General features: G+C 68.6%; 211 protein-coding genes, 1 tRNA gene and 1 riboswitch (2 of these 213 only partly in view). Of the genes, 119 read left to right on the top strand and 93 right to left on the bottom strand.

The genetic code is table 11. The features are described from left to right. Positions 1-153, bottom strand: the 5' portion of a protein-coding gene (corA, locus tag HDA44_RS06510; RefSeq protein WP_238352380.1) for a magnesium/cobalt transporter CorA. Its footprint begins 891 nt before the window's first position; only the first 153 of its 1,044 coding nucleotides appear in the window; the start codon lies at positions 151-153; its stop codon lies off the left edge, out of view. Between corA and HDA44_RS06515 the strand changes: the two genes are divergently transcribed. The 3 genes from HDA44_RS06515 to HDA44_RS06525 are packed head-to-tail and all read left to right on the top strand — an operon-like array spanning position 152 to position 2,226. Beyond that, positions 152-847 (top strand): histidine phosphatase family protein, encoded by a 696-nt coding sequence (locus tag HDA44_RS06515; protein WP_184832179.1) that lies wholly within the window; start codon positions 152-154, stop codon positions 845-847. The genes corA and HDA44_RS06515 overlap by 2 nt on opposite strands. Positions 848-859: 12 nt before the next feature. Beyond that, positions 860-1,435, top strand: a complete 576-nt coding sequence (locus tag HDA44_RS06520) for a DUF3090 domain-containing protein (protein ID WP_184832181.1) — start codon at positions 860-862, stop codon at positions 1,433-1,435. After that, positions 1,432-2,226 carry an SCO1664 family protein gene (locus HDA44_RS06525; RefSeq protein WP_184832183.1) on the top strand — a complete coding sequence of 265 codons (795 nt, stop codon included), beginning with the start codon at positions 1,432-1,434 and terminating at the stop codon, positions 2,224-2,226. The genes HDA44_RS06520 and HDA44_RS06525 overlap by 4 nt, the downstream gene beginning before the upstream one ends. On the opposite strand, the gene HDA44_RS06530 is transcribed toward HDA44_RS06525, so the two are convergent. Next, positions 2,223-2,921 carry a DUF6882 domain-containing protein gene (locus HDA44_RS06530; RefSeq protein WP_184832184.1) on the bottom strand — a complete coding sequence of 233 codons (699 nt, stop codon included), beginning with the start codon at positions 2,919-2,921 and terminating at the stop codon, positions 2,223-2,225. The two genes, HDA44_RS06525 and HDA44_RS06530, sit on opposite strands and share 4 nt — an antisense overlap. Positions 2,922-3,023: 102 nt before the next feature. On the opposite strand from HDA44_RS06530, the gene mshC reads away from it, so the two are divergent. Next, the gene (gene mshC / locus HDA44_RS06535) at positions 3,024-4,244 is read left to right on the top strand and encodes a cysteine--1-D-myo-inosityl 2-amino-2-deoxy-alpha-D-glucopyranoside ligase (protein WP_184832185.1); all 1,221 of its coding nucleotides are present in this window, start codon (positions 3,024-3,026) and stop codon (positions 4,242-4,244) included. Between the two features lie 127 nt (positions 4,245-4,371). Here mshC and HDA44_RS06540 read toward each other — a convergent pair whose 3' ends face one another. From HDA44_RS06540 to HDA44_RS06550, 3 genes are all read right to left on the bottom strand, one after another. Beyond that, positions 4,372-5,286 carry a hypothetical protein gene (locus HDA44_RS06540; protein WP_184832186.1) on the bottom strand — a complete coding sequence of 305 codons (915 nt, stop codon included), beginning with the start codon at positions 5,284-5,286 and terminating at the stop codon, positions 4,372-4,374. A 10-nt stretch (positions 5,287-5,296) separates the two neighbouring features. Continuing rightward, a complete protein-coding gene (locus tag HDA44_RS06545; protein ID WP_184832187.1) occupies positions 5,297-6,067 on the bottom strand; it encodes a L,D-transpeptidase in 771 nt (256 codons plus the stop codon). A 128-nt stretch (positions 6,068-6,195) separates the two neighbouring features. Then, positions 6,196-7,044: a PAC2 family protein gene (locus tag HDA44_RS06550; protein WP_184832188.1), complete on the bottom strand. Its 849-nt coding sequence runs from the start codon at positions 7,042-7,044 to the stop codon at positions 6,196-6,198. A 216-nt stretch (positions 7,045-7,260) separates the two neighbouring features. Here HDA44_RS06550 and HDA44_RS06555 point away from each other — a divergent pair, with 216 nt between their 5' ends. From HDA44_RS06555 to HDA44_RS06585, 7 genes are all read left to right on the top strand, one after another. Further along, complete coding sequence (locus tag HDA44_RS06555; protein ID WP_319040545.1) at positions 7,261-7,914, top strand: HAD family hydrolase; 654 nt, start codon at positions 7,261-7,263, stop codon at positions 7,912-7,914. A gap of 66 nt (positions 7,915-7,980) precedes the next feature. Beyond that, positions 7,981-9,549, top strand: a complete 1,569-nt coding sequence (locus tag HDA44_RS06560; protein WP_184832189.1) for an ABC transporter substrate-binding protein — start codon at positions 7,981-7,983, stop codon at positions 9,547-9,549. Between the two features lie 227 nt (positions 9,550-9,776). Beyond that, entirely contained in the window at positions 9,777-10,769 is a 993-nt protein-coding gene (locus tag HDA44_RS06565) for an ABC transporter permease (protein ID WP_184832190.1), read from the top strand. Positions 10,770-10,835: 66 nt separating this feature from the next. Then, positions 10,836-12,614 (top strand): ABC transporter substrate-binding protein, encoded by a 1,779-nt coding sequence (locus HDA44_RS06570; RefSeq protein WP_184832191.1) that lies wholly within the window; start codon positions 10,836-10,838, stop codon positions 12,612-12,614. 70 nt (positions 12,615-12,684) lie between these two features. Further along, a complete protein-coding gene (locus tag HDA44_RS06575; RefSeq protein WP_319040543.1) occupies positions 12,685-13,737 on the top strand; it encodes an ABC transporter permease in 1,053 nt (350 codons plus the stop codon). Further along, positions 13,734-14,774 carry an ABC transporter ATP-binding protein gene (locus HDA44_RS06580; RefSeq protein WP_184832193.1) on the top strand — a complete coding sequence of 347 codons (1,041 nt, stop codon included), beginning with the start codon at positions 13,734-13,736 and terminating at the stop codon, positions 14,772-14,774. Before HDA44_RS06575 ends, HDA44_RS06580 begins: the two co-directional genes overlap by 4 nt. 11 nt (positions 14,775-14,785) lie before the next feature. After that, the gene (locus HDA44_RS06585; protein WP_425557162.1) at positions 14,786-15,847 is read left to right on the top strand and encodes an ABC transporter ATP-binding protein; all 1,062 of its coding nucleotides are present in this window, start codon (positions 14,786-14,788) and stop codon (positions 15,845-15,847) included. 13 nt (positions 15,848-15,860) lie between these two features. On the opposite strand, the gene HDA44_RS06590 is transcribed toward HDA44_RS06585, so the two are convergent. The 3 genes from HDA44_RS06590 to HDA44_RS06600 form a co-directional block, all read right to left on the bottom strand. Continuing rightward, positions 15,861-16,670 (bottom strand): SGNH/GDSL hydrolase family protein, encoded by an 810-nt coding sequence (locus tag HDA44_RS06590; RefSeq protein ID WP_184832195.1) that lies wholly within the window; start codon positions 16,668-16,670, stop codon positions 15,861-15,863. Continuing rightward, a complete protein-coding gene (locus tag HDA44_RS06595) occupies positions 16,667-17,971 on the bottom strand; it encodes an alpha/beta hydrolase (protein WP_184832197.1) in 1,305 nt (434 codons plus the stop codon). Before HDA44_RS06595 ends, HDA44_RS06590 begins: the two co-directional genes overlap by 4 nt. A gap of 92 nt (positions 17,972-18,063) precedes the next feature. Then, on the bottom strand, positions 18,064-21,531 hold the full coding sequence (locus HDA44_RS06600) for an NACHT domain-containing protein (protein WP_184832198.1): 3,468 nt from the start codon (positions 21,529-21,531) through the stop codon (positions 18,064-18,066). 198 nt (positions 21,532-21,729) lie between these two features. Between HDA44_RS06600 and HDA44_RS06605 the strand changes: the two genes are divergently transcribed. From HDA44_RS06605 to HDA44_RS06620, 4 genes are all read left to right on the top strand, one after another. Next, positions 21,730-22,563 (top strand): MIP/aquaporin family protein, encoded by an 834-nt coding sequence (locus tag HDA44_RS06605; RefSeq protein ID WP_184832199.1) that lies wholly within the window; start codon positions 21,730-21,732, stop codon positions 22,561-22,563. A 42-nt stretch (positions 22,564-22,605) separates the two neighbouring features. Then, complete coding sequence (gene glpK, locus HDA44_RS06610) at positions 22,606-24,123, top strand: glycerol kinase GlpK (RefSeq protein ID WP_184832200.1); 1,518 nt, start codon at positions 22,606-22,608, stop codon at positions 24,121-24,123. Positions 24,124-24,168: 45 nt separating this feature from the next. After that, a complete protein-coding gene (locus HDA44_RS06615) occupies positions 24,169-25,881 on the top strand; it encodes a glycerol-3-phosphate dehydrogenase/oxidase (RefSeq protein WP_319041064.1) in 1,713 nt (570 codons plus the stop codon). Positions 25,882-26,020: 139 nt separating this feature from the next. Beyond that, positions 26,021-27,262, top strand: coding sequence for a hypothetical protein (locus tag HDA44_RS06620; protein ID WP_184832201.1), 1,242 nt, complete (start codon positions 26,021-26,023; stop codon positions 27,260-27,262). Between the two features lie 18 nt (positions 27,263-27,280). On the opposite strand, the gene glpK (HDA44_RS06625) is transcribed toward HDA44_RS06620, so the two are convergent. From glpK (HDA44_RS06625) to HDA44_RS06645, 5 genes are all read right to left on the bottom strand, one after another. Continuing rightward, a complete protein-coding gene (gene glpK / locus HDA44_RS06625; RefSeq protein WP_184832202.1) occupies positions 27,281-28,798 on the bottom strand; it encodes a glycerol kinase GlpK in 1,518 nt (505 codons plus the stop codon). Between the two features lie 846 nt (positions 28,799-29,644). Further along, positions 29,645-30,403: an IclR family transcriptional regulator gene (locus HDA44_RS38435; protein ID WP_184832203.1), complete on the bottom strand. Its 759-nt coding sequence runs from the start codon at positions 30,401-30,403 to the stop codon at positions 29,645-29,647. A 229-nt stretch (positions 30,404-30,632) separates the two neighbouring features. Next, a complete protein-coding gene (locus tag HDA44_RS06635) occupies positions 30,633-33,155 on the bottom strand; it encodes an ABC transporter permease (RefSeq protein ID WP_184832205.1) in 2,523 nt (840 codons plus the stop codon). Continuing rightward, on the bottom strand, positions 33,155-33,940 hold the full coding sequence (locus HDA44_RS06640; protein ID WP_184832206.1) for an ABC transporter ATP-binding protein: 786 nt from the start codon (positions 33,938-33,940) through the stop codon (positions 33,155-33,157). The genes HDA44_RS06635 and HDA44_RS06640 overlap by 1 nt, the downstream gene beginning before the upstream one ends. A 58-nt stretch (positions 33,941-33,998) precedes the next feature. After that, entirely contained in the window at positions 33,999-34,886 is an 888-nt protein-coding gene (locus tag HDA44_RS06645) for a RecB family exonuclease (protein ID WP_184832207.1), read from the bottom strand. A gap of 118 nt (positions 34,887-35,004) precedes the next feature. On the opposite strand from HDA44_RS06645, the gene HDA44_RS06650 reads away from it, so the two are divergent. Beyond that, positions 35,005-36,159: a site-2 protease family protein gene (locus tag HDA44_RS06650; RefSeq protein WP_238352381.1), complete on the top strand. Its 1,155-nt coding sequence runs from the start codon at positions 35,005-35,007 to the stop codon at positions 36,157-36,159. Positions 36,160-36,164: 5 nt separating this feature from the next. On the opposite strand, the gene HDA44_RS06655 is transcribed toward HDA44_RS06650, so the two are convergent. Further along, complete coding sequence (locus tag HDA44_RS06655; RefSeq protein ID WP_184832208.1) at positions 36,165-36,995, bottom strand: alpha/beta fold hydrolase; 831 nt, start codon at positions 36,993-36,995, stop codon at positions 36,165-36,167. Between the two features lie 88 nt (positions 36,996-37,083). Here HDA44_RS06655 and HDA44_RS06660 point away from each other — a divergent pair, with 88 nt between their 5' ends. The 4 genes from HDA44_RS06660 to HDA44_RS06675 all read left to right on the top strand — a co-directional run bounded on the left by HDA44_RS06660 (position 37,084) and on the right by HDA44_RS06675 (position 41,271). Continuing rightward, positions 37,084-37,779, top strand: coding sequence for a TetR/AcrR family transcriptional regulator (locus HDA44_RS06660; protein ID WP_184832209.1), 696 nt, complete (start codon positions 37,084-37,086; stop codon positions 37,777-37,779). An 80-nt stretch (positions 37,780-37,859) separates the two neighbouring features. Beyond that, entirely contained in the window at positions 37,860-38,828 is a 969-nt protein-coding gene (locus HDA44_RS06665; protein WP_184832210.1) for a tRNA (adenine-N1)-methyltransferase, read from the top strand. A gap of 196 nt (positions 38,829-39,024) precedes the next feature. Beyond that, positions 39,025-40,770 (top strand): proteasome ATPase, encoded by a 1,746-nt coding sequence (arc, locus tag HDA44_RS06670; RefSeq protein WP_184832211.1) that lies wholly within the window; start codon positions 39,025-39,027, stop codon positions 40,768-40,770. A 141-nt stretch (positions 40,771-40,911) separates the two neighbouring features. Beyond that, a complete protein-coding gene (locus tag HDA44_RS06675; protein WP_184832213.1) occupies positions 40,912-41,271 on the top strand; it encodes a hypothetical protein in 360 nt (119 codons plus the stop codon). Positions 41,272-41,341: 70 nt separating this feature from the next. On the opposite strand, the gene HDA44_RS06680 is transcribed toward HDA44_RS06675, so the two are convergent. The 4 genes from HDA44_RS06680 to HDA44_RS06695 all read right to left on the bottom strand — a co-directional run bounded on the left by HDA44_RS06680 (position 41,342) and on the right by HDA44_RS06695 (position 44,165). Then, positions 41,342-42,244, bottom strand: coding sequence for a hypothetical protein (locus HDA44_RS06680; protein WP_184832215.1), 903 nt, complete (start codon positions 42,242-42,244; stop codon positions 41,342-41,344). Continuing rightward, positions 42,241-42,825: an RNA polymerase sigma factor gene (locus tag HDA44_RS06685; protein WP_202887213.1), complete on the bottom strand. Its 585-nt coding sequence runs from the start codon at positions 42,823-42,825 to the stop codon at positions 42,241-42,243. Before HDA44_RS06685 ends, HDA44_RS06680 begins: the two co-directional genes overlap by 4 nt. A 72-nt stretch (positions 42,826-42,897) precedes the next feature. Beyond that, positions 42,898-43,656 (bottom strand): phosphotransferase, encoded by a 759-nt coding sequence (locus HDA44_RS06690; RefSeq protein ID WP_184832219.1) that lies wholly within the window; start codon positions 43,654-43,656, stop codon positions 42,898-42,900. Further along, positions 43,653-44,165 (bottom strand): NUDIX hydrolase, encoded by a 513-nt coding sequence (locus HDA44_RS06695; RefSeq protein WP_184832221.1) that lies wholly within the window; start codon positions 44,163-44,165, stop codon positions 43,653-43,655. The genes HDA44_RS06690 and HDA44_RS06695 overlap by 4 nt, the downstream gene beginning before the upstream one ends. Before the next feature lie 73 nt (positions 44,166-44,238). On the opposite strand from HDA44_RS06695, the gene dop reads away from it, so the two are divergent. The 14 genes from dop (at position 44,239) to HDA44_RS06765 (ending at position 56,223) form a co-directional block, all read left to right on the top strand. Further along, positions 44,239-45,759, top strand: a complete 1,521-nt coding sequence (dop, locus tag HDA44_RS06700; protein ID WP_184832223.1) for a depupylase/deamidase Dop — start codon at positions 44,239-44,241, stop codon at positions 45,757-45,759. A 75-nt stretch (positions 45,760-45,834) separates the two neighbouring features. Next, positions 45,835-46,044: a ubiquitin-like protein Pup gene (locus HDA44_RS06705; protein ID WP_184832225.1), complete on the top strand. Its 210-nt coding sequence runs from the start codon at positions 45,835-45,837 to the stop codon at positions 46,042-46,044. An 8-nt stretch (positions 46,045-46,052) separates the two neighbouring features. After that, positions 46,053-46,907: a proteasome subunit beta gene (gene prcB, locus HDA44_RS06710; RefSeq protein WP_184832227.1), complete on the top strand. Its 855-nt coding sequence runs from the start codon at positions 46,053-46,055 to the stop codon at positions 46,905-46,907. Positions 46,908-46,946: 39 nt separating this feature from the next. Further along, complete coding sequence (gene prcA / locus HDA44_RS06715) at positions 46,947-47,807, top strand: proteasome subunit alpha (protein WP_184832228.1); 861 nt, start codon at positions 46,947-46,949, stop codon at positions 47,805-47,807. After that, positions 47,804-48,502 (top strand): NUDIX domain-containing protein, encoded by a 699-nt coding sequence (locus HDA44_RS37020; protein WP_184832229.1) that lies wholly within the window; start codon positions 47,804-47,806, stop codon positions 48,500-48,502. The genes prcA and HDA44_RS37020 overlap by 4 nt, the downstream gene beginning before the upstream one ends. Before the next feature lie 10 nt (positions 48,503-48,512). Continuing rightward, the gene (locus tag HDA44_RS06725; protein ID WP_238352382.1) at positions 48,513-48,944 is read left to right on the top strand and encodes a nitroreductase family deazaflavin-dependent oxidoreductase; all 432 of its coding nucleotides are present in this window, start codon (positions 48,513-48,515) and stop codon (positions 48,942-48,944) included. Between the two features lie 2 nt (positions 48,945-48,946). After that, on the top strand, positions 48,947-50,689 hold the full coding sequence (locus tag HDA44_RS06730) for a glycoside hydrolase family 84 protein (protein WP_184832230.1): 1,743 nt from the start codon (positions 48,947-48,949) through the stop codon (positions 50,687-50,689). Beyond that, positions 50,689-50,773, top strand: a riboswitch (ZMP/ZTP riboswitch). (Overlaps the previous gene by 1 nt.) A gap of 19 nt (positions 50,774-50,792) precedes the next feature. Further along, positions 50,793-51,653 (top strand): bifunctional 5,10-methylenetetrahydrofolate dehydrogenase/5,10-methenyltetrahydrofolate cyclohydrolase, encoded by an 861-nt coding sequence (locus HDA44_RS06735; protein ID WP_184832231.1) that lies wholly within the window; start codon positions 50,793-50,795, stop codon positions 51,651-51,653. 39 nt (positions 51,654-51,692) lie between these two features. Continuing rightward, on the top strand, positions 51,693-52,061 hold the full coding sequence (aroH, locus tag HDA44_RS06740) for a chorismate mutase (protein WP_184832232.1): 369 nt from the start codon (positions 51,693-51,695) through the stop codon (positions 52,059-52,061). Positions 52,062-52,119: 58 nt separating this feature from the next. Beyond that, positions 52,120-53,193: a prephenate dehydrogenase gene (locus tag HDA44_RS06745; protein ID WP_184832233.1), complete on the top strand. Its 1,074-nt coding sequence runs from the start codon at positions 52,120-52,122 to the stop codon at positions 53,191-53,193. A 123-nt stretch (positions 53,194-53,316) separates the two neighbouring features. Continuing rightward, positions 53,317-53,994: a (d)CMP kinase gene (cmk, locus tag HDA44_RS06750; protein WP_184832235.1), complete on the top strand. Its 678-nt coding sequence runs from the start codon at positions 53,317-53,319 to the stop codon at positions 53,992-53,994. Continuing rightward, positions 53,991-54,719, top strand: coding sequence for a lysophospholipid acyltransferase family protein (locus HDA44_RS06755; protein ID WP_184832237.1), 729 nt, complete (start codon positions 53,991-53,993; stop codon positions 54,717-54,719). The genes cmk and HDA44_RS06755 overlap by 4 nt, the downstream gene beginning before the upstream one ends. Continuing rightward, positions 54,712-56,079, top strand: coding sequence for a ribosome biogenesis GTPase Der (gene der, locus HDA44_RS06760; RefSeq protein WP_184832239.1), 1,368 nt, complete (start codon positions 54,712-54,714; stop codon positions 56,077-56,079). The genes HDA44_RS06755 and der overlap by 8 nt, the downstream gene beginning before the upstream one ends. A gap of 70 nt (positions 56,080-56,149) precedes the next feature. Next, positions 56,150-56,223, top strand: a tRNA-Pro gene (locus tag HDA44_RS06765). A gap of 42 nt (positions 56,224-56,265) precedes the next feature. On the opposite strand, the gene HDA44_RS06770 is transcribed toward HDA44_RS06765, so the two are convergent. Both HDA44_RS06770 and HDA44_RS06775 read right to left on the bottom strand, forming a co-directional pair. Continuing rightward, the gene (locus HDA44_RS06770; RefSeq protein ID WP_184832241.1) at positions 56,266-58,437 is read right to left on the bottom strand and encodes an MMPL family transporter; all 2,172 of its coding nucleotides are present in this window, start codon (positions 58,435-58,437) and stop codon (positions 56,266-56,268) included. Positions 58,438-58,608: 171 nt separating this feature from the next. Further along, positions 58,609-59,154 (bottom strand): TetR/AcrR family transcriptional regulator, encoded by a 546-nt coding sequence (locus HDA44_RS06775; RefSeq protein ID WP_184832243.1) that lies wholly within the window; start codon positions 59,152-59,154, stop codon positions 58,609-58,611. 146 nt (positions 59,155-59,300) lie between these two features. Between HDA44_RS06775 and HDA44_RS06780 the strand changes: the two genes are divergently transcribed. After that, on the top strand, positions 59,301-60,245 hold the full coding sequence (locus HDA44_RS06780; RefSeq protein WP_184832245.1) for a S1C family serine protease: 945 nt from the start codon (positions 59,301-59,303) through the stop codon (positions 60,243-60,245). Here HDA44_RS06780 and HDA44_RS06785 read toward each other — a convergent pair. Together HDA44_RS06785 and HDA44_RS06790 are read right to left on the bottom strand one after the other, a co-directional pair. Beyond that, positions 60,232-60,774, bottom strand: coding sequence for a GNAT family N-acetyltransferase (locus tag HDA44_RS06785; protein ID WP_184832247.1), 543 nt, complete (start codon positions 60,772-60,774; stop codon positions 60,232-60,234). The genes HDA44_RS06780 and HDA44_RS06785 overlap by 14 nt on opposite strands. 83 nt (positions 60,775-60,857) lie before the next feature. Beyond that, positions 60,858-61,517, bottom strand: coding sequence for an MBL fold metallo-hydrolase (locus tag HDA44_RS06790; protein WP_184832249.1), 660 nt, complete (start codon positions 61,515-61,517; stop codon positions 60,858-60,860). A 217-nt stretch (positions 61,518-61,734) separates the two neighbouring features. Here HDA44_RS06790 and uvrA point away from each other — a divergent pair, with 217 nt between their 5' ends. Continuing rightward, positions 61,735-64,803 (top strand): excinuclease ABC subunit UvrA, encoded by a 3,069-nt coding sequence (gene uvrA, locus HDA44_RS06795; RefSeq protein ID WP_184832251.1) that lies wholly within the window; start codon positions 61,735-61,737, stop codon positions 64,801-64,803. A gap of 27 nt (positions 64,804-64,830) precedes the next feature. On the opposite strand, the gene HDA44_RS06800 is transcribed toward uvrA, so the two are convergent. Continuing rightward, complete coding sequence (locus HDA44_RS06800) at positions 64,831-65,727, bottom strand: hypothetical protein (RefSeq protein WP_184832253.1); 897 nt, start codon at positions 65,725-65,727, stop codon at positions 64,831-64,833. A gap of 272 nt (positions 65,728-65,999) precedes the next feature. Here HDA44_RS06800 and HDA44_RS06805 point away from each other — a divergent pair, with 272 nt between their 5' ends. Beyond that, positions 66,000-66,500 (top strand): Rieske (2Fe-2S) protein, encoded by a 501-nt coding sequence (locus HDA44_RS06805; protein WP_184832255.1) that lies wholly within the window; start codon positions 66,000-66,002, stop codon positions 66,498-66,500. A 183-nt stretch (positions 66,501-66,683) separates the two neighbouring features. On the opposite strand, the gene HDA44_RS06810 is transcribed toward HDA44_RS06805, so the two are convergent. From HDA44_RS06810 to HDA44_RS06820, 3 genes are all read right to left on the bottom strand, one after another. Next, on the bottom strand, positions 66,684-67,790 hold the full coding sequence (locus tag HDA44_RS06810; protein WP_475584080.1) for an IS110 family RNA-guided transposase: 1,107 nt from the start codon (positions 67,788-67,790) through the stop codon (positions 66,684-66,686). Positions 67,791-67,979: 189 nt separating this feature from the next. Further along, complete coding sequence (locus HDA44_RS06815) at positions 67,980-69,299, bottom strand: S8 family peptidase (protein WP_184832257.1); 1,320 nt, start codon at positions 69,297-69,299, stop codon at positions 67,980-67,982. A 149-nt stretch (positions 69,300-69,448) separates the two neighbouring features. Then, a complete protein-coding gene (locus tag HDA44_RS06820; protein ID WP_184832259.1) occupies positions 69,449-69,904 on the bottom strand; it encodes a DUF6194 family protein in 456 nt (151 codons plus the stop codon). 82 nt (positions 69,905-69,986) lie between these two features. On the opposite strand from HDA44_RS06820, the gene uvrC reads away from it, so the two are divergent. From uvrC to HDA44_RS06835, 3 genes are read left to right on the top strand one after another with little or no spacing between them, the layout of a single operon-like run. Further along, positions 69,987-72,053, top strand: a complete 2,067-nt coding sequence (gene uvrC / locus HDA44_RS06825; protein ID WP_337905686.1) for an excinuclease ABC subunit UvrC — start codon at positions 69,987-69,989, stop codon at positions 72,051-72,053. Beyond that, entirely contained in the window at positions 72,053-72,919 is an 867-nt protein-coding gene (gene rapZ / locus HDA44_RS06830; RefSeq protein ID WP_184832262.1) for an RNase adapter RapZ, read from the top strand. Before uvrC ends, rapZ begins: the two co-directional genes overlap by 1 nt. After that, a complete protein-coding gene (locus HDA44_RS06835; RefSeq protein ID WP_184832264.1) occupies positions 72,916-73,857 on the top strand; it encodes a gluconeogenesis factor YvcK family protein in 942 nt (313 codons plus the stop codon). Before rapZ ends, HDA44_RS06835 begins: the two co-directional genes overlap by 4 nt. Positions 73,858-73,863: 6 nt before the next feature. Here HDA44_RS06835 and HDA44_RS06840 read toward each other — a convergent pair whose 3' ends face one another. Beyond that, positions 73,864-74,724 (bottom strand): hypothetical protein, encoded by an 861-nt coding sequence (locus HDA44_RS06840; RefSeq protein WP_184832266.1) that lies wholly within the window; start codon positions 74,722-74,724, stop codon positions 73,864-73,866. Next, positions 74,721-75,227, bottom strand: coding sequence for a SigE family RNA polymerase sigma factor (locus HDA44_RS06845; RefSeq protein ID WP_184832268.1), 507 nt, complete (start codon positions 75,225-75,227; stop codon positions 74,721-74,723). Before HDA44_RS06845 ends, HDA44_RS06840 begins: the two co-directional genes overlap by 4 nt. Before the next feature lie 140 nt (positions 75,228-75,367). On the opposite strand from HDA44_RS06845, the gene whiA reads away from it, so the two are divergent. The 7 genes from whiA (at position 75,368) to HDA44_RS06880 (ending at position 81,319) form a co-directional block, all read left to right on the top strand. After that, positions 75,368-76,351 carry a DNA-binding protein WhiA gene (whiA, locus tag HDA44_RS06850; RefSeq protein ID WP_184832270.1) on the top strand — a complete coding sequence of 328 codons (984 nt, stop codon included), beginning with the start codon at positions 75,368-75,370 and terminating at the stop codon, positions 76,349-76,351. Between the two features lie 214 nt (positions 76,352-76,565). After that, entirely contained in the window at positions 76,566-77,570 is a 1,005-nt protein-coding gene (gene gap, locus HDA44_RS06855; RefSeq protein ID WP_184832272.1) for a type I glyceraldehyde-3-phosphate dehydrogenase, read from the top strand. 73 nt (positions 77,571-77,643) lie between these two features. Further along, a complete protein-coding gene (locus HDA44_RS06860; RefSeq protein ID WP_184832274.1) occupies positions 77,644-78,837 on the top strand; it encodes a phosphoglycerate kinase in 1,194 nt (397 codons plus the stop codon). A gap of 4 nt (positions 78,838-78,841) precedes the next feature. Continuing rightward, a complete protein-coding gene (gene tpiA / locus HDA44_RS06865) occupies positions 78,842-79,654 on the top strand; it encodes a triose-phosphate isomerase (protein WP_184832276.1) in 813 nt (270 codons plus the stop codon). Next, positions 79,651-79,884 carry a preprotein translocase subunit SecG gene (gene secG, locus HDA44_RS06870; protein WP_184832277.1) on the top strand — a complete coding sequence of 78 codons (234 nt, stop codon included), beginning with the start codon at positions 79,651-79,653 and terminating at the stop codon, positions 79,882-79,884. The genes tpiA and secG overlap by 4 nt, the downstream gene beginning before the upstream one ends. 16 nt (positions 79,885-79,900) lie before the next feature. Then, entirely contained in the window at positions 79,901-80,260 is a 360-nt protein-coding gene (locus tag HDA44_RS06875; protein ID WP_130385522.1) for an RNA polymerase-binding protein RbpA, read from the top strand. A 75-nt stretch (positions 80,261-80,335) separates the two neighbouring features. Further along, positions 80,336-81,319, top strand: coding sequence for an SMP-30/gluconolactonase/LRE family protein (locus HDA44_RS06880; protein WP_184832278.1), 984 nt, complete (start codon positions 80,336-80,338; stop codon positions 81,317-81,319). A 7-nt stretch (positions 81,320-81,326) separates the two neighbouring features. Here the strand turns inward: HDA44_RS06880 and HDA44_RS06885 are convergent, their stop codons facing one another. The 3 genes from HDA44_RS06885 to HDA44_RS06895 all read right to left on the bottom strand — a co-directional run bounded on the left by HDA44_RS06885 (position 81,327) and on the right by HDA44_RS06895 (position 84,197). Then, the gene (locus tag HDA44_RS06885; protein ID WP_184832279.1) at positions 81,327-81,923 is read right to left on the bottom strand and encodes a Uma2 family endonuclease; all 597 of its coding nucleotides are present in this window, start codon (positions 81,921-81,923) and stop codon (positions 81,327-81,329) included. An 80-nt stretch (positions 81,924-82,003) separates the two neighbouring features. Next, the gene (locus tag HDA44_RS06890; protein ID WP_184832280.1) at positions 82,004-83,773 is read right to left on the bottom strand and encodes a BCCT family transporter; all 1,770 of its coding nucleotides are present in this window, start codon (positions 83,771-83,773) and stop codon (positions 82,004-82,006) included. Positions 83,774-83,987: 214 nt separating this feature from the next. Next, on the bottom strand, positions 83,988-84,197 hold the full coding sequence (locus HDA44_RS06895) for a cold-shock protein (protein WP_130385526.1): 210 nt from the start codon (positions 84,195-84,197) through the stop codon (positions 83,988-83,990). A 187-nt stretch (positions 84,198-84,384) separates the two neighbouring features. Here HDA44_RS06895 and HDA44_RS37025 point away from each other — a divergent pair, with 187 nt between their 5' ends. Then, complete coding sequence (locus tag HDA44_RS37025; RefSeq protein ID WP_238352383.1) at positions 84,385-84,903, top strand: protealysin inhibitor emfourin; 519 nt, start codon at positions 84,385-84,387, stop codon at positions 84,901-84,903. A gap of 74 nt (positions 84,904-84,977) precedes the next feature. On the opposite strand, the gene HDA44_RS06905 is transcribed toward HDA44_RS37025, so the two are convergent. Together HDA44_RS06905 and HDA44_RS06910 are read right to left on the bottom strand one after the other, a co-directional pair. Then, positions 84,978-86,429 carry a beta-N-acetylhexosaminidase gene (locus HDA44_RS06905; protein ID WP_184832281.1) on the bottom strand — a complete coding sequence of 484 codons (1,452 nt, stop codon included), beginning with the start codon at positions 86,427-86,429 and terminating at the stop codon, positions 84,978-84,980. Positions 86,430-86,484: 55 nt separating this feature from the next. Further along, positions 86,485-87,663 carry an MFS transporter gene (locus HDA44_RS06910; protein ID WP_184832282.1) on the bottom strand — a complete coding sequence of 393 codons (1,179 nt, stop codon included), beginning with the start codon at positions 87,661-87,663 and terminating at the stop codon, positions 86,485-86,487. A gap of 49 nt (positions 87,664-87,712) precedes the next feature. On the opposite strand from HDA44_RS06910, the gene HDA44_RS06915 reads away from it, so the two are divergent. Both HDA44_RS06915 and HDA44_RS06920 read left to right on the top strand, forming a co-directional pair. Further along, on the top strand, positions 87,713-88,381 hold the full coding sequence (locus HDA44_RS06915) for a CGNR zinc finger domain-containing protein (RefSeq protein WP_184832283.1): 669 nt from the start codon (positions 87,713-87,715) through the stop codon (positions 88,379-88,381). A gap of 185 nt (positions 88,382-88,566) precedes the next feature. Further along, complete coding sequence (locus HDA44_RS06920; RefSeq protein WP_184832284.1) at positions 88,567-88,983, top strand: VOC family protein; 417 nt, start codon at positions 88,567-88,569, stop codon at positions 88,981-88,983. Between the two features lie 90 nt (positions 88,984-89,073). Here the strand turns inward: HDA44_RS06920 and HDA44_RS06925 are convergent, their stop codons facing one another. Next, positions 89,074-89,820, bottom strand: a complete 747-nt coding sequence (locus tag HDA44_RS06925) for a phytanoyl-CoA dioxygenase family protein (RefSeq protein ID WP_184832286.1) — start codon at positions 89,818-89,820, stop codon at positions 89,074-89,076. Between the two features lie 70 nt (positions 89,821-89,890). On the opposite strand from HDA44_RS06925, the gene HDA44_RS06930 reads away from it, so the two are divergent. Beyond that, the gene (locus tag HDA44_RS06930) at positions 89,891-90,709 is read left to right on the top strand and encodes a helix-turn-helix domain-containing protein (RefSeq protein ID WP_184832288.1); all 819 of its coding nucleotides are present in this window, start codon (positions 89,891-89,893) and stop codon (positions 90,707-90,709) included. Here the strand turns inward: HDA44_RS06930 and hrpA are convergent. Genes hrpA through HDA44_RS06950 form a run of 4 tightly spaced genes read right to left on the bottom strand, consistent with a single transcriptional unit; the run spans position 90,706 to position 97,740 of the window. After that, the gene (gene hrpA / locus HDA44_RS06935; protein ID WP_184832289.1) at positions 90,706-94,731 is read right to left on the bottom strand and encodes an ATP-dependent RNA helicase HrpA; all 4,026 of its coding nucleotides are present in this window, start codon (positions 94,729-94,731) and stop codon (positions 90,706-90,708) included. The two genes, HDA44_RS06930 and hrpA, sit on opposite strands and share 4 nt — an antisense overlap. Positions 94,732-94,784: 53 nt before the next feature. Beyond that, entirely contained in the window at positions 94,785-95,189 is a 405-nt protein-coding gene (locus HDA44_RS06940) for a universal stress protein (protein WP_184832290.1), read from the bottom strand. Between the two features lie 26 nt (positions 95,190-95,215). After that, a complete protein-coding gene (locus HDA44_RS06945; RefSeq protein WP_184832291.1) occupies positions 95,216-96,802 on the bottom strand; it encodes an AMP-binding protein in 1,587 nt (528 codons plus the stop codon). Between the two features lie 59 nt (positions 96,803-96,861). Beyond that, positions 96,862-97,740 carry an SDR family NAD(P)-dependent oxidoreductase gene (locus tag HDA44_RS06950; protein WP_184832292.1) on the bottom strand — a complete coding sequence of 293 codons (879 nt, stop codon included), beginning with the start codon at positions 97,738-97,740 and terminating at the stop codon, positions 96,862-96,864. Positions 97,741-97,908: 168 nt separating this feature from the next. On the opposite strand from HDA44_RS06950, the gene HDA44_RS06955 reads away from it, so the two are divergent. Then, positions 97,909-98,964: a M24 family metallopeptidase gene (locus HDA44_RS06955; RefSeq protein WP_337905690.1), complete on the top strand. Its 1,056-nt coding sequence runs from the start codon at positions 97,909-97,911 to the stop codon at positions 98,962-98,964. Between the two features lie 13 nt (positions 98,965-98,977). Here the strand turns inward: HDA44_RS06955 and HDA44_RS06960 are convergent, their stop codons facing one another. After that, complete coding sequence (locus tag HDA44_RS06960) at positions 98,978-99,946, bottom strand: GlxA family transcriptional regulator (RefSeq protein ID WP_337905691.1); 969 nt, start codon at positions 99,944-99,946, stop codon at positions 98,978-98,980. Between the two features lie 70 nt (positions 99,947-100,016). Between HDA44_RS06960 and HDA44_RS06965 the strand changes: the two genes are divergently transcribed. The 3 genes from HDA44_RS06965 (at position 100,017) to HDA44_RS06975 (ending at position 104,005) form a co-directional block, all read left to right on the top strand. Then, a complete protein-coding gene (locus HDA44_RS06965; RefSeq protein ID WP_184832296.1) occupies positions 100,017-101,291 on the top strand; it encodes an MFS transporter in 1,275 nt (424 codons plus the stop codon). A 46-nt stretch (positions 101,292-101,337) separates the two neighbouring features. After that, positions 101,338-101,817, top strand: a complete 480-nt coding sequence (gene soxR, locus HDA44_RS06970; protein ID WP_184832298.1) for a redox-sensitive transcriptional activator SoxR — start codon at positions 101,338-101,340, stop codon at positions 101,815-101,817. A 64-nt stretch (positions 101,818-101,881) separates the two neighbouring features. Next, entirely contained in the window at positions 101,882-104,005 is a 2,124-nt protein-coding gene (locus tag HDA44_RS06975; protein WP_184832300.1) for a RecQ family ATP-dependent DNA helicase, read from the top strand. Between the two features lie 38 nt (positions 104,006-104,043). On the opposite strand, the gene HDA44_RS06980 is transcribed toward HDA44_RS06975, so the two are convergent. Further along, entirely contained in the window at positions 104,044-104,826 is a 783-nt protein-coding gene (locus HDA44_RS06980) for an ArsR/SmtB family transcription factor (protein ID WP_184832302.1), read from the bottom strand. A gap of 104 nt (positions 104,827-104,930) precedes the next feature. Between HDA44_RS06980 and HDA44_RS06985 the strand changes: the two genes are divergently transcribed. Genes HDA44_RS06985 through HDA44_RS06995 form a run of 3 tightly spaced genes read left to right on the top strand, consistent with a single transcriptional unit; the run spans position 104,931 to position 107,285 of the window. Next, positions 104,931-105,731, top strand: coding sequence for a GNAT family N-acetyltransferase (locus tag HDA44_RS06985; RefSeq protein ID WP_184832303.1), 801 nt, complete (start codon positions 104,931-104,933; stop codon positions 105,729-105,731). Positions 105,732-105,766: 35 nt separating this feature from the next. Next, positions 105,767-106,513: an SDR family oxidoreductase gene (locus HDA44_RS06990; RefSeq protein WP_184832304.1), complete on the top strand. Its 747-nt coding sequence runs from the start codon at positions 105,767-105,769 to the stop codon at positions 106,511-106,513. 40 nt (positions 106,514-106,553) lie between these two features. Further along, positions 106,554-107,285 carry a MerR family transcriptional regulator gene (locus tag HDA44_RS06995; RefSeq protein WP_184832306.1) on the top strand — a complete coding sequence of 244 codons (732 nt, stop codon included), beginning with the start codon at positions 106,554-106,556 and terminating at the stop codon, positions 107,283-107,285. 70 nt (positions 107,286-107,355) lie between these two features. Here the strand turns inward: HDA44_RS06995 and HDA44_RS07000 are convergent, their stop codons facing one another. Continuing rightward, entirely contained in the window at positions 107,356-108,915 is a 1,560-nt protein-coding gene (locus HDA44_RS07000; RefSeq protein ID WP_184832308.1) for an adenylate/guanylate cyclase domain-containing protein, read from the bottom strand. Between the two features lie 108 nt (positions 108,916-109,023). Between HDA44_RS07000 and HDA44_RS07005 the strand changes: the two genes are divergently transcribed. The 4 genes from HDA44_RS07005 to HDA44_RS07020 all read left to right on the top strand — a co-directional run bounded on the left by HDA44_RS07005 (position 109,024) and on the right by HDA44_RS07020 (position 112,654). Continuing rightward, positions 109,024-109,635 carry a hypothetical protein gene (locus tag HDA44_RS07005; RefSeq protein WP_184832310.1) on the top strand — a complete coding sequence of 204 codons (612 nt, stop codon included), beginning with the start codon at positions 109,024-109,026 and terminating at the stop codon, positions 109,633-109,635. Next, positions 109,614-110,033, top strand: coding sequence for a hypothetical protein (locus tag HDA44_RS07010; RefSeq protein WP_184832312.1), 420 nt, complete (start codon positions 109,614-109,616; stop codon positions 110,031-110,033). The genes HDA44_RS07005 and HDA44_RS07010 overlap by 22 nt, the downstream gene beginning before the upstream one ends. Before the next feature lie 118 nt (positions 110,034-110,151). Next, positions 110,152-111,918: a M1 family metallopeptidase gene (locus HDA44_RS07015; RefSeq protein WP_184832314.1), complete on the top strand. Its 1,767-nt coding sequence runs from the start codon at positions 110,152-110,154 to the stop codon at positions 111,916-111,918. A gap of 31 nt (positions 111,919-111,949) precedes the next feature. Next, the gene (locus HDA44_RS07020) at positions 111,950-112,654 is read left to right on the top strand and encodes an FCD domain-containing protein (RefSeq protein ID WP_184832316.1); all 705 of its coding nucleotides are present in this window, start codon (positions 111,950-111,952) and stop codon (positions 112,652-112,654) included. Here the strand turns inward: HDA44_RS07020 and HDA44_RS07025 are convergent. From HDA44_RS07025 to HDA44_RS07045, 5 genes are all read right to left on the bottom strand, one after another. Further along, positions 112,636-114,393, bottom strand: a complete 1,758-nt coding sequence (locus tag HDA44_RS07025; protein ID WP_184832318.1) for a gamma-glutamyltransferase family protein — start codon at positions 114,391-114,393, stop codon at positions 112,636-112,638. The two genes, HDA44_RS07020 and HDA44_RS07025, sit on opposite strands and share 19 nt — an antisense overlap. A 173-nt stretch (positions 114,394-114,566) precedes the next feature. Next, on the bottom strand, positions 114,567-115,070 hold the full coding sequence (locus HDA44_RS07030) for a GNAT family N-acetyltransferase (protein ID WP_238352384.1): 504 nt from the start codon (positions 115,068-115,070) through the stop codon (positions 114,567-114,569). A gap of 150 nt (positions 115,071-115,220) precedes the next feature. Beyond that, positions 115,221-116,471 carry an SWIM zinc finger family protein gene (locus HDA44_RS07035; RefSeq protein WP_184832321.1) on the bottom strand — a complete coding sequence of 417 codons (1,251 nt, stop codon included), beginning with the start codon at positions 116,469-116,471 and terminating at the stop codon, positions 115,221-115,223. Further along, positions 116,468-119,269, bottom strand: a complete 2,802-nt coding sequence (locus HDA44_RS07040) for a DEAD/DEAH box helicase (protein ID WP_184832322.1) — start codon at positions 119,267-119,269, stop codon at positions 116,468-116,470. The genes HDA44_RS07035 and HDA44_RS07040 overlap by 4 nt, the downstream gene beginning before the upstream one ends. Before the next feature lie 67 nt (positions 119,270-119,336). Continuing rightward, the gene (locus tag HDA44_RS07045) at positions 119,337-121,214 is read right to left on the bottom strand and encodes an ABC transporter ATP-binding protein (protein WP_202887970.1); all 1,878 of its coding nucleotides are present in this window, start codon (positions 121,212-121,214) and stop codon (positions 119,337-119,339) included. 244 nt (positions 121,215-121,458) lie between these two features. On the opposite strand from HDA44_RS07045, the gene HDA44_RS07050 reads away from it, so the two are divergent. The 3 genes from HDA44_RS07050 to HDA44_RS07060 are packed head-to-tail and all read left to right on the top strand — an operon-like array spanning position 121,459 to position 125,890. Beyond that, the gene (locus HDA44_RS07050; RefSeq protein ID WP_319039803.1) at positions 121,459-122,127 is read left to right on the top strand and encodes a TetR/AcrR family transcriptional regulator; all 669 of its coding nucleotides are present in this window, start codon (positions 121,459-121,461) and stop codon (positions 122,125-122,127) included. Continuing rightward, a complete protein-coding gene (locus HDA44_RS07055; RefSeq protein ID WP_184832324.1) occupies positions 122,127-123,860 on the top strand; it encodes an ABC transporter ATP-binding protein in 1,734 nt (577 codons plus the stop codon). The genes HDA44_RS07050 and HDA44_RS07055 overlap by 1 nt, the downstream gene beginning before the upstream one ends. Further along, the gene (locus HDA44_RS07060) at positions 123,857-125,890 is read left to right on the top strand and encodes an ABC transporter ATP-binding protein (RefSeq protein WP_184832325.1); all 2,034 of its coding nucleotides are present in this window, start codon (positions 123,857-123,859) and stop codon (positions 125,888-125,890) included. The genes HDA44_RS07055 and HDA44_RS07060 overlap by 4 nt, the downstream gene beginning before the upstream one ends. A gap of 45 nt (positions 125,891-125,935) precedes the next feature. On the opposite strand, the gene HDA44_RS07065 is transcribed toward HDA44_RS07060, so the two are convergent. Continuing rightward, positions 125,936-126,529, bottom strand: coding sequence for a CGNR zinc finger domain-containing protein (locus HDA44_RS07065; protein WP_202887231.1), 594 nt, complete (start codon positions 126,527-126,529; stop codon positions 125,936-125,938). Between the two features lie 90 nt (positions 126,530-126,619). Here HDA44_RS07065 and HDA44_RS07070 point away from each other — a divergent pair, with 90 nt between their 5' ends. Continuing rightward, the gene (locus tag HDA44_RS07070) at positions 126,620-127,786 is read left to right on the top strand and encodes an MFS transporter (protein WP_184832328.1); all 1,167 of its coding nucleotides are present in this window, start codon (positions 126,620-126,622) and stop codon (positions 127,784-127,786) included. On the opposite strand, the gene HDA44_RS07075 is transcribed toward HDA44_RS07070, so the two are convergent. Next, a complete protein-coding gene (locus HDA44_RS07075) occupies positions 127,716-128,906 on the bottom strand; it encodes a M20 metallopeptidase family protein (RefSeq protein ID WP_184832330.1) in 1,191 nt (396 codons plus the stop codon). The genes HDA44_RS07070 and HDA44_RS07075 overlap by 71 nt on opposite strands. Further along, positions 128,903-129,823, bottom strand: coding sequence for a 5'-3' exonuclease (locus HDA44_RS07080; protein WP_184843034.1), 921 nt, complete (start codon positions 129,821-129,823; stop codon positions 128,903-128,905). Before HDA44_RS07080 ends, HDA44_RS07075 begins: the two co-directional genes overlap by 4 nt. Before the next feature lie 136 nt (positions 129,824-129,959). Here HDA44_RS07080 and HDA44_RS07085 point away from each other — a divergent pair, with 136 nt between their 5' ends. Then, the gene (locus tag HDA44_RS07085; protein WP_184832332.1) at positions 129,960-130,400 is read left to right on the top strand and encodes an Lrp/AsnC family transcriptional regulator; all 441 of its coding nucleotides are present in this window, start codon (positions 129,960-129,962) and stop codon (positions 130,398-130,400) included. Between the two features lie 3 nt (positions 130,401-130,403). Here the strand turns inward: HDA44_RS07085 and HDA44_RS07090 are convergent, their stop codons facing one another. Beyond that, entirely contained in the window at positions 130,404-131,870 is a 1,467-nt protein-coding gene (locus HDA44_RS07090; protein WP_184832333.1) for a lysine 2,3-aminomutase, read from the bottom strand. A 156-nt stretch (positions 131,871-132,026) separates the two neighbouring features. Between HDA44_RS07090 and kdd the strand changes: the two genes are divergently transcribed. Genes kdd through kal form a run of 5 tightly spaced genes read left to right on the top strand, consistent with a single transcriptional unit; the run spans position 132,027 to position 137,361 of the window. After that, a complete protein-coding gene (gene kdd, locus HDA44_RS07095) occupies positions 132,027-133,070 on the top strand; it encodes an L-erythro-3,5-diaminohexanoate dehydrogenase (protein WP_184832334.1) in 1,044 nt (347 codons plus the stop codon). Between the two features lie 3 nt (positions 133,071-133,073). After that, positions 133,074-134,657: an amidohydrolase family protein gene (locus tag HDA44_RS07100; protein ID WP_184832335.1), complete on the top strand. Its 1,584-nt coding sequence runs from the start codon at positions 133,074-133,076 to the stop codon at positions 134,655-134,657. Next, positions 134,645-136,222 (top strand): lysine 5,6-aminomutase subunit alpha, encoded by a 1,578-nt coding sequence (gene kamD, locus HDA44_RS07105; protein ID WP_202887235.1) that lies wholly within the window; start codon positions 134,645-134,647, stop codon positions 136,220-136,222. The genes HDA44_RS07100 and kamD overlap by 13 nt, the downstream gene beginning before the upstream one ends. Further along, the gene (gene kamE / locus HDA44_RS07110; protein WP_184832337.1) at positions 136,219-136,971 is read left to right on the top strand and encodes a lysine 5,6-aminomutase subunit beta; all 753 of its coding nucleotides are present in this window, start codon (positions 136,219-136,221) and stop codon (positions 136,969-136,971) included. Before kamD ends, kamE begins: the two co-directional genes overlap by 4 nt. Further along, a complete protein-coding gene (gene kal, locus HDA44_RS07115) occupies positions 136,972-137,361 on the top strand; it encodes a 3-aminobutyryl-CoA ammonia lyase (protein ID WP_184832339.1) in 390 nt (129 codons plus the stop codon). Between the two features lie 417 nt (positions 137,362-137,778). Here the strand turns inward: kal and HDA44_RS07120 are convergent, their stop codons facing one another. Then, positions 137,779-139,488, bottom strand: coding sequence for a bifunctional metallophosphatase/5'-nucleotidase (locus HDA44_RS07120; RefSeq protein ID WP_184832341.1), 1,710 nt, complete (start codon positions 139,486-139,488; stop codon positions 137,779-137,781). Between the two features lie 182 nt (positions 139,489-139,670). Between HDA44_RS07120 and HDA44_RS07125 the strand changes: the two genes are divergently transcribed. The 7 genes from HDA44_RS07125 (at position 139,671) to HDA44_RS07155 (ending at position 146,688) form a co-directional block, all read left to right on the top strand. Continuing rightward, positions 139,671-140,570 carry a MurR/RpiR family transcriptional regulator gene (locus HDA44_RS07125; protein WP_184832343.1) on the top strand — a complete coding sequence of 300 codons (900 nt, stop codon included), beginning with the start codon at positions 139,671-139,673 and terminating at the stop codon, positions 140,568-140,570. 38 nt (positions 140,571-140,608) lie between these two features. Further along, the gene (locus HDA44_RS07130) at positions 140,609-141,865 is read left to right on the top strand and encodes an extracellular solute-binding protein (protein WP_184832345.1); all 1,257 of its coding nucleotides are present in this window, start codon (positions 140,609-140,611) and stop codon (positions 141,863-141,865) included. Beyond that, entirely contained in the window at positions 141,856-142,752 is an 897-nt protein-coding gene (locus HDA44_RS07135; RefSeq protein WP_184832347.1) for a carbohydrate ABC transporter permease, read from the top strand. Before HDA44_RS07130 ends, HDA44_RS07135 begins: the two co-directional genes overlap by 10 nt. Next, complete coding sequence (locus tag HDA44_RS07140) at positions 142,749-143,567, top strand: carbohydrate ABC transporter permease (RefSeq protein WP_202887237.1); 819 nt, start codon at positions 142,749-142,751, stop codon at positions 143,565-143,567. Before HDA44_RS07135 ends, HDA44_RS07140 begins: the two co-directional genes overlap by 4 nt. Before the next feature lie 7 nt (positions 143,568-143,574). Continuing rightward, a complete protein-coding gene (locus tag HDA44_RS07145; RefSeq protein ID WP_184832348.1) occupies positions 143,575-144,621 on the top strand; it encodes a hypothetical protein in 1,047 nt (348 codons plus the stop codon). 81 nt (positions 144,622-144,702) lie between these two features. Continuing rightward, on the top strand, positions 144,703-146,217 hold the full coding sequence (gene lnt, locus HDA44_RS07150; RefSeq protein WP_184832349.1) for an apolipoprotein N-acyltransferase: 1,515 nt from the start codon (positions 144,703-144,705) through the stop codon (positions 146,215-146,217). Positions 146,218-146,220: 3 nt separating this feature from the next. Then, entirely contained in the window at positions 146,221-146,688 is a 468-nt protein-coding gene (locus tag HDA44_RS07155) for an FxsA family protein (RefSeq protein WP_184832350.1), read from the top strand. Here the strand turns inward: HDA44_RS07155 and HDA44_RS07160 are convergent. The 7 genes from HDA44_RS07160 to HDA44_RS07190 form a co-directional block, all read right to left on the bottom strand. Next, a complete protein-coding gene (locus HDA44_RS07160; protein ID WP_184832351.1) occupies positions 146,672-147,052 on the bottom strand; it encodes an OsmC family protein in 381 nt (126 codons plus the stop codon). The genes HDA44_RS07155 and HDA44_RS07160 overlap by 17 nt on opposite strands. Positions 147,053-147,107: 55 nt before the next feature. Further along, positions 147,108-147,611: an SRPBCC domain-containing protein gene (locus tag HDA44_RS07165; RefSeq protein ID WP_319039820.1), complete on the bottom strand. Its 504-nt coding sequence runs from the start codon at positions 147,609-147,611 to the stop codon at positions 147,108-147,110. Positions 147,612-147,675: 64 nt separating this feature from the next. Next, positions 147,676-148,443: a GAF and ANTAR domain-containing protein gene (locus tag HDA44_RS07170; RefSeq protein ID WP_337905694.1), complete on the bottom strand. Its 768-nt coding sequence runs from the start codon at positions 148,441-148,443 to the stop codon at positions 147,676-147,678. Positions 148,444-148,502: 59 nt separating this feature from the next. Beyond that, entirely contained in the window at positions 148,503-149,168 is a 666-nt protein-coding gene (locus tag HDA44_RS07175; RefSeq protein ID WP_184832354.1) for a sigma-70 family RNA polymerase sigma factor, read from the bottom strand. A gap of 103 nt (positions 149,169-149,271) precedes the next feature. Further along, positions 149,272-149,763, bottom strand: coding sequence for a DUF6328 family protein (locus HDA44_RS07180; RefSeq protein ID WP_184832355.1), 492 nt, complete (start codon positions 149,761-149,763; stop codon positions 149,272-149,274). A gap of 63 nt (positions 149,764-149,826) precedes the next feature. After that, positions 149,827-150,975, bottom strand: a complete 1,149-nt coding sequence (locus tag HDA44_RS07185; protein ID WP_337905695.1) for a GDSL-type esterase/lipase family protein — start codon at positions 150,973-150,975, stop codon at positions 149,827-149,829. A gap of 76 nt (positions 150,976-151,051) precedes the next feature. Next, positions 151,052-151,423, bottom strand: a complete 372-nt coding sequence (locus HDA44_RS07190; RefSeq protein WP_130448290.1) for an RNA polymerase-binding protein RbpA — start codon at positions 151,421-151,423, stop codon at positions 151,052-151,054. A gap of 257 nt (positions 151,424-151,680) precedes the next feature. Between HDA44_RS07190 and HDA44_RS07195 the strand changes: the two genes are divergently transcribed. The 4 genes from HDA44_RS07195 to HDA44_RS07210 are packed head-to-tail and all read left to right on the top strand — an operon-like array spanning position 151,681 to position 155,551. After that, positions 151,681-153,069, top strand: a complete 1,389-nt coding sequence (locus HDA44_RS07195) for an efflux RND transporter periplasmic adaptor subunit (protein ID WP_184832357.1) — start codon at positions 151,681-151,683, stop codon at positions 153,067-153,069. Beyond that, positions 153,059-153,751, top strand: a complete 693-nt coding sequence (locus HDA44_RS07200; RefSeq protein ID WP_337905696.1) for an ABC transporter ATP-binding protein — start codon at positions 153,059-153,061, stop codon at positions 153,749-153,751. Before HDA44_RS07195 ends, HDA44_RS07200 begins: the two co-directional genes overlap by 11 nt. Next, complete coding sequence (locus tag HDA44_RS07205; RefSeq protein ID WP_184832358.1) at positions 153,751-154,980, top strand: ABC transporter permease; 1,230 nt, start codon at positions 153,751-153,753, stop codon at positions 154,978-154,980. The genes HDA44_RS07200 and HDA44_RS07205 overlap by 1 nt, the downstream gene beginning before the upstream one ends. A gap of 10 nt (positions 154,981-154,990) precedes the next feature. Then, positions 154,991-155,551 carry a hypothetical protein gene (locus tag HDA44_RS07210; protein ID WP_184832359.1) on the top strand — a complete coding sequence of 187 codons (561 nt, stop codon included), beginning with the start codon at positions 154,991-154,993 and terminating at the stop codon, positions 155,549-155,551. A gap of 19 nt (positions 155,552-155,570) precedes the next feature. On the opposite strand, the gene HDA44_RS07215 is transcribed toward HDA44_RS07210, so the two are convergent. After that, the gene (locus HDA44_RS07215) at positions 155,571-156,329 is read right to left on the bottom strand and encodes a class I SAM-dependent methyltransferase (protein WP_184832360.1); all 759 of its coding nucleotides are present in this window, start codon (positions 156,327-156,329) and stop codon (positions 155,571-155,573) included. A 148-nt stretch (positions 156,330-156,477) separates the two neighbouring features. Between HDA44_RS07215 and HDA44_RS07220 the strand changes: the two genes are divergently transcribed. The 6 genes from HDA44_RS07220 (at position 156,478) to HDA44_RS07245 (ending at position 162,689) form a co-directional block, all read left to right on the top strand. Further along, positions 156,478-157,056 carry a TetR/AcrR family transcriptional regulator gene (locus tag HDA44_RS07220; protein WP_184832362.1) on the top strand — a complete coding sequence of 193 codons (579 nt, stop codon included), beginning with the start codon at positions 156,478-156,480 and terminating at the stop codon, positions 157,054-157,056. Between the two features lie 239 nt (positions 157,057-157,295). Beyond that, positions 157,296-158,594 carry an ABC transporter substrate-binding protein gene (locus HDA44_RS07225; RefSeq protein ID WP_337905698.1) on the top strand — a complete coding sequence of 433 codons (1,299 nt, stop codon included), beginning with the start codon at positions 157,296-157,298 and terminating at the stop codon, positions 158,592-158,594. Then, positions 158,591-159,529, top strand: coding sequence for an ABC transporter permease subunit (locus tag HDA44_RS07230; RefSeq protein WP_184832364.1), 939 nt, complete (start codon positions 158,591-158,593; stop codon positions 159,527-159,529). The genes HDA44_RS07225 and HDA44_RS07230 overlap by 4 nt, the downstream gene beginning before the upstream one ends. Further along, positions 159,526-160,392 carry a carbohydrate ABC transporter permease gene (locus HDA44_RS07235; RefSeq protein WP_184832366.1) on the top strand — a complete coding sequence of 289 codons (867 nt, stop codon included), beginning with the start codon at positions 159,526-159,528 and terminating at the stop codon, positions 160,390-160,392. Before HDA44_RS07230 ends, HDA44_RS07235 begins: the two co-directional genes overlap by 4 nt. Before the next feature lie 3 nt (positions 160,393-160,395). Then, entirely contained in the window at positions 160,396-161,841 is a 1,446-nt protein-coding gene (locus tag HDA44_RS07240; RefSeq protein ID WP_184832368.1) for a polysaccharide lyase 6 family protein, read from the top strand. Further along, the gene (locus HDA44_RS07245) at positions 161,838-162,689 is read left to right on the top strand and encodes a helix-turn-helix domain-containing protein (protein WP_184832370.1); all 852 of its coding nucleotides are present in this window, start codon (positions 161,838-161,840) and stop codon (positions 162,687-162,689) included. Before HDA44_RS07240 ends, HDA44_RS07245 begins: the two co-directional genes overlap by 4 nt. On the opposite strand, the gene HDA44_RS07250 is transcribed toward HDA44_RS07245, so the two are convergent. Together HDA44_RS07250 and HDA44_RS07255 are read right to left on the bottom strand one after the other, a co-directional pair. Then, positions 162,686-164,059, bottom strand: coding sequence for an MFS transporter (locus HDA44_RS07250; protein WP_184832372.1), 1,374 nt, complete (start codon positions 164,057-164,059; stop codon positions 162,686-162,688). The genes HDA44_RS07245 and HDA44_RS07250 overlap by 4 nt on opposite strands. A gap of 66 nt (positions 164,060-164,125) precedes the next feature. Beyond that, entirely contained in the window at positions 164,126-164,878 is a 753-nt protein-coding gene (locus HDA44_RS07255) for a glycerophosphodiester phosphodiesterase family protein (protein WP_319041430.1), read from the bottom strand. A 26-nt stretch (positions 164,879-164,904) separates the two neighbouring features. On the opposite strand from HDA44_RS07255, the gene HDA44_RS07260 reads away from it, so the two are divergent. After that, positions 164,905-166,038, top strand: coding sequence for an aminotransferase class V-fold PLP-dependent enzyme (locus HDA44_RS07260; RefSeq protein WP_337905700.1), 1,134 nt, complete (start codon positions 164,905-164,907; stop codon positions 166,036-166,038). Next, on the top strand, positions 166,035-166,658 hold the full coding sequence (locus tag HDA44_RS07265) for a methyltransferase domain-containing protein (protein WP_184832376.1): 624 nt from the start codon (positions 166,035-166,037) through the stop codon (positions 166,656-166,658). Before HDA44_RS07260 ends, HDA44_RS07265 begins: the two co-directional genes overlap by 4 nt. A gap of 98 nt (positions 166,659-166,756) precedes the next feature. Here HDA44_RS07265 and HDA44_RS07270 read toward each other — a convergent pair whose 3' ends face one another. The 5 genes from HDA44_RS07270 to HDA44_RS07290 are packed head-to-tail and all read right to left on the bottom strand — an operon-like array spanning position 166,757 to position 172,999. Further along, positions 166,757-167,020: an SGNH/GDSL hydrolase family protein gene (locus HDA44_RS07270; protein WP_184832378.1), complete on the bottom strand. Its 264-nt coding sequence runs from the start codon at positions 167,018-167,020 to the stop codon at positions 166,757-166,759. 51 nt (positions 167,021-167,071) lie between these two features. Then, a complete protein-coding gene (locus tag HDA44_RS07275; protein WP_184832380.1) occupies positions 167,072-167,923 on the bottom strand; it encodes an ABC transporter permease subunit in 852 nt (283 codons plus the stop codon). Beyond that, positions 167,920-168,846 (bottom strand): carbohydrate ABC transporter permease, encoded by a 927-nt coding sequence (locus tag HDA44_RS07280; RefSeq protein ID WP_184832382.1) that lies wholly within the window; start codon positions 168,844-168,846, stop codon positions 167,920-167,922. The genes HDA44_RS07275 and HDA44_RS07280 overlap by 4 nt, the downstream gene beginning before the upstream one ends. A gap of 4 nt (positions 168,847-168,850) precedes the next feature. Next, positions 168,851-170,179 (bottom strand): ABC transporter substrate-binding protein, encoded by a 1,329-nt coding sequence (locus HDA44_RS07285; protein ID WP_184832384.1) that lies wholly within the window; start codon positions 170,177-170,179, stop codon positions 168,851-168,853. 57 nt (positions 170,180-170,236) lie between these two features. Continuing rightward, positions 170,237-172,999 carry an alpha-L-rhamnosidase gene (locus HDA44_RS07290; RefSeq protein ID WP_184832386.1) on the bottom strand — a complete coding sequence of 921 codons (2,763 nt, stop codon included), beginning with the start codon at positions 172,997-172,999 and terminating at the stop codon, positions 170,237-170,239. A 209-nt stretch (positions 173,000-173,208) separates the two neighbouring features. On the opposite strand from HDA44_RS07290, the gene HDA44_RS07295 reads away from it, so the two are divergent. Then, entirely contained in the window at positions 173,209-174,105 is an 897-nt protein-coding gene (locus HDA44_RS07295) for a helix-turn-helix transcriptional regulator (protein ID WP_184843053.1), read from the top strand. On the opposite strand, the gene HDA44_RS07300 is transcribed toward HDA44_RS07295, so the two are convergent. After that, positions 174,096-174,776 carry a TetR/AcrR family transcriptional regulator gene (locus tag HDA44_RS07300; protein WP_184832388.1) on the bottom strand — a complete coding sequence of 227 codons (681 nt, stop codon included), beginning with the start codon at positions 174,774-174,776 and terminating at the stop codon, positions 174,096-174,098. The genes HDA44_RS07295 and HDA44_RS07300 overlap by 10 nt on opposite strands. Positions 174,777-174,863: 87 nt before the next feature. Between HDA44_RS07300 and HDA44_RS07305 the strand changes: the two genes are divergently transcribed. Beyond that, positions 174,864-176,051 carry an FAD-dependent monooxygenase gene (locus HDA44_RS07305; RefSeq protein WP_238352385.1) on the top strand — a complete coding sequence of 396 codons (1,188 nt, stop codon included), beginning with the start codon at positions 174,864-174,866 and terminating at the stop codon, positions 176,049-176,051. Here the strand turns inward: HDA44_RS07305 and HDA44_RS07310 are convergent. Continuing rightward, the gene (locus HDA44_RS07310; RefSeq protein WP_184832390.1) at positions 176,022-176,477 is read right to left on the bottom strand and encodes a PGPGW domain-containing protein; all 456 of its coding nucleotides are present in this window, start codon (positions 176,475-176,477) and stop codon (positions 176,022-176,024) included. The genes HDA44_RS07305 and HDA44_RS07310 overlap by 30 nt on opposite strands. Before the next feature lie 36 nt (positions 176,478-176,513). Further along, entirely contained in the window at positions 176,514-178,649 is a 2,136-nt protein-coding gene (locus tag HDA44_RS07315) for a peptidoglycan DD-metalloendopeptidase family protein (RefSeq protein ID WP_184832391.1), read from the bottom strand. A gap of 97 nt (positions 178,650-178,746) precedes the next feature. Between HDA44_RS07315 and lpdA the strand changes: the two genes are divergently transcribed. Next, positions 178,747-180,144, top strand: a complete 1,398-nt coding sequence (gene lpdA, locus HDA44_RS07320) for a dihydrolipoyl dehydrogenase (protein ID WP_184832392.1) — start codon at positions 178,747-178,749, stop codon at positions 180,142-180,144. Between the two features lie 80 nt (positions 180,145-180,224). On the opposite strand, the gene HDA44_RS07325 is transcribed toward lpdA, so the two are convergent. Continuing rightward, a complete protein-coding gene (locus HDA44_RS07325) occupies positions 180,225-180,971 on the bottom strand; it encodes a hypothetical protein (RefSeq protein ID WP_202887243.1) in 747 nt (248 codons plus the stop codon). Between the two features lie 176 nt (positions 180,972-181,147). Beyond that, positions 181,148-181,900: a metallophosphoesterase gene (locus HDA44_RS07330; protein WP_184832394.1), complete on the bottom strand. Its 753-nt coding sequence runs from the start codon at positions 181,898-181,900 to the stop codon at positions 181,148-181,150. A gap of 152 nt (positions 181,901-182,052) precedes the next feature. Between HDA44_RS07330 and HDA44_RS07335 the strand changes: the two genes are divergently transcribed. The 6 genes from HDA44_RS07335 to HDA44_RS07360 all read left to right on the top strand — a co-directional run bounded on the left by HDA44_RS07335 (position 182,053) and on the right by HDA44_RS07360 (position 187,924). Beyond that, a complete protein-coding gene (locus HDA44_RS07335) occupies positions 182,053-183,411 on the top strand; it encodes a dihydrolipoyl dehydrogenase family protein (protein ID WP_184832395.1) in 1,359 nt (452 codons plus the stop codon). A gap of 46 nt (positions 183,412-183,457) precedes the next feature. Continuing rightward, the gene (locus HDA44_RS07340) at positions 183,458-184,477 is read left to right on the top strand and encodes an energy-coupling factor ABC transporter permease (RefSeq protein ID WP_184832396.1); all 1,020 of its coding nucleotides are present in this window, start codon (positions 183,458-183,460) and stop codon (positions 184,475-184,477) included. Then, on the top strand, positions 184,474-185,232 hold the full coding sequence (gene cbiQ, locus HDA44_RS07345; protein ID WP_184832398.1) for a cobalt ECF transporter T component CbiQ: 759 nt from the start codon (positions 184,474-184,476) through the stop codon (positions 185,230-185,232). The genes HDA44_RS07340 and cbiQ overlap by 4 nt, the downstream gene beginning before the upstream one ends. After that, positions 185,229-186,002 carry an energy-coupling factor ABC transporter ATP-binding protein gene (locus tag HDA44_RS07350; RefSeq protein WP_184832400.1) on the top strand — a complete coding sequence of 258 codons (774 nt, stop codon included), beginning with the start codon at positions 185,229-185,231 and terminating at the stop codon, positions 186,000-186,002. Before cbiQ ends, HDA44_RS07350 begins: the two co-directional genes overlap by 4 nt. A gap of 135 nt (positions 186,003-186,137) precedes the next feature. After that, complete coding sequence (locus tag HDA44_RS07355) at positions 186,138-186,923, top strand: SGNH/GDSL hydrolase family protein (RefSeq protein ID WP_184832402.1); 786 nt, start codon at positions 186,138-186,140, stop codon at positions 186,921-186,923. A gap of 182 nt (positions 186,924-187,105) precedes the next feature. Continuing rightward, the gene (locus HDA44_RS07360; protein ID WP_184832404.1) at positions 187,106-187,924 is read left to right on the top strand and encodes an SRPBCC family protein; all 819 of its coding nucleotides are present in this window, start codon (positions 187,106-187,108) and stop codon (positions 187,922-187,924) included. On the opposite strand, the gene HDA44_RS07365 is transcribed toward HDA44_RS07360, so the two are convergent. Further along, complete coding sequence (locus HDA44_RS07365; protein WP_184832406.1) at positions 187,871-190,174, bottom strand: ATP-binding cassette domain-containing protein; 2,304 nt, start codon at positions 190,172-190,174, stop codon at positions 187,871-187,873. The two genes, HDA44_RS07360 and HDA44_RS07365, sit on opposite strands and share 54 nt — an antisense overlap. Before the next feature lie 73 nt (positions 190,175-190,247). Then, complete coding sequence (locus HDA44_RS07370; RefSeq protein WP_337905702.1) at positions 190,248-190,793, bottom strand: MarR family winged helix-turn-helix transcriptional regulator; 546 nt, start codon at positions 190,791-190,793, stop codon at positions 190,248-190,250. 55 nt (positions 190,794-190,848) lie between these two features. Here HDA44_RS07370 and HDA44_RS07375 point away from each other — a divergent pair, with 55 nt between their 5' ends. The 5 genes from HDA44_RS07375 to HDA44_RS07395 all read left to right on the top strand — a co-directional run bounded on the left by HDA44_RS07375 (position 190,849) and on the right by HDA44_RS07395 (position 195,911). Continuing rightward, positions 190,849-191,652 carry an SDR family NAD(P)-dependent oxidoreductase gene (locus tag HDA44_RS07375; protein WP_184832410.1) on the top strand — a complete coding sequence of 268 codons (804 nt, stop codon included), beginning with the start codon at positions 190,849-190,851 and terminating at the stop codon, positions 191,650-191,652. Positions 191,653-191,690: 38 nt separating this feature from the next. Further along, the gene (locus tag HDA44_RS07380; protein ID WP_184832412.1) at positions 191,691-192,743 is read left to right on the top strand and encodes a LacI family DNA-binding transcriptional regulator; all 1,053 of its coding nucleotides are present in this window, start codon (positions 191,691-191,693) and stop codon (positions 192,741-192,743) included. A gap of 89 nt (positions 192,744-192,832) precedes the next feature. Further along, complete coding sequence (locus HDA44_RS07385) at positions 192,833-194,122, top strand: extracellular solute-binding protein (protein ID WP_184832414.1); 1,290 nt, start codon at positions 192,833-192,835, stop codon at positions 194,120-194,122. Positions 194,123-194,136: 14 nt separating this feature from the next. Then, positions 194,137-195,033 carry a carbohydrate ABC transporter permease gene (locus HDA44_RS07390; protein WP_184832416.1) on the top strand — a complete coding sequence of 299 codons (897 nt, stop codon included), beginning with the start codon at positions 194,137-194,139 and terminating at the stop codon, positions 195,031-195,033. Further along, entirely contained in the window at positions 195,030-195,911 is an 882-nt protein-coding gene (locus HDA44_RS07395; protein WP_184832418.1) for a carbohydrate ABC transporter permease, read from the top strand. Before HDA44_RS07390 ends, HDA44_RS07395 begins: the two co-directional genes overlap by 4 nt. A 212-nt stretch (positions 195,912-196,123) precedes the next feature. On the opposite strand, the gene HDA44_RS37920 is transcribed toward HDA44_RS07395, so the two are convergent. The 10 genes from HDA44_RS37920 to HDA44_RS38440 all read right to left on the bottom strand — a co-directional run bounded on the left by HDA44_RS37920 (position 196,124) and on the right by HDA44_RS38440 (position 204,788). After that, positions 196,124-196,252 (bottom strand): hypothetical protein, encoded by a 129-nt coding sequence (locus tag HDA44_RS37920; RefSeq protein ID WP_272956405.1) that lies wholly within the window; start codon positions 196,250-196,252, stop codon positions 196,124-196,126. A 262-nt stretch (positions 196,253-196,514) separates the two neighbouring features. Further along, a complete protein-coding gene (locus HDA44_RS07400; RefSeq protein WP_184832420.1) occupies positions 196,515-197,744 on the bottom strand; it encodes an amidohydrolase in 1,230 nt (409 codons plus the stop codon). Between the two features lie 77 nt (positions 197,745-197,821). Further along, positions 197,822-198,175, bottom strand: coding sequence for a YciI family protein (locus HDA44_RS07405; protein WP_184832422.1), 354 nt, complete (start codon positions 198,173-198,175; stop codon positions 197,822-197,824). Positions 198,176-198,247: 72 nt separating this feature from the next. Then, the gene (locus HDA44_RS07410) at positions 198,248-198,703 is read right to left on the bottom strand and encodes a carboxymuconolactone decarboxylase family protein (protein ID WP_184832424.1); all 456 of its coding nucleotides are present in this window, start codon (positions 198,701-198,703) and stop codon (positions 198,248-198,250) included. Positions 198,704-198,736: 33 nt separating this feature from the next. After that, the gene (locus HDA44_RS07415) at positions 198,737-199,519 is read right to left on the bottom strand and encodes a sugar phosphate isomerase/epimerase family protein (protein ID WP_184832426.1); all 783 of its coding nucleotides are present in this window, start codon (positions 199,517-199,519) and stop codon (positions 198,737-198,739) included. Next, complete coding sequence (locus tag HDA44_RS07420; RefSeq protein WP_184832428.1) at positions 199,520-200,344, bottom strand: carbohydrate ABC transporter permease; 825 nt, start codon at positions 200,342-200,344, stop codon at positions 199,520-199,522. Next, positions 200,334-201,266: a carbohydrate ABC transporter permease gene (locus HDA44_RS07425; protein ID WP_184832430.1), complete on the bottom strand. Its 933-nt coding sequence runs from the start codon at positions 201,264-201,266 to the stop codon at positions 200,334-200,336. Before HDA44_RS07425 ends, HDA44_RS07420 begins: the two co-directional genes overlap by 11 nt. A 4-nt stretch (positions 201,267-201,270) precedes the next feature. Beyond that, entirely contained in the window at positions 201,271-202,575 is a 1,305-nt protein-coding gene (locus HDA44_RS07430) for an ABC transporter substrate-binding protein (RefSeq protein ID WP_184832432.1), read from the bottom strand. Between the two features lie 9 nt (positions 202,576-202,584). Continuing rightward, positions 202,585-203,736, bottom strand: a complete 1,152-nt coding sequence (locus tag HDA44_RS07435; RefSeq protein WP_184832434.1) for a mandelate racemase/muconate lactonizing enzyme family protein — start codon at positions 203,734-203,736, stop codon at positions 202,585-202,587. 11 nt (positions 203,737-203,747) lie between these two features. Beyond that, positions 203,748-204,788: an NAD(P)-dependent oxidoreductase gene (locus HDA44_RS38440; protein ID WP_184832436.1), complete on the bottom strand. Its 1,041-nt coding sequence runs from the start codon at positions 204,786-204,788 to the stop codon at positions 203,748-203,750. A 95-nt stretch (positions 204,789-204,883) separates the two neighbouring features. On the opposite strand from HDA44_RS38440, the gene HDA44_RS07445 reads away from it, so the two are divergent. Genes HDA44_RS07445 through HDA44_RS07455 form a run of 3 tightly spaced genes read left to right on the top strand, consistent with a single transcriptional unit; the run spans position 204,884 to position 207,554 of the window. Then, entirely contained in the window at positions 204,884-205,771 is an 888-nt protein-coding gene (locus HDA44_RS07445; protein ID WP_184832437.1) for a LysR substrate-binding domain-containing protein, read from the top strand. Positions 205,772-205,800: 29 nt separating this feature from the next. Then, positions 205,801-206,745 (top strand): SDR family NAD(P)-dependent oxidoreductase, encoded by a 945-nt coding sequence (locus HDA44_RS07450; protein WP_184832438.1) that lies wholly within the window; start codon positions 205,801-205,803, stop codon positions 206,743-206,745. Positions 206,746-206,753: 8 nt separating this feature from the next. Then, positions 206,754-207,554 (top strand): putative protein N(5)-glutamine methyltransferase, encoded by an 801-nt coding sequence (locus HDA44_RS07455; RefSeq protein ID WP_337905704.1) that lies wholly within the window; start codon positions 206,754-206,756, stop codon positions 207,552-207,554. Here HDA44_RS07455 and HDA44_RS07460 read toward each other — a convergent pair. Continuing rightward, positions 207,511-209,544, bottom strand: coding sequence for a GTP-binding protein (locus tag HDA44_RS07460; protein ID WP_184832439.1), 2,034 nt, complete (start codon positions 209,542-209,544; stop codon positions 207,511-207,513). The two genes, HDA44_RS07455 and HDA44_RS07460, sit on opposite strands and share 44 nt — an antisense overlap. A 498-nt stretch (positions 209,545-210,042) precedes the next feature. Continuing rightward, positions 210,043-210,459, bottom strand: a complete 417-nt coding sequence (locus HDA44_RS07465; protein ID WP_337905705.1) for an amino acid kinase family protein — start codon at positions 210,457-210,459, stop codon at positions 210,043-210,045. A 215-nt stretch (positions 210,460-210,674) separates the two neighbouring features. Here HDA44_RS07465 and HDA44_RS07470 point away from each other — a divergent pair, with 215 nt between their 5' ends. Both HDA44_RS07470 and HDA44_RS07475 read left to right on the top strand, forming a co-directional pair. Beyond that, entirely contained in the window at positions 210,675-211,211 is a 537-nt protein-coding gene (locus HDA44_RS07470; RefSeq protein WP_238352386.1) for a VOC family protein, read from the top strand. A 293-nt stretch (positions 211,212-211,504) separates the two neighbouring features. Then, positions 211,505-212,461 (top strand): small ribosomal subunit Rsm22 family protein, encoded by a 957-nt coding sequence (locus HDA44_RS07475; protein WP_184832441.1) that lies wholly within the window; start codon positions 211,505-211,507, stop codon positions 212,459-212,461. Here HDA44_RS07475 and HDA44_RS07480 read toward each other — a convergent pair. Then, positions 212,458-212,928, bottom strand: a complete 471-nt coding sequence (locus HDA44_RS07480) for a GNAT family N-acetyltransferase (protein WP_184832442.1) — start codon at positions 212,926-212,928, stop codon at positions 212,458-212,460. The two genes, HDA44_RS07475 and HDA44_RS07480, sit on opposite strands and share 4 nt — an antisense overlap. Positions 212,929-213,160: 232 nt before the next feature. Between HDA44_RS07480 and HDA44_RS07485 the strand changes: the two genes are divergently transcribed. The 7 genes from HDA44_RS07485 to HDA44_RS07515 all read left to right on the top strand — a co-directional run bounded on the left by HDA44_RS07485 (position 213,161) and on the right by HDA44_RS07515 (position 219,783). Further along, positions 213,161-214,834, top strand: coding sequence for a twin-arginine translocation signal domain-containing protein (locus HDA44_RS07485; protein WP_184832443.1), 1,674 nt, complete (start codon positions 213,161-213,163; stop codon positions 214,832-214,834). Then, entirely contained in the window at positions 214,831-215,364 is a 534-nt protein-coding gene (locus tag HDA44_RS07490) for a dihydrofolate reductase family protein (RefSeq protein ID WP_184832445.1), read from the top strand. The genes HDA44_RS07485 and HDA44_RS07490 overlap by 4 nt, the downstream gene beginning before the upstream one ends. A gap of 67 nt (positions 215,365-215,431) precedes the next feature. After that, on the top strand, positions 215,432-215,875 hold the full coding sequence (locus HDA44_RS07495) for a helix-turn-helix transcriptional regulator (protein WP_184832446.1): 444 nt from the start codon (positions 215,432-215,434) through the stop codon (positions 215,873-215,875). A gap of 10 nt (positions 215,876-215,885) precedes the next feature. After that, entirely contained in the window at positions 215,886-216,296 is a 411-nt protein-coding gene (locus HDA44_RS07500; RefSeq protein ID WP_184832447.1) for a VOC family protein, read from the top strand. A gap of 39 nt (positions 216,297-216,335) precedes the next feature. Then, positions 216,336-218,696 carry an ATP-binding cassette domain-containing protein gene (locus HDA44_RS07505; protein WP_184832448.1) on the top strand — a complete coding sequence of 787 codons (2,361 nt, stop codon included), beginning with the start codon at positions 216,336-216,338 and terminating at the stop codon, positions 218,694-218,696. An 84-nt stretch (positions 218,697-218,780) separates the two neighbouring features. After that, positions 218,781-219,125 (top strand): VOC family protein, encoded by a 345-nt coding sequence (locus HDA44_RS07510; protein WP_184832449.1) that lies wholly within the window; start codon positions 218,781-218,783, stop codon positions 219,123-219,125. A gap of 49 nt (positions 219,126-219,174) precedes the next feature. Continuing rightward, a complete protein-coding gene (locus tag HDA44_RS07515) occupies positions 219,175-219,783 on the top strand; it encodes an HAD family hydrolase (protein ID WP_337905706.1) in 609 nt (202 codons plus the stop codon). Between the two features lie 27 nt (positions 219,784-219,810). On the opposite strand, the gene HDA44_RS07520 is transcribed toward HDA44_RS07515, so the two are convergent. Genes HDA44_RS07520 through HDA44_RS07535 form a run of 4 tightly spaced genes read right to left on the bottom strand, consistent with a single transcriptional unit; the run spans position 219,811 to position 225,332 of the window. Continuing rightward, positions 219,811-220,914, bottom strand: a complete 1,104-nt coding sequence (locus HDA44_RS07520) for a protein kinase domain-containing protein (RefSeq protein WP_184843063.1) — start codon at positions 220,912-220,914, stop codon at positions 219,811-219,813. A gap of 30 nt (positions 220,915-220,944) precedes the next feature. Then, on the bottom strand, positions 220,945-222,774 hold the full coding sequence (locus HDA44_RS07525) for an ABC transporter ATP-binding protein (RefSeq protein ID WP_184832451.1): 1,830 nt from the start codon (positions 222,772-222,774) through the stop codon (positions 220,945-220,947). 49 nt (positions 222,775-222,823) lie between these two features. Continuing rightward, complete coding sequence (locus tag HDA44_RS07530; RefSeq protein WP_202887247.1) at positions 222,824-224,632, bottom strand: ABC transporter transmembrane domain-containing protein; 1,809 nt, start codon at positions 224,630-224,632, stop codon at positions 222,824-222,826. 55 nt (positions 224,633-224,687) lie between these two features. Continuing rightward, positions 224,688-225,332, bottom strand: coding sequence for a GNAT family N-acetyltransferase (locus HDA44_RS07535; protein ID WP_184832452.1), 645 nt, complete (start codon positions 225,330-225,332; stop codon positions 224,688-224,690). A gap of 123 nt (positions 225,333-225,455) precedes the next feature. Here HDA44_RS07535 and HDA44_RS07540 point away from each other — a divergent pair, with 123 nt between their 5' ends. After that, complete coding sequence (locus HDA44_RS07540; RefSeq protein WP_184832454.1) at positions 225,456-225,971, top strand: GNAT family N-acetyltransferase; 516 nt, start codon at positions 225,456-225,458, stop codon at positions 225,969-225,971. Between the two features lie 19 nt (positions 225,972-225,990). Here HDA44_RS07540 and HDA44_RS07545 read toward each other — a convergent pair whose 3' ends face one another. Both HDA44_RS07545 and HDA44_RS07550 read right to left on the bottom strand, forming a co-directional pair. Further along, on the bottom strand, positions 225,991-226,383 hold the full coding sequence (locus tag HDA44_RS07545) for a RidA family protein (protein WP_184832455.1): 393 nt from the start codon (positions 226,381-226,383) through the stop codon (positions 225,991-225,993). Between the two features lie 83 nt (positions 226,384-226,466). Continuing rightward, positions 226,467-227,222 carry a DinB family protein gene (locus HDA44_RS07550; RefSeq protein ID WP_184832456.1) on the bottom strand — a complete coding sequence of 252 codons (756 nt, stop codon included), beginning with the start codon at positions 227,220-227,222 and terminating at the stop codon, positions 226,467-226,469. Between the two features lie 117 nt (positions 227,223-227,339). On the opposite strand from HDA44_RS07550, the gene HDA44_RS07555 reads away from it, so the two are divergent. Beyond that, positions 227,340-227,903: a dihydrofolate reductase family protein gene (locus HDA44_RS07555; protein ID WP_184832457.1), complete on the top strand. Its 564-nt coding sequence runs from the start codon at positions 227,340-227,342 to the stop codon at positions 227,901-227,903. A gap of 41 nt (positions 227,904-227,944) precedes the next feature. Here the strand turns inward: HDA44_RS07555 and HDA44_RS07560 are convergent, their stop codons facing one another. Further along, positions 227,945-228,759: the 3' portion of a class I tRNA ligase family protein gene (locus HDA44_RS07560; RefSeq protein WP_184832458.1), read on the bottom strand. It continues 694 nt past the right edge of the window; the window shows 815 of its 1,509 coding nt (coding positions 695-1,509); the start codon falls outside the window, past its right edge; its stop codon occupies positions 227,945-227,947.

Below are 228,759 nucleotides of genomic sequence, written 5' to 3' on the forward strand. Positions count from 1 at the left end.
GATGGCCTGGGCAACGGTCTCCGGGTCCTTGGGCAGCTGCCGGCGCTCGCCGCCGGCGTACACCCCGCAGTCCACGATCACGGTCACCATCATGAACCACGGCCTGGTCATGATGGCCCACGGCTTGGCCGGACCGGCTAACGTGCCTGTCATGCCCACGGTGATTCTGGTCCGCCACGGCCGCAGTTCGGCGAACACTTCCGGCACCCTGGCCGGGCGCACTCCCGGCGTGAAACTCGACGACGCCGGCGTCCAGCAGGCCGAGGCGGTCGCCCAGCGGCTGGCCGGTCTGCCGCTCGCCGCGATCGTCACGTCCCCGCTGGAGCGCTGCAAGCAGACCGCGGCGGCGATCGCGAAACGGCACGCCGGGTTGCGTACGGCAACTGATCGGCGGCTGACCGAGTGCGGGTACGGCGACTGGACCGGGCAGAAGATCAGCACGCTGGCGAAGGACCCGCTCTGGGCGGTGGTCCAGCAGCATCCGTCGGCGGTGACGTTCCCGAACGGCGAGTCGATGCGGGCGATGCAGCAGCGCGCCGTGGACGCGGTCCGGGCGCATGACGCGGAGCTGGCGAAGAGCCACGGCGACAACGCGATCTGGGTGGCCGTCTCGCATGGTGATGTGATCAAGTCCATCGTCGCGGACGCGCTCGGTCAGCATCTGGACACGTTCCAGCGGATCGTGGTGGACACCGCGTCGACCACGATCATCACGTACACGGCGACCCGGCCGTTCCTGGTCCGGCTGAACGACTCGGGCAGCGAGCTGGCGTCGCTGGTGCCTAAGCCGACAGCGAAAGCCAAGCCGAAGAAGCAGTCGTCCGACGCCGTCGTCGGTGGACGGTAATAGGGTCTGAGTATGGCGCGAGTTGTGCACTCCTACGACGACCCTGAGCGGTTCGTCGCCGGCACCGTGGGGGAACCAGGTGCGAGGACGTTCTTCCTGCAGGCGCGAGCCGGGCACCGGCTGACGTCGGTCGCGTGCGAGAAGGAACAGGTGATGGCGCTGGCCGAACGGCTGGACGTGATGCTGGACGAGGTCGCGCGCCGGTTCGACCGGGACCCGGTCACGCCGTCCGGCGTGGACGACACCGCGCCGCTGGAGCAGCCGATCGAGGAGGAGTTCCGGGCCGGCACCATGACGCTGGCCTGGGAGGCGGACGCCGAGCGGGTGGTGATCGAGGTGTTCGCGGTCGTCACCGGCGACCCGGCCGAGCTCGAGGAGGGCGACCCGGCGGCGGCCGCGATGGAGTCCGACGACGCCGAGGTGTTCGTGGTCCGGATCACCGAGGAACAGGCCCGTGCCTTCGCCCGGCGCGCGGTCGCGCTGGTCGCGTCCGGCCGGCCGAGCTGCCCGTTCTGCGGCCGTCCGATCGACGCCGACGGTCACATCTGCCCCCGCGCCAACGGCTACCGCAGGCACCTGCCGGAATGACGATCGACCCCGAGCTCCTCGCCCTGGGGGAGCTTTCCCTGCACGGCCGCCTGGTCGCGGCCTCGAACGGTACCTATCAGGGCTCGGTCAGCCGGGACGGCGAGACCGCGACCGTGGTCTACAAGCCGGTCGAGGGGGAGCGCCCGTTGTGGGACTTCCCGGACGGGACGCTGGCGCAGCGCGAGTTCGCGGCGTACGTGGTGTCGGAGGCGCTGGGCTGGTCGGTCGTACCGCCGACGCTGCTGCGGGACGGGCCGCTCGGTGTCGGCATGGTGCAGCTGTGGATCGACGAGGCCGAGCTGACGGCGGGGGAGACCGAGCTGGTCGACATCGTCCCGCAAGGCCGCGTGCCGGCCGGCTGGGTCGGCGTACTGGACGCGCTGGACGGCCGGCACAACCCGGTCACGCTGGTGCACGCGGACAACGAAGCATTGCGGCGGATGGCCGTCTTCGATGCCGTCGTCAACAATGCCGACCGGAAGGGCGGCCACGTCCTGAACCCGGGCGACGGCCGCGTGTACGGAGTCGACCATGGCGTCACGTTCAACGCCGACGACAAGCTCCGTACCGTGCTGTGGGGCTGGGCCGGTGATCCGATCGCGGACGAGCTGAAGGACGACGTCCGCAAGCTCGCCGATCAGCTCGCCGGCGCACTCGGGCAACAGTTGCGCGAGCTGATCACGTCGGTCGAGCTGACCGCGACCAGGGAACGGTGCGCGACCCTTCTGAAGACCGGCACGTTCCCGTACCCGTCCGACGAATGGCCGGCGATTCCCTGGCCCGCGTTCTAGACCTTCGGCTCGACCTGTACGTTGCCCAGCCGGCCGTGCTCGTCGTACGAGGTGGCGATCACACTGCCGTTCGGTGCCGTACCGCGAATCGCATCGGGCGCTTCCTCGTACGGCACGCCGAAATGCTGGAAGTAGCCGCGGACGACCCGGCGGTGGTCGCCCGGGAACACGCTGACCGCGGTGAGCAGCAGGCGTGGCGTAGCGATCGGGTCGAAGCCCGCGCGCGGCAGTTGCTCGTCGGCGACATGCAGGTACACGTGCCCGCGGCCCTCGTTGATCGCGGTCGACCAGACCCCACGGCCGCCCAGCACCGAGCCGGCCGTGATCGCGAGCGTGATCGCCGCCTGGGCGGGCTGCGGGAAACCGCTCAGATCCGGGCTCTCGGCGGTGAATTCGGGAATCCCGTGCCGGTCGCCGAACTCGCGGATCGCGAGCGTCGGCGCGACCGCGGGCGCATCCGGACCGAAGCCCGGGTTCGCCCAGCCCCACAGCCAGGTGTGGTCCAGCTCGGAGAAGCTGCCGAGCAGCGAGACACCGCCGAGCGTGCCGCGCTCGCCGGTCAGGGTGCGCTCGTCGAGGTCGGCCTGTAAGGAGTCCGGTCCGACCATTTCGTTGAACAGGTCCTGCTGCTGGATCGCGGCGGCGGCGATCCAGCCACCGTACGCCTGGAGCTCGGGACTGAAGTCAGCGTTCATCGCGGGCGACAGTATCCGGCACCGGGGTGCACCGGAACCGGCCGACCACGGAATGGAACCGTGTCGCGTCATTGAAAATCGGACTGGCATAAGCTCCGATACATGCAGGCGTGGACGAAACCAGACATCCCGGCGGTGCCGGGGCCGGCTCGGCGGCTACGCCTCCACGACACCGCCTCGGGCGGGCTGGTCGAGGTGCCGCCCGCCACCGGTGGGACCGCCCGGATGTACGTGTGCGGCATCACGCCGTACGACGCGACGCACATGGGCCACGCCGCGACGTACGTCACGTTCGACCTGATCAACCGCCTCTGGCGGGACGCCGGGTACGACGTGCTGTACACGCAGAACATCACCGACGTCGACGACCCGCTGCTGGAGCGCGCGACCGCGACCGGGGTCGAGTGGACCGACCTGGCGGCCCAGGAGATCCAGCTGTTCCGGGATGACATGACCGCGCTGCGGGTCATTCCGCCGCAGCACTACATCGGTGTAGTCGAGTCGATCGACCTGGTCGCCGGCGCGGTCGAGGACCTCAAGCAGGCCGGCGCCGTGTACGCGGTCGACGGCGACCTGTACTTCGCGGTGAAGGCCGACCCGGCCTTCGGGGGCGTGTCGAACTACGACCGGGACACGATGCGCGAGCTGTTCGCGGAGCGCGGCGGTGACCCGGACCGGGACGGCAAGCAGGACCCGTTGGACAGCCTGCTCTGGCGGCACGAGCGGCCGGGCGAACCGGCCTGGGACTCGGCCCTCGGCCGCGGCCGGCCCGGCTGGCACGTGGAGTGCTCCGCGATCGCGCTGAAGTACCTCGGGATGTCGTTCGACGTCCAGGGCGGTGGGTCCGACCTGATCTTCCCGCACCACGAGATGTCCGCCAGCGGCGCGCAGGTGGCGACCGGAGAACATCCGTTCGCGCGGGCGTACATACATCAGGGAATGGTCGGGCTCGACGGCGAGAAGATGTCCAAGTCCAAGGGCAACCTGGTGCTGGTGTCGAAGGAACGGCTCGGCGGGGTGGACCCGATGGCGATCCGGTTGGCGCTGCTGGCCCATCACTACCGGACCGATTGGTTCTGGACGGAGTCCGACCTAGCCGACGCTCAGGCCCGGCTCGATGTGTGGCGGGGCGCGATCGGCCGCGGGTCCGGTCCGGACGGTGCGGCGGCGGTGGATGCGGTACGAGCCGCGCTGACAAATGACCTGGACAGCGCGGGCGCGCTTGCTGCCGTCGATGCCTGGGCCGAGAGCGAAGGCGACGACCACGAAGCGCCCGCCCTCGTCGCCCAAGCCGTGGATGCCCTGCTGGGTGTAAAGCCCTAAACCCGAAACCCTCGGCCCTGGGCGGCCCCAAACCGGTTTGGGGCGGTTGTCTACGTGGAGCGGGGAAGGTTGTACCCCTGAAACGGGCTGATGGGCGCCCCAAACCGGTTTGGGGCGCCGGGTGGGGTCAGCCGGTGACTGGCTGGTGGGTTTTGACCGGGGTTGGCACGGGCGCGGACGGTGGGGTGGCTACCTGGGCGGGGGCCGGGTTCACCGGCTGGGGGAGCGGCTTGGGCTTTGGTTTGGTGGCGGGCTTGGCGCAGGTTGCGGATGCGAGGTTGATGGTTTCGGCGCCACCCAGGTTGATCGTCAGCCCGGTGATCGTGAACGCGCCGTCGGAGTGTTTGCCCTGGCTGTTCACCGTGATCGTGGCCAGTGGTGCGGCCGGCAAAGTCGCGCCTTGTTTCGTACTCGGCAGCTTGAGCTTCTGCCCGAGCAGCGTCAGCGACCCGAGGTCGACGCCACCCTGATCACCGGAGCACCAGACGTTCAGCGAGTCGATGCCGAGCAGCGACTTCGGTGGGTTGAGCAGCAGGTTGCACAGGTCCGGCAGGTTCTTCACCGGCAGGTCCTTGGTGGTCAGCTTCGGCAGCGGCAGACCAAGATCCGGCAGCGCGAGATCAGGCAGCGGCAGGTCGGCCGCGCCGGTCTTCGGCAGCGACGCGCACTGCTGCTGGAGCTCCGGCGGGAGCTTCACCTGACTGAGCAGATCCGGACCGATCACGATGTCGAACAGCTCGACCGACGCCGAGTCGTTGCCGGCCGTCGCGGTCCCGGCCCGGACCGAGATCAGCGGGTTCTTCGGGAGCTCGAGCGCCGTTGCCGTCTGCCGCTTCCCGTCCGGCGATTCCGCGTACGGGGTCTTGGCGATCGGCACCTGGCCTTCCGCGCTGACCGCGTACGCCGAGGACGGGCGGGCCGCCGCGTTACCGGTCGGGGCACTCGCGACCAGGCTGAACGTCACGACACCGGCCACGGCCGCGGCAGTCAGGACGGTCGGCGTCAGACGCCGGCCCGGCTTTCGTGGCAGCTGGAATCGCATCGGGATCTCCTTACTTGCTGTCGATCAGGACCAGGGTCCCGAGCGGAACTTTCTGCAGATGGGCGAGCGCGGCCCTCGGTACCCGGACGCAGCCCGCGCTGATCGCTGCCCCGAAGACGCGCGGATTCGGCCAGCCGTGGATCGCGACCGTACCAGGTCCGCCACCGAACGTGTCCAAGGTGGGACTGTGCGCACCCAACGGCAGCACGATCGGGGACGCGGAGCGCTTGTGATCGATGATCGAGCCGAGCAGGAAGGTCCGGCCGGGCGGCGTCGGCGTCTTGGTCGCGCCGACCCCGGCCTTCCAGCTGCCGAGGCTCTTGTTGTTCAGGAACAGCTCGAGCGTGCGTGAGCTGGTGTGAACCCGGATCAGGTACGACGACGAGGCCCGGTCGAGATCGCCGTCCTGCATCCACGCCGTGGACCGGTTCGGCTTGGAGGGCAGCAGCACCCGTACCCAGCCGTCGGACTGGTCCACCACCGGAAGCCAGGTCGGCCCGAACTGGGTCGGCCCGATCTTGCCGACCGCGTCACCGCCCGGCGCGCTGAACAGCGCGGCCTCGTTGCGCGGATGCACGACCAGGCCGTCGGTGCCCGAGTACGGCTGGGTGTCCAGCGGCGCGGTCGCGATCGTGGTGGCGGTCGTCGACGCGGTCAGCGTGCTGAGGTCGACGGTGATCGTCTTGTCCTTGTTGCCGAAGATCCCGATGGCGGCGACGACACCGAGCAGCACGAGCACGGCGAGGGCAGGAACCGAGGTACCGCCCCGCTCGTCCCGCATCTCGTCACTCCCCGTGGTCCCGGTGACGGCAGGCCGTCACCCCCCAGTTGTCGGGTCGACAATAAACCCATTGGTAACAACGCGCCACGGGTCGCGAGGTTACTTCTGCCGAAAGGGGGGTAAGGCCGTCAGTCGCTCGGGTGGTTCTTGTTCCGGCGCTTCAGATAGCGCTCGAACTCGGCCGCGATCGCCTCGCCGGTCGCCTCGGGCAGGTCGGCGGTGTCGCGCTGCTCCTCCAGGGAGTGCACGTACTCGGCGACCTCCGGGTCTTCCTCGCTCAGCTCGTCGGCGCCGCGCTGCCAGGCCCGGGCGAGCTCGGGCAGCTCACCTTCGGGGATGGCCAGGTCGAGCAGCTCCTCGACCTTGCCGAGCAGCGCGAGCGACGCCTTCGGGCAGGGCGTACCGGCGATGTAGTGCGGGATCGCCGACCAGATCGACACCGACGGCACGCCGAGCGTGGTGCACAGGTCGGCGAACACGCCGGTGATCCCGGTCGGCCCTTCGTACGTCGACGGCTCCAGGCTCCAGGAGGCGGTCAGTTCGTCGTCCGAGGAGGTCGCCGAGACGGGGATCGGGCGGGTGTGCGGCGCGTCCGCGAGCAGGGCACCGAGGACGACCACGACCTGCGCGTTCGAGTCGTCGACTATCTCCAGCAGTTCCTTGGAGAACGCCCGCCAGCGCATGTTCGGCTCGATGCCGCGGATCAGCAGTACGTCCCGGCCGGTGTCGGCCGGGCGGGCCAGGTACACGCGGGTGGTCGGCCAGCTCAGCTGGCGGCCGCCGTCGTCGTCCAGACCGACCTGCGGCCGGTTCACCTGGAAGTCGTAGTAGTCCTCGGGGTCGATGGCCGTGACGAGCTCCGCGTCCCACTCGTCGATCAGGTGGTCGACCGCTCCGGTGGCCGCCTCGGCCGCGTCGTTCCAGCCCTCGAACGCGGCGATCACGACCGGGTCTCTCAGGTTCGCGAGATCAACCACTCGCAGGCCCCCTGTCGTCTCTCGAGCCAACCGGTGCTGGCTTCGCCCAGGCACCGGAATCCGGACTGTCAGCCTACGTGGTCACCCCGCCCCGCCGCTCAGCCGCCGCACCAGGAAGAATGGCCGGCACAGACTTTGAGAACCCACCGCGTGTTTTCGGGCTCCGGAAACGCGCGGTGGCTTCTCAAGGTGAGGTCGTGACGTGAGGAGTGCTGGGTGCCGGGCCTGCAGGCGGTGTTGTGGGACATGGACGGGACGTTGGTGGACTCCGAGAAGGTGTGGGCGGAGGTGCAGCTGGAGCTGCTCGCCTCGCTGGGGGCGTCGTGGACGCTGGACGACTGCATGACGCTGATCGGGAGCGACCTGCGCGATGCCGTCCAGGTGTGGATGACGCGGATCCCGGCCGGCGTGATCAGCGCCGAGGAGCTCGCCGACCGGATGTTCTCCGAGGTGGTCGTGGCGCTGCGCCGCGAGGTCACGTTCCAGCCGGGCGCGCTGGAGCTGTTGCAGGCGCTCCGCAAGGAGGAGGTGCCCTGCGCGCTGGTCTCGGCGTCGTACCGGTCGATGATCGACGCGGTGCTCGGCCATCTGCCGCCGAACCCGTTCGACGTGATCGTCGCCGGTGACGAGGTGACGCTCGGCAAGCCGCACCCGGAGCCGTACCTGACCGGTGCCGCGAAGCTCGGCGTCGATCCGGCGAACTGCATAGTGATCGAGGACTCGGTCACCGGTACGGAGGCGGGTACGGCAGCCGGCATGTACGTCGTCGCGGTGCCGCAGTGGGTGACGATTCCGGACGCGCCGCGGCGGCTCGTGGTGAAGTCGCTCGAGCCGCTGACGCCGGAGTCTCTGCGCGCTTTGCTCCGTTGACGAGCTACCGTCACTGGGTGCCCTCGGGGGCGTTGTCGGGGTAACGGGCTGGGGAAAGGTGAGACGGTGGGTGAGTTGGTGCGCCGAGTGTCGGCGGCCGTGGTTGTCAGCGCGCTGGGGGTGTCGCTGGCCGCTTGTGGTCAGCCGGACGACAACGCGCCACACCCTGGCGAGCAGACACCGAAGCCGGTGCTGCTGAAGCTGGCGACGACCGACTCGATCGCGTCCCTCGACCCGGCCGGCCCGTACGACGCCGGCGCGCGCACCATCCAGGCGAACCTGTACCAGACCCTGCTGACGATCCTCCCGGACAAGCCGACCCCGGTGCCGGACGCGGCGGACTGTCAGTTCGACTCACCGACGACGTACACGTGCAGCCTGAAGGATCAGCTGACCTTCCCGAACGGGCACAAGCTGACCGCCTCGGACGTGAAGTTCAGCTTCGACCGCCTGGTCAAGCTGAAGACGCCCGGGGGAGCGGCGTCCTGGTTCAGCTCGGTGAAGTCCGTGAGTACGCCGGACGAGCTGACCGCGGTCTTCAACCTGACCCATCCGGATGCCCGGTTGCCGTACCTGCTGACCACGACCGCCGCGTCGATCGTGGACGAGCAGTCGTACCCCGCGAACGCGCTGCTGGAGAACAAGGCGGTCGGCTCCGGGCCGTACCAGCTGGCCGCGTACACGCCGGGGTCGGAGCTGACGCTGACGAAGTTCGCCGGGTACCGCGGTTCGCGGGCGGCGCAGAACGACGGCGTGACGATCAGCCTGAAGAAGGACTCGGCCGCGTTGTACGCGGCGATCACCACCGGCAAGGCGGATCTGGCGTACCACGGGTTCGGCCCGAGTCTGCTGGACAACTTGCGTAAGTCGAACCAGGTCCAGGTGGTCGAGGCGAGTTCCGCCGAGATCCGGTTCTTCACGTTCCAGATGAAGTCGCTGATCGCGCGCAAGCCCGCCGTACGCCAGGCCGTCGCGCAGCTGATCGACCGGCCGGCGATCGCGAAGAAGGCGTACGGCGATCACGTGAACCCGTTGTACTCCGTGGTGCCGCCGGGCTTCGGTGGACAGGTCGACGCGTTCAAGGCGGCGTACAAGCAACCGAACAAGGCGACCGCCACGGCGTTGCTGAAGACCGCCGGCATCGTCACGCCGGTGCCGCTGACGGTCGGCTGGACCCCCACGCAGTACGGCACCGGCGCGAAGGCCGAGGTGCTCGAGCTGAAGCGTCAGCTGGAGGCGTCCGGCCTGTTCAAGGTGACGTTGCGAAGCGCCGAGTGGCCGCAGTACCAGGTCGGCACCAAGGCCGGCGCGTACGACCTGTACCAGGCCGGGTGGACGCCGGACTACCCCGACGCGGACGACTACGTCGCGCCGTTCGTTGCCGCTGACGGAGCGTTCGCGAACGGCTACCGTTCGTCCGCGGCCCTGAAGCTGCTGCAGCAGGAGCGGACCGAGCAGAACGGCCTGAAGCGCGACGACCTGATCAGTCAGCTACAGGGTGTACTCGCGCAGGACGCGCCGGTGATCCCGGTTTGGCAGGGGCGGGTCGCGGTCGCGGCCGGCAAGGACCTGCAGGGCGTACAGACAGCTGTCGACCAGCTTTCTTTGCTGTACTTCTCACCTTTGCGTAAGTGACACAAAACTGCCATGGCAGTAACGGTTCGCCTCACTTCGGCGACCGTGGGTGGACGTGCGTGGTTTACTGCGGTTTGTCCACGATACGGGACGATTTCTTGCCGGTCACGATCGCGCAACGCAGGTCTTCCGGCCTTTGACTCCGCGCTGTAATGGCGGCAGGTTAAGGCGGCAGTCAGGCCGGATTTCGTCCCGGTTCACCCACACCAGGTAGGGGTACAGATCGCGTGAGCGCGCCACTCGAGGTCGATCCCGCGGCGTCGTCCGCTCAGCCGGAGGCGCTGCTCGCGGGTGCCGGCAAGATCGAGGGCCGGTCACTCTGGCAGATCTCCTGGATGCGGCTGAAGCGGGACAAGGTAGCGATCGCCGGCGGCATCTTCGTGCTGTTCCTGATCGTGGTCGGCATCTTCGCGCCGCTGATCTGCAAGCTGGTCGGCGTCACCCCGAACGACTTCCACCAGGACCTGGTCGACCCGTCGCTGCAGATCCCGATCGGCAAGCTCGGCGGGATCAGCGCCAGTCACCCGTTCGGCGTCGAGCCGGTGAACGGCCGCGACATCTTCGCCCGGATCCTGTACGGCGCCCGGATCTCGCTGCTGATCGCGTTCCTCGCGACCTTGCTGTCGGTGGTGATCGGCGTCGTGCTGGGCATCACCGCCGGGTACTTCGGCGGCTGGGTGGACACCCTGATCAGCCGGCTGATGGACATCTTCCTGGCCTTCCCGCTGGTGCTGTTCGCGCTCGCCCTGGTCGGCGTGGTGCCGGACTCGATCCTCGGCCTGCAGGGCGACGCGCTCCGGGTCGCGCTGATCGTGTTCATCATCGGCTTCTTCAGCTGGCCGTACATCGGCCGGATCATCCGCGGCCAGACCCTGTCGCTGCGCGAACGGGAGTTCGTCGACGCGGCCCGGAGCCTCGGCGCCCGGCGTCCGTACATCCTGTTCACCGAGCTGCTGCCGAACCTGATCGCCCCGATCCTGGTGTACGCGACGCTGCTGATTCCGACCAACGTGCTGTTCGAGGCCGGCCTGTCGTACCTCGGCGTCGGGGTCCGGCCGCCGACCGCGAGCTGGGGCGACATGCTCTCCACGGCGGCGAACTGGTACCAGGTCGACCCGATGTACATGGTGCCGCCCGGCCTGGCGATCTTCCTGACCGTGCTGGCCTTCAACTTGTTCGGCGACGGGCTGCGCGATGCCCTCGACCCGCGATCGCGGTAGGTCTTCTCTCCAACCAGGGAGCTCATGGATGTCACAGCTCTCACGAATAAAGGGGTGCAACAAGAGATGAGATGGAATCGCATCACGACGGTCACCGCCGTCAGTGCGGCCGTCGCCTTGAGCCTGGTGGCTTGTGGTGGACCGAAGGCGCAGTCGGGGGGCTCGAACAGCGGCGGCGGTGGCGCCACTCCCGAGTTCAACGCGGCCGTGGACAAGGTGTTCAACCCGAGCGACAAAAAGGGTGGCACCCTGCGGATGGCGATCACCGAGAACTGGGACTCTACCGACCCCGGTGACACCTACTACGGCCTGTCCTGGAACCTGGTCCGGAACTACGTCCGGCCGCTGATGACGTTCAAGGCGGCGCCGGGCGCCGACGGCGCGAAGCCGGTGCCGGACCTGGCCGAGGCGCCAGGCGTGCCGAGCGACGGCGCGAAGACCTGGACGTACAAGATCCGCAAGGGCGTGAAGTTCGAGGACGGCACCGAGGTCACCTCGAAGGACGTCAAGTACGCGGTGGCGCGGTCGCTGGACAAGGCGACGCTGCCGAACGGCCCGACGTACTTCAACGACTTCCTGCTGGACATCCCGAAGGGGTACAGCGTCTACAAGGACAAGACGCTGGCCGGCGTGGCGAAGGCGATCGAGACGCCGGACGACCAGACCATCATCTTCCACCTGAACAAGCCGTTCGCGAGCTTCGACTACTTCGCCCAGCTGCCGTCGACGGCTCCGGTGCCGCAGGCGAAGGACACCGGCGCGAAGTACAAGGAACACCCGATCTCGACCGGTCCGTACAAGTTCGCGAGCTATGACGCGAACTCGGGCATCAGCCTGGTCCGCAACGACCAGTACGACGCGTCCACCGACCCGGACTCGGGCCGCAAGGCGCTGCCGGACAAGATCACCGTCGCGTTCAACGTGAACGGCACCGACATCGACAACCGGCTGATCGCCGGCGACCTCGACGTCGACATCGCCGGTACCGGCGTGCAGCCGGAGACCCAGGCGAAGATCCTGGCCGACCCGAAGCTGAAGGCGCACGCCGACAACGTGCCGGCGCCGCGGCTGAACTTCACCGTGCTGAACAGCCAGGTCGCGCCGCTGGACAACATCCACTGCCGCAAGGCCGTGCTGTACGCCGCCGACCACGAGGGCTACCAGCGCGCGTACGGCGGCCCGATCGGTGGCGACATCGCCACCAACCTGATGCCGCCGTCGATCACCGGTGCGGAGAAGTTCGACGACTACGGCTTCGAGACCGACAAGAACGGCAACGTCCAGAAGGCCAAGGACGAGCTGAAGCAGTGCGGTCAGCCGAACGGCTTCCCGATGAACATCGCCTACCGCGCCGACCGGGCCAAGGAGAAGGCGGTCGCGGAGACGCTGCAGCAGTCGCTGGCGAAGGCCGGCATCGTGCTGACCACCAAGCCGTACCCGACCGGTGACTACACCAAGCGGTTCGCCGGCAAGCCGGACTTCGCGCTGGCGAACAAGCTCGGCCTGATCGTCTACAGCTGGGGCGCGGACTGGAACGACGGCTTCGGCTTCCTCAGCCAGATCGTCGACAGCCGGGTGATCCGGGCCACCGGTGGTAACACCAACCTGGGTATCCGCATCCCCGAGGTCGACAAGCTGATCGACCAGGCGATGTCCACCACCGACGAAACCGCCCGGAACAAGCTCTGGGTGGACGTCGACAAGAAGGTGATGGAGCAGGCGGCGGCGCTGCCGGGCATCTGGGCCAAGGGCCTGCTGTACCGCCCGGACACGCTGGCCAACGTGTTCACGAACCACGGCCAGAACATGTACGACTACGCGGCGATCGGGCTCGCGCAGAAGTAGTTGCCCATGTGGTTGCCCTGTACAACCATCATTGTCGCCAGCAGAGGTAGGTGAAGGCTGACGGTGGCCGGTGATCAGCGATGATCCCCGGCCACCACCGCCGCGCACGGTGCTCGCATATCTGGTCCGCCGGGTGATCGGGGCAGTGATCCTGCTCTTCATCGTCACGGCAGTCACGTTCTCGATCTTCTTCATGGTCCCGAAGCTCGGCGGTGCCACCGCCGACGACCTGGCGTCCCGCTACGTCGGCAGGAGCGCCAGTCAGGAGCAGGTCCACGAGACCGCAGTCAGGCTCGGCTTCACCGATCCTCTCTACGTGCAGTACGGCCGGTTCGTGAAGGGCCTGGTCGTCGGCCAGGACTACAACTACGGTCCGGCCACCGAGCACTGCCCCGCGCCGTGCTTCGGGTACTCCTTCCTGACCCAGCAGCCGGTCTGGCCGGACCTGGTCGCGCGAATACCCGTGACCGCGTCACTGGCCGGTGGTGCCGCCTTCATCTGGCTGGTCACCGGCGTCGGCACCGGCATCATCTCGGCCCTCAGACGCGGGTCGATCCTGGATCGATCGCTGATGTCGGTGGCGCTGGCCGGCGTCTCGCTGCCGATCTTCTTCACCGGCCTGCTGGCGTTGTCGATCTTCAGTTACAACCTCGGCTGGACCCAGCAGGGCGGTACGAACCCGCTCGACGAAACCAATCCGTTGTGGTGGGCGTACGACCTGATCCTCCCGTGGGTGACGCTCGCGTTCCTGTACGCCGCGGCGTACGCGCGACTGACCCGCGCGGGCATGCTGGAGACGATGAACGAGGACTTCGTCCGGACCGCGCGGGCCAAGGGCCTGACCGAGCGGGACGTGATCATCAAGCACGGCCTGCGATCCGCGCTGACCCCGATCCTGACCATCTTCGGACTGGACCTCGGCCTGCTGCTGGGCGGAGCGATCCTGACCGAAACCACCTTCTCGCTGCCGGGCATCGGCCAGTACGCCGTGATCGCGCTGCGCGCCAACGACCTGCCGAAGGTACTCGGCGTGACGCTGGTCGCCGCGTTCTTCATCGTGCTGGCGAACCTGATCGTTGACCTCCTGTACGCCGTCGTCGACCCGAGGGTGCGGATCTCATGACCGAAACCATCGAACGCGGTGACGCGTTTCTCGACGTGCGGGACCTGAAGGTGCACTTCCCGACCGACGACGGGCTGGTCAAGTCCGTCGACGGGGTGTCGTTCAAGCTGGAGCGCGGCAAGACGCTCGGCATCGTCGGCGAGTCCGGCTCCGGCAAGAGCGTCACCAGCCTGTCGATCATGGGCCTGCACAAGCCGGGCGTGGCGAACATCAGCGGTCAGATCTTCCTCGACGGGCAGGACCTGGTCAGCTCGTCGCGCGAAGAGGTCCGGCTGCTTCGCGGCAAGCGGATGGCGATGATCTTCCAGGACCCGCTGTCGGCGATGCATCCGTTCTACACGGTCGGCAAACAGATCATCGAGGCCTACCGCGTACATAACGAGGTCAGCAAACAGGTCGCCCGCAAGCACGCGATCGAGATGCTGGACCGGGTCGGCATCCCGCAGCCGGACAAGCGCGTGGACGCGTACCCGCACGAGTTCTCCGGCGGGATGCGGCAGCGCGCGATGATCGCGATGGCACTGTCCTGCGACCCGGACCTGCTGATCGCCGACGAGCCGACGACCGCGCTGGACGTCACCGTGCAGGCGCAGATCCTGGACCTGATCCGGGACCTGCAGCGGGAGTTCAACTCGGCCGTCATCATCATCACCCACGACCTCGGCGTGGTCGCCGAGCTGGCCGACGACATCCAGGTGATGTACGCCGGCCGCGCGGTCGAGTACGGCACCGCCGAGAGCATCTTCGACCGGCCGCAGCACCCGTACACCTGGGGTCTGCTCGGCTCGATGCCGCGGATCGACCGGGAGCGTACCGAGCGGCTGGTGCCGATCAAGGGCACGCCGCCGAGCCTGATCAACGTACCGAGCGGCTGCGCGTTCAACCCGCGCTGCAACTACGCGCACCTGAACAACGGCGCCAGCGAGACCGAGCGTCCGGAGCTGCTCGACACCGGGAACGGCCACCTGGTCGCCTGCCATCTCTCCCCGCAGAACCGCCGGCAGGCGTGGGAGAACGACATCAAGCCGAAGCTGTGAACGGGACTCCTGTGACCACTACTGACACCGACTCGACGCCCGAACCCACTCCGGCGGTGCCGAAGATGGGCGAGGAGCTGCTCGCGGTCGACGGCCTCGTCAAGCACTTCCCGATCCGCAAGGGCATCCTGCAGCGGCAGGTCGGCGCGGTCCAGGCGGTCGACGGCCTGACCTTCAACGTGACCCGCGGCGAGACGCTGTCGCTGGTGGGGGAGTCCGGCTGCGGCAAGACCACCACCGGCCGGCTGCTCACCCGGCTGCTCGAACCGACCTCCGGCACGATCAGGTTCGAAGGGCGGGACATCAGCCACCTCGGCGAGGGCCGGATGCGGCCGATGCGCCGCGACGTGCAGATGATCTTCCAGGACCCGTACGGTTCGCTGAACCCGCGGCACACGGTCGGCAAGATCGTCGGCGCGCCGTTCCGGCTGCAGCACGTGAAGACCGAGCACGGCGTGAAGAAGGCCGTCCAGGAGCTGCTGGAGCTGGTCGGTCTGAGCCCGGAGCACTACAACCGGTACCCGCACGAGTTCTCCGGTGGTCAGCGGCAGCGGATCGGGATCGCCCGGACGCTCGCGCTGCGGCCGAAGCTGATCGTCGCCGACGAGCCGGTGTCCGCGCTGGACGTGTCCATCCAGGCCCAGGTGGTGAACCTGCTGGAGGACCTGCAGGACGAGTTCGACCTGACGTACGTGATGATTGCGCACGACCTGTCGGTGGTCCGGCACGTGTCGGACCGGGTCGCGGTGATGTACCTCGGCAAGATCGTCGAGCTCGCGGACCGGGTCAGCCTGTACGAGCGGCCGATGCACCCGTACACGGTCGCGTTGCTGTCGGCGGTGCCGGTGCCGGACACGAAGCGGAAGGGCAAGCAGGAGCGGATCCGGTTGCAGGGCGACGTCCCGAGCCCGATCAACCCGCCGCCGGCCTGCCGCTTCCACACCCGCTGCTGGAAGGCGCAGGAGATCTGCAAGACCCAGGAACCGCCGCTGATCGAGCTCGCGCCGGGGCACCAGACGGCGTGCCACTTCCCGGAGAACCAGGACGCCAAGGCCGCAACGCCGGCCACCTGAAACTGGGCGGCGCCTAGCCCTTGTGGACGGTCGTCTTCAGGTGGCTGGGCGTCGCGTTCAGCAGGATCTGCGCGATCAGGGCGTGCCCGGCCGCGTTCGGGTGGTCGCCGTCGGGGGCGAGCAGCGCGGTGATGTTCGTCGCGTCGTCCTCGAACGGCGAGTAGATGTCGACGTACGTCGCGTCGTCCGCATGTGCCGCCGCGGCGATCGCGCTGTTCGTACGCACGGTGAGCTGGTCACTCGCGACCCGCCCACTCGCCGGGTACTGCTGCTGGGCGACCGCGCCGTCCTTGAACACGTTCCAGTACCCGGTCATCAGGATCGTGGTCGGCAGGTGATCGCGGAGGACGTGGATCCGGTTCAGGATCTTGCCGAGGTTGACGGTCAGCTGCTCGAACTCGTCCGCGACGCAGTCCGAGGTGCACTGGCCGCTGGTGACGTCGTCGTGATGGTCACCGAAGTCGTTCGCGCCGATCGTCAGCAGCACCACGCTCGCGCGGGCGGTGGCGACCTCGGCGGTGGAGTCGTCCTGGTTCAGGCTCTGCAGCAGCCCGGTCGAGTCGAGTCCACCAACGCCGAGGTTGTCCACGTGCACCGGCTTGCCGCGCTTCGCCTGGAGCGCGTCGGCGTACATCTGTGGAAACCCTGAACAGTTGCAGTTCGTCCCCGACGTGACCGAGTCGCCGAGGGCGACCACGTTCACCAGGCCCGGGGTCTGCAGTTGCGCGAGGTCGACCTCACTGACCGTGTCGCCCGCGTTCAGCGCGGAGATGATCACGATCAGTATCAAGCCGGTGGTGAGCCGTCGGAGTATTTTGATCACGCCGGTTTCGTATGCCTCGTTTCCCTGTGCTGACCGTGCTGCCCGGCCTGGGGAGCAAGTTGGCTGACCAGCCAAGGATAAGCGGTCGCGAAAGCCGGAGCCGCGAACTGCCACACGTGCGTGCCGGGCGAGATCTGGACCCGCGACCAGATGCCTACCTTGGCCGCGGCCTTCGAGAGCTCCTCGGCCTCGTGCTGGTGCCGGCGCTCCTGCGTGCTGGTCAGGAACAATCCGTTCACTCCCGTGTACTTGCCGTGGGCGCGCATCACCAGCAGCGGCTCGTTCGCCTTCTCCAGGGCCACATTACCGCCGTACAGATCGTGCAGGCTCGCCGCGGGGGTGCTGGTGTACGGCGCGAGGTCGCCGGAGATGTCCAGGAAGTGGTGGAAAACGTCCGGGTGCTCGACGACCAGATCGATCGAGCAGGTACCGCCCATCGAGAACCCGGCGACCGCCCACTGGTCCGGGTTGGTGGCGGCGCCGAAGGTCTTCTCGATGTACTTGGGGATGTCCTGGTCGAGGTGATCGGCCGAGTTGCCCTTCGGCCCGTTCACGCACTCGGTGTCGTTGTCGAACCGCTCGGTGGCGTCCGCGAAGACCAGGATCGGCGCGAAACCGTGGTGCTGGCGCGCGTACGCGTCCGAGACCTGCACCGCGTTGCCGAGCCGGACCCAGTCGCCCGGGCCGCCACGCTCGCCGCCGATCAGCTCCACCACCGGCAGGTGGTGCCGGTGCGCGCTCTTCACGAACCAGATCGGCGGCAGGTACACGAGCTCCTGGCGGTGGCCGAAGTGACTGTACGTGTCGGGGATGTTCACGGCGACCAACCGGCCGGCCGCCGGTACCTTCACGCTCGCCCCGCCGCGCAGGCCGGCCATCGACACCTGGCCGGGGAGCGGTGCGTTCGTCCAGTCGTTCACCGCGGAGTCGATGGTCGGGTAGTACCCGACGAACTGGTTGACGCCGTTGGCGCAGACCAGGGCAGCGAGCGCCGCCGCGACGACCGCGGTGCCGCGCCGCCACCAGCGCGCCGTACGCCACCCGGCAGCGAGAACGATCAGTGCCGAAATCGTGAGCCCGAACCAGAACCACACCGAGAACGGCAACGGATCGGTGATCCCGACCGCCTTCGCCCCCGGGTACGCCGCCAGCATCGTCAGCAGCAACGTCGCCCCCGCGATCAGCGGAACCGCCCGCCACCGCCAGTTCCGGTTCCGCCACCCCACCGCGGCGATCAACGCCCCCGCGGCCAGCACGTCCAGCATCGCCGGAAACCATCCCCCAAGCAGCGATACGCTCATCCAACCCTCCGAATGTCCAGTGGACCCAACCCCCAGACGCCCAGAATCACGGATCGGTTGGCAAGCTCCAACTGAGCCCACTCAGCGTCCCCTCAGCTTGCAGCGTAGGAGCGCAGTACCTCGAAGGGATCCTCGCCAGCCGCGGTGGGTAGGTTGCGAGCCTGGAGATACCTGTTCACAAAATCAGCCGACTGCTCCGGCCAAGACTGCGCGAGATGGAGTGCATCCGCTGGGGCGATACTCGCGAGGACTGTTCTGCCGAGGTGCGTGAAGATATCTAGAACCGAGGAATCCTGCGTCCAGGACGATGGTTGTTCGACCCGCAGGTAGGTGAGGAACTCAGGTGGGAAATGCGCAGGTGAATACTCTCTGTACGACTTTGCCGAAATCCGAGCGTCGACTTCGAGTCGAAGCTGTCGAAACTTCTCCCGGGTGTGTGAGCCGGTCAGTCTTTCGGCAAGCCAGAGCGCGGTAACAACTGCCGGTGCGGCGTGCAACTCGACTGCGGTAATACCTGCTTGCATGTCTGGCAGATCGTCTAGCAACGAAGGATGAGACAGCACGATCCCTGTCAGTTCGACTGCGCAGCTGAGATCCAGCGGCGGCGGAAGTGCGTGAGCGAGAAGCTCGGTGACGTAGTCGACCGGCAGCTGGGACGCCGTCTTGGACAGCAGCACCAGAAGGCCGCGCTTGACGTTGTCGTTGATGGGCGGCTGATCGCTGAGCAGACGCCGGATGGACTCGAACCATTGGAAGTCGCCAGGAAGAATGCGATCTGAGCCCAAGTTTCCGGAGCTCAGGAGTTCGATGGCCGCGATCTGCTGGATCGCGAATACGTCGCTGTGACGCCATCGAGATTGTTGTCCGTACCCTGCGGCAAGGAATCCTACGCGAACCGTGGCCTCTCGCTGGCAGTCACCCAGGAGTGCCGCCTCAAGGACCATCGGGTCCTCGCTCCAATTGGTCCGGACGCCGAGCCGCAACTCCCACCACGGTAGCTCGTCATCGGGGTAGCCGACGCCAAGGACTTCGAGGACGGATGCCCAAGCCGTGTTGTCCAGACCGGCACGCCATAGGTGGACGAGGGGGCGCCACCGGTCGGCTGCGTCTGGGCCGACGAGGTCCTTGACGGGGACCGGGTCGGGGTCGAGTGCCACGCGGAGGATTGTCAGGTTTGCGGTGTAGCAGGCGCGGCGGCGGACGGGGTCGTACGGGAGGGGGTGGTAGAGCGGGTCGCCGGTGTCGGGGCGGGGGAGTTCTCGGCGGAGGAGTTCGCTGATGGTGTTGCGGAGGGGTTGTTGCTGCTCGGCGGGTAGGCGGTTCGCGAGTTCGGTGACGAAGAGGCGGATCGGCAGACGGGTGCTGATCGGTTGATGGCTCAGGAGGCGGCGGAGGAGGGTGTCGTCGAGGCTGGTCGGCTGGGGGTTGAGGTCGGTGGCTTCGAGTTCGTGGTGGCGCATCAGCCGGACGAGTAGATCCAGGATCAGTTCGGCGACGAGGAATTCGCCGAAAGTGGCATGCAGGAACTCGTACGCGCTGCGTTGCTCCCGGTCGGCCCTCGGGTTGTGGACGAACATGAACTCGCCGAGTACCCGATCAGCGGACGTCAGTGGTTGGAGCGCGGGTGATCCGGTGGCGGTGTCGTCCAGGGCGTTCAGGTCGGCGTTGAGTTCGGCGTCGGTGATGTGCTGCCGGCCACGGTTGAACATGCCGAAGGCGGCGTACTGCAGCTGCCTCCGCTGCCGACGTTGCAGCACAGCCTGGTGGGCGGCGGACTGATCCGGCGCGCTCTTCTCGGTGATCTGCCGGGTGATGAAGCGGTCCATGATCCGCTGGTACAGCTCGCTCTGGGTCAGGTTCGCGCCGCTCAGCTGGTTCGTACCGAGCTCCGCCAGGTACACCGCGAGCATCAGCAGGAGCAGCGGCTGGCAGGTGAGCTCGCTGATTTCGTCCGAGTCGGTCATCTCGTCCGCGTCGAGCGGGACGAAATCGGCGATGTCTTGATGCGCGGCGTTCCACGCGTCGAGCCAGCGTTCGATCCGCGGCCGGTCGAACTCGCGGAGTTTGATCATCGGCGTACCGGGCGCGATCTCCGCGCGATCCGCCACGACGGTGCGGGACGTGACGATGACAGCGGTCGGCTTACCCAAGTTCTGGGCGCGCTTCTGGAAGGCCTCGACCTTCGACAAGTACGCCGACTGCGTCACGCCGGTCGCTTGGACCAGTTCGTCGAAGCCGTCGAGCAGTACGACCAGCCGGCACCGATGCGTACAGGTCAGGTCGGCGCAGGACGTGCAGTCACATTCCTGGCGTAGGTCTTCGAGGTCGGCGTTCGGGCGTTGGAGCGTACGTTGCAACTCTTTGTTGATCTGGATGGTCAGTTCGTCATCCGGGTTCACCGAGCGAAGCGGAATCCGGACGACGGCGAAGGAGTCGGCCGGTAGCTGAGCGGCCAGGACCTCGGTCAGCAGCGACTTCCCGGCTCCCGGATGGCCGAGGAGCAGCAACGGCAGGCCAGCGCCCTCGGGGCTGGCCAGGTAGCTCGCGAGGTACTCGACAAGCGACGAGTGCTCCGGCTGGTTCGACCACCAGTCTTCGTCCGTCGGCTGGGAGTGATCGTTGGCGACGGCGTAGTGGAACGACGGCTCGACGAATCCGTCCCGGACCGTCGGCGACGCGACGGCCGGGTTGCGCGTACGCAGCAGGGGCTCGTCGAGGACTTCGCGAGCTACCAGCTCCAGCTGCTCGCGGTAGCTGTTCCGCCCGGGGCGGGTGCCGGGCAGCGCCATCGTGAGGAGCGTACGGAGGTCGCCGAGTGCTGACGTTTGGGTGTGGATCAGGTCGCGGGTGGCGGCGTGTTCGTTGAGCAGCACCCAGAGGCTGAACGGGGCTGACTCGCCGAGTTCCAGCATGCGGCTGCGGTAGAGCCGGGCCGAACGGTCGACGATTGCCTTTGAGAGGGCATCGTGGGGTGCGGGTCCCTTCCAGGCTTCTAGGCCGGTGAAGAAGTCCAAGCAGCGGGTGGCGAGGCGCTCGTAGTACGGGCGGAGGTTGCGCTCGAGGTTCGCGTCGATGCCGAGCTCGGGCGACGACATCGGCACCTTCGCATCGAACAGATCGTCCGCCGCGGACTGCGCGGACCGCGCGGAGCCGGTGAGGTCGGTGAGGTTGGAGAGCCGGTGGCGCTCGCGGTCGGTGAGTTTCAGGTCCCGGTGGGCGCGGCCGATGGTTTCCGGGAGGGCGTCGAAGAACGACGACACGGTGGTGATCGTGTGCGCGGCGGCGATCAGTTCGAGTTGGTCTTTGCCCTTGGTGCCGCGGAGTCGCTTGGAGACCTCGCCGACCATGGCGTCGAGCAGGCCGACCGCTTCGTTCTTGGGGTCGGCCAGCGACAGCCAGGCCGCCGCGGTGAGGCCGGCGATCGGCCCGCCGGCCACCGCGGCCGCGCCGGCCCCGGCGAAGAGAGCGGTGCCGAACACGCGCTCCAGCACCGTTCGGCTCCGGTTGTCGAGGTCCAGAACGGCCAGCGCGCCGCGGAAGGTGTAGGGGGACAGCGCCACGACCGGTGCTCCTCGGGCCGAGATGGAAACGAGGGCCAAACGTTACCGTCGGCGACCGTCTCGCGCCGCCCCGGCGAGTACGTTTCGTAGCAGGTTCCGACCGTTCGACAATGTCGAACGGTGAGCGTTGTGCCGCCTCGCGATCGCTCCTAGATTCCAGCCAGCCGTGGTTGGCACGGCGGGGAAGGGAGGTTCGGTATGGCTACGACCGAAGCGGTCAAGGCGAAGACCCTTCTGGGGGAGTGCTCAGCCGAGTTCCTGGGCACGTTCATCCTGATCCTGTTCGGCGTCGGTGTGGTGGCACAGGTGGTGGCCGGAGGCCTGGGGAACCACGACTCGATCGCGTGGGCCTGGGGTCTCGGGGTGACGATGGGGGTGTACGTCGCGGGCCGGATGACCGGCGCGCACCTCAATCCGGCGGTGACGATCGCATTGGCGGCGTTCCGCGGTTTCAGCTGGAAGAAGGTGCTGCCGTACTCGCTGGCGCAGTTCCTCGGCGCGTTCCTGGCCGCGCTGGTGGTGCGCTGGAACTACAGCGAGGCGCTCGGCAAGTTCGATCCCGGGCACACCATCAAGAGCCAGTTCGTCTTCTCGACGCTGCCCGGCAACGGCAGTACGGAGCTCGGCGTCCACATGTGGGGCGGTTTCCGCGACCAGATCATCGGCACCGCGATCCTGATGCTGCTGATCCTGGCCATCGTCGACCTCCGCAACACCGCGCCGGCGGCCAACCTGGCCCCGCTGCTGATCGGCCTGGTGGTCGTCGGCATCGGCATGGCCTGGGGTACGAACGCCGGGTACGCGATCAACCCCGCCCGTGACTTCGGGCCCAGGCTCGCGTCCTTGATCACCGGCTACGGCGGTGCGCTCAAGGACCAGTTCGGGGAGCTCTATTTCTGGGTACCGATCGTGGCGCCGATCATCGGCGCGCTGGTCGGTGCCGCCCTGTACGACCTGCTGATCGGCCGCTTCCTGCCGATCGCCGACGAGGAAGAGGAACCCGGCCGGGTGCCGGAGGAGAAGACCGCATGACACATCCCCTGCAACTCCTGCAGTGTGAGGAGAGGACTATCCATGGCTGACTTCGTCGGTGCCGTCGACCAAGGCACCACGAGTACCCGCTTCATGATCTTCGACCATTCCGGTAACGAGGTGGGCATCCACCAGCTGGAGCATGAGCAGATCCTGCCGCAGGCCGGCTGGGTCGAGCACAACCCGGTGGAGATCTGGGAGCGGACGAGTTCGGTGATCCGGACCGCGATGAACGCGAAGGGTCTGCAGGCCAGTGATCTGGCCGCGCTCGGGATCACCAACCAGCGCGAGACCGCGGTGGTCTGGAACCGCAAGACCGGGCGGCCGTACTACAACGCGATCGTCTGGCAGGACACCCGTACGGACCGGATCGCCGCCGCGCTGGAGCGGGAAGGCAAGGGCGACGTGATCCGGCAGAAGGCGGGGCTGCCGCCGGCGACCTACTTCTCAGCCGGCAAGGTGCAGTGGATTCTGGAGAACGTCGACGGGGTCCGCGAGGCCGCCGAAGCCGGTGACGCCGTGTTCGGCAACACCGACACCTGGCTGCTCTGGAACCTGACCGGTGGCACCGAGGGCGGCGTCCACATCACCGACGTCACCAACGCCAGCCGGACCATGCTGATGAACCTCGAGACCCTGGACTGGGACGACGAGTTGATCAGCTTCTTCAACATCCCGCGGCAGATGCTGCCGGAGATCCGCCCGTCGTCGGACCCGAACAAGTACGGTGAGACGCTGCGGAACGGGCCGTTCGGTGGCGTGATCGGACTGACCGGCGACCTGGGTGACCAGCAGGCGGCGACCGTCGGCCAGGTCTGCTTCAATCCGGGCGAGGCCAAGAACACGTACGGCACCGGCAACTTCATGCTGCTGAACACCGGTACCGAGCTGGTCCGGTCGAAGGCCGGTCTGCTCAGCACGATGGCCTACAAGTTCGGCGACGAGGCACCGGTGTACGCGCTGGAGGGTTCGATCGCGGTCACCGGGTCCGCGGTGCAGTGGCTGCGTGACCAGCTCGGCATCATCTCCGGCGCGAGTGAGACCGAGACGCTGGCCCGTCAGGTCGCGGACAACGGCGGCGTGTACTTCGTACCGGCGTTCTCCGGGCTGTTCGCGCCGTACTGGCGATCGGACGCGCGCGGGGCGATCGTCGGCCTGTCCAGGTTCAACACCAACGCGCACCTGGCCCGCGCGACGCTGGAAGCGATCTGCTACCAGAGCAAGGACGTCGCCGACGCGATGGAGAAGGACTCGGGCGTGAAGCTCGACGTGCTCAAGGTCGACGGCGGCGTGACGGCGAACGAACTCTGCATGCAGATGCAGGCGGACATCCTCGGCGTCCCGGTGAGCAAGCCGGTCGTCGCGGAGACGACGGCACTCGGCGCGGCGTACGCGGCGGGGCTGGCGGTCGGGTTCTGGAAGAACAAGGAAGAGCTCGTCCAGAACTGGAACGAGGACAAGCGGTGGTCGCCGGAGTGGAACGACGAGCAGCGGACCAAGGGGTACGCCGGGTGGCAGAAGGCCGTCCAGCGCACCCTCGACTGGGTCGACGTCGACTGACCAGCGGCACCTCACGGCAGTACTGAAATCGGAAGGAACACCACAGTGGCTGTAGTGGCTCTGTCACCGCAAGCAAGGGCCGCCGCGATCGACGCGATGGCCGACGGACGGGAACTGGACGTCCTGGTGATCGGTGGCGGGGTGGTCGGCACCGGCTCGGCGCTCGATGCCGCGACCCGGGGCCTGACCACCGGACTGCTGGAGGCCCGCGACTTCGCGAGCGGGACCTCCAGCCGGTCCAGCAAGCTGATCCATGGTGGCCTGCGCTACCTGGAGATGCTGGACTTCCGGCTCGTGCACGAGGCGCTGCAGGAGCGCGGCCTGCTCCTGCAGCGCCTGGCACCGCACCTGGTCAAGCCGGTGCCGTTCCTGTACCCGCTCCAGCACCGCTGGTGGGAGCGGTTCTACGCGGGCGCGGGCGTCGCGCTGTACGACGGGATGGCGGTCACCTCCGGGCTTGGCGCCGGGCTGCCGATCCACCGGCACCTGACCCGGCGGGGCGCGATGCGGCTGGTTCCGTCGCTGAAGAAGTCCGCGCTGGTCGGCGCGTTGCAGTACTACGACGCGCAGGTCGACGACGCGCGGCACACGATGGAGCTGGCGCGGACCGCGGCCTCGTACGGCGCGCACGTGGCAAACCGCGTCAAGGTCACCGGCTTCCTGCGCCAGGGTGAGCGCGTCACCGGCGTGCAGGCGAAGGACCTGGAGAGCGGTCGCGAGTTCGAGGTACGGGCCAAGCAGGTCGTGAACGCGACCGGGGTCTGGACCGACGACACGCAGGCGATGGTGGGGGAGCGCGGGCAGTACCACGTCCGCGCTTCGAAGGGCATCCACCTGGTCGTACCGAAGGACCGGATCCAGTCCAGCACCGGGATGATCCTGCGGACCGAGAAGTCGGTGCTGTTCATCATCCCGTGGGGCCGGCACTGGCTGATCGGCACGACCGACACCGACTGGCACCTGGACAAGGCGCACCCGGCGGCGACGAGCAAGGACATCGAGTACCTGCTCGACCATGTGAACGCGGTCCTCACCACGCCGTTGACCCGGGAGGACGTCGAGGGCGTGTACGCCGGTCTGCGGCCGTTGCTCGCGGGCGAGTCGGAGAGTACGTCGAAGCTGTCCCGCGAACATGTCGTCGCGCACGCCGCACCCGGTCTCGTGGTGGTTGCCGGGGGCAAGTACACGACGTATCGGGTGATGGCCAAGGACGCGATCGACGCGGCCGCGGACGCGCTCGACGGGCGGGTACCGCGCAGTGTCACGAAGAACATTCCGCTGGTCGGCGCGGACGGCTATCAGGCGCTGTGGAACCAGCGGTACCTGTTGTCGCAGCGGTCCGGTCTGCACGTCGCCCGGATCGAGCACCTGCTCAACCGGTACGGCGTACTGGTCAACGAGGTGCTCGCACTGGTCGAGGAAGACCCGTCGCTGGGCGAGCAACTGCCCGGCACGCAGGACTACCTGAAGGCCGAGATCGTGTACGGCGCCAAGGCCGAAGGTGCTCGGCATCTCGACGACATCCTGGCCCGGCGGACCCGGATCTCGATCGAAGCCTGGGACCGCGGCGTCGGCGCCGCCGAGGCAGCCGCCCGCCTGGTCGCCCCGGTCCTCGGCTGGGACCAGGCCACCATCGACCGGGAGGTGTCGTTCTACCTGCAGCGAGTCCAGTCCGAACGCGACTCCCAGGACCAGCCGGACGACGAGTCAGCCGACAAGGTCCGCCTGGGCGCCCCCGACATCGTCTCCCCAGCCTGACCGACCGCCCCGGAGGGGTGAGGAGGGCCGCGATCGCGCGGCCCTCCTCGATCATTTCGACCCAGATCGAAAGGCCGGTCCGCTGACCTCGGCCGATGGAAGGTTGATCCCGACGGCAAGTCGCAGTTGGGAGATGCCGATGGCTATCAGGTTCGGACGCGGGAAGAACAAGCCGGTGTACACCGGGATCAACACCCAGGAGCAGCAGCAGAGCATTGACAAGATCCGCTCCCTGCGCCGGAACTCGCGCGGCCACCGGCCGGACGCCGACGCATTGGACAGCCGCGACATCGAGGTCGGGTCCAGGATCGAGCGGATCGCACTGATCACCCGGGAGCTGAGCGGGCTTCCCGGCGGCGGCAACGGCTGGTGGCATGCCGAACGGAGCCGTCGGGACGACCTGCAGATCTGGTTCGACCGGAATTCCAGGCCGGTAGGTCCGGAAGGCACTCTGAACGTCGGTGGCCGGGCGTGGGAAGTGATCGGCGAAATGACCGGGCAGAGCCGCGCCGGCTTCGGGCAGCCGGCTTTCGGTTCGGCTGTCGAAGAGCAGCGTGACGTCTTGTTCGCGCTGGTCGCCGAGGAGGCCGATCGCGCCGCGATCGGCGCTCCGGACGCGCCACCGCACCGGCCGCCGTACGAAGCCAGCGGCCCCGGCTATCCGCGGCAGCGGCTGAACTCGCTGGCCGTCAGCGAGATCTGGTTGCAGCAAAAGTTCGGCGAGGTCGTGGACGCGATGCGTACCGATGGCATCGTCAGCGACCAGACTGCCCGCCGATTGCTGGCCCAAGCGCCCAAGGATGTGGCGGTGGTGGCGAGCTACGGCCGGGCGCTGGCTGATGGCACGCTGGACCCGAAGAGCTACCAGGAACGGACGGCAAGGCCGGCGAACCTCCAGCTGAGTCGATCCGCGACCGCCGTTCAGGGTCTTCTCGACGACCTGGCCAAGCAGGCAGGCGCGAACCCGCGGCTGTTCATCCGCGAGGTCCATCTCGCGTCGCCCCCGCAGAAGTCGTGGCAGATCGCAGGTCGTCTGCTGGCGAACTCGCCGCTGCAGGCTCAGTCTCCGGAGAAGTACCTGGAAACCAAGGAGCAGCTGAGCGTCGTGGTCGAAGCGCAACTCGGCACACTGACCGCGACGGCTCCCCGCGATCCTGAAGCGGCCCGCGAGCAGGCTCGTGCCGGGATTCTCGAGGCGCTCGGAAAGCTGGAAGCCGCCGCGGCGACTCCCGAAGCACCTGCCGTCCAGGAGAAGTTCATCGATCCCCGAGTTGGCGTCGCTCAGCCCGGTGGCGCCTCGGCGCCGCCGCCGGGGAGCGCGGGTGGGGCACGCCCGGACCATCTGAAGTCGCACAACCACGGCCAGCAGCTGGGCTCGTAGCCTCAGGGCATCTGGTCCTCAGGGCATCTGGTCCTCGGGGCGGATCCAGTTGAAGGTGCGTTGGACGGCGGACTGCCAGTTGGCGTACTCGGATGCGCGTCGGGCCGGGTCCATATGCGGCATCCACTGGCCGGCGCGGTGCCAGTTGCTGCGTAGTCCCTCCAGATCGGGCCAGTAGCCGACCGCGAGACCGGCCGCGTACGCGGCGCCGAGTGACACCGTCTCGCTCACCATCGGCCGGACAACCCGGACATCGAGCAGATCGGCGAGGAACTGCATCAGCAGGTTGTTCGCGGTCATGCCGCCGTCGACCTTCAGCGCGGTCAGCGCGATCCCCGAATCAGCGTTCATCGCGTCGACCACTTCGAGCGTCTGAAAGCCGGTCGCCTCGAGTACGGCCCGGGCCAGATGACCTTTGGTGATGTAGCCCGTAAGTCCGGCGATCACCCCGCGGGCCTCACTGCGCCAGTGCGGGGCGAACAGCCCGGAGAACGCCGGCACGATGTACGCCCCGCCGTTGTCGTCGACCGTCCGCGCCAGCGTCTCGATCTCGGCGGCGGTGTGGATCATCCCGAGCCCGTCCCGGAACCACTGCACCAGCGACCCGGTCACGGCCATCGAGCCTTCGAGCGCGTACGTCGCCGGGTGCTCGCCGATCCGGTACGCGACCGTGGTCAGCATCCCGTGCTTCGACCGGACGATCTCCTGGCCGGTGTTCATCAGCAGGAACGATCCGGTGCCGTACGTGCACTTCGCCTCGCCTGGACTGAAACACGTCTGACCGAACAACGCCGCCTGCTGATCACCCAGCGCGGCGCCGATCCGGACGCCCGGAAGTACGTCCGTCGCCGTACCGAACACTCCGGACGACGGCCGGATCTCGGGCAGGATCGCGCGCGGCACGTCGAAGGCGGCGAGCAGCGTGTCGTCCCATTCGAGCGTCTCGATGTTCATCAGCATCGTCCGGCTCGCGTTGGTCACGTCCGTGACATGCAGACCACCGGACGCACCACCGGTGAAGTTCCAGATCAGCCAGGTCTCCATCGTGCCGAACAGCACTTCACCACGCTCCGCGCGCCGGCGCAGCCCCGGCGTGTGGTCGAGCATCCAGCGGATACGCGGCGCCGAGAAGTACGTCGTCAACGGCAGGCCGCACAGGTCGGCGAAACGGTCCGGGCCGTCGTCGCCCTCCAGTTCGGTGACGAGCCGATCGGTACGGGTGTCCTGCCAGACGACCGCATGCCCGATCGGTTCGCCCGTCCGGCGATCCCAGAGCAGACTGGTCTCCCGCTGATTGGTGATGCCGATGGCAACGACCTGCGACGCCGCGGCCCCGATCTGCCGAATCGCGGCCGGCACCACCCGGGTCACGTTCCGCCAGATCTCCGCCGCGTCATGCTCGACCCACCCCGGCCGCGGAAACACCTGCCGATGCTCCCGCTGAGCCACCGAAACCAGCCGCCCCCGCCGATCGAACAAGATGCACCGAGTCGAGTTCGTCCCCTGATCCACCGCCGCCACATACTGCTCAGCCATCAACCCACCCCCCAACCAGCCCACCCACGCCCATCCCCCCGCCCCGCCAACCACCCCGCCCGACGCCCGCCCAGCCACTCCACCCCACGCCCGGCCAACCACCCCACCCGACGCCCGTACACCCGTCCGCCCCGACGCCCGCGCGCCCACCCCGCCCAACATCCGCGCGCTCGCCCTGCCCGACGCCCGGCCAACCGCCCCGCCCGACGTCCGCGTGCCCACCCCGCCCAACATCCGCGCGCTCGCCCTGCCCGACGCCCGGCCAACCGCCCCGCCCGACGTCCGCGTGCCCACCCCGCCCAACATCCGCGCGCTCGCCCTGCCCGACGCCCGGCCAACCGCCCCGCCCGACGTCCGCGCGCCCACCCCGCTCGATGCCCCACCCCGCTCCCGTGCGCCCGCCCCGCCCGACGCCCGTGCGCGCACCCGGCTCCACGCCCGGCCAGCCACCCCGCCCGACGCCTGTGCACCCGCCCGCCCCTACACCCGTGCGCGCGCCCGGCCCCACGTCCGTACGCCTGCCCCGCCCCACGCCCGTACGTCGGCCCCGCCCGACGCCCGGGCGCGCGTCCGCGCTCGCCGGCATTTCAGGGGTTAACCCCTGAAATGGACCGTTCACCACACGCATGCGATGGGTGAAGGCGCCGCCCCGGGGGTTAACCCCTGAAATGGCGACGGCGGCGGTGGCGAGGGCGGTGGCGGTGGCGGTGGTGGCGGTGGTGCCGGACGCAGCGACGGCCGCGGTGGCGGCGGCGGTGGCGGTGGGACCAGTGGGACCGGTGGGACTGGCGGGACCGGTGGGAGTGGCAGGGGTGGCGGGTGGTGGGGAGGGTGAGGGGTGGGTGGTCATGTGTCGTCCCGGAGGTCGCGGGCGATGGCTTGGGCGGTGGCTTGGACCATGGTGACGAGGTCGGGGCGGTGGCGGAGTTTGCTGTCGCAGATGCGTTCCACCCGGCCGGCGAGGCCGACGGCGCCGACCACGAGGCCGCCGAGGCCGCGGATCGGGGCGGCGATGCTCGCGAGCTCCACGGTGTGCTCTTCGAACTCGCCGGCCCAGCCCCGCGCCCGTACGGTCGCCAGCTCCTTGGACAGTCGAGCCGGGTCGGTGATGGTCCGGGTCGTGTACGCCTCCAGCCGGCGTGGTTGTGCCGCGCCACTGGTGTCGTACGCGAGGACCGCCTTTCCGAGGGCGGTCGCGTGCGGCGGGAGCGTCGTACCGACGTCGAGGTTCTGGTCGCTGTCGTCCGGGCGGAAGACGTGATGCACGACCTCGACCTTGCCTTCGACCAGCCGGCCGACCCGGACCACCTCGCCGCTGCGGGAGGCGAGGGAGTCGGCCCAGTTGATCGCGCGGCTGCGCAGCTCGTTCGGGTCCAGGTAGCTTTCGCCGAGGCGGCCGAACGCGTCGCTCAGGTGGTAGTGCGCGCCGCTGTGGTCCTGTTCGACGAAGCCGACCTGGTGCAGCGTACGGAGGATGCCGTGCACGGTGGTTTTGGCGAGGCCGAGCGCGTTGGCGAGGTCCGCGACGCCGAGACCGTCCGGCGCGGCGGCGAGCAGTCGCAGCACCGCCGCGGCCCGCTCGATCGACTGCACGGTCCCCGGCACACCCGCAGGCTACCCGTGAAGTCACCCACCTGGCTCCACCTCGCCGCGCCGCCTACGCCGGGCCGTCCGCCGGGGAGCAGTTCCAGTCGGCGCCACTCACCGCGAGGCGTCCGCCGGGGAGCAGGTCCAGTCAGCCCCACTCGCCCCGAGGCGACTGCCGGGGGAGTAGGTGCAGCCGGCCGCACTCGCCCCGGGGCGACTGCCCGGGAGCAGGTCCGGCCGGTGTCACTCACTCGGACGCGATCGCCCGGAGCACGTCGAGTCGGGCCGCGCGGCGGGACGGCCAGACGGCGGCCAGTACGCCGAAGCACCCGGCGACCACGGCCGCGATCACCAGTTGGAGGACCGGGATGTCGCGTACGCCGAGCCCGTTGTCCACCATCGCGGACTGCACCGACGCGGCGATCCCGACGCCGAGCAGCAGCCCGAGCACCGTGCCGAGCAGGGTGATCGCGATCGACTCGACCCGCAGCATCCGGCGCAGCTGCGGCCGGTCCATCCCGATCGCGCGCAGCAGCCCGATCTCCCGGGTCCGCTCGACCACGCCGAGCGCGAGCGTGTTCACGATGCCGAGCAGCGCGATCAGGATCGCCATCGCCAGCAGGAACCCGATTCCGGCCAGCACACCGTTCACCGGCGCGCGGGCAGTCGCGGCGTACGCGTGCTGGTCGCGCACCTGGATCGACGGGTAGTCCTTGCTGACCTGATCCAGGATCCCGGCCCGTACCTGGCCCACCTGCTTGCCTTCGGCAACATCTACGTAGAGGGTCCGGTCGGTCGCGGTGCCGCCGACGGACTCGTATGCCGGGATGGACAGCACGACGCCGTTCAGCTGCCGGTTCGGGGCCAGGATCGCGCCGACCGTGAGCTTGTGCTTGCCGGTCGCGGTCGCCAGTTCGATGCTCTTGCCGACCGTCACGTCCAGCGTTTTCGCCAGGTTGCGGGGGAGCACGGCCTGGCCCTTGGCCAGCACGGCCGCGGAACCGCTGTCGTACTTGACCGTGATCGGCCCGTCGAGCGTGCCGTCGCTGACGCCGGTGACCTGGACGGTGGCGGTGCCGACCTGACCGTCGAGCCGGCGGACCTGGTGCACGGACCGTACGCCGTCGACCTTCGCGGCCCGGTCGGCGACCTGCGGGCTGAAGCTCAGCGATCCGCCGGACTCGACGACGATCTCGGAGTTGCCGAGGTCGTCCGAGATGGACTGGTCGATCGATGCCTTCACCGACGCGGCGAGCACCAGCAGGCCGCTGATCAGCGAGACCGAGATCATCAGGGCGGACGCGGTCGCGGACGTACGCCGCGGGTTGCGCTCGGCGTTCCGGCGGCCGAGGGTAACCGGGGCCTTCCGGCCGAACGGCGACATCAGCGCGCGGACGACGTACCGGCTGATCAACGGGCCGAGCAGAACCACGCTCAAAATCACCATGGTGCCGCCGAAGACGATCAGGATGGCGCCGGGCAGGCCGCCCGCGTTCAGGCCGATCGCGTACATCACCAGTGCCATCAGCAGCATGAACGCGCCGATCAGGACCCGGACCAGGATCGACCGCTCCGGGACGGTCACGTCGTCGCGCATCGCGGCGATCGGCGGCAGCTTGCCGGCCCGGCGCGCGGCCGGGATGGCGGCGGCGACGGTGATCCCGACGCCGAGCAGGTACGAGGCGATGACCGTTGCCGGGGTGACCTGGAGTGACGCGGACGGGATCGGCAGGTCGAGCGACTCGTACACGAGCTGGCTGATGACCGCGACGCCGATGCCGATCAGCAGCCCGAGTGTCGACCCGGCGACACCGATCGTGACGCTCTCGGCGAGAACAGTGCCGGTGACCTGACCGCGGGACGCACCGATCGCGCGCAGCATCGCGAGCTCGCGGGACCGCTGCGCGACGACCATCGAGAACGTGTTCACGATCAGGAACGCGCCGACGAACAACGCGATCCCGGCGAACACGACCAGGACGCCGCTGACCCCGCCGAAGGTGCTGTCGAGCTCGCGCTCACCGTCGGCGGTGACCTGTTTGGCGGTACGGACCTTGACCGAATCGCCGAGTGCCGTCGAGACCGCCGTACGCACGGTGTCCGCATCGGCGCCTGGTTTGAGCGCGATCGAGATCGACGTCCAGCCGGTCGTACCGAGCAGCAGCCGCTGCGCGGTGGCGCCGTCGAAGCTGACCATCGGCGCACCTGCCGCGGCATCGGAGGCCGCGGGCGTGATGATCGCGGCCAGGGTCGCGGTGACGGATTCGGTCGGCGTGACGACGCGGACCTGGTCGCCGAGGTGGTAGCCGGCCCGGTTGACCGTCGCCTCGTCCATGGCCAGTTGACGTCCGCCCGACGGCGGCGTGCCGGTGATCAGCTTGAACGGCGCGGTCCGGGCGTCGCGCGGCCAGGACGCGCCGAAGCCCGTCCCGTTGTTCGCGTCGACCGGCTTGCCGTCCGGGGTGAGGACCTGGACGCCGCCGACCAGGAGCTGCGGCGTGGCGACCGCGACGCCGGGTACGGCACTGATCGTGTCGGCGAGCGTGGACTGGAAGGTCGCCGGACGGTCCGTACCGGCGTCGATCGGGGCGACCGGGGTGACGGTGAGATCGGCCGTACTGACCGCGAAGTTCTTCTTCAGCGCGGTGGACAAGGTGTCGGTGAAAACCATCGCGCCGCTCGCGAACGCGATGCCGAGGGTGACCGCGACCGTACACAGCAGGAACCGGAGCCGGTGCGCGAGGACCGACCGGACAGCGAGCTTGAGCATCAGCCGGCCAGGTGTTCGGCGCCGGCCGCTTCGAGCTGCTTCATCGTGTCGAGCACCGACTCGGCGGTCGGGTCCACCAGCTCGGACTCCAAGGTGCCGTCGGCCAGGAAGAGCACCCGATCGGCGTACGCGGCGGCGGCCGGATCGTGGGTGACCATCACGACCGTCTGATGGAAATCCCGTACGGATCGGTGCAGGAACGCCAGCACGTCGGCCGACGACCGCGAGTCGAGGTTGCCGGTCGGCTCGTCGGCGAACACCACGTCCGGCCGGGAGACCAGCGCGCGGGCACAGGCGACCCGCTGCTGCTGACCGCCGGACAGCTCAGCCGGTTTGTGGCTCAGCCGGTCGGTCAGACCGATCGTGTCGATCACCGTGGTGAGCCAGTCCTGATCCGGTTTGCGGCCGGCCAGGTCGAGCGGCAGCGTGATGTTCTCCAGCGCGGTCAGCGTCGGGACCAGGTTGAACGCCTGGAAGACGAAGCCGATCCGGTCGCGGCGCAGGTGGGTGAGCTGCTTCTCGGGCAGCTTGGTCAGGTCAACGTCACCAAGGAACACCTGCCCGTCCGACGGCTTGTCCAGGCCGGCGAGACAGTGCAGCAACGTGGACTTCCCGGAGCCCGACGGGCCCATGATCGCGGTGAACCGGCCCTTGCCGAAGTCCGCGCTCACGTCGGCCAGCGCTTCCACCCGGGTCTGCCCGCCGCCGTACACCTTCCACACGCCGGCGGCGCGCACCGCAACCTCACCCAGCGTGCCTGCCGCGCCCGTTGCGTCCACTGTCATGCGACGAACGCTATCCACCCAAGGTTCCTCCGCGACGGCCGACTCAGGTGTTCACCCCTCAGCCGTCGACGCCGACCAGGTCGACGCCGGCCGATTCGGCCGCGACTTCCTCCACCGAACGGGTCGGCAGCGGCGGTGGCGTGCCACCCCAGGCCGGGCAGATCGCCTTGTGGTCGCACCAGTCGCACAGCGGGCCCGGGCTCGGTCGCCAGTCGCCCGAGTCGAGCGCACGGGTGATCGCGGTCCAGAGCGCCGACACCTTGCGCTCGCAGGCGCGGAGATCGGCCTCATCGGGTACGTACCGGACGATTTCGCCGTTGCCCAAGTACACGAGCTGGAGCATCGCCGGCACGACGCCGCGCAGCTTCCACAGCACCAAGGCGTAGAACTTCATCTGGAACAGTGCCTTCGCCTCGAAGAACTCCGACGGCGAGCGGCCGGTCTTGTAGTCCACCACCCGGAGCTCCCCGGTCGGCGCGACATCGAGCCGATCGACATACCCACGCAGGACCAGACCCGAGTCGAGCGCTGTCTCGACATACAGCTCCCGCTCGGCGGGCTCCAACGCGTTCGGGTCTTCGAGAGTGAAGTACTTGCTGAGCAGTTGGTGCGCCTCGGCCAGCCATTTCGCCAACTCGTCACCACTCGCGTCGTCCGCGAACAACTCGGCGATCTCGGGCTCCTCCTCGATCACCCGCTGCCATTGCGGCTCGAGCATCTCGGCGGCCTGCTCGAGGGTGCGTTGACCGCGCGGCAGGTCGAACAATCGCTCCAGCACGGCATGCACGACCGTCCCGCGGACGGCGGCCGGTGACGGTTTCTCCGGTAGCCGGTCCACGACGCGGAACCGGTACTTGAGCGGGCAGCTCATGAAGTCCGCGGCGCGGGACGGGGACAGCGCCCCACGCGGGTGCTGGTGCGGATCGGCTGCTGGTGCGACGCTCATGCAAGAACCCTAGGCGCAACCACCGACAGTTCGCGCCCGCCCCACACCGCGGCTGTGGAAAACCCTGGAGGGTGGGTGCGTCGCACGGAGTTACCGGTGGCCAAGTAGCGTTGCCTTGATGCCAGAATCGCGTGACCCTCAGACCCCAGCCCAGCCGGCCGGCCCGCCGCCGCCCGGTACCTGGGTGCTCGGCCGTGTCCGCGGCATCCGGCTGACGATGCGGTTCACCTGGCTGCCGGTGGCTATGCTGCTGGCGCTCGGCTTCGCGACCATCATCGGGCGGCAGTTCCCCGAGCTCGGCAACTGGCGGTACCTGGCCGCCTTCGCGTTCGTGGTCGCGTTCACGCTGTCGATCCTGGTGCACGAGCTCGCGCACGCGCTGATGGCGATGAAGTTCGGCATCGGCGTCTCCGAGATCAACCTCGGCTTCTTCGCGGCCGGTACGCACATCGAGGGGGAGCGGAAGTCCCCGCTCGAGGAGTTCGCGGTCTCTGTGGTCGGCCCGATCGCGTCGCTGCTCGTCGGCGGGCTCGCGTACTTCGCCTCCCGCGCCTTCGACGAGGGCGTCGGGTACGTGGCGCTCTGGGAGCTCGGCGTCGCCAACCTGATCGTCGGTGTCACCAACCTGTTGCCCGGTCTGCCGCTGGACGGCGGCTGGGTGCTGCGCGCGATCGTCTGGAAGTTCACCGGCAACATGCACACCGGCACCCTGGTCGCGGCCTGGGCCGGCCGGGTGCTGGCGATCTCGGTGCTGGCGGCGCCGGTGCTGCTGGAGGAGATCTGGGGCCGGCCGGCGTCGATGATCGACTTCGTGATCGCGTTACTCGTCGGCTTCTTCCTCTGGAGCGGCTCGACCGCTTCGCTCATGCAAGCGCGGCTGCGGCGAAAGCTGCCCGCGCTCCAGGTGCGTACGCTGGCCCGCCGCGCGATCGCCGTACACTCCGGGACCCCGCTGTCCGAGGCGGTCCGGATGGCGTCCGAGTCGCACGCCGGCGCGGTCGTGGTGATCGACGGCGACGGCAAGCCGCACGCGCTGGTGTCCGAAACCGCGGTCGCGGCGGTGGCACCGAACCAGCGGCCGTGGACCTCGGTCAGCGAGGTTTCCACCCGGATCGCCGCGGGCCACATCATCGGCGTGAACGACACCGGCGAGGAGATCCTGGCCAACCTCCGCGCCCAGCCCGCGTCGGAGTACCTGGTCCTGGACGCCGACGGCGGCGTCTACGGCGTCCTCGCCACCGCCGACGTGGAAAAGGCCTTCCGCGGCCGCTGACCGGCTCAGGCGAAGAACTCCCGTAGCGTCCGGGCAACCTGCGCCGGGCCGCCGTCGTTGGTCGGGCCGGAGTGGTCGAGCTTGTCGAAGGTCTGCCGCGAGGACCTCGGGAGCGCTCCGGTCAGCGCGTCGAGTGCCGGCCCGAAGTAGGCCGGGCTGCGGCCGCCGGCGAGCAGCAGGACGCCGGCTTCGACGGCGGCGTAATCGTTGGTCGTATCCGCCAGTTCCGCCACCAGCATCAGGTCCGCGGCCATTGTCGGGACCAGCTCAGCGAGCGGGACGTCGTCGCCCTTCGGCCGCTGCAACCGCAGCGCGAGCTTGAGCAGCGGCATCAGCGCGAATCGTGGAACCTTGGCGAAGACCGGATCCACGCGCAAACCCTTGAGTGCGGTGACGAGCGCGGAGACGGTCCGTCCGGCGGCGATCTCACGGTGGTAACGCGGCGCCCAGCCGACCGGGACCGAGCCGTCGACGGACAGCGGCGGCTCGTAGAGCGCGATGCGTTCGACGGCGGGCGTCCGTAGTGCCGTTCGCAGTGCGATGAGCGCGCCGGAGCTCAGCCCGAACACCCGCGACGCGCCGGTCCCCTTCAGCAGCGCCTGCAGGTCCTCGACCTCGCGATCGATGCCGAACCGCGGACCGTGTGGACCGCTGCGGCCGCGCCCGCGACGGTCGGGTACGTAGGCGGTGCAGTCGCCGGCCAGCGCCTCGGCAAGCTCGGTCAGGTCCTGCGCCGCCAGCATCGAACCGTGCACCAGGACCACCGCGGGCCCCTGCCCGAACCGCCGATAGCTGATCTCGGTGCCGTCGGCAGACACCACCGATCCTGTTTCCATCCGAATCTCCCTCCGATTCTCCGGCAAAACCCGGCAACGGTGTTCGCAGTAACCGTACTGCGAACACTGTGCGCAGTAAACTCCTGGCATGGACAAACCACCGATCTGGCTCCGCCCGGAGCGCGCCGCTCGCGGTCCCCGGCCGGCGCACAGCCGGGCCGAGATCGCCGAGGCCGCCGTCCGCGTGGCCGACACCGACGGGCTGGAGGCAGTGTCGATGCGGCGCGTGGCCGCCGAGCTCGGTACCGGCACGACCTCGCTGTACCGCTACGTCGACGGCAAGGACGAGCTGTTCGACCTGATGGTCGACCAGGCGATGGGCGACCGTCCGCTGCCGGTCCCGACCGGTGATTGGCGGACCGATCTGCGCGCCCTCGCCGACACCCAGCGGGCCCGCGCGTTGCGGCATCCATGGCTCGTCAGACTGCCGGCAACCAGGCCGGTCCTCGGTCCGAACATGCTGGCCTGGCTCGAGGCGACGTACGCCGCGGTCGACGCGCCCGGCCTGTCCGCGGACGAGGTGCTCGCGCAGGCGTCGACCTTGCTGACCTTCGTCCGCGGTCACGTCCTGGAGGAACTGGCCGAGCGCGAATCCAGCCAGGCGATGGCGGACTGGCTGGCCCAGCAGTCGCGGTACGGCGAGCGCGTGATCAGGAGCGGGGACTATCCGCACCTGAGCCGGATGATGATCGAGGCCGGGACGCCGCACGCCGACGACCGGTTCGACCGGCTGTACGAGCGGAGCCTCGGGCACGTGCTGGCAGGCCTCGCCGCGGAGCGCTGAGCCCGGGCGATCCGCACGACCTGGTCCTCAACCACGCCGATGTGCGGGCGGCGATCACCGAAAGTTAAGGTGAGCGCCTTATGGCTGACTTGCGTGACTTTCCCGATCAGGCGTTCTCCGGGGTCCATCACGGACCGCTGCAGGAGGGTGAGTGGATCACCCTGCAGGACTCGAAGGGCCGCCGGCACTCGGTCAAGCTGGAGCGCGGGAAGATCTTCCACACCACCAAGGGCGGGATCGCGCACGACGAGCTGATCGACGGTCCGGACGCGGTGGTGATCCGCTCCAAGGGCAACGTCGAGTACCTGGCGCTGCGGCCGCTGATGGCCGACTACTCGGTCTCGATGCCGCGCGGCGCGGCGGTGATCTACCCGAAGGACACCGCCCAGATCGTCACCATGGCCGACATCTTCCCGGGCGCCAAGGTGGTCGAGGCCGGCGCCGGTTCGGGCGCGCTGACCACCGCGCTGCTGCGGGCGGTCGGGATTCACGGGCAGGTGATCTCGTACGAGCGGCGGGAGGACTTCGCCGCGGTCGCGCGGAAGAACGTGACCGACTTCTTCGGCGCCGAGCACCCGGCCTGGCGGCTCGAGGTCGGCGACCTGGTGGAGCTGTTGACGGAGCGGGACGTCGACCGGGTCGTACTGGACATGCTGGCGCCCTGGGAGTGCGTCGACGTGGTCGCGGCGGCGCTGTCGCCCGGCGGGGTGTTCTGCGCGTACGTGGCCACCACGACGCAGCTGAGCCGGTTCGTGGAGACGCTGCGGGCGCACGGTGAGTTCACCGAGCCGCGCGCGTGGGAGTCGCTCGTGCGAGACTGGCACGTGGAGGGGCTCGCCGTCCGTCCGGGGCACCGGATGCAGGGTCACACGGCCTTCCTGGTCACCGCACGGCGGATGGCGCACGGGGTGCAGGCACCTCGCAAGAAGCGCCGTCCGGCACCGGGCGCGTACGGCGACGACTACGCCGGCCCGCGGCGCGCCGAACCCGGCCCGGAATCGCCCGGCGACATGCCGACGGCAACCACCGAATCCACAACCAACCCATGATGGGATTCGACATCCCATCCGCAACCCGCGTGGTGGGATTCAGCTTGGCACGCGACACCCCGGCCACAACCGGCGCGTGCTGGGATTCGGCTCGGCGGGCGGCATCCCATCCGCAACCGACACGTGATGGGATTCAGCTTGCCCGGCGAGGTTTTCTGGGTAAGGTCCATAGGGTCGAGCCCCACATGGTGAGGTGATGATCGTGGCTGGAGACGAGAGTCCTACCGCGGCAGAACTGCGTAACCAGGTCCGGTACCTGGAGGCCGAAGTCGCGGCGTTGCGACGACGGCTGCTCGAGCACCCGGCGGACAGCCGGTCGCTCGAGGGCAGGCTGTCCGAAACCCAGGCCTCCTTGGCGAGTGTCACCGCTCAGAACGAGCGGCTGGCGGACACGCTGCGCGAGGCGCGAGAGAAGATCATCGCCCTGAAGGAGGAAGTCGACCGGCTGGCCCAACCGCCGTCCGGGTTCGGCACCTTCCTCGGACGCAACGATGACGACACGCTGGACGTGTTCACCGGCGGCCGGAAACTCCGGGTCGCGGCGAGTCCGTCGGTCGACCTGGAGGCGCTCCAGCTCGGCCAGGAACTGATGCTGAACGAAGCACTCAACGTGGTCGAGGCCTGCGACTTCGAGGTCGTCGGCGACGTGGTGATGCTGAAGGAGCTGCTCGCCGACGGTGAGCGGGCGCTGGTGATCGCGCAGGCGGACGAGGAACGGGTGGTCCGGCTGGCCACGCCGCTGCTCGACATCCCGCTGCGGGCCGGTGACTCGCTGCTGCTCGAGCCCCGCTCCGGGTATGTGTACGAGAAGATCCCGAAGTCCGAGGTCGAGGAGCTGATCCTCGAAGAGGTGCCGGACATCGACTACACCCACATCGGTGGTCTCGGTGGTCAGATCGACCAGATCCGGGACGCGGTCGAGCTGCCGTACCTGCACAAGGAGTTGTTCCTCGAGCACGAGCTGAAACCGCCGAAGGGCGTGCTGCTGTACGGCCCACCCGGCTGTGGCAAGACGCTGATCGCGAAGGCAGTGGCGAACTCGCTGGCCAAGAAGGTCGCCGAGCGGACCGGTGCCGAGGGCCAGAAGTCGTTCTTCCTGAACATCAAGGGCCCGGAGCTGCTGAACAAGTACGTCGGTGAGACCGAGCGGCACATCCGCCTGGTCTTCCAGCGGGCCCGTGAGAAGGCGTCCGAGGGGATGCCGGTGATCGTGTTCTTCGACGAGATGGACTCGCTGTTCCGGACCCGTGGCTCCGGCGTCTCGTCGGACGTCGAGAACACCATCGTCCCGCAGCTGCTGAGCGAGATCGACGGTGTCGAAGGCCTGGAGAACGTGATCGTGATCGGAGCCTCGAACCGTGAGGACATGATCGATCCGGCCATCCTGCGGCCCGGCCGGCTGGACGTGAAGATCAAGATCGAGCGCCCGGACGCGGAGGCGGCCCGGGACATCTTCTCCAAGTACCTGACCACCGGCCTGCCGCTGCACACCGACGACCTGAACGAGTTCAGCGGTGACCGGCAGGCCTGCGTGGACGGGATGATCCAGCGCACCGTCGAGCGGATGTACACCGAGGCCGACGAGAACCGGTTCCTGGAGGTCACCTACGCGAATGGCGACAAGGAGGTCCTGTACTTCAAGGACTTCAACTCGGGCGCGATGATCCAGAACATCGTCGACCGGGCGAAGAAGATGGCGATCAAGGCGTTCCTGGACGAGAACCAGAAGGGCCTGCGGGTGCAGCACCTGCTGCAGGCCTGCGTGGACGAGTTCAAGGAGAACGAGGACCTGCCGAACACCACCAACCCGGACGACTGGGCCCGGATCTCCGGCAAGAAGGGCGAGCGGATCGTGTACATCCGTACGCTCATCTCCGGCAAGCAGGGCACCGAGCCCGGCCGGTCGATCGACACGGCCACGAACACGGGTCAGTACCTGTAGAACGAGTGCACGACAGCCGCCCCCACGCCGTACGGTGTGGGGGCGGCTGTCGTTCGTCCCTGGTCGGGGTAGTGCTAACCCCCGGTGGGATCGGGGGTTTCCCCCATTGGTCCGGCCGGTGCGGGGCCGTAACTTGCTGCTATGGCGACGGACGAGGTGCGCAAGGACCTGCGGGCGGCGGTGGCGGCCCGCCAGGAGCTCGGCCCGGAGTACGAGGACGAGATCATCGACAGCTTCCTGGCGAAGCTCGACCAGCGGGACGTACATCGCCGCGCCGGCCTGCTGCCCGAGGCGATGCCTGATCGGCCCGATCAGCCGGTGCGGCGGCCGATGAGCCGCGAAACCGACCCTGGTGGCCTCGCCCTGGCGATCGTGTCGATCGTCGCCGCGATCCCGATCACCGCGATCTCGGCCAGCATGATGGGCAAGTTCGGGGTGCTGATCTGCTGGGCCGGCCTGGTCGGCATCAACTACGCCCGAGCGATCGCCCGCCGCCGCTGACCGAGGTCGGCGGCGGCGGGCGGCACCGGCCGCGGAACAGCGGTCGATGGCCCGAGGTGCCCGGCTGCCGTCAGCTGGTCGGGAGTTGCTTGCCGTGGGCGTCGAAGGCCCGGACTTCCGTCGTCAGGCGCTGGCCGGAGGTGAACTTGCCGCCCGCTTGGACCTCGGTGTAGGCGAAGCCGTCGGTGACGACGCCGCTGGTCCACGGGCCTGGCTTGCCGTTCAGGACATAGCGGGCTTCGACCTTTGCCACGTCCGGGTGCGCGCGGTACAGCCGCCACGCCTGCAGCGTGCGGAGGTCCATCGTGAAGTCGCCGTCCGTGACGGCGAGCGTCACGAGCGCGTGCTGCGCGGTGGGTTCCGCCTTCCAGCCCTTGTCGCTGACCCGCCCGACCGATGCGCTCGCTCCGACCTCAGCGCTCGGAGGCGTCCGCATCATGCAGTACCGGTACCCGAGCTTGGCGAAGTCGGGAGCGCCGCCGGACCCCGGCTTGCGAGGATCGCCGGTCGGACGATCACCACTCCGCGGCGGCGTCCGCGTCGTGGCGGCCTTCCCGGGCGCCTGCGGGTTGACGGCCAGGGCGACCATCATCGTGCTGTCCGTGGTGATACCGCGGACGTGGCGGCTCCAGACGAGCTTTCCCCGACCGGTCTCGTCCGGGAACTGGCAGCTGGCGAGCAGCTTGGCCACGTCGGCCGCCGGCACCGTCCCGAGGTCGACGCCCACTTTCGCCGCCGGCGAGGCGATCGGCCCCGACGGACCGGCGACTCCGGCATCGGGTGACTGGCTGGTGACGACCAGGGTGCCGGCGACCACGGCCGCGACCGCTCCGACACCCACCACGGGGGCTGCCCAGCGGGCCAGCGGCCGCCGGTTGGTGGGCCGGGCCCGCTCCATCAAGCGATTGCGGAGCCGGGCTCGCTCGGCGGCGGTCAGCGGCGGGACGCGCGGCGGTTCGAGATCGGTGGTCATGTCAGCTCCTCGGTGAGGTCGACCCGGCTGAGCAGGTCGGGGAAACGGCGGCGGGTGCGGTGCAGGCGGGCCTTGACGGTCCCGGCCGGTACGCCGAGGGCATCGGCGGCCTCGACGATGGTGAGTCCGGACCAGACAACGAGTTCGAGCGTCTCGCGCTCGTGCCGGGGGAGTTGCGCGACGGCCCGCCGGATCACCGACATCCGGCGCTCGTCGTCCAGGCGCCGGGCGACGTCCGGGGCGTGGTCGACGTGCGGGAGGGGTGGCGGGAGCCGGTCGATCAGTCCGCGGAGCCGATTGGCGGTCCGGGCCAGCGCCCGGCACTCGTTGCCGGCCACGACCAGCAACCAGCCACGGGCGGTCGCGCCGGTGAGTGGGCCAGGTGGATTGCCCTGGAACCGCCGCCAGGTGCTCAGGAACGTCGCCTGGACGACGTCGTCTGCCGTACTCCAGGACGCGGTCCGGCGGAACGCGAACGCCCGGACGTCGTCGGCGTACCGGTCGAACAACTCGCCGAGGGCGAAATGGTCGCCGACGCGCAACCGTTCCCACAACTCCTGGTCGGCGGATCCCGTAGCCATCGACGGCTCCGTATCGTCAGTCAGGATGATCTTCACATCAGTTAGTGACCGGGCACCGGCCGGAAGGTTGCATCAGAGCGCTCGCTCGACCTCCCGGATCCCGCTCGCGACCTCGTCGGGCAGGTCGAGCCGCAGCCCACGGTGTACGCCGTACCAGGGGCTCAGGCGCGCCCAGTCCGTGGCCCGGGCGATCAGGTCCGGCGTGGGCTCGTACGCGGCCGTGGCAGCCGCCGCGACGGTCGCCGGGGCGCCGTTCAGGAGCCAGCAGAGGTCGAGTGCCGGGTCGCCGATCACGGCGTCCGTCCAGTCGATGATGCCGGTGATCCGATCACCCGTCATCAGGATGTGGTCCGGACCGAAGTCGCAGTGGATGAGAGCTGTCCGTACTTCGGCCACGCGGTCCAGCAGCTCGTGTGCCGTGGTCCGGACCGCTGCCGGAAGCAGCGGTACGATGAGCGTCCGGAAATCGTCCAGCTCGGCCGACTTCCGCGCTCGTGCGGCCGGAGCGTCGAGTGCGCCGTGGTGGACCGCCTCGGACGGGTCGACGGCGTGCAGCGCCTTGAGAAACGCGCCCAGCTCGCGGCCGATCGCCGTACCGCGCCCGTTCCCAGTGGCGCCGTCGGTGAACGGCTCGCCAGGCAGCATCAGATGACGTACACCGTCGACGGTCGCCTCAGGCGCCGGGACCGGGAGCGGGAGCTGCGGAGCGAGCCAGGGGAGTAGCGTCGTTTCGGCGCGCAGTCGCGGCCGGACCTCGTCGCGCCGAGGCGACCGATAGATCCAGTCACCTTCGATCCACGCGTGGCTGTCCCAGCCTTCGATGATCGTCACGCCAGGCTCCGGACGTACGCGTCGAGCAGACCGACCGTGTCCGGCATGAAGGACCACTCCGGGTCGTCCAGCTTCGCGACGAGCTCGCTCGGCGACATCCAGGCACCCCACGCGACCTCCTCCGGCTGGTGCCGCACCGGGCCGTCCCAGACACAGGTGTACAGGTACGCGTGGTACCGGGTGTTCTCGTCGGCGTAATCACCTTCCGGCAGCCGGGTCAGCTCGGTGCCCGTGATCCCGAGCTCCTCGTCGAGCTCGCGGACGACCGCGTGGAACGGTTCTTCACCGGCTGCCACGACCCCGCCGGCGGTGAAGTCGTACCGGCCTGGGTACACGTCCTTGGTCGGCGTGCGGCGATGGACGTAGATGTCACCGGCCGGATTCCGGACGACCACGCCGGTGGCGGAGTGCCGCAGGTTGTCGCGGCGCATCACCGACCGCGGCGCGGACCCGATGATCCGGTTGCCGTCGTCGAGCAACGCGACCAGCTCGTCCTCCTGTTCGTGCATTCAGGCAGTTTCGCAGGTAACCCTGTGGACACGGCAACGCGTTTAGTCGTTCCTACCGCGTAGGCTCAACTCCATGAGTGTTCGGCGGATCATGGGTACCGAAACGGAGTTCGGGATCTCGGTGCCAGGCCAGCCCGGGGCGAACCCGATGCTGACCTCGAGCCAGGTGGTGAACGGCTACGCGCAGACGCAGCCACTCGCGCGCAAGACGCGGTGGGACTTCGACGAGGAGCATCCGCTCCGGGACGCGCGTGGGTTCGACCTCAGCCGGGAGGTGGCGGACTCCAGCCAGCTCACCGACGAGGAGACCGGCCTGGCGAACGTGATCCTTACCAACGGCGCCCGGCTGTACGTCGACCACGCCCACCCGGAGTACTCGGCGCCCGAGACCACCAACCCGCGCGACGCGGTGGTCTGGGACAAGGCCGGCGAGCTCGTGATCATGGAGGGCGCGCGCCAGGCCCGGCTGATCCCTGGCGCGCCACAACTCAACCTGTACAAGAACAACGTCGACAACAAAGGCGCCTCGTACGGGTCGCACGAGAACTATCTGATGCGCCGGTCGACCCCGTTCGCGTCGATCGTGCGGCACCTGACCCCGTTCTTCGTGAGTCGTCAGGTAGTCACCGGCGCCGGTCGCGTCGGGATCGGCCAGGACGGCGCGACGCACGGCTTCCAGATCAGCCAGCGGGCCGACTACTTCGAGGTCGAGGTCGGCCTGGAGACGACGCTGAAGCGGCCGATCATCAACACCCGGGACGAACCCCACGCGAACCCGGACCGCTACCGCCGGCTGCACGTGATCATCGGCGACGCGAACCTGTCCGAGCTCTCCACGTACCTGAAGGTCGGCACCACGTCACTGGTGCTGGCGATGATCGAGGACGGCTGGCTCACCGACGATCTGGGCGTCGACCGGCCGGTGACCACGCTGCACGAGGTCAGCCACGACCCGTCGTGTACGCAGCTGCTGACCCTCAAGGACGGCCGCAAGATCACCGCGGTCCAGCTGCAGACGGAGTACCTGGAGCAGGCCCGCAAGTACGTCGAGGACAAGTACGGCGACGACGCGGACCGGCAGACCAAGGACGTGCTGCACCGCTGGGAGCAGGTCCTGGACCAGCTCGCGACCGATCCGATGGGGTTGTCCGACCAGCTCGACTGGGTCGCGAAGTACAAGCTCCTCCAGCAGTACCGGGATCGCGACGGCCTGGACTGGGACGACTCGAAGCTGCACCTGATCGACCTGCAGTACGCCGACCTGCGTCCGGACAAGGGCCTGTACTACCGGTTGGTGAAGTCCGGCCGGATGCAGCGGATCGTGACCGACGAGGAGATCCGGATGGCGGTCGCGCATCCGCCCACCGACACCCGGGCGTACTTCCGCGGCCGGTGCATGCAGCAGTACGCGCCGCAGGTCGCGGCGGCCTCCTGGGACTCGGTGATCTTCGATCTGCCGGGCAAGGAATCGCTGCAGCGGATCCCGACGCTGGACCCGCTCCGGGGCACCAAAGCGCATGTCGGGGCACTTCTTGACCAATGCGACACCGCAAGTGACCTGGTTCGCACCATTACTGGGGGTGCCGCCGGGTAGGGTCGCCGTATACGGAGAAACACTGCGCCGGCCGGTTGGGCGGCCGGCGCGGGCGGCGGTTCTAGGAGGTGGCAGATGGCGAAGGACGGCGGTCAGCAGCACAAGCAGCCGAAGCGTTCGTCGACCGAGGAAGAGGTCGCGCAGGTCGAGGCGTCGGAGGATGTCCAGGAGCGCAAGGAACGGCTCGACGACGACGTCGATTCGATCCTGGACGAAATCGACGAGGTCCTGGAGGAGAACGCCGAGGAATTCGTCCGCGGATTCGTGCAAAAGGGTGGGGAGTGAACCGCTCGATGACTTCTGATGCCTCCGGCCGGCTGCCGGAAGCCTTCCTGACCCCAGGTGGCTCGTCGTTCATGGACTTCCTGGCCGGGCACGCGCCCGACCTGTTGCCCGGACGACGGTCCCTGGGCCAAGGAATGAATCAGGGTGACCTGTCCAGTGAGGTCCCGCACGGCACGACCATCGTCGCCGCCACCTTCCCCGGTGGCGTCGTGATGGCCGGCGACCGGCGGGCCACGATGGGCAACATCATCGCCCAGCGTGACATCGAGAAGGTGTTCCCCGCCGACGAGTACTCGGCGGTCGCGTTCGCGGGCTCGGCCGGCTTCGGGATCGAGATGGTCCGGTTGTTCCAGGTCGAGCTCGAGCACTACGAGAAGCTCGAAGGCGCCACGCTGAGCCTGGACGGCAAGGCGAACCGGTTGAGCGCGCTGATCCGCGGCAACCTGCCGATGGCGATGCAGGGGCTGACCGTGGTGCCGCTGTTCGCCGGGTACGACGAGGACATCAAGGGTGGCCGGATCTTCTCCTACGACCCGACCGGCGGGCGGTACGAGGAGACCCACTTCTACAGCGTCGGTTCGGGTTCGCTGTTCGCCCGCGGCGCGCTGAAGAAGCTGTACCGCGAGGACCTGTCCGAGACCGACTGCGTGACGGTGGCGATCCAGTCCCTGATCGACGCCGCCGACGACGACTCGGCGACCGGCGGGCCGGACATGCTGCGGCGGATCTTCCCGGTGGTCGGCGTGGTCACCGCGCACGGCTACCGGCGGCTGCCGGAGGACGAGGTGGCGGCGCTGGTCGACGCGGCCTGGTCGCAGCGGCACACCCGGCCCGACGGCCCGGCCTCGGCGTCCCTGACCTGACCACCTGCCCGATCGACCGATTAGAGGACGACAGATTCGATGAGCGTTCCGTTCTACGTCTCGCCCGAACAGCTGATGCGGGACCGGGCCGACTTCGCCCGGAAGGGCATCGCCAAGGGCCGCAGCGCGATCGCGTTGCAGTACGCCGACGGCATCCTGTTCGTCGCGGAGAACCGCTCGCCCGCGCTGCACAAGGTGGCCGAGATCTACGACCGGATGGCGTTCGCCGCCGTCGGCCGGTACAACGAGTTCGAGAACCTGCGGATCGCCGGGGTCCGGCTCGCGGACATGCGCGGGTACTCGTACGACCGGCGTGACGTCACCGGCCGGGCGCTCGCCAACGCGTACGCGCAGACGCTCGGCGCGATCTTCTCCTCCGGTGGCGAGAAGCCGCTCGAGGTGGAGATCCTGGTCGCCGAGATCGGCGGCAGCGCGGCCGAGGACCAGATCTACCGGCTCACCTACGACGGCTCGATCGCGGACGTTCGTGGGTACGCGGTCATGGGTGGCGCGGCCGAGCAGGTCGCCGACTACATCGGCGAGCACTACAGCGACGGGATCTCGCTGGCCGGGGCGCTCCGGCTCGCGGTCGACGCGCTCGGCCACGACGGCACCGAGGTCCGCGAGCTGACCTCGGACCAGCTCGAGGTCGCGGTGCTGGACCGGACCCGGACGCAGGTCCGCAAGTTCAAACGGATGTCCGAGGCGACCCTGGCCGGCATCCTGACCGACTCCCGCCCGGCAGCCGACGGCGACACGGCCGGCGAGTCCGGCGGCGAGTCCGGCGGTGCAGCTGGGTCCGGTGATTCGGCTGGAGCTGCTGTGTCGGGCGATGACTCGGCCGACGACGACGCGCCGATCGCGCCGCCGGAAGACCCCGACGAGAACCGTCCGCTGTGACGGATCAGCACGACAACTCAGCCGTCACCGACAACGTGGCGGCTGAGTCGTTTCCGGGGTCGCCGACGGACGACCGGGATCAGCCGACTCGGGCGGATCGGCTGGGTGAGGCGGCTCGGCTCGTGGATCAGGTGGAGCGTCCGGGTGATCCGGTTGCGTGGGAGTTGTTGGCTGAGGAGCCGGGGTTTCAGCGGTTTTTGACGGTGAAGTTGCGTCGTTACCGGATGCCGGACGGGACCGAGGTCGAGTGGGACGTGTTCGGTCCGGAGTCCGAGCAGGGCATCGCGGCCGGGATCACGGTGCTGCCGCTCACCCCGGAGGGCCGGATCGTGACGATCCGGATGTTCCGGGCCGGTCCGGACAGCATCGTGACCAACCTCCCCGGCGGTCTGGTGGAGCCGGGGGAGGACGTCGCGGTGGCCGCTGCCCGCGAGCTCGAGGAGGAGACCGGCTACACCTGCGAGACGCTCGACGTGGTCGGCTGGCAGTGGTCCGGCGCGTCGTCGACGTTTCGCAAGTACGTCGGGATCGCCCGCGGCTGCCGCCCGGACGGGAAGCAGCAGCTGGACGAGGCCGAGGATTGCGTACCGGTGGAGCTGACCGTCGACGCGTTCCGTACCGAACTCCGCACTCCGGGTGCGATGACGGGCATCGATGCGGCCTATTTGGCGTTGGACCATGCAGGACTGCTGTGAATCTCACCGAATGGGGACTGTGATGGCTGACTGGAACACGGGCATTATCGAGGAGTTCCGCGCGAACGACGGCAAGGTCGGCGGCAACTTCGAAGGTGCCCCGATGACCCTGCTGCACCACCGGGGCCGCAAGAGCGGTCAGGAGTACGTCGCTCCGACGATGTACCTGGCCGACGACAACGACCCGGAGACCGTGTACGTGTTCGCCAGCAAGGCCGGCGCCCCGACCGACCCGGAGTGGTACCGGAATCTGGTCGCGGCCGGCGAAGGCACGATCGAGCGCGGCACGGAGACGTACAAGGTGACTGTCCGTGACGTCACCGGCGCCGACCGGGACCGGATCTACGCGGAGCAGGCACGCCGCTACCCGGGCTTCGCCGAGTACGAGAAGCAGACGGCCGGTATCCGCACCATCCCGGTTCTCGAGCTGCGCCGGGCCTGACGATGGAGCCGCGGCAGCGGAGCAGCCGCCCGGACGGATTCGCGCTCGGTGACACCGTCGGCCTGGTGCACGGCCCGGCCACCGATCCGGACGCCGAGCGGCTGGTCCGCGCGACCCTGACCCGCGCGGGTGTCCGTACCGTCGTGGACGGCGAAGCTGCCGTGACCATCCACCTCGGTGGCACCGGTCTCGGCGCGCAACCAGCCAGTGAACTGCCCGCCGAGGGGTACGTAGTTGCTGTCGGCGCCAATCGGATCGTGCTGGACGGCGCCGACGTCCGCGGGACGTACTACGCCGCCCTGACCTTCGACGAAGTTGTCCAAGGCAACGAGGTGGACGGCGTCGAGATCCGCGACTGGCCGGCGCTGCGCTATCGCGGCTCGATCGAAGGCTTCTACGGCACGCCGTGGTCGCACGCCGACCGGCTGGATCACCTGGACTATCTCGGCGCGCACCGGATGAACACGTTCCAGTACGCGCCGAAGGACGACGTGTATCACCGCGAGCAGTGGCGCGACCCGTACCCGGCGGACAAGCTCGCCGAGCTGGGTGAGCTGATCGAGCGGGCGCGCCGCAACAAGGTCGACTTCACTTTCGCGCTCTCGCCGGGGCTCTCGATCCGGTACACCTCGGACGAGGATTACCAGGCGCTGATCGCGAAGTTCGACGCGCTGTACGAGCTGGGCGTGCGGGTCTTCAACGTGCCACTCGACGACATCGAGTACGAGACGTGGCACAGCGCGGAGGACGCGGCGAAGTACGGCACCGGTGGCGGCGCGGCGGGTGCGGCGCAGGCGGACCTGTGCAACCGGGTCCAGCGCGAGTGGATCGCGACGAAGCCGGATGTCGAGCCGCTGCAAATGGTGCCGACGGAGTACTACGACGTCGACGAATCGCCGTACAAGCAGGCGCTGCGCGAGCGGATGGATCCGGCCGTGATCGTGCACTGGACCGGGACGGCGGTAGTGCCGGAGCAGATCACGAGTGCACAAGCGGCCGCGGCGAAGGCGGTGTTCGGGCACGACATCCTGATCTGGGACAACTACCCGGTCAACGACTACGCGCACGGCCGGATCCTGCTCGCCGCGTACACCGGTCGTGAACCGGGTGTCGCGGAGCAGGTCGTCGGCGTGATCTCGAACCCGATGAACCAGGCCGCGGTCAGCAAGCTCGCGCTCTACTCGTTCGCCGAGTTCGGTTGGAAGCCGGAGGTGTACGACGCGGACGCGTCCTGGCGTCGCGCGATCGCCGAGCGGGCCGGGGGAGACGCGGACACGATCCGGGCGCTGGAGGTGTTCGCGGACCTCACCACGTACGACGGGAAGCTGCACCTGGTCAACGCGCCGGTGCTCGCCGGGAAGCTGGCCGCGTTCCGTACGGCCTGGGAGTCGGGTGACCTGGCCGGCGCGATCGCCGACCTCGAGCCGTACTTCGAGGCGATCGAGAACGCACCGGCCCAGCTCCGCGCCGGTTTGGTCGACCCGGCCTTCGCCGAGGAGGCGGATGCCTGGCTCGACGCATCTTTCTACTGGGGTCAGGCGCTGCGCCAGGCGCTCCGGGCGCTGGAGGCGCAGGCCGAGGGCAACAAGTCGGGTATCGCGACGGCGCTTGCGGAGATTCGCCACCTGACGGATCGCGCCGAAGCGATCCGCGACGTCCGGCTACCGCACTCCCGCACGCATCCCCGGATCGGTGACGGAGTGGCTGACGCATTCCTCAGCGAAGTGGCCGGCCGGTTATCCTGACACCGGACCGCGACTGGCGCTGAGGTGGATCACCACCGGGGAACGGTCTGCCATCCGGCTTCGCCGCGCGCCTGGGCACCTGGGAGATGACAGAGGTGCGCGGATGACTGCTGAACTCATGATCGGGACCGACCTCGCCGCCGAGATGGTGGCCAAGGCGGCGGAGCGGGCGCGGGCGTTGCAGGAACGGGCCGGCGTCCAGCCGTGCCTCGCGACCGTACTGGTCGGTGACGACCCGGCGTCGGCCACGTACGTACGGATGAAGCAGAACCGGTCGAAGAAGGCCGGGATCGCCTCGGTCAGCGTCGGCCTGCCTGCCGACACATCGACCGATGAGCTGGTCGCGGAGATCCGGAAGCTGTCCGACGACCCGGCGGTGCACGGCATTCTGCTGCAGCACCCGGTGCCGGCGCAGATCGACGAGCGGGCCGCGTTCGAGGCGATCGATCCGGCCAAGGACGTGGACGGCGTGACGATGCGCTCGTTCGCGGCGATGGCCTTCGGCGATCCCGGTTTCCGGTCCGCGACACCCGGCGGCATCATGCGGCTGCTGGCGGCGTACGAAGTACCGCTGGAAGGCGCGCACGCCGTCGTGATCGGCCGCAGCCCGATCCTCGGGAAGCCGGCCGGTATGTTGCTGCTGGCATCGAACGCGACGGTCACGTACGCGCACTCCCGTACCCGTGACCTGCCCGAGCTGGTCCGGACGGCGGATGTGGTGATCGCGGCGGTCGGGAAGCCGGAGTTCGTCCGCGGTGACTGGCTGAAGCCGGGCGCGGTCGTGGTCGATGCCGGGTACAACGAGGGCAATCTGGGCGACGTGCACTTCGCCGAGGCGGCCGCGGTGGCGAGGCTGATCACGCCGGTGCCGGGTGGGGTCGGGCCGATGACGATCGCGCTGCTGCTGGAGCAGACGGTCGATGCGGCTGAGACGGCTGTCCAGTCCTTGACCACGTTGGCCTAGGCTGGGGGGATCAACAGTCGTGGCCTGAGGAGGCGAGACGTGGCGGTACGGGCGATCCGGGGTGCCACCCAGCTGGACGTCGACGAGCGCGAGCATCTGCTCGAGCGGTCGGCGGAGCTGGTGAAGGCCGTCCTGGAGGCGAACGATCTGGAGAACGAGGACCTGATCAGCATCCTCTTCACCGTCACGTCGGACCTGCGTTCGGAGTTTCCCGCCGTCGCCGGGCGGCAGATCGGGCTCACCGACGTACCGCTGATGTGCATGCAGGAGATCCCGGTCCCGCACGCGCTGCCCCGGGTGGTGCGGCTGATGCTGCACACCGAGACGCCGCGGTCGCGGGACAAGATCCAGCACGTGTACCTGCACGGGGCCGTCGCGCTGCGCCCGGATCTGACCGGCGCCCAGTGAATCAGGTGTGCAGTGAAACCAGGCGCAGTGAAACCAGGTGCAGCGAACCAGGTGTGCGGTGAGTGAGCTGCGTGGTCCGGTCCGGATCGTCGGTACCGGCCTGATCGGTACGTCGATCGGCCTCGCGCTGGCGCGGCTCGGCGTCGTCGTGGAACTCGTCGACGGCAACGCGGACAACGCGCTGATGGCGGAGCGGATCGGCGCCGGATCACGGTCGGTGGAGCTCGAACCACAGTTGGTCGTCGTCGCCGTACCGCCGGATCATGTCGGCGCCGTGATCGCGCGGCAGCTTGAGCAGACCGCGGGCAGCGGCGCGATCGTCACCGACGCGGCCAGCGTGAAGTCCAAGCCGCTCGCGGACGCGCGCCGCCTTACCGGCGATCTCAGCCGGTACGTCGGCAGTCACCCGATGGCCGGCTCGGAGCGGAACGGCCCGCTGGCCGGGCGCGCCGATCTGTTCGACGGCGCGACCTGGGCGATCACCCCGCACGAGACCAGCGACCCGGAGGCGGTCGACCTGGTCCGGCGGCTGGCCGAGGCCGCGGGTGCGCGGACGGTCGAGATGTCGGTCGAGGATCACGACCTCGGTGTGGCCCGGGTGTCGCATCTGCCGCACCTGATGTCGGCGCTCGCGGCCGGTACGCTCACCGACGCGCCGTCGTCGCACCTGCAGCTGTCGGGTCAGGGCGTACGGGACGTGACCCGGATCGCGGCCGGTGATCCGAAGCTGTGGACCCAGATCGTGTCCGCCAACTCGACCGCGCTGACCGGGTTGCTGGAGCAGATCCGGGGCGAGCTCGACCGGCTCCTCGTTGCCTTGGGCAAGGAAGAGGCGGCCGACGAGCTGACCGCGATCCTCGGTCAGGGCGCCTCCGGCGCGGTCCGCGTACCGGGCAAGCACGGTACGCCGCACATCGAGCTGGTCACGGTTCTGGTCACGATCCCGGACCGCCCGGGTCAGCTGGCGCGCCTGTTCGCGGACGCGGCCGAGTCCGGCGCCAACGTCGAGGACCTCCGCATCGACCACAGCCCCGGCCGCCCCGCCGGTGAGGTCGAGCTCGCGGTCAAGCCCGCCTCGGTCGACCAGTTGGTCACCGTCCTGACGGACCGCGGCTGGACAGTCCACCGCTAGCTGTCGGGTTGTTTCACCAGTGGCCTGCTGCAGCACGGCATCGGCGCGACAAGCCGTCAGCGGGCGCCCTTGCCGGGGTGGTCCGGCGCGGGAGTGTCCCTGGGCGGCGGTAATCTTCGGGGCATGATCATCGCTGTGGACGGGCCGAGCGGCTCCGGTAAGTCGAGCACCGCCCGCGGAGTGGCCACCCGGCTCGGCCTGCGGTACCTGGACACCGGCGCGATGTACCGGGCAGTGACCTGGTCGGCGGTCGAGCGCGGCCTGGACCTGGACGACACCGAGGCGGTCGCCGAACGCGCCCGCGAGCTCCGGCTGGAGCTCAGCACCGACCCGGCCGACCAGTTCGTCGTCGCCGACGGGACCGACGTCGCGGCCGCGATCCGGGCGCCGGAGCTGAGCGCGGTGGTGTCGAAAATCGCCACCAACCTTCAGGTCCGCGAGGAGCTGATCCGCCGCCAGCGCGCCATCATCGACGCCGCCCGGCCGACCGGCGGGATCGTCGTCGAGGGTCGCGACATCGCCACCGTGGTCGCGCCGCAGGCCGAGCTGAAGGTGCTGCTGACCGCCGACCAGAACGCCCGGATGGCCCGCCGCGGCGCCGAGCTGGCGGCGGGCTCGGTGACCGCCGAGCAGCTCCGCGACCAGATCGTCCGGCGGGACGCCGACGACGCCACCGTGTCCGAGTTCCAGGTCGCCTCCGACGGCGCGGTCACCATCGACTCGACGTACCTGTCCCTGGACGAGGTCATCGACGCGATCAGCCGCCTCGCGAAGGAGGCCGAGACCCGGGAAGTGCCATGACGGCGGAGATCACCGGGCATCAGGAGCTGCCCCGGACGGACGATCTGCCGCCGTTGCCGTACCGGCTGGCGCTGCCGATGCGGAAGCTCGCCAAGCCGTACTTCTTCCGCAAGTACAACCTCACCATCCACCACGAGGACCGGTTCCCGCTGACCGGTCCGTTGCTGATGACGCCGAACCACCTGAGCCTGCTGGACGCTCCGCTGCTCGGCGCGGTCGCGCCGCGGATGCTGCACCAGCTCGGCAAGATCGAGGTCTTCGGCGGGTTCCAGGGCGTTTTCCTGCGGCGGATCGGCCAGATCCCGGTGGACCGGCGGTCGTACGACCCGCTGGCGGTCCGGCGGTCGATCCAGGTGCTGCGCGACGGCCGGGTGCTGAACATCTACCCGGAGGGCACCCGGGGCCCCGGCGACTTCAGCCGGATTCGCACCGGTGTCGCGTACCTGGCGATGGTGACCGGGGCGCCGATCCTGCCGGTCGCGCTGATGGGTACGCGGTTGCCGGCCGGTAGCGTGGAGGGTCATCCGCCGGCCGGAAGCCGGGTCGACGTGGTGTACGGCGAACCTTTCGTGATCGACCGCGTACCCTTTCCCAGGAGACATTCCGACGTACAGGCGGTCGCTGTCCACATCGGCGACGTGCTGCGCGCCCATGTGAAGGCGGCCGTCGAAGAAACCGGCCACCCACTTCCGGGCTGGCGAGACGAGAAGGACCCCCATGACTGACCTGCCCATCGACGTACCGACGCACGACCGGGAAGACGCCGGTCCGCTGCCCGTGCTCGCGATCGTCGGCCGGCCGAACGTGGGCAAGTCCACGCTGGTCAACCGGATCATCGGCCGCCGTGAGGCGGTCGTCGAGGACACCCCGGGGGTGACCCGGGACCGGGTCTCCTACGACGCGAACTGGGCCGGCCGGGAGTTCACCGTGGTCGACACCGGCGGCTGGGACCCGGACGCGGTCGGGATGGCAGCGCTGGTCGCGGCGCAGGCGGAGGTCGCGATCAACGCGGCCGACGCGGTGCTGTTCGTGGTCGACGCGGTGGTCGGCATCACGGACGCCGACGAGGCAGTGGTGCGGGTCCTGCGGAAGTCCGGTAAGCCGGTCGTGCTGGCCGCGAACAAGGTCGACGACCAGCGGATCGAGTCCGAGGCGATGAACCTGTGGAGCCTCGGCATCGGCGAACCGTTCGCGGTGTCGGCGATGCACGGGCGCGGTACCGGCGACATGCTGGACGCCGTCCTGGCCGCGCTGCCGGAGGCGCCGGCCGAGCGCGACGGCGAGGCCGGTGGGCCGCGCCGGGTCGCGATCGTCGGCAAGCCGAACGTGGGCAAGTCGTCGCTGCTGAACAAGGTCGCCAAGGAGGACCGCGTCGTCGTCAGCGACGTCGCCGGCACCACCGTCGACCCGGTGGACGAGCTGATCACGCTCGGCGGCCAGGAGTGGCGGTTCATCGACACCGCCGGGATCCGCCGCAAGGTGAAGAACGCCCAAGGTCACGAGTACTACGCGTCGCTGCGGACGAACGCGGCGATCGAGCGGGCCGAGGTGGTCGTGGTCGTGATCGACTCGTCGGAGTCGATCACCGAGCAGGACCTGCGGATCATGAACGCGGTCGAGGAAGCCGGTAAGGCGCTGGTGATCGCGTACAACAAGTGGGACCTGATGGACGAGGAGCGGCGGTACTACCTGGAGCGCGAGATCGACCGCGACCTGGTGCAGTTCCGCTGGGCGCCGCGGGTGAACATCAGCGCGCTCACCGGCTGGCACATGGAGAAGCTCGTGCCGGCCATCGAGGCCGCGCTGGACGGCTGGCAGACCCGGGTCCCGACCGGCCAGCTGAACGCCTTCCTCGGCCGCCTGGTCGCCGCCCACCCGCACCCGGTCCGCTCCGGCAAACAGCCGAAGATCCTGTTCGGCACCCAGGCCACCACGATGCCGCCGACCTTCGCGATCTTCACCTCCGGCCAGATCGAGGCGTCCTACCAGCGCTTCATCGAACGCCGCCTGCGCGAGGACTTCGGCTTCGTCGGCAGCCCCGTGCACGTTCAGATCCGGGCCCGGCAGAAGAACAAGAAACGCTGACCGGACCCGGTCCGAAGCACCCCTCAGGATGAGGTAAGGTTTGTTCCGGCTCGCTCCCAGGAGCGAGTTTCGGGCTGTGGCGTAGTTTGGTAACGCGTTCGGCTGGGGGCCGAAAGATCGCAGGTTCGAATCCTGTCAGCCCGACATCAGAAAGGGCACCGACCAGGTCGGTGCCCTTTCGCTGTTTCAGCGGACGTTCGCGAGCTCCTTCGGTTCGGGCTCGTCGACCCGGAGGGTTTCGCCTTCGATGTCCACCTGGGGCGTGATCCGGTCCAGCCACTTCGGGAACCACCAGGCCCGGTCGCCGAGCAGGCTGAGGATGGCCGGCACCAACGTCATCCGGACCACGAAGGCGTCGATCAGTACGCCGATGGTGAGGCCGAAGCCGATCGCCTTGATGATCGGGTCGTGCACCAGGATGAAGCCCGCGAACACCGACGCCATGATCAGCGCGGCCGCGGTGACGACGCGGGCGCCGTGCCCGAGGCCCTGGACGGTCGCGTCGTTCGCGTGCCGGCCGTGGACGAACTCCTCCCGGACCCTGGACACGATGAACACCTCGTAGTCCATCGCGAGCCCGAACAGAATGCCCATCATGATGATCGGCAGGAAGCTGACCAGCGGGCCGGGGGAGTCGACCCCGAACAGCTTCGCCAGGTGACCTTCCTGGAACACCGCGACCGTGATCCCGAACGTCGCGCCGATCGTCAGGACGAAGCCAAGTGTCGCCTTCAACGGCACCAGCACCGACCGGAACGCCAGCAGCAACAGCAGGAACGACAGGCCGATCACCACGAACAGGTACGTCGGTAGCGCGTCGGACAGCTTGTTCGAGACATCGACGCCGACCGCGGTGTTGCCGGTCACCGAGATACTCGCGTCACCGGTCGCGAGAGGTTTCACCGCGGAGCGCAGGTTCTTCACCAGCTCGGAGGTCTCTTCGCTCGCCGGTCCGCTCTTCGGAATGACCTGCACCAGGCGCGTCGTACCGTCCGGGCTGGCCGCCGCCGGCTGGGCCGCGACCACGTCGGCCAAGCCCTGGGTCTTGCCGAGCACGCCCTGCACCAGCGCGTTCGACGTCGCCGCGTCGTTGCTCTTCACAACCACGATGAGTGGGCCGTTGGCGCCCGGCCCGAAGGCGGCCGCGGTCAGGTCGTACGCGACCCGCTGATTCGTACCGGCCGCGGCGGAGGCGCCGTCCGGAAGCGCGAGCTGCATGTCCTTCGCCGGGATCGCCAGCAGACCGAGCCCGATGATGCCGACGGCAACGATCGGTACCCGCAGCCGGGTCACCAACCGGCCCCAGCGGAAGCCGAAACCCTCGGTCTTGTCGGTCGGCGCGGTCGCCTTCCGGATCTTCCGCGGCAGCACGCGGTTCCCGACGAAGCCGAGCAGCGCCGGCAACAGCGTCAGCGCGACCAGTGCGGCAGTCAGTACCGTCGCCGCGGCGGCCAGGCCCATCGCGGTCAGGAACGGTACGCCGACGACCGACAACCCGGCGAGCGCGATCACTACGGTCGCGCCGGCGAACAGGACTGCCGACCCGGCGGTCGCGGTCGCCCGGCCGACGGATTCCTCCGGGTCCATCCCGTCCGCGAGCTGCGACCGGTGCCGCGAACTGATGAACAGCGCGTAGTCGATCCCGACCGCGAGGCCGAGCATCAGCGCCAGGATCGGCGCGGTCGACGACACGTCGGTGAACGCGGTGACGATCAGCAGGCCGGCCATCCCGGCGAGGACGCCGAGCAGCGCCGTCAGCAGCGTCATCCCGGCCGCGACCAGCGATCCGAACGTGACGATCAGTACGACCGCCGCGACCGCCACGCCGATCACCTCGGTCGCCCCGATCTCCGGGACCCCGGCCTTGATCTGGCCGCCCGGAACCACCTTCAGGTCACCCGAGCTCAGCCCGCTCAGACCGTCGTACGCGTCCGCGCTCGCGCTCGGCAACTCGTCGGCCGGCTTGTCGAACTGGACGCTGATCAACCCGGTACGCCCGTCCGGGCTGATCGCCTTGCTGGTGAACGGGTCGATCGCCGCGATCACGTCGGGTACCTTCGCGGCCTTCGCGGCGGCGACGCCGACCGCGGCCTTGACCGTCGGGTCGGCGAGCGTCTTCCCGTCCGGCGCCTGCACGACGACGGTCGCGGAGGCGCCACTCGCGGCCGGCAGCTCCTGCTTCAGCGCGTCCAGCGCGCGCTGCGACTCGGTACCCGGGATCGAGAACGTGTCGGCGGTTTTGCCGCCGAGCGTCAGCGCGCCGACGCCGAGCAGGACCAGGAAGAGCGCCCACAAGGCGGCGACCAGCCGCCGGCGCTGATAGGAGAACCGGCCGAGCCGGTACAGCAGATTGGCCATCGGAGAAGCGTCCGTTCGGATGGTTTACGGGCAGAGGTCAGCGCCCGCGCTGCATGCGGGTGCGGCGGTGAAGCTGTCGGATGGTGCGAGGCGTGCCGGGTGGTGCGGTGTGCCGAGTGATGCGGCGCGTGCCGGGTGATGCTGGGTGGTGCGGGGTCTCCGCCGCGGGTTTCAGCCGCGGGGGAGGAGCCTCCGCAGGGCGATGTCGCAGAGTCTTCGGAGCTCTTCATCGGTCCGCTGATCGGCGTGCCGGCATTCGCCGAGCAGTCCGTTCACCGCGAACTTGGCGAGATCCCGTTCGAGCGGGTCGTCGGACCCGGCCATGTACTCGGTCAGTTGCATGCCGTCGGCGACCAGCGGACCGATCTCGGGCATCTGCTCGATCACCGGGAGCACGTCCTGGATCACGTCGACGACCCCGCGGTGCACGACCGCGAGGTCGATGAACTGCCGGATCGCGAGCTCCTGTGCCTCGGCCCGGGGCAGCTCGGCCGCCGCCGCGACCAGGTTCGCCACGTCGACGGCGGCAGGCTGGAGGACGGCGGCGAGCACGGCCGGCTTGCCGCTGAAGTGGTAGAGCACGGTCGCCTTGGAACAGCCGGCCGCGGTCGCGATGTCCTGCAGTGACGTCGCGTTGTAGCCACCGGCCTGGAACAGGTCCATCGCCTGCCGGACGATCTCGTGCCGGGTACGTTCCCGGGCGGTGGTGATTGCCATGACAGCATCTTCGCTGACCGATCGGCCAGTTTTCAACCGATCGGTCAGGTTTGTGGTCTGCTTCACGTACTTGAGTTTGATGTAATGATGTAATTCAGGAGGCGGGGTCGGCGGAGAAGGCAGGGGCTAGGGCGGAGGCAAAGGCGATGGCTGACGAGCTGGCTGGGGACGATGTACTGGATGCCTATTCCCGGGTGGTCTCAGGTGTGGCCGAACGGCTGATTCCGCAGGTCGCGAGCCTGCGGATCCACAACCGGCGCGGCGACTCGTCCGGCTCCGCGGTGGTGCTGACCGGCGACGGGCACCTGCTGACCAATGCGCACGTGGTCGGCGACGGCTCGGCGGCCACGGCCGAGTTCGCGGACGGTACGACGGCGCGGACGCGCGTGATCGGAGTCGACCGGCTGTCCGACCTGGCCGTGCTGCGGGCCGATCGCGACATCCCCGGCCCACCGGAGTACGGGGACGCGGACCGGCTGAAGGTCGGCAATCTCGTCGTCGCCGTCGGCAATCCACTCGGCCTGGCCGGCAGCGTGACCGCGGGCGTGGTGAGCGCGCTCGGCCGATCGCTACCGGTCCGCAGCGGCTCGGCGAACCGGATGATCGAGGACGTGATCCAGACCGACGCCGCGCTGAACCCGGGCAACTCCGGCGGAGCGCTCGCCGACGGCAACGGCCGCGTCATCGGCATCAACACGGCGGTCGCGGGCATCGGCCTCGGGCTGGCCGTACCGATGAACCCGACGACCCGGCGGATCATCTACTCGTTGCTGCACGACGGGCGCGTACGTCGCGCGTACCTCGGCCTGGTCAGTACGCCCGCGCCGCTGCGGCCGGCGCTCGCGGAACGGTTCGGGCAGCGTACGGCGCTCCGGGTGGTCGAGGTGATCCCGGCCGGCCCGGCGGCGGCAGCGGGGTTGCGGCCGGGGGATCTGGTGCTTGCGGTCGACGGCGTTCCGCTGCGGGACGCGCAGTCGTTGCAACGTCAGCTGTTCGAGGACGCGATCGCCAGCCGGACCGAGATCACCGCGATCCGCAACAACGCGCTGGTCGACGTGATCGCGTACCCGGCCGAGCTCACTGATCGGTGAGGTCGGCCCGGAGCAGTACGCACGTGCCCGGCTGGAGCGGAGCGCCGGGAAAGGTGAAGTCGCGGGTGAGCTCGGTGAACCTGAACCTCTGGTGGAGGTCGAGGATCGCGCCGTTGCCGACGTTGACGAAGGTGTACGCGGCACCGGCGCGTGCCGCGATCCAGCGCAGCCGGTCTTTCGTGAGCTCGTCGCCGATGCCGTGCCGCCGCCAGTTCGGCGCCACGATCAGGCCGATCAGGTAGTAGCCGCTCGGCGCGGTGGCCGGCGGGTCGTCGGGGGAGAGGTCGTGGCGGATCACCCCGCCGTACCCGACCACCTCGCCGTCGACCTCGGCCACCGCGATGTACCGCTCCGGGTCCTCCAGATCGGCCACCAGGCGCGTACGCCGGTCCGCAACCGATCCACCGGCCCGCGAGACGATCAACCCAGCACACGCCTCAAGATCCGCCCCCACACCCGCCCGCACCCGCACCTCAACCGACAACCGCTCCACGCCGAGCGTCTGCTCCACGCCCAGCGGCCGCTCCACCGCCGGCTGGTTTTGAATGCCCGGCTGCGGGCGGTTGGCGCGTGGTTGGTATTCGGCGAAGCCGCCGGGCTGCCGTCCCGTCGTCACCAGCCGCGTTCGCGCCACTCGGCGACGTGCGGGCGCTCGGTGCCGAGGGTGGTGTCGGAGCCGTGGCCCGGGTACACCCAGGTCTCGTCCGGCAGCGTGCCGAACAGCTTGGTCTCGACGTCGTCGATCAGCGACGTGAAACGCTCCTTGTCGCCATCGGTGTTGCCGACGCCGCCAGGGAACAGCGAGTCGCCGGTGAACACATGCGGCGCGCCGTCGGGGTCGTCGTACACGAGCGCGATCGAGCCGGGCGTGTGGCCCTTGATGTGGATCACCCGCAGGCTGCACCGGCCGACCGCGATCTGGTCGCCGTCGTCGGCCAGCTGGTCGGTCGGTACCGGGATGCCGTCGGCGTCGTGCCGGCCCGCGACCGTGGTGGCGCCGGTGCGCGCGACCACCTCGGCCAGCGCCTCCCAGTGGTCCTGGTGCTGGTGCGTGGTGATCACCCGGGCCAGGCCGCCGTCGCCGATCAGCTGGAGCAGCGTGTCCGCCTCGTTCGCGGCGTCGATCAGGACCTGTTCGTCGGTCTGCCGGCAACGCAGCAGGTAGGCGTTGTTGTCCATCGGCCCGACCGCGACCTTGGTGATCATCAACTTGGCCAGCTCGTGGGTCTGAGCCGGTCCGCCGACGTGTGCGTTTCCGTGGTACTCGGACATCGCGTTTTCTCCCCTGGAGTTCGGTGACTCCGACGATCCTCGCACCTCGGCGACGGCGCGTCATGTCTGGTCCAGAGCGGTCGCGGTGATCGAATATACTTTCGAAGCCGGGTGCCGGATCCGTCGGCGGAAGTTTTTGTCGGTGGGCCTCGTTAGCATGACCGGGCATGCCAGAGATCCACCCGGATACCCCACGAGAACCGCTGAGAGTGAGCTTGTGTCTGACCGTCTGATCGTGCGCGGAGCGCGTGAGCACAACCTGAAGGACGTCTCGGTCGACCTGCCGCGGGACGCCATGATCGTCTTCACCGGCCTGTCCGGGTCCGGGAAGTCCAGCCTGGCCTTCGACACCATCTTCGCCGAGGGCCAGCGGCGGTACGTGGAGTCGCTGTCGGCGTACGCGCGGCAGTTCCTCGGCCAGATGGACAAACCCGACGTCGACTTCATCGAGGGCCTGTCACCGGCCGTCTCGATCGACCAGAAGTCCACCTCGCGGAACCCGCGCTCCACCGTCGGCACGATCACGGAGGTGTACGACTACCTCCGGCTGCTGTTCGCGCGGGCCGGCCGGCCGCACTGTCCGGAGTGCGGTGAGCCGATCGCCCGGCAGACCCCGCAGCAGATCGTCGACCGGGTCCTCGAGCTCGACGAGGGCACCCGGTTCCAGGTCCTGGCCCCGGTGGTCCGCGGCCGCAAGGGTGAGTACGTCGACCTGTTCCGCCAGCTGACCGGTCAGGGCTTCGCCCGGGCCCGGGTCGACGGCGAGACGATCCAGCTGACCGAGCCGCCGAAGCTGGACAAGCAGAAGAAGCACAGCATCGACGTGGTCGTCGACCGGCTGGCGGTGAAGGGCTCGGCGAAGCAGCGGCTGACCGACTCGGTCGAGACCGCGCTCGGCCTGGCCAGTGGCCTGGTCGTGCTGGACTTCGTCGACCTCCCGGCGAACGATCCGCACCGCGAGCGCCGGTTCTCCGAGAAGCTCGCCTGCCCGAACGATCACCCGCTCGCGATCGACGAGCTGGAGCCGCGGTCGTTCTCGTTCAATTCGCCGTACGGTGCCTGCCCGGCGTGCGCCGGCCTGGGTACCCGGATGGAGGTCGACCCGGAGCTGCTGGTTCCGGACCCGTCGAAGTCGCTCGACGAAGGCGCGATCCAGCCCTGGTCGGGGCAGAACGTCACCCAGTACTTCGAGCGGTTGCTGGAGGCGCTGGCGAAGGACCTGAAGTTCCGGACCAGTACGCCGTTCGGGGAACTGCCCGCGAAGGCGAAGAAGGCGCTGCTGACCGGGCACGACAAGCAGGTACACGTCTCGTACCAGAACCGCTACGGCCGCGAGCGGTCGTACTACACGAGCTTCGAGGGCGTGATTCCGTACGTCGAGCGCCGGCACGCGGAGGCGTCCAGCGACACCGGGCGGGAGCGCTTCGAGGAGTACATGCGCGAGGTGCCGTGCCTGGCCTGCAACGGCGCGCGGCTGAAGCCGATCTCGCTGGCGGTCACGCTCGGTGGGAAGAACATCGCCGAGATCAGCGCGATGTCGATCGACGAGGTGCACGCGTTCCTGGTCCAGATGGAGCTATCGGCGCGGGAGAAGCAGATCGCCGAGCGGGTGGTGAAGGAGATCGGCGAGCGGCTGCAGTTCCTGCTCGACGTCGGCCTGGACTACCTGGCGCTGAGCCGGCCGGCGGGTTCGCTGTCCGGCGGCGAGGCACAGCGGATCCGGCTCGCGACGCAGATCGGCTCCGGGCTGGTCGGCGTGCTGTACGTGCTGGACGAGCCGTCGATCGGCCTGCACCAGCGTGACAACCGGCGGCTGATCGAGACCCTGGTCCGGCTGAAGGAGCTGGGCAACACGCTGATCGTCGTCGAGCACGACGAGGACACCATCGACCACGCCGACTGGGTGGTCGACATCGGCCCGGGCGCCGGTGAGCACGGCGGCCAGGTGGTCGTGTCCGGGACCGTCGAGGACCTGCGCAACCACCCGGACTCGATCACCGGGGCGTACGTGTCGGGCCGCCGCGAGATCCCGATCCCGGCGATCCGCCGGCCGCTGACCGAGGGCCGCGAGCTGACCGTGTACGGCGCGCGGCAGAACAACCTGAAGGACATCGACGTGACCATCCCGCTCGGGGTGTTCGTCGCGGTCACCGGCGTGTCCGGTTCCGGCAAGTCCACGCTGGTGAACGACATCCTGTACACGTCGCTGGCGCGGCAGATCTACGGCGCGCGGGCGGTGCCCGGCCGGCACACCAAGATCTCCGGGATGGAGCTGGTCGACAAGGTCATCCACGTCGACCAGTCGCCGATCGGCCGGACACCCCGGTCGAACCCGGCGACCTACACCGGGGTCTGGGACCACGTCCGGAAGCTGTTCGCGGACACTCCCGAGGCGAAGGTTCGTGGGTACCAGCAGGGGCGCTTCTCGTTCAACGTGAAGGGCGGCCGGTGCGAGGCGTGCTCCGGTGACGGCACGCTGAAGATCGAGATGAACTTTCTGCCGGACGTGTATGTCCCGTGCGAGGTCTGCCACGGCGCGCGGTACAACCGCGAAACGCTCGAGGTGCACTACAAGGGCAAGACCGTCGCGGACGTGCTGGACATGCCGATCGAGGAGGCGTCGGAGTTCTTCGCCGCGATCCCGGCGATCTCGCGACATCTGACCACGCTGGTGGAGGTCGGGCTCGGGTACGTCCGGCTCGGTCAGCCGGCGCCGACGCTGTCCGGTGGTGAGGCGCAGCGGGTCAAGCTGGCGTCGGAGCTGCAGCGGCGGTCCACGGGCCGTACGGTGTATGTGCTGGACGAGCCGACCACCGGGCTGCACTTCGAGGACATCCGGAAGCTGCTCGGCGTGCTGAGCGGTCTGGTCGACAAGGGCAACTCGGTGCTGGTGATCGAGCACAACCTGGACGTGATCAAGACCGCCGACTGGCTGATCGACCTCGGCCCGGACGGTGGCCGTCGCGGCGGGACACTGGTCGCGGAGGGTACTCCGGAGGAGGTCGCCGCCAGCCCCGCGTCGTACACCGGTGCGTTCCTGGCCGAGATCCTCAAGGGCCGCGCCGCGAAGCCGAGCGCGAAGCAGGCAGCCGCAGCCATCGCGACCGGGCCCGCGAAGAAGACGGCAGCCGCGAAGAAGACGGCGCCGGCCAAGAAGGCGGCACCTGCCAAGAAGGCGGTATCGGCGACGAAGGCTGTCGCGAAGAAGGCCGCGGTCAAGAAGACGACAGCCAAGAAGTCAGCCCCCGCGACGAAGGCAGCACCGAGAAGGCGGGTCGCTCGCTAGCTGGGTGTCGCCGGACCGTGCACCGCGTCAGCGGCGGAAGAGCTGAAGCAGGAGATGGCGGAGCCAGGTCCGGCGCGGGGTTGGGAGCAGGGACGGGGGGAGGACGGCCTGCGGCGGGTTGGCCAGGGTGACCGGGACTTGCACCATCCGGTCGCCTTGGACCCAGAAGAGGTCCGGGCTGCACTGGTCCGGCGCTCCGCGGTACGAGTCGGCGACGTACTGCGCCAACCGATCCGCGAGCGCCTGGCCCGCGTCCGCCGGGCAGAACGCGACCGTGCTGAGCCGCGGCACACCAACCAGTACGCCCAACCCGACCGACGCCTGGGTGAGGATCTCCTCCCGGTCGACGATCGCCATCGACACCAGCGGATCGTCCTCCCGGTGCAGCACCGAGATGCCGTCGTGGTCGACCGGCCGTAGGTCCGCGATCTCGTCCAGACTGAGCTGCACCGGCGACGGCACCTCCGGCTCACCCAGCCCGAGCATCGAGCGGCGTACGACGGTCAGCCGCCGTAGCTCCGACCCGGTACGGACGAACACCACCACCTCGAAGTGATCGCCGAACGGAATCAACGTGTCCGCGACCGGACCCGCCGTCCGCGCCGACCAACCACGTTGCACGAGCAAAGCACGCTGGCGCTCGCCCACGTCGCCGTACCGGTGCTCCTCGGTGGCGAGCTCGCCTTCCGCGACCACCGCCCGCAACCAGGCCTCGATCTGCTCGGCCCACCGCTGCTGCGGCACCTGGTCACAGCGCTCGATGATCTCGCGGAGCCCGACGACCGCGGACATCTGCAGCGCGCCACGGCCCCAGCCCACCTCGACCGTCCGCTCCGCGCTGTCGACGACGCAGCCCGGGAACCAGATCGGCGCGAGGTCGGCGATCACCCGCATCACTGTCGTGTCGTCGGTCGTGCCTGTCATTTCATGCCTCTCCCACCAGTACAGTGTGCCGGGCCCCAGGGCGGGTGCGGACCGAGTCCCTGCCTCTCGGTGGGTACGCTGCCGAAGGAAACCCTAGCGCCACCGTGGGCCGGTACCGGCACCAGGCGGAAACCCTCAAACGGCGGTTCAATCCGGCCGGGGGTGAACCAATCGGCTGACCCAGTCGTTTGAGTCGTTAGAGAACGTTCAACCACTCAAGCCGGCAGGCTGTCGAAGACCAGCGGCCGGCTGGCTCTTGGAGGTCCGGATTCATGACCGATGACACGACGCGGGACCGGCGGACCGTACTTCGGTGCGCGGCGATGGCGGCGCTCGTGGGCGCCGGCGCGCCGATCCTCGCGGCCTGTGGCGGCAACGACACCAGCGGTACGAGCGGCGGCACCGGCACTGGTACCGCGCCGACCGGGTCCGCGCCGTCTGGTTCCGGGCCGGCCTCAGGTACGCCGTCGGCGGGCGGCGGCGGTACGGTGCTCGGCCCGGTGTCCGATGTCCCGGTCGGCGGCGGGAAGGTGTTCACCGACGCCAAGGTGGTCGTCACTCAGCCGACCGCGGGTCAGTACAAGGGGTTCTCGGCGATCTGTACGCACCAAGGCAACCCGATCGGCTCGGTGGAGAACGGGCAGATCGTCTGCCCGTTCCACAACAGCCACTTCAGCATCACCGACGGCAGCCCTGTCAGCGGCCCGGCCGCCACGCCCCTTCCCGCCGTCAACGTAAAGGTCCAAGGCACCAACATCATCGAATCCGCCTGACCCGCCCACCCGCACAACCCCCGTCGCCCCCGCCGAACCCCCTTCCCATTTGAGGGGTTAACCACCGAAAGTGCCCGTTCACCACCCGCATGCCGGGGGTGAACGGGCAACTTCAGTGGTCAACCCCTCAAACGGGGACGGGAGGCAGGGCAGGAGTGGGTGTGGGGATGCTCCTATGGATGGTCAAGGGGTTTGTGGTTTGGTGAGGACGTAGTAGATCTCGCGTGCGATGAGGCGTTTGAGGCATCGGATGATGTCTTTCTTGGACAGTCCGTTGGTTGTGCGGCGTTCGAGGTAGGCGCGGGTGCGTGGGTCCCAGCGGAGTCGGCTGATGACGATGGTGTAGAGGGCTGAGTTGGCTTGGCGATCGCCGCCGCGGTTGAGTCGGTGGCGGTGGGTCTGGCCGGATGATGCGGGGATGGGGGCGACTCCGCAGAGCATCGCGAAGGCGCCTTCGGAGTGGATGCGTTCTGGGTTTTGTCCGATGGTGACCAGGAGTTGGCCGGCGACATCGGGGCCGACGCCGTTGAGGGTGAGCAGTTCGGGGTTGATCGTGTTGATGAGTTCGGTGATGAGTTGATCGAGCTCGGCGATCTCGTGCTGGGCTGCGAGGTGACGGCGGGCCAGGGAGCGTAGCGCGGTTTTGACGGCGTGTTGTGGGATCGCGATCTGATTAGGGTCGGGTCGCAGGTTGTGGCAGGTGTCGATCAGGCGCGGGTTGGTGAGGCCGCGTAGTTGCTGGCGCAGGTCGTGTGGTGCGGTGACGATCAGGGCCTTGATTCTGCGCAGGCAGTCAGCGCGCTGGCTGACGGCGCTGTTGCGGGCGATGCGCAGGTTCCGTAGTGCCTCGACCTGCCCGTCACGGTTCTTGGGGATGCCGGTGCGTACTTTGCCCAAAGCGGCTCGGGCGGCTGCTTCGGCGTCGATCGGGTCGGACTTGCCTGCTGTCCGGCGGGTTTTACGACTGGGCCGGTCGATCTCGACCACGGTCACACCCTGCCCGGTCAGGTAGCCGGTCAGGCCCGACCCGTAAGCGCCGGTGCCCTCGACACCGATCAGAACGACCGGCCCGAACGAGCCCAGCCAGGCCAGCAAAGCCGCATAGCCGGCACCAGTGGCGGGAAAGGTCTGGTGACCGAGCATCCGGCCCGTCTGGTCGATCGCAGCCGCCGTATGGGTATCGCGGTGAGTGTCGACACCACCGGTGATCTCGGCCTGGGACACGGCATCTGGCTGTGCGATGGTAGACATCGCCGTCCTTCCATTCGACACGGTCAGGGCGGCACGCACCAGCCGAGCGACGGACAAAACAGTGATGGGTGCCTGCTGGCACAGGCTCCTATGAAGTCACGAGTTCTCGCCGAGTGAGTGCAAGCGAACCCCGCAGCAGGTCGACCGACAGATCCCGTTCAAGACCCGAAGTCAGTTAGGGGCCGAGTCAGGACGACCACTGCGGGGTCCACGCCTACATCCTCACTGTTAGGGGTGGGTGGTGGTGGCGGGGTCTGGTTTGCCGAGGTAGAGGAGTTTGTTGGGGGAGCCGGTGCCGGGGTCGCCGACCTTGTCGGGGGTGGAGTTCGTGACCAGGGCCTTGGTGACGTCGGCGGGGGTGGCGTCGGGGTGGTCGGCCAGGTACAGGGCGATGCCGCCCGCGACGTGCGGTGTCGCCATCGACGTACCGCTCATCTTCGCCGTCGCGTCCGGTCCGGTGATGCCGACCGAGGTGATGTCGACCCCCGGCGCGAACAGGTCGACGCACTTGCCGAAGTTGGAGAACGTCGCGCGCTGGTCCTGGGCATCGGTGGCGCCGACGGTGATCGCCAGCGGCTCCCGGGCCGGTGAGCTCTGGCAGGCGTCCGTGCCTTCGTTGCCGGCCGCAACGGCATAGGTGATGCCGGCGCCGATCGACGCCTTCACCGCGGCGTCCAGCGCGTCGTCCGCGCCGCCGCCGAGGCTCATGTTCGCGACCGCCGGCTTCTTGGCGTTCTTGGTCACCCAGTCGATCCCGGCCACCACGGACTCGGTCGAGCCGCCGCCCTTGCAGTCGAGTACGCGCACCGCGACCAGGTGCGCGGCCTTCGCCACGCCGTACGTCGTACCACCGATGGTGCCGGCCACGTGGCTGCCGTGGCCCATGCAGTCGACGCCGTTCTGCCCGTCGCCGACCGTGTCGGTACCGACCGAAGCGCGGTCACCGAAGTCCTTGTGCTTCGCGTAGATGCCGGTGTCGATCACGTACACGTTGACGTTCTTCGCGTCCGTCGACGGCTCGTACTTCTTGTCCAGCGGCAGATCGCGCTGGTCGGTACGGTCGAGGCCCCACGGCGGATCGTCCTGGCTGACGGTGATCTTCTGATTCTGTTGCACGTACGCGACGCGCGGGTCCGCGGCCAGCTTCTTGGCCTGATCAGTGTCCATCGCGGCGGAGAAGCCCTTGATCGACGCGTCGTACTGGTCCCGGACCTTGACGTCGTAGCTCGCGGCCAGGCTCTGAGTGGCGACCCGGGTCTGGGCGCGTGAGTTCTGGCCGGCCAGAACGACGATGTAGCTGCCGGGGATGGCGTTCGGGCTGCCGGCGCCACGGACCGAAACCGCGCCGGAGCCGCCGCCCGTACCGTCCGCGGGTGGGCCGGTGGGGTTCGAGGCGGCCGCGGCGCTGCCGGCGGTCGCGGCGCCGCAGACGGCGAGCGCGGACGCGACCAGGAAACCGACGGCCGCGCGCGACGGGCGCGGTGTTCGCGAGCGGCGCGGTGTTGGTGGCCGGAGCGGCGTTGGGTACTGGCGAAGGGATGGGAACATGGGCGGAACTCCCTCGTGTCAGCGCCAGGCCTGGTTGCCTCATGCAAAGGTCCTGCACATCTACCCTGGTTCACACGCTAGGGAGTCCGCCCATCCCAGCCGGGGGTCAACCCAGGCTTATGGGCCAACCCGAAACAGGACCGCAACGTTCAGGAGCTCTGCCGCGCCTGGTGATTGGCGAACTTCCGGGCCGCGAAGTCGTACGCCTCCTGGATCAACGGGAGCAGCTGGTCCAGACCGGTCGGGTTCACGATCGCCACCCAGTACTGGGCGGCGTAGAACGGATGCGGCATCAACGTGTCCCGGGCGCTGTAGTCGTGTCCCGAGTCGAGCACCCAGTCGGCGTTCCGCTCGGTCGGCGCCGGGCCGAACAGTGACATGTACGTGGCTTTGGTCAACGCCAGGTTCAAGCGCCAGGCACCGGGCTCGTCCAGCCGGGACACCTGCTCGTAGTGATCCCCGGTGACAATGGTGGCGAACGGCTGCTGCCGCTCCGGTGGCAGGTCGGCCGCCGGGTCGTACAGGTAGAACAGGTCGCCCTGGCCTTCGAGCATCCGCACCCCGGCGTACTCACGAAACCTCCGGTCAAGTTCTTCGATCGTCATACCTTCAAGTGTGTCATTGAAGTAGCAATAGAGACTTTCGCGGAATTCCGGATTTGTCGGCGGACCGAACTAGGGTGGTCTGGTGGCTGATCCCTCCTCGTACCGTCCCGCTCCGGGATCGATCCCCGACTCGCCGGGTGTCTATCGCTTCAGCGACTCCGCCGGCCGGGTGATCTATGTCGGCAAGGCGAAGAACCTGCGCGCCCGCTTGTCCTCGTACTTCCAGGACCTGGTGAACCTGCACCCGCGGACGCAGGCGATGGTGACGACGGCCGCGAAGGTCGAGTGGACGGTGGTCGGCACCGAGGTCGAGTCGCTGCAGCTGGAGTACTCCTGGATCAAGGAGTACGACCCGCGCTTCAACGTGAAGTACCGGGACGACAAGTCGTACCCGTGGCTGGCGATCACCCTCAACGAGGACTACCCCCGGGTGATGGTCGGCCGCGGCCAGAAGAAGAAAGGCGTGCGGTACTTCGGTCCGTACAGTCACGCCTGGGCGATCCGCGAGACGGTCGACCTGCTGCTCCGGGTCTTCCCGATGCGGTCGTGCAGCAAGGGCGTGTTCAACCGGCACCGGCAGATCGGCCGGCCATGCCTGCTCGGGTACATCGGCAAATGCGCGGCGCCCTGCACCGGGCAGGTCAGCCAGGACGAACACCGGAAGATCGTCGACGACTTCGCCGCGTTCCTCTCCGGGCAGACCGCGACGTACGTGCGCCGGCTGCAGAAGGAGATGCAGGCAGCGGCGGCCGAGCTGGAGTACGAGCGGGCCGCGAAGATCCGCGACGACCTGGCCGCGCTGGAGAAGGCGCTGGCGAAGAACGCGGTGGTCCTCGGCGACGGTACCGACACCGACGTGATCGCGCTCAGCGAGGACCCGCTCGAGGTGGCGGTGCAGATCTTCTACGTCCGCGGCGGCCGGATTCGCGGTGAGCGCGGCTGGATCGCCGACAAGGCGGACGGTACGGCGACCACCGCCGACCTGGTTTCACAGTTCATCCAGCAGACGTACGCGGGTGACTCCGGCGACGCGATTCCGCGCGAGATCCTGGTCCCGACGATGCCGGACGACGCCGACGCGCTGACCGAGTGGCTGGAGGGTACTCGTGGCGCCCGGGTGGCGATCCGGGTGCCGCAGCGCGGCGACAAGAAGGCGCTGATGGAGACCGTCGAGCGGAACGCGCTGCAGACGCTGACGATGCACAAGACCAAGCGCGCCAGCGACCTGACCACCCGGAACCAGGCGCTGGAGGAGATCCAGGCCGGGCTGGACCTGCCGGAGGCGCCGCTGCGGCTGGAGTGCTACGACGTCTCGAACCTGCAGGGTACCGAGGTGGTCGCGTCGATGGTCGTCTTCGAGGACGGCCTGCCGCGCAAGAGCGAGTACCGGCGGTTCGTGATCAAGGGCGTCGACGGGCAGAACGACGTGGCCTCGATCGCCGAGGTGCTGACCCGCCGCTTCAAGCGCCTGCTGGACGAGCGGGCGACGCTGACCGGCGACGAGGATCCGAACGCCGCGCTGGTCGACCCCGAGACCGGGCGGGCGAAGAAGTTCGTCTACGCGCCCGGGCTGGTGGTGGTCGACGGTGGTCCGCCGCAGGTCGCGGCGGCGCGGCAGGCGATGGACGAGCTCGGCCTCGGTGACATCCCGGTCTGCGGTCTGGCCAAGCGCCTCGAGGAAGTCTGGCTGCCGGACGAGGAGGATCCGGTCATCTTCTCGCGTACGTCAGAAGGGCTGTACTTGCTGCAGCGCCTGCGTGACGAGGCGCACCGGTTCGCCATCACCCATCACCGCAACCGCCGGTCGAAGTCGATGGTGGAGAGTGTTCTCGACGAAGTGCCGGGGCTGGGCGACGTGCGCCGGAAGACGCTGCTGCGGCACTTCGGATCGTTGAAGAAGCTGCGTGCGGCCACGCTGGACGAGGTCGAGGCGCTGCCCGGTTTCGGCCGGCGGACGGCGGAGTCGGTGGTCCTCGCGGTGAACGCTGCCGCAACTCAGGCCGAAACCGGCCGGGCGCCGTCGGTGAACACGGCCACAGGCGAGATACTTGGCGACGACGTCCCGGCGCCGGCCGGACCGCGGCCGCACGATGCGGCCGTCGGCGATGACGGGCAGACCACGGGGATGCAGGGGAGAACTGAGAACTGATGGACGACACGGGCGGCAACCTCATCATCGTGTCCGGGATGTCCGGCGCGGGCCGGAGCTCGGTCGCCGACGTACTGGAGGACCTCGGCTGGTTCGTGGTGGACAACCTGCCGCCGATGTTCCTGACCACCATCGTCGAGCAGACCGTCGGGACCGGCGCGGCGCCGCGGCTCGCGGTCGTCGTCGACGTCCGGACCGGCCTGTTCTTCGACGAGCTGAGTTCGGCGATCCACGACCTGCGGCTGAAGGGTTTCCGGCCGCTGACGCTGTTCCTGGAGGCGTCCGACGACGTGATCGTGCGCCGGCAGGAGAGCGTCCGCCGGCCGCACCCGCTGCAGGGCGAGGGCCGGCTGCTGGACGGCATCCAGCGCGAACGCGAACTGCTCGGCGACATCCGGGCCGGCGCCGACCTGGTGATCGACACCTCCAGCCTGAACATCCACCAGCTGGCCGCGAAGATCGTGAACGCCTTCGGCGACGAGGAGAACGCGGAGCTCCGGGCGACAGTGGTGTCGTTCGGGTTCAAGTACGGCATCCCGGTGGACGCCGACGTGGTCGCCGACATGCGCTTCATCCCGAACCCGTACTGGCAGCCCGACCTGCGCCCGATGACCGGTCAGGACCGGCCTGTGTCAGACTTCGTGCTCGGCCATCCGCTGGCCCAGCAGTTCCTGCGGAACTACGTGGACGTGCTGGACACCCTGCGGACCGGCTACCTGAACGAGGGCAAGCGCTTCGTCACCGTCGCGATCGGCTGCACCGGGGGTAAGCACCGCAGCGTCGCGATGGCCGAAGAGATCGCCCGCAGGCTGCGCGAGAAGGGGTCACCGACGTTGGTCGTGCACCGGGATCTGGGCCGCGAATGAGCAGAGCGCCCAGGGTTGTCGCACTGGGTGGGGGGCACGGCCTGGCCGCGTCCCTGTCCGCTCTTCGCCATGTCACCGATCAGCTGACCGCGGTCGTCACCGTCGCTGACAACGGCGGTTCGTCCGGGCGGTTGCGCAAGGAGCTCGGCGTGCTGCCGCCGGGCGATCTGCGGATGGCGCTGGCCGCGTTGTGCCGCGACGACGAGTGGGGGCGTACGTGGGCCGATGTGCTGCAGCACCGGTTCCGCAGCAACGGTGAGCTGCACGACCACGCGGTCGGCAACCTGCTGATCGTGGCGTTGTGGGAGCTGCTCGGTGAAGCCGTCGACGGGCTCGACTGGGTGGCGCGTCTGCTCGGCGCGCAAGGTCGCGTACTGCCGATGTCGGCCGTGCCGCTCGACATCACAGCACGGGTGCTCGGCCTGGACCCGGACCATCCGGAGGCGATCACCGAGATCCGTGGCCAGGCCGATGTCGCGTCGACCGAGGGTCATGTCGTCGACGTCGCGCTCGATCCGGCCGACCCGCCGGCCTGCCCCGAGGCGCTGGTCGCCGTCGCGGAGGCCGACTGGGTGGTCGTCGGCCCGGGGTCGTGGTTCACGTCAGTGATTCCGAACCTGCTGGTTCCCGCGCTGTGCCGCGGCCTGGAGCAGACCAGCGCCCGCCGGCTGATCACGCTGAACCTGGGGGAGCAGAAGGGCGAGACCGACGGGTTCTCGCCGGAGACGCACCTCGAAGTGCTGGCCGCGCACGCCCCCGACCTGCGGATCGACGTCGTCCTCGCCGACACCGGCCACGTGCCCGACCCCGAGTCACTGCGCCGGACGGCACAGTCCCTCGGGGCCGAGCTGGTGATCGCGGACGTCGCGGACGACGACCGCGACCTGCACCACGCGCCGGACAAACTGGCGAAGGTGTACCGGGAGATTCTCCGCTGAACTCGATCAGCGCGGCGTGCTCACCGACGGGATGACCGGCAGTTTCTGGATCGCGAACGGGATCACGCGGTCAAGGACCTTGCGGCCGTTCGCATCGTACGCACGGATGCGCGGCTTCTGGATCGCGATGCTGGGTTTCGGGCCAGGGCGGTTCGGTACGACACCGATGGTGTAGATGCCGTCCGAGCCGAGCAGTGCTTCGCGGAGCACGTTCTCGCCGGGTACCTCGACCAGCACCTTCGTCACGTTGTCCGGTACGCGCAATCCGTCGGCCCGGCCGGCCTCGAAGACGAGGCCATCGGCCGGCGCGCGGGACAGCTGCCGCCGCCCGAAGGACCAGCTCGGGTACTTGCCGTCCGTCGCGTTGCAGACGGCCACGACCGTGCGATCCGGTGAAACCAGTACCGCGCCGATTGCCGTACCAGAGCTTGTCTTCACCGCGACCTTCCATTGCGCGGTGACCGGGCCGGCCTTGTCCCAGGACGGTTTCGGCCCGTACCGCGGCTGCTTGTCGTACCCGGCGCAGCGTTCGATGATCGCGCTGTCACTGACCCGGCTGACCGGGGGAGCGGGCGCGATCGGCTTGCCGGTCTCGGCGTCGATCAGCCAGCCGGTCTTCACGTCGATCGTGACGGTCCGGCTGGGCGTACCCGCGACCGGCGCTTCGCCGTCCGTGCGGTTCGCGGACCAGGCCGCGGCGCCGCCGATGATCACCGCCGCGGTGAGGACGGACGTCGAGATGGCCGCGATCCGGGTCCCGCGGGCCGACCGCCGGGCGCGGACGACGATCTCGTCGGCACTCGTGTTCAGCGGCCGGTCGGTGTCGTCGGCGGCGGCCGCCAGCAGGCGTTCGATGTCGTCGCTCATCGGGTGCTCCTTTCGGTCTGGTCGAGAAGTTCGCGGAGCTGGCCGAGGCCGCGGGAGGTCTGGCTCTTCACGCCACCGACCCCGATGCCGACGATCTCGGCGGTCTGTTCGAGGCTGAGGTCGGCGTAGTGCCGCAGCACGACGCAGGCACGCTGACCGGGCGGCAGCGTGGCCAGTGCCGGTACGACGAGCATCCGGTCGTCCACCGAACCGGCCACGTCCTTCAGCTGCAGGGATTCGTCCACGTCGATCAGCCGTTCACGCCGCCGCCACGCTTTCCGCGACTGGTCGAACACCGCGGTCACCAGGCACTGATGCGCGTACCCGTTCAGGCCCTGACTGCGATCGATCCGGTTCCACCGCCGGTACACCTTCACCAACGCGTCCTGCGCGGCATCCTCGGCACGGTGCCAGTCCCCACACATCAGGTACGCCGTACGCCGCAACCGCCGCACCATCACGCCGGCAAACTCGGTGAACTCAGCTTCGTCCGATGCCCTCATACCCCTCCTCCCGGATTGTCGCGAGAGGTAACGCAAGCACCGCTCCGAAAGGTTGCACCCGGATCCGGACCCCGTAACCGGAGCAGTCCCGGCCCGTTGGTGATCCGAGGGTCTTTGACATGGGTGGGAGGATGCTTTCTATGGCGATGACAGCACAGGTGAAGTCCGAGCTGACCAGTATTCAGGTGACGAAACCGTGCTGCCGGAAGGCTGAAGTTTCGTCGATTCTGCGGTTCGCGGGCGGGCTGCACCTGGTGTCGGGCCGGATCGTCATCGAGGCTGAGCTGGACAGTGGCGCGGCGGCGCGGCGGTTGCGCAAGGACATCGCCGAGATCTTCGGTCACCCGTCGGACGTGGTGGTGATCTCCCCGTCCGGAATCCGTAAGCAGACGAAGTACGTGGTGCGCGTGGTCCGGGACGGCGACGCGCTGGCGCGCCAAACCGGCCTGGTGGACAACCGGGGCCGGCCGGTACGCGGGTTGCCGCCCGCGGTCGTGTCCGGAGCGTCCTGTGATGCCGTAGCGGCCTGGCGGGGTGCGTTCCTGGCACACGGCTCGCTGACCGAGCCTGGTCGGTCGTCCTCGCTCGAGGTGACCTGCCCGGGGCCGGAGGCGGCGCTCGCGTTGGTCGGTGCGGCCCGGCGGCTCGGGATCGGCTCGAAGGCTCGCGAGGTACGCAATGTGGACCGGGTCGTGATCCGGGACGGTGACGCGATCGGTGCATTGCTGACGCGGCTGGGCGCGCACGAGTCGGTGCTGGCCTGGGAGGAGCGCCGGATGCGCCGCGAGGTCCGCGCGACCGCGAACCGCCTGGCGAACTTCGACGACGCCAACCTGCGCCGTTCCGCGCGTGCCGCGGTGGCCGCCGGTGCCCGGGTCGAGCGCGCGCTGGAGATCCTCGGTGACGACGTCCCCGACCACCTGCAGATCGCCGGCAAGCTCCGGCTGGAACACAAGCAGGCCAGCCTGGAAGAGCTCGGCCAGCTGCACGAGCCGGCCCTCACCAAGGACGCCGTCGCCGGCCGCATCCGCCGCCTGCTGGCGATGGCCGACAAACGCGCCGGCGACCTGGGCATCCCGAACACCGAAGCCAACCTCACCCCGGACATGCTCGACCCGGCCTGACCGGTCACGGAGCGGCACCACCTGGTCAACTGGTATTCACGACAAGGCCCCGGAGAGTTTCCGGGGCTTTGTTACGTGTGGGTGGTCTGGTCCGGCAGCTACTGACGGGTCAGGGTGGTCTGATGTGGATGCTACCAGTTGGCCGGGTGGGCGGTTGGGCTAGTCTTCGGGCTGTAGCGGCAGTGCAAAGCCAGTTCAGAGGAGACGTAGTCCCGTGACCGTACGCGTAGGTATCAACGGCTTCGGCCGCATCGGCCGTAACTTCTTCCGCGCCGTGCAGGCGTCCGGTGCCGACATCGAGGTCGTCGCCGTCAATGACTTGACCGACAATCAGACCCTCGCTCACCTGCTGAAGTACGACTCGATTCTGGGCCGCTTCCCGGGCGAGGTGACCGCGACCGAGGACGAGATCACCGTGGCCGGCCACAGCTTCAAGGCCTTCGCCGAGCGTGACCCCGCGAACCTGAAGTGGTCGGACGTCGGCGCCGACGTGGTGATCGAGTCCACCGGGTTCTTCACCGACGCCACCAAGGCGAAGACGCACGCCGACAACGGCGCCAAGAAGGTCATCATCTCCGCCCCGGCGAAGAACGAGGACCTGACCGTGGTGATGGGCGTCAACCACAAGCTGTACGACGCCGAGAAGCACACGATCATCTCGAACGCGTCCTGCACCACGAACTGCCTGGCCCCGCTGGCCAAGGTCCTGCACGACGCGTTCACGATCGAAAAGGGTCTGATGACCACGATCCACGCGTACACCCAGGACCAGAACCTGCAGGACGGCCCGCACAAGGACCTGCGCCGCGCCCGCGGTGCCGCGCTGAACGTGGTGCCGACCTCCACCGGCGCCGCGAAGGCGATCGGCCTGGTGCTGCCGGAGCTGAACGGCAAGCTCGACGGCTACTCGCTGCGGGTTCCGGTGCCGACCGGCTCGATCACCGACCTGACCGTCGACCTGGGCCGTGAGGTCACCGTCGACGAGGTGAACGCCGCCTACAAGGCCGCGGCCGACGGCGAGTTCAAGGGCATCCTGCGGTACAGCGAGGACCCGATCGTGTCCTCGGACATCGTTACCGACCCGGCGTCCTGCATCTACGACGCGCCGATCACCAAGGTGCTCGGCAACCAGGTCAAGGTCTACGGCTGGTACGACAACGAGTGGGGCTACTCGAACCGCCTCGTCGACCTGGTCAACCACGTCGGCGCCTCGCTCTGACGTTTTCCCGCCGGCTCTGCGTCCGGAGCTCCGGCTCCGGGCGCGGAGCTCGTTCACCCGAGGAAGCTGAACTGTGAAGACGATCGAAGATCTCGGCGACCTGGCCGGGCAGCGGGTGCTGGTCCGGTCCGACCTGAACGTGCCGATCAAGGCCGAGGTGATCGGCGACGACGGCCGGATCCGGGCCTCGCTGCCGACCCTGATCAAGCTGGCCAAGGCCGGCGCCAAGGTGATTGTCACCGCGCACCTCGGCCGCCCCAAGGGCGAGCCGAACCCGGCGTACACGCTGGCTCCGGTGGCGAAGCGGCTCGGCGAGCTGCTGCGGCCGGAGGGCATCACGGTGCATTTCGCCGCCGATGTCACCGGCGACGCGGCGCAGTCGGCCGTACAGGACCTGGACGAGGGTGAGGTCCTGCTGCTGGAGAACGTGCGGTACGACCCGCGCGAGGAGAGCAAGGACGAGGCCGAGCGGGCCGGGCTGGCCGAGGAGCTGGCGGCGCTCGCGGACGTGTTCGTCAGCGATGGTTTCGGTGTCGTGCACCGCAAGCAGGCGTCCGTGTACGACGTGGCGCGCAAGCTCCCGCACGCGGCCGGCGGTCTGGTACTGGCCGAGGTCGAGGTGCTGAAGAAGCTGACCGAGCAGCCGGACCGCCCGTACGTGGTCGTGCTCGGCGGGGCGAAGGTTTCGGACAAGCTCGCCGTGATCGACAACCTGCTGGCGAAGGCCGACAAGCTGCTGATCGGCGGCGGGATGGTCTTCACCTTCCTGAAGGCGCAGGGCCACGAGGTCGGCAAGAGCCTGCTCGAGGAGGACCAGCTGGACGTCGTCCGCGGGTACCTGAAGCAGGCCGCGGACAAGATCGTGCTGCCGACCGACATCGTGGTCGCGCCCGAGTTCAGTGCCGACGCCCCGGCGACCGTGGTGGCCGCGGACGCGATCCCGGCCGACCAGCTCGGCCTGGACATCGGCCCGGACTCCGGCAAGGCGTTCGCCGCGGAGATCGCCGGCGCGAAGACGGTGTTCTGGAACGGCCCGATGGGCGTCTTCGAACTGGCGCCGTTCGCCGGCGGAACCAAGGCCGTCGCGCAGGCGTTGACCGAAGTGAGCGGGCTGAGCGTGGTCGGTGGTGGCGATTCGGCCGCCGCGGTCCGGCAGCTGGGCTTCGCCGACGACGCGTTCGGCCACATCTCCACCGGTGGTGGCGCGTCGCTGGAATACCTGGAGGGCAAGGAGCTCCCGGGTCTGGCCGTACTGGAAGAGGACTGACCTGATGGCTGACACCGCAGCTGCCCGTACGCCTTTGATGGCGGGCAACTGGAAGATGAACCTCAACCACGTCGAGGCCGTGCACCTGCTGCAGAAGCTGAGCTGGACGCTGCAGGACAAGAAGCACGACTTCGAGCGGGTCGAGGTGGCGGTGCTGCCGCCGTTCACCGACATCCGCAGCGTGCAGACGCTGGTCGACGGTGACCGGATGAAGATCAAGTACGGCGCGCAGGACGTGTCCACCCAGGACGCCGGCGCGTACACCGGTGAGATCTCGGCGTCGATGCTGACCAAACTCGGCTGCAGCTACGTACTGACCGGGCACTCGGAGCGCCGGCAGTACCACGCCGAGGACGACGCGACGGTGAACGCGAAGACCACGAAGGCGCTGGCGGCGGGCCTGGTCCCGATCGTCTGCGTCGGCGAGGGGCTCGAGGTGCGCAAGGCCGGCGAGCAGGTGCCGCACACGCTGGCCCAGGTGGACGGCGCGCTGGCCGGGCTGAAGCCGGACGACGTCCGCAAGCTGGTGATCGCGTACGAGCCGGTCTGGGCGATCGGTACCGGCGAGGTGGCCACTCCGGAGGACGCGCAGGAGGTCATTTCGGCGATCCGGGGCCGGCTGGAGGAGACGATCTCACCGTCGGTCGCCGACTCGGTACGGATTCTTTACGGTGGATCGGTGAAGATGGCCAGCGCAGGTGGCATCATGGCCCAACCGGATGTCGACGGCTGCCTGGTCGGAGGTGCAAGCCTTCAGGTGGACGAGTTCGCCGGCATCTGCCGTTACCTGGACCTTCAGTTAGGCTACTCCTCGTGATTCTCGCTTTCTCGATCGTCGTGATCGTCTGCAGCCTGTTCCTGACGCTGCTGGTACTGCTGCACAAAGGCCGCGGTGGCGGCCTCTCGGACCTGTTCGGTGGCGGTGTGTCGTCCAGCCTGGGCGGCTCCTCGGTCGCCGAGCGGAACCTGGACCGGATCACGATCGGCGTCGGGCTGGTCTGGTTCGCCTCCATCGTCGCGGTCGGCCTGCTCTACAAGCTCGGCTGAGGGGGAGTAGGTTCCCGTGGCTGGTGGTGGCAGTGCGATTCGTGGCAGCCGGGTCGGTGCCGGGCCGATGGGCGAGGCGGAGCGCGGCGACACCGCGCCCCGGCAGCGCATCGTCTTCTTCTGTGCGAACGGGCACGAGACCGCGACCTGGTTCGCGGTCGAGGCATCCATCCCGGAGGAGTGGGACTGTCCGCGGTGCGGTCTGCCGACCAGTACCGATGTGAACAACCCGCCTCCGCCGCCGAAGATCGAGCCCTACAAGACCCACCTGGCGTACGTGAAGGAGCGGCGCTCCGAACAGGAGGCCCAGGAAATCCTCGACGAGGCCCTGGAAAAGCTCCGCGCCCGCCGCGCCCGCGGCGAAGTCATCTTCTGACCGCCTGAGGTCCGGACTCCAGCACGGAGTCCGGACCTTCTGCGTTCGTCCCGCGACTGGCGGTAAGGTCTCGGCATGAAATCGTCGATTGCCCCGGTCCGATGGACGCCGCCGCCCGCGGCCCCGGTGCGGTACCCGGTGAACGTGGATGTCGAGGTCGTCGAGTTGCCCGGCGCCGGGCCCGAGGACACGCTGATCGACGCGGACGGCAGCGTACTGACCGGGTTGTACGACGGGCGGATTCTCCGGGTCAGCGCGGACGGGCGCACCATCAGTACGCTCGCGGACACCGGCGGGCGCCCGCTCGGGCTGGAGTGGCTGCCGGACGGCAAGGTGCTGATCTGCGACGCGAACCGCGGTTTGCTCACGCTCGACCGGGACAACCGGATCGCGACGCTGCTGTCGGAGATCGACGGCCGGCCACTGCGGTTCTGCAACAACGCGGACGTGACCGAGGACGGCACGATCTACTTCACCGACTCGTCGACCCGGTTCGGGATCGACGAGTGGATGGCTGATCTGCTCGAACATTCGGCCACCGGAAGCGTTTACCGGCGTACGCCCGACGGTGAGGTGACGCAGCTGGCGACCGGGCGGGGATTCCCGAACGGGGTGGCGCTGAGCGCCGATCGCCGGTCCCTGTTCTGGGCGGAGACAGCGATGTACGGGCTGTACAAGCTGGACCTCACCACCGGCGGCGAACCGGAGAAGATCGCGACGATCCCCGGCCTGCCGGACAACATCGCCCGCGGCTCGGACGGGCTGATCTGGGTAGCGGTCGGCTCGCCACGCAACGCCGTACTCGACTTCCTGCTACCCAAGCACCCCGCCTTCCGGAAGCTGGTCTGGTCCCTCCCGGACGCCCTGAAACCGAAGGCCGCCGACATCATCGAGATCCAGGCGTACGACGAGTCCGGCACCCTGATCCACGACCTCCGCGCCAAACACCCGAACTTCCACATGCCCACCGGAGTCCGCGAACGAGACGGAAAAGTATGGCTAGGAAGCATCGGCACCAGCTCCCTAGCCACCTTCCCGACGCCAGCACGGAGCAGCTAGTACGGGGTTAATGCACTTCGAGCAGTTCGATCGGGTCGAACGCGAACTCGAACGGCTCGGTCATCTGGAACACCTCACCGGACACTGCCGCCGCATGCTTGACGTACTGGCCGCCGGCGAGGCGGAAGAGCTCCACCTGCGCGTCGGCTACGCCGATCTGGACATGCATGTAATACGGAATGCCCTGGCGAGCGCAGATCGCCGGCTTGTCGATGCGGTCCCGGTGGAAAGAGGACGGTGAGATGATCTCGATCGGGCACAGGACCTGCTCGGCCTCGATCCAGGTTTGCTGCCGCACGCGTTCGCGCAGAAGTACCAGATCAGGCTCGATCCAGCCGCTGAGCCCGGTGCGTACGTTCAACGCCGAGTACAACGCGTGCCCGGCGGCCCGGGCAGGTCCGTCGAGCTGGAAGGCGAGCCTCAACGTTGCCCAGCTGTTCGCGCTGCCTTCGCGTGGACTCATCCGCAGCCTTCCCTCGACAGCCTCATACCTGGCCGGCGGCATACCTTCGATAGGTAGGTAGCGCTGCGCCAGCTCGACGGTCCACAATCCGTCGAGGTCGATCAGCGGATCGAACGGGTACTCCGGTGCAGGGGCTGCCATGCCTATCTCCTCTCCTCGACTCATCTTAGGCCAGCCTCCGCAGGTCCTGCGCGAGGCGCGGAACCCGCGGAAGCCGGGATTCAGTCGATCGGAGGCTTGGACGTCGGCAGCGCGTCTCCCTGCTTGGAGCTCTCTTCTTCTTCCGGCAGGCTGCAGGCGACCACCAGGGCGAAGTCTTCGCCGTGGTTGCTGACGCCTTCTATTACTGCTGCTTCGACGGCGTCGGTGCCGATTTCGTGGCGGAGCATCAGGGGGTCGGTGCGGAGGTCCTTGGCCAGGGCAACGGCCAGGCCGACCATGACGACGGCGAACGGGAGTGCCGCGACGATCGTGACGTTCTGCAGGCCTTGCAAGGCGTCTGATCCGCCTCCGCCGGCCAGGAGCATCACGGCCGCGACGGCTCCGGTGAGTACGCCCCAGAAGATCACCAGCGGCTTCTTCGGTTCGATCGCGCCGCGCTCGGAGAGCGTACCCATCACGATCGACGCCGCGTCGGCGCCGGACACGAAGAAGATCGCGACCAGCATCACGACCAGGATCGTCGTCACCGCGGTGAGCGGGATGTGGTCGAGCATGCCGAACAGCTGGCCTTCGCTGGTCGATTCGCCCGCGATGTCCGTACCGCCGCGCTGGATGTCGATCGCGGTCCCGCCGAAGATGCAGAACCACAGCACGCTGACCAGTGACGGCACCAGCAGTACGCCGGTGACGAACTGCCGGATCGTCCGGCCGCGGCTGATCCGGGCGATGAACATGCCGACGAACGGCGTCCACGAGATCCACCACGCCCAGTAGAAAACGGTCCAGCCGGACAGCCACTTGGCCATCGCGTCGCCGCCGCTCGCCTCGGTCCGCGCGGCCATGTCGGCGAGGTCGCGGAAGTAGTCGCCGATCGCCGTCGGTACCAGGTTCAGGATCAGTACCGTCGGGCCGACCACGAACACGAAGACGGCCAGTACGACCGCCAGCACCATGTTGATGTTGGACAGCCACTGGATGCCCTTGGCGACACCGGAGACCGCGGACGCGACGAACGCGGCGGTGAGGACCGCGATCACGCCGATCATCACGCCGTTCCCGGTCTGGTCCAGCCAGCCGAGGATGCGTACGCCGGACCCGATCTGCAGTGCGCCGAGCCCGAGTGACGCGGCCGAGCCGAACAGGGTCGCGAAGATCGCCAGCCCGTCGATCACCTTGCCGATCGGTCCTTCGGTACGGCGGCCGAGCAGCGGCGCGAAAGCGGCGCTGATCAGTTGCGAACGCCCGCGCCGGAACGTTCCGTACGCGATCGCGATGCCGACGACGGCGTAAATCGCCCACGGGTGCAGCGTCCAGTGGAACAGCGTGGTCGCCATCGCCGTCTCGAGCGCCTGCGACGAGCCGCCCTCGACGGTGCCGGGCGGGGGACTGGTGAAGTGCGAGAGCGGTTCGCTGACGCCGAAGAACATCAGGCCGATGCCCATGCCGGCGCTGAACATCATCGCCACCCAGGACACGGTCTTGAACTCGGGTTTCTCGTCGTCCCGGCCGAGCGGAATGCGCCCGTACCGGCCGGCGGCGAGCCAGATCACGTACACGACGAAGCCGGAGGCCAGCAGGACGAACAGCCAGCCGGTGTTCTGCTCGACCCAGCCCAGCGCCGAGGTGGACGAGGTGCCGAGACTGCCGGCGTCGACGATGCCCCAGGCGACGAAGGCCAGGGCGATGACCGCGGTGACGCCGAAGGTGACGCGGTCGAGTCCGGAACCGTGACTTCGGCTGCCGGGAGGTGGCGGGGTAGCTATCGCGGGATGTTGCGCGTTTTCATGGTTGTCTGGTGTGTCTGCCGGGCTGTCGATGTCGATCGCCACAGGTAAGTCACGCCTCGCTCGGGCGCGCCTCCGTTCCGTTGTGTCGGGGATTGTGCCCCCCGACCGTGTCGGAGATCGTGGCAAAACGCAACAATCGTGTCCCCGGCCACACCACCGTGTCGCCCGGTCGAGCGCTCGATCAGCCGTCCCGGAACGGCGGACGGGCCGCACACCTGGTGGTGTGCGGCCCGTTCACTGTCGTGCTGGAAGGGTCTCAGGAACCGATCGCGCGGATGTTCTCCGCCTGGAGGCCCTTCTGGCCCTGGGTGATCTCGAACTCGACCCGCTGGTTCTCGTCCAGCGAGCGGAAGCCCGACATCTGGATGGCCGAGTAGTGCGCGAACACGTCCGCGCCACCGTCATCCGGGGTGATGAAGCCGAAGCCCTTGTCAGCGTTGAACCACTTGACAGTACCGACAGCCATTGTCTATCTCCTCGATGGCTTATAACTAACCGTGACCCACACCTCATGGATCACGTGTCGCCGAAAGGTCCCAGACGACAGACCGGCCATGCAGCACAGCAAAGTCAGGGAGTCCAAAACTGCAACGCCATAACTGTAGCCGTTCTGCGGCGTGATGGTAGAGGTGACCACAAACACGTGTCGCTGATTGTCGCGGCCCGCTACCCTCTGTGGCCGCCCCGGCGCGGCCGGCGGCCGGGCGTCGAAAGACCGGAAATCCCGCGCCGACCTGCTGGTTCGCGCCGGCGGCGAGGTGCGGCACGATGGCAACGAAGGACAATGGCTCGGTACGCCGGGTAATGGCCGCGGAATTCCGATCGTTTGTCCCGGCGTGTCGCGCGGCCGCGGACAGTTGCGCCGGGCGCAATCAGAGGAGGCAGACGTGATCGTCACCGTGACCCGCAGCGGCGGGTTCGCCGGGCTGACCAAGCACGGCGAGCTGGACACCAGCGCCGAGCCGGACGCCGACCGGCTGGAGGCCGCGGCCCGGGCGCTGGGCGCGAAGGACCTGGGCACCGGCCGGCCGCAACCGGACCGGTACGTGTACCGGCTGGAGGTGCGTGACGCCCAGGACGCGGACGCCACGCGACAGACCGTCCACACGGTCGCCGAGCAGGACGTGGACGCCGCCACGGCCTGGCTCCTCGACCGAGTCCTGAGCAGCTAGCGAGTCCTGAGCAGCTGGGTCCAGAATCGATCAGGCCCCGGCGATCAGGTCCAATCGATCAGGACCAGAATCGATCAGGCCCAGTCGATCTCCGGTGCCCGGTAGAAGTTGATGCCGAGCACCTCCCAGCGCGGTGCCTGCGCCGCCAGCCGCTCGCGGTACGCGGGCCAGTCGAGCGCGCTCTCGTCCGACCACCCGAGCTCGGCGATTCCCGGCAGCCGCGGAAACACCATGAACTCGACCTTCGCCAGCTCGTCCAGCGTCTCGGTCCACAGCGGCGCCTCCACGCCGATGACGGCGTCCGCCGGCACGTCCGGGATCAGCGTGGCCGGATTCCAGCTGTACGACTGCTCCACGCTGACCAACCCGGCCCAGTCCAGACCGAGCGGCGTTTCCGCGTGGTACTTCATGTCCAGGTACGCGCGGTTCGCCGGCGACAGCACCAGCCTCGCCCCGCCGGCGACCGCCTTCTGTGCCAGTGCCTGCGCCTTCTCGTCCTCCGTACCCCAGTATTGGACGACGGTCCCGGCCGGCAGCGGCGCGTCGCCGATCTCGTGCCAGCCCATCACCGTCTTGCCCTGCTTCACGACCAGCTCGGCGGCCTTCGGTACGAAGGTCAGGTAGTCCGAGTGCGGTGTCGAGTGCGCCTCGTCGCCACCGAGGTGTACGAGCGCGCCCGGCGTCTGCTCGGCCACCTCGCGGAACACATCGTCCAGGAACTCGTACGTGCGGTCCTTGCCGACCGTCAGCGTGCTGAACCCGACCTCGGTCTCGGTGTACAGCTCCGGCGCCGTCCCGTCCGCGGTCAGCTCGGCGTACGAAGCGAGTGCCGCGTTGGTGTGTCCAGGCGTGTCGATCTCCGGTACGACGACCAGGTAATGCGCTGCCGCGTACCGCACGATCTCGGCGAAATCAGCCTTCGTGTAATGACCGCCGGCGCCACCGCCGACCTGCTTGCTTCCGCCGTACTCGGTCAGCCGAGGCCATGAATCCACCTGGATCCGCCAGCCCTGATCGTCCGAGAGGTGCAGGTGCAGCCGGTTGAGCTTGTACTGCGACACCAGCTCGATGAACTTCTTGACCTGGTCGACGGTGAAGAAGTGCCGCGTGACGTCGAGCATCACCCCGCGGTACTCGTACCGCGGGGCGTCCGTGATCGTCGTGCCGGCGATCTCCCACGGACCGTCCTGCGTACTGCCGGCCTCGGCCTTCGCGGGCAGCAACTGCCGGAGCGTACTGACACCGCGGAACACACCTTCGGCCGCGGCCGCCGTGATTGTCACCGCGTCGGCGTCCACGCGCAGCTCGTACCCCTCGGCCCCGAGCGTGTCGGCGCCGGTGCTGGACAGCGTGATCGTCCCAGCGCCGAGCTGGACCGGTAGGTCGTAGCCGGTGGACCGTCGCAGCTGCGCGGCGAGCCGGTCGGCGATGGTCTGGGTGGCGTCGTCGTGGCCGATGGTGGCGTCCGGTGACAACGTGAAGGTCGTGTCGGCGAGCGCCTGCTGCGTCGTGGGCTGCGGGATCATGATCGAGAGTGTTCGCGGGCCATCCGTATTTCGTCAAGCCCCTTTAGTAATTCTCTCAGCACTGCACCGCGACCACCGCCCGGCGGCGGGTCAACAGCGGCTCGCTCAGCATCACCGCGGCCGCCGCGAACGTCAGCAGGCCGCCGACAAGCGCCACGATGCGTACGGATGTGTGGTCGATCAATGCGCCGCCGACGAACGCACCGGCCGCGATCCCCACGTTGAAAGCCGAGCTGATCCCGGCCGACGCGATGTCGGTGCTCCCCGGCGCGACCTGCAAGGTACGGCTCTGCACCGCGACCGCCAGCGCGCTGAAGGCCATCCCCAGCACGGCGATCAGCGCGACCGTGGCCACCTTGAGCTGCCCCAGGCCGTACAGGCCGAGCAACGCGACCGTGATCAGCGCAAGCGGGACGAAGACCGCGGCCCACGGGTGCCGGTCGAGGACGCGGCCGGCGAGCAACGTACCCACGAAACCGCCGACGCCGCTCGCCAGCAGCATCGGGCCGAGCGCACCGGACCTGAAGCCGGTGATGTCGAGCAAGAACGGTGTGACGTACGTGTTGAACGTGAGGAAGCCCGTGACCCCAACGGCCGCCGCGACGAGCAGGACGGCATACCGGCGTACGTCCGGGGTGCTGCCTCGCCGCGAAGGACTGTCCTGCACCTCGGTCCGCGGCAGCAGCATCACGATCCCGGTGCAGGCCACGGCGCCGAGCACCGCCATCAGCACGAACGGCGCTCGCCACCCGGCCTGCTCGCCGAGCCAGGTACCGAGCGGGATGCCGATGATGGGTGCGAGCGCCGTCCCGATCGCCAGCCGCGCGACCACCCGTCCGCGTTGCTCCGGCGGGAACAGGCTGGTCGCGATCGGCGGCGCGATCGACCAGAACAGCGCCTGCGACAGCGCGATCACCAGCCGCCCGCCGAACAGCACCTCGTAGGTCGGGGCGGCGGCGGAGAGACCGGTGGCCACGGCGAGTACGCCGAGGGTTCCGCCGAGGACCTGGCGGCGGGGGAGGCGCTGGGTCAGCCGCGCCAGCGGGAGTGAGGCGAGCACGACCACCACCGCGTACCCGGTGACGAGGAGGCCGACCTGGGAACGGGAGCGGTCGAGATCGCCGGCGATCACGGTCAGCAACCCGATCGGCAGCACCTCGATGGTGACGAACGAGAACGTCGAGACACCGAGCAGTACCAGGGCGGCGTTGGCTCGGCGGGACGAGAGGAGCATGGAGTCACCTGATCCCGGTCAAAGGGCTGATACTGGTAGCGTCTCATCCATGACCGATGGTTTACACGGGGCTTTCCGCATCGTGGGCGGCCACCCTGCCCTCGACCTCGTGAACACGGTCAGCCCCCGGCTCCGCGGTGGCGCGTCCGAGCACGACTACCTGACGAGTCCGGCCGAGCTGCTGGCCTGGAGCCGCAAGGTCGAGCTGATCGACCTGCGCGATTTCAGTGCCGTCGAAGGCACCTGGCGGATGGCGCCGGTGCTGGCCGCGAAGGCGCTCGGCGCGACGCTGGAGATCCGCGAGGCGGTGTACGACGTGCTGGCGCCGCGGGCCGACGGCGCGGTGGTAGCAGCCGACGGGGTCAAGCGCGGCGCGGGTTCCGCCTTCGAGCGGTTGATGCTGCGCTGGTCGGCGGCGGCTGCGCGATCGATGCTGATCCCGGTGCCCGATCGCGATCGCGGCGTCGCCGAGCTGGTGATCGGGACGTCGCCGGCGCAGCTGATTCCGGACCGGCTGGTGACCGCAGCGGTCGAGCTCGTGCGGACGGTCGAGCTGCGCCAGCTGCGGGCCTGCCCGGTCCAGGACGGTGGTTGCGGCTGGCTGTTCCTGGACCGCAGCCGGAACGGTTCCCGCCGCTGGTGCGCGATGGAGGACTGCGGGACGCGGGCGAAGATCCGCAAGCTGGGCGAACGCCGGCGCTACCTACGTACCAGTTGAACAGTGGTAGCGAGGTCGAACCTTCACTGTCAGCGACCGGCTCACAGGGCGAGAACGCGTGTCGAAAGGTGCGAACTGTCCCCTCGACCTGTCATCGTAGGCGGCCGGGCCTTCTGACCTGACGGGCCTGGCCGGGCCTGCCCCTGACAACGGAGCAGGCTGACGCAACAGAAGCTGGAGGACAGATGACGCAGGTGGCAGAGCAGCCGGGCAGTACTGCCGGGCGGCTCGGCTCGGTGGTGCTGGATTGCCCGGACCCACTCGAGCTCGCCCAGTTCTACTCGGCGCTGCTGGGGCTGGACATCGACGACAACGGTGACGAGGACTGGCGGAGCCTGACCGGCCCCGGGTCGTCGCTGGGGTTCTCGACGCTGGCCTTCCGGCGCTCGGAGGAGTACGTGCCGGCCACGTGGCCCGGCACCGACGCGCGGGATCTCCATCTCGACCTGATCGTCGAGGACCTGTCCAGCGGTCACGCCACCGTGGTCGCCCTCGGGGCCGAGCCGCTCGACCCGCTGGACCCACCGCCCGCCGAGAACACGCGCGGCTGGCGGATCTACGCCGACCCCGCGGGGCATCCGTTCCGGATCTGCCTCGAGTGAGTCACCCGGAAGCCCGTCCCAGCCCCGCTGGGACGGGCTTCCCGCATGTCCGGGCCAATCGTTCAGGCCCTTTCGCTCAGCCCGGCCCGTTCAGGCCCAGTTCGCGCTGTCCGCGAACGGGAAGTGTCGCGCCGCGTCGTACCGGGGCCGTGGCTGGTAGCTGTTCACGCCCGGCTCGCCGCGCAGGTGGAACGCGCTCGGGTACGGCGACTCCGGGTCGGTGATCCGCGTCGACGCCGGGATGTACCGGATGGTCAGCCCGCAGCGCCGGTTCGGTGACGTGTTGGCGTTGCTGCCGTGCACGATGTTCGGGTGGTGTACTTCGACATCGCCCGGCGCGAGCACCATGTCGACCGCCTGGGTTTCGTCCACGTCGACCGCGATCTCCTTGCCGAGGACGCTCTCGACGTCGGTGTTGTCGCGCATCCCGGCCACCTCGCCGAGGTGGCTGCCCGGGATCACCCGGACGCAGCCGTTCGCCGGTGTCGAATGGTCGACCGCCAGCCAGAGCGTGACCACGCGCATCGGATCGAGCGGCCAGAACGCGGCGTCCTGATGCCAGAGCACCGGCTGGCCGGAGTACGGCGGTTTCGAGATGTAGTGCGACGCGAACAGCGCGACATCCGGCCCGACGAACTGCTGGGCGATGTCGACCAGCCGATCGTCACTGACGAGCCGGACCCAGAACGGGTCGTCGCGCAGGTAGGCGTGGCCGAGCTGCTCGGGGCGTACGTCGGGGTGCCTGGCTTGCAGCCACTCGACATGATCGTTCACTTCCTTGATCAGGTCCTGGTCGATGACGTCGCGGAAGATGACATAGCCGTCAGTTTCGAACATGCGTCAAGCGTGCGGTCGGCAGGTGGTCGGGGACTAGCAGCGGGCTGACCGGAATTTGTACTGTGTTGATGTGGAGCAGATCCTGCGGTTCGAGGCGCATGCGTTCGGCCGGCCGTACCATGCGGCCCGGGTACGGATCGCGGCGCGCGCCCGGGACACGGAGTTGCATACGCATGCGGACTTTCATGAGTTCATGGGCGTGGTTTCCGGGTGTGGTGAACACTTGCTGACGACAGGTGTCGAGGTACTCCGGCCGGGTGACGTGGTGCTGGTGCGTCCAAGTGATCGGCATGCGATTCGCGGGTCGGCGCCGGGTGGTCTGGAGTTCATCAACGTCGCGTTTCCGAACTCGATCTGGCAGGGGTTCCTGGACCTGACCCGTACTGCCACGTGGTCGTCGCGCGGGCCGATCAGCGTGCATCAGCCGGCGGCCGTACCTGTCTTCGAGCAGGCGCTGGCTCGGTTCCAGGACAGTCCGAGTACGTACGACCTGATCCGCTTCTGGACCGAGCTGCTGGAGTTGCTCAGGCCGGACGAGGCCGCCGCGCCCGGCGTACCCGACTGGTTGGCCAAGGCGTGTACGGCGATGCGCGCCGAAGCGAATCTTCGCGGCGGAGTGTCGCGCTTGCTCGAACTGGCAGGTGTCAGTCCCGCACACCTGTCCCGCTCGATGCGCGCCGCCTACGGCATCACCCCAACCGCCTTCGTCACCGACCTCCGCCTCGAACACGCCGCCTCGTTGCTAGCAGCAACCAACACCCCAATAGCCACCATCGCCACCACCTGCGGCTTCACCAGCCAGTCATACTTCACCCGCTGCTTCACCACCACCCACACACTCACCCCAACAGCCTTCCGCCACCGCGCTCAGCGAGCCTTCGTACCCTAACTGTCCGCGAGAGCTTTCCGGATGCGCTTCTCCGAGATCGGGTACGGCGTTCCGAGGGTCTGTGCGAAGAGGCTGATGCGCAGCTCCTCCAGCATCCATCGCACGTCGAGCAGTCCTGGGCTCGGGTACTTTCCGGTCGGTACTGCCCGCAGTCGCTTGCGGTACTCGTCGGTCAGCATGTCCACGACTGCCATCCCGGAACGGTCTCGTGCCGTGTTGGCAGCGAGCTTGTCCAGGCGCTGCTCCATGCCGCGCAAGTACCGAACCAGATCGGGAAGCCGCTTCGACCCGGTCTCGGTGATGAAGCCGGGATGGACGAGCCCTTCCAGCTGGCCGCGTACGTCCGACAACGCGGCCAGCAGCGCCGGACTGGAAGCACGCGAGATCTGCTTGTCCACGGTCCGCGCCTGCCCGAGCACCTGCTCGACTTGCCGCAGGATCGTCAGCACGGTGTCGGCCAGCTCGGAGCGTACGGCGTCGCGCAGGATCGAGAACGCGGTGAGGTTCCACGCCGGACCGCCCGCGGCCGCCATCAGCTGGTCGACGGCCGCCCCGATCGCGTCGTCGAGCAACTCACCGACGTTGCGATGCGGCCCCGCCATCAGGGTCAGCTTCTGCGCGCTGCTGAGGTGACGCTGAACGACGTCGATCACGGACGGCATCGTCAGCAGCAGGAGCCGTCGCGTACCGGCCCACATCGCGGCGGCCTGGTCGCGTTCGGTCTCCTGCAACCGGATCGCCACCGTCTTGCCTTCGTCGACGAGCGCGGGATACCCCGCCACGGTGAGGCCGTTGCGGTGCTCGGAGAAACTCTTGGGCAGATCGCCGAAGGTCCAGTCGGTCAGCCCGGACTTCTCCAGCCCGCTGACCGCCTTGGACGCGACCTGCGAGATCGCGGCCGTCGTCTTGGGTTTCAGCTGCTGCTTCAGCCGGGCGAGGTCCTTGCTCTCAGCAACCGTCTTGCCCTTGTCGTCCTCGACCCGGAACGTCATCCGCAGATGCTCCGGCACCCGGCTCCAGTCCCAGTCGGCCGGCTCGATCACGACGCCGCGCAGTTCCCGCAACGCCCGCGCCATCGCGTCGGTGAGCGCACCGGACGCCGGGTCGAGCTCGGGCAGGATCTGCCGCGCGTGGTCCGGCGCCGGCACGATGTTGCGCCGGACCGCCTTCGGCAACGACTTGATCAGCGTCGTGACGAGCTCCTCCCGGAAGCCCGGCACCGTCCACTCGAAACCGTCCGCGGTGACCTGGTTCAGTACGAGCAAGGGGATGTGTACGGTCACCCCGTCGGCGTCCGTGCCCGGCTCGAACGCGTACGTGAGGCCGAACGTCATCCCGTTCCGCGTCCACTGCAGCGGGAACTCGTCCTCCTTCACCTCCGCGCCCTCGCGCACCACCAGCGACCGTTCGAAGTCGAGCAGGTCGGCGTCGCGCTGCCGGGCGGTCTTCCACCAGGTGTCGAAGTGCCGCCCGGTGACCACCTCGGCGCCGATCCGCTCGTCGTAGAAGGCGAACAGCGTCTCGTCGTCGACCAGCAGGTCGCGCCGCCGGGTACGCTCCTCCAGCTCTTCGACTTCCTCGATCAGCTTCCGGTTCTCGTGGAAGAACTTGTGGTGGGTGTCCCAGTCGCCCTCGACCAGCGCGTGCCGGATGAACAGCTCCCGCGACACTTCCGGATCGACCTTGCCGTAGTTCACTTTCCGGCGCGCGACGATCGGCACGCCGTACAGGGTGACCTTCTCGTACGCCATCACGGCGCCGGCCTTGCGCTCCCAGTGTGGTTCCGAGTACGACCGTTTGATCAGGTGTGGCGCGAGGTCCTCGGCCCACTCGGGCTCGATCTTCGCGTTCACCCGCGCCCACAGCTTGGACGTCTCGACCAGCTCGGCGGCCATCACGAACTGCGGCGGCTTCTTGAACAGCCCGGAGCCGGGGAAGATCGCGAACTTGGTGCCGCGGGCACCGATGTACTGATGTGGGTTGGCCGGATCCTTGAGCCCGAGATGCGACAGCAGGCCGGACATCAGCGCGATGTGTACGCTCCGCGGGTCGGCCGGACCGCCGGAGTTGAGCGTGACACCGATCTGCGAGGCGACCTGCCGGAGCTGCGCGAAGATGTCCTGCCACTCGCGGACCCGGAGATAGTTCAGGTACTCGCCGCGGCACATCCGGCGGAACTGGTTGCCGGACAGGTCCTTCTGCTGCTTCTTCAGGTAACTCCAGAGGTTCAGGTACCCGAGGAAGTCGCTGTTCGGGTCCCGGAACCGGGCATGCGCCTGCTGGGCCTGCGCCTCGGCGTCGGTCGGCCGTTCGCGCGGGTCCTGGATGGACAGCGCGGCGGCGATCACCATCACCTCGCGTACGCAGGAGTGCTTGTCGGCCTCGACGATCATCCGGGCCAGCCGCGGGTCGAGCGGGATCTGCGCGAGCTGCCGCCCGATCGGCGTCAGCCGGCCGCCCTTCGGGGACTCGATCGCGCCCAGCTCGGTGAGCAGTTGCAGGCCGTCGGTGATGCTGCGTTTGTCCGGTTCGTCGATGAACGGGAACGCGGCGATGTCGCCGAGCCCGATCGCGGTCATCTGCAGGATCACCGACGCCAGGTTGGTCCGCAGGATCTCGGGATCGGTGAACTCGGGCCGGCTCTCGAAGTGCTCCTCCGAGTACAGCCGGATGCAGATCCCGTCGCTGGTCCGGCCGCTGCGGCCCTTGCGCTGGTTCGCGCTCGCCTGCGAGACCGGTTCGATCGGAAGATGCTGGACCTTTGTCCGGTGGCTGTACCGGGAGATCCGCGCCGTACCTGGATCGATCACGTACTTGATCCCGGGCACTGTCAGCGAGGTCTCGGCGACGTTCGTGGCGAGTACGATCCGGCGGTTCGAGTGTGCCTGGAAGACACGATGCTGCTCGGCGTTCGACAGCCGGGCGTACAGGGGGAGTACCTCGACGGCGCCGGGCCGGCCGCGCTGGGCGGCGTACTTGTCGTTCAGCGCGTCGGCGGTGTCGCGGATCTCGCGTTCACCACTGAGGAAGACCAGTACGTCGCCGTCGGCCTCGTACTCGAGCTCGTCGACGGCGTCCAGGATCGCCTGGGTCTGGTCGCGGTCGATGGTGGCCGGGTCGTCGGGATCGTTGACCGGGCGGTACCGGACCTCGACCGGGTAGGTCCGGCCGGAGACCTCGACGATCGGCGCCGGCGTCCCGTCGGCGGCGGCGAAGTGGGTGGCGAACCGTTCCGGGTCGATGGTCGCCGAGGTGATGATCACCTTGAGGTCCGGGCGGCGGGGGAGCAGCCGTTTCAGGTACCCGAGGATGAAGTCGATGTTCAGGCTGCGCTCGTGCGCCTCGTCGATGATGAGGGTGTCGTACCGGGTCAGGTCGCGGTCGCGCTGCAGCTCGTTCAGCAGGATGCCGTCGGTCATCAACTTGACCAGCGAGCGTTCGCCGACCTTGTCGGTGAACCGGACCGCGAAGCCGATCGTCTCGCCGAGCTCGGACCCGAGCTCCTCCGCGATCCGCTCCGCGACGGTACGCGCGGCCAGCCGGCGGGGCTGGGTGTGACCGATCATCCCGTGGATGCCGCGGCCGAGTTCGAGGCAGATCTTCGGGATCTGGGTGGTCTTGCCGGAGCCGGTCTCGCCCGCGACGACGACTACTTGGTGGTCCCGGATCGCGGTGGCGATCTCGTCCTTCAGCCGGCTGACCGGAAGCTCTTCCGGGTACGTGATCTCCGGCACCGCCGCGCGCCGCAGCTCGACCCGCCGCTCGGCCTGCTCGACGGCGCCGACCAGCCCTTGGAGCGCCTGCTCGCGCTTCCCGGCCTCGTGCATGCCGCGGACCCGCTCCAGCCGCTTCCCCAACTGCACGCGGTCGTAGGCCGACAGCCCATCCAGCCGAGTCACCAGCTCCCCGAGCCCACCAGGCTGCGTGGTGGGGGAGGTGCGCCCCTTGCCGCCACGGCGGCGCCGGCGGTTGACTGGCTTCTCGGTGGGGGCTTGGGACGGCTCGGTCCGGGCATCAGGCATAACCGCACCAGTTTACGGGGAGGTTGGTGGGCGGCTCATCTGGTTATCCGGGGTCAGTCGTGCGGGGAGGCGACCTTCACGGCGAGGACCGGGACCGGGGACTCGAGCAGGACCCGCTGGGCGGTGCTGCCGAGGATGAGTTTTCCGACCGGGCTGCGGCGGCGCAGACCGAGGACGATCAGGCCGACGTCGTCCGCGGCGGCCGCCTTCAGCAGCGAGCCGGCCACGTCGCCGTCGGAGAGTGCCTGCTGGATGGTGACCTCGATGCCCTTCGCGCGCAGGGCGGCTTCGGCGGCGGCGAGCTCGTCGGCGTTGGCGTAGCGGGCGTCGATGTAGGCGTCACCACGGCTGGTGTTCAGCAGCAGCACCGAGGCCCCGCGCAGTTCCGCTTCGGTGGCGGCCGCGGCCAGCGCGGCCTCGCCTTCGGGAGTTGGCACATAACCGACCAGGATCTTCACGGGGCCACTCTCCCATGCGCGCGCGTTCACCGGCCCGATGGCGGGGTCAGCCGGCCGCGCAGCACCTTTCCGGTCGCGTTCCGCGGTAAGTCGTCGACGATGACGACACGGCGCGGGGTCTGGTACCGCGCCAGGTTCGCCTTCGCGTACGCGATCAGGTCGGCTTCGGTGGCCGGTTCGTGCAGTACGACGTACGCGACCAGGCGCTGGCCGAACTCCTCGTCCGGTACGCCGACGACGACTGCCTCGGCGACGGCCGGATGCGTCGCGAGGCAGTGCTCCACCTCGACCGGGTACACGTTCTCGCCGCCGGAGACGATCATGTCGTCCTCGCGGCCGTCGATGAAGAGCCGGCCGGCGTTGTCGAGGTGACCGCGGTCGCCGGTACTCATCCGGCCGTCGACCGTGGTTCTGGAAGAGCCGTCGGAGTACCCGCCGAACACGAGTCCGCCGCCCGCGAAGATCCGCCCAGTGGTGCCTGGTGGTACCGGCTGGTCCTGGTCGTCGAGGATGCGGATCGAGCTACCGAGGCACGGGCGGCCGACGGTGCCGGGCGCGGCGATCAGGTCGGCGGAGGTGGCGATCGTGGCGATGCCGATCTCGCTCGACCCGTACGCGTCGCAGAGCACCGGGCCGAAGCGGTCGATGAAGTCGGCGGCCAGCGGTACGTCCAGGCGAGAGGCGCCGGAGATGACCGCGCGGAGGGAACGCAGGTCGTATTCGGCGGTGGCTTCCGGGCCGAGGTCGAGCAGCCGCCGGAGCATCACCGGTACCGCGACGACCGCGCCGGCACGGGTCGTCTGGATGTCGGCGAGCAAGGTCGCGGCGTCGAAGCGGGGGCGGAGTACGAGCGGCGAGCCGAGGAACAGGGCGAGCATGGAGGTGAGCAGCCCGAGCCCATGGAACAGCGGCGGGCAGATCACCGTCGGCTCACCCGCCCGCAATCCAAACCGCTGCAACGCGCTGCCCGTCAGCCCCGCCAGCCCAATCGCGCTAGTGGCCCGCGGCGCTCCCTTCGGCACCCCCGTGGTCCCCGACGTCAACAAAGTGATCCGCCCCACCCGCCCAGACACCGGCGCGGAAGGAGCTGAGGACCGAGCAAGTTGATCCAGCTCAGAGGTGACTGAGGAGAGGTTGGCGGGTGGGGTGAACTCGGGGTCGCGGATGAGGAGGTTGGGGTGGTGGTGCTGGAGGGTTGTGTGCAGCTGAGGCTCGGAGAGTTCTGTGTTTACGAACAGGACGTCGGCGCCCAGGCGGGAGGCTGCGAGGGTGGCTTCGATGAAAGCTCGGTGGTTGCGGCACAGGATGGCCACCTTGCTGCCGGCGCCGATGCCGTACTCGGCGTGCAGCCCGGCGGCGATTCGTTCGCAGCGGTGGTCGAGTTCCGCGTACGTGATCTGGTCCGGACCTGAAATCACCGCCGGCCTGTCCGGGTACCGGATCGCGGCGACGGCCCCGAGGGTGGCCATCGACTGGCCGTACGTCCGCAGCGCGCGTTCGATCCGCACCAACTGGGCCGGTCCGGCTGACCGCCACACCCCGGACCGGACCAGCGCGACCGACAGTTCACCAACCTCCGCCGCACCCCGCAACAACCACTCCGGCGGCCGCACAGGCCGGACCGGAACGATTTGCCGGAGTCGGCCAGTCGGACGGTTCGGCAGGCGCGGCGTCATCGCTTCTTCCCGCCTCCGGTGCGGCGGAAGTACTGCTCGAAGATCCGGTCCGTCGGCACCCGCAACAAGTTGCCGACGGCATCGGCCGGGCGGACGAACGGTGGGGTGATGTTGTGCGGCCGCTCCGCCACCGCCGTACATACCTGGTCGGCCGCCTGCTCCGGCGTCAACCCGGGCAGCTTGTTCAGCAACGGCGTCGGCTCGCTCATCCGCGTGTGGACGAGCCCCATGTACACCGTGGACGTCGTCACCCCGGCACCGCGAACCTCCTGCGCCACGCACCGCAGCCACACGTCGAACGCACTCTTCGACGCCAGGTACGCGGACCAGCGCGCCATCGGCGGCGTACGCACCCCGGCTGTGGACACGTTGACGATATGACCGGACCCGCGCGCACACATCGACGGCAACAGTTCGAGGACGAGCTTCGCCGGGCCGAGGTAGTTGATCGCATTGGTGCGCTCGAGATCGTGGAACCGCTGGTACGTGTCCGCGATCGACCGCCGGATCGACTTGCCGGCGTTGCTGACCAGGATGTCGACGTGTTCATGCTCCGCGAGGACGGTCCGCGCCAGCTCTTCGACGGCGGCCGGGTCGGCGAGGTTCGCCGGGTACACGTACGCGGCGCCGCCGCCGGAACGGATCTCGTCTGCCACGGCCTGCAACTGCTCCTCGGTCCGCGCGACCAGCAGGACCGTCGCACCAGCGCCCGCCAGCCGCCGCGCGGTCGCCGCACCGATCCCGTACGAGGAGCCGGTCACCAGCACGACTTTGCCCCGAACGGCCGCACTCAGCCGCTCGTCGGAGACCCGGCTCCGTCCATTGGTCAACGCAACCAGCAACCCCCACCCGACTGGCCGCTTCGCAGTCACCATGACTCGACATTACCCGCTGGTAGCGTCGAGTGGGAGGTGCAAGCTGATCGAGGAAAGTTCTAGCAAGCCACCGCGTCCGTTTCCTAGAGTCGCATCATGGCCCGTCGCTCAGCTGTACCTCCTGTCCCAGACTCCGATGTCCTCCGTGCTCGTTTGGACCGTGCCCGCGTGGCTGCTGCCGGTACCGGCCTGGTGATCGCACCAGGGTCGGACCTGCGCTACTTACTCGGACAGGCCGGCGGTTCGTTCGAGCGGCTGACCGCACTAGTCATCCCAGCCGACGGTGCGCCGGCCCTGATCGTCCCGAAGCTCGAAGCGCCCGGGTACGCGGACCTGCCGCTCGACGAGTTGGGTGTGGAGGTCGTGACCTGGGTGGACAGCGTCGACCCGTACGAGCTGGCGGCGAAGCGGTTGGGATCAGCCGAGCGGGTCGCGGTCAGTGACTTCACGCCCGCGCTGCATGTGTTCGGTCTCCGTGACGCCCTCCCGAAGGCCGAGCAGGTGCTCGCGGGACCGATCATCCGCGAGTTGCGGATGCGGAAGGACGCCGCCGAGATCGAGGCGCTGCGGAAGGCCGGCGCGGCGATCGATCGCGTGCATGCTCGCGTCGGCGAGTGGCTGCGGGCAGGCCGGACCGAGGCCCAGGTCGGGGCCGACATCGAGGCCGCGATCGTCGCCGAAGGCCACACCGCGGCGGATTTCGTGATCGTCGCGAGTGGCCCGAACGGCGCCAGTCCGCATCACGCGCTGTCCGGCCGAGTGATCGAAGCAGGTGATGTGGTGGTCGTCGACATCGGCGGTCCGGTGGCCGAGGGCTACAACTCCGATTCGACCCGGACGTACTCGGTGGGTGCGCCGCGGGACGCCGACGTTGCCGAGACTTATGCGGTACTCCAGGAAGCACAGCAGGCGGCGGTGGCTGCCGTACGCCCCGGAGCGACGGCGGAGTCGATCGACGCGGCGGCGCGGGACGTGATCGCGGCGGCTGGGTTCGGTGACTTCTTCATTCATCGGACCGGGCACGGGATCGGCCTGGACGTGCATGAGGAGCCGTACATCGTGGCCGGGAACAGCCTGCCGCTGGAGGCGGGGATGGCGTTCAGCGTCGAGCCGGGCATCTACCAGCCGGGCCGCTGGGGTGCGCGGATCGAGGATATCGTCGTGGTCACCGCGGACGGTCGCGAGTCGATGAACAACCAGCCGCACGGCCTCGTACAGGTCTGAGTGCAGGTCTGACTCAGCCCGCCCGGAACGTTTTGCGGTAGGCGAGCGGCGAGACGCCCAGCCCGGACCGCAGGTGGTGCCGCAGGGAGGCCGCCGTACCGAGGCCGGCCTCCTCGGCGACCCGCTCCACGGACAGATCGGTCGTCTCCAGCAGGTGGCAGGCGTGCCGGACGCGCTGCTGCAGCAGCCAGGTACCGGGGGACTGGCCGGTCTCGGCCTTGAACCGGCGGCTGAACGTACGGACGCTCATCCGCGAATGCGCGGCCATCGCGGGCAGGCTGATCTCGTCCGCGAGGCGATGCAAGATCCACGCCCGCGTCGGTGCCGTGCCTTCACTGCCTTCGTCGGGGACCGCGCGCTCGATGAACTGTGACTGGCCGCCATCCCGCCAGGGCGCGACCACACAGTGCCGGGCCGCGCGGTTCGCGACCTCGCTGCCGAAGTCGCGGCGGATCAGGTGCAGACACAGGTCGACGCCGGCCGCCAGCCCGGCCGAGGTGAGGATGTCGCCGTCGTCGATGAACAACCGGTCCTCGTCGAGCTTCACGTCCGGGTAGACGGCGCGGAACATCTCGGCGCGCGCCCAGTGCGTCGTCGCCGGGCGTCCATCCAGGTAGCCGGCCGCGCCGAGGACGAACGCGCCGGTGCAGATCGAGGCGATGCGGGTACCCGGGCGGATCGTGGCGAGCGCGGCGATCAGGTCGTCGGGCAGCGTGCCTTCGTGCCGGGGCTGCGCGATGTACGTGCCCGGGATGATCACGGTGTCCGCCTCGGCGAGTGCCTCCGGCCCGTGGTCGGGGATCATCGTGAACCCGGCACCGGCCTTGATCGGTCCGCCGAGCCCGCACACGCGGGTGTCGTACAGCTTGGTGCCGTCGGCGGTCGTGGCCGCGCCGAGCACGGTCGGCGGGATGGTCAGGTCGAAGCCGACCACCGGATCGATGGCGAGCACGGCGACGATGTGCGGGCGACGAACAACCATGGCCATATCTTGACACATGGTGTCCTTCTGGCCACTAGTTTGATGATGATCGAACTGCCATCCTGTCCCGGTGACGCAGACTGTGGAGGTACGAAAGGCTCGCCGGGTGCACTTGGCCTGGGCGGTCGCGGCGGTCGGATTCGTGACGTTGATAGGTGCGGCCGGATTCCGCTCGGTGCCGGGCGTACTGCTGGATCCGCTGCACGAGGAGTTCGGCTGGTCGCACGCGACGATCTCCGCGGCGGTGTCGATCAACCTGCTGTTGTACGGCGGGATCTCGCCGTTCGCGGCGGCGCTGATGGACCAGCTGGGACTGCGCAAAGTGGTCAGCAGTGCACTGGTACTGATCGCACTGGGCAGCGGCCTGACGGTGTTCATGACCGACTCGTGGCAGCTGCTGCTGTGCTGGGGGCTGCTCGTTGGTGTCGGTACTGGGTCGATGTCGATGACGTTCGTGGCGACGATCACCGGGCGGTGGTTCGTACATCGTCGTGGTCTGGTCACTGGTGTACTCACCGCTGCCGGTGCGACCGGGCAGCTGATCTTCCTGCCGCTGATTGCCACACTGGCTTCGCGGTACGGCTGGCGTGTGCCTGCACTTGTCGCGGCCGGTGCCGCGTTGGCTGTCGTACCGCTGGTGTTGCTGTTCCTCCGGGACTATCCGAGTGACGTCGGACTAAGGGCGTACGGCGCTCCGGAAGGTAGTACGGCCGGTCAACGTGTCAAGGCATCCGGCAGCAGCGCAGTACGCGCTCTGAACGCTCTACGGACCGCGTCGCGCCGACCGGCGTTCTGGATGCTGGCTGGTGGTTTCGCCATCTGTGGCGCATCGACGAACGGTCTGGTCGGTACACACTTCGTCACTGCTGCACACGACCACGGGATGCCCGCTACAACCGCTGCATCGCTGCTGGCACTGGTCGGTGTGTTCGACGTCGGCGGAACGATCTTCTCGGGCTATCTGACCGACCGGTGGGACCCGCGGTACCTGCTGATCGCGTACTACTCACTGCGCGGCCTGTCACTGCTCGTACTGCCATCACTGCTGGGGCCGACGGCCGCACCCAGTACCTGGGTGTTCATCATCTTCTACGGGCTCGACTGGGTAGCGACCGTGCCGCCGACGGTTGCACTGTGCCGCGAGTGGTTCGGGCAGGACGGACCGATCGTCTTCGGATGGGTGTTCGCGTCGCATCAAGTCGGTGCCGCACTGGCCGCGACCGGCGCCGGCGCGATCCGGGACGCGCAGGGCAGCTACAACCTCGCCTGGTACCTGGCCGGCGGCCTGTGCGCCGCGGCCGCCCTGATGTCGGCAAGCATCGGACGCCGAGTCGTGACTGCCTGACCCCGTCGGCTAGCCTCGATCTAGGTTGAGGTTGGAGGAGCGGGCCATGGATATCGAGCCTGGTGAGTTGACGGTCGGGCAGCTGTCGCAGCGCAGTGGCGTGGCGATCTCGGCATTGCATTTCTACGAGCGTCAGGGTCTGATCCTCAGCCGCCGTACGTCGGGCAACCAGCGCCGGTACAAGCGCGACACGCTCCGGCGGGTGGCGCTGGTGCGGATCGCGCAGCGGGTCGGCATCCCGCTCGCCGAGGTGGCCGCGATCCTGAAGCTGCTGCCGGAGAACCGGACGCCGACGCGGGCCGACTGGGAGCGGATCTCGGAGTGCTGGCAGGCCGAGCTCGACCGCCGCATCCTGCATCTCGAGCAGCTCCGCGACGACTTCAAGGACTGCGTCGGCTGCGGTTGCCTTTCGCTGGACCGGTGCGCCCTCGCCAACCCGTACGACACGCTGGCGGCGGCCGGTCCGGGACCGCGGCGACTGGTCGACCCCGCCGGCGAACCCTGCCATCCGGGCAAGTGCGCCTGAGGTTATCCACAGTCGAGCGGCGGCGGCCAGCGAACTGGGGGTGCGGGCGTCTAGGGTCGTCGGCATGACTGATGGATCGCTTGCTCTGACCGAGGCCCGGGCGAAGGTTGCCGGGGACGTGATCCGCGCGATCGCGGGTGACGGCGCCCGGCTGCGCGCGGATCAGGAGACCGCCGTCGCGGCGCTGTGCGAGGCGGCGGCGCGGGTGCTGGTCGTGCAAGCGACCGGCTGGGGCAAATCTGCGGTGTACTGGGCGGCCACCGCGATCCGGCGATCTGAAGGTTTCGGCCCGACCCTGGTCGTGTCGCCGCTGCTGTCACTGATGCGTGACCAGGTCGCGGCCGCCAGCCGGGCCGGGCTGCGCGCCGCCACGCTGAACTCGAACAACATCGACGAGTGGTCGAGCATCGAGCACGACCTGCGATCGGGCGCGATCGACGTCCTGCTGGTGTCGCCGGAGCGGCTCGCCAACCCCGGTTTCGGCCGGCGCGTACTGGACGGGATCTCCGGGCAGATCGGCCTGCTGGTCATCGACGAGGCGCACGCGGTGTCGGACTGGGGGCATGACTTCCGGCCGGACTACCGCCGGGTGTCGGACGTGCTGCAGCGGCTGAACCCGAAGACCCCCGTGCTCGCAACCACCGCCACGGCCAACTCGCGAGTCACCGAGGATGTGGCGAAGCAACTGGGGGAGTCGACGCTGGTGCTGCGCGGCCCACTTGCGCGGTCGAGTCTCCAGCTCGCCGTGGTGAACGCGTTGTCTCCGCTGGACCGGTTCGCCTGGGTGGTGGACGAGCTGCCGAAGCTGCCGGGGTCGGGGATCGTCTACACACTGACGGTGGCCGATGCGCAGCGGCTGGCCGCGGTGGTCCAGGAAGCGTACGGCCGGGACGTGCCGGTCGCGGCGTACACGGGTCAGCTGGACGCGGGGGAGCGGGAGAGCCTTGAGGACGCCCTCCGGGACAACCGGCTGAAGGCCCTGATCGCTACTTCCGCGTTGGGTATGGGGTACGACAAGCCGGACCTCGGCTTCGTGGTGCATGTCGGGTCGCCGCCGTCACCGGTCTCGTACTATCAGCAGGTCGGTCGTGCCGGTCGCGGCATCGACCACGCGGTCGTCGCCCTGCTTCCGTCGGACGCGGACGCGGGCGTCTGGGACTACTTCGCGACCGCGACGATCCCGGTGCCGGAGAACGTCCAGCGGCTGCTTCAGGCGCTCGGGAGCTACGGGCCGGATGCGCCCGCGACGGTGCCTGGCCTGGAAGCAGAGACCGGCCTGCGGCGTACGCGGGTCGAGCTGATGCTCAAACAGCTGGCGGTCGACGGCGTCGTCGATCGGGTCGAGAAGGGCTGGGTACGGACCGGCGCGGAGTGGACGTTCGACGCGGAGCACTACGACGGCATCGTGTCGGTACGGCGGCGTGAGGCCGACATCATGCGCGCGTACACCCGCGGCGACCGTTGCCTGATGCAACTGCTCCAGGAGTCGCTGGACGATCCGTCCGCCGAGCCGTGCGGCCGCTGCTCGGTCTGCCTCGGGCACCTCCCGGAGCCACTCGTCGCCGAACCCTCCGCGGAGACGGTCGCGACGATCACCCGGTTGCTCCGCGGCGAAGTACACGTCCTGGAGCCGCGGAAGATGTGGCCGGGCGGCGCGTTCGGTGGCCGCGGGCGGATCCCGTCGGAGCTGTCCGCGGACGCCGGCCGGATCGTGGTGTTCGCGGACGCGCCGGAGTGGCGGGAGATCCTGCAGGGTGCCTTCAATGCCTCGCCGCCGGTTGGTGATGCGGTTGAAGCGTTGAAGTCCGGCGCTGTCGCGGCGTTGTCCAAGTGGCGCGGGTCGTGGTCGAGCCGGCCGGAGGTGGTCGTCCCGCTCGCGGCCGGCGGGCACCGCGAGCTGACGTCGACTGTCGCCGACCACATCGCGGCCGTCGGGCGGTTGGAGCGAGCTGAGCTCACCGTCGATCGCGCCGCGTACACCGATGACTTGTCGTCGGCCGAGGAAGCGAAGGTGTGGCGAGACGGTCTGCAGGTGGACGCCGGGGCAGAGCAGTCGGTCGCCGGCCGGACGGTGCTGCTCCTGGTCGACTCCACGTCCTCCCAGTGGCCGGTCACGGTCGCCGCCGCCAAACTCCGCGATGCCGGCGCGGCCGCGGTCCTCCCGCTGGTCCTACACAAACGCCCCTGAGCCGGCTGGGAGGTGGGAGCAGCCCCTGAGCAGGTTGGCTAGGTGGTCTCCAGGAAGGTTTTGAGGTCGGCGATGACGCGCGGCCAACCCTCCTGGAGCATGGGGCGGATGACGCTGCCGGGCTCGAAGCCGGTGTGTACGACGGTGAGCTTGACCTGGTCGTCGACCGGTTCAAGCTCGAACGCCACACTCGACAGCGGCTCCTGCCGGATCTGTGCGGCAACATCCGCCGCGATCCCGACCGTACTGGCGAACTCCGGCGTGACGTGGTGCCACGCGTACGCCAGCCGCGTGTACGGCTCGTGTTCGAGCACGACCTGCCCTGGCCCGGCCATCGACACGTCCTTCAGGTGCCAGACCATCTCCGACCCGGGCTTCCAGTCGGTCTCGTGGTGCAGGTCCCAGTACTGCTCGGTGAACTTCGGGTCGGTCAGTGCCTGCCACAACCGCTCCGGCGTGGTCCGGATGTACGTGGTGTAGACGAAGTCGTCCTGGTGGTCGCTCATGGTGGTTTCGGCCTCCAAAGCCGTCTTGAGGTCGGCGAACAGCTGCAGCCGCCGCCGGTCGTACTGATGGAGCCAGCGATCGGCGATCGCGTTGATCGGCTCGGCATTCAGGTAGTGGTACTTCTCGCGTCCGCGCCGGATCGTGCTGACCAGATTCGCGGCTTCGAGGACGGCCAGGTGCTTGCTGACCGACTGCCGGGCCATGTCCAGCTCGGCGCACAGCTCGCGCAGCGTCTGTCCGTTGCGCCCGTTCAGCAGATCCAGCAGGCGGCGCCGGCTGGGGTCGGCCAGCGCGCGGAACACCTCGTCGTCCATGCCGCTCCGATCAATAGGCAGCCGATTGGCTGCATGTCCAAAATAGGCAGCCGGAAGGCTGCATGTCAAGCCAACTCGGTTGACGGGCAGGCGAGGATGGACGCGTGCACTTCGAGAGCCTGGGATTCCGGACCGACCTGTTCCTGCTGAAGCTGAGTGGCAGTACCTTCGAGGACGCCGGCGAGTACGTCGTGGTCCGGACGCCGGACAACCCCGGTTTCTGGTGGGGCAACTTCCTGCTCTACCGGACGCCGTTCGCGCCGGGCAGTGTCGAGTCGCGGCTGGCCGATTTCCACCGCGAGCTACCGGCCGCGAAACACGTTGCCTTCGGCATCGACAGCGTGGACGGCGTGCTCGGTGCGGCCGGCGCCGCGGAAGAGCTGACCGCCGCCGGGTTCACGATCGAGTACAACGTGGTGATGACGGCCGAGCGGGTGATCCCGCCGAAGCGTCCGAACGAGGAGTCGACGTACCGCTTCCTGGCCGGCGACGACGACTGGGAGCAGCTGTACCACCAGACGCTCGCGACGACCGACCTGACGGTGGACGAGGAGTACAAGGAGTTCAGCCGGCGCAAGCTGGCCGCGAAGCGTGCGCTGGTCGAAGCCGGGCACGGGACGTGGTTCGGTGCGTTCGACGGCGACCGGTTGCAGAGTTCGCTGGGGCTGATGTTCGACGGCGCGGGGGTGGCCCGGTTCCAGAACGTGCAAACGTCGCCGGAGGATCGCGGGCGCGGCCTGGCCAGTACGCTCGTCCATCACGCGTCCACGTACGGCCTGACCGAGGGCGGGGCGAAGACGCTGGTGATGGTCGCCGATCCGGACTACCTTGCCATCCGGCTCTATCGGGCGGTCGGGTTCACGGATTCGGAGACCCAGCTCGCGTTGATCCGGCAGCCCTCATGACAGTGCTGGGGCAGAGCTCGTGACAGAGTAGGGCCATGGCGGACGGACGGCGTGGAGTAGCCCTGGTCACTGGTGGCAGTCGAGGGATCGGCGCGGCCGCGTCGGTCGCGCTGGCGGCCGACGGCTGGGACGTCGGGGTGAACTACCGGACCCGCGCCGACGACGCGGCGCAGGTCGTGAAGGCCTGCGAGCAACTCGGCCGGCGCGCGATCGCGGTCCAGGCCGATGTGGTCGAGGCGGACCAGATCGAGCGCCTCTTCGACACCGTGACCGCCGAGCTCGGGCCGATCGGTGCCGTGATCAACAATGCCGGCATCGTGACGCCGGCCGCGCGGGTCGCCGAGTACGACGCGGCGCGCCTCGAGCAGGTGTTCCGGGTCAACTCGGTCAGTGCCTTCCTGGTCGCGGGCGCGGCGGTACGCCGGATGTCGACCGCTTCCGGCGGCGCCGGTGGCGTGATCGTGAACATCTCTTCCCGCGCCGCGGTGCTCGGCTCGGCGGGGGAGTACGTCGACTACGCGGCGAGCAAGGCCGCCGTCGACGCGCTCACGATCGGCTTGGCGAACGAGGTCGCCACGGAGGGCATTCGCGTGCTCGGCGTACGCCCCGGACTGATCGAGACCGAGATCCACGCGCCGGGCCGCTTAGAGCGCATCGGGGCGACACCGCCGCTGGGCCGGCCGGGTCGCGCCGAGGAGGTCGCCGAGGTGATCGCGTTCCTGGTCTCGGACCGGTCGTCGTACATGACCGGTTCGAGCGTCGACGTGGCCGGCGGACGCTGATGCCCCGCGGCGGACCAGTGTCCCGAAAGCGCTGACCGCGATGGGATTGCGGCCGGTCGACCTGGCCCGGCAGGCCGGGGTGTCGACCCAGCTGGTCCGGAACTACGAGGCGGCCGGGATTCTGCCCCCGGCGCCACGATCGGACACCGGCTACCGACAGTATGGCCCGGAGCACTTGTCCGCCTTGCTGACGTACCGTGCGCTCGCTCCCGGCTTCGGCGCCGAGGTGGCGACCGACATCATGCGCGCCGTTCACAACGGCGATGAGGCACTCGCGTACCGGCTGGTGGACGCCGCGCATGCCGCACTGCACGAGCAGCGACTGGCGACCGATGCGGCGAACGATGCACTTGCCGCACTGGCGGCTGAGTATGTGGATGATCAGCCGGTGACCGGGCCGTCTTTGCTGGTTGGGGAGTTGGCGCACCGGCTCGGCGTTCGTACGTCGGCGCTGCGGGTCTGGGAGGCGGCCGGCCTGCTCGCGCCGTCACGGGAGCCGGGTACGAAGTACCGCCGCTACGGGCCTGAGGCGGTGCGTGACGCGCGGATCATCTACATGCTTCGGCAGGGCCGCTACTACTTCGAGCAGATCAAACCGGTCCTGGACGGCCTGCGCCGAACAGGCAGCACGGATGCCTTGCGTACAGCAATCGCCGAACGCCGCGCCGCCCACGACCACCAAACAAAAGCCATGCTGTACGGCGCCGCGCTACTACACCAACTGATCAACGAGAAAACACCGCAAGGCGGTGAGGTGGTGGAGAGGCGGTGAGGTGGTGGAGGGGGCGGTGAGGTGGTGGAGGGGCGGTGAGGTGGTGGAGGGGGCGGTGAGGTGGTGCGAGTCAGCGTGATGGCACGGCGAGGCGAGTCGGCACCGAGCGGCCCCGGACCGTGACCAGCTCGGTCTCCCGCCACTGATCTGCCTCGGCTGACTCGGCCTGCGAGACCGCTGCCATTGAGGCGATCAACCTTCCCGGTGCGGTCTTGGCCAGCTCGCTCAGCCGGGACGCCTCGTTCACCGGATCACCGATCACGGTGTACTCGTGACGCCGTACATCTCCAACGGTCCCGGCCACCACGATCCCAGCCGTCACCCCGAGGCCGGCGGTTGCCTCCGGCAACTCCTCGGTAAGCCGCCACGCGAGCTGTCTCCCAGCACTCAACGCGCTACCCGCCGGATCGGCCAGCTCAGCCGGCGCACCGAAGATCGCCAGCGCCGCGTCCCCGGCGAACTTGTTCACGAACCCGCCCTGCCGGTCCACCTCGTCCACCACGATCGCGAAGAACCGGTTCAGCAGCTTCACCACCTCGGTCGGCGGCCGGTTCGAGGCGAGCTCGGTCGACCCGACCAGGTCAACGAACAGCACCGCGACGTACCGCTCCTCGCCCCCGAGGCTGTCACTGCTCAAAGCCTCCTTCACCACCCCCGGCCCGACGTACCGCCCGAACACGTCGCGAATCCGCTCCCGCTCACGCAACCCGGCCGCCATCCGGTTGAACCCGGCCTGCAACGACCCGAGCTCGGTCCCGTCGAACACCGGAATGCTCACGTCCAGCCGCCCGTCGCCGATCAGCGTCAGCGCGTCCCGTACCGATCGCACCGGCGCGACCACCGACTTCGCCGACAACCAGGTGAGCAGGCAACCGTTGCCGAGCGCCACGATGCCGAGGGCAAGGATCACGATCGACAACCGGGTCGTACTGACATCGCCTTCGATCAGCGAAAGCACGGCCGCCAGCATCAACCCGGCCACCGGTACGCCGGAGCCGACCGCCCAGAAGAACACCGTCCGCGCCTTCAGCCCAGCGGCCAGCAGCCGGCGTGGCGGCGGTGAGTCGACCAGCGCCCGCGCCGCCACCGGACGCAGCGCGAACTCGGTCAGCAGGTACGAGACCGCGCAGGTGATGATCATGCCGTCGAACACGGTCAGCGCGACCCGCAGCGCGTTCTCCGGCTGCAGCAGCACGGTCATCACGGTGAAAAGCACGGTCGCGACGAACCAGAGCAGTACCTCGATCAGGGTCAGCCGGAGCGGCAGTTGCAGCGTCGCGATCTGGTCCGCGCGCGTCGCGGGGCGGTCCAGGTCGATCCAGCGGGTGACGCGGCGGGTCAGCCGGGTACTCCAGACGCAGCCGATCGCCATCGCGACCAGGAAGTACGCGGGCACGGCGATCGCGTCCGCGAGCTGGAGCTGGTCGATCAGCGACGGCCCGGGCAGGACGAAGACCGCCAGCACGAACACCACCAGCGCGCCGATCAGGTTGGTCCCGATCGAGAACGTGGTCATCAGCAGTTGCAGCCGGACCCGGAGCCGTCGCGGGCTCTGGTCGGCGGGGCCGAGCAGCCACGAGCCGAACGGCCGCCGTTTCAGTACCAGCTCCGGACCACCCAAACCGGTCATGGTGACAGTCTGCCAGCGAAGAGTTTGGGGGCCGCGACCCAAACGCCGCCTTGACCCGAAAGGAGTGATAGTCGTTGAGCGACTCCGCCGGACAGGACAGGAACGACGATGACCGAGGCGCCTTTCGAAAGCTCCAGGCCGTACTACGAGGGTCGCGGCAGCTGGCCGAGCATGTACGGGCGATGGACGTACGCCGCGTTGTGGCGTGACGAGTCCGGTGCGTACAACCTGACACCGGTCGGACCGGCGGTGCGCTCGCACGAAAATGTGCCGCGCTTCGACGGCGACCTGCGGTCGATCGGGCAGAGCAGGCCCGACCCGAACACTATCTTCGACGAGGGCACGCGACCGGATCCCGACGTACGGCCGTCCGACCGGCAGCCGGAGGGCGCTTGGGTTCTGGCGGTGATGTCAGAGAACCCCGGAGAGGTTCCGCACTACCGGTTCACCCCGTTCGGATCCATGCGTTCGGGCGACCCGCTACCGCTCGTCCAGCGGCTGCACGCCGAACGCGCCGAAGGCCCACTGCGCGCGATGGACAACGGGCTCGGCCGGGCCTACCTGTCGGACGAGCTGGCAGCCGATGGCACGCAGTTCACTCCGCGGAGCGCGTATGAGCGAACGGGCGGGCAGGAGTCGTCGACGAACGGCGGTACGCGGCGGTCTGGACCGACTCGTCCAACCAGACAGCTGGTGACGTGCTCCGGTACACGCCATTAGGCGAGCCGCAGCAGACCCGCGACGTACGCCCGGTGTGGGACGGCGGGGTGCACTCTGTGGTGCCGGCACCCGCCGGGATGGACCACCTTCCCCAGCAGGCGTGGTCGTCCGACCGGCTGCCGCCGGACGAATGGGTGCTGGGCGTCGTGTCCCAGACGCCGGGACAGACACCAGGCGTCACCTTCGCCGTGGCGGGCGGAACCCGGGACGGCGATCCGCGCCCAGTGGTGCAGGCGCTGCTCCACGAGGCAACCACCGCCAGACCAGCGGCGGACGCCGGCAGAGGGCTGACCGGCCTCGCCTCCCCGGCCGCCATCGGCCGCCCAGCGACGACGCCGGCGGCAACACAGGACCGGACGGCCGGACAGAGCAAGGACCCCCGGACGCCCGGTCTCTAGTGTCCTACGCCTGAAATAACCGGGGTTTTGGCACGGTGGTGCGGGTGGCTCAGAATGGCCGTCAGAACGGGCCGGGACGTGGGTACTGTTCCCCGGACGCCTCACCCGGGAGTATCCCTTGACGCACGATCGCCACTCCTACGCCGAGCCTGCCCTGGTTCGGACCACCCACCTCGAACTCGACCTCGGGCTCGACTTCGAGGCAAAGGTACTGACCGGCAGTGCCACCCACACTCTTGCCTGGACCGGTGCGGGTGACCGCTTGGTCCTGGACACCCGCGACCTGACCGTGCTGGGGGTGGAAGGGCAGACGCCCGGCGGCTGGGAGCCGCTCGAGTACGGCCTCGGCGTGCCGGACAAGGAGCTCGGTTCCGCGCTCACGATCCGGACCGCGAGCCATCCGCGGGTCAAGGTGAGCTACCGGACCGCGCCGACCGCTACGGGTCTGCAGTGGCTGGAGCCGTCGATGACGGCCGGTGGCGTGCTGCCGTTCATGTTCAGCCAGTCGCAGGCGATCCACGCCCGGAGCTGGGTGCCCACGCAGGACACGCCGAGCGTACGGTTCAGCTACGCCGCGCATGTCACCGCGCCGGCCGAGCTGATGGTGCTGATGAGCGCCGACAACGGCACGACCTCCCGGCGTACGGGTTCGTACGACGTGGTGATGCCCGAGCCGATCCCCTCGTACCTGCTGGCCATCGCCGCGGGTGATCTGGTGTTCGAGCCGCTCGGCGAACGGTCCGGCGTGTGGGCCGAGCCGGCCACCGTACGGAGCGCAGCGACCGAGTTCGCCGACACCGAAGAGATGATGCGGGTCACCGAGGAACTGTTCGGCCCGTACCGCTGGGGTCGCTACGACCTGCTCGTCCTCCCGCCGTCCTTCCCGTACGGCGGGATGGAGAATCCGCGGATGACCTTCGCGACGCCGACCGTGGTGATCGGCGACAAGTCGCTGGTCAGCGTGATCGCGCACGAGCTGGCGCACAGCTGGTCCGGCAACCTGGTCACGCAGGACAGCTGGGACGACATCTGGCTGAACGAGGGCTTCACGTCGTACGTCGAGAACCGGATCGTCGAGGCGGTGTACGGGACCGAGTTCGCCGCGATGGAAACGGCGATCAAGCAGCACGCGACGGTGGTGAAACTCGATCCGCTGACGCCGGCCGAGCTGGCGACCGAGCTGCCCGGGCTGCATCACCGGTCGGAGTACCACGGCAACTCGGGCACCGGGCCGCTGAAGGGTTCGTGGTTCCTGTCCTGGCTGGAGGAGCGGTTCACCCGTCAGGTGTTCGACCCGTTCCTGCGTGGATACTTCGACCAGTTCGCGTTCCGCAGCATCAACACCGACAACTTCGTCGAGCATTTCCGGGAGCACCTGCTGGCGGCGCATCCCGGCGTGGTGACCGAGGCGGAGCTGGCCGCGTGGCTGTACGAGCCGGGCATTCCGGCGTTCGCGAAGCGCGCGGTCTCGGCCCGTTTCCAGGGCGTGGACGAGGCGCGTACGCGCTGGCTGACCACGGGTGAGCTGCCGTTGGGCGCCGAGCAGTGGACTACGCAGGAGTGGCTGCGGATGCTGGACGCGGCGCCTGACGTACTCAGTCCGGTGCTGTTGCGCCAGCTCGACCGTGCCTTCGGCCTGACCGGCACGGCGAACGGGGAGATCGCTCGCCGGTGGTACCAGATCGTCGCGGCGAGCAGTTACGAGGCGTCGTACGCGGAGCTGGCCGAGTTCCTCACCAAGGTCGGCCGGATGAAGCTGATCCTCCCGGTCTACCAGGCCCTGGCCGGTACGGACCGCGCGTTCGCCGCCGAGGTCTTCGAGAAGGCGCGGCCGGGCTACCACCCGATCACCACGGCCGCTGTGCAGAAGATCCTCGGCCAGTAACCTTGGGCCTCCGACCGGGAGAGGAGCCAGGGTGGAGCCGAGCAGCAGCGTGATCGACGGCGTGGTGGATGGTGGTTTGGCCGTCCGCACGATCGGGGCCGACCATGTCGCGCTCCGGGAGCAGGTGCTCGCGGAGCTGCGGCGGCGGATCGTCGACGGCGAGTACGAGCAGGGTGAGCGGCTGACCGAAACCCGGCTGGCGGACGACTTCGGAGTGTCACGGAACCCGGTCCGCGAGGCGCTGCGGGTGGTCGAGGCCGAGGGCTTCGTGCAGATCCTGCCGCGCCGTGGCGCGGTCGTGGCGACGCTCGACGAGACCGCGGTGCGGGACCTGTTCGCCGTCCGGCAGCAGCTCGAAACGCTGGCCGCCGGCCTGGCGGCGGAGCGGGCCACGGCCGACGGGATCGCCGAGTTGCGCCGCCTGATCGAGGCGGCGAACGCGGCGACCGAGGCCGCCGACTTCGATCGGGTCGCCGAGTTGAACAGCGCCTTCCACCGGACCGTGATCGAGATCAGCGGGAACCGCTGGCTGCACTCGATCTCGGCCGCGATGTACCACCACGTGCACTGGGTGTTCCGGGTCGGCGCCGCGCAGCGCGCACCGCACTCGTCCGGCGAACACGTCCGGCTCGTCGACGCGATCGAGGCCGGCGACGCCACCGCCGCGAGTGCCGCCGCCCGCCTGCATGTCGAGGCCGCCGCCGAGGCGGCGCTCGGTCAGCGACCGACCGCGTAACCCTGCATGCCGCGCGGGTTGGCGGCCGCGGCCAGGATTCCGTCCGGTTCCTTGCGTACGGCGCACAGCCGGCCGAGGATCCACGGGTCGGACGTGGTGACGACATGCCCACGGCGTACGAGTTCGTCGCGGATGTGCTTCGCCACCCGGCTCTCGATGACCAGCCCGCCTGGTTCGCTCGCGCGCGGGTAGAACGACGACGGGAATCCAGTGGTGTGCCAGGCCGGTGCGTCGACCGCTTCTTGGAGGTCGAGGCCGGCGCCGAGGTGCCGCAGCAAGAACAGCAGCTGCCATTGGTCCTGCTGGTCCCCACCGGGTGATCCGCAGGCCATCACGGGCTCGCCGTCGCGCAGTACGAGCGTCGGCGTCAGTGTGGTGCGCGGTCGTTTGCCGGGAGCAAGTGAGGCCGGCAGTCCGTCCTCCAGCCAGAACATCTGTGCCCGGCTGCCGAGGCAGAACCCGAGCTCGGGGATGGTCGGCGACGACTGCAGCCACCCACCGCTCGGCGTCGCCGAGATCAGGTTGCCCCACCGGTCGACGACATCGACATGACAGGTGTCGCCACGAGTCACTCCGGTGGCGGAGACGGTCGGCTCACCCGTGGTCGCGTCGCCGGCTTCCTTGCCGGTGGCAACCGATGGCAAACGCGGTTCGCGACCGTCGGGACGACCGGGTCGAAGGTCGAAGGCGGCATCCGATCCGATCAGCTTCGCGCGCTCGGCCGCGTATGCGGGGGAGAGCAGCGTGTCCAGCGGTACGTCGGCACCGTCGCCGTACCACGCCTCGCGGTCGGCGTACGAGAGTTTCATCGCCTCGACGGTGGTGTGCACCCCGTCCGCACTGTCCAGATCCACGTCCCCGAGCGCCGCGAGGACCGCGAGCGATTGCAGGAGCGCTGGACCTTGTCCCCAGGGACCGGTTTTCGCGACCGTGTAGCCGTTCCAGTCATAGGTTGCCGCGTCTTCCCAACTCGCCTCGAACGCGGCCAGGTCGGCGCCTGTCACCAGTCCGGCATGAGCGGCGCCGCTGGAATCCCGGTGCGGCAAGCGGGAGAACTTGTCGATCGCCTCCGCGACGAACCCCTCTCGCCAAGCGTTGCGCGCACCCTCAAGCTGGACGAGCCGGTCGGTCCCGGCCGCTTCGCCTTCGGTCACGAGCCGTTCGAGCGTCGCGGCGTACGCCTCGTTGCGGAACCGTCCGGTCGCCGGGCGCCCGTCCTGCAACCAGAGCGCGGCCGACGTCGGCCAGTGCTCTTCGAACAGCTGCTGCACGGTCCCGATCGTCTCCGCGACCCGCGGTACGAGCGGGTGCCCGTTGCGCGCGTACTCGATGGCCGGCTCCAGTACGACGCGCAGCGGCAGCGTCCCGCGATCACGCAGCAACAGCAGCCACGCATCGACCGCACCAGGCACCGTCGCGGCGAGCGGACCAGAGCCGGGTACGAGAGTCAGGCCGAGCGACCGGTAGTGCTCGATCGTCGCGCCCGCCGGCGCGACACCTTGTCCGCACAACACTCGCGGGGCCGGATCCTCGGCGGTCGCGATGATCGCCGGAACCTCGCCACCGGGTCCGTTGAGGTGTGGCTCGACCACATGCAGGACGAACCCGGCGGCCGCGCCCGCGTCGAACGCGTTCCCGCCGAGTTCCAGGATGCGCATCGCCGACTGTGACGCCAGCCAGTGCGTGGACGAAACCATCCCGAACGTGCCCCGCAGCGTGGGCCGGGTGGTGAACGTCATCTGCCGACTCTTTCACATGCACAAGGAGCGCGCGCAAGTGATCCCGCGAAGGTTCTCCACTGCTCTTGAGGGTTCTCCACCCGCACACAGGTGGAGAACCCCCAAGAGCAGTGGAGAACCTTGTTCCGCCGCCTCACCCCGAGGGCGCGGGCCCTCGGGGTGAGGCGGATTGGTCAGGCGGTGACGGGGTACGTCAGGAGCCCGGCCGGCACGGTCTGGTCACCGAGCGCGAGCGCCATCAAGTGCGGTCCGTCGTACTCCGGATGGTGGATACCGAACTCGGTAGCCTGCCGGAACCCGAACCGCGGGTAGTACTCCTTGTGGCCGAGCACCATCATCGCGGGCTCGGACCGGGTTTGCGCGGCCGCGAGCGCGGCCCGGATCGTCGCGCCCCCGGCGCCGCCACCCTGGTACTCCGGGATGACCGCGACCGGGCCGAGCGACAGCACCGGCACGTCACCGACATGGCAGCGGGTCAGCAGCGCGTACGCGATCGGCCGGTCGTCCGGGGTGGTGGCCACGAACAACAGGCCCGGAATCCACGCGATCGGGTGGTCGCGGTGCGCGTCCAGATAGTCGACCTCAAGCTCGCGGCCGAACGCGGCGCGGGTGATGTCACGGAGCGGCTCGATGTCAGCCGGGGTCTCGACGCGGGTATGCCAAGAAAGGTTGGACAACGTAGGTCCCTTTCGGAGATTCAGTAGGTGAATTGCATGACCGTGTACGCCACCGAACGTGCGGCGGCGCGGAATCGCGCGGTCATCAACTCGCCTCCTTCTCCGAAGTTGAGAGAACATTAGCAGGGCTGCTTGGACCCGCCAAACTGATTACCAATCCGTCGCGAATGCCGCGAGCGGGTCGACGGACGCGGGCGCCGCCGGCGTCCACACGTCGCCGACGAGCCGGTAGGCGTGCCAGCGCCCGGCCCGATCCAATCGCAACTGAAGCTGGTCCGACGCGCCGAGGTGCGTGGCGGTGCCGGGCGAGTCAGGCTGCGTGATCGTGAGGTGGTTGGCCGAGGTGGTGATCGTCAGTTGATCGTCGGCGGCCTGGAGCTCGGTGCGGGCACGGTTGAGGTCGGCGGGGTCGGGCGTCCAGGTGTGTTCGAGGACGTCGAGCCCCGGCGCGCCGCCGTACTGCCAGGCTTGGATGCCGAGGGCAAGCTCCCGCCCGGTCGCCGTGGTCAGCGGCGCGGCGAGCTCCGGGAAGTCAGCCGCCAACCGAATCGTGTCCTGCCATTCGTCGAGCGGTGCCGGCTCGGCCGTGTTCTGCAGGAGCGCGTTGAGGACGGCACGCGCGCGGCGGGCAGCGTCGAGTACGAGCAACTGGAGAACCGCCGGACCAACCCCATCGGGTGGTTCGATCGCGGCAACAGGTAGCTGATCGAGCGCAACCTTCCCGGGTAACTCCGGCACCTCGGGGAGCTCGCCCGGCGTCGCGGCAAGCACCTCGGCCAAGGGAACCCCTGCCTGCTCACCATCCAGCTCGCCCGCGCTGTCCCCTTCGGTGGTTGTGCTCGGGCGTTGCAGCTCGGTGAGGATGTCTTCCCGAGTGCGCCCGCGAAGCAGCAGCAGCACGAACGGATCCGCATCCAGCAACCACGCCACCTGGTAGCACAGCGCCGCCGCATGCTGGCACGGCAACTCCCACGCGTCGCACGTACAACTCGGGTCGAGATCGCCGATCCCGGGCAGCAGCGCGACACCCGCATCGGACGCCGCCTCCACCAGGTTGTGCGGCATCTCGCCATCGAGCAACGCCGCGATATGTCCCGCCCGCGCCGCGACCTGCTCCAGGAACCGCCGCCAGTCCTCCGCGTCCAACTCGTCGACCTGCACGACCGACTCGTACGTGTCCTCCGGCGCGTACACCGTGGCGGCGATCCGCCCGGCGCTGATCGTGATCGTGCCGACCTGCCCCGAGTTCGCGTACCGGCGGCCCTTCTTCAACTGGGCGTTGTCCAGCGACGTGTCCTCCATCGCCTGCACCCAGGCCCGCGCCCACCACGACCGCCCGCGCGTACTCCGGGCCTGCGCGCTCGACGCGGCGAACGCCGGGAACCCTCGCACCGCACTCATCGCTTACCTCCCCGCGCCCGCGCACTTCCACCCAGGGCCGAACGGTCGGCCCGCAACTCGACCAAATCGGCCAGCTCGGCGTCCGACAACTCGGTCAAGGCCGCCTCGCCTCCGGTCAGGACCGCCTCCGCCAGCTCCCGCTTGGTCGCGAGCATCGACGCGATCCGGTCCTCGATGGTGCCTTCGGCAATCAACCGGTGCACCTGCACCGGCCGCGTCTGCCCGATCCGGTACGCCCGATCGGTCGCCTGATCTTCGACCGCCGGGTTCCACCACCGGTCGTAGTGCACGACATGATCGGCACGAGTCAGGTTCAGCCCGGTCCCGGCCGCCTTCAACGACAGCAGGAACACCGGCACCGCACCGGCCTGGAACCGGTCCACCATCTCTTCGCGCCGCGCCACCGGCGTACCCCCGTGCAGCAGCTGGCTGGGAATGCCGCGGTCGGCGAGATGCCGCTCCAGCAGCCGCGCCATCGCCACGTACTGGGTGAACACGAGCACCGCGCCGTCCTCGGCGACGATCGTTTCCAGCAACTCGTCGAGCAGCTCGAGTTTCCCGGAGCGGCCGCTCAACCGGGCCTCGTCCGGCTCCTTCAGGTACTGCGCCGGGTGGTTGCAGATCTGCTTGAGCCCGGTCAGCAGCTTCACGATCTTCCCGCGGCGCGCCATCCGGTCGCTGGACTCGATGTCGGCCATCAGCTCGCGGACGGTTGCCTCGTACAACACCACCTGCTCGCGGGTGAGCGACACCGGCTGATCGGTCTCGGTCTTCGGCGGCAGCTCCGGCGCGATCCCCGGGTCGGACTTGCGCCGCCGCAGCAGGAACGGGCGTACGAGCGTCGCCAGCCGGGCCGCGATCTCCTCGTCCTTGTCCGCCTCGATCGGTGTCGCCCACTGACTCCGGAACGTGCCGAGCCGTCCGAGCAGGCCCGGCGTGGTCCAGTCGAGGATCGCCCAGAGCTCGGAGAGATTGTTTTCCACCGGCGTACCCGTCAACGCGACCCGCGACAACGCCGGCACGGTGCGAAGTGCCTTCGCCGTACTGGATGACGGGTTCTTGACGTGCTGCGCTTCGTCCGCGACGACCAAGCCCCAGCGATGATCTGCCAGGCGGGCGGCATCGCGGCGGAGCGTCCCGTACGTCGTCAGGACGAAGCCGTCCTGGGCATCATCCAGCGAACGCGCGGTGCCGTGGAACCTCCGTACCGGCGTGCCAGGAGCGAACCGCTGAACCTCGCGCTCCCAGTTGCCGAGCAGCGATGCCGGACACACGACCAGCGTCGGTCCGGCCGTGTCACCGGACTGCTGACGATGCAGATGCAAGGAGATCAGCGTGATCGTCTTGCCCAGACCCATGTCGTCGGCGAGGCAGCCGCCGAGGCCGAGCGAGGTCATCCTTGAAAGCCACCGCAGGCCGCGGAGCTGGTAGTCGCGCAGCGTCGCCTGCAACCCGGCCGGCGCCTCGATCGGATCGTCGGCCCGCTCCGGGTCGGCGATCCGGGCGCGCAGATCCTCGAGCCAGCGGGTCGCGGTGACCGTGACCTGCCGGCCGTCGACCTCGGTAGTACCGGTCAGCGCGGCCCCGAGCGCGTCGATCGCGGTGACCGGTTTGAGGATGCGTTCGCGGGCCTTGCGGGCGAGCTCGGGGTCGATCAGCATCCACTGATCCCGCAGCCGTACGACCGGCCGCGTCGCCTCGGCCAGCTGATCGAGCTCCGCCTCGGAGAGTGGGTCGTCGCCGAGCGCCACCTGCCAGCTGAAGTCGAGCGTGGTCTGACCGCCGAAGAAGCTCGGCAGATCGCTCGGCGGTCCGTCGGCCGAGGTGATCGCGGCCCGCGCGGTCAACTTCCGGCCGAGACCGCGCGGCCAGTGCAGATCGACGCCGGCCGCCGTGAGCCGTTGCCCCGAACCGGCCAGCAGATCGGCCACATCCTCGTCCGCCAGCTCCATCTGGTCCGGCACGGGGGAGTCGAGCAGCCGGGTCAGTGGTTGCCACACGCGCGCCGCGCGCCGGATCGCCAGGGTCGCGTCGATCCGTGCCCGCGGACCGAAGCCGGGTACGTCGTCGGACCAGACGTCATCCGCGTCGCGGACGAGAGTCGGGTCCTTCAAACTGTGCAGCTGGACGATCGCGGCGAAGTTCAGTGACTCCGCCATCTCGATCCGCAACGAGATCCGTACGCCGCTGTCGAGCCCGGCCGACACCTCGTCGGCCCACCCGCGCAACCGGTCGGCGCGCTGCGGCGTGGTCGCGCTGAACAGGTCGGTCCGGTGCGCCTTCGCGGCGGCAGGCGACCGGGGCATCCCGTCGGCGACCGCGTCGAGGAACTCGCGCAGCAGCTCTTCCGCCACCGGCACCCGCGTACCCGCCTCGGCGGCGGGAAGCGCGCGGGCCGATGGCGGCATGGCTTCGGCGAGAGTCAGTACGCGCGTCACGTCGTCGGGATCGAGCGGGCCGACCCGCCAGGCGTCGTACCCGGCGGGGGAGACGCCCGGCAAGAGCTTGCCCCGGGCAACCAGTTGCAGCGCGACCAGCGCGGCACCACCCCAGAACGCGGCCGACGGGTGCGCGCCGGCCGCCCGCCGCATCCGCCCGAGCACGCCGACGGCCTCGCCGACCGGCAACTCGACCGCCTGGACAACCGTCTGCTCGGTGGCGAGCTCGACGTGATCCCCGAGCCCGGTCGGTAGCGGGCCGCCGTCAGGGTCCCAGAAAGCTACCCGGCCTTCCCGGGGTGGATCGGATGGACGGAAGACCGCCGCGTAGCCTGCCAGTTCCTGCCCCGTGACCGCCAAGCCGGCGACCTCCTCGTTCTGGTTCGCATCTCAAGGGTTCGAATGTCAGTCGTTCGGTGACGCCAGCTCAGGCCGGAACCGGCGTGCCTTCCGCCCCCGGCTGGTCGAACTGGGTCCGGTACAGCTCTTCGTAACGTCCGCGGGCGGCGAGGAGTTCCGTGTGCCGGCCGCGTTCGACGATTCGGCCGTCCTCGATCACCAGGATCTGGTCGGCCGCGCGGATCGTCGACAACCGGTGCGCGATCACCACCGCCGTACGCCCCGCGAGCGCCTCGGTCAGTGCCGCCTGCACCGCTGCCTCGTTGGTCGAGTCGAGCGCCGCGGTCGCCTCGTCGAGAATCACCACCCGCGGCTGCGCGAGCAGCAACCGGGCAATCGTCAGCCGCTGGCGTTCACCACCGGACAACCGGTATCCACGCTCGCCGACCACCGTGTCCAGCTGGTCCGGCAACGACCGGATCAGCTCGCTCAGCCGGGCGCGCTCCAACGCGTCCCAGACCTCGGCCTCGGAGGCTTCCGGACGGGCGAGCAGCAGGTTCTCCCGGATGCTGTCGTGGAAGAGGTGGCCGTCCTGCGTGACCATCCCGAGCGTCTCGCGCAACGACTCGGCGGACACGTCGCGTACGTCGGTACCGGCCAGGCGCACCACGCCCGAGTCCACGTCGTACAGCCGGGGGAGCAGCTGGGCGATCGTCGACTTGCCGGCGCCGGACGAGCCGACCAGCGCGACCATCTGCCCCGGCTCGGCCCGGAACGACACCTCGTGCAGCACCTCGACGCCGCCGCGGGTGTCCAGCTTCGCGACCTCTTCGAGCGACGCCAGCGACACCTTGTCCGCGGACGGGTACGCGAAGCTGACCGCGTCGAACTCGACCGCGACCGGCCCTTCCGGGACCCGCCCAGCGCCCGGCTTGTCCTTGATCAGCGGCTCGAGATCCAGCACCTCGAAGACCCGCTCGAAGCTGACCAGAGCGGTCATCACCTCGAGCCGCGCGCTCGCGAGCGCGGTCAGCGGTGAGTACAGCCGGGTCAGCAGCAGCGCCATCGACACCACGGCACCCGCGTCGAGCTGATTCCGCAGCGCGAGGAAGCCACCGAGCCCGTACACGACCGCGAGCGCCAGCGCCGAGACCAGGGTCAGCGCGGTGACGAAGATCCACTGCACCATCGCCGTCCGGACGCCGATGTCCCGCACCCGCCGGGCCCGGACCGCGAACTCGGACGACTCCCGCGCCGGCCGGCCGAACAGCTTGACCAACGTGGCGCCCGGCGCCGAGAAGCGCTCGGTCATCTGCGTGCTCATGGTGGCGTTGTAGTCGGCGGCCTCGCGCTGCAGCCCGGCCAGCCGCGACCCGAACCGGCGGGCCGGAATGACGAAGATCGGCAGGATGACCAGCGCGAGCAGCGTGATCTGCCACGACACCCGCAGCATCACGAACAGCGTGAGCACCAGCACCACCAGGTTGCTGACCACGCCGGACAACGTGTCGCTGAACGCGCGCTGGGCGCCGATCACGTCGTTGTTCAGCCGGGAGACCAGCGCGCCGGTCCGGGTCCGGGTGAAGAACGCGATCGGCATCCGCTGGATGTGATCGAAGACCGCGGTCCGCAGATCCAGGATCAGGCCTTCACCGATACTGGCCGACAGCCAGCGGGTGAACAGTCCGAGCGCGGCCTCCGCGACCGCGATCAGCGCGATCAGCAGCGACAGCCGCAGCACGACGTCGAACGCCTTGCCGTCGACGATCGCGTTCACGACGTTGCCGGCCAGGATCGGGGTCGCCACGGCAAGCACGGCGCCGCCGGTGCTCAGCACCAGGAACCAGATCAGGTGTTTGCGGTGTGGTCGCGCGAACGCCAGGATCCGGTGCAGCGTCGCGCGGGAGAACGGACGTTTCTCGTCCTGCGCGTGCATCGCGTGGTACATCGAGTTCCACGCGGTCATTTCCATACTCACAGCTGGGCTCCGCTGAATCGGTCGGTCGGGGACTGTCGATGATTCCGCACACCACCGACAAAACCCGACGCTAGAACCTCTAGCAATGTAGAGGTCAACTCCGGGCAAGGTCCGTACATTGTACGGTACGCGCAAACCGGCGAAATGCAGTTGTGAGTGAGTACTCACTCATGCCTACGATCAGGCTTGGGCGTAGTTGTGAGTGAGTACTCACTCAGTTATCGTGGAGCACGTGAGTCCACGAGCAACCCCACTGCCACCCGAGGAGCGGCGCGCCGCGATCGTCGAGGCGACACTGCCGTTGCTGGAGGAGTTCGGCCCGGAGGTCAGCACCAAGCGGATCGCCGAAGCGGCCGGCGTCGCCGAAGGCACGATCTTCCGCGCCTTCGGCAGCAAGGACGCGTTGCTGCAGGCGGTGATGGCGACCGCGATGGACACCAGCGACGTGATCGTCGCGTTGCAGCAGGTCGACCGGTCGCTGCCGCTGCGGGAGCGGACCATCGCCGCGGTCGAGGCCAGCCAGACGCTGCTGCGCCGGATCTTCCGGCTGATGGTCGCGATGCGGCTGCGCCGGCCGCCGGACCTGAAACAGACTCCGATGGACGAGGCGCGCCGCAAGCGTCAGTCCGACCTGACCAACGCCGCGTTCGCCGACCTGCTCCGGCCGGACGCGGACCAGCTCCGGCTGCCACCGGAGGAGGTGGTCCGGATGATCGGGCTGCTCACCTTCTCCGCCACCCACCCACTGATTTCCGGCGGCCACGCGCTGACCGCCGAGGAGATCGTCGACCTCGCGTACGACGGGCTCCGCAAACGCCACACCGGTCAGCCACCGGCTTCCGAGGACGTCGTCGAGTTCGCGCTCGAAGGCGCCCGTCATCACGACTCTGGGGAAGATTGATGTTACTTCGAGTCTTGCGTACGCACCTGCGTCCGTACGCGGGAAACCTGTCCCTGGTGGTGGTCCTGCAGCTGGTCGGGACGATCGCCTCCCTCTACCTGCCCACGCTCAACGCCGACATCATCGACAACGGCGTGGCCAAGGGCGACACCGGCTACATCATGCGGACCGGCGGCTGGATGCTCGGCGTCAGCCTGCTGCAGATCGCCTGCACGATCACCGCCGTGTACTTCGGCGCGAAGACGGCCGCGCTGTTCGGGCGGGATGTCCGCGCCGCGGTGTTCCACCGGGTCGGCGAGTTCTCCGCCCGTGAGGTCAACCAGTTCGGCGCGCCGACGCTGATCTCGCGCAGCACCAACGACGTACAGCAGATCCAGATGCTGGTCGTAATGACCACGACGATGCTGGTCGCGGCGCCGATCACGATGGTCGGCGGCATCATCATGGCGGTCCGTCAGGACGTCGGGCTGTCGTGGCTGGTCGCGGTCGCCGTACCGCTGCTCGCCATCAGCGTCGGGTTCATCGCGAGCCGGATGGTTCCGCAGTTCCGGAAGATGCAGAAGAACATCGACGGGGTGAACCGGGTGCTGCGCGAGCAGATCACCGGGATCCGGGTGGTCCGCGCGTTCGTCCGGGAACCGCACGAGGTGAAGCGGTTCGGCGAGGCGAACGAGAACCTGACCGACACCGCGATCCGGGCCGGCCGGCTGATGGCGCTGGTGTTCCCGACCGTGATGCTGATCCTGAACGTGTCGAGCGTCGCGGTGCTGTGGTTCGGCGCCTCCCGGATCGAGGACGGGAAGATGCTGGTCGGCGCGCTGACCGCGTTCCTGAGCTACCTGATCCAGATCCTGTTCTCGGTGATGATGGGCGTGTTCGTGATGATCATGGTGCCACGCGCCGCGGTCTGCGCGGACCGGATCGCCGAGGTGCTCGACACCGACTCGTCGGTACGCCCGCCGGCCACCCCGATCAGCAGCTTCACCGGTCGCGGCGAGCTGGTCTTCGAGAACGCCTCCTTCAAGTACCCGGGCGCGGCCGAACCGGTGCTGCGCGACATCAGTTTCGCCGCCTCGCCGGGGCAGACGACCGCGATCATCGGAAGTACCGGCGCGGGCAAGACGACATTGCTGTCCCTCGTACCCCGATTGTTCGACGCGACCGAGGGCCGGGTGCTGGTGGACGGCGTCGACGTACGCGACATCGAACCCGAGGCGCTCTGGGAGCGGATCGGCCTGGTGCCGCAGCGCCCGTACCTGTTCTCCGGGACGGTCGCCAGCAACCTGCGGTACGGGAACCCGGACGCGACCGACGACGAACTGTGGGAAGCGCTGGAGATCGCGCAGGGGCGTGACTTCGTCGAGGCGATGCCGGACGGACTGGAATCGCCGATCGCGCAAGGCGGCACGAACGTCTCCGGCGGTCAGCGGCAGCGGCTCGCGATCGCGCGGGCGCTGGTCCGCAAACCCGAGATCTATCTGTTCGACGACTCGTTCTCGGCGCTCGACCTGGCCACCGACGCGCGGCTTCGCGCGGCGCTGCGGCCGGTCACCCGGGACGCCTGCATGGTCGTGGTCGCGCAACGCGTCTCGACCATCATCGACGCCGACCGGATCGTGGTGATCGAGGACGGTGCGATCGTCGGCACCGGTACGCACGAAGAACTGCTCGACACGTGCCCGACGTACCTCGAGATCGTCGAGTCCCAGCGGTCCGCGGAGGAGGCGGCATGAGCGAGGAGAACGAGGCCGCTCCGGAGGGCAACGAGACGGTGAAGGCCACCGAGCGGCCGACCACGGGCCGGGCATTCGGGCCTCCGGGCGGTATCCCGGGCGACAAGTCCATGAACTTCCTGCCGTCCGCGAAGCGGCTGCTCGGCCGGCTGCGGCCGCACCGGTTGCAGGTGTCCGGCGTCGTCCTGCTGGCGATCTTCAGCGTCGGGCTCTCGGTGCTCGGCCCGAAGATCCTCGGCCGGGCCACGGACATCATCTTCGCCGGCGCGATCGGCAAGAAACTGCCGCACGGAGTGAGCAAGGAGCAGGTGATCGAGCAGACCCGGGCCGCCGGCAACGGCCGGCTCGCCGACCTGCTGCAGGGAATCGACCTGATCCCGGGCGTCGGCATCGATTTCGATGCCCTGCGCAACGTTCTGCTGCTGGTCCTCGGGCTGTACGCGGGCGCGTTCTTCCTGTCCTGGGCCCAGGGCTACATCCTGAACGGCGTGGTCCAGCGGACCATCCTCAGCTTGCGTTCGGACGTCGAGGACAAGCTGAACCGGCTGCCGTTGAGCTACTTCGACGGCGCGCCGCGCGGCGAGCTGCTCAGCCGGGTGACGAACGACATCGACAACATCTCGACCAGCCTGCAGCAGACCCTGAGCCAGCTGCTCACCTCGCTGCTGACGGTGATCGGCGTCCTGACGATGATGTTCGTCGTCTCGCCGACGCTGGCGCTGATCGCGCTGATCTCGATCCCGATCTCGATGGTGCTGACCGCGGTGATCGCGAAGCGGTCGCAGACCCGGTTCGTCGCGCAGTGGCGGCACACCGGCGCGCTGAACGGGCAGATCGAGGAAGCGTTCACCGGTCACGAGCTGGTCAAGGTCTTCGGCCGGCAGAAGGAGATCGAGGCGAACTTCGCGAAGAAGAACGACGAGCTGTACCAGGCGGCGTTCGGCGCGCAGTTCATCTCCGGCCTGATCATGCCGGTGATGATGTTCGTCGGGAACCTGAACTACGTGGTGATCGCGGTCATCGGTGGTTTGCGGGTCGCGTCCGGCACGATGTCGCTCGGTGATGTCCAGGCCTTCATCCAGTACTCGCGCCAGTTCACCCAGCCGCTGACCCAGGTCGCCTCGATGGCGAACCTGTTGCAGTCGGGTGTCGCATCGGCCGAGCGGGTGTTCGAGGTACTGGACGCCGAGGAGCAGGTGCCGGAGGACGAGACGCCGGAGCAGGTCACCGACGCGCGTGGACGGGTCGAGTTCGAGCACGTCTCGTTCTCGTACGACCCGGCGAAGCCGCTGATCTCCGACCTGAGCCTGGTCGCCGAGCCCGGCCAGACGGTCGCGATCGTCGGCCCGACCGGCGCCGGCAAGACCACGCTGGTGAACCTGATCATGCGCTTCTACGAGCTGAACGGCGGCAAGATCACGCTCGACGGCGTCGACATCACCGAGCTGACCCGGCACGACCTGCGGTCCCGGATCGGCATGGTGCTGCAGGACACCTGGCTGTTCGGCGGCACGATCCGCGACAACCTCCGGTACGGCAATCTCGACGCCACCGAGGAGGACATGCTCGCGGCGGCCAAGGCGACGTACGTGGACCGCTTCGTGCACAGCCTGCCTGATGGTTACGACACGGTCATCGACGAGGAAGGCAGTAACGTCAGCGCCGGTGAGAAGCAGCTGCTCACCATCGCCCGCGCGTTCCTCGCCGACCCACAGTTGCTGATCCTGGACGAGGCGACGAGCTCGGTCGACACCCGTACGGAGGTCCTGGTTCAACGCGCCATGGCTGCCCTGCGCTCCGACCGCACCAGCTTCGTCATCGCCCACCGGCTCTCCACCATACGCGACGCCGACCTGATCTTGGTAATGGAGAACGGCGCCATCGTCGAGCAGGGCAACCACCAGCAACTGCTGACCCTGAACGGCGCCTACGCCCGCCTGTACAACGCCCAGTTCACCGGCGCGGTAACCGATATCGACGAGGAGGCCGCCGCCCTCGCAACCCCAGCCGGCGCCCCACCCGCCAGCTGACCCAACCCACCACGACGGGGACGCCCAACCGGGCGTCCCCGTTCCCTATTGCGGCGATTGTGAGGTGCGCCGGGCGTAGGAGCGGGCGGCTCGGGCTCGGTTCCCGCAGCGGGTGGAGCACCAGTGGGCGCGACCGTGGCGTAGTAGGTAGCGGTTGCAGGGGGTGGCGGTGCAGGGGGTGAGCAGGTCGGCTTCGGGGGCGGTGAGGAGGTCGGCGGCGTTCGCGGCGAGGGTGGCCAGGGCGTGGTCGAGGATCGCGTTGGTCGGGCAGGGCGTGGCGCGGTAGGGGCCGGTCTTGTCGTCCCAGCGCAGCAGCGCGGTGGTGGGGACGAGGGTTAGCGCGTCATTGACGGCGTTGACCGCGGCAGGCAGCGCGGGTACGTCGGTGGCGCGCGCGGTGAAGAGTGAGCGGATGTGTTCGCGGAGCGCGCGGAGCTGGGTCGCGCACAGTTCCTGGACGTCGGCGTCCTCAGGCGCGAGCGCGTGCGCGCTGAGCCAGGCGTTGACGGACGCGGGGCTGCCGAGCAGATCGACGTACTGGCCACCCGGCAGGGCGATCACGGAGTTCGCGAAGTCGAGCGCGACGTACGAGTCCGCGCCCGGCGCGGGCGGCAACGGTGCAGCGAGCTGATCCGGCATGCTTCTCATGGTACGGGTTGCGGATATCCGTGAGAGAGGCCTACCGTGTCTCACGGTTGATAGGCAATCTATCCGTGAGGTGCAAACCCTATGAAGCTGACCGCGCTGCTGGTCTGCGTGTTCGGAGTGACGACCGGCGAGTTCGTGGTCGCCGGGATCCTGTCCGCGGTGGCCGGCGATCTCGGCGTGCCGATCCCGGCCGCCGGCCTGCTGGTGACCGCGTACGCGCTCGGCATGATCGTCGGCGGACCGTTGCTGACGGCAATCACCGCCGGGCGACGGCGAAAACCCCTCGTGCTCGCGCTGCTCACCGTCGCGGTGGCCGGCAACCTGCTGTCGGCCGCCGCGCCAACCTACGGCGTACTGTTCGCGGCCCGGATCGTCACCGCCTTCGTCACCGCGACGTTCTTCGCCAACGCGATAGTCATCGCCACCACCTCGGCGGCACCGGACCAGAAGGCGTCCACGGTCGCGAAAGTTGCCTTCGGCATGAACCTGGCGATGATCCTCGGCGCGCCGCTCGGTACCTGGATCGGCACCGCGTTCGGCTGGCGCACGACGTTCGCCGCCATCGCCGCCTGCTGCGCGATCGGCCTGGCCCTGGTCGCGCGGTACATCCCCAGCGATCAGCCTGGCGTACGCGCCAGTGCCCTCGGCGAGTTCACCGTCTTCCGGGACCGCCAACTGCTCCGCGCGATCACGATCACCGCGGTCGCGAACGTCGGCCTGCTGATGGTCTTCACGTACCTTGCGCCACTGCTGACCGGACCGGGCGAGTTCTCCGCGGCCGCCGTCGCGCCGATGCTACTCGTCTACGGCGTCGGCGCGACGATCGGCAATCTCGCCGGCGGTCGCCTGGCCGACCGGGCGCTGCGAGCGTCCCAGCTCGGTGCGCTGACGTTGCTCGCCGTGCTCCTGGTCGCCCTCTGGATGAGCCCAGGCCGGGTCCTCACCGGTCTACTTGTGTTCGCCGTCGGCGCGGTGGGCTTCTCGGTGATCCCGGGCATGCAGGCCCGCGTACTGACAACCGCGGCCGCCGCGCCTACCTTGGCGATCGCCGTGAACGCGTCGGCGTACCAGCTCGCTGCCGCGTTCGCGGGCTGGATCGGCGGCCGGGTCGCCACCGGATCCGGCGTGTCCGCGATCTACCTGGTCGCCGCGGCCACCACGATCGCCGGCGCCGTCCTCACCGCCGCAGGCGGCGGACCGCGAGCTCGGCCAGCAGCGCCGACGCGTCCGGCAGCACCGAGTCGTTGAAGTTGGCCAAGGGGGAGTGGTTGTCCGGTGCGGTCTCCGGGTCGGGGGAGGCGCAGGCACTCAGGTTGAGGTACACGCCCGGGACCTCGTTCAGTACGTACGACATGTCCTCGGCGCCACACCGCGGATTGGCACGTTCCTGGAACCGGTCGGCGCCGAACAGATCGACGATCGTGTCCCGGGCGAACGCGTACTCGTCCGGGTTGTTGACCGTGACCGGATAACCGATCTGGTACTCGACCTCGACAGCCAGGCCATGCGCCGCCGCCATCGACTCGACCAGCTGGACGGACGTCCGCGCCACCTTGGCGCGGGTCGCCTCGGAGAACGTCCGCACGGTCGCGTCGAAGAACGCGTCGTCCGGGATGATGTTCTCCTTGGTCCCGCCCGCGATCCGCCCGACCGTCAGCACCACCGGATCGAACACGTCGAACTGCCGGGTGATCATCGTCTGCAACGCGATCACCATTTCGCACGCCACCGGGATCGGGTCCTTGCCGCGGAACGGCGTCGATCCGTGCGTACCTTCGCCGACGACGCGTACGTGCAGCTGATCCGCCGCGGCCATGAACGAACCGGGCCGGCTGCTCCACATCCCCAGCGGCTGCGACGACGATCCGACATGCAGCCCGTACGCCGCGTCGGCCCGGCGGCCGGCCGCGTCGAGTACGCCCTCGCGGATCATGATCGGCGCGCCGCCGCTGGTCTCCTCACCGGGCTGGAACATGAAGACCACGTCGCCCGGCAGCTCGTCCCGCAGCGCGCACAGCACCTTCGCCGCGCCGACCAGGCCGGCGACGTGCAGGTCGTGGCCGCAGGCATGCATCATCCCCGGATGCTGGGACGCGAACGGAACGTCGGTCCGCTCGGTCACCGGCAGCGCGTCCATGTCGCCACGCAACAGCACGACCGGACCGGGACCACCGCCACCGCGCAGCACCGCGGTCACCGAGGACAGCTCCTTGCCGAGCGTGATCTCCAACGGCAATCCGGCCAGCGCGTCGAGGATCAGCTGCTGCGACTTGGGCAGATCGAGGTCGTACTCGGGCACCTGATGCAGCGCCCGGCGAAGCGTCACGATCTCCGACCGGAACTGCTCGGCCAGCTCTCGCGTGCTCATGCTTTCGGTCCCAGGTCGAGCGCGGACATGACGCGTTGCGCGCTGCTGCCGAGCTCGAGCAGCTCGACCAGGTCCAGCCACTTCTCGGGATCCTTCACCGCGGCCGGGATCCTCGCGTCGTACGTACCCACCGGGGCGTCCTTCGCGACCGCGACCACCTTCGGCGCGACGTCGAGGTACTCGCTCGCGGCCAGGATCTTCTTCTTCACCCCGGGCGCCATCGGCGTACCCGGGTCGGCCGCCGCGGCGCGGATCGCGTCCAGATCACCGTACGCGGTGACGAGCGCGGCGGCCGTCTTCTCGCCGACGCCCTTCACCCCGGGCAGCCCGTCGGACGCGTCGCCGCGGAGGGTGGCGAAGTCCGCGTACCGGTTGGCGGGGATCTCGTACTTCGCGAGCAGCGCCTGCTCGTCGTACACCTCCGCGCGGCCGACGCCCCGCGCGGCCGTGTACACGATCCGGATGCCGCGGCTGTCGTCGATCAGCTGGAACAGGTCGCGGTCGCCGGTGACGACGTCGACCGGCATCGTCGCCTGGTGCGAGAGCGTGCCGATCACGTCGTCGGCCTCGTGGTCCGCGGCGCCGACGATGGCGATCCCGAGCGCGTCCAGGCAGGCGCGAATGTACGGCACCTGCACCTCCAGGCGGTCCGGCACGTCCTCGACCTGCTCGCCCTTGGCTGACACGAACTCGACCCGCTGCGCCTTGTACGACGGGATCAGCGCGACCCGCCAGGACGGCCGCCAGTTGTCGTCCCAGCACGCGACCAGATGGGTCGGGCGGTGGTTCTCGGCCAGCCGCGCGATGAAGTCGAGCAGCCCGCGGATCGCGTTCGTCGGCGTACCGTCGGCGGCCTTCATCGTGTCCGGTACGCCGAAGAACGCGCGGAAGTAGAGCGATGCCGTGTCGAGCAGCATCAGCCGTTCGGGTCTGTCAGCCATGCCCAGATGCTTTCACAGCCCGCCGACAGGACCCAGGCAGGACCCGGCCAGGATCCGGCCGGTCCGCGAGATCACGCTGCGGTGGGGTGGTTGCTCAAGTAATGTCTTGGGGATGGAGGACCTGGACCGAAAGATCGTCGGGCTGCTCACGACCGACGGCAGGATGAGCTTCACCGATCTGGGCAAGGCGACCGGCCTGTCCACCTCGGCCGTGCACCAGCGGGTGAAGCGCCTGGAGCAGCGCGGCATCATCCAGGGGTACGCCGCGACCGTCGACCACACCGCGCTGGATCTGCCGCTGACCGCGCTGATCTCGATCCGCCCGATCGACCCGTCTCAGCCTGACGACTCACCGGAACGCCTCCGCGAGGTTCCCGAGATCGAGTCCTGCTACTCGGTGGCGGGCGACTCCAGCTACGTCCTGGTCGTCCGGGTGGCAACGCCCGCTGCCCTGGAGAACCTCCTGGCCGTGATCCGCGCCCGAGCCAACGTCTCGACCACCACGACCATCGTCCTCAGCACCCCGTACGAACGCCGACCACCGGCGCTGTGACCGTCAGTTGATATCGAGCAGCTTCTGGGACTCGGCGGCTGCCCGGGAGGCGGCGGCGCGCTGCTCGGCCTCGGCGAGGCTGGTGCCGGCGTGCTGGCGCCACCAGTCCTGGCCCTCGGCGGGGAGGGTGTCGATCGGGTCGTAGTACTCGTAGGTGCGGTTCAGCGCCTCGGGGTCCTGCTGCTCGATGCCGGTGCGGTAGTTCTTCTTCCAGTACGAGATGCCGCGCACCTCGTCGTACTCGGACAGCTGGTGCACCCAGCGCTTCCCGACGTACGGGACGTCGCACACGATCCGCGGCGTGGCGAAACCGGGCAGGTACCCGAGGATGCCGTGCTGCAGGTGCTGCGCGTCGCGTACGGACACCCGCCAGTGCTCCGAGAACGGGATCATGTCGCACATGTAGAAGTAGTACGGCGTGATGTTCGCCCCGTCGAGCAGCGCGAAGCACAGGTCGAGCAGCTGCGGGATCGTGTCGTTCACCCCACGCATCAGCACGCCCTGGTTGCGTACGTCCCGCAGCCCCGCGTCGAGCATCGCCTTCGAGGCCTCGGCGACCAGCGGCGTGACCGACTGCGCCGCGTTCACGTGGGTGTGCATCGCGAGCATCACGCCCCGGTCGCGCGCGACCGACGCGACCCGCTCGACGCCGGACAGGACGTCGGACGACAGCCAGTGCTGCGGCATCCCCATCAGCGCCTTGGTGGCGAGCCGGATGTCGCGGATGTTCTCGATCTCGAGCAGGTTGTTCAGGAACGCCTCGAGCCGCGGCCACGGCATGTTCGCGACGTCACCGCCGGACACGACGACATCGCGCACCCCCGGCGTACGCCGCAGGTAGTCGAGCATGTCGTCCAGCCGGGTCTGCGGCTTGGCGACGAACTTCAGCTTGTCGATCACCGGCGTCGAGTTCCCGACCAGGTCCATCCGGGTGCAGTGCCCGCAGTACTGCGGGCACGTCGGCAGGATCTCGGCGAGAACCTTGGTCGGGTAGCGGTGGGTCAACCCCTCCGTGGCCCACATTTCGTGCTCGTGCAGCGAGTCCCGGGTCGCGTGCGGGTGCGACGGCCAGTCGGTACGCCGGTCGCTGTACACCGGCAGCATGTACCGCCGGACCGGGTCGGCGTAGAAGGCCTCGGTGTAGTCGGCCGCGCCGTTCGGGACGATCGTGTTCAGCATCTGCGGCGGCAGCAGCATCGACATGGTGGCGCGCTCGGCCTGGTCCCGGGCCAGGTCTTCGTACACCCGCTCCTCGAGCAGGTCGCCCATCACGTCCCGGAGCTGCTTCACGTTCTTGACGCAGTGCGACCGCTGCCACTGCACCGAGCGCCACTCCTCGGCCGTGACGTCCTTCCAGCCTGGTAGCCGGGTCCAGTCGGGTTCCACCAGTTCGGCCCGCCGGTACAGGTACGGCTGGCCGTCGCCTGGCTGCTCCGAGTGAGCCAGCTCCGGGGTGATCAGGTCGGTCACGGGTCCTCCGCGGGCCAAGTAGTGATGCAGGGGATTGATGCGGTCTCATGTGAGGATAGCGATAGAACTTCCCTCAGATCCAACAGTACGCCGTAAGAATTCTCGTCACCGCACTGTTTGAGTAGTATTTTGCCTGACCGCTACGAGGAGGACCCTGTGTCATCGAGCCCGGTAGGACTGCATCGCGTACTGGCGCCGGCGGGCGTGCTCCCGCAGGCGGCGGAGCGCCTCGACGCCCGGCCGGAGCTCTGGCCGGACGAGGTGCGGATCACGGTCGAGCGGCTGAATCTGGACGCCGCCTCGTACCGTCAGCTCGCGGACACGCACGGTGGTGACGGTGCGGCGATCCGCCGCGCCGTCCTCGACATCGTCGCGACCCGCGGCAAGATGCAGAACCCGGTCACCGGCTCCGGCGGGATGCTCGTCGGCGTGGTCGACGAGGTGGGCCCAGGCTCGCCGCTCGGCGTCCGGCCTGGTGACCGCGTCGCAACCCTGGTCTCACTGACGCTGACCCCGCTGCGGATCACCGACGAGCTGAAGGACTGGGACGGCAAGAGCGAGCAGGTGCCGGCGCGGGGTCACGCGATCCTGTTCGCCCGCTCGATCGTCGCGAAGCTGCCCGACGACCTCAAGCCGGAGCTGTCACTCGCGGTGATGGACGTCTGTGGCGCGCCCGCGTTGACCGCGCGGGTGGTGCGCTCGTACGTCGACAAGGGCACCAAGCCCGTCGTGTCAGTCATCGGTGGCGCAGGCAAGTCCGGCTCGCTGTCGCTGGCTGCCGCTCGCGCTGCTGGTGCGGCCCGGACAATCGGCGTCGTGCCGGTCGAGTCCGAGCGGGAGCGGCTGACCGCGGCCGGTCTCGCCGATGCGGTCGCGCTGGCTGACGCCCGCGACCCGGTAGCGCTGGCGGAGGCGGTGCAGGCAGCCGGTGGCCCCGCGGACATCACCGTCGTGTGCGTCGACGTTCCCGGCTGCGAGCATGGCGCCGTACTGTCGACCGCTGCCGGCGGCACGGTGATCTTCTTCTCGATGGCGACGTCGTTCTCGGCCGCCGCGCTCGGCGCGGAAGGACTGGCCGCGGACGTGACGATGCTGGTCGGCAACGGGTACGTGCCGGGCCATGCCGAGTACGCGATGGAGCTCTTGCGGGCCGAGCCGGGTGTCCGTGGGTTGTTCGAGGGCAGGCTGGCGGAGGATTAGGCCGTGCGCACACTTCTGACCAACGGTTCCGTCTACTCACCCGCCGACCCCCACGCGACCGCGATCGCCTTCGATGACGGGGTGGTGACCTGGCTTGGCGACGACACCGGCGCCGGCCCGTACGCCGACGGCGCGGACGAGGTGATCGATCTCGACGGCAAGCTGGTGACGCCGGCCTTCGTCGATGCCCACGTCCACACCGCCGGTACGGGCGCGGCGCTGATCGGTCTCGACCTGACCGGCACGAAGTCCTTGACCGAGGCGCTGGACAAGCTCGCGGCGTACGCGGCGACGCTGCCCGCGGACGCGGTGATCGACAGCGCCGGCTGGGACGAGACGATCTGGCCCGAGGGGCGCCCGCCGACGGCCGTGGAGCTGGACCGGGCCGGCGGCGGCCGGCGCGTGTACCTGTCCCGCATCGACGGGCATTCGGGCGTGATCTCGTCCGCCCTGATCCCGGTGGCCGAAGGCGATGGCTTCGACCCGAGCGGCCGGGTCGAGCGCGGCGCGAACCATCGCGTACGGGATGCGCTGGGTGATCTGATCGGCCCGGAGCAGCGCCGCCAGGAGATCGAGGCAGCGCTGCGGGCGATGGCCGCGAAGGGCATCGGCGCGTTCCACGAAATGGCCGCGCCGCATATCGGGCCGATCTGGGAGTTGCCGATCGTCCGGGAGCTTGCCGAGCAGCTCGGTCTGTCGGCGACGCTGTACTGGGGTGAGCCCGGCGCCTTCGAGCACCTCGGTACGTACGGCCTGGCGGGTCTCGCGGGCGATCTGAACGCGGATGGTGCGATCGGGTCGCGGACGGCCGCGCTGCGGGAGCCGTACGCGGACCGGGCCGACCACCGCGGGCACGCGTACCTGACGCCGGAGCAGATCGCCGAGCACGTGATCACGTGTACCGAGCGGAACGTGCAGGCCGGCTTCCACTGCATCGGCGACCAGGCGATGGACAACATCGCGCGCGGGTTCGAGCTGGCGGCGGAGAAGGTCGGCATCCAGGCGCTGGTCGCGGCGCGGCATCGGTTGGAGCACGTCGAAATGGTCGACGAGGCAACGATCGCGACGCTCGCGCGCTGCGGTGTGGTGGCGAGCGTGCAGCCGATGTTCGACGGTCTGTGGGGCGGCCCGGACGGGATGTACGCCGAGCGGGTCGGTGACCGTTGGCACGGGATGAACCCGTTCGGTTCGCTGGCCCGCGCGGGGGTTGTACTCGCGTTCGGGTCGGATGCACCGGTGACGGAGCTAGGCGGCTGGGAGGCGGTCCGCGCGGCCGCGTTCCACCACGAGCCGTCCGAGCGGATCACCGTACGGGCCGCGTTCCAGGCGCACACGCGCGGCGGCTGGCGAGCCGCCGGGATCGACGACGCGGGCGTACTCGCGCCGAGCACCGCGGCCACGTACGCGATTTGGCAGACCGACGCGGACCTGGTCGTGCAGACACCGGACGAGCGGGTCGCCGCCTGGTCGACCGATCCGCGCGCGGGCGTACCGGTGCTGCCGGATCTGAGTCAGGGCACTCCGGCGTGTGTACGGACGGTGGTCGGCGGCCGCGTCGTCTACGAGGCAGAAGGATGGTCACAGTGACTGGTGCAGTGAAGAAGCTCGACCTCGATCCGGTCACGGTCCGGAAGGCACGGAGTCTGGCCCGGAAGGCGGGCAAACCGATCGTCAACCTGGCTCGGCAGCACACCACGGTGTCGGTCGAGCGGGCCGTGCTTCGGCTCGCCGGGCTGACCGGCGCCGACACCGAGGGCATCCCGTGGGTGAACCGGCTCGCGGACACCGTGCGCGCGGATGTCGGGCTCGAGCACGGTCTGGCGCTGCCGGTCTGGGACGCGCTGATCCGCGGCGAGGCCGAGGACCTGGCCGTGCTGGCGCAGAAGGCGGCGTCCGGGTCGGTGACGTTCCGGATGCCGGAGGGTCGTGACCTGGCGCGCGCTCGATCGGCGGCCCGCAAGGCAGCGGCCGCCGGGATGAAGCGGATCGACGGCCGGCGGCGCGAGCGGGACCGGCTGGTCAAGCGGCACGGCGACCCGAAGCAGCGGCCGTGGATCTACCTGATCGTCGCCACCGGTGACATCTACGAGGACATCCCGCAGGCCCAGGCGGCGGCCCGCGAAGGCGCCGACATCATCGCGGTGATCCGCTCCACCGGGCAGTCGCTGCTCGACTACGTGCCCGAGGGCGCGACCCGGGAAGGGTTTGCCGGCACGTACGCGACGCAGGAGAACTTCCGGCTGATGCGCGCCGCGCTGGACGACTCCTCCCGCGAGCTCGGCCGGTACGTCCGGCTGACGAACTACGCGTCCGGTCTGTGTATGCCGGAGATCGCCACGCTGGCCGGGCTGGAACGGCTGGACATGATGCTGAACGACTCGATGTACGGCATCCTGTTCCGCGACATCAACCCGATCCGTACCTTCGTGGACCAGCGGTTCAGCCGGCAGATCCACGCCCGGGCCGGGATCATCATCAACACCGGCGAGGACAACTACCTGACCACCGCCGACGCGGTGGACGCCGCGCACACGGTGACGGTGTCGCAACTGCTGAACGAGTACTTCGCCAAGGAGGCCGGGCTCGAGGACTGGCAGCTCGGGCTCGGGCACGCGTTCGAGATCAACCCGGACGTGCCGGACTCGTTCCGGCTGGAGCTCGCGCACGCGATGCTGGCCCGGCAGCTGTTCCCGAACGCGCCGCTGAAGTGGATGCCGCCGACCCGGCACATGACCGGCGACGTGTTCCGCGGCTACCTGCTGGACGGGTTCTTCAACCTGGCCGGCGCGATGACCGGTCAGGGCATCCTGCTGGTCGGGATGATGACCGAGGCGGTCGTCACGCCGTGGATCTCGGACCGCGACCTGGCGCTGCAGAACGTCCGCTACGTACTAGGTGCCGCCGGCAACCTTCACGAGGACTTCCGCCCGGAGCCGAACGGCTTCATCGCGCGGCGCGCCCGGCAGGTACTGGGGGAGTCGGTCGACCTGCTCGACCGGATCGTCGACGACGGCCTGCTGAACGCGATCGGCGACGGCACCTTCGGCCTGATGAAGCGCCCGCAGGACGCCGGCCGCGGCCTGGACGGCGTGGCCCGCAGGTCGGCCGCGTACTACAACCCGGCGATCGAGTTGTTGGAGGAGGGCAAGTGAGCATCATCAGGCCGTACGGCGACACCACCGGGGACGGGATGGTGCAGTTGTCGTTCACGCTGCCGGTGCCGCACGACAAGCGGGCCGAGGGCGCCGCGGTGCAACTGGCGAACAAGATGGGCATGGACCCGGCGCTGGTCGTGCATTCCAAGCCGATCGGGCCGGACTTCACCTTCTTCGTCGTGTACGGGCCGGTGAACCACCTGGTCGACACGTCGAAGGTCGAGGTGGTCGAGCGGGACTACCCCTTGCTGTCGCCGAAGGAAGTGAACCTGGCGATCCGCAAGGGCCTGCGCCGGCGGCTGACAGTGGTCGGCGCCTGCATCGGTACGGACGCGCACACCGTCGGCATCGACGCGATCCTGAACATCAAGGGATTCGCGGGCGAGAAGGGCCTGGAGTACTACCGCGAGGTGAAGGTGGTGAACCTCGGGGCACAGGTCGCCGTACCGGAGCTGGTCCGTCGAGCCCGAGCCGAGAAGGCCGACGCGATCCTCGTGTCGCAGGTGGTGACGCAGCGGGAGGCGCACGTACTGAACACCAAGGAGATGTCCGCGGCGTTCCGGGAGGCGTACGCCGAGGACGCCCGGCCGGTACTTGTTGCCGGTGGCCCCCGTTTCACCGAGCAGATGGCCGGCGAGCTGGGCGTGGACCGGGTGTTCGGTCGTGGTACGACGCCGGGTGAGGTGGCCAGCTACCTGGTCGACACCCTGGTGACCAAGCGAGTCCCGCTGAAGAGGAGTGCATAGGTGTCGAAGGCAACTATCGGCCTGTCCGTCGTCCACCGCCGGTACGTTCCGTACAGCCACGCGCACTACGCCGGCAACCTGGTCGACGGGGCGTACGTGCTGGCGCTTTTCGGTGACGTGGCAACAGAAGTGTGTATCCAGTCCGATGGCGACGAAGGGCTGTTCGCCTCGTACTCGGACGTGCAGTTCCTGCAACCGCTGCGCGCCGGAGACGTGGTCGAGGTGACGGCAACCATCACCCGGATCGGGAACCGCAGCCGCGACCTGGACTTCAGTGCCTACGTTGTCTGCCGTGGCCGGCCGGACAAATCGGAGTCGGCGGCCGAGGTACTTACTGAACCGCTTGAGATCACCCGGGCCAAAGGCACCGTCGTCGTACCGGTTCAGTGACGATTGGTTGCCCTGGGTAACGATCACGTGGCGTGCCGACACTGCTCTGTAACGTGACGTGGCTGAGGCTTTTTCGTTTCCCTTACCGGGCAGGCGATAGTGTTACAACGGCCTCAAAGAGGCAGCGGACGGGTTGACACCGTCGCTCTCAGCGAGCATCGTTTTGGGAGTCGTCAAAACCCGTTTGTTCAACGGTCACACGAAGTTCGGCCACCGGATGATCCCGCGACGCTGACCAGGTCACAGCCAGGCTTGAGTCGACGGGGGCTGAGATCCCCGGTGGTTAGCCCCCCGCGGGGCAGAGGTGGAAGAGGCTCAGCGGCCAGTAGACAACAGCCGGACGGTGTGCAGCCAGCCACATCGACGGTTGGTCCGAAGGCACGCTGAGCCTCTTTCCTATGTGCTGAACCCAGGCGATCAGTTCAGCCGGGTTACGCGGTTCAGCGCCGGCGGCCGGACCGGGGTGTTCGCCTGCAGGTACGACTCGAAGGCTTCGATGTCACGGACCTTCTCCACCCGGTCGGTGCCCTCGGTCAGGACGCTGAAGCCGTCACCGCCGGTGGCGATGAACGAGTTCGCGGTCAGCCGGTAGTTCGCGGCCAGGTCGATCGGTGTTCCGTTCAACTTGATCGTCGCCGGGTCGATCCGGTCGCAGGCGGGCTTGGCGGCGTCGTAGGTATAGGTGAGTCCCTGCGAAATGCCCAGTACTCGCGCGGTCGTCTGGCCGCACCACTGCTGTTCCAGCAGACGTTCGACCTGCGTGCCGGTCAGCGTCATCGTCACCAGCATGTTGCTGAACGGCTGGACCCGCAGCGCCTCACCGTGGGTGACGACGTTCGGCAGGTCGTTGCCGGTCGGGCTGACGATCAGGTCGCCGCCGATGCCACCGCCGTACGGGGGCTGGATGGCGATCTGCGCGCCGCCCTTGTCGGCCGCCTTGGTGGCGTTCAGCCGGGCGTCGGCCAGGACACTTGCCATCGTCGACTCGCCGGCCGTGTTCCGGGTCGCGGTCAGGTCGCCGGCGATCATGCCGACCGGCTTGTCGACCAGCGGCTGCGACCGCAGGTTGCTGGCCTGGACGAGCCGGGTCAGACTCGGGTCCGGCTTGATGTCGTGCGTGACGGTCACGTTCTCGGCCTTGTGGCCGACGACGTCGCCGGTCGCGCGGTCCACGGTGAGCGTGATCCGGGCGATCTCCCGGCCGTACCCGGAGGTCTCGATCACCGGGATACCGTTGATCTCGCAGTTGTACGCGTTGTGGGTGTGTGCCGAGAAGACGGCGTCCACGGACGGGTCGAACTTCTTCACGATGTCGACGATCAGGCCGTTCAGCGGGTTGCACTGGTTCGGCAGGCCGCCACCGGTCTGGCCGCCGCCCTGGTGGATCAGCACGACGATCGTGTTCACGCCGTTGGCCTTGAGCTCGGCCGCGTACTTGTTGACGGTGGTCGCCTCGTCCAGGCCGTCGTACGGCGCGGTCGGGCCGGGCGCTTCCTTGAGCGAGTTCTTGTGGGTCAGGCCGATGATGCCGACCTGGACGCCGTTGACCTTCTTCACGATGTACGGCGGGAAGAACGGCTCACCGGTCTTGGGATCGACGATGTTGGCCGCCAGGAACGGGAACTTGGCACCGCTGAAGCCGGGCACCGAGCAGCCGTCGATCGGGTGACAGCCGCCGTTCTGCATCCGGCGCAGCTCGGTCAGGCCTTCGTCGAACTCGTGGTTGCCGACGCTCGACACGTCGAGCCGCAGCTTGTTCAGCGCGTCGATGGTCGGCTCGTCGTGCTGCAGGGTCGCGTTCACCGAGGTGGACGAGATGTTGTCACCGGCAGCCACCCGCAGCGTGCCGGTCGGGTTGGTGCGCTGCAGCCGGTCCAGCTGCGCCGCGAGGTAGTCGACGCCGCCGGCCGGTACCGGTCCGTTCGGGGTCATCCCGAAGCTGGACGTGAGACCGGAGTGGAAGTCGTTCAGACCGAGCAACTGGACGTCGACGGTCTTGCTCTGCGGCTTGCCGGCGGCCGCCTCGGCCTGGGCTGCCTGGTCGGGGCCGAGGCTGACGGCCCCCGCCTGAGTGGGGAGAAGCACTGAGCCGGCCAGCAGCATCAGCGCCACGATCGGTTTACGCATCTGGAGCGTCCCTCCCGGGATGGTCTGGTCGGCCGTGACTGTAGACAGGATGGCGTCGATGAGTAAAGAGTCCCGCCGAAACCGGCCAAAGATGTTAATAATTCACCACCATTCCAACGATGGATGTCCCAAATCGGAGAGAACTATTGACATCCAAAGTGTGAATGGAGGAAATTCCTCCCATGGCAGAGCAGTACGAGAGGTATTCACCGACGGCCGGCGGCATCCTCACCCGGATCCGGGGCGTCGAGCCGACGCTGTCGGCCGCACATCACCGGATCGCCGAGGTGATCCTCGCCGAACCCGAGGTGGTGGCCGCGTGCACGATCACCGAGCTCGCGGAGCGCTGCGGTACCTCGCTGACCACCATCACCCGGTTCTGCCGCGGCCTCGGCCTCGGCGGATACCCCGAGCTGCGACTCGCCCTCGCTACCGAGCTCGGGCGGAGCAAGGCGAACGGCCCGATCCGTCGGGCCGTCACCTTCGCTCCGGACGACCCGACCAGTCAGGTGCTGCGTAGCCTGACCATGAGTGACACTGCCGCGATGGACGAGACCGCCGCCCAGCTGGACGTGTCGGCGCTGGACCGGGCCGCCTCGGCGCTGGTCCGGGCCCGGTTCATCGACTTCTTCGCGGTCTCGGGCAGTGCCGGGATCACCCTCGACCTCCAGCTCCGGCTGCACGCGGCGGGCCGCCCCTGCGCGCTGTGGACGGACGTACACAACGCCCTCGCGAGCGCCAACGCCCGTGACCACCGCGACGTCGCCGTCGCCGTCTCCCACTCCGGGACCACCGCCGAGGTGGTCGAGCCTCTCGCCCTGGCCCGCGAACGCGGCGCCACCACGATCGCGATTACCAACTACCCGCGCAGCCCGCTCGCCGACGTCGCCGAGATTGTGCTCACCACCGCGGCCGGCGAAAGCAGCCCGTTCCGGGCCGGCGCGATGGCCGCGCGGCACCCGCAGATGCTGGTCCTCGACTGCCTGTACGTCGGCGTCGTCCAGCGCACCCACGAAACCACCGACCTGTTGCTGACGTCGGCCACCGAGGTCATCAACCAGCACCGTCTACCGCAACGCTGAAGCCGCTTCAGACTGAACCGATTCAGGAGAGTACCGCCATGCGCCGTCTAGCCGGCCTGGCAGCCGCAGCCCTGCTCTGCGTCACTGCCGCCTGTTCCCCCAGCAACTCCGCCGATTCCTCGTCCTCGTCGTCCGGTAGCAAAGTCAACCTGTCGGTCTGGGGCTGGGGCCCGGCGGAGAACTACCAGAAGATGTTCGACCAGTACGAGAAGGAGAACCCGAACGTACACATCGAGGCCCGGTCCTTCACCGCGGCCACCGAGTACGACACCATCCTGTCCACCGGCCTGGCCGGCGACAGCGGTCCGGACCTGGCCTGGCTGCGCCCCGGCGCGCAGTTGCAGCCGTTGGTCGAGGCGGGGCGACTCACACCACTGACGACCGAGCAGGTCCCGGGTCTGAAGGACTTCGACAAGAACGTGCTGCGGGCCGCGACCGGCGACAAGGACGGCAAGGTGTACGGCGTCCCGTTCGCGGTGCAGACGCTGCAGGTCGTGTACAACAAGAAGATCTTCGCCGACAACGGCATCCAGCCGCCGAAGACCTGGGCGGACATGACCGCCGCGGCCGACAAGCTGAAGGCGAACAAGATCATCCCGTTCGCGTTCGGCGGCAAGGACGACTGGGTGCTGCCGATCGCGGCCAGCATCTTCGGCACCTCGCAGTGGGGCGGTGACGCGTTCCTGGCCGACGTGAAGGCGAAGAAGAAGAAGTTCACCGACCCGGCGTTCGTGGCCGGTATCGACGAGCTGAACAAGCTCAAGCCGTACTTCCCGGACAACGTGGCCGGCGTCTCGTACACCGACGCGCAGATCCTGTTCTCGTCCGGCAAGGCAGCGATGTACCCGGGCGGCCTGTGGGAGCTCGGCTTCTTCGGCAAGAACGCGCCGAACGTGGAGCTCGGCGTCTTCACCCCGCCGGCGCCGGCCGGTGGCCAGGGCCTGATGCCCGGCTTCACCGACGGTTCGTACGGGGTCAGCGCGAAGAGCAAGCACCAGGCCGAAGCACTCAAGTTCGAGTCCTGGCTGGCGACCAAGCAGTACGGCCAGCTGTACACCGACACGCTCTCGCAGCTGTCCGCGGTGCCGGGCGTCGAGCCGAAGGACCCGCTGCTCAAGGAGGTCTCGACGACCTTCGGCGCGCACGGCGCGTCCTACTTCATGAACGAGTTCGCGTACGGCAACCCGTCCTCGCAGACCGTGTTCTCGAAGGCGCTGCAGGAGATGCTGCTCGGCCGGATCACCGCGCAGGAGGCGGCGGCACGGCTCGACAAGAGTGTGGCCACATGGCTCTGAGTGGCACCAGGCGGAGGGCGGCGTACCTGTTCGTCGTCCCCGCCTTCATCCTCTACTCCGTCTTCGTCGTCTATCCGCTGTTCACCGGCCTGACCTACAGCATGTTCGAGTGGAAGGGCACGCTGCGGTCCACGTTCATTGGGCTGTCCAACTACTCGCACCTGTTCACCGAGGCGTTCCGGAACGAGTTGCTGGCCGCGCTCGGGCACAACTTCCTGCTGCTGGCCGGGACGATCCTGGTCCAGAACACGCTCGGTCTGGCATTCGCGGTCGCGTTGTTCGCCGTACGCCGCGGCAAACGCGCCTTGCAGACCATGTTCGCGCTGCCGTACCTGGTCAACCCACTCGTCATCGGCTATCTGTGGACGTTGTTGCTCAGCCCAACGTTCGGTCCGGTCAACTCACTGCTGCGAAGCGCCGGACTCGAGTCGCTCGCGATGCCGTGGCTGGGTGACCCGAAGTCGGCGTTGCTGACCGTGATCCTGATCAACACCTGGCAGTGGGTCGGTTTCCCGATGCTGCTGTTCAGCGCCGCGCTCGGCGGCATCCCGCCGGAGTTCAACGAGGCCGCGCGCACCGACGGCGCGAGCTCGTGGAAGGTGTTCTGGCACATCACGCTGCCGTTGCTGCGACCGGCGATGGCGACCGTCACGATCCTGAGCTTCATCGGCTCGATGAACGCGTTCGCGCTGATCTACGCGCTCGGCGGCTCGAACGGCGCACCGGCCGGTTCGACCGACGTACTCGGTCTGCTGTTCTACCGGACCGCGTTCGCCTCGGGTGACGTGAACGCGATCGGGACGTCGTCGGCGCTGGCGGTGTTCATGTTCGCGTTCATCTTCGGCTCGACGCTGGTACTGCAGCGGGTCCTGAGGAGCCGCTCGTGACCCAGTCGAAGGCCATTTGGTTCAAGGTCCTGCTCTGGGCGTACGCGGCGTTCTCGATGTCACCGCTGGTGGTGATGCTGATCAGCTCGCTCCGCCCCACCGCCGAGATCTTCGACAAGCCGCTCGGGCTACCGTCGCGGCCGAGTCTCGCGAACTACTCGAAGGCGTGGACGGAGGCATCGTTCTCGACGTACGTGGTGAACTCGGTGGTCGTCGTGGTCGCCGCCGTTCTACTCGGCGCGGCGGTGTCGTTGCTGGCCGCGTACCCGCTCGGCCGGTACGTGTTTCGCGGGCGGTCGCTGTTCACGGCGTACTTCATCGGTGGCATGACGCTGCCGGCACACCTCGGCGTACTGCCGCTGTTCTACCTGTTGCAGAGCATGGGTCTGGTGGACTCGCGGCTCGGACTCGTCCTGGTGTACGCGGCCGGATCGATCCCGTTCAACGTGTTCGTGCTGACCGCGTTCTTCCATCAGTTGTCGGACGAACTGGACGAGGCCGCGTCGCTGGACGGCGCGGGCATGTTCTCGACCTTCTGGCACATCATGATGCCGCTGGTACGCCCGGCGATCGCGACCATCGTGGTGTTCCAGTTCGTACCGATCTGGAACGACTTCTTCTATCCGCTGGTGCTGATGCGGGACGAGAGCAAGCTGACCCTGCCGGTCGGCCTGACGCACTTCTTCGGCGAGTTCCAGAACGACTGGGGCACGCTGTTCGCCGGACTGGTGATGACCACCATCCCGCTGGTGGTGCTGTTCGTCCTGGCCACCCGCCAGATCGTCGCCGGCCTGACCGCCGGCATGAATCGATGAGGACACTGTGACCTTCACGATCGCGGTCTTCTGGCCGCCCCCTCCGGACGAGACCACGACCGAGCGGTACCAGGAGATCGCCGACGCCGGGATCGACCTGGTCATCACCGGCAACTACCTGAGCGACCGGACCATCCTGAAGCACGCGCTGACCCGCGCGGACCAGACCGGGCTCGGGATGCTGGTCGCCTCGGACCCACGGATCGACGTGGTGATGAAGGACCTCGACCTGCCCGCGGAGCAGACCCGTGAGCTGATCGGCAAGGTGATCGACGACTACTCGGGGCATCCGTCCTTCCGCGGCATCAGCCTGATGGACGAGCCGTACCCGGAACGGTACGAGCGGCTCGCGATCGGCGTCGCCGCGGTCCGGGATCGCGGGAAGCTTGCCTACGTCAACCTCTTCCCGAGTCACGCGACGGGGGAGTACGACGAGTACGTCGGCGGTTTCGTCGACACGGTCAAACCCGAACTGGTCTCCTTCGACCGCTACCCGTTCCTGGCCGACGGGGCGTACGACGAGGGGTACTTCGGCGACCTGGCCGTGATCCGCGCGCATGCGGAACGGGCCGGCGTACCGGCGTGGTTGTACATCCAGACCCTCGCGTACGAGGGGCATCGCACCCCGAACGCCGCGGAGATCGCCTGGCAGGTGAACACGGCCCTCGCCTACGGGTACACGGGCATTCAGTACTTCACGTACTGGACGCCGGACCCGTCCCGCGGCGAGAGCTTCCAGCCCGCGCTGGTCCACGACGGCGTCCGGACCGAGCGCTACGAAGTGGTCAAGCAGCTCAACAACGGATGGCTCCGGCCGGTCGGCGATGAGCTGGACAGGCTGACGTGGCGGTCGGTCCGGCACACCGATACGGCGGTGATCGGAGAGTACGGCGACCGGCACCTGTTCGTGTGCAACGCCCGGTTCGATGCACCCAGCGAGGTGACGGTGGACGGTCCGGTGTCCGCGTTCGATCCGGCGAGCGGCTCGTACGAGAAGTCCGCGGCGACCTTCACCCTCGAACCAGGAGCGGCCCGGCTGTTGATGATTCACTGACTGGATACATTGGCGCCGCCCCGACGTTGTACCGTCGTGCGACCGGCGTCCGCCGGTACGTGAGGACTAAGGGGTTACCGCGTGGACCGGTTGAAGGCTCTGGGGCGGCTGCTGCCGAGGATCGCGGTGGCCGCGCTGGGCGGGGCGGCGCTGGCGTTCGCGTTCGCGCCGCACAACTACCCCTGGCTGACGATCGTCGCCGTGCCGCTGCTGCTGGTGGCGCTGAACGGGATCTCGATGAAGGCCGGCTTCCTGGTCGGAGCCGGCTTCGGGATCACGTACTACGCGGTGATGGTGCCGTGGCTGAGCGTGATCGGCGGTGACGCGGCGATCGCGCTGGCGATCCTGGAAGGGCTGTTCTACGCGGTCTTCGGGCTGTTCGCGACGCGGATCCTGAGGCTGCGGCAGTGGATACTGTGGATCCCGAGTCTGTGGGTGGCGACCGAGTTCGCGACCGCGTCGGTGCCGTTCGGCGGGTTCCCGTGGGGCCGGCTGGCCTGGGCGTTCGCCGACCAGCCGCTCGGCCGGTTGGCCGCGTACGTCGGTGTCGCCGGGCTGAGCTTCGTGGTCGCGTTGCTCGGTGTCTTCGTGTACGCGGTGCTGCGCCGTACGAGCGGCGTGCCGATGCGGGCGATGGCGCTGGTCGCGGGCCTGGTGATCGTCTTCGGGAGCTCGCTGATCCACCTGTCCAACGCGAGTGACGGGAAGACCGTCAAGGCGGCGATCGTGCAGGGCAACGTACCGGGCAAGGGCCTGGAGTTCCTCGGCCGCGCGCGGACCGTCACGAAGAACCACCTGAACGCGACCCTCGACCTGGAGAAGGCGGTTCAGGCCGGTAAGGAGCCGAAGCCGGATCTGGTCATCTGGCCGGAGAACTCGACCGACATCGACCCGTACAAGGACGCCGAGACGCGGGCGGACATCGAGCAGGCGGTCAAGGCGGTCGGCGTACCGATCCTGGTCGGTGCCGTCACCGAAGGGCCCGGTCCGAACGAGCGGCAGACCACGGGGATCGTCTGGGATCCCAACACCGGTCCCGGGCAGCGGTACGCGAAGCGGCATCCGGTGCCGTTCGGGGAGTACATCCCGTTCCGGAAGCAGTTGCTGCCGTACATCAAGCGGCTGGAAATGATCGGCGCGCAGACCATCCCCGGGAAGGGCCCGGGGGTGATGCCGATCCGGGGCGTCACGTACGGCGACGTGATCTGCTTCGAGCTCGCGTACGACAACGTGATCCGGGACGTCGTGAAAGGCGGCGCACAGGTCCTGATCGTGCAGACGAACAACGCCACGTACACCGGGACCGGTCAGCCGGAGCAGCAGTTCGCGATCACCCGGATGCGGGCGATCGAGACCGGCCGGGAGGTGCTGATCGCGTCCACCAGCGGGATCTCCGGCGTGATCCGGCCGGACGGCACGGTCGAGCACAAGTCCGCCGAGGGCACCCGGGACGTGTACGTCGCGGACGTGCCGCTGAAGACCGGACAGACGCTCGCCACCAAGCTCGGCGGGTGGCCGGAGTGGGTGCTGACCGGCCTTGGCCTGATCGGGCTCGTGCTGGCCTGTAACACTGGTAGGAGTCGCCGGAAGGGGTAGGACATGCCGTGGTTGCTCGGATTGGCTCTGCTGAGCGTGCCGGTCGTGGAGATTCTCGTCATCATCCAGGTCGGTCACCTGATCGGAGGCTGGCCGACGGTCGGTCTGCTGGTGCTGGAAAGCCTGGTCGGCGCCTGGCTGGTCAAGCGTGAGGGCCGGCGCGCCTGGAACGCGCTCCAGGGCTCGCTGCAGTCCGGGAAACTGCCCGGGCGTGAGCTCACCAACAGCGCGCTGGTGCTGATCGGCGGCACGCTGCTGATCCTGCCCGGATTCGTGACCGACGTGCTCGGGCTGTTCTTCCTGCTGCCGTTCACCCGCCCACTGGCCCGCCGCGTCGCCGACCGGTACATCAGCCGCCGGACCGCCAACCTGGCGCCGGCCGGTTTCACCCCGCCGTTCATGACAGGCGCGACGCAGCCTCGCCCACCCGCCGGCGACGTGATCCAGGGCGAGGTCATCGACCCGAAGTAGCCGCCTCGAACACCAGGGTCTTGGTCAGGGTTTTCCGTACCGGAGACGCCTCGAGCCGGGCCAGGACGGCATCGCGGTGCGCTTCGGCGGCCGGTCCCAGCTCGACCTGGTAGCGGAAGCGGGTGACGGTCTCTTCGCGCCCGAGATCGACGCTCACCGTGACGTGGTCGTCGATGCCGAGCTCGGTCAAGTACATCCGCGCGGAGATCGTCAGACAGCTGGCGAACGCCGCCTCAAGCAGTTCGTGCGGGCGCAGGCCGGCCGTACCGCCGACGCCGTTCTTCCGGGTGTCGGCGACGCCCTCGTTGCCCGATGCCCGGAATCGCACCTGCCAGGGCTCCGTCAGTGCCACCGCTTCGACCATGGTTCGAGCCTAGCCCTGACGCCATGATTTGAGACGATTTGTCTCGCGTTGTGGTCTATGCGCCGCCGGCCGAGTACGGGATCTGCCAGCGGGCCGGGCGGGCCTGGAGGCGGCCGGCGATGAACTGGTGCAGGCGGTTCAGGGCCGTGGTCCAGAACATGTCGTAGCTCTCGACCAGGTCCTGGGGGAGTCCACCGTGGGTGAGGATCAGGTGGGCGTCGCGGGCACCCGGCACCACGTCGACGAGTACCGTGCTCGGCTGGTGGGGCGGCGCGTCCCAGGTCGCCTGGAAATAGTGCGGCGGCACGCAGGTCATGACCATCCCCGTCTGCTGCTCGACGTGCCGCCCGGGCTCGAGTGCGTTGACGCCGGTCGACACGGTGAATCCGCCGTACTGCGTGTCGCTCATGATCGTTGCCCCGAGCCACTGACTGAGGAACTCGGGCTTCGTCACCAGGCTCCACAGGCGGTCCGCGTCACAGTCCAGCGTCCTGATGTACCTCAACTGCGGGGACCGACTCGTACCGGCCACCCGCATGCGCTGTTCTCTGGTCGCCATACCGCCCCGGTGCCCAGTACGCGCCCACCTCAAGCGCCGGGTGCGGCCAGGGCTTTCCGAACGGTCAGCTGTTCGGGAGGTGCCGGGTGTCGATCAGGCGCTGGGCGACCTCGCGGAGTTTGGTGTTGGTGTCCTGCGAGTACCGGCGGAGCACCTCGAAGGCGAGGTCGGCGCTCAGGTCGTACCGTTCCATCAGGATGCCCATCGCCTGGCCGACCAGCTTCCGGGCGTCGACCGCGACCTTCAGGTGTTCTTCGCGCCGGGCGGTCGCGACGGCGACGGCGGCGTGCCGGGCGAGGATGTGCGCGATCGCGACCTCGTCCGGCCCGAACGCGTCCGGGACCTTGCTGTACAGCCCGAGCACCCCGACCGCCGCGTTCCCGGTCCACAGTGGTACGTCGAGAACGCTGCGGACGCCGATCTCGATCACCTTCTTGGTCCATTCGGGCCATTGCTGCAGCCTGACGGTGTCGGGTATCTCGACGGTCGTCCGCTCTCGCATGCACTGCCGCAGCGGCCCGTCGCCGCCACTCATCTGAAAGGTATAGATCGCGGCGACGGCCGGGTCGGTGACCGCGGGCACCTCGGTGCGGCCGTCGCCGGCGCTGAGGGCGACGCCGGCGTAGTCACAGCTGAGTGCCTGCAGCGCGTACTCGACGACGGTCTGGACGGTTTCCTCGACCCCGATCGCCTCGTGCATTTCGAGGGCGAGCCGCGCGAATCCTTCCGCGGTGGCGGCAGGATCGGGCGCTGCCTGGCCGAACCCGGAAGCCACGGTCAGATCCACCGGCAGACCCGCTGCCTCGGGGTCGCGTCCGCTCGTCTCCGTCACCTCTTCATCATGCATCGCGCCTGGCCGCAGGCCCAGGTACAGCCGCTGGACGCAGGCCATCAGGCCGACAGCGCGAGCTGCAGCCGCCCGAGGATCGCGCGGAGCAGCCGGGACACCTGCATCTGGCTGACCCCGATCTCGATGCCGATCTCTGCCTGGGTGCGGTGATCGACGAAACGCCGGCGCAGGATCAGCTGGTCACGGTCCGGCAGGTCGTCCACCACCGGTTGCAGTGCGTGGATCTGGTCCACGAGCGCGTACGTGTCCATCGGATCGGCGAGCTGAGCCACCACGCTGCGGGTACTGCCGTCCGCGGCGGGCTGGGCGTCCAGCGAGTTGGGCTGGAAGCAGCCCCGGGCCTGTTCGGCCTCGATGATCTCGCGGAGGTCGACGTTCAGCGCCTCGGCCAGCTCGCGGTTGCTCGGCCAGTGCCCGAGGTCGACCGCGAGCGTCGCCTGGACGGCGTTCACCCTGGACTGGATCTCCTGCAGCCGGCGGGGCAGCTTGATCGCCCAGGCGTTGTCCCGGAAGTGGTGCCGGATGCCGCCGCGGATGGTCGGCACGGCGTACGACCTGAAGTCGGAGTCACCGCTCGGGCGATAGTTGCGTACGGCCCGGACCAAGTGCTCGAAGGCGATCTGCTCCAGGTCCTCGGTGTCGACGCCGCGGCCACGGTACCGGCGGGCCTGCGTACGGGAAACGCGGACCGGACTACTCGTGGTCATTGCGGGTCGTCCTGCCTGTCGCAGCCCGGTCGAGCGTGGCGCGTTGTTGTACCACCACCGGGACACCACCCGAGTACCCGGGCGTAAGCGTCCGAATCGTCGCTCAGTCAGGTTGCTTCCGGCTGCGCCGCACCCAGCCCGGGATCACTACCCAGAAGGTGACGAACCAGAGCAGTACGCCGGCCACGATCGCGATCGAGACGCTTCGTGGCAGGGCGACGTCCAGCGCGATCAGTACGCCACCGCAGATCGCGACCACCAGGAACGCCATCCCAGCGCGCGCGAGCCGGTCGGTGATCACGACCAGGCGGTCACGCAGTCCTTGCCGGTACAGGACCCGGTGGAAGGCGACCGGTGCGAGGAAGAGCGCGACGGCCATCGCCGCGGCGACCAGCGTGCACGCGTACACGATGTGGGTGAAGTCGTCGGTGTCGCCGAACCGGTTCTGGAACGCGATGCCGAGCAGGAAGGCGAACAGGATCTGCGTACCGGTCTGGACGAGCCGCAGCTCCTGGAGCAGCTCGTTCCAGTGGCGATCGAGTCGCTCGCCGGAGTCCTCGTCCTTGCGCTGATACCCGAGCATGCCGCCGCGCATCTGCTCAGCCTTCCTTCGGTCTCCCTCCCGTGGTAACCGGCGGCGGGCCCAGGGAACCGCGAGCTATCCCGGGAAGGGACCGGCGAAGGCGTGCTCGGTGAAGCGATCGGCCATCACCTGATGCGTGGGGTAGTCGGGGTGCAGGTCGTCGGGGAGCGGGTTGGTGGCGTTGTCCGCGGCGCCGTACAGGGTGCGGCCGTCCAGGTAGTGCAGCCGTGGATCGGTCTCGGCACGCTGCGCGACCACGCGAGCCAGCTCGTCGCGGATGACCGTCAGGGTGAGCTTGCCGGCCGGCACCTCCTCCGGGTTGCCGGTGGCGGTGAAGCGGAGCTGACCGGTGGCGAGGGCCGACAGGTCCCAGCCGGTCGGGCCGGGGGTGTCCTCGTGGATCGGGCAGAGGATCGGGGAGACGACCAGCAGCGGCGTGTCCGGGTGGCCGTCGCGGATCGTGTCGAGGAAGCCGTGCAGCGCCGGGGTGAACGAGCGCAGGCGGAGGCTGTCGGTGTTGACGATGTTGATACCGAGTTTGACGCTGATCAGGTCCGCGGGCGTGTCGCGGATGGTACGGGCGATGAACGGCTGCAGGAACGCGCTCCCGCCGAGGCCGAGGTTGATCAGCTCGACCCCGGCCCGCGCCGCGACGAGGGCAGGCCACGTACCGGTCGGGTGCTGTGCGTTCGAGCCGTGACTGATCGAGCTGCCGTGATGCAGCCAGGTACGCCGGGAGGTCGCGACCGGCTCGATCGGCGCGTCGGTACGCAGGGCGACAAGCTCGGCGGTCTCGTCATGCGGCAGCCAGATCTCGACGGTCTTCGGCGCGTCGGCCAGCCCCTCGAACCGCAACGTCGATGATTCGCCCGGGCGTGTCTCGATGCTTCCGGTGACCAGATCGATCCTGATCACGTCGCCGCCCGGCGCGCTTGCCTGCGCGGTCAGTTGGCCGTCGACGAGCAGGTCGTACACCCCGTCCGTACGCGCCGGGGCGCCGAGGTAGTCACGTTTCGTCGGCAACGTCTCCAGCTCGATCGCGGTCGCCCGCGTCCGGAACACGAGCCGCACGCCGGACGGCTGGGACTCGACCATCGACATCTGGCCGTCGTCGTACTGCGCCCGCGCCCAGGCGGCGAGCCGATGGGGGAGTACGCCGCGCTCGGTCCGCTCCAGCTCGGCAGCGCCGCGGACCAGCTCGACGGTGATCGGGGTGGTAATCACTACGCTTACCTCTCGGGGTTCTCGGGACAACAAGAAGCCCTCACCGCGCCGTTGCGGTGAGGGCTTCGAGTACGGATCAGGCCGTGCGCTTGGTTCGGTGCAGGTGGGCGGGGCCGATCTCGCCCTTGCGGAGCAACTCGACCCGCTCGGCCAGCAGCTCCTCCAGCTCCGAGATGCTCCGGCGCTCGCGCAGCATGTCCCAGTGCGTACGGGCCGGCTTCTCCTGCTTCGGCTCCGGCTTCTCGCCGGTCGACCGGGCGGCCTCGCTGCCGCAGTGCGGGCACTCCCAGACCGCGGGCACCTCGGCGTCGTGCGCCATCGTCACCTCGACCACGTGCCCCCGGGGGCAGTCGTACGTGATCATCTGGCGCGGGGCGAACTCGACACCGCGGTCATCCTCGAAGCTGACCCCACCCAGCCCCGAACCACGCAGTACGCGATTAGACATGTCAAACCTCCGAGATCGTCATCCGTGCCAACGGTCGGCCGGCCCGGATCATTCCCATTTTGGCATGTCCGAGCCATATGTACGCACCTGACAACACCGTCGTCACCCGCTGTCATCACTTGTTCACAAATCACCGCGTGTCGCGGCGCCGCGCCGGTGCACCCGACGTACGACGTCCTGGATCGGTGTCCGGTTCACAGACAGTTGCCAGGAAGTGAGGATCTCTTCCTCAGCAATCGTCCCTAACGTCAGCGACCATGGTGCTACCCCGCCACAAGCTCCGTGGCCTCAGCTTCGTGAACGTGGCCCTGGTGGCCATCGTCGCGGTGATCGCTCTCACCGCGTACTTCCTGTTCTTCAAGAAGGATCCGCCGGCCGCCGGCGTGACCCGCCCGACGGTCGCCGTGCAGCGCGGCGACGTCACCGCGAGCGTCAGCTCCAGCGGCACCCTGCAGAGCTCGCAGACCGCCTCGCCGCAGTTCGAGACGTCGGGCACGGTCACGCAGGTGCTGGTCAAGGTCGGTCAGGTGGTGGCCAAGGGCGCGGCGATCGCGAAGGTCGACCCGTCGGCGGCCGAGCGGCAGCTCCGGATCGCGCAGCAGAACCAGATCGCGTCGGTGAACTCGGTCACAGCGGCCGAGGAGACCCTGCGCGACGCTCAGGACGCGCTCGACGCGGCCGAGGAAGCCTCCGCCTCACCTTCACCCACACCTACCTCCGGGGGCAGTCAGCAGACCCAGTCTCAGGGTCAAGGGCAGAGTCAGAGCCCGCAGGTTGCCGTCAGCAACGCCGAGGCGAGCCTGGCCAAGGCGAAGGCGGACAAGGAGCAGGCCGACCAGAACGTCGATGCCGCCCAGGCCGCCGTCGACGCGACCACGCTGAAGGCGCCGATCGCCGGGACGATCACCGCGATCAACGGCTCGGTCGGCTCGGTTTCCGGTGGGTCGAGCTCAGGCAGTGGGTCCAGCTCGGGGTCCAGTTCAGGGACGGGCAGTTCGGGTTCGGGGAGCAGCGCGCAGGGCTCTACCTCAAGTCAAGGTTCAGGCTCCACGAGTACGGGCTTCGTCGATATCGCCGACCTGAAGACGCTGCAGGTGGTCGCCGCGTTCGCGGAGGCGGACGCGATCAAGATCAAGGCCGGTCAGTCCGCGACCGTGACGCTGAACGCCGAGCCGGGTACGACCTTCACCGCCTCGCTCGCCTCGGTTTCGCCGACGCCGACCACGACGAACGGCGTCGTCTCGTACTCGGCCACGTTCAGCCTGGCGAAGCTGCCGGCGAACGCGCGGATGGGTCAGACGGCCAATGTCACGGTCCAGACCGCGAAGGCGGCGAACGCGTTGTACGTGCCGAGTACGGCGATCAGCACCAGCGGGACGACGTACACGGTGACGATGGCGAACGGCGGCGGCACCCGGGAGATCAAGGTCGGCGTCCGCGGCGACAGCTTCACCCAGGTCACGTCCGGTCTGAACGAGGGCGACGAGATCGAGCTGCTGCAGGGCGCGATCGGCGGCACCCAGACCGGCCAGGGCCGGACAGGTCAGCAGGGGCAGCCGGGTGGCGGTCAGTTCCCGGCCGGCGGGCTGGGCGGCGCGGGTACGGGCGCGGGGAACGGCGGCGCGGGTGGTTTCCGTGGTCGCTGACGCCCTGATCGACATCCGGGACGTCACCAAGACGTACGGCAGCGGTGAGACGGCCGTGCACGCGCTCCGGGGCGTTTCGCTGCGGGTCCAGGCCGGTGAGTACGTGGCGGTGATGGGATCGTCCGGATCCGGCAAGTCCACGTTGATGAACATCCTCGGCTGCCTCGACGTACCGTCGCGCGGGGAGTACTGGCTGGACGGCAGCAACGTCGCGCGGCTGAGCGAGGACCAGCAGGCACTCGTCCGCGGCCGGAAGATCGGCTTCATCTTCCAGTCGTTCAACCTGATCCCGCGGACGACCGCGCTCGCGAACGTCGAGCTGCCACTCACGTACGCGCACCTGCGCCGCGCCGAGCGTCGCCGGCGGGCGGGGCGGGCGTTGGAGCTGGTCGGCCTCGCGGACCGTACCGGGCACCGCCCGAACGAACTGTCCGGCGGCCAGCAGCAGCGGGTCGCGATCGCCCGCGCGCTGGCGACCGGCCCGCGGATCCTGCTGGCCGACGAACCGACCGGGAACCTGGATGCGCACTCGACCGCGGAAGTGCTCGCGATGTTCGACGACCTGCACGCGGACGGCCGGACGATCGTGGTGATCACCCACGAGCACGACGTGGCGGCGCGGGCGCGGCGGCTGGTGCAGGTGTCCGACGGCCGGATCGTCGCCGACGAGGTGACCCGCTGATGTCGCCACGCGACCTGATGGGCGCGGCATTGCGCGGTCTGACCGCGAACAAGCTGCGTTCGTTGCTGACCGTCCTCGGGGTGTCGATCGGCGTCGGCGCGGTCATCGTGCTGGTTGCGGTCGGCAACGGTTCGGGCAAGGCGGTGCAGTCCCGGCTGGAGGCGATGGGTACGAACCTGCTGACCGTTTCCACGACCGGCGGCGGTGGTGGCTTCCTGCGCGGACAGGCCGGGCCGGCCAACCAGCAGTACAGCCTGACGCTCGACGACGCGGCCGCGCTCGCGGACAAACGGCTCGCGCCGGACGTGGCCTCGGTCGCGCCGGTGATGACCAGCTCCGGTACGGCGACCAACGGCGACACCAGCTACACCGTGAACCAGGTGATCGGTACGACTCCGGATTACCTGCCCGCGACGAACACGCCCGTACAGCTCGGGCAATCGTTCACGCAGGCGGACGTGGACGCGTCACGGCGGGTCATCCTGCTGGGCCAGACCGCGGCGACCGAACTGTTCACCCGGCCGGCGGCCGCGGTCGGCCAGACGATCAAGCTCGGCGCCGTCGACTTCACCGTCCTCGGTGTCCTCGCGAGCAAGGACAGCACCGGCTTCAACGACCCGAACGCGACCGCGATCGTCCCGATCACCACGCTCCGCGCGACCCAGGCCGGGTACGGGGCGCTGAGCCAGATCGTCGTCCAGGCAGCGGCCACGGACCGCGTCGACACCGCCCAGGCCGAGGTCACTCAGCTGCTGACCGCGCGGCATCAGGTACCGGCGACGGAGACCTCGCCGTTCCGGATCACGAACTCGGCGCAGATCCTGCAAACCAGCCAGGACACCGCCGCGACCTTCACCGCGCTGCTGGCCACCGTCGCCGCGATCAGCCTGGTCGTCGGCGGGATCGGCGTCACCAACATCATGCTGGTCACGGTCACCGAACGAACCCGCGAGATCGGCATCCGGAAGGCGCTCGGCGCGCGGCGGCGGACGATCCTCGGCCAGTTCCTGATCGAGGCGACGCTGCTCAGCCTGATCGGTGGTGGCGTCGGGGTCGGGGTGGCGCTGATCGTCACCCGCTTCCAGCTCGCCGGCGTCCAGCCGGTACTGGTGCCGTCGTCGATCGGACTCGCGCTCGGCGTGTCCGCGGCCGTCGGCCTGTTCTTCGGCAGCATGCCGGCCCACCGAGCCGCCGGCCTCCGTCCCATCGACGCACTACGACACGAGTGAGGGTCCATTCATGAGTAACCAGACACCCGACGACTTCGCCCAGATCGGGTCCGACGAGGAGGTCGAGGCCGCGCTGAAGCCGAAGAAGACGCTCAACCTGCCGCTGGCGACCGCCGTCCTGGCCGGGATCGTGGTGCTGGCCGTCGGGCTGGCGGGCGGCGCCGGACTGCACTCCGCGTTTGCGTCGGACGCCACCTCCAACCAGGCCCAGGCCGGGAGTCGCGGTGGAGCTGGGGCGTACGGCGGCTATGGCTTGCGTGGTCAGAACGGTACGGGTCAAGGCGAGCGGCAGTTCCCTGGCGGGCAAGGCGGTGGCACGGCCGGGACGGTTGTGTCGGCGAGCGCGTCCGAGCTGGTCGTCAAGACCCAGTCCGGCAACGTGACCGTCAAGCTGACCGGTGACACCACCTACGAAATCACCACCAAGGGCACCGCCGCCGACCTGAAGTCCGGCGAGCAGGTGGTCGTCACCGGCCAGTCCACGAACGGCACCATCACCGCGAACAGCGTCCGCCAAGGGGCTTTCGGCAACTTCCGCGGCACCCCGGGCGCCACCCCTTCACCGAGGTAACGGCGGCGGCTCCGGGTGGTCAGCGGCGGGTGGCGACGAGGGCGACTGCTGTCGAGTCGAGGGTGAACTCGCCGCCGACGGCGTCGATCGCGGCGGCGGTGCGGGCCAGGATGGTGTCCAGTTTGCCGGCGTCGGCCAGGGGTTTGGCGAGGCCGGACGTGCGTAGCTGGTCGAGCCATTCGTCGCGGGTGTAGTCGCGGGACCACGGAAATGTCGGTCGGTCGAGGTCGGTGAATGCGCCGGTGGCGGTCAGGCCTTCGGCAGCTCGGTCCAGGAACGTCTCGTAGGCGCCGAGGGGTGAGGCGGCAACCGGCGAGCTGATGGGGGAGTCGGGGAGTACCTCGCGGTAGATGTCGGCGAAGGCTCGGCCCAGGTCGGCGGGCGGCTGCAGGACGTACCAGAAGACCGCGAAGCGGCCGCCCGGGCGGAGGACCGCGGCTGCCTTCGCGGGCCCGGTCGCGGGGTCGATCCAGTGCCAGGTCATCCCGGCGATGAGCGCGTCGAACGTACGGCCGGCTGGATTCCAGGTTTCGAACGGCGAGACCTCCACTTCGACGCCGGTGGTTCGCGCGTACGCCGCCATCCGCTCGTCGATCTCCACCCCGAGCACCCGGCACCCGGCCGCCTGCAACTGCCGCGCCGCGATCCCGGTCCCACACCCGACATCAAGCACCTCCGGCCCGGGCGCCGAGGAGGCGACCGCACCGATCAACGCATCCGGGTACCGCGGCCGCGCCCGGTCGTACAGCGCCGCGTCCGCCCCGAACGACTCAGCCATATCCCGCCGCCGATGCGGCTCACCCCGCGAGTCCCTCCTCGCCGGGGCCGGCTCGGGTGTGGTGGGGTTGGTGGGTGGTTCTGGCGATAGAGTGGGCATGTGCCCACGATAGTGGGCGAGTGCCCACTTAAATCAAGGGAAGGTTTGCATGCCGACCGGTGTCGCGTTGCGGGATGCTCGGGAGCAATTGTTCGACGCGGCCGAGCGGGTGCTCCTGCGGGAGGGGCCGGACGGGCTGACCAGCCGGGCGGTGACCACCGAGGCAGGGTGCGCGAAAGGTGTGCTGCACAAGTACTTCACCGACTTCGACGGCTTTCTCGCCGAGCTCGTACTGGATCGCATCCGCCGGCTCGACGGTCAGGCCGAAGTGCTGCTCAAGTCCGCCGGGCAGGGGAGCGTGGCCGGGAATCTGACCGCGATGCTCACCGAGCTGTTCGGGTCGGTCGCGGTGGCGATCGTCAGTTTGACCATCTCGCGCGACAGTCTCCGGGCCCGGTTGCGGGCGGCCGTGCCGACCGGGGTGCCGATTCTCACCGAGGCCGGACAGGTGCTGCTCGACTATCTGGCGGCCGAGCAGAAGCACGGCCGTATCCCGCCCGAAGCCGACCTGAACACGCTCGGCCTGACGTTGATCGGGTCGACTCATCTGCTCTTCGCCGACCGGACCGGCACCCGCCCGACGGTCGCCGAGGTCCGCGCCTTCGTCGAGTCCGTCCTGCCCCGCTGACTCGTCCCGCCACCGGGCACAACACCTAGCCCCAGCACGACACCTCGCCCCGGCGCCGGGCACGACCCTTCGCGTGCCACCCATCCGATCCGCGGAGAGATCGGATGACTCATTGACTCCTCAGCTTGGAAAGCGCTATCTTCCGACGAAATGAGGCCTGAAAAGTACAAATCAGGCTCTTCGTAGACGGGATGTGCGGGATGAGTGGGTCTGGGATCAGGGCGCTGCGGGTGGTTGCGGTGGGACTGGGGGTGGCACTGACGGTCGCCGGGTGTGGCGGTGGCGGCGGCGGGAAGGCCGCGCAGGATCCGTCCGCTCCGCTGGAGTTGTGGGCGCGGACCACGCCCGGCGGCGACGGCGAGAAGGGCATGAAGAAGCTGGCCGCGGCGTTCGAGGCGGCGACCGGGCAGAAGGTCGAGGTGACGGCGATCTTCGACGACTTCGAGACCAAGCTGTCCCAGCGCGCGGCCCAGAAGGACCTGCCGGACATCGTCATGAACGACTCGTCCCAGCTGGGCACCATGGTCGGCCAGGGCATCGTCCGCGAGGTCGACCTGAGCGCGATCAAGGGCAGCGACCAGCTGCTGGCGCCGGCCATCGAGGCTGCTCGCGCCGCGGACGGCAAGACCTACGGCGTGCCGTACTCCGCCCAGGCTTCCGCGCTGCTGATCCGCAAGGACTGGCGCGCCAAGACCGGCCTGCCCGTCCCGGCGAATTGGGACCAGCTGGTCGCCCTCGCGAAGGCCTTCACCACCCAGGACCCGGACGGCAACGGCAAGGCGGACACGTACGGGATGGCGGTGCCCGGCTCGACCAAGCGCGGGTACGCGTCGTGGTATTTCTCGAACTTCCTCTGGGCCGGCGGCGGTGACTTCATCGCGAAGCAGCCGGACGGGAAGTACAAGCCCGCGATGACCACGCCGGAGTCGATCGCCGCGACCACGTGGTTCCGCGACCTCGCGTGTACGTCGAAGGTGATCCAGCCGGGCGCGGCGACGATGGACACGCCGCCCACCAACGAGACGTTCGAGGCCGGCAAAACCGGGATGTACGTGGTCGGCCCGTACCTGATGCCGCGCTTCGACAGCTCGCTCGGCAAGGACAAGTACGAGGTCGTGCCGATGCCGAAGGGTCCGAAGGACTCGACCGTGCTCGCCGAGGGCGGCAGCGTGTACCTGATGGCCGGCTCGAAGAACGAGGCGGCGCAGAACGCGTTCGCCGCGTACGCGATCTCCGCCGAAGGCCAGAAGATCGGGATGGAAGGCGAGAAGGCGTTCATCGTGCAGTTGCCGGTGAACAAGTCCGTCGACATCACCTCGGTACGCCCGGACCCGCGCTGGAAGCTGTACGCCGACGCGTACCGCGAGCACGGCCGGTACGCGCCCTCGATCCCGAACTGGACGGTCGTCCGGCAGAGCACCGCGGACACCGTGAACGCGCTGATCGCGGACTGTGGTCTGGACACCGGCGCCGAGCTGAAGAAGCTCGACCAGAAGCTCGGTGAGGCGCTCGGTCAGCAGGGCATCGGCGCGTCGTGAGCGTTCGCGAAGCGGCTCCGCTGACGGCCCGGGCGCCGGTCACGCGGACCTCCGCCCGGGACCGGCGGCGCCGGGGCGGCCAGTGGTGGGTGCCGTGGCTGTTCCTGGCGCCGGCCCTGGTGCTGTTCCTCTACTTCAAGTTCATCCCGATGGCGCGAGCCGTGTCGATGTCGGTGCAGGAGGTCCGGCCGTACCTGGGCAACACCTGGGTCGGCGGCGCCAACTACGCCGAGATCCTGTCCTCGGACGGGTTCCGCTCGGCCGCCTGGAACACGGTCGTGCTCGCCGTCGGGCAGACCTTCGGCTCGATGGTGCTCGGGTTCGGGCTGGCGCTGCTGGTCGAAGGGCAGACCCGCAAGCTGACCTTCATCCGGTCGGCCGCGTTCCTGCCGGTCGTCGTGCCGCTGGCGGTGACGGCGGAGCTGTGGCGGATCATGTACCACCCGACGGGCGACGGCCTGATGAACCAGGTGATCGGCCTGATCGGCCTCGGCCCGTCCGGGTTCATCAACGACCCGCATACGTCGCTGGCGTCGATCGCGGTGACCGGGATCTGGCGCGGGGCGCCGTACGACATGATGATCTTCCTCGCCGGACTGGCCGGGATCGACCGCGGGCTGTACGAGGCCGCGACCGTCGACGGCGCGTCCACCTGGCGCCGGATCGTGCATGTCACGCTGCCCGGGCTGCGGCCGGTGTTCGCGATCCTGTTCGTACTCGCGGCAGTCCGCGGATTCCGTACCTTCACCGAGGTGTTCCTGCTGACCAACGGCGGCCCGAACGGCTCGACCGAGGTCGTGATGACGCTCATCTACAAGCTCGGCCTGGAACAGAGCCGGCTCGGCGTCGGCTCGGCCGGGGCGGTGCTGCTGTTCGCGGCGACGCTCGTGCTGACGGTGTGCGTCCAGTTGCTGCGACGGAGGAGGTCCGCATGAGTGCCGCCACCGAGACCGCGCTCGGCCTGACCGAGAGCAAGGGCGTCGGCGCCAGGGTGGCGAAGTTCGTCATCTACGCGGGGCTGTTCGTCGTCTTCGCCGGCCCGCTGCTGGCACTGCTGGTCGGTTCGTTCAGCCACGTGTCGGACCCGACCCAGCTGAGCGTGGTGCCGAACCGGCCGACGCTCGGCAACTTCAGGATCGCCTTCGACCACGGCGTCCTCCGGTACCTGCTGAACTCGTTCTTCGTGGTCGGCTTCGGCCTGCTGCTGCAGGTGGCGGTGTCGGTACTGGCCGGGTACGCGCTGGCCCGCAAGGTGTTCCCGCTGATGACGCTGGTGCTGGTCGCGATCCTGGCCACGATGATGCTGCCGGAGGAGATCCTCGCGCTGCCGCTGACGCTCGTACTGGCCGATCTGCCGGTGCTGCACCTGAATCTGATGGGCACGCTGGCCGGGATGATCGTGCCGCTCGGCGCCTGGGCGTTCTCGATCCTGGTGATGACCGAGTTCATGAAGGACGTACCGCGTGAGCTCGAGGAAGCGGCCCGGATCGACGGCGCCGGCGAGCTGCGGATCTTCGCCCAGATCATCCTGCCGCTGTGCAAGCCGGCGCTCGGCGTGATCGGGGTGTTCGGCTTCACCATGATCTGGGACCAGTACCTGCTGCCGTTGCTGGTGGCGCAGAACTCGTCCTCGTACACGCTGCCGCTGGCGCTGCGGACGCTCCGGATCGACCAGGCGGTCACCCCGGGCGTCGTCCTCGCCGCGTCACTGCTCGCATTGCTTCCGTCGGTACTCGTGTTCCTGTTCTTCCAGCGTTCGTTCGCCCGGGGCCTGACCTCCGGCGCACTCAAGGGGTGAGACATGGATCGTCGTACGTTCCTCGCAACCGCCGGCCTGGCCGGCGTCACCGCGGCCGCCGGCCTGACCGCAACGCAGACCGCGATGGCCGGGACCGGAAACGGAACCAGGGCCGAGGTGGTCCGGACGCTGACTGAGCTCCGGGTCGCGATCAGCCGCGCCGTACCGGGCAGCGTGATCACCGTTGCCAATGGCACCTATGCCGTACCGGCCGGGGCACCGCTCGCGATCACCGGCAAGCGCGGGCAGCCGGACCGCCCGATCGTGATCCGGGCCGAGTCGGTCGGCGGCGTGGTACTGACCGGCGAGCAGAGTTTCGTCCTCACCGGATCGTCGGACGTCACGCTCAGCGGCTTCGCGTTCCGGCAGAGCACGACGCTGGACATCCCGCCGGACTGCCGGCGCATCCGGCTCACCCGCAACGACTTCCAACTGGCCGATCTCGACGGCCTGCACTGGGTGATGATGCGCGCGGACGACTCGACCATCGACCACAACGAGTTCCACGACAAGTCCAAGCTCGGGATCTACCTCGGCATCGAAGGCGCGGGCAGCGACCAGATGGCGCGCGGCGTACACATCACCCGCAACTACTTCCGTGACCACACCTTCCCGGGCGACAACGGCGGCGAGCCGATCCGGCTCGGGGTCAGCCCGCGGGCGCTGTCGACGGCCGGGGCAGTAGTCGAGCTGAACCTGTTCGAGCGCTGCAACGGTGACCCAGAGGCGATCTCGGTGAAGTCGTCCGGCAACACGCTCCGGCACAACACGGTCCGCGACAGCCTGGGCGGCATAGTGCTCCGGCACGGCAACGGCACCCGGGTCGACGGCAACTTCCTGCTGTCCGGCCAGAACGGGATCCGGATCTACGGCAACGACCACCTGATCGTGAACAACTACCTTGACCGGATCAGCGGCGCCGGGGTCGTGCTCGGCAGCGGCAACGTACGGGACCACTATCCGGGCGAGCCGTCCAAGTCGCGGACCGGCAACGACGCGCCGGACCGGGTACGGATCGCGCTGAACACCGTGCTGGACTGCGAGTCCGGGATCATCGGCGAAAGTCACCGTACGCTGCCGCCGCTGGAGTGTGCCGTGACGGACAATCTGTTGATGGCGGACAGCGGGCAACTGGTGAACATGCCGTTCCAGGACGGCATCTCCTGGTCGGGCAACATCCACTGGGGACAGGGCGCGGACGGCAACGCGCCGGCGGCCGCGTTCACTCGCGTCGATCCGCGGCTCGCGGCCGGTCCGGACGGCGTACGGCGCCTCGGGCCGGGCAGTCCCGCGATCGACGCGGCGTCCCGGACGTACGCCGAGGTCGACGTCGACTTGGACGGGCAGCACCGGACCCGGCGCGCGGACGTCGGCGCGGACGAGTACTCGCGGAGTGCCGTCAAGTTCCGCCCGCTGACCGCCGCGGACGTCGGGCCGCACGCGCGATGACCACCCAGCTGCGTACGGAGCAGCAGACCGCCGCCGATCAAGAGACGATCCGGTCGTACCTGGACCGGCTCCGGCTGGACCTGGTCGTGGCCGCGCGGATCACCAAGGTGCATCGGGAATGGTCGCGGCCGCTGCAACCGGATCCGTTCACCAGGCTGTACCTGATCCTCGAAGGCGAGGGCCGGCTCGTGGTGCGGGACCAGGAGCTCTACCCGAAGCCCGGTGAGCTCGTTTACCTGCCGGCCGACGTTCCGGTGTCGTACGAGACGATCAGCGACAACGTGTTCCGCAAGCACTGGCTGCACTTCTCCGCGCTGATCGGCGACCGGGACATCGGCGAGCTGCTGACCTTGCCGTACATCGTCCCGAGCAAGGCTCCGGAAGAGGCGGCGGCGCTGTTCGAACAGGTCGGTGCGGCCGACCGCGACCCGCCCGGGCTGGCGACGCCGCTGCGGCTGCGGTCCGCGTTGACCGCGCTGTTCGCGCACTTCCTGGACAGCGTGCCGCCGGGAGAGGTGCGGTTGTCGCCACAGCAGACCAGTGAGTCGGAGATAGTGCAGTACATCCAGGAGAACCTGGCCACGCTGCCGAGCGTCGAGGAGCTGGCCGGCCGGTTGGGCTACGACCTGCCGGCCTTCCTGCGGCACTTCCGGACCGAGTTCGGCCTGTCGCCGAAGCAGTACATCAAGCGGGCCAAGATCGAGTGGGCGCAGCGTGAGCTGGCGGCGACCGCGCGGCCGATGGAGGAGATCGCGGCCGCCGTCGGCATGGACCAGTCGTACTTCTCGAAGGTGTTCCGGCAGGTCAGCTCGGTGACGCCCAGCGCGTACCGAAAGCTCTACCGCTAGACGACGGTCGGCTGCCTGTTACCCGCGTCGGTGATGCCTCGGCGCATGTCGACGCGGGTCAGCAACGCCAGACCGATCACGAAGAAGATGCCGAGGGCGACGATCGCGGGCCGGTACGAGCCGGTGATCTGGTGTACGAGACCGAAAACGAGCGTGCCGAGCCAGGACGTACCGCGTTCACCGGCCTGGTACAGCGAGAAGTACTCCGCTTCGCGCCCTTTCGGAATCAATTGGCTGAACGCCGACCGGGACAAGGCCTGCGTACCACCGAGGACAATTCCGATCGCGAATCCCATCGCCAGGAACGGCCCGATCTTCCCGGCCGGCAGCAGGAAACCCGCGATCACGATCAGCATCCAGATCACCAGACCGCCGGTAATGGTCCGGTGCGCTCCGTACCGCTGCGCGACCCGCCCGAACACGATCGCGCCGAAGAACGCGACGAACTGCACCATCAGAATGGTCGCGATCAGTACCTGAGTCTGGAACCCGAGCTGCTTCTCGCCGTACGTCGACGAAACCGAGATCACGGTCTGAATACCGTCGTCGAAGAACAGGTACGCGACCAGGAACAACAGCGTCATCGGGTACGTACGAATGTGCTTCAGCGTCGCCGCCAGCTGCCCGAAACTCTGGCGTACGAGTCCGCGGCTGCGCACCGGCTCGACGCTGACCGGAGGCCGGTCCCGTAGCCGGACGAACGGGATGATCGTGAACAGGCCCCACCAAATGCCCGCGCTCAGCAGACTGAGCCGCACGGCCGTGCCCTGGCTCATCCCGAGCGCGTCGTGCGCGGTCACGACGGCAAGGTTGATCGCGAGCAGGATGAACCCGCCCGCGTACCCGAACGCCCAGGCCCGTGACGACACCGCGTCGCGCTGGTCCGGGGGAGCGATGTCGATCAGGATCGAGTCGTACACCACGAGCGCCGCGCCGAGACACAGGTTGCCGATGAAGAGCAGTAACGCGCCGAGCGCCCAGCGGCCGCCGCCGACGAACACCATGCAGCACGCGGCCAGCGCGCCGACCCACGCGAGACCGCACATCAGCAGTTTCTTGCGGGCCATCCGGTCCGCGATCGCGCCGACCACCGGCAGGAACAGCGCCGAGAACAGCGTCGCGACCGTGACCACGTAGAACGCCAGCGAGCCGGGCGAGATCGCCAGCCCGAGTACGTGCAGGTTGGTGTTGCACGGCCGGTCGGTGGTGCCCGCGTACCCGCAGGCCGCGGTCTCGGCGACCGAGGTCAGGTACGGAGCGAACAGCACCGTGCCGACGGTGGTGACATAGCCCGAGTTCGCCCAGTCGAAGAGGCTGAACCCCCAGTACTCGCGCTTGTCCACACCGTCCGGGGCGGAGAGAAGTCCCATGCGCGGAAGTGTGTCAGGTCCGGGGGACGATAGGTCGTACCTCGGGATAACAACTTCAGTGCCCGGCTAATGCCACTGCCCGCGCTGGATCAGGACGTCGCGCAGCACGTCGGTCCGGTCGGTGATGATGCCGTCGACCCCGGCGTCGAGCATCCGGCCGATCTCGTCCGGATCGTCGACCGTCCAGACGTGGATCTGTTTGCCCCGGGCATGCGCCCGTTCGATCAGTCCGGGCGTCAGTACCTTCAGCGACCCGTACCGCTCCGGGATCTGCAGGCACGCGCCGGCCGCCGGCACCCCGAAGGGCAGGAAGCGGATCAGCGCGATCTCGTACTCGCCGTACCCGGTGCACAACTCCGGCCCGAGCAGCTTTCGCATCCGGTTCACCCGGGCCTGTGAGAACGACGAGACGCACACCCGGTCGATCGCGTTGGCGCTCCGCAACACCCGCGCGGACGGTTCCAGCCCGCCCGCCGCCTTCACGTCGAGGTTGAACCGGACCTCCGGGAAGTGCTCCAGCAGCTCGTCCAGCCGCGGGATCGGCTCGTGCCCGTTGATCCGCGCCTTGCAGACCTCCGACCAGGGCAGCTCCGCGACTATGCCGGTCCGGTCGGTGACCCGGTCCAGCTTGTGGTCGTGGAACGCGATCACCACCCCGTCGCTGGTCGCGTGCAGGTCGGTTTCCAAGTACCGGTACCCCAGGTCGACGGCGTGCTGGAAGGCGCGCAGCGAGTTCTCGTAGCCGACGAGCTCCGGGTGGTCCGCGCCACCTCGGTGCGCCATGGCGATCGGGCCGTCGTGGTCGAGGTAGGGGTACACGAGTGAAAGTATGTACCGTTTGAGTGGTGACGGTACTCAGCCCCCGCCCCGACCTGTGGACCCTCGACCCTGGCGTGCTGCACCTCAACCACGGTTCGTACGGTGCGGTGCCGCGCCGGACCCAGGAAGTGATGGCCGCGCTCCGGGTGGAGATGGACGCGAACCCGATGGTGTGGTTCCGGAGCGTCGCCGACCGGCTGACCACCAGCCGTCTGGCGCTCGCTTCGTACCTGCAGGTCGACCCGGCCGGCTTCGTGCTGGTCCCGAACGCGAGCGCCGGCGTCACGGTCGCGCTCGCCACCCTGCCGATCCCGGCCGGCAGCAAGATCGTCCTCACCGATCACGCGTACGGCGCGGTGCGCTACGCCGCCGAGCGCTACGCGAAAGCGCATGGTGCGGAGGTGGACATCGTCGGCGTACCGCTTGAGGCCGATGACGCGACGGTCGTGTCCTTGATCGCCGACCGGTTGGACGGCGCGGCGATGCTGATCGTCGACCAGATCACGTCGGGCACCGCCAAGATCTTCCCGATCGAGGCGCTGGTCCCGGCGGCGCACGCGCGGGGCGTACCGGTCGTGGTCGACGGCGCGCACGCCCCGGCGCTGATCGACGCCCCGGCGAGCGCGAGCGCCGACTTCTGGACCGGCAACTTCCACAAGTGGCCGGCCGCGCCGCGGGCGACCGCGGGTCTGGTGGTGGCGGAACAGTGGCGTACGGCGTCGATGCCGCTGATCGTTTCCTGGTCCGAGTACGACGAGCGCCTGCCGGAGCGCTTCGACATGCAAGGTACGTACGACTACGTGCCGTGGATCGCCGCGCCTGAATCACTCCGCGTACTGTCCGACCTGGACTGGCCGGCCCGCCGCCCGCAATTGACCGCACTGGTCGAGGAGGGCGCGCGGCTGCTGGCCAAGGCGCTCGGCACCGGGATCGCCGAGGTCGGTCAGGCGCCGGCGACGATGCGGCTGGTCGAGCTGCCGTCCTCGGTCGACCTGTCCGGCGGCGAGGCGCTGAAGGCACGGGTGTCGCGCGAGCTGAAGGCCGAGATCACGCTGACCGGCTTCGAGGACCGTGGTTTCGTGCGGTTGTCGGCGCATGCGTACAACTCGCTCGCGGACTTCGAGAAACTGTCGGCGGGGCTGCCTAGAGTCCTGGCGTGAACGACATCCAAGGGTCATACGACGCCGCTGCCGCCGACTACCACGCGATCCTGCGGGACTACCACCGGCAGGACCCGTTCGAGCAGGGCGCGCTGGACTACTTCGCCGCGCTGGTCGAGGACGGTCCGGTCGGTGATCTCGGTTGCGGGACCGGCCGGATCACGACGCACCTGGCTGGGCGGGGTCTGGACGTGTTCGGCATCGACCTGACGCCGGGGATGATCGAGGTGGCCCGGCGGGAGTACCCGGAGTTGCGGTTCGAGGTCGGGTCGTTGTTCAACCTGGACCTGAAGGACGGCGAGCTCGCCGGGGCACTCGCCTGGTACTCGCTGGTTCACACTCCGCGCGAGGAACTGCCGGCGGTGTTCGCGGAGCTGTACCGGGTGCTTCGGCCGGGCGGTCACTTGGTGCACGGCTTCAAAGTGGGTGGTGGCCGCCGGCATCTCAGTCAGGGGTACAGGCATGACCTTGACCTTGAGGTTTACAGTTTCGCTGTCGCCGACGTCGCTGCATTGCTGGCCGGTGCTGGGTTCGTCGAGGTCGCGACGCTCACCCGCGCCGCGCTGCCCGCCGAGAAGGACGCCGGGCAGGCGGCGATGATCGTACGCAAACCGGATTGATGAGGCCGGCCAGGCAGTTCCCGGGACACTGAGGTCGAGCGAGTCGAGCTCGGCGAAGCACGTCCTGTACGTGAACTTGAGGGTGTTGGCGCTCGCGTTCAGGGAGACGTCGATCGACTGCTGCGTCCACGCCTCCCAGCCATACCCGGCCGGGCGGTGAGCATGGTCCGGATCAGGTTCTCCAGGCGGGCCGGCGCGGTCGCCAGGTTGACGTTTCCGAGTACGTCGTTCGCGCCGGCGTGCAGGAGCACCACGTCGGGCTGGTACGTCCGCATCCGGTCGGCGGCGATCGCTGTCAGCTGGTCGATCACCCAGCCGCCGTGCCCTTCGCGGCCCGGCCGGGAAGCGTCGCATTCGAGCACTGTCCCAGCCGGGCTGACCCGCCGGTACGTCTTCGATATGAGCCGAATGGTTCAGCCCTTGATCGCGCCGGACGTCATCCCGGCCACGATCTGCCGGTTGAAGAACAGGAACATGATCAGCGGCGGGATCGTGATCAGCAGGATGTTCATGAACAGCAGGTTGTACTGGGTGGAGAACTGGCTGTTGAAGTTGTAGAGGGTCAGCTGGACGGTCGCGTTCTGATCGCCGGGCAGGAAGTACAGCGGGTTGGTGAAGTCGTTGAACACGGCGACCGACTGCACCACGATGACCGTCACGATCACCGACTTCAGCAGCGGGAAGATGACCCGGAAGAACAGCCCGAGGGAGCCGGCGCCGTCGATGATCGCCGCTTCGTCGAGTTCACGCGGAATGGTCGCGACGAAGGCCCGGAAGAGCAGGATGCAGAAGGACAGCCCGAAGGCGATCTCGATCAGCATCAGGCCGGGCAGCGTCTTGAACAGGCCCAGCTTCTGCAGTACCCAGATGGTCGGTACGACGGCCGGCGGAATGATCAGCCCGGACAGCACCAGGAAGTTGATCACGCCGTTCCACCGGCTCTTGCGGCGCTGCAGGACGAACCCGGCCATCGCGGCCAGGATCACCATGCCGGCCACGCTGACGACGGTCAGCACGGTGCTGTTGATGAACGCGATCACCAGCATGTAGTCGCGGGCCTTGACCACCTCGACGAAGTTGTGCACCAGCCGGAACTGGTGCGGCCAGGCGAAGTTCAGGTCCGCGGACTGCTGCCGGTCCTTCACCGCGGTCAGCACGATGAACGCGAACGGAATGATGAACACCACGACCGAGGCCAGGATCGCGACCGCGCTCAGCGCCCACTTCCGGGCCGGGCGGTGGTTGACGAGTTCTGCCGTACTCACAGGTCCACCTCCTTCCGGTTCAGGAACCACGACAGCGGCAGGATGATCACGGTGACGGTGATGAACAGCACCACGTTGCCGGCCGTGGACAGGCCGTAGAAGCCGGCCTGGTACTGCTTGTAGATCACCGAGGCGATCACGTCCGAGGTGAATCCCGGCCCGCCCTGGGTCATTGCCCAGATCAGGTCGAAGGACCGCAGTCCGCCGATCAGCGACAGGATGATGACCGTGACCGTGGCCGGCCGGGACAGTGGCAGCACGATCCGGCGGAACGTCTCCCACGACCCGGCACCGTCCACCCGGGCCGCCTCCAGGTACTCGCGCGGGATCGACACGATGCCGGCGATGTAGATCAGGGTGGCCAGGCCGACGCCCTTCCAGACGTCGACCGCGGCCACCGAGAGCAGCGCCCACTTCGGGTCGGTCAGCCAGCCGGGACCGTTGATCCCGACCACGCTGAGCGCGCCGTTGATCAGGCCGCGTTCGGGGTTCATCAGCACCGTGAAGGTGAGCCCGACGCCGATGGTGGAGACCAGCACCGGGAAGAACACCACCGACCGAAGGTAGCCGCGGGCAACGATCTGCGAGGTGAGCAGGACCGCGAGCAGCAACCCCAGGACGACCTTGGAGCCGGAGGTGACGACCGCGTAGATCAGCGTGTTGGTGAAGCCCTTGATCAGCGCGGGCTCCTGGAAGAAGAGCTTGAAGTTGTCGAGCCCGACGAACTTCGAGTCGAACAGGCTCCACCGGGTCAGGCTGAAGTACAGCGAGGCGAACGTCGGGATCAGGAACAGGACGCCGTAGATGATCGCCGACGGCAGGAAGAACCAGGTCGAGTACGGGCGGTAGACCTTGCTCCCGGCGCTGGAAGCGACCGGCGCGGTCTTGCTGCGCTGCTGTGGTTTCACCGAGGTGATGGCCACCAGATCACCAGCCCGCCAGCCCGAGCTGCTGCGCCTGCTTCTTCACGTCCTCGTCGTACCGGGCGGCGCCGTCCTTCGCCTTCCGGATGCCGGAGCCGACCTCGACGGTGATCTGGGACAGCGACGGGCCCTTGACCGGTGAGACGAACTCCAGCGCCAGGCTGGACCCACCCGGCTTGTCCAGGTACGGCTGCATGTCCTTGATCGCCTGCGGCACGTCGGCCGGCAAAGTGCAGCCCTTGACCGCGTACGGACCGGTCGGTGCCCCGGCCGTGTTCTGGGACTTGCACCCGTCCGGGCTGGCGACGAAGGCGAGGAACTTCTTGGCCGCGTCCAGCTTCGCGCCGGTCGCGGTCTTCGGGATGTAGTTGGCGCCCGGCGTCCACACCGTCAGGCCGTTCTTGCTCGCGTCGTCACCAGGCAGCGCGAACAGCCCGACGTTCTTGGCCGCGTCGGGGTAGGTGGCGATCATGTTCGCGACCACGCCGGACAGGATCGGGTACTGCGCGCCGGTGCCGGTGGCGAGCATCTTCAGCCCGTCCGGCAGCTTGGCCGACGCGAAGTCCTTGTTCTCCAGCCCGGCGTCGTGCACGGCCTCGGTGTGCTCGAAGCCCTTCACCGCCGCCGCCGAGGTCGCGTACTTGGCCTGGTTCTTGGTGTACTTCTCGGCGAAGTCCGGCTCGGCCGCCGCGACGTTGTGGAAGTCGCCGAGGACGAACAGCTGCGCGGTCCAGGTCTCGCCGTAGGTCTGGATCACCGGCGCGACCCCGCCGCCGGCGGCCTTGATCTTGGCACTGTTCGCCATGAACTCGGCCCAGGTTTTCGGCGGGGTCAGCCCGAGCTTCTTGTAAACACCGATGTTGTAGAGCACCGCGCCGCCCATGAACCCGCCGACCGGCACGCCGTACACCTGGCCGTCTGCGGTGACCGTGTTCTTGAAGTTGTCGTCCAGGTCACCGACGTACGGCTGGTCGCTGAGCGAGACCAGGTTCTTCTGCGGCGCGATCGCCTGGAACAGCGACCCGGTGTTGTAGTTGAACACCTCCGGCATGTCGCCGGTCGACAGCCGGGTCTTGACGATGTTGTCGCCCTCGGTACCGGCCGGCCGGGTCTCGATCTTGATCGAGATCCCGGCGTTCTTCGCGGTGAAGTCCTTGACCAGTTGCTGGGCTTCCTTCATGTCCTGATCCTGGTTGCCGATCAGGTAGGTGATCTCGACCGAGCCGCTGCCCGAGTCGGAGCTGGAACCGAGACTGCCCGCGCTGCAGGCGGCGAGAGTAAGAGAACAGACGGCCAGCAGGGCTAGTCCGCTGGCTCGTGGGCGGAACCGCATCGTGACCTCCAAGGGGATGTTCTGCGTCGGCAGCGGGGCGGGGTCGGGTGAGTGGGATCAGTGGTTGAGCAGGGCGCCTAGGGCGGTGTGTACGGCCTCCGGGTTCCGCGTGCCGGCGGCCTCGATCAGCGCGGCGGCGGACTGGTCGAGGTAGCGCTCGAGCCGGCCGGCGAGGTCGGCGTCGTCGCCGACGAACCCGCTCTCGACGGCCGCCGCGGCCAGCGCGGTCCAGGTGGCTTCGTGGTCCATCAGCTGACGGACGGTGGAATCCGCCGCCAGTACCGTCGGCTGGGCGTACGGGTCGGCGCCGGTCCAGGTGTGTGTACCGTGACCAACTTCGACCACCTCATCCGCGCCCGGTACCTCGACCTTCGCGCGCGCACCCACCGGTACGGTGACGATCAGTTTGATCTGCCCGTCAGAGCGCGCCCACGCCACGGACGCGGTCCCGTACGGCGTGAGGTGTTTCGCGGACGCCGAGGTCAGTTGCTCGGTGTACAACGGCCGCACGTCGATCGTCCGGTACGCCGGTTCGGCCGCCGCGAGGCCGGCCACCCGGCGGTGCATCCAGTCCGCGACCGCGCCGAGCGCGTAGTGGTTGAACGACGTCATCTGGCCGGGGTTGATGCTGCCGTCGGGCAGCATGCTGTCCCAGCGCTCCCAGATCGTCGTGGCACCCATGGTCACTGCGTACAGCCAAGAGGGGCAGCCTGTCTGCAGCAGGAGCCGGTACGCCAGGTCGGGATGTCCGGTATCGGCCAGTGCGTCGGTCACCAACGGCGTGCCGACGAATCCGGTACTGATCCGGAAACCTGACGTGCGGACCAGATCCGCGAGCCGGTCGCCCGCGCGCTTTCGCTGCGACTCGTTCGGGAGCAACGCCCACTGCAGCGCGAGCGCGTAGATCGTTGCCGCGTCGCTCAGGACCCGGCCGCCGTCGGTCGTGTACTCGGCCGCGAACGCCTGCCGGACGCGCGCCGCGAGCTCGGTGTACTCGCGGGCGAGATCGGACTGCCCGACCAGCTCGGCGGCCTTGCCGACGACCTCGGCCGAACGGGCCAGATGCGCGGTCGCAAGGACGTCCGGGTCGGCCTTGGCGCGGAACGGGTTGTCCGGCGGCGCGGTCGGGTCGAGCCAGTCGCCGAACTGGAACCCGCCGGACCACAGCAGGTCACCACCAGCCAGGTCGGCCATCTTGTCCACCCACGCGCGCATGCTCGGCAGCTGCCGGGCGAGCAGCCCGAGGTCGCCGCTGCGCTCGTACACCACCCACGGCACGATCGTTGCCGCGTCACCCCATGCGGCCGTGGCCGGCGCCTCGTTCCGCAGCACGTCCGGTACGACGAACGGCACCGAACCGTCCTTCTGCTGCTCGGCCGACAGGTCCGCCAGCCAGTTCGTGAGGAACCCGGCGGTGTCGTACAGGAAGCTCGCGCTGGGGGAGAAGACCTGGATGTCACCGGTCCAGCCGAGCCGCTCGTCGCGCTGCGGGCAGTCGGTCGGTACGTCCAGGAAGTTGCCGCGCATGCCCCACACGACGTTCTGGTGGAACTGGTTGAGCAGTTCGTTCGACGATTCGAACCAGCCGGTGCGGTGCAGGTCGCTGCCGAGTACGAGCGCCTCCAGATCCTGCCTTTGCAGGTCGTCCACGCCGGTCACCTCGGCGTACCGGAATCCGTGGAAGGTCAGCGGCGAGTCGAGCGTGACCTCGTCCGGCCCGGCCAGGATGTACGAGTCGATCGCCTTGGCGGTACGCAGCGGACGTACGCCGAGCTCGCCGTCCTCCAGGACCTCGGCGTGCCGGAGCACGATCTCGTCCCCGGCAGCGTGACCGCGAACCTTCAGGCGGACCCGGCCGACCAGGTTCTGGCCGAAGTCGACCAGGGTCTTGCCGGCCGGTGAGGTGGTGATCGTGACCGCGGGCAGGACGTCGGTGATCCGTACCGGCGGGCCGTCCGGCGCGACCAGCAGGGTCAGGTCGGCGTCGAGTACGTCGACCGCTGCCGGTTCGCCGGGCTGCCTGCGCAGGTCGGTGGACTGCCCGTCGTACAGGTCGTCGGCGATGACGTTGCTCTCGCGGGAGGTCCACGAGTCGTCGCTGCCGAAGGTGTGGACCTGGCCGTCCGCGGTGGTGACCTCAAGCTGCGCGAGGATCGCGAGCCGGTTGCCGTAAAGCTGGCTCTGGTCCTTGAAGCCGATCCGGCCGCGGTACCAGGCGTTGCCGAGCAGGAACTCGAGCGTGTTCTCACCAGGACGAACAAGCTCGGTCACGTCGTACGTCTGGTAGCGCAGGCGGTACTGGTACGCGGTCCAGCCGGGCGCGAGCTCTTCGATGCCGACGCGTTGCCCGTTGAGTTCGGGGATGTAAACGCCGTGGGAGGTCGCGTACAGACGTGCCTTGACGATGCCGTCCGGCAGGGTCGTGGCGCCCGCGACCAGGGGAGCGGGGGAGCCGTACGGGTTGTCCCGCGGGCTGACGAACCGGGCGGTCCAGTCGTCCGCGGTCAGCAGTCCGGCTTCGACGGTCGCGGGTTCGCTCCAGTCACTCCAGTCGTCGCCGCGGACCCGGACGCGTACCTGCGCGGACTCGCGGGACCGCAGCGGTTCCCCCGGCCAGGAAACCAGGACCTGCTCGGGGGACTCCACGGTGAAAACCTGGGTGCCGTCGCGGCTGATCTCGACTTCGTACGCCGTCTGGGTGTAACCGTCGGCCGCGGCCGGGACCTGCCAGGAGATCCGCGGGGCCGCGGTGCCGGTGCCGATCACCGGGGCGGGCAGATGTTCGAAGCGGAGAGCGGTGGGTGCGGCGGGTTGCGACATGTGACTCCAACCAAGGCGCTGATCAGGACAGGGTGGTGAAACGATTCAGTGGGTCTCCCGGCGAACCGCCTCGAAGTGGGGCGGAAGGGTGCGGCGGGACGTTTCGCCTGTGCACCGATCCTGCGGCCGTCGGTCGCCGCCGACTAGCCCAATGTGCACTTGGTCTAGCACGATCTGCACCTTGGACCTATCGTGAAGCGGTGTCGGAGATGGCTGCGGAGCCGGTGCAGACCCGGGGCACGGTGCTGCACTTCGTCGAGGGAACCGTGGTGCACGCCGGCCCGCACGTGCACGTGCGCTCGCATCCGCTGCATACGCACAGCTTCTTCGAACTGTTGCTGGTGATCGGCGGTGCCGGCATCCATCACAGCCTGGCCGGACGGCAGCGGCTCCGGCCCGGCGACGCGATCCTGCTCCGGCCGGGGGTCTGGCACGAGTACGTGGAATGCGACTCGCTCGAGGTCTACAACTGCTGTTTCTCGGCCGATCTGGTTCGCCGGGAGCTGGCCTGGGCGCGCGAAGATCCCTTACTGGGCTACCTTTTGTGGACCGGACCGTTCTCGGCGCAGCGGCGCGGGATGCTCGCGACGCACCTCGATCCGGACACCCTGACCGAGGCGATCGGTCACCTGGACGGCCTGCGGCAGGTGGGGAATCAGCCGACCGGCCGGAATCGCGGGGAGCTGGTCGGCTGGCTGTCGTTGTACCTGAGCTGTGTCGCGCGAACCGTCGCCGGACGGGACGAACGCCGCGACCTGATCCATCCCGCGGTCGTCGACGCGATGCGGATGATGGAGGCGGAACCGGCCCGGCGCTGGACGCTCACCGACCTGGCCGGCGAACTGCATCTGGCACCGGGCTATCTGGTCCGGTTGTTCAAGTCGGTCACCGGGGTGCCGCCGATGGCGTACCTGTCCAGGCATCGGGTCGAGCTCGCGGCCGACCGGTTGCTGCACACCGATCTGCCGATCAACCGGATCGGCGAGTCCGTCGGCTGGCCGGACCAGAACTACTTCGCTCGCCGATTCAAATCCCACTACGGACTGTCCGCATCCACCTATCGGCAACGTTTCAATACGCTGAAGCCGAGTCTGTCCTACCCCTGAATCAGTAGGTCCAGTCCGTCGAGGATCCGGTCGAGCCCGAACTCGAGGCCCTGGTTCTCGCTGCCGGCCGACGTACGCATCGCGGCGGTGAGGTGCGGGAAGCGATCCGCCTCGGAGTTGAGGATCGCGCCGAGCGCCTGCTGCATGTCCTCCTCGGTCAGGCCGGTGCTGTGTCCGGGGAAGGTCGTGGACTGCTGCGCGATGTTCCGCACGTGGCTGGTGATGACCAGGATCGAGTCGAGTTGCTCACCGCCGGTCAGCTTGGCGCCGGCGAGTGCCGCGACGCCGCGTTCCATCCACGCCAGCTCGTTCGGCCCGAGCAGGCGGCGGCCGATGGTGGACTGGAGCAGCCAGGGGTGCTTGGTGAAGCCGTCGTACAGGTCCATGGCCCAGGTCCGGAGCGCCTCGCGCCACGGTAACTCCGCGCGCTCCGGCGGTGCGCCCATGGCGAGGTCGCTCATCACCGCGACAAGTTCGGTCTTGCCCGGCACGTACCGGTAGAGGGCCATCTTGGTCACCGGCAGCTCGCCGGCGATCCGCTGCATCGAGAGGGCGTCGAGCCCTTCGGCGTCGGCGATCCGGATCGCCACCTCGGCGATCTCGGCCAGGGTCACGGCCGGCTTCGGGCCGCGGCTCGGCACCGGCTGCTTACCCCAGAGGAGTTCGGTCATGTGCGGCTTTCCTTCCGAAAGGACTTGAACTGTGTCTACCATACACATTACTGTGTCCGTCGGACACAATTACTTTGACGGAGGCTGATGATGAAGGTTCTGGTTTCTGGTGCGAGCGTTGCCGGTCCGTCGGTTGCGCTCTGGCTGGGTCGCGCCGGGCATGACGTGACGGTGGTCGAGATCGCCCCGGCGCTGCGGCAGGGTGGGTACGCGGTGGACTTCCGCGGCGAGGTCTTCACCACGGTGCTCGACCGGATGGGGGTGCTGGCGGAGCTGCGCTCGCGGCAGACCGGCGGTACCGCGATGCGGTTCGTGGACGAGTCCGGGCGGAAGCTGATGCGGCTGCCGGCCGAGTTCGCGGGCGGTGAGCTGGAGGTACTGCGCGCGGATCTGTCGCGGGTCTTGTACGAGCACAGCCGCGACCGGGCGACGTACCGGTTCGGGGACACGATCGTGAGCCTGGACGAGCACGCGGACGGGGTCGACGTCCGCTTCGAGAGTGGCATCGAGGAGACGTACGACCTGGTGATCGGCGCGGACGGGATGCACTCGGTCGTACGCCGCCTGGCCTTCGCGCCGGAGCTGGTGCTGGAGCGGCACCTCGGGTACTACGTGGCCGGCTGGGAGGTGCCGAACACGCGCGGGATCAGTGGCGATTCACTGCTGTACAACGTGCCCGGGAAGCTGGCGAGCGTCGGGGCGGACCAGCGGGACAGCAGCGTGGCGCAGACGCTGTTCGTGTTCAAGTCGCCGGTGCTGGAGTACAACCGGCGTGATCTGGACCAGCAGAAGGCGATTCTGCGGGACCAGTTCGCCGGCCTGGGCTGGTACGTGCCGGAGCTGCTGGATGCGTTGCCGGCGGCAACCGAGTTGTACTTCGACTCGATCAGCCGGGTACGGGTGGATCGCTGGTCGACCGACCGGATCGTGCTGCTCGGTGACGCCGGGTACGGTGCGACGTTCGGCGCGCTCGGGACCGGCACGGCCGTCGTCGGGGCGTACGTACTGGCGGGGGAGCTGGCCCAGGGCGACCTGCGGACCGCGTTCGACCGCTACGAGGCGCGGCTGCGGAAGGCCGTCTCGACCACGCAGGACGGCAGCCGGGCGGGGTCGTTCATGGCGCCCGCGACCCGGTTCGGGCTGGCGGCGCGGAACAAGATTCTGGACATCCCGTTCTTCATGAACCAGATGATCAAGATGGCGGCGAACATGAGTGAACTGATCGAGCTGCCGACGTATCCGGCGCTAGAGCAGGGGAAGGTCGGTCAGGAATGACTCCCAGCTGTCCGGAAGCCAGCCCGGTACGCCGAGGACAGCCAGGTACCCCCAGACGCCGACCATTACGCAAGCGAACAGGGTCGCCGTCCCGAGTGCCTTCAGCCAAGCGGGCTGCTTGCCGGTCCAGGTGGTGAGGGTCTTGACCCAGCCCTTGACCCGGTACAGCAGCCGCTGTGCCCACTCGAACTCACTGGACAGCACGGCCAGCCCGGCGATGAACAACGGGATGCCACCTGGGCCGGGCAGCCAGCCGGTGAGCGGCGCCGCGATGAGCAGCAAGCCACCGACAACGCCCACGCCGATCCGGTAGAGCGCCAACTTCCGCGGGTTCTCCCGGATCCGCCGCCGCCACTCCCACTTGTCGTCGGCAGCGTCCAGCGTGATGTTGTCATCCGTGCGGTCGGGACTCTCTTGCTCGGCCACTCTTACAGCGTACGTGGTCGATCCAGGCGCTAGGCGCTAGGCGCTTGGGGGTTTGCCGAACTCCCAGTGCCACGGCTCCTCGCGGTTGCCGCCCTGCTCGGCCCAGCCCGGGTGCAGCCAGCCGTAGTTGCCGGCGTGCGCCTTCATCCACAGGTACTGCGGGGTGTTGTACTTGTCGATCCCACCGCACAGATCGACGGCCACACCCCAGCCGTGGTTCGACGTACCGGGCAGTGCGGCCAGCGAGGGCTTGCGCTGGTACAGGTCGACCTGGGCGGTGTACGAGCGGTACGAGTCGGTGATGCACAGCGACTTGCCGAACTGAGCCCGGTAGGCGCCCGTCATCTGCAGGTACGCGGCCGCGGCATCGCAGCGGAGCATTTGGCCGCCACCGATCGCACAGAGCTTGCCGGCCGGGATCATGCCGTTGCTGTAGCCACCCCAGCCGGTGCTGGCGGAACCGGTCGCCAGGAACGGCATTGGGTTGACCGGATCGCCGCCCAGCCGCACCTCGAAGTGGAGGTGTGGACCGGTCGAGTTGCCCTCGCTGCCGACCGCGCCGATCTGCTGACCGGCGGTGACCTGCTGGCCGTCCGTGACGTCGACTCGGCTCAGGTGCGCGTACAGGGTTTCCAGCCCGTTCCCGTGGTCGATCCGGACCAGGTTGCCTGCCCAGCCCGGGTGCTCGACGCGTACGACGCCCGAGGTGACCGCGCGGACCGGTGTACCGATGGCGGCGGGGAAGTCCTGGCCGGTGTGGAACCCGGTCGACCACATCGAACCGGACTGGCCGAAGGGTGTGCCGATCTCGTACGTGCCGTCCGGCAACGGCCAGGTCCAGGCGCCGGTGCCGACGTCGTACGAGGTGGCGGTGTTGCCGCAGCGGAACGCGTACGCGTCGGAGGTCGCGGCCGGCGGTACCTGCGGCTTGGCCGGTGCGCCGAGGGTCGGGCGCAGCGCCGCGTACAGGTTGTCCGGGACGGTGGTGACGACGACCGCGCCCTTCGCCTCGTCGGCGGCGATCATCTCGCCGTTGTCGAGGGCGACGCCGATGTGAACGAGCCCGAGCGACTTGCTGCCCATCACGAGCAGATCGCCCGGCTCGATCTGGGCATTCGGCACGGCCTGGTAGTCCGGGTACACCTTCGAGACCAGGTTGGGCAGAGTCGTGTACGGCTCCCAGGCGACTCGCGCGGCGCCGAGACAGCCGTACTTGTCCGGCCCGGTCGCGGCGACACCGTACGGCTTGCCGACCAGGCTGAACGCTTGGTTGACCGCGCGGATCGCTTCGGCGGACATGACCCGTACCGTCCGGCCCGCGACTGCCACGGAGGCGACGCCGGGGACGGCCGCGCCGCGCCGGGTCAATGGGGCCAGGCCGGCGGGCAGCTTGTTCGGGTCCTTCAGTACGGCGGCGGCCGGGGGAGTGATCTTTGTCGTGGTCAGCTCGGTCAGGTACGCCTGCCAGCGGCTGAGCGCCTGCTGATTGCGCGCCTTCTGCAGTTGCTGGGACAGGGCGGACGCCACGTCGAGATCGGCCGCTTGGTTGGCCATGGACGCCGTCGCGTCTGCTGCCTGCTGCTGGACCTGCTTGCTCAGCTCCTGCGCCTTCGCCGCCGCTTGGTTCGCGGCGGCACGCTTGGCGGCTGCCTCTCCCTTGAGCCGGTTCGACTCGGACTCGGCCGCCATCGCGGTCCGGTACTGCGCGACCTGCGTGCTGCCGAGCTGGGTGATCGCGGTCTGCCGGTCGGCGATCTCCTGGAGGTTCTCCGCGACCGGGGCGAGCGACCAGAGCATCGACTCAGTACCCATCACGGTGGGGATACCCAGTTGGTACGCCTGCGCGGTCAGTACGCCGAGCCGGCGCCGCTCCTCGTCCGCCTTGCCGCGGGAGGTGGTCGCCGTGCTCTCCGCCTTCTTCGCGGCGGCCTCCGCGGCCTGGGCGTCCTTGAGCGCCTTCGTGTACGCGATCGTCGCCTTTGCGAAGTCGGCCTGGACGGCGGCGGCCTCGGCCTGGAGCTGCTCGAGCGACCGGTTCACGTCGGTCACCGAAGCGGGCGGCGGCTGCGACGTACTGGGCGAGGGATCGTCGGCGTAGGCCGGCAGCCCGATCACCGCCAGCAACGTGCCGAGCGCCGCGAACCGCAGGCCGCGGCGTCTCCCCAGTTCCATCCGTCCCCCTGGACGCCTCATTCCGTGTCACGCCTCACGCGCGAGCCCAGCGTAGGCGCCGTACGGTCCTTACGGAACCCCGGTTAGCATTCAGTCCATGGCCTCGCACTTTGACGTTGTTGTCCTCGGCGCGGGTCCGGGTGGGTACGTCGCGGCGATCCGCGCAGCCCAGCTCGGTCTCAAGACCGCAATCATCGAGAAGAAGTACTGGGGCGGTGTCTGCCTGAACGTGGGCTGCATCCCGTCCAAGGCGCTGCTGCGGAACGCCGAGCTGTCGCACATCTTCCGGACGGAGGCGAAGACCTTCGGGATCAGCGGCGAGGTCAGCTTCGACTTCCCGACGGCGGTGCAGCGCAGCCGCAAGGTCGCCGACGGCCGGGTCAAGGGCGTCCACTTCCTGATGAAGAAGAACGGCATCACCGAGTTCGACGGCTGGGGCTCGTTCACGGACGCGAACACGCTGGACGTGACGCTGAACGACGGCTCCGCGGAGACCGTCACCTTCGGTTCCTGCATCGTCGCCACCGGCGCGACCACCAAGCTGCTGCCGGGCACCCAGCTGAGCGAGCGCGTGGTGACGTACGAGGAGCAGATCCTGACCGAGGAGCTGCCCGGCTCGATCGTGATCGCCGGTGCCGGCGCGATCGGCGTCGAGTTCGCGTACGTGCTGGCGAACTACGGCGTCAAGGTGACGATCGTCGAGTTCCTGGACCGGATGGTGCCGCTGGAGGACCCGGAGGTCTCCAAGGAGCTCGCCAAGGCGTACAAGAAGCTCGGGGTCGACGTGCTCACCTCGACCCGGGTGGACTCGATCGACGACTCCGGTGCCTCGGTGAAGGTGACCGTGACCGGCAAGGACGGCGTCCAGAAGACGATCGAGACCGACAAGGTACTGCAGGCGATCGGCTTCCAGCCGCGCGTCGACGGGTACGGCCTGGACAAGATCGGGGTCGCGCTGACCGAGCGCGGCGCGATCGACGTGGACGGCCGGTGCCGGACCAACGTGCCGAACATCTTCGCCATCGGTGACGTGACCGCGAAGCTGATGCTCGCGCACGCGGCCGAGGCGATGGGCGTGATCGCCGCCGAGACCATCGCCGGGCACGAGACGATGGAGCTCGACTACGCGATGATCCCGCGGGCGACGTTCTGCCAGCCGCAGATCGCCAGCTTCGGGTACACCGAGGAAGAGGCCCGCAAGCTCGGCCACGAGGTGAAGGTGGCCAAGTTCCCGTTCACCGCGAACGGCAAGGCGCACGGCCTGGGCGACCCGACCGGTTTCGTGAAGGTGATCAGCTCGGCCCAGTACGGCGAGCTGCTCGGCGCGCACCTGATCGGCCCCGAGGTCACCGAACTCCTCCCCGAGCTGACCCTGGCCCAGAAGTGGGACCTGACCACCAAGGAACTGGCCCGCAACGTACACGCCCACCCGACCCTGAGCGAGGCCCTCCAGGAGGCCTTCCACGGCCTCGAAGGCCACATGATCAACTTCTGATCTTCTTCCTGAAACCGGTGCGCCAGGCAGACGCCTGACGCACCGGTTTGTTATTTCAAGAGTCTATTTCGGGCCGCTTGCTATTTCAGCGCGTCGTGCAGGCGCTCGTACCCCGGAGCCAATTCGGTCATGATCTCGGCGGCACGGGTGAATTCACGCTGCACGATCGGGAATTGCAGCCGGCCGAGAATCATCGCCTGCTGCCGCGCGATCTCCGCCGCCGCCGGTTCGCCGACGACCGCCAGCCAGGTCGCCGCGTCATCCAGCCGCCGGGCACCCAGCCGCACCGCGAACCCCGCCAGGTGCTCCCGCATCCCCTCGTCGATCCCGCCCGCCAGCATCGCGCTGATCCGGTGCACGGCTGCCGCCGAGTCCTTCGACAACCACTCCACCGCGTACGGCAGCGACTCCCGAACGGCATCCTCGACTCGTACGTCGCGGAGCTTCCGGAAGTTGCTCCGCATCACGTACGGCCCCGCGACGGCCACCTTCTCCGCGCTCCAGGCCGTCATGAACTGGCTGATCGGCAAGGTCACGTACGGATATCCTTCCGGATCGTGCATGACGACGACCTCGTCGGTCACCTCCAGCACGACCACCCAGTGATCCGTCCCGTCCGCCACGCCCCGCGACCACGGCTGATGCGTGAACAACCCCATCTCGATGGGGCCGACCACCACCGGACCCGCTTCGCACGCTCGCCGCAACCGCTCCAGCGCGTCGTCGCGCGCCCCGCCCTCGGTCCGCTCGCACTCCCACCCCAGCAACCCGATCGCCACGTCGAGCCCGCGATCCGGCTCCCACCCCGGCGGATCAAAATACGGCACCCCGGTTTCCTCCACCTGAGCCCCGAACGGCGCCCCCGTCACCACCTCCACCAAACCCGGCGAAACCCCACCCAAAACCATCGCCAGCGAATTCGAATAACAATAAGTCCCACCACCAATATATCCAGTCACGCCACCATGCTGACATTTTCACCGCTAATTGTCAGCACGGGGATTTACAGCGGGTACCTGAAGGTGGTTTGGAAGGGTTCGCCGGGGGAGTGGACGTGGAGGGCCAGGCCGGGGTGGGCGGTGGGGTCCAGGAAGGAGGTGGTGGGGGTGGGTTCGAAGTCGTAGGGGACGGTGGAGCGGATGCCGGGGGCGCCTAGGACCGGGTGGCCGGCGAAGGTGGTGGTGATGGCGGTGTGGACGTGGCCGGTGAGGATGGCGGTGATGGGTTTGGCGGTGAGGACCTCGGCCAGCGGTGCTTGCTGCTCGAGTTTCCACTGGTCCATGACTGGGTGACGCAGGTTGAGGGGCGGATGGTGCATGGCTACGAAGAGCGGGCCGTCGAAGGGCTCGCGCAGTACGCCGTCCAGCCAGGTGAGTGAGTCGGGGGAGATCAGGCCGTGGTCGGCGCCAGGGACAGTGCTGTCGACGAGTACGAACCGCGCGCCGCCGACGTCGCGTACCTGATGGACCGGGTGTCCCTCACCAGGCGACGTGACAAAGGACGCCAGGCCCGTACGCAGGGGACTGCTGACGTCGTGGTTGCCAGGTAGTACGAGCACCGGCACGTCCAGCGACAACTCGCTCGCCACCTCGGCGTACTCCTCCGGCAACCCGTGATCCGCAAGATCACCCGTCACCAGCACCACGTCGACCGGCCGGCTGAAGCTCGACACGTACGAAGTGATGCGCCGGAGCCGCGCTCGCGCCTCCTCGGTGCCGTCGAGATGAGGGTCACTGAGATGCGCGATCACATACATGCGAAAACCCTAACCGCAGAACCCCGCGGGCAGCGCTCCACAAGGCACCAGCCCGACCTCCCAGAACTTGTACGACCGATCAGCCACTTACGGTGCGGTGACGCGCCGGGTCGGAACTTGGCCGGGCAGCGCCGGTCTGAGAGATTGACGGCATGGCTGAACAGGTGGACGTGGTCGTCGTCGGGCTTGGTGTCGGTGGGGAGGAGACGGCCGGACGGCTGGCTCAGGCGGGGTTGCGGGTGGTCGGGATCGAGTCCCGGCTGGTCGGCGGCGAGTGCCCGTACTACGGCTGCATCCCGAGCAAGATGATGATCCGGGCCGCGAACCTGATCGCCGAGACCCGTCGTGTCGACGGGATCGCCGGTACGGCGTCCGTGCAGCCGGACTGGGCGCCGGTGGCGAAGCGGATTCGGGACGAGGCGACCGACAACTGGAACGACCAGGTCGCGGTGGACCGCCTGGTGAACAAGGGCGCGACGGTGATCAAGGATCGCGCCACGATCACCGGGCCGGGTACGGTCCGCGCCGGCGACCGTGAGTTCGAGGCGGCGCGCGGGATCGTGATCGCGACCGGGACGGTCCCGTCGGTGCCGCCGATCGAGGGCCTGGAGGGTACGCCGTACTGGACGAACCGGGAGGCGATCGAGGTCGAGACGCTGCCCACGTCGCTGGTTGTCCTCGGCGGCGGCGCGATCGGGCTGGAACTGGCCCAGGTGTTCGCCCGGTTCGGCGTCCAGGTGACGGTCGTCGAGGGCGCGCCCGAGGTGCTGTCGATGGAGGAGCCCGAGTCCGGGACGCTGGCCCGGGAGGCGCTGGAGCGGGACGGCGTCACCTTCCACTGCGGCGCCCAGGCCCAGCGGGCCGGGTACGCCGCCGGCTCCTTCACGGTCACGCTCGCGGACGGTACGCAAGCAACCGGTGAGAAGTTGCTGGTGGCAACGGGTCGCCGGGTCGCCACCGCCGAGCTCGGGCTGGACAAGCTGGGGCTCGACGCGTCCGCGCGCCGGGTCGAGGTCGACGAGCATGTCCGCGCCGGTGACGGCGTGTGGGCGGTCGGTGACGTCACCGGCGTCGGCGCGTTCACCCACAACGCGATGTACCAGGCCGACATCGCCGTCCGCGACATCCTGCGGGAGCCGGACGCGCCGACGGCGAGTTACCACGCGATGCCGCGAGTGACCTTCACCGATCCGGAGATCGGCGCGGTCGGGCTGACCGAGAAGCAGGCCCGCGAAGCTGGGCTGAACGTACGGACCGGGTCGACGCCGATCCCGTCGTCCTCGCGCGGCTGGATTCACAAGGCCGGCAACGAGGGCTTCATCAAGGTGGTCGCGGACGCCGATCGTGGCGTACTGGTCGGCGCGACGAGTGCCGGGCCGACCGGCGGTGAGGTACTGAGCGCGCTGGCGGTCGCGGTGCACGCGGCCGTACCGATCGAGTCACTGGCGCGGATGATCTACGCGTACCCGACGTTCCACCGCGCGATCCAGGAAGCTCTCAAAGCTTTGTAGTTGTCAATGTTTGCGAATCAGTCGCAACAGGATCACCATGGTCGGCGTGCATGTTCCTGACGGCTTCTTCAACGCGCCAACGTCCGTCGCCACCGGCCTGATCGCGGCCGGGGCGGTCGGCTTCAGCCTGCAACGGGCGAACCGTGAGCTCCGCGAGAGCGGCCCGGCGCTGGCCGGGCTGACCGCGGCGTTCGTGTTCGCCGTCCAGATGGTGAACTTCCCGGTCGGCGCGGGCACGAGCGGTCACCTGCTCGGCGGCGCGCTGGCCGCGGCGCTGGTCGGGCCGTGGACCGCCGTACTGGTGATGTCGACCGTGTTGCTCGTCCAGGGGCTGTTGTTCGCGGACGGCGGTCTGACCGCGCTCGGCACCAACATCACGCTGATGGGCCTGATCACGGTGCTGGTCGGGTACTTCCTGACCCGGGCGCTCCTGAAGGTGCTGCCGCGCCGCGTCGGCAGTGTCGTACCCGCCGCGACCGTCGGCGCGCTCGTCTCGGTGCCGGTCGCGGCGCTGGCGTTCACCGGCCTGTACGCGATCGGCGGCGCGGTCGACATCCCGCTCGGCAAGCTCGCGACCGCGATGGTCGGCTGGCACGTACTGGTCGGGATCGGCGAGGCGGTGATCACCGCGGCCGTACTCAGCGCGGTCGTCGCGACCCGCCCGGACCTCGTGTACGCCGCGCGGCACCTGCAGCAGGACCTGATTCTCGTGGACGCCGACGGGAACACCTCGACGGTGTCGCCGGACAAGCCGATCGCCGCGAAGCCGGCCGGCCGGACGCTCGGGGTCGGCATCGCGGTCACCCTGGTCGTCGCGGGTGGGCTGAGCTTGTTCGCCAGCGCGCACCCGGACGGGCTCGAGTTCGTCGGCGCCAAACTCGGCTTCGAGGGCGCGGCCAAGAAGTCCGCGGTGGCCGGTAGTCCGCTGGCCGATTACGGCGTGCACGGGATCGGCAACGCGGAGGTTTCCGGCGCGCTCGCGGGCATCATCGGCGTACTGGTGACGATCCTGGTCGGGCTGGCGATCGCCAAGCTCGCGTCGCTCCGGGCGGGCAAGGCGTCGTGACCGGCGACGGCCTGCTGGTCGCGGTGGACGGCCCGGTCCACCGCATCCCGGCGCAGGTCAAGCTGGTCGCGCTGTTCGTGTTCGTGCTCGCGGTCGTGTCTACCCCGGCCGCGGTCTTCTGGGCCTTCGGCGGGTACGCGGCGATGCTCGTGATCGCGGTCGTGGTCGCGAAACTGCCGGCGCCCGTGGTGTCGCGGCGGCTCGCGGTGGAGACACCGTTCATCGTGTTCGCGCTGCTGCTCCCGTTCGTCGCGACCGGCCCGCGCATCGACGTGCTCGGCCTGCACCTGTCCCAGTCCGGCGTACTCGGCGCGTGGAACGTACTGGCCAAAGGAACCCTCGGCGTGATCGCGGCGATCGTCCTGTCGGCGACGACCTCGCCGCGGGAGCTGCTCGCGGGCCTCGAACGGTTGCGGCTGCCCGCGACGCTGGTAGCGATCCTGTCATTCATGGTCCGCTACCTGAGCGTGGTCTCGGATGACCTGCACCGGATGCGGATCGCGCGGGAGTCCCGTGGGTACACCGGCGGGCGGGCCGGTCATCTGAAGGCGGTCGCCGGGGGAGTTGGCGCGCTGTTCGTGCGCAGCTTCGAGCGTGGTGAGCGGGTGCATCTGGCGATGCGGTCGCGCGGTTACACCGGCCGGATGCCGCAGCTCAGCGTGCAGGGCGCGTCGAGCCTGCAATGGACCCAGGGGCTGGCGATCTCCCTGCTCGCGGTGACGATCGCGGTCGCGGTTAGGCTGCTGGGCTTGTGAACGCACCCGCCATCGAAGTTGAACGGCTCGTCTTCGCGTACCCGGACGGCCGGCAGGCACTGTTCGGCGTCGACTTCACCGTCGCGCGCGGCGAGCGGGTCGCGCTGCTCGGGCCGAACGGCGCCGGCAAGACCACGCTCGTACTGCACCTGAACGGAATCCTCGGCGCGGTCGCGGGCGGGACCGGCAGCGGCCGGATCCGGATCGGTGGGACCGGGTTGCACCGCGAGCACCTGACCGAGGTACGGCGGAAGGTCGGGCTGGTCTTCCAGGATCCCGATGACCAGTTGTTCATGCCGACCGTACGGGACGATGTCGCGTTCGGCCCGGCCAATCTCGGGTTGCGCGGCGCCGAGCTGGACGACCGGGTGCACGAAGCGCTCGTCCAGGTCGGGATGCAGGACCACGCCGACCTCGCCCCGCATCACCTGTCGTTCGGTCAGCGGCGCCGGGTGGCGGTCGCGACCGTGCTCGCGATGCGGCCGGAGGTGCTGGTGCTGGACGAGCCGTCCAGCAACCTCGATCCCGCCGCGCGGCGCGAGCTGAGCGACATCCTGGCCGGTCTCGACGTGACGCTGCTGATGATCACGCACGACCTCCCGTACGCCCTGCAGTTGTGTGAGCGGAGTCTGCTGATGGACGGCGGCCGGATCGTCGCGGACGGGAAGACGCGCGATCTGCTGGGTGACGCCGAGCTGATGCGGGCGCACCGGCTGGAACTGCCGTACGGGTTCGACCCGCTCTCGGTACCCGGGCCCGAACGGATCTGAGCGCTGAGCCACGGCCACCCGGAATCCATGGTGAATTTGTTACCAAGCCCTTGTGTGTTACTCGCCAGTCGGGTGACAGTGACGTTGAGTACTTCATACGCCACCCACCGCACACACGCAAAGGCGGTCCGCCCCATGAAGTCAGTCATCAGCCTGCTCTCCGCCGCGGCCCTCGGCGCCGCGATGCTGCTCAGCCCCGGTGTCGCGCACGCCGCCGCGCCGAACTACGTCGCCCTCGGTGACTCGTACGCCGCCGGCGTCGGGACTCGCACGTACATCTCCAGCAGCGGGAACTGCCAGCGGTCCACCAAGGCGTACGCGTATCTGGACGCCGCCCGGATCGGCGCGAACCTGACCTTCGTCGCCTGTTCCGGCGCCAAGGTCGCCGACGTCACCGCGAACCAGCTGCCCTCCGTGACCAGCTCGGCCGGCATCGTCTCGGTGCAGGTCGGCGGCAACGACGCCGGGTTCTCGTCCGTCATCACCGAATGCGCGAAGCCGTCCTGGCTCGGCGACTGCTCCACCGCGGTCGCGAACGCCCAGGCGATCATCAACAACACGCTTCCCGGCCGCCTGAACACGCTGTACTCGTCGATCAAGAGCCGCGCGTCCGCGGCGAAGGTCGTCGTGGTCGGCTACCCGCGGCTGTTCAACGGCACCGACTGCAACGCGGGTACGTTCTTCAGCCCGGACGAGATGACCAAGCTGAACGCCACCGCCGACCTGCTCAACTCCAAGGTCTCCGCCGCCGCGAGCGCGGCCGGCTTCGCCTTCGTCAACCCGACCTCGGCGTTCATCGGGCACGCCGTCTGTGGCAACCCGGAGTGGATCAACGGCCTGTCGAACCCGGTCACCGAGTCGTATCACCCGAACGTCAACGGCCAGGCGGCGTACGCCAATCTGGTCGAACCGGCGCTCTGATCAGGGCCGGAACGGATTCCGGGATGCGGACACGCCCAGTTCGTGGTGTCATGCTGAGGTGGTGGTGCGTCCGGTGAACGAGGCCGGCCCCGGAGGGGTGGCCGACGTCGTACGCCGGGCGGGGGGACCTGCCCGGCGTACGGTGGTTGATCGTATATGCCTGAAGAGGTATATATAGATTCATGAGCACCGAGACGCTGAGTTCCGAGAGTGGCCGGACCGTGCTGCGGATGCGGCGGGAGTTGCCGCATCCGGTGGAGAAGGTCTGGCGGGCGATCACCGAGCCGAAGCAGCTGTCCGGGTGGTTCCCGGCCGCGGTCGAAGCCGAGCTGCGGCTGGACGGGCCGATGGTGTTCTCGTTCCCGGGCGAGCCAGGGGCGCCGGTCGCCCTGCAGACCACCGGCGTGATTCGCGCGTACGATCCGCCGACGCTGCTCGAGTACACCTGGGGCGCGGAGCTGCTGCGCTGGGAGCTGACGCCGACCGACGCCGGCTGCACCCTGCACCTGACCGCGACGTACGACGACCGGCCGGGCTCCGGCAGCTTCGCCGGCGGTTGGACGCTGTGCTTCGACGCGCTCCAGCGGGTGCTGGGCGACACGGTTCCGGAGCAGGACTACCGCGTACTCCATGAGCACTTCGCGACGGCGTTCGGCCTCGACGAGGGTGCGCTGACCGAGGACGGCGGCGTACGGTTCGAGCGGCAACTGGTGAAGCCGAAGGAAACGGTCTGGAAGGTACTGTGCGGCGCACAGCCGGCCACCGCGGGCACCCAACCGCCGAGCGGTTTTGTTGCCAAGGGCATCGAGCCGGGCGTGGTGAGCAAGGTCGAGGAACCGCTCGAGCTGGTCTACGGCTGGAACGGCGGCGAGGTCAGCTGGACCCTCCGCGACGGCAACGGCGGAGCCCGCCTGGTGCTGACCCAGACCGGCCCCGCCGCCGACCAGCTAGCCGCCTGGCACGACCTGATCGAATCCCTCGCCGCCGAGCTCGTCGGCTGACACGTACTCGCGCAGGTGCACGGCGGTGACCGTCGGGCTGCTCTCCACCAGATCGGCGGGGGTGCCTTCGAAGACGATGCGGCCGCCGTCGTGACCGGCGCCGGGCCCGACGTCGATCAGCCAGTCGGCGTGCGCCATCACCGCCTGGTGGTGCTCGATCACGATCACCGTGTTGCCGTCGTCGACCAGCGTGTCCAGCATCCCGAGCAACTGGTCGACGTCGGCCAGGTGCAGCCCGGTCGTCGGCTCGTCCAGGATGTAGATCGAGCCGGTACGGCCCATGTTGATCGCCAGCTTCAGCCGCTGCCGCTCGCCGCCGGACAGTGTCGTCAACGGCTGGCCGAGGCCGACGTACCCGAGCCCGACCGTCGCGAGCCGCTCCAGGATCGTCCGGGCAGTGCCGCGCTCGAAGAACTCCCGCGCCTCCGCCACGGTCATCCGCAGGACCTCGCTGATGTTCTTCCCACGCAGCCGGTAGCCGAGTACTTCCGGGGTGAACCGGGCGCCGTTGCAGTCCTCGCAGACCGATGCCACCTCCGCCATCATGGCGAGATCGGTGTACACCAGGCCGATGCCCTTGCAGGTCGGGCAGGCGCCGACCGAGTTGGCGCTGAACAGCCCGGGCTTCACCTTGTTCGCCTTCGCGAACTCGGCCCGGATCGGGTCGAGCAGTCCGGTGTACGTCGCCGGGTTGCTGCGCTTGGACCCACGGATCGGCTCCTGACCAGCGATGATCACGCCGTCCCGCCCGGCCAGCGACCCGTGGATCAGTGAGCTCTTTCCGGAGCCGGCGACCCCGGTCACCACGGTCAGTACACCGAGTGGAACGTCAACGCTGACGTCCTGCAGGTTGTGCAGGGTCGCGTTCTCGATCGACAGCTTCCCGGTCGGGCGGCGCACCTCGTCCCGTACGCGCACCCGGTGGTCCAGGTACTTCCCGGTCAGTGTGCCGGAGGTCTTCAGCCCGGCCAGATCACCGGCGTAGCAGAGCCGCCCGCCGTTCAGGCCGGCGCCCGGGCCGAGGTCGACGATGTGGTCGGCGATCCGGATCGTCTCCGGTTTGTGCTCGACCACCAGCACGGTGTTGCCCTTGTCGCGCAGTTGCAGCAGCAGGTCGTTCATCTGCTGGATGTCATGCGGATGCAGGCCGACGGTCGGCTCGTCGAACACGTACGTGACGTCGCTCAAACTCGATCCGAGATGGCGTACGAGCTTGACCCGCTGCGCCTCGCCGCCGGACAACGTGGACGATTCGCGGTCCAGGCTGAGGTACCCGAGACCGATCGTCACGAACGACTCGAGCAGCTGCCGGAGACCGTCGAGCATCGGCCCGACGCCGGAATGGTTGACCCCGGCAACGAACTCGGCGAGATCGCTGATCTGCATCGCGGAGCACTCGCCGATGGTCCGGCCGTCGACGGTCACGCTCCGGGCCGCCTCGTTCAGCCTGGCGCCGCCACACGCCGAGCAGGTCTCCTGCCGGATCGCCCGCTCGGCGAACGCCCGGGCCTGGCCCTGCATCGACTGGATGTCCTTGCTCAAGTACTGGCGCTTGAGCTTGCTGATCAGGCCCTCGAAGGTCAGATTGCTCTTCCCGACCTTCACCTTGGTCGGCTCCTGGTACAAGAACTGCCGCCAGGCCTCGGCCGGGTAGTCCTTCAGCGGCAGCTCGGCGTCGAACAGGCCCGAGGTCGCCGTCAGCTGCCAGTACCAGCTGTCGACCGCGTAGCCGGGGGCCTTGATCGCACCCTGGTTGAGACTTTTCTCGACGTCCACCAGCTCGTCGAGGTCGAACTCGGTGGTCCGCCCGAGTCCTTCGCAGGCCGGGCACATGCCTTCGGCCCGGTTGAAGCTGAACGCTCCCGGCGGGCCCGCGTACGGAGTGCCGGCCCGGCTGAACAGCACCCGGAGCATGGTGTGCGCGTCGGTCGCGGTGCCGACCGTGGACCGGGCGTTGGCGCCGATCCGTTCCTGGTCGACGATGATGGCGGCGGACAGGTTCCGCAGCGCGTCCACGTCCGGCCGGCCGAGGCTGGGCATGAAATTCTGGACGAACGCGGTGTACGTCTCGTTGATCAGCCGCTGGGACTCGGCGGCGACGGTGCCGAACACGAGGGTGGACTTGCCGGAGCCGGAGACTCCGGTGAAGACGGTGAGCCGGCGTTTCGGAATGTCGAGCGAGACGCCGCTGAGATTGTTCTCGCGGGCGCCGCGCACCTGGATGACGTCATGGCTGTCAGCAGGAAGCATCCTTCAATAGTCTCATTGAACCGTTCAGAGGAACTTTGATGAAGCTTCGTAGCCTGGGCGATGGCAAAAACCTTCAAGAGTCGGAGGAAGGTTGGCGAGCCACCCGGGCGACCTGGTCGAGGAGTTCCTGGAGCTGGCCGGCGAGTTGGGTACGGGCGCCGGGGGAGAGCGAAGCGACCAGTTCGGCCTCGCGGGTGAGGACCTGGTCGACGGTGCGTTCGATCAGTTCGTGGCCGGCCGGGGTGAGCGTGACAACGACCGCGCGGGTGCCGTCGTCGGCGGCGCGGCGGGTGACCAGGCCGGCGTCCTCGGCCCGAGCGACCCGTTGCGAGATCGCGCCGGCGGTGACGAGCGTACGGCGAGCGAGCTCGCGCGTACTGACCTCGTACGGCGCGCCGGCGCGGCGGAGCACGCTGAGCAGATCGAGGGTGGCCGGATCGATACCGGCGTCGGCGAGGACCCGGCGACGGTCGTCGGCGAACAGTTTCGCCAGCCGCCACAGCGGAGTGACGATCTCGATCGAGTCGGTCGGCGTACCTGGGCGCTCGCGCTGCCAGGCGCGGGCGATCTCCGCCGCGGGGTACGTGTTGGGTGAATCGAGTGGGTAGTTGTCCGTCACGTTCCCCATGCTACGTTTAGAGCTAAACATTTAGACCTAAACGTGGGAGATGGCTATGCGTACGATCGTGGTGACCGGGGGAGCGACCGGTATCGGGCGGGCGACCGCGGAGCAGTTCCGGGCTGATGGTGACGAGGTGGTGATCACCGGGCGGCGCGCTGACGTGCTGGCCAAGGCGGCGGCCGAGCTTGGTGTCAGGGGAGTGGTGTGCGACGCGACCGACCCGGCGCAGATCGAGCAACTGCTCGCCGAGCTACCCGAGCGGATCGACGTCCTGGTCAACAACGCCGGCGGCAACACCGACTTCAATCAACCGGCAACGGACCTCACGCAGCGACCGAACGGCGGCCCGGCTGAGCGTCCGGGCGGCGACCAGGTTCAGCCACCCGGTGGCGAGGTGGTTCAGCCGTCGGGTCGGGAGCTGATGCAGTTGAAGGCGGCCTGGCTGGCCAACCTGGAGGCGAACCTGATCTCGGCCGTGCTGACCACCACCGCGCTCGCACCCCGCCTGACGGCGGCTGTCGTCCATCTGGGCTCGATCGCCGGCGCGCGTGGAGCCGGTTCGTACGGCGCTTCCAAGGCGGGACTGGCCCTGTGGAACGCCGAGGTCGCCGCCGAGCTCGGCCCGCGCGGCATCACCTCGAACGTGGTCGCGCCCGGCTTCACCGCCGACACCGAGTTCTTCCAAGGCCGGCTGACCGCCGAGCGACGTGAGACGTTGCTCCAGGCAACCTTGACCAAGCGCGAGGGCCAGGTCGCCGACATCGCGGCCACCATCCACTTCCTCGCCTCCCCGGCCGCCCGCCACCTCACCGGCCAGGTCCTCCACGTAAACGGCGGCGCCCTGACCACCCGCTAACCACCTGACAACGGTGGGCAGGTGTGACAATGGCCGGTATGCGTCCCACCGTCAAAGATGTGGCAAAGCTGGCTGGGGTGTCGCCGAAGACGGTGTCCAACGTGATCAACGGGATCGTCTTCGTCCGGCCGGAGACCCGCGCCCGGGTCGAGAGCGCGCTGGCGGAGCTCGACTACGTGCCGAACATGAGCGCCCGCGGCCTGCGCAACGGCCGGACCGGGATGATCGCGCTCGCGTTGCCGGACCTGCTCCGCCCGTACTCGGCCGAGATCGTCCACCTGGTCGTCGAGCTCGCGCACGAACGCGGCTGGGGCGTACAGATCGAGCAGACCGCCGCCGAGCCGAAGCGTGAGTTCGAGCTGCTGTCGAAGGCCCGCGCGTACCTGGTCGACGGCCTGATCCTGAACCCGGTCAACCTCGACGACAGCGCGGTCCTGTCCGCGGGCCCGCTGCCGCCGCTGGTGCTGATCGGCGACGTCGACCAGGACCTGGTCAGCCAGGTGGCGATCGACAACGTCGCCGCCGCGCGGGACCTGACCCAGCACCTGCTCGACCGCGGCTGCCGCCGGATCGCCGTCGTCGGTACGCCGGAGGTCCCGCGCGGATCGAGCGGCGCGGGCGTACTGGCCGGATCGTCCGCGGGCGAACCGGGTACGGCGGCGTCGCGGCTGCGGACGGCCGGGTACCGCGAGGCGCTCGCGGCGGCCGGCATACCGGTCGATCCGGCGCTGGAGATCAGCCTGGACCGCTGGCGGCCGGAGGGCGCGGCGACCGTGGTGGGGAAGTACCTGACCGAGCACGAGCTGCCGGACGCGTTCTTCTGCTTCACCGACTCGATGGCCGCCGGGGCGTTGTCGGCGTTGTGGAGCGCGGGCGTCCGCGTACCGGAGCAGACGCTGGTGGCCGGGTTCGACAACATTCTCGAGAGTCAGTTCATGATTCCGCCGTTGACGACGATCGACTTCGACCGGCGTGAGTTCGTCGCGGCCGCGCTCGACCTGCTCGGCGAGCGGATGGCGGACAAGGCGGCACCACCGCGCCGGGTGATGGTCCCGCACCGGGTGATCGAGCGGGCCAGTACCGCACGATAACGGATACGTTTCCACAAAATCCCACATCGCAGTCTTGTCTGCGGCATTCTAACGATGTAATTTTCGGTTCGCCTCTCGAAGGAGACCGAATGAGTGACCTCTCCCGGCGCGGCCTGCTGAAGACAGCGGCCGCGCTCGCCGGTGGCGGGTTGCTCGTCGGCTGCGCGCCTGGTGCGTCGCGGTCGGCGACCGACCTCAGCTATTGGCACCTGATGACCGGTAGTGACGGCGCGGTGATGGCCGGCCTGGTGGACGCCGTCAACGCCGCGAACCTCGGGTTCCGCGCGACCCAGACAGTGCTCGCCTGGGGCCCGCCGTACTACACCAAGCTGGCGATGGCCTCGGCCGGCGGCCGCGCCCCGGACGTGGCGATCATGCACGCGTCCCGGATCGCCGGGTACGCGCCCGGCGGGCTGCTGGAACCGTGGGATCTCGACCTGCTGGCCGAGGTCGGCCTGCACGAAAGCGACTTCCCGGCGCGGGTCTGGGAGAAGTGCCAGTACGACGGCAAGCCGTACGCGATCGCGCTCGACACCCACCCGTTCGTGCTCTACTACAACACCGAGCACGCGCGGAAGGCCGGAGTCACGGACGCGCTCCGGACGATGAAGAGCCCGGAGGAGTTCACCGAGGTCGCGACCAAGCTGCAGCAGGTGACCGGCAAGCACGGCCTGTCGTACGGGTATCTGGGCGACGGCTCGCAGATGTGGCGGCTCTTCTACACGCTGTACCGGCAGACCGGCGCGGACATGAAGCTGGTGCCTGGGCAGAAGGCCGAGGTGGACGAGGACGCCGCGGTGAAGACGCTGAAGTTCATCCGGTCGCTGCTGAACGACAAGATCGCCTCCCGCAGCGGTGATGGCGGTACGGCGACGGCCGAGTTCCTGCACGGCGAGAGCGGCATGTTCTTCGGCGGTGTCTGGGAGCTGCCCGCGCTGAAGGACGCGAAACTGCCGGTCGACGCGATGCCGATCCCGACCTTGTTCGGTACGCAGGCGGCGTACGCGGACTCGCACACGTTCGTACTGCCGCGGCAGTCGAAGGTCGATCCGGAGCGGCGCAAGCACGTGTACCGGATGGTCGCGGAGATCCTGAAGCGCTCGGTGAAGTGGGCCGACGGCGGCCACATCCCGGCGTACCAGCCGGTGACGAAGAGCGCCGAGTACCTGGCGCTGAAGCCGCAGTCGAACTACGCGGGCATCCCGGCGTACGTGAACTACGACCCGGACGTGTGGTTCAGCGGTGCCGGCAGCGACTTCCAGAACTACTTCTCCGAGAACGTCCAGAACGTGTTCCTCGGCAGTGGTGACCCAGCGGCCGGGTTCGACGGGTTCGTGGCCCGGCTGAACAAGCTGCTCGACCGTCCGCAACCGGTGTGAGAGGAGAGACTCAGATGTCTACTGCTGGTGGCCGGTTGAAGGCCAAGCGCGGGGAAACCCTCACCGGATGGGCGTTCGCGGCGCCGTTCGCCGTCCTGTTCGGGCTGTTCCTGGTGGTACCGGCCGTGTACGGCCTCTACCTGAGCTTCACCGGTGAGACGCTGACCGGCGCGGGCAGCGGCCTGGTCGGGCTGTCGAACTACGCCGACGCGCTGCGCGACCCGGACATGTGGAAGTCGCTCGGCAACACGTTGTGGTTCACGCTGTTGAGCACTGTCCCGCTGGTGGTGCTGTCGCTCGCACTGGCGTTGCTGGTGAACCTCGGTCTGCCGGGTCGCTGGCTGTGGCGGCTGTCGTTCTTCCTGCCGTACCTGCTCGCGTCGACCGTCGTGGTGATGTTCTGGAGCTGGATGTACAACCCGACACTCGGGTTGATCAACGGCGTCCTCGCCAAGTTCGGTGGCGCTCCGGTGGCCTGGCTGCAGGACCCGAAGGTGGCGATGCTGTCGGTCGTGATCACCACGCTGTGGTGGACGATCGGCTTCAACTTCCTGCTCTACCTGGCGGCGCTGCAGAACATCCCGGAGCAGCAGTTCGAGGCGGCCGCGATCGACGGCGCCGGCAAGTGGCGGCAGCTGTTCTCGATAGTGATCCCGCAGCTGACGCCGACCACCGTGCTGATCCTGATGCTGCAGATCCTGGCGTCGCTGAAGGTGTTCGACCAGATCTACATGCTCACCAACGGCGGACCGGGCGGCAAGACGCGGTCGATCGTGCAGTACATCTACGAGTCCGGCTTCACCGGTTACCGGTTCGGCTACTCGTCGGCCATCTCGTACCTGTTCTTCGCGCTCATCGTCCTGGTGTCGCTGGCGCAGTACAAGCTGATCAACCGCAGGAGCGCCGCATGAGTACGTACACGCTGAGCCGGGGCATCAAGCGAACGCACAAGCCGGGCGAGAATCCCTGGAGCGTGTCCAGAATGGCCGCGCTGCTGGTGCTCGCCGTGCTGGCGGCGACCTGGCTCGTACCGTTCGCGTGGGCGGTACTCACCTCACTCAAGAGCGAAGCCGACGCCGGCGCGTCCGGGCTGACGATCAAGCCGCCGGACGGGTTCAGCTTCGACGCGTACAGGAAGGTGCTTTCGGCGGGTGACATTCCCTCCTGGGCGTGGAACAGCCTGATCACGTCGGTGGCGATCACGCTGATCACGGTCGCCACGTCGGCGCTCGCCGGGTACGCGTTCTCGCGGGTGAACTTCAAGGGCAAGCGCTGGCTGTACGCGGCGATCATCGCGGCGATCATCATTCCGCCGCAGCTGCTGATCGTCCCGCTGTTCCGGCAGATGCTGGCGTTCAACCTGGTCGACACCTATTGGGGGATCATCCTGCCGCAGGCGTTCGCGCCCGCGATGGTGCTGATCCTGAAACGGTTCTTCGACCAGATCCCGGTGGAGCTGGAAGAGGCGGCAAGGGTGGACGGCGCGAGCCGGTTGCGGGTGTTCTGGTCGATCGTGCTGCCGTTGTCGAGGCCGATCCTGGCGGCGGTGGCGATCTTCGTGTTCATCGGCGCCTGGAACAACTTCCTCTGGCCGTTCATCGTCACCACCGACGCGCACCTGATGACGCTGCCCGTGGGTCTGCAGACGGTGAAGAGCGCGTACGGCCTGCAGTACGCGCAGAACATGGCCTCCGCGATCCTGGCCGCGCTACCACTGGTCGTGGTGTTCCTGTTCTTCCAGCGGCAGATCATCAAGGGAATTGCTACCACTGGCTTCGGTGGTCAGTAACACCCAACGACTCAGCCCGAACTCAGCCAGAACTCAGCCGGGCAGGAATCGCCGGACCGGAGTTCCGCAGCACGGGATTCCGGTCACGATCCCTTGAAAACGTCGTCACTCTCAGCGAGGGTTACTTGATCACTCGGGGATAGCTCTCGATGAGAAGGGGGAAGTGTGTCTGCGATGACAAGGCTCGCCGAGCAGTGCCGTGATGTGAGGAGTCACGGCAACGCAGGGCTCGGACGAGCTTCGATCCAACCGGCGGTGTGTACCGGCATCCACGAGGTGAGCTCGTCGATTCCGTCGGTACGGCCGCGACGCGTGGCGGTGCTCAGGCTGAGCAACGGCATGACGACCACGCTGCGATTGGGCGACGGCGCACCGGCGCCGGCGCCAGGTGCCACCGTTTTCGTCCAGGGTGGCCGAGGCATGGGTGATCAGCCTGCCTCAGGTGGGGTCATCCTCGCGCCGAGGGAACCCGGCCGGAGGTAAGCGGTCTGACCAGTGGCTCGCCGGTCTCAGGTGTCCAACGCCCAGCTGAGGCCGGCAAGTCCCTGACCACAGACGTCCCGCCGGACCGCACTCGCGGTACGGCCAAAGCCAGGTCCGGGTTCAGCGGAGCCAGGTTCGGGCCGCGCGGACCAGCGCTTGAACGCCCACCGCGAGGGTCGGGTCAGGTACCGGCGCGAACAGCGGTGAATGGTTCGACGGCAGGTCCTGGATGATCTCCTGCAGCCTGGCGATGTCCCTGGCGCCCGCGAAGAGTGCCGGGTCGGCGCCGCCGAGCAGCCAGTAGACGCACGGCGCGGAAGCGGCCGTGGCCAGGATGCCGACGTCCTCGCTGCCGGTCACCGGTCCCGGGTCCACGATCCGCTCGGCGCCGAACTCCTGCTCGAACGCCGCTTGGGTGCGCGCGACGCCCTCGGTGTCGTTGACGACCGCGGGGAAGGTCGTGACGTGCCGGATCTCCGGTGGCTTGGGTGCCCCGGCGGTGGCGGCTTCGCCGTTGACGATGCGTTCGACGGCCGCCATCACGGTTTCCCGTACGCGCGGCTCGAAGGAGCGGATGCTCAGCTGTAGCTCGGCGTCGTCCGGGATGATGTTGTCCTTGGTGCCGGCCCGCAGCGAACCGATGGTGAGTACGGCGGTGTCCGCCGCGGGCACTTCCCGGGACACCACCGTCTGCAGCTGCATCACCGTAGCCGCCGCCATCACCACCGGGTCGATCGAGGCCTCGGGCCGCGAACCGTGCGCGCCGCGACCGTACATCGTCACGTGCAGCGTGTCGGCGCCCGCGAACGACGGCCCCGCGCGGAGCCCGATGATCCCGGCCGGCAGCGGCGCGACATGCTGACCGAGTACGACCGACGGCGTGCCGAACCTCGCGTACAACCCGTCGTCGATCATGTCCTGGGCGCCGCGGCCGAGCTCTTCGGCCGGCTGGAAGACCAGGAGCAGGGTGCCGCGCCAGCCGGTGCGGCCCGCCGCGAGAGCTTGGGCCGCTCCGAGCAGACAGGTGACGTGGACGTCGTGCCCGCAGGCGTGCATCACGGGCACGTCGTTGCCGTCCGGGTCATTCGCGCGTACGCGGCTCGCGTACGGCAGGCCGGTCTTCTCCTCGACCGGCAGCGCATCCATGTCGGCACGCAGCAGCACGATCGGTCCGTCACCGTTGCGCAGTACGCCGACCACGCCGGTGCCGCCGACGCCGGTCGTGACGTCGTACCCGAACGATTCCAGCCGCGCGGCGACCATTCCCGCGGTGCGGACCTCGTGCAGCGAGAGCTCGGGGTGCGCGTGCAGGTCCCGGTAGATCTCGCCAAGGTCGACAGACTGATTCACCAGCTGATCCCCGTTCCGTACTGGACGGGCGGACGTTTCACGGTAGCACCGGGCGGCGCTGCCGGATCAGGGCCGGGTCAGTCGTCGAGGGGAGTGGCGGTGAACTCGCGGATCTCGATCGGCGAGTACGGGGCCTCGGGCAGCCGGGCGGCGATCTCCGTCGCGCGGTCGAGATCGCAGTCGACGACGTAGTACCCGGCCAGGACTTCCTTGGCCTCGGTGAACGGCCCGTCGGTGACCGCGGCCACGCCGTCGTTGACCCGGACCACCCGCGCGTTGTCGACGGTCAGCCCGATGCCGTCGACGAGTTCGCCGTTCGCTTTCAGCTCCGCGCCGAGCTTGCGGTGCTCTGCCATCACCTGATCCAGGCCCAGCGCCGCCAGCGCGCTCCAGGTCTGCTCGTTCCCGTAGATCAGCAGCATGTACTTCATACCGTGCCTCCATTCACCCGGCTACGTCGGAGCCCCGGACGCCGTCTCGACATCCGGGGCTCACGTTAGCGACTACCAGGTGGCACCGGCCGGTACGCGGATCGTCGTGTTGATCCGGTTGAACAGGTTGGTGAGCGCGATCATCAGGACGATCGCCGACAGTTCCTTCTCGCTGAACTGGGCCGCGGCCGCGGCCCAGATCTCGTCGCTGACCGAGGTCGGGTTGTCGGCCAGCCGGGTCGCCGCCTCGGCCATCTCCAGCGCCGCGCGTTCGGCGTCGGTGGACAGGTCGGAGTCCCGCCAGGCGGCGACCTGGTGCAGCCGTTCGTCGGTCTCGCCGCTCCTGAGCGCCGACTTGATCCCGCCGAAGACACACGGCGAGCAGCCGTTGATCTGGCTGGCCCGCAGGTGCACCAGCTCCAGTACCTTGCCGTCGGTACCGGACTGGCCGATGGCCTTGTAGATGTTCTGGATGCCCTTGGTGGCGTCCGGCAGGATCTCGGCGGGGTTGGTCATCCGTGCTTGCATGGGAGGTTCTCCATCAGGTTCCGTTGGTTGATTTCACTCCCTTGACGGATGCTGCGCGGCGGATGTGACAGCGAAGTGCAGGTCGTTTCGGAGCCGTTCCTCGACCGGTACGGCGGGGTCGGAGTACTGCCCGGTGAGGCAGACCGGACCGTTGTAGTTCACCTGCCGCAATGCGGCGAAGACAGCCGGCCAGTCCGACAGCCCGTCCTCGGCCTCGACGAAGTGCGTTCGCCAGTTGCCGTTCGTACGGGTGTAGTGGACGTTCTTCAGGTTCACGATGCCCAGTCGATCGGCGCCGAGTTCCAGGGTCACCGCCGGGTGATCACCGGCCAGCGCGTCGTGCGCGGCGTCCCACACCAGCTTGAAGTGGTTCGGTAGCCCGTCGAGCAGTTGCAGTACGCCGAGCGTCGACGATACGTACCGCCCGTGATGTGGCTGCACGCCGACTTGTACGTCGTACCGCTCGGTGAGTTCGACGGCCTGCTCCAACTGCTCGCGGTTTCGCCGGACCGACGCGGCGTACCCGTCCGGGCCGAGCTCGGCCATGATCCGGATCATCGGCACCCCGGCCTCCGCGCACGCCGCGAACACCGGCTCGGACAGGTCACTCGCGACGCTGATCGGTTCGACACCCTCCGTGCGCAGTTGAGAGCTGAACTTCGGCAGCTCCCGCTGGGCGTTCGCCGGCGTCACGTACGCGGTGTCCCGGACCGGGATCTCGGCGCCCGCGAACCCGATTCCGGCGACCAGCGCGCCGAGTTCGGCACCCGGCAGCCCGGCCCACGGTTTGGTGAAAACGGACCACAAACAGGACATTCAGCGGCCTCCCAGCCCACTCATGGTGATACCTCGGACGAACCAGCGCTGGGTCAGGAAGAACAGCACGATCAGCGGGATCGTGGTCACGGTCGCGGCCATCAGCAACAGGTTCCACTGGGTGCCGTTGGTGTCCTGGAACACCTGCAGCCCGACCGACGCGGTCCGCGTCGCGTCGCTGTTCGAGATGACCAGCGGCCAGAGCAGGTTGTTCCACTGGCCGATGAATTTGAACACCGCCAGCGTCGCGATCGCCGGCACCGCGAGCGGCACGATCACCCGGACGAACGCCTGCCACCGGTTCGCGCCGTCCAGCCGCGCGGCCTCCTCGTAGTCGCGGGGGATACCGAGGAAGAACTGCCGGAGCAGGAACACCCCGATCGCGGTGAACGCGTGCGGCAGGATCATCCCCGGCCAGGTGTCGATCCCATGCAGCTTCGCCACCAGCACGAACTGCGGAATCAGCGTCACCTGCGACGGGATCATCAGCGTCGCGAGGTAGATGCCGAACAACCAGCTCCGGCCCGGGAAGTTCAGTCGCGCGAACGCGTACGCGGCTAAGGCGGCCGTGACGGTTTCGAGGATCGTTGTTCCGGCAGCGAAGTAGACGGTGTTCAGCAGGTACTTGCCGAGCGGAACCAGGTCGAACGCGCGGGTCAGGTTCTCCGGGTGCCAGCTCGACGGCCAGAAGGACGGCTTCGCAGCCATCGACTCGGCATCGGACTGGAACGCGACCAGCAGCATCATCACGACCGGTACGAGCGTGACGGCCGTGACCAGGAAGCAGGTGAAGACGACAAGCCGTCGGCGTACGTCAGTTGTCATAGTGCACCAGCCTCCGCTGGAACAGGAACTGGCCGGCCGTGATGACCACGATGAACGCGAACAGTACGAGCGACTGGGCCGCCGCGTACCCCTGGTCGTAGTTCTCGAAGCCGGTTCGGTAGATGTACATGACGAGCGTCGTGGTCCGGCTGCCTGGACCGCCGTTGGTCATGATCAGGGCCTGGTCGAACACCTGGAACGACCCGATCACGGATGTCACCACGACGAAGAACAGCGCGGGCGAGAGCATCGGCAAAGTGATATGGCGGAAGCTGTTCCACGGTGACGTGCCGTCGACCCGTCCGGCCTCGTACAACTGTTGCGGGATTGCCTGCAGTCCGGCGAGGAAGACCACCATGCCGAAGCCGAAGCTCTTCCAGACGCTCATCAGGATCAGCGCGGGCATCGCCCAGCTGTCCGAGATCAACCACGCCGGACCGCTGACGCCGAACCAGCCGAGCACCGCGTTCACCAGACCGTCGTGCGGGATGTACAGCCAGATCCAGACGAACGCGACCGCGACCGTGATGGTTGCGTACGGCAACAGCAGGAGTGAGCGGAAGATCGTGATCCGCTTCAGGCCCAGGTTCAGCAGCAGGGCGAGCGCGAGGCTGACCAGGATCGTCAACGGGACGCTGACCAGGGTGAAGTACGCCGTGTTGCCGAGCGCCGACCAGAACGTCGGGTCCGGTCCGAGGCGGGCGAAGTTGTGCAGCCCGGCCCAGGTAGGTGAGCTGAACAGGTTCCAGTCGAGCAGGGAGATGACGCCCGCGGCGACGACCGGACCGGCGGTGAAGATCAGGAACCCGATCAGGCTCGGCAGGATGAACAGCCAGGCGGTGAGCGATTCACGGTTACGCCAGCGCGGCGTCGGTCTGGTCGCAGGTGCCACGCCGATTGCAGGTGCCGTATCGATGGCCATCAGGTCACCCCTTCCTGGCCGTGGCTTGGCGGACCGTGTCGAGGTGCTGCCGCATCAGGATGTCCAGCCGCGGCGTGAGCCCGCTGATCGCGTCGTCGACGGTGACCTGGCCGAGGAACGTCCGCGGCAGATCCTGACCCAGCAACTGCTTGACCTGATTCCAGTTGGTCGTGACGTCGAACGCGTGCCCGCCGGCCAGTTTCCCGGCGAGGATCTGCTGGACGATGCCGAGGTTGTCCGGCGGCGGCTGGAACGCGGACCCCGCGCTCAACCGGGCCGGATTGTTCCGGCCCGCCTTCGCATAGATGTCCAGCGCGCCGGTGCTGGTCAGCGTCTTCAACAGTCGCCAGGCAAGCTCAAGCTGCGCCCCATCGCGTACGCCGGACGGAATCGCGAAGCTCGACCCCGAGACCCGCGGCGTACTCCCCGCCGCCCCAGCCGGGAACGGGATGATGTCCCAGTCGAACTTCGCCTTCCGTACGTTCACCACCTGCCACGGCCCGTTCTGCATGAACGCGACGTTGCCCTGCAGGAAGTTCGACAACGAACTTTCGGTGACCAGGTTCTTGATCGGCGGCGTGACCTGATCGGTGACGAACAGACCGATCACGTACTGGAGTGCCTCCATCGCCTCCGGATCGCGGAGCGTACTGCGGCCGGCGTCGGCGCTCATCACGTTCCCGCCGGCGCAGTAGATCCACGAGACCAGATCGTCGATCGCGGGCGCGCAGGTGAATCCGTACTGCTTCCCCGGCTCGGTGAGTTGTCTGGCCAGGTCGCGGAAGGTTGCCCAGGACATCGGTTCGGTCTTCGACGGGAGCGCGATGCCCTGCTGTTTCAGCAGGTCCTTGTTGTAGTACATGACCGTCGGCGCGACGTCGAAGCCGATCGCGTACGTCTTGTCGTTGAAGCTCGATATCCGGCGGCTGGTCGGATAGAAGTCGTCCAGGTCGAAGTCAGGATCGGCGGCGATCAGGTCGTCCAGCGGACGGTGCGCGCCGCGGGCCGCGTACGTCGGGATCAGCGTTCCGTTCAGCGCGGTCACCAGGCCCGCGGTTCCGCTGACCAGCTGCAGGTCGAGCTTGGTCGGGTACCCGTTCGAAGGGGTCAGGGTGGCGACGGACCGGACCTTGAGTTGCTGCTCGACGTAGTTGCCGAAGTCGGTCCAGACCTTCTTCTCGGCGGCGCTGCTGGACCACATCGACCAGGTGGCGGTGCCGGCCGGTGGACCCGACGAGCAACCCGCCAGAGTGCCTGCCGCGGCGGCGGCCCCGAGGCCGAGGAAGCCGCGGCGGGACAGTTGGGACATGTCTTCTCCTCACCGGTAGCGCAGGTCGATCGACTCGGCGCGGATCCGCTCCTCGTCGACCTCGACGCCCAATCCAGGGGCGGTGGGGACCGTCGCGACGGCCATGGGCGAACGCGTGATGGTCAGCCCGTCGACATACAGCTCGGTCAGCAGCTCCGGCCCGTTGAGCTCGGCGGGCAGGGCGAGCTCGAGCTGACTGAACACGTGCAACGCGGCGGCGAACGCGACGCCGCAGTCGGTCAGACCGCTGGCGAGAATCTCCAGCCCACCGGCGAGCGCGGTCTGCGCGGTCTTCAGCGCGTTCCGCAGCCCGCCGGACTTGCAGATCTTGACCACTACCAGGTCGGCCGCGTCCAGGCGGATCGCGCGGGCCAGATCCTGCGCGGAGAAGCTGCCTTCGTCGATCGCGATCGGCAGGTCGATCAGTCCACGCACCCGCTGCATCGCGAGCGTGTCCGTACTCGGGACAGGCTGCTCGACGCAGTGGATCGTGCGTACGTGGGCCGTACGCTCCCGGAGTTGTTTGAGGGCGGCCGGACGGTACGACTGGTTGGCGTCGAGCCAGAGCGGTTTGGCGCCGGCGACGTCCGCGACGGTCTCGATCGCGGCCGTGTCGGCGTCGAGGTCGCCGCCGATCTTCACCTTGTACGCCGAATAGGCCGCCGACTGCTTCGCGTGTTCGCGGACCGTGTCCGGGTCGCCGACGCCGATCGCCGAGCAGAGCGGAATCTCGTCGTGCAGCTTGCCGCCGAGCAGGGCGTGTACGGGTACGCCGGCCAGCTTTCCGGCGGCGTCGTGCATCGCGATGTCGACCGCGGCCCGGGCGAACGGGAAACCGTTCGACACCGCGGGACTCAGGCGCTTCGCGGCGCGCTGATGGAACAGCTCGACGTCGTACGGCGTGAGTTCGAGCAGGATCGGCGCGAGATGGCGGCGGATGACGACCGCCATCGTCTCGGCGGTCTCGTAGCTCCAGCTGGGCAGCGCGCGCTGCTCACCCCAGCCGGCTACGCCGTCCGCGGTGGTCAGCTTCACGAAGATCACCGCGGCGGCCTGGTCCGGCGCCGCACCCGGCGCGCCGACCGCGCCGCTGCCGAGCACGAACCGGCGGGCGAACGGCACCGCGACGGGGAAGACCTCGACGTTGGTGATGCGGGACATCGGCGGTCCTTTCAGGCGGCGATCGACCAGGTGGACGGGTCGACGAAACTCGGCCCGCGGGTGCCGTCGCCGAGCCAGCGCAGAGCGTCTTGGAGTACGTAGCCCGCGAGGGCGAGATGGCCTTCTTCGGTGTCGCCGGCGACGTGTGGGGTGAGTAGCAGGTTGGTTGCCTTGAGGGTGCTGGGGTTGAAGATCGGCGGCTCAGGGTCGTACACGTCGAGGGCGGCGTAGATGCGGCCGTCGAGGGCGTGGTCGAGGAGGGCTTGCTGGTCGATGGCCGGACCGCGGGAGGAGTTGACCACCACCGCGCCGTCGGGGAGGTTCTCGATCAGCCGCCGGGTGATCATGCCCTTGGTTTCCGGCACGTTCGGGACGTGGATGGTGAGGAACGGACTGCTCGCCGCCTCTTCGAGGGATGCTTTGCGTACGCCGAGCTGGGTGGCGCGGTCGGTGGTCAGGTAAGGGTCGTAGACGGCGAGATCGCAGTTGAACGGTTCGAGCAGGGTGATGAGTGCGCGGGCGGTGCTGCTGGCGCCGATGATGCCGACCTTGGCGCCGGCCAGTTCGTGACCGCGGAAGGCGGATTGCTTCCAGCCGCCGGCGCGGACGGCGGCGTCGAAGCGGGGGAGGCGACGGGCCAGGGTGAGCATCGCGGCCAGGCAGTACTCACCCACCGACCAGGCGATCCGCGACCCCGCGGAGAACACGGCGACACCCTGCCCGAGGATGCTCGGGTCAATCAGGTTCTTCACAGTCCCAGCCGCATGCGCAACCACCTTCGGCCCACCACCAGCCCATAGCTCCGAGCCGAGCCGAGGCGTGCCCCAACTGGTGAGCAGAACGTCGGCCCCCGCCACCAGAGCTGGAACGGCTGCAGGGTCAAGCGCCGCCGGTCGTGCGACGGCCGCAGCCGGCTCGGCCGATCGCGGTTGTGCGACGTGCTCCGCTGTCGCCCACACCACCTCGAAATGCGTTTCAAGCAGGTGGCGGGTTTCGGGGTCGATCACGTCGGCGGCGCGTTCCGGGGTGATGAGAGCGGCGAGTTTCGGCACCTGGGCTCCTTGGCGGTGGGGGCGTGCTCTGACGGTAGGCGCTTTCCGTTATGCAGGTCCAAGCCCGATTTCGTATCGACCGATACCGTGCCTGCATGGACTTCTCGCTCCAGCAGCTCCGCGGTTTCGTCGCGGTCGCCGAAGAACTCCACTACGGCCGCGCCGCCCAGCGCCTGAACCTGACCCAGCCACCCCTGACCCGCCAGATCCAGGGCCTGGAACGCACCCTCGACGTCCGCCTGTTCGACCGCACCGGCCGCGGCGTACGCCTCACTGCCGCCGGCGCCGTCTTCCTCGAACACGCCCGCCGCGTACTCGCCCTCCTGGACGTCGCGCCAGTAGCCACCCGCCGCGCCGCCGACGGCATGACCGGCACGCTGCGACTCGCGTTCACCGCGATCGGCGCGTACGCCGTGCTCGCCGACTTCCTCACCATGGTCGGCAACCGAACCCCAGGCGTGACCGCCGAGCTGTCCGAACTCGTCAGCCCCGACCAGTTCGACGCGCTCGCGAGCCTGGAGATCGATCTCGGCCTGGTCCGCCCACCCATCCCGGAGCGTTTCGAGTCACTCCTGGTCCACTCCGAGGACCTCGTCCTCGCCGTACCCGCCACGCATCCCCTGGCCAACGGAACCGGACCGGTCGCGTTGGCCGACGCGACCGCCGACTACATCGGTTACAGCCCCGAGGGATCGCAGTACCTGCACGACATCTGCGCCGCGATGATCGGCATGGATCGCTACGCGGTCAGCCAGCTCGCGTCCCAGGTCCCGACCATGCTCGCCCTCGTCCGCGCCGGTCTCGGCTGCGCCCTGATCCCGCGATCGATCAAGGCGATGGGCGTCGAGGGCGTCCGCTACCGCGAACTCGATCCGGCCGACGCGCACTCGGTCACCCTGCACGCCTGCTGGAGCCCCGACAACCCCAACCCGGCGCTCCAGCGGCTGACCGAATCACTCCGGCACGATCCGCACTTGACTTAGAGCGAACTCTAATTCGTACGCTCGTGGGCATGAACGCACAACACAAGCTCGGCTCGGGTTTCGGGCATGACACCACCGCCGACGACGTACTGACCGGCATCGACCTGACCGGCAAGCTGGCGATCGTCACCGGCGGCTATTCCGGTCTCGGTCTGGAGACCACGAAGGCGCTGGCGAAGGCCGGCGCGCACGTCGTCGTACCGGCGCGGCGGCCGGAGGTGGCGCGGGAGGCGGTCGGAGAGCTTGCCGAGGTCGACGAGCTGGATCTCGGTGACTTGGACAGCGTGCAGGCGTTCGCGGACCGGTTCCTCGCGTCCGGGCGCTCGATCGACATCCTGATCGACAACGCGGCCATCATGGCCTGCCCGGAGACGCGGGTCGGGCCGGGCTGGGAAGCCCAGTTCGCGACCAACCACCTCGGGCACTTCGCGCTGGTGAACCGGCTCTGGCCGGCGCTCACCGCGAACGGCGGCGGCCGGGTCGTCTCGGTGTCGTCGACCGGGCACCGGCGCTCCGACATCCGCTGGGACGACCTGGAGTTCCGCCTCGGGTACGAGAAGTGGCAGGCGTACGGTCAGGCAAAGACCGCCAACGTACTCTTCGCCGTCCAGCTCGATGCCCTGGGCAAGGATTCCGGCGTACGGGCGTACGCGCTGCACCCGGGCGGCATCCTGACCCCGTTGCAGCGGCATCTGCCGAAGCAGGAAATGGTCGACCTCGGCTGGATCGACGCGGACGGCAACCTGCTGAGCCCGCACTTCAAGACGCCGGAGCAGGGCGCCGCGACCCAGGTGTGGGCGGCGACCTCGCCGCGGCTCGACGAGGTCGGCGGCGTGTTTCTTGAGGACTGCGACGTGGCCGAGGTGTCGACGGACGACGCGCCGGGCGTCCGGCCGTACGCGATCGACCCGACGTCGGCTGAACGGCTGTGGACGGTGTCCGCGCAACTCACCGGGGTGAACGCGTTCGGATAAGCTGCGTCGTGCTTTCTGTTGACCTCGGCCCGGTGGTCGAGCGGTTGCGGGCGTCCGGTTGCGTGTTCGCCGAGGACGAGGCCGAGATCATCGCCTCGACCGCGCCGGACGTCGCCGCGCTGACCGCGATGGTGGACAAGCGGGTCGCGGGGCAGCCGCTGGAGTACGTGGTCGGCTGGGCGTCGTTTCGTGGCTTGCGGATCCTGGTGGAGCCGGGAGTGTTCATTCCGCGCCGGCGGACCGAGTTCCTGGTCTCGGAGGCGTTGCGCGTGACCTCGCCGGGGGCCGTCGTGGTCGATCTTGGCTGCGGGTCGGGCGCGCTGGGGGCCGCGGTCGCGGCCGAGCGGGACGTGTCGCTGGTCGCCGCGGATGTCGAGGTCGCGGCGGTGCGCTGCGCTCGGCGCAACCTTCCCGGCCGGGCCGTGTACCAGGGCGATCTCTACGCGGCGCTGCCCTCGGGTCTGCGTGGGCGGATCGAGGTCCTGCTGTCGAACGTGCCGTACGTGCCGACCGACGAGATCCGGTTGCTGCCGCCGGAGGCCCGGCTGTACGAACCGCAGGTCACGTTGGACGGCGGGCCGGACGGGTTGGCCACGTTGCGGCGGGTCGTCGCGGGTACGGCGGAATGGCTCGCGCCCGGCGGGCATCTGTTCGTCGAGATGAGTGATCAGCAAGCACCGGTCGCCCAGGCGGTGATGGCCGAGTACGGACTGGTCGCCGAGATCGTCACGGACGACGACCTCGGCGCCAACGTCGTACACGGGATCAAACCCGGCGCTGAACCCGCAGCAGGTACTCCCGCCGGTTGAGCGGGTCGTGATCGGTGCGGGCGCGTTCCGGGATCGCGCCGGTGACAGGCTGGTACCGCTCGAAGGCGGATTCCAGTACGCCCTCGCCGCGGGTCAGCGCGGGTAGCGCCTGCTCCAACTCGTACACGGCCGCGGCCGGGATTTCGCCCTCCAGCGTGGACGTTTCCGCGGCCAGGGCGGGGACCTGGGGGATCGCCCGGAGCCGCGCGAGGGTGGCGAGTACGGCGCGGGTGGTGTCGGTGGGGATCTCGAGTTGGAAGTGGTGCATCGGCTGGTGCACCGTCGTACCGGCTTGCCGGAGTGCTGTCATCAGGACCAGCGGGGTCAGGTTGCGGAAGTCACCGGCGGTGCTCGACATGCTCTTGTCGAAGACCGCGTGCGCGTGACTCTGGCGAGCCGAGTAGCCGGAGTGGGTCATCACGACGTGCGCGTCGGGGATCTGCCAGCCGTGCAGACCTTGCCGAAGGGTCTCGCGGACGGTTTCCTCGACGGCCTTGATGAACGCGTACGGCATGGAGCCGAGCTCGACGTCCAGCTCGAAGCTGACACCGGCGTCGCGCGGCGCCGGCTCGACCCGCAGGCCGACGGTGGCGAGGAAGGGGTTCTCGTCCTTCTTCTTGAACTCCGCCGCGGCACCGGTGCCGACGAGACGCTCGATGCAGATCGTGGTGGTTTCGCGGAAATCCACCTCGATCCCGAAATCGGTGCCCAGCGTGGACTCGATCACCTCCTTCTGCACCTCGCCGTAGAGGGACACGTAGGTTTCCTGGCGCAGGTCGTCCTGGCGGAGGTTGATGAGTGGATCTTGCTCGGCGAGCTGGGTCAGGGCGGCGCGGAGATTGCCCTTCTGGGAAGGCGTCCGGGCCGAGATGACGGTTTCCAGGGTGGGTGGGGCGAAGTTTCCGGAAACAATCCGGCGATTATTGCCGGTTATGTTCCGGAGATCGGTGATGCGGTCGCCGATGCGTACGTCGGTGAGGCCCCAGAGTTTGGCGATCCGGCCGGGTGGGGCGGTGTGGGCCGGGGTGGCGCCGTCGTTGCCGTACAGCTCGATCGCGGTGATCTTGGCTTCGTTGCCCGTGGTTTCGTTGCGTCCGGTTTCGTCGCCGCCGGCTTGGTTGTGTCCGGTCGTGCCGAAGTGGATTCGTTCGCGGAGGTGGGCGGTGCCGGCGAAGATCCGCGCGTACGCGATCTTCTCGCCGGCCGGGCCGCGTTCGACCTTGAAGACGGTCGCGTCGAGCGGGCCGTCGGCGGTGCGGGCGCGGGGGAGCAGGTCGCGGATGCCGTCGGTCAGCGCGTCGGTGCCCGCGCCGGTGATCGCGGAGCCGAAGTACACCGGGTGGACCTGCGCGGCGTACGTCTGCCGGGCGAGCGCACGCTGCAGTGCGTCGGGTTCGAGTCGGGCACCGTCGACGTACGCGCGCAGGAGCTCGTCGTCGTGTTCAGCGAGCAGCTCCAGGAGAGCGCCGTCCTGGATGATCGGTTTGAACGCGGCGTCCGGCGTGCCGAGGCGGGTCGCCTCACCCATCGCGACGATCGCCGGCGACAGTCTCCGGGTGATCTGGTCAAGCACGGCCGCGTACTGCGCGCCACGCCGGTCGAGTTTGTTGACGAAGATCAGGGTCGGGATACGCAGTCGTTGCAGCGTACGCATCAGGACCCGGGTTTGGGCCTGCACGCCTTCGACCGCGGAGATCACCAGCACGGCGCCGTCCAGTACGCTCAGCGCCCGCTCGACCTCGGCGATGAAGTCCGGGTGCCCCGGGGTGTCGATCAGGTTGACCGTGAGGTCCCCGATCGCGAACGACACCACCGCCGATTTGATCGTGATGCCCCGCTGCCGTTCCAGCGCGAGCGAGTCGGTCTGGGTACTCCCACGATCGACACTTCCGACCTCACCGATCACTCCGGCCGCGTACAGCAGCCGTTCGGTCAGGCTTGTCTTGCCGGCGTCAACATGCGCCAGGATCCCAAGATTGAGTACTTCCACGCAGCTTCATGTCCTTCGAACAGGCGTCATCGGATTCCGCGACAGACATGAAGTGAGGTCGCATGACGGACTCCTTTGAAACGGCACCTGCTCGAACGCTCCGAGTACACCAACCCGGCGCCATCCACCACAAACCATTTAGCTCCGGACTACAACCACCCCTCAGCCGACGAAAGTGCCCCACCCCAACGCGAGTGGATATCTGGCTCTTCTGCCGTCTGTGTGGGTGCGGGTTGATGCGCCTGTCCACCCCGCGGCTTTGAGAACCCACCGCGCATTACCGCGGCCGTTGGGTACGCGGTGACTTCCCAAAGCGCGCCGGGCGGCGGGCACACGGCATGGACAGTACGTAGATGCCCACACATGCGATACAAGAGCCGGATATCCATCCGTGTTGTGGGTTCTCCACCCGCATACCGATAGAGAACCCACAACATCAGTGGAGACCCCCCCGCGTGGTGGTGGGTTTGCGATCCCCGAACCGGCTTGGGAGCGGTGCTAGTTGATGAGGGTGCCGACCGGGGTCCCGTTGAGAATGGCGGCGGCGGCGCCGGTCCGGTCGATGTCGAAGACGTGCAGCGGGAGCGCGTGGTCACGGGCCAGGATGAAGGCCGACTGATCCATCACGCCGAGGCCTTGGTCGATGACTTCCTTGTAGGTGAGGTGGTCGAAGCGTTTGGCGTCCGGGTGCTTGTTCGGATCGGCGTCGTACACGCCGTCCGTGCCGTTCTTCGCCACCAGTAGCGCGTCGGCGCGTAGCTCGACCGCGCGTTGTACCGAGGGGTAGTCGGTGGTCGTGAACGGCTGTCCGTTGCCGCAGGCAAGCAGGACGATCGCCCCCTTCTCCAGATGCCGCAACGCACGTAGCCGAATATACGGTTCGGCCAGCTCGACCCGATCAATACCCCACTCCACCGCCCGATTCCCACGAAACACATTTCCCCACCAACCACCACCGCCACCTGCACCACAGTCGCCCGCAACGCGATCACCCCGGTGGCGAGATGCGACGGATCTATCACGCGGCGGGTCTGGACTGTCGGTGGGTGGATCTAGGGTGTTGGGAACTGGTTCAGGTGGAGGTTGGGATGGGATCGGGTGAGTGGCGGAAGTTGGCGCAGGATCTGCGGATGCGGTTTGTGACGTCGTCGTTCGTGGCTGGTGCGCGGTTCGCGCAGGCGGTGGGGGAGGCGATCGGCGATCGTACGCCTGAGCTGCGGATCGGGTCCGCGTATGTCGACGTGTCCTGCCGGGATCAATCGACGGCCGACCGGATCAGCGCCCTCGCGGTGGAACACGGGCTGACCGCGGAACCGACCGCCGTCGCCCAACTGGAGATCGGTCTGGACACTGCCGACCCGGCCGAGATCGGGCCCTTCTGGGCAGCCGTCCTGACCGGCTCGACCGACTCCTTCACCGGCAGCGACGTCATCGACCCCACCGGCCGCGTCGCGAACCTGTGGTTCCAGGGCACGACGCCACACGAACCACTCCGGCAACGGTTCCACCTCGACCTGTGGCTCGCACCCGAGGTGGTCCCCGCGCGCATCGAGGCAGCGATCGCGGCCGGCGGGAAGGTCGTGTACGACGAGGAGGCGCCGATGTTCATCGTGCTTGCGGATCCCCAAGGGAACAAGGTCTGCCTGTGCACCTCGGAGGGCCGGTAAATCGGGCGCGCGGGTGCGGACAGTTCTGCTACGTTCGGGCTGACTCCAGGAGGTGGCCCTGATGGCTTGCATGGTTATCCGGTTCCGCGCTGTTCCCTCCGCTGCTGCTGTCTGTTGATCTGACAGCTTTCTCCGGACCGATCGGTGCGTCGCGGCCTCGCGCCGCGGATCACGTACGCGCCGCGTGTGTACGCCAGGTGTGAACAACCACCGGCTGACCGTCGTACCCGCGGGTTTCGCCATGGGTTGTACGCCGGGCGCGTACTCCGTGCCGATCGAACCGGAGTCTTCGCATGTCCGCCAAGGACACCCAACTTCATGCTGCCCTCACTCGTGCCGCCGCTGGCGTAGCTCTCCCTGAGCTGCGCCGCCGCGTGGCTGACCTGTCACACCGTTACCGCACCGAACAGGTAGCCGACGCAGCTCCCGCGTTGAACGATGCGCTGGACTGCCTCGCGTACGCGGTGATGCGGATGCCGGCCACCTACCGCGCCCTGCACGCCGCACTGACAGCAACCGAGCGCCACGTACGCGCCCCGATTTCAACTCACCTGGATCTCGGCGGCGGACCAGGCGCTGCCGCGTGGGCCGCCGCGGCCGTCTGGCCCGGCGTGACGACTGAGCTGATCGAGCGCCAGCGCCCCGCGATCCAGCTCGGCCGGCAACTCGCGGCCGAACATCTTCCCGGTCTCCGCTGGACCACCGCCGACCTCCGTTCCGGCGACCTCGACCGGGACGTCGATCTGATCACGATCGGCTATGTCCTCAACGAGCTCTCCGAGGCCGACCGCACAAGTGTCGTGAAAGCGGCCGCCCGCGCCGCCACCACCATCGTGATCGTCGAGCCCGGCACACCACGCGGTCATCAGCGTACGGTCGAAGCGCGGGCCGCGCTGATCGAACACGGGTTCACCATCGCGGCGCCCTGCCCGCATCAGTACGCGTGCCCGATCGTTTCGCCGGACTGGTGCCATTTCGCCGGCCGTCTGCCACGTACCGAACTGCACCGGGTACTGAAGAACGGTGTCCGAAACTTCGAGGACGAGAAGTTCAGCTACGTCGTCGCAACCCGCGCCCCGGCCGTCCCGGCCGCAAACCGCGTGCTCGCTCGCCCAGCCCGACCGAAGAACCGCATCATCCTCGACCTGTGCACAGCGGCCGGTACCAAAACCCACCTCACCATCCCCAAGTCAGCCGACACTTATCGACCCACTCGCCACACCACGTGGGGCGCGCCCTGGCCCGATTAACCCCGCGCGGGACGGACCACGTACGCCGTCTTCTCGTCGCCGGAGAACCCACATCGCCGATAGAACGCGTGTGTCGCCGGGGTCCGTGATCCCGTACTCAGCATCACCTTGTAACACCCGGCGTCCCATGCGGCCTGCAACGTCCCGGCCATGATCCGCTGTCCGAGCCCACGACCGCGCAATCCAGCATCCACGACGACGTTCTCGATCACCGCGTACGGGGCGGCGCCGCGGGTGAGGTTCGGGATCAGGTTCAGGTAGGTGGTGGCGACGACCGCTCCGCCGTGCTCGAGCACCAGGAGGTGCATTCCGGGCGTACGCAGGATCGTCGCGTACGCCTCGGCGGACTGCTCGTCCGGGAGCTCGGGATCGGTGGGATGCAGTTGCCGGTAGAGCCGAAGGACCGCCGCGAGATCGTTCGGTCCGGCTTCGCGGACGTCAGCGGACGAGCGTGATGGATCAGCCATGACACGCGAGCGTACGGGGCGACGCCGACAGTCGAGCTGCTGTTGGCGGGGAGCGCGCTGTCTTGAACTGCTGCTCGATGGGGTGTGCGGACAGTTGAGCTGTGGTCGGGTGGGCGTGCGGAGACAGTTGGAGTGGGGGTGTTGTTGTTCGGACTGCTGTTGGGTGGGAGTTGCGGGAGAATGGTGGGTCCGTGCTTTACGTCCGCTCGCGAACAGCCGGAGGCCGCCCGCCATGTCTGAGATTCGCCCGTCCCGTCGTGACGTCCTCCGAGCCACCGGCCTGGCCGCCGCGGCCGTCGGGGGCGCCAACCTCCTGCCCCCAACCCACGCCAACGCCACGCCAACCGCCAGCACCAGCACAGCGCGAACGATCAGCGCCACCACACCGGCCGCATCCGCCCGAACCGCGGCCGCCTCAGGTGCCGACTACACCGCGCGGGCGACGTTCGACGCCTGGGATCGCCTCTTCCAGCAAGGGGGCCCCGGGCAGCCGGATCAGCCGAACGACAACACCAACCGGGACGGCCGCTCCGGCATGCTCGCCTGGAGTCAGTCATACGTGCTGCTCGGCCTGGTCCGCATGTACGAGACCTACCGCGACACCCACTACCTGGACCGCCTGATCGACAACATCGACCAGGTCCTCTCCGTACGGGACAGCGAACGCGGCGTCACCGACTACCGCGGCCTCTCGCAACCGGCGTGGCGCGCCGACCACCCGTACACCACCGGCTACGCAACTCTTGCCGACAGCAACAATCAACCGCTCCTCGACCTCCGCGAAGCACTCACCTACGCGGAGGACACCACAGTCACCGTCTCGGCCGGTGCCCGCCCGGACACGTTCACGATCAACCTCGTCAACACCTTCGTGAACCGCACGGTCACGCTCACCGACCTCTCCCTGGACCCGGCAAGCCCCGACTACGCGGTCACCCGGATCTACGCCGCCGCCCCCGGCCCACTCCAACTCACCGCCGTCGACCGGCGACCCGCACCACATCCAACATCAGGCCCCAGCGACCTACCCCGCCTCGGCACGTACGAGATGCGCTGCCGCCCCGTCATCTTCGCCGTCCACACCGGCATGATCACGTACCCGATCGCGAGCTTCGTCCGCATCGTGCTCAGTTCACCCGTGCTGCGCCGCCGCTACCAGCGAAAGGCGGCCGAGTACCTGCAGGCGTGCCGTGAAGCGGTGGCAGTGCACGACTGGGAGTACCGCGACGCCGGTCACCTGATCTGGCCGAAAGGGCAGCCGCTCGCGTACGACGGATGTGAGCAGCCGATCAACCAGTCGGTCGGCCTCGGCCAGACCATGGTGGAGCTCGCGCTCATCACCGGTGACCGCGAGTACCGGCGGAAGGTCGCCGCGATGGGCCGGATGATGTCGGCGCAGCTCACGGCCGATGCCGGTGACGCCTACCTTTGGCACTACTGGCCGACCGGCGGACGCATCTATGACGGCTTCACCAAGACTGGTGATCCGGCGACCGATGTCTCGATCTTCACGCCGTCTGGTGGACCGGCGCGGCAGTTCGAGGACATCAGCCACGGCGCGATCGACGTCGAGTTCGCGGTCCGGGCGTTCCGCGCGAAGCTCGCGTTCACCGGTCGCGACCTGACGCGAATCGCCCGGACCTTCACCCAGAACGTCGCCACCACCGACGCGGCCGGCCTCCCCGCCGTACACACAACGGTCGCGGGCGGGACGATCGGCGCGGCATCGGTCGCGCACCAGGCACCACGCTGGATGCAGATCACCCCGTGGGACCGCAACGTCCACGCCCACTGCCTGGCCCTGTACAACCGTTACCAGCCGGCACCGGAGCGTGACGGCCAGCAGGCGATCGGCTTCGGCTGGCTCCTCGCCAACGTCGCGTACCTGAACTGGGGCGCCAAATGACCACCACGTACTTGATGACGTCCACCCTGAACGGTTTCGTCGCCGGCCCGGACAACGAACTCGACTGGCTGTACGACCTGCCTGCGGCGGACCGTGATTTCAGTCAGTTCCTGAGCGGTGTCGGAGCGTTGGCGATGGGCGCATCCACGTACGAGGCGGTGCTCCGTGATTCCGAGCTGCTCACCCACCCGGAGCGCTGGCACCAGGCCCACGGGGACCGTGCCGTCTGGGTCTTCACCCACCGCGAACTCCCAGCCGTACCAGGAGCGAATCTGCGGTTCGCGACGGATGTCGCCGCAGAGCATCCGGCGATGCTCGCGGCCGCGGGGGAGCGGGATGTCTTCGTCGCCGGCGGTGGCGCGCTGGCGGCCGCGTTCCAGGCGGCAGGCGTGCTCGATCGGGTCGTCATCGGGATCACGCCGGTCCTGCTCGCGGCCGGCAAACCGCTCTTCCCGGGCAGCGCGCGACTGCGGCTGACCGGCGTGGAGCGCCAGGGGCAGGTTGCCTTTCTGAGCTACGACGTACTCTGATCGAACCGGGAGGTTGTGATCGCGTCAGGCTTTGATCGGGCCGGCCGGGGATGGCAGGATTGCGACGATGAGTAACGGGGCGACGGATGAACAGCGCCTGGACGACCTGGCGCGGCTGCGGCGCGTGAAGGACCGGATCGACCGGGAGTACGCGCAGCCGCTGGATGTGGACGCGCTGGCGCGGGGAGCGCACATGTCGTCCGGGCATCTCAGCCGCGCGTTCAAGCGTGCGTACGGAGAGTCACCGTACGGGTACCTGATGACGCGCCGGATCGAGCGCGCGATGATGCTGCTGCGGCGCGGCGACCAGAGCGTCACCGATGTGTGTTTCGCGGTCGGCTGCCAGTCGCTCGGTACCTTCAGCACCCGCTTCACCGAGCTGGTCGGGATTCCGCCGAGCGTCTACAAGGAGCGCGCCGGCGACGCCACCCTCGGGATTCCGTCGTGTGTCGCGAAACAGGTGACCAGACCGATCAGGAATCGAGAAGCAACTCCGTCGACCGGCACGTAGCGTGACAGCCATGACGATCAAGATTCACACCAGTTTCCTGCCGCACACCGACCCGGAGGCCTCGCTGGCCTTCTTCCGCGACCTGCTCGGCTTCGAGGTCCGGATGGACGTCGGGTACGAGGGTATGCGCTGGATCACCGTCGGCCCGCCCGAGCAGCCCGACACCAACATCGTGCTCACCCCACCCGCGGTCGACCCGGGGCTGACCGACGACGAGCGCCGGACCATCCACGAGATGATGGCCAAGGGCACCTACGCCACCCTCGTGCTCGCCACGGACGACCTGGACGGGCTGTTCGAGCGGCTGCAGGCCACCGACGCCGAGGTGATCCAGGAGCCGACCGACCAGCCGTACGGCGTTCGCGACTGCGCGTTCCGTGACCCGGCCGGCAACCACATCCGGATCAACCAGGCCTCCTGACACACCGGCCAGACCGACGTCCACGATGGAGAAACACGCATGAGCTCTGACGAACATGTTGCCGACAGCCACGACCTGATCCGGGTCACCGGCGCCCGGGTGAACAACCTGAAGGACGTCAGCGTCGAGATCCCGAAGCGCCGGCTGACCGCGTTCACCGGGGTGTCCGGGTCCGGCAAGAGCTCGCTGGTGTTCGGAACCATCGCGGCCGAGTCGCAACGGCTGATCAACGAGACGTACAGCGCGTTCGTCCAGGGCTTCATGCCGAACCTGGCCCGCCCGGAGGTCGACGTACTCGACGGGCTGACCACCGCGATCATCGTCGACCAGGAGCGGATGGGCGCGAACCCACGCTCCACCGTCGGTACGGCCACCGACGCGAACGCGATGCTCCGGATCCTGTTCAGCCGGATCGCCACCCCGAACGCCGGCCCGCCGACCGCGTACTCGTTCAACGTCCCGAAGCGGACCGCGACCGGCTCGATGACCGCCGACAAGGGCGCCGGCGAGAAGAAGGTCGTCCGCGAGCAGGTGTACGCGGGCGGCATGTGCCCGCGCTGCGAGGGGATGGGATCGGTCACCGACTTCGACCTGACCGCGCTGTACGACGAGAACAAGTCGCTGAACGAGGGCGCGCTGACCATCCCCGGCTACTCGATGGACGGCTGGTACGGGCGGATCTTCCGTGGCTCGGGGTTCTTCAACCCGGACAAGCCGATCAAGAAGTACACCAAGAAGGAACTGCACGACCTGCTGCACCGGGAAGCCACCAAGATCAAGGTCGAGGGCATCAACCTCACCTACAACGGCATCATCCCGGCGATCCAGCGGTCGTTCCTGTCCAAGGACGTGGACGCGATGCAGCCGCACATCCGCGCCTTCGTCGAGCGCGCGGTGACCTTCACGATCTGCCCGGACTGCGGCGGTACGCGGCTCAGCCAGGACGCGCTGGCCTCGAAGATCAAGGGCAAGAACATCGCCGACCTTTGCGCGATGCAGATCACCGACCTGGCGGCCTGGATCCGCGGGCTGAAGGAACCGTCGGTCGCGCCGCTGCTGAAGGCACTCGGTGAGGCCCTCGACTCGTTCGTCGACATCGGCCTCGGGTACCTGTCGCTGGAGCGGCCGGCCGGGACGCTGTCCGGTGGGGAGGCGCAGCGCACGAAGATGATCCGCCACCTGGGATCGTCGCTGACCGACGTCACGTACGTGTTCGACGAGCCGACCATCGGCCTGCACCCGCACGACATCCAGCGGATGAACGAACTGCTGCTGCAACTGCGCAACAAGGGCAACACCGTGCTGGTCGTGGAGCACAAGCCGGAGACGATCGCGATCGCCGACCACGTGATCGACCTCGGGCCGGCCGCCGGGTCCGGCGGTGGCGAGGTCGTGTTCGAAGGCACGGTCGAGAAGCTCCGCGCGAGCGGGACGCTGACCGGGCGGCATCTCGACGACCGCGCGTCACTGAAGGAGTCGGTACGGACCGGGTCCGGCGCGCTCGAAGTACGCGGCGCCTCGACGAACAACCTGCAGGACGTGAGCGTCGACGTACCGCTCGGCGTACTGGTCGTGGTGACCGGGGTCGCGGGCTCCGGCAAGAGTTCACTGATCCACGGGTCGATCGCGGACCGCGACGGCGTGGTGTCGATCGACCAGGGCGCGATCCGCGGTTCGCGGCGCAGCAACCCCGCGACGTACACGGGTCTGCTCGATCCGATCCGGAAGGCGTTCGCGAAGGCGAACGGGGTGAAGCCGGCGCTGTTCAGCGCGAACTCCGAAGGCGCGTGCCCGGCGTGCAAGGGCGCGGGCGTGATCTACACCGAGCTCGGTGTGATGGCGACCGTCGAGGCGCCGTGCGAGGAGTGTGAAGGAAAGCGGTTCCAGGCTGCCGTACTGGAGTACACGTTCGGTGGGAAGAACATCGCCGAGGTACTCGCGATGCCGGTGTCCGAGGCGCTGGCGTACTTCGCGGAGGGCGACGCGCGGACGCCGGCCGCGGAGAAGATCCTGGAGCGGCTCGCGGACGTCGGTCTCGGGTACCTGTCGCTCGGCCAGCCGCTGACGACCCTGTCCGGCGGTGAGCGGCAGCGGCTGAAGCTGGCGACGCACATGGGGGAGAAGGGCGGCATCCTCGTACTCGACGAGCCCACGACCGGACTGCACCTGGCGGACGTCGAGCAACTGCTGGGGCTGCTGGATCGGCTGGTCGACGCCGGCAAGTCGGTGATCGTGATCGAGCACCACCAGGCCGTGATGGCGCACGCGGACTGGATCATCGACCTCGGGCCCGGCGCGGGCCATGACGGCGGCAAGGTGGTCTTCGAGGGCACGCCGGCGGCCTTGATCAAGAAGCCGAAGACGCTGACCGGGAAGCACCTGGCCGAGTACGTGGCCTAACCGGTCAGGAATCGAGAAGCACGCCCGGCCGGGGCAGGAATAGCGTGAAGTCATTCGGAAATTCCCTTCACTCAGGAGCACGAAATGACTTCCACGCAAGGCGCAAAGACGATCCTGCACCCGGTCACGGACCTGGCGAAGGCCAGGCCCGTGTACGCGGCGCTGCTCGGTGTCGAACCGATGGCCGACTCGCCGTACTACGTCGGCTTCGAGGCCGAAGGCCAGCAGATCGGCCTCGTGCCGAACAGCGACATGACCGCGCCGATCGCGTACTGGCACGTCGCTGACATCGAAGCCAAGATCCAGGAGATCACCACCGCCGGCGGCACCCTCAAGGACGCCCCGAAGGATGTCGGCGGTGGCCGCCTGGTCGCGACCCTGACCGATCCGGACGGCAACATCCTCGGCATCCTCCAGGACCCGTCCTGACCCCATGTGCCTGATGCCCCGCGCCTACGCGGCCGCTATCTTCGGTTCCGTGAATATTCGGCATGTGCTGTTCGACGCGGACGGGGTGCTGCAGGACCTCCCCGGTGGTTGGTACACGGCAATGGAACCGTACTTGGGTGGTCGCACCCGGGAGTTCCTGCACGAGACCTGGGTCGAGGAGCTGCCGAGTCTTGCCGGTCAGGAGGACTATCTGCCGATCCTCACCGCCGGTCTGCACCGGCATGGCGCCACCACCCCGGTCGCCGAGATCTACGACGCGGTATGGAAGAAGATCTCGGTGATCGAGGAGTCGCTGGAGCTCGTGCGGACGCTGAAGCGCAACGGGTACGGCGTGCATCTCGGGACGAACCAGGAGTGCTATCGCGGTGCGCACATGCGTACCGCGCTCGGGTACGACGAGTTGTTCGACGTGAGCTGCTACTCGTACGACCTCGGCGTCGCGAAACCCGACCCGGCCTTCTTCACCCGCGCCGCCACCCGCATCGGCGCCGACCCTGAGTCGATCCTCTTCATCGACGACAACGCCGACAACGTGGCCGCCGCCCACACCGCCGGCCTCCCCGCCGAACAATGGGACTTCACCCAGGGCCACGCCACCCTCCACACCCTCCTCACCACCCACGGAATCACCACCTGACCCCGGCACCTGCTGCTGTGTCGAGGCTCAGTCGATGCGTGGCGTTTGGGCCGCGCCGCCTGCCTGGCGTTGGCGGGACTGGTGGTCGCGGGGCGGGGTGCTGCTCTCGGAGGCTGCTGATTCGGCGGAAGTTGCCGGGCGGTTCATGATCTGCCCGGCGGGTGGCTGGGCAGTCAGCATGGAGCGCAGGTGGTCGAGGTCCGGCACGCGCTGGGCGGGGCCGGCCTCGGCGGCTGGGGCTGACTGGGTGGATTCGGCGCGGAGCTCGGCCGCGATCGAGCGCAAGGCGACCGAGGCTTCGGCAGCGGTCGGACGATCTCCCGGGTCCTTGGCTGTCATGTCCGCGATCAACTGATCAAGCGCCGGCGGAACATCGTCGCGGACAGCCGACAGGCGCGGTACCTGGCCGTCGGCCTGCGCGAACCGGCTGCCGTGCGCGCCGAACACAACCTGTCCGGTGGCCGCTTCGTGGAGCGTCAGTCCGGCACCGTAGACGTCGGTGGCCGGATCCGGGAGCGGCGGCTCGAAGTTCGGACGGCGGTTCCGGATGGCGTTGGACGCATCGGCAAGTTCAGGGGCCGCGTACCCCCAGGTGCCGACGCTGAGCTCCACCTCCGGATCGCCCGTGCGCGACGAGTTGCCGAAGTCGATGAGTTTGACCTGACCGTCGGGCGTGATCATCACGTTGTCCGGGTTGATGTCGCGATGCACCAGGTCGGCCGCGTGCACCGTACGCAACGCGTCCGTGAGCTGAGCCCCGACGTCGGCGACCCGCCCCAGGTCGAGCGCCCCGTCCGAGCTCAACCGCTCGTTCATCGTCTGACCGCGGACCAGCTCGACCGCGACGTACGGCGTGAACTCGGTTGCGGTCGCATCGAGGTCGAAAGCCCGCACGATGTTCGGATGCTGAAACCGTGCGGTTCGGTCGTGCTCGGCGGTGAACTTTCCCAGCACGTACGGCTTGTAGTCCTCCACGTGCGGGATCTTGAGCACGACGTCCTCGCCACGCTGGACATCCGTGGCGGTCCAGATCGAGGTCGCGCCACCTTCGCTGATACGACGCGCGTCCGTGTAACGACTCGGCAGTACGGGGGTGTACTCCGGAAAGTAGTACTCAACGATGGCAGGGATCCCTTCGACTCACCTACGCGAACGGACAGGTTAGCCGGTCGGGGTGTCCGTGAGCGGCGTGGCGTTGCCGGGATCGTCGCCGTGCCAGGTTTGCCAGAGGTTGCCGTAGACGCCGCCGGCGCTGACCAGTTCGTCGTGGGTGCCGAGCTCTACCAGTTCACCGGCTTCCATCACGGCGATTCGGTCGGCGTCGTGGGCGGTTTGCAGGCGGTGGGCGATCGCGATCACGGTGCGCCCGTGCAGTACGGCGGCCAGTGACTGCTCGGTTTGACGCGCGGTCTTCGGGTCGAGAAGCGCGGTCGCCTCGTCCAGGATCAGCGTGTGCGGATCAGCGAGAACCACCCGAGCCAACGAAAGCTGCTGCGCCGCAGCATCACCAAGAATCAACTCCCGCCCAAGCACAACATCCAGCTCACCGTCCGGTTCGCCTTCTGGTGCGGCGGGCCAGGTTGCACCGACTGCGTTCAGGGCGGCGTGCAGTTCGCTGTCGGTGGCGTCTGGTTTGGCGATCAAGAGGTTGTCGCGGAGGGTGTCGTGGAAGACGTGGTGATCTTGCGTGATCAGCACGACGTGCTCGCGCAACTGATCCGGCGGAAGATCGGCAACCGGCGTACCGCCAATCGTCACCGACCCGGTGTGCGGCCGGTCCAACCCGGCGAGCAGTCGCGCGAGCGTCGACTTCCCCGCGCCGGACGTACCGACGATCGCCAGCCGTTCCCCGGGCTGCACCGACAAATCGATCCCACGCAGCACATCGCGTACGCCGGTGTAGCTGAAGCGGACGTCCTGCACGCGAATCCGGTTGCCGGGAACGTCCCGCGCCGACGCGGCCGGCGCGTTCGCCCGCGACGCTTCGGTCTGCGACGGTTCGGTCCGCGGGATGTCTGACAGCCCCTCCACTCGCGCGTACGAGGCCGCCGCACCTTGCAGCTGCTCGATCCACAACATGACCGTGTTGAGCGGATCGACCAACTGCCGCAAGTACACCGCCGCGGTCACGACCACCCCAAGGCTGACCAGCTCGTTGGCATACAGCGCGCCTCCGATCAGCAGGGCTCCCGCAACCGGTAACGTCAGCGCGATCTCCGACCACGGAAACAGGATCGTGCGCAGCCACAATGCCCCGAGCCGAGCGCGCCGCGCCTGCCCGATCGCGGCTTCGGTCACCTCGGTACGGCGATCCTCCAGACCGAGCAGCTCCACCGTACGGGCGCCCTTCGCCGTACTCGCGACGATGTCGGCGAGCCCCGCTTCCGCGCCCGCCGCGGCCAGGTACACCGGCCGGGCTCGGCGAAGGTACCAGCGCACCGCCGCGCCGACACCGAGCAACGACGCGAGACCGCAGAGCCCGAGCCGCGGATCGAGCACGAGCACCGCGACGATCAGGAACAGCGCGTGGACGACCGCCACCAGCACCTCGGGCACCGCGGACCGCAGCGTCGCCGCGACCTGGCTTGCGTCGGTACTTCCCCGCGCGATCAGGTCACCGACTGGCACCTGATCCGCCACGCGGGGCGGCAGCGCCAACGTACGCCGCATGAACCGTTCGCGGACGCGGGCGGCCGTACGCTCACCGAACCGGTAACCGATCTTGAGCGCCCACCACGACAGCACCGTCTGGGCAACCGTGAGCAGCACAGCACCGAACGCAAGCCGATCGACCGTGCTGAGCACGTTGCCGGAGCCGCCCTGGATCGTGTCGATGATCCGACCAAGCAGCCATGGACCTACCAAACCGGCCGCGGCGGCGAGGCCGTTGACCAGGACAAGGCCGATCACCGCGGCACGGTCGGCGCGCAGGTCACGCCCAGCCGCCGAACGAACCTCCGCCGGAGAAGCGACGGGCAGTTGGCCACTCATCGGTCGTCCAAACGGACTTCAGCCGCCGAAGTGACACGCGGTCGACTGCTCATTGGTCGTCCTGGGCGCGCGAGACGAGGTCGCGGTAGTGGGTGTCGCTGTGCAGGAGGTCTGCGTGGGTGCCGACTGACGACACCTGTCCGTCGAGCAGGACGATGACCTCGTCGGCACGGTCCAGTACGAGCGGTGAGGTGGTCGTGATCACGGTGGTCGTGCCGTGCCTGGCCGCGCGGAGTCGGTCGATCATGGCGGCTTCGGTGTTCGCGTCGACGGCGGAGGTTGGGTCGATCGCGAGAAGAACGTCGGGGGAGGCATACACGGCGCGGGCGAGGCGGATCCGTTGCCGTTGGCCACCAGACAGGTCGCTCCCGCCCGCGGCGAGCTGAGTATCCAGTCCGGCGGGCAGTGCCTCGACGATGTCCTCGGCGACGGCGCCGCGGAGGGCAGCGTGAATCCGGTGATCGTCGGGCTTGAGGCGCCCGGCGACGATGTCACGGACCGAGCCGGCGAACAGCTCGGCATCGTTGTCAGCGACAACCAGTCGCCCCCTGAGCTCACCACGATCAGTCACCGCAAGCGGCACACCGCCCCAACTCGAACCCTCCCCACAACCCACCGCCCCTCGCGGTGCAGCACCCGCCGTTGTGTGCGGGGACGGTTCGAGTCGGCCGAGGCGTTCGATCACTGTGATTGCGTCCGCCGTACGCGCCGCGACCAGAGCGGTCAGCAAGCCTGGGCGGACGGTCACCCCGGAGAGCGGGTCAGCCAACGGACCGCAGCCGACCGGGATCGGTAGCGGATCACTCGGTCGGTGCGCGACCGGAAGATTGAGCAAGCCGATGATGCGGCGCCCGGCGACCCGGGCTCGCGCGATCTGACCGCCCGCCTCGATGAAGAACACGACTGGCAGGACCAGCACCGCGACATACCCGTACACGGCGACAACATCGCCGATCGTGATCGCGCCACTCGCCGCCATCCGCGCCGACAACCACACCACCGCGGCCAGAAACAACGCCGGCAACCCGGTCGACAACGCCCCGACCCAACTGGTCGGCCCCGCGACTCGATACCCATGCCCGACCAGCGCCTGCGATTGCTGCTCGTACCGTTCGGCGACGAGCTTCTTCCCGCCAAGACCGTTGAGTAGGCGAAGGCCGCCAAGTACATCGACCAGCCGCGTCGTCAGCTGACCTTGGTGGACGCGATACGTGCCGCCCGTCCGCTCGATGCGCTGCAGGAATGGACCGACCGCGATCGCCAGCAAAGGTACGCCGACCAGGACCATTACGGCGAGCAGCGGTGAGATCGTGAAGAGCACGACGGCGATGACGACGTACGCGACAGCCGCACCGACGCCCGGACCGGTCACTGTGAGCGCCTGCGCGACGATCTGTACGTCCGACATGCCGACGGTCACGACCTCGCCGGCGCTGACCCGGCGCGCCAGCGACGCGCCCAGCCGGGACGTGTGCCAAACCGTCGCGCGGACCGAGCGGAACGACGCGTCCATCCGGATCTTCGTCATGGTGCGGTGCCGGCTGATACCGAGGAGGGCATTCAGTACGCCGATCGCGAGGAGGAGCAGCGCCCAGCCGATGAGGGCCGAGGTGTCGCGGTGGACCAGGCCTTGATCGACGGCGCGAGAGAGCACCCATGGTGGGATGGTGAGGCCGACCATCCACGACGTACCCAGGAACGCGCCGAGACAGACGCGGCGGGCTTGGGACTTGGTCAGCCAGTAGAGATAGCGAAGTGGGCCGGCCAGATCACGTGGAGTGGGTGGGCTCCAGGTCTCGGCGGTTCGGTCCAGCCAGGCGCGCATCGACCACTTGCGTGGGGATGCGTCGCTGACCATGCCGCAGATCCTGTCAGGTCGTCCGGACAGTTTCCTACAGTGGGGGAGTGGGGTGTCAGATCAGCGGGAGGAAGGCGTGGCAGGCTTCAATGTTGTGGAGTTGAATGTCGTCTCGGCGGTGCTTCTCCCACGTGGATCTGGTCAGGCGCCAGCGGTTCAGCAGGACCGGTTCGCCTTGCCGGGTGGCCCAGTCGGCGCCGTTGGGTTCGTAGCCGAGGTTGCGTGAGATCGCGTTCGAGCCCTGGTTGTCCACGAAGGCGTCGCTGGTGGCTTCCTTCGCGCCGAGACCTTCGAACGCGAGGTGCAGCATCGCCGTACGCATCTCCTGCCCGTACCCACGACCGCGATGATCTGAGGACAGCCACGAGAAGGACGTGACCGTACCGAAGGTGGCGAATTCGACTCCCCAGACGTCCTGCATGCCGATCGGTTCGCCGTCGACCATCACGACGAAGTACAGCCGCCATTTCTCGGCCTCGACCGTGCCGCGCCCGCGCCACATCGACCGCAACCACTTCGCGACCCGAAGATCAGGATCGGGCTCGTAGAACGAGATCGGGTCGTCGTACGGCGAGGGTTCCGCGTGCATCTTGCCGGCCCGCACCACGCCGGACAGCCGATCCAGCAACTCGTCGGTCGCCGCATGCAACGACAGCACCGGCGTACTGACCCGCACTTTGAACAATGGATAGCTGTCCATGCCACCGACTTTCTGCCGTAAGTTTCCGCGAACGGCGGCCGACGATACCGGCCGGCTTCTCGGCGGGCGACCGATTTCCAATTGGCTCGCTTCCGCGTGGGTCGATCTGCCAGGCTGCGACGTATGCCTGAGATCGTGGTGCCGTTGACGATCCGCCCGCTGACCCACGACGACCTGCCGGCGATGGCCTGGTACGGCCCGCCAACTGCCCTCGCGGCCGTGGCCGAGGCGATCGATCGCGCTCACCGCGGCGAGGTCGACTACCTGGCAGTCTGCCCACCTTCCGGCCGGCCGGTCGCCGTCGGAGGCGCCGACTACACGAAGCCGCCTGGTGCCGCGACGATCTGGCAGCTGTCGGTCCTGGAATCGCTCCAGTCCTGCGGGATCGGCACGCTGCTGATTCACGCCTTGGAAGACCGAATCCGCGCCCGCGGGCTCCGCTGGGCCGAGCTCGGCGTCGACATCAACGCTGCCCGGCCGCAGGTCCTGTACGAACGTCTGGGCTACACCGTCAGCGGGTCCGAAACGGCGTCCTGGAACCAGGAATCCGCGGACGGAACCGTCAGTTTGTACGAAACTCAGGTCACGCTACTGCGCAAAGATCTCCAGGCCGTACCCGAGGCGCCGGGGGAGTCGTGACACCTTGTCTGCCCTGGTGTCAGATGACTGCGGTGGCCTCCACCTCGATCAGCTGCTCGGGGCGGGCGAGGGCGGCTACGCCGATCATCACGTCGACCGGCTTGTGGTCGCCGAACACTTCGTAGCGGGCTTCCTGGACGATCGGCTGATGTTCGCGGACGTACCCGACGAGGTAGATCCCGAGCCGGGTGACCTGGTCGGGCCGGGCGCCCGCGGCGGCCAGCGCGCGACCCAGGTTCGCGAACGTCAACCGTGCTTGGACCGCGAGATCGCCCGGGCCGACCAGGTTGCCCTGCAGATCCTCGGGCTCCTGCCCGGCGATGAACACCAGCTTGGTACCGGTCGCGATCGCCACGTGGCTGTACATCGTGGGCGTCGGCAGATCACTCGGATTCAGCAACTCGACGGTCATGCCAGCACTCTACGACCGCGCGAGTGCAGTCGATCAGGGCCGTCATTGCAGCATGGTGCGGTCGGCGCGGTCGGTGTAGTCGGTCAGGTGCGGGCCTCGAGTACGGCGAGGTCGCGGACCGCGTACCGGTGGTGCTCGGCCTCTTCCTTCAGCACCACCTTCAGGCAGCGGCGCACAACGTACTCCTGATCCGGATACGGCTCCGCCGGTTTGCGGCCGCAGACCCGATCGAGCTCCGCCTCGGTGAGCCCGTCGACGACACGCCGCATCGTGGCCATCCGGGCCGACCGTGGCGCGAGTACCTCGTCCAACGTCGGCGTCGCGTCGAGGGTGAGCCCGAGTTTGTCCGAGTCCTCGCGCGGCATCCCGCCGTACGGGAAACCCAGCGGATGGTACGGAGCGTCCTCCTCCAGCACCGCGTTGCCGAGCCAGGCGTCGCTGGCCAGCAGCAAGTGCCGTTGCGTCTCGACGAACGACCACTCGCCGTCGACCTGCTCGTACACCTTGGGCTCAGGCAGCAGCCTGGCCCGGTCAAACGTCGCCTGCCACATCGTCTCGATGGCGTCCCAAGCAGCCCGGTAGTCATCGACGCTCACGGCATTACGCGCCAGTACGCGCGTCGGGGCCTGCCGGTCGAGCTCAGCCTCCACGTACGCGGTCACGTCGACGTCGTTGACGACAACCCGCTCAAAGGCGCCACCGACGTACACATCGCTCCCGTAGCAGTCGACGACCTTCAGCCCACTGACCTCACAATCGCGAACCTCTAACCCGGCAAGGTCGGACGTCTGGATCCGCGCACCACGGAACTGGTCACTCGCTACATATTCTGAAGGCACCCAGAGAGTCTCCCGCAGCCCACCGACAGAAACCACAACCGTCGACCACGGCCGAAACGTGTGACCGCTCAGTCGATCTGTAGGATGCCGAGACCGGCTCTCGGGGAGGCTGACGTCGTGCGGAAACTGACCTTCGCCATGAACGTGAGCCTGGACGGCTACGTCGCCGCGCCAGGCGGCGACCTCGGCTGGAGCGTGCCGAGCGACGAACTGTTCCAGTTTTGGTCCGACCGGGTCGGCGCGACCGGCCTGGCGCTGTACGGGCGGAAACTGTGGGAGACGATGAGCTCCCACTGGCCGACCGCCGACCGGCAACCTGGCGCCACGCCGGCGGAGGTCGAGTACGCCCAACGCTGGCGATCCATGCCGAAGGTGGTGTTCTCCTCGACGACCAGCGCCGTCGACTGGAACACCCGCCTGACCACCGGTGACGCGATCAGCGAGATCAACCGCCTCAAAGCCGAGGAGGGCGGCCCGATGGACATCGGTGGCGCCACCCTCGCCGCGACCGCGATGCGCGCCGGCCTGATCGACGAGTACGTACTGGCCACCGTGCCGGTCCTCGTCGGCGGCGGCACCCCGTTCTTCACGACCCTGGACAACTGGGTGAACCTGAACCTCGTCGAGACCCGAACGTTCCCCGGCGGCGTCCTCCTAACCAGATACGAAACCAAACGCTGACCGACGCCGGAATCGGCTTGGCTCGGCTTGCGCCGTCGGGCTTAGGTGAGGCGGGCGAAGATTGGGTTGGGAGGCGCGACACGTTCGCCGTCGCCTAGCTGTGTCGAGAGCCGCGCGGCGCCGGCTGGGCAGAACGGTGTCAACTCCGTGGCGATCGTGCGGCAGGCCTGCGCGACGCGGCTGAGGAGCCGGTGGATGAGGTGCTGGTGGATGAGGTGCTGGTGGTTCCTGAGCACCTTCCAGGGCTCCGCCGCGTTCAGTAGCTGATTGGCAAGGTTGACAGCGGCAACCAAGTGCGCGGTTCCCGACCGGAAGTCCGCGGTGCTGAGTGCCGCATCGATGCTCGACGGCAGCGCGGCGCAGGCACCATCCAGATCGGCGCTGTCCCAGGTCGGCCCGATCACGGGTAGGTCGTCGAGGTGCAGCCGGCCCCCGTAGTACTTGTGCAACAGAGTCACGGTGCGATTGGCGAGGTTGCCGAGTCCGTTGGCAAGGTCAGTGTTGTACGCCTGGATCAGGCGCGCGGCAGTGAACTCGGTGTCGCCGAGGAGCGGCACTTCGCGGGTGATCCACCAACGGACGGCATCCGTGCCGTAGGCGTCGACCAGGCCGACGGGATCGACGACGTTGCCGGTGCTCTTGGACAGCTTGGCGCCGCCCACATTGACGTAGTCGTGTACGTGGATGGTGGTCGGGAGCGGCAGTCCGGCCGAGAGCAGCAGCCCGATCCAGTACACGGCGTGGAACCGGGTGATGCCCTTGCCGATCACGTGCACGCGTTCGCCGGCGCCCGCCCACCAGTACTGGAAGTCCTCGCCAGGCTGGTCGACGCCGAGTGCGGTGATGTAGTTGGTGA

The sequence above is a fragment of the Kribbella solani genome, from assembly GCF_014205295.1.
GTDB classification, from domain to species: Bacteria; Actinomycetota; Actinomycetes; order Propionibacteriales; family Kribbellaceae; genus Kribbella; species Kribbella solani.

Excerpts from the sequence above, each read along its gene's own strand:
- HDA44_RS06515 (WP_184832179.1), top strand. The coding sequence starts at position 152 with ATGCCCACGGTGATTCTGGTCCGCCACGGCCGCAGTTCGGCGAACACT.
- HDA44_RS06520 (WP_184832181.1), top strand. The coding sequence starts at position 860 with ATGGCGCGAGTTGTGCACTCCTACGACGACCCTGAGCGGTTCGTCGCC.
- HDA44_RS06525 (WP_184832183.1), top strand. The coding sequence starts at position 1,432 with ATGACGATCGACCCCGAGCTCCTCGCCCTGGGGGAGCTTTCCCTGCAC.
- HDA44_RS06530 (WP_184832184.1), bottom strand. The coding sequence starts at position 2,921 with ATGAACGCTGACTTCAGTCCCGAGCTCCAGGCGTACGGTGGCTGGATC.
- mshC (WP_184832185.1), top strand. The coding sequence starts at position 3,024 with ATGCAGGCGTGGACGAAACCAGACATCCCGGCGGTGCCGGGGCCGGCT.
- HDA44_RS06540 (WP_184832186.1), bottom strand. The coding sequence starts at position 5,286 with ATGCGATTCCAGCTGCCACGAAAGCCGGGCCGGCGTCTGACGCCGACC.
- HDA44_RS06545 (WP_184832187.1), bottom strand. The coding sequence starts at position 6,067 with ATGCGGGACGAGCGGGGCGGTACCTCGGTTCCTGCCCTCGCCGTGCTC.
- HDA44_RS06570 (WP_184832191.1), top strand. The coding sequence starts at position 10,836 with ATGAGATGGAATCGCATCACGACGGTCACCGCCGTCAGTGCGGCCGTC.
- HDA44_RS06580 (WP_184832193.1), top strand. The coding sequence starts at position 13,734 with ATGACCGAAACCATCGAACGCGGTGACGCGTTTCTCGACGTGCGGGAC.
- HDA44_RS06595 (WP_184832197.1), bottom strand. The coding sequence starts at position 17,971 with ATGAGCGTATCGCTGCTTGGGGGATGGTTTCCGGCGATGCTGGACGTG.
- HDA44_RS06605 (WP_184832199.1), top strand. The coding sequence starts at position 21,730 with ATGGCTACGACCGAAGCGGTCAAGGCGAAGACCCTTCTGGGGGAGTGC.
- glpK (WP_184832200.1), top strand. The coding sequence starts at position 22,606 with ATGGCTGACTTCGTCGGTGCCGTCGACCAAGGCACCACGAGTACCCGC.
- HDA44_RS06620 (WP_184832201.1), top strand. The coding sequence starts at position 26,021 with ATGGCTATCAGGTTCGGACGCGGGAAGAACAAGCCGGTGTACACCGGG.
- glpK (WP_184832202.1), bottom strand. The coding sequence starts at position 28,798 with ATGGCTGAGCAGTATGTGGCGGCGGTGGATCAGGGGACGAACTCGACT.
- HDA44_RS06635 (WP_184832205.1), bottom strand. The coding sequence starts at position 33,155 with ATGCTCAAGCTCGCTGTCCGGTCGGTCCTCGCGCACCGGCTCCGGTTC.
- HDA44_RS06640 (WP_184832206.1), bottom strand. The coding sequence starts at position 33,940 with ATGACAGTGGACGCAACGGGCGCGGCAGGCACGCTGGGTGAGGTTGCG.
- HDA44_RS06645 (WP_184832207.1), bottom strand. The coding sequence starts at position 34,886 with ATGAGCGTCGCACCAGCAGCCGATCCGCACCAGCACCCGCGTGGGGCG.
- HDA44_RS06650 (WP_238352381.1), top strand. The coding sequence starts at position 35,005 with ATGCCAGAATCGCGTGACCCTCAGACCCCAGCCCAGCCGGCCGGCCCG.
- HDA44_RS06655 (WP_184832208.1), bottom strand. The coding sequence starts at position 36,995 with ATGGAAACAGGATCGGTGGTGTCTGCCGACGGCACCGAGATCAGCTAT.
- HDA44_RS06660 (WP_184832209.1), top strand. The coding sequence starts at position 37,084 with ATGGACAAACCACCGATCTGGCTCCGCCCGGAGCGCGCCGCTCGCGGT.
- HDA44_RS06665 (WP_184832210.1), top strand. The coding sequence starts at position 37,860 with ATGGCTGACTTGCGTGACTTTCCCGATCAGGCGTTCTCCGGGGTCCAT.
- arc (WP_184832211.1), top strand. The coding sequence starts at position 39,025 with ATGATCGTGGCTGGAGACGAGAGTCCTACCGCGGCAGAACTGCGTAAC.
- HDA44_RS06675 (WP_184832213.1), top strand. The coding sequence starts at position 40,912 with ATGGCGACGGACGAGGTGCGCAAGGACCTGCGGGCGGCGGTGGCGGCC.
- HDA44_RS06680 (WP_184832215.1), bottom strand. The coding sequence starts at position 42,244 with ATGACCACCGATCTCGAACCGCCGCGCGTCCCGCCGCTGACCGCCGCC.
- HDA44_RS06685 (WP_202887213.1), bottom strand. The coding sequence starts at position 42,825 with ATGGCTACGGGATCCGCCGACCAGGAGTTGTGGGAACGGTTGCGCGTC.
- HDA44_RS06695 (WP_184832221.1), bottom strand. The coding sequence starts at position 44,165 with ATGCACGAACAGGAGGACGAGCTGGTCGCGTTGCTCGACGACGGCAAC.
- dop (WP_184832223.1), top strand. The coding sequence starts at position 44,239 with ATGAGTGTTCGGCGGATCATGGGTACCGAAACGGAGTTCGGGATCTCG.
- HDA44_RS06705 (WP_184832225.1), top strand. The coding sequence starts at position 45,835 with ATGGCGAAGGACGGCGGTCAGCAGCACAAGCAGCCGAAGCGTTCGTCG.
- prcB (WP_184832227.1), top strand. The coding sequence starts at position 46,053 with ATGACTTCTGATGCCTCCGGCCGGCTGCCGGAAGCCTTCCTGACCCCA.
- prcA (WP_184832228.1), top strand. The coding sequence starts at position 46,947 with ATGAGCGTTCCGTTCTACGTCTCGCCCGAACAGCTGATGCGGGACCGG.
- HDA44_RS06725 (WP_238352382.1), top strand. The coding sequence starts at position 48,513 with ATGGGGACTGTGATGGCTGACTGGAACACGGGCATTATCGAGGAGTTC.
- HDA44_RS06730 (WP_184832230.1), top strand. The coding sequence starts at position 48,947 with ATGGAGCCGCGGCAGCGGAGCAGCCGCCCGGACGGATTCGCGCTCGGT.
- HDA44_RS06735 (WP_184832231.1), top strand. The coding sequence starts at position 50,793 with ATGACTGCTGAACTCATGATCGGGACCGACCTCGCCGCCGAGATGGTG.
- cmk (WP_184832235.1), top strand. The coding sequence starts at position 53,317 with ATGATCATCGCTGTGGACGGGCCGAGCGGCTCCGGTAAGTCGAGCACC.
- HDA44_RS06755 (WP_184832237.1), top strand. The coding sequence starts at position 53,991 with ATGACGGCGGAGATCACCGGGCATCAGGAGCTGCCCCGGACGGACGAT.
- der (WP_184832239.1), top strand. The coding sequence starts at position 54,712 with ATGACTGACCTGCCCATCGACGTACCGACGCACGACCGGGAAGACGCC.
- HDA44_RS06770 (WP_184832241.1), bottom strand. The coding sequence starts at position 58,437 with ATGGCCAATCTGCTGTACCGGCTCGGCCGGTTCTCCTATCAGCGCCGG.
- HDA44_RS06775 (WP_184832243.1), bottom strand. The coding sequence starts at position 59,154 with ATGGCAATCACCACCGCCCGGGAACGTACCCGGCACGAGATCGTCCGG.
- HDA44_RS06780 (WP_184832245.1), top strand. The coding sequence starts at position 59,301 with ATGGCTGACGAGCTGGCTGGGGACGATGTACTGGATGCCTATTCCCGG.
- HDA44_RS06790 (WP_184832249.1), bottom strand. The coding sequence starts at position 61,517 with ATGTCCGAGTACCACGGAAACGCACACGTCGGCGGACCGGCTCAGACC.
- HDA44_RS06800 (WP_184832253.1), bottom strand. The coding sequence starts at position 65,727 with ATGACAGGCACGACCGACGACACGACAGTGATGCGGGTGATCGCCGAC.
- HDA44_RS06805 (WP_184832255.1), top strand. The coding sequence starts at position 66,000 with ATGACCGATGACACGACGCGGGACCGGCGGACCGTACTTCGGTGCGCG.
- HDA44_RS06815 (WP_184832257.1), bottom strand. The coding sequence starts at position 69,299 with ATGTTCCCATCCCTTCGCCAGTACCCAACGCCGCTCCGGCCACCAACA.
- HDA44_RS06820 (WP_184832259.1), bottom strand. The coding sequence starts at position 69,904 with ATGACGATCGAAGAACTTGACCGGAGGTTTCGTGAGTACGCCGGGGTG.
- rapZ (WP_184832262.1), top strand. The coding sequence starts at position 72,053 with ATGGACGACACGGGCGGCAACCTCATCATCGTGTCCGGGATGTCCGGC.
- HDA44_RS06835 (WP_184832264.1), top strand. The coding sequence starts at position 72,916 with ATGAGCAGAGCGCCCAGGGTTGTCGCACTGGGTGGGGGGCACGGCCTG.
- HDA44_RS06840 (WP_184832266.1), bottom strand. The coding sequence starts at position 74,724 with ATGAGCGACGACATCGAACGCCTGCTGGCGGCCGCCGCCGACGACACC.
- HDA44_RS06845 (WP_184832268.1), bottom strand. The coding sequence starts at position 75,227 with ATGAGGGCATCGGACGAAGCTGAGTTCACCGAGTTTGCCGGCGTGATG.
- whiA (WP_184832270.1), top strand. The coding sequence starts at position 75,368 with ATGGCGATGACAGCACAGGTGAAGTCCGAGCTGACCAGTATTCAGGTG.
- tpiA (WP_184832276.1), top strand. The coding sequence starts at position 78,842 with ATGGCTGACACCGCAGCTGCCCGTACGCCTTTGATGGCGGGCAACTGG.
- HDA44_RS06880 (WP_184832278.1), top strand. The coding sequence starts at position 80,336 with ATGAAATCGTCGATTGCCCCGGTCCGATGGACGCCGCCGCCCGCGGCC.
- HDA44_RS06885 (WP_184832279.1), bottom strand. The coding sequence starts at position 81,923 with ATGGCAGCCCCTGCACCGGAGTACCCGTTCGATCCGCTGATCGACCTC.
- HDA44_RS06895 (WP_130385526.1), bottom strand. The coding sequence starts at position 84,197 with ATGGCTGTCGGTACTGTCAAGTGGTTCAACGCTGACAAGGGCTTCGGC.
- HDA44_RS06905 (WP_184832281.1), bottom strand. The coding sequence starts at position 86,429 with ATGATCCCGCAGCCCACGACGCAGCAGGCGCTCGCCGACACGACCTTC.
- HDA44_RS06910 (WP_184832282.1), bottom strand. The coding sequence starts at position 87,663 with ATGCTCCTCTCGTCCCGCCGAGCCAACGCCGCCCTGGTACTGCTCGGT.
- HDA44_RS06915 (WP_184832283.1), top strand. The coding sequence starts at position 87,713 with ATGACCGATGGTTTACACGGGGCTTTCCGCATCGTGGGCGGCCACCCT.
- HDA44_RS06920 (WP_184832284.1), top strand. The coding sequence starts at position 88,567 with ATGACGCAGGTGGCAGAGCAGCCGGGCAGTACTGCCGGGCGGCTCGGC.
- HDA44_RS06925 (WP_184832286.1), bottom strand. The coding sequence starts at position 89,820 with ATGTTCGAAACTGACGGCTATGTCATCTTCCGCGACGTCATCGACCAG.
- hrpA (WP_184832289.1), bottom strand. The coding sequence starts at position 94,731 with ATGCCTGATGCCCGGACCGAGCCGTCCCAAGCCCCCACCGAGAAGCCA.
- HDA44_RS06950 (WP_184832292.1), bottom strand. The coding sequence starts at position 97,740 with ATGGTGACTGCGAAGCGGCCAGTCGGGTGGGGGTTGCTGGTTGCGTTG.
- HDA44_RS06960 (WP_337905691.1), bottom strand. The coding sequence starts at position 99,946 with ATGGTTGTTCGTCGCCCGCACATCGTCGCCGTGCTCGCCATCGATCCG.
- soxR (WP_184832298.1), top strand. The coding sequence starts at position 101,338 with ATGGATATCGAGCCTGGTGAGTTGACGGTCGGGCAGCTGTCGCAGCGC.
- HDA44_RS06975 (WP_184832300.1), top strand. The coding sequence starts at position 101,882 with ATGACTGATGGATCGCTTGCTCTGACCGAGGCCCGGGCGAAGGTTGCC.
- HDA44_RS06980 (WP_184832302.1), bottom strand. The coding sequence starts at position 104,826 with ATGGACGACGAGGTGTTCCGCGCGCTGGCCGACCCCAGCCGGCGCCGC.
- HDA44_RS06990 (WP_184832304.1), top strand. The coding sequence starts at position 105,767 with ATGGCGGACGGACGGCGTGGAGTAGCCCTGGTCACTGGTGGCAGTCGA.
- HDA44_RS06995 (WP_184832306.1), top strand. The coding sequence starts at position 106,554 with ATGGGATTGCGGCCGGTCGACCTGGCCCGGCAGGCCGGGGTGTCGACC.
- HDA44_RS07000 (WP_184832308.1), bottom strand. The coding sequence starts at position 108,915 with ATGACCGGTTTGGGTGGTCCGGAGCTGGTACTGAAACGGCGGCCGTTC.
- HDA44_RS07005 (WP_184832310.1), top strand. The coding sequence starts at position 109,024 with ATGACCGAGGCGCCTTTCGAAAGCTCCAGGCCGTACTACGAGGGTCGC.
- HDA44_RS07025 (WP_184832318.1), bottom strand. The coding sequence starts at position 114,393 with ATGACGTTCACCACCCGGCCCACGCTGCGGGGCACGTTCGGGATGGTT.
- HDA44_RS07035 (WP_184832321.1), bottom strand. The coding sequence starts at position 116,471 with ATGAGTGCGGTGCGAGGGTTCCCGGCGTTCGCCGCGTCGAGCGCGCAG.
- HDA44_RS07045 (WP_202887970.1), bottom strand. The coding sequence starts at position 121,214 with ATGACCGCGTGGAACTCGATGTACCACGCGATGCACGCGCAGGACGAG.
- HDA44_RS07055 (WP_184832324.1), top strand. The coding sequence starts at position 122,127 with ATGTTACTTCGAGTCTTGCGTACGCACCTGCGTCCGTACGCGGGAAAC.
- HDA44_RS07060 (WP_184832325.1), top strand. The coding sequence starts at position 123,857 with ATGAGCGAGGAGAACGAGGCCGCTCCGGAGGGCAACGAGACGGTGAAG.
- HDA44_RS07065 (WP_202887231.1), bottom strand. The coding sequence starts at position 126,529 with ATGCCGGATCAGCTCGCTGCACCGTTGCCGCCCGCGCCGGGCGCGGAC.
- HDA44_RS07070 (WP_184832328.1), top strand. The coding sequence starts at position 126,620 with ATGAAGCTGACCGCGCTGCTGGTCTGCGTGTTCGGAGTGACGACCGGC.
- HDA44_RS07075 (WP_184832330.1), bottom strand. The coding sequence starts at position 128,906 with ATGAGCACGCGAGAGCTGGCCGAGCAGTTCCGGTCGGAGATCGTGACG.
- HDA44_RS07080 (WP_184843034.1), bottom strand. The coding sequence starts at position 129,823 with ATGCTGCTCGACACGGCATCGCTCTACTTCCGCGCGTTCTTCGGCGTA.
- HDA44_RS07085 (WP_184832332.1), top strand. The coding sequence starts at position 129,960 with ATGGAGGACCTGGACCGAAAGATCGTCGGGCTGCTCACGACCGACGGC.
- kamD (WP_202887235.1), top strand. The coding sequence starts at position 134,645 with ATGGTCACAGTGACTGGTGCAGTGAAGAAGCTCGACCTCGATCCGGTC.
- HDA44_RS07120 (WP_184832341.1), bottom strand. The coding sequence starts at position 139,488 with ATGCGTAAACCGATCGTGGCGCTGATGCTGCTGGCCGGCTCAGTGCTT.
- HDA44_RS07125 (WP_184832343.1), top strand. The coding sequence starts at position 139,671 with ATGGCAGAGCAGTACGAGAGGTATTCACCGACGGCCGGCGGCATCCTC.
- HDA44_RS07130 (WP_184832345.1), top strand. The coding sequence starts at position 140,609 with ATGCGCCGTCTAGCCGGCCTGGCAGCCGCAGCCCTGCTCTGCGTCACT.
- HDA44_RS07135 (WP_184832347.1), top strand. The coding sequence starts at position 141,856 with ATGGCTCTGAGTGGCACCAGGCGGAGGGCGGCGTACCTGTTCGTCGTC.
- HDA44_RS07155 (WP_184832350.1), top strand. The coding sequence starts at position 146,221 with ATGCCGTGGTTGCTCGGATTGGCTCTGCTGAGCGTGCCGGTCGTGGAG.
- HDA44_RS07160 (WP_184832351.1), bottom strand. The coding sequence starts at position 147,052 with ATGGTCGAAGCGGTGGCACTGACGGAGCCCTGGCAGGTGCGATTCCGG.
- HDA44_RS07165 (WP_319039820.1), bottom strand. The coding sequence starts at position 147,611 with ATGGCGACCAGAGAACAGCGCATGCGGGTGGCCGGTACGAGTCGGTCC.
- HDA44_RS07175 (WP_184832354.1), bottom strand. The coding sequence starts at position 149,168 with ATGACCACGAGTAGTCCGGTCCGCGTTTCCCGTACGCAGGCCCGCCGG.
- HDA44_RS07180 (WP_184832355.1), bottom strand. The coding sequence starts at position 149,763 with ATGCGCGGCGGCATGCTCGGGTATCAGCGCAAGGACGAGGACTCCGGC.
- HDA44_RS07190 (WP_130448290.1), bottom strand. The coding sequence starts at position 151,423 with ATGTCTAATCGCGTACTGCGTGGTTCGGGGCTGGGTGGGGTCAGCTTC.
- HDA44_RS07195 (WP_184832357.1), top strand. The coding sequence starts at position 151,681 with ATGGTGCTACCCCGCCACAAGCTCCGTGGCCTCAGCTTCGTGAACGTG.
- HDA44_RS07205 (WP_184832358.1), top strand. The coding sequence starts at position 153,751 with ATGTCGCCACGCGACCTGATGGGCGCGGCATTGCGCGGTCTGACCGCG.
- HDA44_RS07210 (WP_184832359.1), top strand. The coding sequence starts at position 154,991 with ATGAGTAACCAGACACCCGACGACTTCGCCCAGATCGGGTCCGACGAG.
- HDA44_RS07215 (WP_184832360.1), bottom strand. The coding sequence starts at position 156,329 with ATGGCTGAGTCGTTCGGGGCGGACGCGGCGCTGTACGACCGGGCGCGG.
- HDA44_RS07220 (WP_184832362.1), top strand. The coding sequence starts at position 156,478 with ATGCCGACCGGTGTCGCGTTGCGGGATGCTCGGGAGCAATTGTTCGAC.
- HDA44_RS07235 (WP_184832366.1), top strand. The coding sequence starts at position 159,526 with ATGAGTGCCGCCACCGAGACCGCGCTCGGCCTGACCGAGAGCAAGGGC.
- HDA44_RS07240 (WP_184832368.1), top strand. The coding sequence starts at position 160,396 with ATGGATCGTCGTACGTTCCTCGCAACCGCCGGCCTGGCCGGCGTCACC.
- HDA44_RS07245 (WP_184832370.1), top strand. The coding sequence starts at position 161,838 with ATGACCACCCAGCTGCGTACGGAGCAGCAGACCGCCGCCGATCAAGAG.
- HDA44_RS07250 (WP_184832372.1), bottom strand. The coding sequence starts at position 164,059 with ATGGGACTTCTCTCCGCCCCGGACGGTGTGGACAAGCGCGAGTACTGG.
- HDA44_RS07285 (WP_184832384.1), bottom strand. The coding sequence starts at position 170,179 with ATGCGGTTCCGCCCACGAGCCAGCGGACTAGCCCTGCTGGCCGTCTGT.
- HDA44_RS07290 (WP_184832386.1), bottom strand. The coding sequence starts at position 172,999 with ATGTCGCAACCCGCCGCACCCACCGCTCTCCGCTTCGAACATCTGCCC.
- HDA44_RS07295 (WP_184843053.1), top strand. The coding sequence starts at position 173,209 with ATGGCTGCGGAGCCGGTGCAGACCCGGGGCACGGTGCTGCACTTCGTC.
- HDA44_RS07300 (WP_184832388.1), bottom strand. The coding sequence starts at position 174,776 with ATGACCGAACTCCTCTGGGGTAAGCAGCCGGTGCCGAGCCGCGGCCCG.
- HDA44_RS07305 (WP_238352385.1), top strand. The coding sequence starts at position 174,864 with ATGATGAAGGTTCTGGTTTCTGGTGCGAGCGTTGCCGGTCCGTCGGTT.
- HDA44_RS07315 (WP_184832391.1), bottom strand. The coding sequence starts at position 178,649 with ATGGAACTGGGGAGACGCCGCGGCCTGCGGTTCGCGGCGCTCGGCACG.
- lpdA (WP_184832392.1), top strand. The coding sequence starts at position 178,747 with ATGGCCTCGCACTTTGACGTTGTTGTCCTCGGCGCGGGTCCGGGTGGG.
- HDA44_RS07330 (WP_184832394.1), bottom strand. The coding sequence starts at position 181,900 with ATGTATGTGATCGCGCATCTCAGTGACCCTCATCTCGACGGCACCGAG.
- HDA44_RS07335 (WP_184832395.1), top strand. The coding sequence starts at position 182,053 with ATGGCTGAACAGGTGGACGTGGTCGTCGTCGGGCTTGGTGTCGGTGGG.
- HDA44_RS07355 (WP_184832402.1), top strand. The coding sequence starts at position 186,138 with ATGAAGTCAGTCATCAGCCTGCTCTCCGCCGCGGCCCTCGGCGCCGCG.
- HDA44_RS07360 (WP_184832404.1), top strand. The coding sequence starts at position 187,106 with ATGAGCACCGAGACGCTGAGTTCCGAGAGTGGCCGGACCGTGCTGCGG.
- HDA44_RS07365 (WP_184832406.1), bottom strand. The coding sequence starts at position 190,174 with ATGCTTCCTGCTGACAGCCATGACGTCATCCAGGTGCGCGGCGCCCGC.
- HDA44_RS07375 (WP_184832410.1), top strand. The coding sequence starts at position 190,849 with ATGCGTACGATCGTGGTGACCGGGGGAGCGACCGGTATCGGGCGGGCG.
- HDA44_RS07380 (WP_184832412.1), top strand. The coding sequence starts at position 191,691 with ATGCGTCCCACCGTCAAAGATGTGGCAAAGCTGGCTGGGGTGTCGCCG.
- HDA44_RS07385 (WP_184832414.1), top strand. The coding sequence starts at position 192,833 with ATGAGTGACCTCTCCCGGCGCGGCCTGCTGAAGACAGCGGCCGCGCTC.
- HDA44_RS07390 (WP_184832416.1), top strand. The coding sequence starts at position 194,137 with ATGTCTACTGCTGGTGGCCGGTTGAAGGCCAAGCGCGGGGAAACCCTC.
- HDA44_RS07395 (WP_184832418.1), top strand. The coding sequence starts at position 195,030 with ATGAGTACGTACACGCTGAGCCGGGGCATCAAGCGAACGCACAAGCCG.
- HDA44_RS37920 (WP_272956405.1), bottom strand. The coding sequence starts at position 196,252 with ATGCCGTTGCTCAGCCTGAGCACCGCCACGCGTCGCGGCCGTACCGAC.
- HDA44_RS07405 (WP_184832422.1), bottom strand. The coding sequence starts at position 198,175 with ATGAAGTACATGCTGCTGATCTACGGGAACGAGCAGACCTGGAGCGCG.
- HDA44_RS07410 (WP_184832424.1), bottom strand. The coding sequence starts at position 198,703 with ATGCAAGCACGGATGACCAACCCCGCCGAGATCCTGCCGGACGCCACC.
- HDA44_RS07415 (WP_184832426.1), bottom strand. The coding sequence starts at position 199,519 with ATGTCCTGTTTGTGGTCCGTTTTCACCAAACCGTGGGCCGGGCTGCCG.
- HDA44_RS07420 (WP_184832428.1), bottom strand. The coding sequence starts at position 200,344 with ATGACAACTGACGTACGCCGACGGCTTGTCGTCTTCACCTGCTTCCTG.
- HDA44_RS07425 (WP_184832430.1), bottom strand. The coding sequence starts at position 201,266 with ATGGCCATCGATACGGCACCTGCAATCGGCGTGGCACCTGCGACCAGA.
- HDA44_RS07430 (WP_184832432.1), bottom strand. The coding sequence starts at position 202,575 with ATGTCCCAACTGTCCCGCCGCGGCTTCCTCGGCCTCGGGGCCGCCGCC.
- HDA44_RS07435 (WP_184832434.1), bottom strand. The coding sequence starts at position 203,736 with ATGTCCCGCATCACCAACGTCGAGGTCTTCCCCGTCGCGGTGCCGTTC.
- HDA44_RS07445 (WP_184832437.1), top strand. The coding sequence starts at position 204,884 with ATGGACTTCTCGCTCCAGCAGCTCCGCGGTTTCGTCGCGGTCGCCGAA.
- HDA44_RS07450 (WP_184832438.1), top strand. The coding sequence starts at position 205,801 with ATGAACGCACAACACAAGCTCGGCTCGGGTTTCGGGCATGACACCACC.
- HDA44_RS07470 (WP_238352386.1), top strand. The coding sequence starts at position 210,675 with ATGCGGTTTGTGACGTCGTCGTTCGTGGCTGGTGCGCGGTTCGCGCAG.
- HDA44_RS07475 (WP_184832441.1), top strand. The coding sequence starts at position 211,505 with ATGTCCGCCAAGGACACCCAACTTCATGCTGCCCTCACTCGTGCCGCC.
- HDA44_RS07480 (WP_184832442.1), bottom strand. The coding sequence starts at position 212,928 with ATGGCTGATCCATCACGCTCGTCCGCTGACGTCCGCGAAGCCGGACCG.
- HDA44_RS07485 (WP_184832443.1), top strand. The coding sequence starts at position 213,161 with ATGTCTGAGATTCGCCCGTCCCGTCGTGACGTCCTCCGAGCCACCGGC.
- HDA44_RS07490 (WP_184832445.1), top strand. The coding sequence starts at position 214,831 with ATGACCACCACGTACTTGATGACGTCCACCCTGAACGGTTTCGTCGCC.
- HDA44_RS07495 (WP_184832446.1), top strand. The coding sequence starts at position 215,432 with ATGAGTAACGGGGCGACGGATGAACAGCGCCTGGACGACCTGGCGCGG.
- HDA44_RS07500 (WP_184832447.1), top strand. The coding sequence starts at position 215,886 with ATGACGATCAAGATTCACACCAGTTTCCTGCCGCACACCGACCCGGAG.
- HDA44_RS07505 (WP_184832448.1), top strand. The coding sequence starts at position 216,336 with ATGAGCTCTGACGAACATGTTGCCGACAGCCACGACCTGATCCGGGTC.
- HDA44_RS07510 (WP_184832449.1), top strand. The coding sequence starts at position 218,781 with ATGACTTCCACGCAAGGCGCAAAGACGATCCTGCACCCGGTCACGGAC.
- HDA44_RS07525 (WP_184832451.1), bottom strand. The coding sequence starts at position 222,774 with ATGAGTGGCCAACTGCCCGTCGCTTCTCCGGCGGAGGTTCGTTCGGCG.
- HDA44_RS07530 (WP_202887247.1), bottom strand. The coding sequence starts at position 224,632 with ATGGTCAGCGACGCATCCCCACGCAAGTGGTCGATGCGCGCCTGGCTG.
- HDA44_RS07535 (WP_184832452.1), bottom strand. The coding sequence starts at position 225,332 with ATGGACAGCTATCCATTGTTCAAAGTGCGGGTCAGTACGCCGGTGCTG.
- HDA44_RS07540 (WP_184832454.1), top strand. The coding sequence starts at position 225,456 with ATGCCTGAGATCGTGGTGCCGTTGACGATCCGCCCGCTGACCCACGAC.
- HDA44_RS07545 (WP_184832455.1), bottom strand. The coding sequence starts at position 226,383 with ATGACCGTCGAGTTGCTGAATCCGAGTGATCTGCCGACGCCCACGATG.